The sequence below is a fragment of the Actinoplanes couchii genome, from assembly GCF_016862075.1.
In the GTDB taxonomy this organism is placed as follows: Bacteria; Actinomycetota; Actinomycetes; order Mycobacteriales; family Micromonosporaceae; genus Actinoplanes; species Actinoplanes couchii.
In genome coordinates this window covers 1-227,164 of record NZ_BOMG01000026.1, presented here as the reverse complement: position 1 = coordinate 227,164, position 227,164 = coordinate 1, and the positions used below count along the sequence as shown (strand labels likewise).

Below are 227,164 nucleotides of genomic sequence, written 5' to 3'. Positions count from 1 at the left end.
GGGCGATCAGCGCGGCGCTGAGCCAGATCCGCGGATGCCGGTGCGCGGCCTCGCCGCCGTGTTCGGTGACCAGGTCGGTGGCGGTCCGGGCATGCGCCCACGAGTCGTGCAGCCGGCCGGTGGTGAAGGCGACCAGACTGCGCCCGGTCAGGCCGAACACCGCCGCGCCGTACTCCTGCCCGGCCCGGCCCAGCACGTCGGCCTGCTCGCCCGCCGCGTCCGCCGCGACCAGGTCACCCAGGTAGCAGAGGGCGTGCGCGCGGACCGCGTGCAGCCGGGCCCGGACCGCCGCGGACAGCCCGGGAAGAGCCAGGGCGTCGTCGCAGTAGCGCACCGACATCTCGTTCAGCCCGCCGTGTTTGCACGCCTCGGCCAGTCCGAGCAGCAGCAGCGCCTCGGTCTCCGGTTCCAGCCCGGCGCCGAGGGCCTGGCCACCGAGGCGGCGGGCCTCCTCCAGCCGGGTCGCCGAGGCGAGCAGCCGGACCGTGTCGGCGACCAGGGCCGGGCGGTCCGGGTCGCCCGCGCCGACCGAGTCCAGCGCCCGCAGCATCACGTCGGCGGCGGCGCCGGGCGCGACCCGGGCGATCGTCCCGGCCATCGACCGGACCATCCGGACCGCGGCGGCGGCCCCGGCCCGGCCGCTCTTGAGCTGGTGCTCGGCGATCTCCAGGGCGGGCCGGCCGGCGTCGGTGGTGATCGCGGCGGCCTCCCGGTGCAGCTGCTCACGCATCACCCGCGGCACCATGCTGTAAACCGCCTGGCGCACCGAGTCGTGCGCGAACGACAGCTGCCCGAGACTGTCCTCGATCAGAAAGTCCGGCATCGCCTCCCGGATCAGCGGGTACAGCTCGCGGACCGGTTGCCCGGTCAGCCGGGCCGCCTCGTCGGCGCCGAACGGCCGGCCGAACACCGACGCCGCCTGCAGCAGCCAGCCGGTCGCCTCGCTGAGCGTGTCGACCACCTCGCGGACCGCGTCGATGAAACTCGGCGGCAGATCGTCGCCGAGCACCGAGCCGATCCCGTCGGCCACCACCAGCTGGCCGGTCGCGAGCAATGCCTTGAGCAGCTGTTCGGTGCGCAGCGGGTTGCCGCCGCAGGAGGCGGCCAGGGCGACCACGGTGTTGTCCACCTCGGTGCCGACCACGTCGGTGGCCAGCCGGGCGATGTCCGGCTCGGTCAGCACCCCGAGCCGGATCGGTTCGGCGCCGTCCCGGGCCAGCCGCCGGATCAGCTGGTGACCGGGCCGGTCCCGGTTCGCCGAGGTGGGCGGGCGGTGCGCCAGCAGCCAGCGCACCGGCGAGGACTCCAGGGCCGGGATCAGCTCCCGGATCGCCAGGGCGCTCAGCTCGTCCATCCACTGCGCGTCGTCGATCACGATCAGCAACGGGTGCTGCCGGGACGCCTCCTCCAGCGAGGCGCGCAGCCGCTGCAGCGTGCCGAACGGGTCGGAGCGTTCCGGTTCCCGGTGCGCCAGCCAGCCGAACGCCTCGGTCGCCGGGGTGCAGTCGCGCAGCGCGCCGGCCAGGGTGACCAGGGGCGCCGCCTGGTCCAGGAGGAACGCCTCCCGGGCCGCGACGGTGATCTTGCGGTCCACGGCGAGGCCGATGACCACCCGGAGCAGGCTGGTCTTGCCGATGCCCGGTGGCCCGGTCAGGGTGTGCAGTCCGCCGGCGCCGGCGGCGGTGTCGTCCAGCACGCGCAGGAGCTGGGCGACCTCGGCGTCACGGCCGAAAAGGCTCATGGGGAACCCCGTTACGGTGTCGAACGCGGACGGCCCTGTTCCCCCGTGGTGGCCCGTGTCGATCTGACTGAATATCTATCACAGTCAACTCGGGGAGTGGCATCGTCCACCCGCCGCCGCAACTACCCGAACGGTCGGGAGTGGATCGTCCGTCATTCCCGGAACCGGGGCTGAACAGGGCTTTCGCGTCGTCCATGAACGACTTCCCACTCGATCGCGCAGTGGGCCGCCCGCCGTCGCCGCCGCTAGCTTCGGTCACCGTTGGTGAGGAACAACCCGATCAGGGGAGGCAACGATGTACGGGAACGAGTCCTTCGGGCGCCGGTTGCGCCTGGGGAGCCTGCGACGCCGGGGCGGCTCCGGCCTGCTGCTGGTGCCGCTCGACCACGCGGTCGGCGCCGGCCCGCTGCGCCCGGGCGCCGATCTGGACACGCTCGTCGCTCAGCTGGCCGAGAACGGCGCCGACGGTGTGGTCCTGCACAAGGGATCGGTCCGGCGGATCCGCCCGAACCGGTTCCGGGACCTGTCGCTGACGGTGCAGCTCAACGCGAGCACCGCGATGGCCGCCGACCCGGACGCGAAATATCCGGTGGCGACCGTCGAGGAGGCGCTGCGGCTGGGCGCGCACGCGGTCAGCGTGCACGTCAACGCGGCCTCCCGGACCGAGGCCACCCAGATCGCGCACCTGGCCCGGGTCGCCGAGGACTGCGACAGGTGGTCGGTGCCGCTGCTGGCGATGATGTACGTGCGCGGCCCCGCGGTCCGGGACGGGCGGCAGGCCGACCTGGTGGCGCACGCGGTCGCCGTCGCCGCCGAGCTGGGCGCCGACCTGGTGAAGACCGCGCTGCCGGAGGACCCGGCCGCCGCTGCCCGGGTGGTCGCCGGCGCCGGGGTGCCGGTGCTGGCCGCCGGGGGCGCGCCGGTGCCGGGCCCGGAGGCGGTGCTCGGGCGGATGTCCGCGGCGATGCGGGCCGGCGCCGCCGGAGTGGCGGTGGGCCGGCTGGTGTTCACCGCCGACGACCCGGCCGCCATGCTGCGACGTCTGGCCGCCGTCGTGCACGACCGCAGTTCGGTGGCCGTCGGATGAGCGCGCGGATGAGGGAGCGGGACTGCTGGATCGATCTGCGGCAGGCCGGCGAGTGGCGGCGCGGGGTCGCCGAGGAGGCCGTCCACCTGCGGTTCGAGGCGATCGTGTCGGACGACCCGGCGGACCTGGCCGGGCTGCCGCCGACCGTCACCCGGGTGCTGGTGGTGACCGGTGCCGAGCTGCCCGGCGACTTCGGCGACGCCGACCTGGTGCTGGCCGACCCGGTGCGGCACGGCGACCCGGCCCGGCTCGCCGGTGAGCATCCGGGGGTGCGGTTCGGCAGCCGGGTGGACGTGACCGACGCGGCGAGCCTGGACCTGGCGTGCGAACGGGTCCGCCGGGACGAGCTGACCGTACTGCGCTTCCACGACCCCACGCACATCCCGCTGGAGATCGTGCTGGCCGCCGCCGACGGCGCGGACGGCCGGATCGTCACCGAGGTGACCTCGATCGACGAGGCCTCGGTGCACCTGACCGTGCTGGAACGCGGCCCGGACGGGATCATGCTGCGGCCGGGCGGTCCGGGCGACGCCACCAAACTGGCCGAGGTGGTCCGGCGCGGTTCCCCCGACCTGGACCTGGTCACCCTGACCGTGACCGGGATCCGGCACGTCGGCTCCGGCGAACGGGCCTGTGTGGACACCTGCTCGCATCTGGGGCGGGACGAGGGGATCCTGGTCGGTTCGCGGTCCCGGGGACTGCTGCTGTGCGTGAGCGAGACCCATCCGCTGCCGTACATGCCGATGCGGCCGTTCCGGGTCAACGCCGGGGCGATCATGTCGTACACGCTCGCCGACCACGAGCGCACCAGGTACCTGTGCGAACTGCGGGCCGGGTCGACCGTGCTGGCGGTGCGCGCCGACGGGCGGACCAGGCCGGTGACCGTCGGCCGCGTCAAGATCGAGACCCGGCCGCTGCTGGCGATCGACGCGGTGGCGCCGGACGGCGAGCAGCTCAACGTCATCGTGCAGGACGACTGGCACGTCCGGCTGCTCGGGCCCGGCGGGGTGGTGCACAACTCCACCGAGCTGAAACCCGGCGACGAGCTGCTCGGCCACCTGCCCGGCCGGGAACGGCACGTCGGCTATCCCATCGACGAACTGTGTCACGAGCTGTGACCGGCATCGGGGACTGGACGGACCGGGCCGGGCTCACCAAGGTCCAGGACGAGCTGCTGGCCGGCACCCTGGCCGCGGCCGCCGCGTCGCCGTTCTACCAGCGCCGGCGCGACGGCGTGCCGGTCAACCGGGCCGAGCTCGCGGACTATCCGCTGACCGGCAAGGACGACCTGCGGGACGCGTACCCGTTCGGGATGCTCGCGGTGGACCGGTCCCGGCTGGCCACCTACCACGAGTCCAGCGGCAGCACCGGGACACCGACCGCGTCCTACTACACCGCCGCGGACTGGACCGATCTGATCGACAGGTACTCGCGGATGCGGGTCGGTATCCGGGCCACCGACACCTTCCTGGTGCGTACGCCGTACGCGCTGATGCTCACCGGGCACGTGGCCCACGCCGCCGCGCTCGCGAACGGGGCCACCGTGGTGCCCGCCGACAACAGGTCGATGGCCACCCCGTACGCCAAAGTGGTCAAGCTCTTGAAAGACCTGGACGTGACCCTAACCTGGTCGCTGCCGACCGAGACCCTGGTGTGGGCGGCCGCGGCGGGGCGTGCCGGACTGCGGCCCGGCCGTGACTTCCCGGCGCTGCGGGCCCTGCTCGTCGCCGGGGAGCCGCTGAGCCCGGCCCGGCGGGACCGGATCGGGCGGCTGTGGAACGCGCCTGTCGTGCAGGAGTACGGCGCCAGCGAGACCGGGGGACTGGCCGGGGAGTGCCGGTACGGGAACCTGCACCTCTGGGCCGACCGGGCGATCTTCGAGGTGTACGACCCGGCGACCGGCCGGATCAGCGCCGAGGGATCCGGTGAACTCGTCGTCACTCCGCTCTGCCGGGAGGCGATGCCGTTGCTCAGGTACCACATCGGCGACCGGGTCGAGGTGACGTTCCCGGACTGCCCGTGCGGGTGGGCGCTGCCGGTGGTGCGGGTGCTGGGCCGTTTCGAAGCCGGCGGCGGGATCACCCAGGTGGGGCTGGAGCAGGTGGTGTTCGGGCTGCCCGACGAGTACGGCGTGCTGTTCTGGCGGGCCCGGCACAGCGGGCCGGAGTTGCTGATCCAGATCGAGGTGGACGACACGTACCGGGCCGCCGCGATCGCCGTACTGCACGGGGCCGTCGGTACGGCGTACGACATCGAATGCCGGGTCGAGGCTCTTCCGCTGGTGCCGGAACGGGTGCTGACCGCGGCGCCCGAGGTGATGAAACCCCGCAGTCTGTTCACCGCGGGTGAGGACTGGGATCGGGCCCTGCGTTACTACTGAGAGGGGCTTGCTGTGCGGATCGGCATCGTGGGCGCGGGGATCGGTGGCCTGACCGCCGCGATCGCGCTCACCCGCCAGGGCGCCGACTGTGTCGTCCACGAACAGCGGCCGGCGCCCGACGACGACGGCACCGGCATCCAGATATCGCCCAACGCCGTCGCTGAACTGCGGAAACTCGGCGTCGACCTGGACTTCGCGGTCGAGGTCACGTCCCGGGAACTGCTCCGCTGGGCGGACGGCACGGTCCTCGGCCGGACCGACCTGAGCCGGTACGGCGCGCCCTACCTGACGATGCGACGGGGACTGCTGACCGCGGCGCTGCGCCGGACCGACGTCCACTATGGCCGCAGGTGTGCGACGGTGCGTGACGACGGCTCCGGGGTGACGATCGAGTTCACCGACGGTAGCCGGGAGCGCTACGACCTGGTGATCGGCGCGGACGGCCTGCGCTCGGCAGTGCGCGCCGTGGTCGCCCCGGCCGAACCGATCGACAGCGGCCTGGTCGCGTCCCGCGCGGTGATCCGGTCGGACGCGCCGCCCGGTGTCCGGGTGTGGCTCGGTCCCGGCCGCCACTGTGTGGCCTACCCGATCGCCCCGGGCCTGCTCAACCTGGTCGCGGTCACTCCGGCGGGCCGGCACCCGGATCCGTTCGGCGGCTGGGATCCGGTGGTGCGCGGGCTTCTCGGCCGGGCGGGGGAGTGGGACCGGCGCGCGCTGTACGACCTGCCGCCCGCCCCGGTGTGGCACCGGGGCCGGGTGGTGCTGATCGGCGACGCCGCGCACCCGATCCTGCCGTTCATCGCCCAGGGCGCCGCCCAGGCGATCGAGGACGCCGTCGCCCTGGCCCGCAGTCCCGATCTCACGGCCTTCCGGGCGTCCCGCCGGGACCGGGTCCGGCGCGTCTACGAGCTGTCCCGGGCCGGGCTCCGGGTGCACCACCTGCCGGACGGGCCCGGACAACGGGACCGGGACCGGGGGCTGGCCGTCGCCCCGGCGGACGGGCACGACTGGCTCTACGCGGTCTGACCCCGGTCCTCCCGGCGGCGCAGCAGCGACACCAGCTCCACCCGGGAACAGACGCCCAGCTTCCGGAAGATCTGCCGCAGGTGGAAGTTGACGGTGTGCGGGGAACGGCCGACCCGGGACGCGATCTGCCGGTTCGTCAGGGCCAGGCCGACCAGATCGGCGATCTGCATTTCCCGGTCGCTGAGGGCGCTCCAGTTGGCGTCCGCCCCGGCCCTCGGGTCGATGATCCGGACCGGGCGCTCCCGGCGGGCCCGTTCCGGGTGCAGGGCGGCCACCACCGCGCCCGGCAGCGACTCCTCGATCACCGGGCGTACCAGCTCGTGGCAGAAGGCGATCGTGTCACCGGCGGCCACCAGGAAACCCGCCTCGAACGCCTCCTCGATCGCCGGCAGCAGGCCGATCACCGTGCCGCCGAGCAGCGCGCCGAGCCGGGCCGGCGGAAACGGCGACCGCAGCGTGGACGCCGCCTGCACCAGATGCCGGGCGGCCGGGGACAGCGCCGCGAACCGGCCGGCCAGCCGGGCCCGGAACCGGTGCGGCAGCCGGACCGGATCCGGGACGGCCGCCCCGTCCACGATCCGCAGCAGGCCCTCCTCCCGCAGCCCGGCGAGCAGGCGGACCACCGCGCCGGGCCGGCCCGCCGCCACCCGGGTCAGATCCAGCAGCCGGGCACCGGCCCGCACTCCGGGCAGGGCGACGGCCAGCAGCCGCCGGATCTCGGCCGGCGGCAGCGGCTCCAGCGACAGCCGGTGCGTCCCGGCCGGCATCGGCGCGGTGGTGACGACCAGCAACGCGGACTCCCGGACCAGCGCGACCCGGCCCGGCTCGGCGGTCACCGTGGCGCCGGCCCGTCGCCCCAGCGCGGCGACCTCCCGCAGCAGCCGGGCCCGCCCGCTGTCCGGCGGCCCTTCGACGAGAAGCACGGCGGGCCGGGCCGGGCTCACCCAGTCGAGCAGCCCGGCGCAGAACCGCATCTCCCGGTCCCGCCCGATCAGGGGAATTACCTGTGCCATCGGATCCTCCTCGTGGGGTCGGATCCGATGGTGTGGCCGCCACGGCGGGAAGACCCGCTAGAAGTAGCGCATTGCCCGGTTTCCCCGAGTCGGCCATCCAACAGTGGCTAATCCAGGGCGGCGGCCGGGGTGGGCAGCCGACGGCGGGTAGGGGTGGTGACCCAGCCGATCGCGCCGACGGTCAGGTACAGGCCGCCGAACCACCAGAAGGCCAGGAGCAGGAAGCCGACGTCGTCGTAGAGCGCGGCGAACATCGACGCGGTGCCGGCCACGGCGAGCACCCCGTACGCCGCGCGGAAGCCGAGCGCGCACAGCACCGCGTGCGTGAACGGGGCGGCGATGTAGAGGAGCGACCCCACGCTGACGACCGCGATCATCTCTTTGCTGATCGAAGCCGCGGCGGCCAGGCCGGGGAGCGCGACCAGCAGACCGGCGGTGGCGTGCCACAGCCGGACGGCGACCCGGCCGCGGGTGTGCCGCATCCGCCACGGCACGATCACCGCCGCCCAGAGCAGCAGCACCATCGGGAGGAAGAGCACGCCGGTGGTCGTGGTGCCGAAGAAGACGGCCATGTAGATCGTCGTCAGGGCGGCCGCCGCGATGTCGGCGCGCTCCCGTAGCCGCGGGGGCAGGGCGAACGGCAGTGCCGCGAGCAGCGCCGGCAGCAGGGCGAGCAGGGCCTCGCCGATCGGGAACGAGCCGTCGTCGGCCTGCAGGGCCATGATGAAACCCGCGTAGACGGCGGTCAGCGCGCCGATCGTCACGGCGAGCGCGCGCAGCCGCGGATCGGGGCCGGGCTCGGGCTCGGGCTTTTCGGGCCGGGTGACGCCCAGCTCCTCACGGGACTGCGCCGCCACCTCCTGCGGGCTGCCCAGGCCGGCCAGCGCCTCGTCCAGGTCGCGGCCACTCGCCACCGCCTCGGTGAGGTGGGCCCGGACGTCCTCGACGATCTCGGAGACGGCGCCGGGCGGCACGTCGGACAGGGCGGCCCGCAGGTCCCGGAGATAGGTCTCCGCCGCCTCGGGCAGGGCCTCGCTGGTCATTCTTCCTCCGCTGTCAGCTCGTCGACGTGTGGCCGGATGTCGTGCCACACGGCCGCGAAAACCCCCAACTGCTCCCGGCCCCGGGGGGTGACCGAGTAATACCGACGGGCGTGCCCCTGCTCGGGGGTCTGCCAGTGGGTCTCCACGGTCCCGGCCTGTCGCATGCGGGCGAGCAGCGGGTAGAGGCTGCCCTCGCCGGCGATCAGGCCACGCTCGACGAGTCTGTCGGCCAGCTCCAGGCCGTACATCTCGCGTCGCGCCAGCAGGCCCAGGACGCAGTACTCCAGCACGCCCTTGCGGATGTTCGTGGTGATCCGCTCGCGCATGATGTCCATGGATACAAGATACCTTGCGTAGCAAGACCTTACTATGGTCACTACGGGTGATGAAGACGGCGGTGGATTGACCGGTTCGTTCGAAATCCGGCTGCGCTATCGTTACCACCCGCTCTTGCCTTCCGTGCCGCGAGGAGTGAGCAGTTGGCAACACCGATGGCCGGACCACGCCTGCGGGTCACGGGGCTCGGGCCGCTCACCGCGACCACCGGCGACCGGGAGATCGACCTCGGGCCGCCCAAGCAGCGTGCCGTCTTCGCGGTGCTCGCCCTCTGCTCGGGTGTCACCGTCTCCCGGGACGAGATGGTCGCCCGGGTCTGGGGCGAGTCCGCGCCGGCCACCGCCGCGGGCAGCCTGCACACCTATCTGACCGGCCTCCGGCGGGCTCTCGGCGACGCCCAGGATCTGCTGATCAGCGACCGTGCCGGTTACCGGCTGCGACTGGACCGGGCGATGTTCGACGTCGCCCGGACCGAGGATCTGGCCACCCGGGCGAGGACCGAGAAGGATCCCGCGCTGTACGAGGAGGCCCTGGCCCTGTGGCCGGCTGGCACCCTCTTCGCCGCGGTCCCCGGCCCGTTCGTGGCACAGACCCGGGAACGGCTCGCCGGCCTGCGGCTGCGGCTGCTGATCGAGCACGCCGAGCTGGCCCCGCCCGCGGCGGGGGTGGCCGAGCGCCTGCTCGCCGAGGTGCCGGCCCATCCGTTCGACGAGCGGCTGCGGGTCGTGCTGATGCGGGTCCTGCAGCGGGGCGGGCGGACGTCCGACGCCCTGGCGCAGTACGCGGACCTGCGTCGCGTCCTCGCCGCCGACCTGGGGATCAGCCCGTCCCCGGCAACCCAGGCGGCGTACGCGGAGATCCTCGACGACGACCGCCCGCCGACCGTCACGGTCACCCGCCCGGCGCAGCTGCCGCACGACAACGAGGCGTTCGTGGGCCGCTCCGACGAGCTGCTGGTGCTGGTCGGCAACGGCACCGGCCGGGCCCTGCGCCGCCGCGGGATCGTCACCGTGGTCGGGGTCGGCGGGATCGGGAAGACCTCCCTGGCGGTACGGGCGGGGCATCTGCTCCGGGACACCTACCCGGACGGCCAGATCTACCTCAACCTGCGCGGCTTCGACCCGTCGCACACCGCCCTCACCCCGGACGCGGCCCTGCAACACCTGCTGACCTCGGTCGGCGCCCGCAACCTGCCGGGCGGCCGGGAGGAGCGCACCGCACTGTGGCGCAGCCTGCTGGCCGACAAGCGGATGCTGGTGATCCTGGACAACGCCGCGTCGGCCGAGCAGATCGAGGACCTGCTGCCCGGCGGCAGCACCTGCTTCGTCATCGTCACCAGCCGTAACCGGCTGGCCGGGATGAACGTCCGGCACGGGGCCCGCCGGATCCCGCTGGGCCCGCTGACCGTGCCGGAGTCGCTGGACCTGCTCGGCACCACCGTCGGCCCGGACCGGGTGGACGCCGAGCCCGAGTCGGCCCGCCGTCTCGCCGAGTTGTGCGACAGGTCGCCGTTCGCCCTGCAGATCGCGGCCGAGCAGGTGGTGTCGACGGCCGGTGTCAAGCTCGGCGACCTGGTCGGCCAGCTGGAGGACGTGCAGCACCGGCTGGACGCGCTGCAGCTCCCGGACGATCCGCTGCTCTCGGTCCGGGGCGTGCTGTCCTGGTCGTTCGCCGCCCTCGGGGCCGGTGAGGCGCGGGCGTTCCGGATGCTCGGGGTGCTGCCGGGCACGAGTGTCACCCGGGACAACGCGGCCGCGCTGTTCGGCGTCGCCCCGGGGCAGGCCGGCGCGTGGCTGTCCGGGCTGGCCGCCCTCTCCCTGCTGGAGCAGGACGGCGAGCGGTTCACCATGCACGACCTGGTCCGGTCGTACGCGGCAGGCCTGTCCTCGGACCTCGACCCGGAGGAACGGCAGGCCGCCCTGACCAGGCTGCTGGAGTGGTACCGGGCGACCGTGTCCCGGGCCGGCAACGGCATGGTGGACCGGGGCTGGCCGATCACGCCGCCGCGCACCGAGGTGCCGCCGGTGCTCTTCGACTCCCAGCGGGACTGTCTGCTGTGGTGCATCGGGGAGGCGCAGAACATCCTGGCGCTGCTCCGGGCGGCCGGCCCGGCCGGTCTGTACGCACCGGCCTGGCACCTGACCGCGCTGATGTTCGACTACTTCTACACCGCCGGGCACCCGGCGGAGTGGCTGGAGCTGCTGGACACGGCGATGCACGGCGCCCGCGCCGAGGGTAACCGGGTGGCCCGCGCGATCCTGCACAACCACAGCAGCGTCGCCTGGTCCCGGATGGGGCGCAACGAGATCGCGGTGCGGCAGCTGCGGCTCGGGCTGGCGCTGCTGGACGGGCCGGACGACTGGCGCTTCCGGATCAGCCTGCTCGGCAATCTGGCGTCCACCCTGCGGGAGGCCAAGCTGTACGCCGCCGCGCTGAACCCGGCCCTGGAGGCGCTCGAACTGGCCGAGCGGGAGGGTATCGACTACTACCTGGCGGCCACCCACGACGTGCTCTGCGAGCTGTACTCGGAGACCGGGCACTGGGCCGAGGCGATCGGCGCCGGCGAGCCGGGACTGGTCTACGCCCGCCGGTCGCACAGTCAGATCATCGAGGCCAACCTGCTGATCAACGTCGGCCGGGCCCGGCACGGGCTGGGCGGTCCGGAGGCCGAGGCGGCGTTCGCCGAGGCGCTGCGGATCAGCGAGGACTCCGGGGACCGGTACCACCAGGGGGTGGCCCTGTTCGGGCTGGCCCGGGTGGGCGCGCCGGGTGAGGACACCCAGGCGCTGGCCCGCCGGGCCCTGCTCCGGTTCGAGGAGCTCGACGCCGAGGAGGCCGGCGACGTACGCGACTTCCTGGCCTCCGGCGGCTGACCGTCAGCTCCTGGTCCGCTGCCAGATCAGGACCGCCTCGACCCGGGAACTCGCGCCGAGCTTGGTGAAGATCCGGTTCACGTGGTTCTTCACGGTCTTCTGCTGCACCCGCAGCTGGGCGGCGATGTCGGCGTTGCGCATGCCGCGGCTGATCGACTCCATCACCTCGGACTCGCGCGGGGACAGCTGCGGCCGCTCGCGGGTGACCGGTGGCGCCGCCGGCGGCCGCTTGTGGGTGGGCCTGCTGTGCGGCACCAGGGCCAGCCGGTAACGGGCGGTGGCCGGGCCCCGGCGGCGGGTGTGCGGGCCGGCCAGGCCGTTGAGCGCCTCGGCGAGCGCGCCGTTCGCGGGCGGGGCGCCGGAGGAAACCGGGGTGACGGTCACGTCGACCGACGGAAGACCGTCGATCAGCACGTCCAGGCCTTTACTGGCGAATTCCTGGCGGATGTGCGCGAGAATCTCCGGACTGGAGATCGCGATACGCACTCGTCCGCCGGTTGTGCCTGGGGTGGGGGTGACCGTGGGCATGATCGCCAGTTTGCTGAGGCTCGCTTCAGAGCCTCTTCATAATCTCTTCACGAGCGCAGGAGCAGCGGCTCCTTGAAGAGACCGGTGTCGACCTTGCCGTCCGTGCTCACCGTGAAACGCCAGGTCGCGTTCTCGCCGTGCACCGACACCACCGTCCAGCGCCGGACCGGTTCCTCCAGCAGCCGGTCCACCAGGTAGAGGTCGCGGCCCTGCGGGGGAGCGGCGAAGAGCACGATCCCGCCTTCCGGCGCGTCCAGCACCTGCGCGGCCTCGACCAGCCGGGACACGTCCCACCCGGTGAAGTCCTGATCCGGTTCGAACCCCACCCGGATCACCCGGGCGTTCGCCGCCCACGGACCGGTGGTCAACCGCCGCGACCACGATCTGACCATGCCCCGTGCCAGAGCGTCATCACCCGTGAGGCTGATCATTCCGTTCGCTTCGGCCAGATTGAGCATCACCCGGCCCTCGTCGCCGGCGCCGATCGAGACGAGCATCGGCAGCGCGTCGGTGACGTGGTCGCTCACCGGGGCCGAGTGCAGTTCCCGCAACGGCATCGTCCAGGTGCGGCCGGCCTGCTCGGCGATCCAGCCGGCCGGCGGGGCCTCGTCCGGGCAGGACAGGCGCAGCATCACCGAGTCCGGCCCGAGGACCAGCGCGCCGACCTGCGGGACCGGGCGCTGCCATTCGGCACACGCGGTAGCCAGGGCGCGTACGGCGTGATCGACGGTCCAGGCGCCGGATCGTTGCTGCGTGCCCTGGGCGGGAGGGCGTACGGGAGTCCGGTCCGGCCTGTTCATCCGGCGATCGTCGGTACGCGGGGTAACCGCTGTCAACGAGTCCCGTCGACATCCATGGGCCCAGGGGCCCAACATCACCAGAGGAAACTGGACCTTCCCGGCGTCCCTTCCTAGTTTGATCGACGTTGCCGATCGCCGGGCCGGGCGTTGCCGCGCGGCTCGCACTTCGAAGGGAATACCCGATGGCGAACCTGAACATCACCTACGGGGAGATGCAGGACAGCGCGACCCGGATGCGCAACAACAAGAACGAGATCGACTCTCGTCTGACCGAGTGCAAGTCCATCGTGGACAATCTCACCAACTCGGGCTTCGTGACCGACACGGCGTCCAAGGAGTTCGAGACCGTGCACACCGAGTTCGTCGGCGCCGCCAACGAGCTCATGGAGAACCTGACCCTGCTGTCCGAGTGGCTGGACAAGGCCGTCGAGGCGCTGCGCTCGATGGACACCGAGCTGGCCGGTTCTCTCAAGAAGTAACAACACCACAGAGGAGTACGCCGTGCGCATGCTGATCACCCTCGCGTCGCCGGAGGCGTGGTCGGCCGACGTCGTCGTGGACGCCGATCCCGCCACTCCGGTACGGGACATCGTCAAGACGCTGCTGGACAGCCTCGACCCGTCGGCTTTCGCGCACGGTGCAGTCCCGGACACCGGGGCGGTCCATCTCGACGACCGCCCGCTCGACCTCGACCTGCCGTTGTCCGCCAGTGGCGTGCACGACGGGTCGGTGCTGTGGATCGGTGGTCCGGGACCGGCGCCGTACGGCACCACCGGCGGCCTGGTCACGATTCGTGCCGTGACCGGCGCCGGTGCCGGGCGGGTCTGGTCGCTCGGTCCGGGCGAACACCGGATCGGCTCGGTTCAGGGCAGTGCCGTACGGCTGGACGGTGTGCCCTCGGTGGCCGCGATCGTCCGGGTCACCTTCGACGCCGAGGTGCATGTCCGCGGAGTCGAGGGCACCCTGCTGCTGGACCGCGAGGAGCTGGCCGAGGGTGAGGTGGCCTGGCGGGACACCTCGCAGCTGACCGCCGGCCCGACCACGCTGGAGGCGCACCCGCTGCTCCAGCCGGACGCGGTGATCGAGCCGTCGCCGGAGAACGAGTACCTGGACTACAACCGTCCGCCCCGGCTGCTGCCGCCGAAACGGCAGGACAAGTTCAAGATCCCGCAGGAGCCGAAGCCGCCGCAGCCGAACGCGTTGCCGTGGCTCGCCGCCGCGCTGCCCGCCGCTTTCGGCATCGTCATGGCGTCGGTCCTGCGCAACCCGATGTACCTGATGTTCGCGGCGATGACCCCGATCATGGTGATCGGCAACTACTGGACCAGCCGCCGGCAGGGCAAGACCGGTTTCAAGGCCCAGCTGGCCGAGCACCACGCGCGAGTGGCCGCGATCGAGGAGCACATCGCCGAGACGACCGTCCTGGAGCGCTCCGACCGCCGGGTGGCCTCACCCGACCCGGCCGAGCTGCTGATGGTCGCCACCGGCCCGCGTGCCCGCCTGTGGGAGCGCCGGGTCACCGACCCCGACCACCTGGTGGTCCGGGTCGGCATCGCCGATCTGCCCAGCATGATCACCGTCGAGGAGGCCGGACGGGACCGGCAGACCGACCGGATCCTGGTCGACGTCCCGGTGGCGTTCTCGATCAAACTCGCCGGTGTCTCCGGGGTGGCCGGCCGCGGCGAGTGGCCGCGCCGCCTGGCCCGCTGGATCACCGGTCAGCTCGCTGTCGCGCAGAGCCCCCGTGACCTGCAGCTCTACGTGCTCACCGACGCGGGCGGCAGCGCCCTGTGGGAGTGGGCCGCCTGGCTGCCGCACACCCGGCCGTCCCTGGGCCAGCAGACCCTGACCCTGATCGGCATGGACGCCGAGACGACCGCCCGCCGCATCGCCGAGCTGCTGGAGCTGGTCGACGCCCGCCGCCGTGCCCGGATGAACGCCCAGCAGGGCGGGCACGCCACCGACCCGGACATCGTCGTGGTCCTGGACGGCGCCCGCCGCCTGCGCGCGCTGCCCGGCGTGGTCTCGCTGCTGCTGGCCGGCCCGGCCGTCGGCGTCTACTTCATCTGTATCGACAACGACGAGCGCACCCTGCCCGAGGAGTGCTCGACCATGGTCCTCGGCGGCGACGGCCTGCCGACCACGCTGCGCCAGCAGCGCGCCGCGACGATCGAGGGCATCCGGGTCGACGAGGTGATCGACGACTGGTTCCCGAACACCGCCCGCCGGCTCGCCCCGGTCCGCGACATCAGCGACACCGCCGGGGACGCCGCCCTGCCGGCCGCCGCGCGACTGCTCGAAGTGATCAAGCTGGAGGACCCGTCGGTCGGTGCGATCAGCGCCCGCTGGAACGCCTCGCCGCGCAACACCCGCGCGGTGATCGGCTACAGCATGGACGGCCCGTTCGCGCTGGACCTGGTGGCGCACGGCCCGCACGGCCTGGTCGCCGGCACCACCGGCGCCGGCAAGTCCGAGTTCCTGCAGACCGTGGTGGCCTCCCTCGCGGTGGCGAACCGGCCGGACGCGATGAACTTCGTGCTGGTCGACTACAAGGGCGGCGCGGCCTTCAAGGACTGCGTCGACCTGCCGCACACCGTCGGCATGGTCACCGACCTCGACACCCACCTGGTCGAGCGGGCCCTGACCTCGCTCGGCGCCGAGCTGACCCACCGTGAGCACCTGCTCGCCGCGGTCGGCGCCAAGGACATCGAGGACTACGTCGACTACTCCACCCGGCGGCCGGTCCCGGAGGTCATCCCGCGGCTGCTGATCGTCATCGACGAGTTCGCGTCGATGGCCCGGGAACTGCCCGACTTCGTCACCGGTCTGGTCAACATTGCGCAGCGGGGCCGGTCCCTCGGCATCCACCTGATCCTGGCCACCCAGCGCCCCAGCGGTGTGGTCTCGGCCGAGATCCGGGCCAACACCAACCTGCGGATCGCGCTGCGGGTCACCGACGCGACCGAGAGCTCGGACGTGATCGACGCCCGGGAGGCGGCCAGCATCTCCCCGGCCACCCCGGGACGCGCGTACGCCCGACTCGGCCACAGTTCGCTCATCCCGTTCCAGACCGGCCGGGTGGGTGGCCGCCGCCCGCAGCAGAACGTCACCGAGTCGGTGATCGCGCCGTTCCTGCACCAGGTCGGCTGGCAGGACCTGGGCCGCCCGGTGCCGCAGCGCCCCCGCGCGACGGTCGAGGTCGACGAGGCCACCGACCTGTCCGTGCTGGTGTCGACGATCCGCCAGGCCAACGACATGATCGGGATCGCCGCGCAGCGCCGTCCGTGGCTGCCGGCCCTGCCGACCAACGCGATGGCCGACCTGGCGACCGAGCCGCGGGTGGACAGCCGGGGCGAGCCGACGTTCGCCTGGGCGGTGCAGGACCTGCCGAAGAGCCAGCAGCAGGTTCCGATGACCATCGACCTGTCGACCTTCGGCCACCTGCACATCATCGGCGCGCCCCGGTCCGGCCGGTCGCAGGCGCTGCGCACCATCGCCACCGCCGCGGCCTCCGCGGCGAGCACCGCCGACCTGCACATCTACGGCCTGGACTGCGGTAACGGCGCGCTGCTGCCGATCACCCGGTTCCCGCACTGCGGCGCGGTCGCCCAGCGCACCGACGTGGAACGCGCCAGCCGGCTGCTGCAGCGCATGCACGAGGAGGTGCAGCGCCGCCAGCGGATCCTGGGCCAGGGCGGGTTCGCCGACCTGACCGAGCAGCGGGCCTCGGCGCCGGCTGCCGAGCGCCTGCCGCACATCCTGCTGCTGCTGGACCGCTGGGAGGGCTTCCTCGGCACGCTCAGCGAGCACGACAACGGCACGCTGACCGACCAGATCTACACCCTGCTGCGCGAGGGCGCGAGCACCGGCGTGCACCTGATCGTGGCCGGTGACCACAGCCTGCTCAGCGGCCGGATGGCCTCGCTCGTCGAGGAGAAGCTGGTGCTGCGGCTGTCGGACCGTACCGACGCGGCCCTGGCCGGGCTGAACCAGCGGAAGATCCCGGAGAACATGCCGGCCGGCCGCGGGTACCGGGCGGTGTCCCAGATCGAGGTGCAGGTCGCCCTGATCGCCGCCGATCCGAGCGGACCGGCGCAGGTGGCCGCGATGCAGGAGATCGCGGTCCGGCTGACCGAGCGGGACGCCGAAGTGCCCCGCGCGCAGCGCCCGCAGAAGATCGCGACGATGCCCACCGAGCTCAACTTCGAGCAGGCCTGGGAACTGGTCGGCACCCCGCGTCCGGGTTACGCGCTGGTCGGTGTCGGTGGCGACGACCTGGCGCCGATCGGGGTCAACCCGCTGGAGGACGCGCCGACGTTCCTGATCGCCGGGCCGTCCCGGTCCGGGCGGAGCACCGCGCTGAAGGTGATGGCCGAGTCGCTGCTGCGGTCCGGGATGGAACTGGTGATCGGCGCGCCGATGCGTACGCCGCTGCTGGACCTGGTCGGCAAGCCCGGCGTACGCGGCGCGGTGACCGGCGAGAACCCGGAGGAGGAGGAGTTCGCCGCTCTGCTCGACTCCGCGGACGGGCCGGTCGCGCTGCTGGTCGACGACGCCGAGGTGTGGCGGGACATCGCCGCGAAGGACTACCTGCGCCAGTTGATCCGGACCGCGTCGGGCAAGAGCCGCGCGGTGATCATCGCCGGGGAGATCTCCTCGGTGGCGCTGGGCTTCTCCGGCTGGCAGGTGGAGGTCAAGAAGAACCGGCGGGGCGCGCTGCTCTCCCCGCCGACTCTGAGCGCCGGTGATCTGGTCGGTGTCCGGTTGACCCGGGCCGCCATCGCCGACAAGGTGGTCCCCGGCGTGGCCCGGGTGCACCTCGGTGACGGAACGCTCCAGGCAGTTCAGATTCCTCTGCCGGAACAGGCGGCGGGCGCGTGAACACGACGACACGGAAGGCGGTGTGCTGATGGCCGACATCGTGGTCAAGGGACTCAACGATCTGTCGCGCAACCTCGGTGAGATCATCTCTCAGTTCAAGGGGGCGCTGGACCTCGAGAACGGGCTGGAGAAGCAGTGGGGCCAGCACAACGCGAACCTGTCGATGGGTGACTTCGCGGACAACTGGACCGGCAACCGGGACAAGATGGTCGAGGACCTGGAGAAGTTCAAGGAGCGCATCGACAAGGCCGACGAGGCCTGGACCGAGGGCGACCTGCAACTCTTCAAGACTCTGCAGAGTGACGGAGAACAGTGAGCGACGGCCGTATCAAGACCATGCGTGCGTCCGATCCGGCCCGGATCGCCGAGGCGCACAAGAAGTACAAGCACATCTCCGACACCATCGAGGACACGGTCAGCCAGCTCTCCAAGATCGTCAGCGCCGGCGAGGAAGGCCTCAAGGGCAGCTGGGCCGAGAAGATCAAAGAGGATGCCGAGTCCATCAAGGAGAGCCTGCAGAAGGCCGGCACCCGGTACCACGACGCGGCGACCGAGATCGGGATCTACCAGCCGGAGCTCGAGCGGGCCTTCACCGACGTCGGCGCCGCCGAGTCCGCGGAGGCCGACGCCAACGCCTCACTGAGCCGGGCGAACGGCCTGCCGGACCCGCAGAAGGGCGCGGACGGCACCATCCCGCCCGAGGAGGAGCAGAAGGGCATCGACAAGAAGCGCCTCCAGGACGAGGCGAGCGGGGACGTCACCACCGCCAAGAACAAGCTGAACGCCGCGCTGGACGCCCTGAGCGTGGCCGGTAAGCGCCTGGGCGACGCGGTGAACTGCAAGAACTACGACGACGGCCTGACCGACAAGATCGGCTGGCAGATCATGAAGTTCTTCAAGTGGCTCAGCAAGATCTTCGGGTACATCGCGCTGGCCTTCGCCTTCCTGGCGGTGTTGTTCCCCGGCGTCGGATGGATCGTGGTAGCGGGGGTGGTCGCCGGCGCTGTCACACTGATCGCCGACAGCGTCCTGCTGGCCGGTGGTGATGGCAGCGTGCTCTCGGTCGTCCTGGGCGCCGTCGGGCTGGGTCTCGCCGGTCTGGGCGCCGCGGTGGCCAAGTTCGGCTCAAAGATCGCGTCCTACGTCAGCAGCTGGAAGGGCTTCCAGAACGGCTTCGGCGCCAAGTGGACGCTGATCCTGGGCCCGAACGGCAAGGTCACCAACATCAAGTTCAACTTCAGCGGCATCACCTTCAACCCCGGCAAGGTCGGGTTCTTCGAGGGCCTCGGCAACAAGTTCAGCGGCATCTGGGGCAACTTCAAGAACGGCTTCAGCAACATGTTCCTGAACGGCTTCGACGGCTTCAAGAACAGCCTGAACGGCCTGATGAGCACCTGGTGGAAGAACTTCAGCGGCCTGACCACGTTCAAGGACCTGAGCTTCCTGAAGGGCCTGCCGTTCCTCAACGGCGGCTTCAACGGCATCGGCCTCGGGCTGCAGGCGGCCTGGGGCGCCTGGGGCACGCTCAACCAGGCGTTCGGTATCGGGGTCAGCATCATCGTCGCGACCATGCAGGCGATGGAACACCCGGCGCTCGGGGACGCGTGATGCTGGAACTCTCCTGGACCTGGGACCTGGTCCCGGCCGCCGACGAGGACCGGGACACCTGGATCGCGTCGATGGGCAAGATCCTCGACGAGATGGTCGGCGACCAGATCGAGGTGGCCCGGGCCAACTGGCCCGAGGACTCCCCGGATTCGTTCCCGTTCACACCCGGCGCGATGGGCACGGCGGTGGCGAGCGATCTGATCGAGCGTGCCGACATGCTGCCCGAGGGCTGCCGCCTGATCTGGGGCGCCGGCTTCTTCGGCGAGCAGGTCCGCTGGGTGCCGCTGATGCTGCTGGCCGAGTTCAAGGCGCCGCGCGAGGGCGAGGACCCGGCCTACCTGATGGCCATGGTCGGCGCCGAGGGGATGCCCGACGACATCCGGGAGCCGAACGTCGAGTACTTCTCCACCTCCCGGGGTGACGGTGTCCGGGTGATCGCGATCGCCCGGACCGAGGAGGCGGGCACGTTCGGCCGGGTGCAGGCGGCCCTGCGCCTGGAGCGGCCGGAGGGTGACCTGGACGTCCTGCTGGACACCCGGATCGCCGACTTCGAGCAGCTCGGGGCGATCGGCCACGGGATCGAGGCCGCGATGAACCTGATCGCCGACAGCACCCACCTCCGGTTCACGCCGGTGGAAGCAGAAGAGCCCGTCAAGGTACAGGACCCCTCGTGATCGACTTCGAACTCGTCATCCCCACCGGCTGGGTGCACATCCCGACCCTGCCGGAGTACGCGAAACTGCGGGACCGCAACATCGAGGAGATCATCAAGCGGGCCCTGCCGGACACGCTGCCCCGGGACAAGGCCGGCCCGTGGCGCAAGATGCTGCGCAAGGACATGGTCGAGGCGGCCGTCGAGGCCCAGCGCCAGGGCGCCCGTGGCCTGGTCATGCCGCTGACCGAGATGCAGGGCATGCGCCTGCCCGGCTCGCTGCTGCTGACCGTGATCGGCGCCGACGAGGGCGAGCCCGAGGACCCGACGACGGTGCTGAACTCGGTCCTGGCCGACGCCGGCGACAACGGGATCGCGCTGGAGATCGGCGGCTGCCCGGCCGTGCGGGTCCAGCAGATCATCGACAGCGAACCCCTCAAACGCAAAGCCCCTTCGGTACGGGTGAGCTACTTCGTGGCAGCTCCCGACCATCCCGGGGTGTGGGGCCTGCTCACCTTCACCGTGCTCACCGACGGTGACGTCGAGGCCGAGGAGGTGCAGGCCATCACGCTGCTCTTCGACGCGGTGGTCGGCACCCTCCGATGGGCCGACCGGGTGGACGTCCCCACCGAGGACGAAGTCCTCGCCCAGATGCCGTCCGACTGACCGACTATTAGAAAGCGGTACCGATGTTCCGGATGCCGAGCCTGAGCCGCCCGGTGTTCCTGGGCTCCGCCCTGGCACTGATCGTCCTTCTGGGGGCCGGCGCGTTCGCCGCGCGTCGGGCGGCCATCGCCGCCGAGCCCCTGGAAGGTGGCAAGGCGTCCACCGCTGACGTGCGGATACTGGTGAGCGCGGCGGGTTCCTGCCCGTCGCTCACCCCCGCGCGCCTGGCCGGGCAGGTGATGGCCGCGTCCGCGTTCGGCGTCACCCCGGTCGAGGGGATGCGGGACAACGGCGCGACAGGTGTGGCCGCGCTGACCCCGCAGCAGTGGCAGGAGAACATCCCGTGGGAGGGCGCGCAGCCCACCGACCGGGAGGCCGCGATCACCGCTCTGGCCCACCTGACCTGTGGCCTGATCGGTCAGGCCCGCACGCTGAACCTCGAAGAGGACTCGTGGAAGCTGGCGCTGGCCGCCAAGCGGATCGGCCTGGACGGGGTGATCAAGGCCGGTGGCCTGGGCGCCGCACAGGAGCACGTGAACACCGTCGACCGGTACGCCACCTGGTACGCCCTGCAGCCCGAGTTCGGTGGCGGCGCGGCCTCTCCGGCCCCCGGCCCCGGGTACGCCACGGCCGGTGCGACCATCCCGGTGCCGGACGCCTACGTGGAGTCGATCGTCACCGCCGGCAAGGTCTGCGCCGAGGTCCCGCCGTCGCTGGTGGCCGCGCAGATCATGGCCACCTCCGGTTTCGACGCCGGCAAGCTCGGCCCGGCCGGTGAGCAGGGCATCGCCCAGTTCCTGCCGCGGGTGTGGACGGAGAACGTCAAGGCGGCGGCCCGCAGCCCCTGGCAGCCGGCCGTGGCGATCACCGTGCTCGGCCGCACCATGTGCAAGCTGACCAAGCAGTACGGCGGGCAGTACGCCCCGGCCCTGGCCGCTTTCACCCGCGGCAGCGAGAAGGCCGAGGTGACCGCGCTCGCTGAGTCGATCACCAAGGCGCAGGCCGAGTACGCCAAGGACACCCGGATGCAGCTGGCCGCGCCGAAGACCCCGGCGGCCGGCACCGGCACCGCGAAGCCGTCGAAGTCGTCGGCCGCCCCGAAGCCGTCCCAGGCTGGCCGGACCAACCAGCCGCCGCTCAAGGCCGCAAACGTCAAGGCCACCGAGTACGGGCCGTACTTCATCCTCAACCTGTCCACCCAGATGTGCGTCGACATCGGTGGTTACGGCGCCGGCGTCGAGAACGGCCCGGTCAACCAGTTCCCCTGTGCCAAGGCCACCAAGGACAACCAGGAGTGGATGTTCGTGCCGCGGCAGGTCGACGGTGAGGGCAACCAGCTCTACTGGATCAAGAACACCGCGGACGGTCTGTGCATCGACGCGCCGGGCTCCGAGGGCGTGGCGTCGGGCACCGAACTGGTCGAGCACCCGTGCCTGGAGAACGACAACCAGTACTACCGGCTGGAGAAGCGCAAGACCTCCGGCAAGTTCGTCTACTACTGGCTGCGCAACACGGTCACCGACAGCTGCATCGACGTACCGGGCAACGGGGTGAAGGAGAACGACCTGCACCTGGCCCTGGTCCCGTGTCTGGCCAACGACGACCACGACTGGGCTCTGGTCCAGAAGGCCGAGTGGTGAGGACGATGACGAGATTCCGCGCCGTGGCGGCCGCCGCCGCGACAGCAGCCGTGCTGCTGACCGTGGTCCCGGTGGCCCCGGCCTTCGCCGAACCGGCCACCGGCACCGCCGTCAACCGCCAGTACTACACGGTCACCGCCTCCTACCAGGGCTCTCCGGAGACGCTGTGGGAGATCGCGGCCCGGTTCCTGGGGGACAGCGCCCGGGCCGGGGAGATCCTCGATCTGAACACCGGCCGGATCCAGCCGGACGGCGGCCGTCTCTCCGACCCCAGCCAGCTGCAGGCCGGCTGGTACCTGGTGATGCCCTGGGACGCGGTCGGCTCCGACCTGAAGCAGGGCGCGCTCCCGGCCAGCGAGAGCGCCGGCACCACCTGCGCCCGCCAGGAGAACCTGCCCGCCGACGCGGACTGGGGCCAGAGCCTGCTCACCCCGGGCAAGGTGTGGACCAGCGCGACCGGCTCCGGTGTCAAGGTGGCCGTGATCGCCTCCGGAGTGGACGGTTCGGCGCCGGAGCTGGGTGGCCGGGTCACCTCGGGCGCCGACATCACCGGCGGCGCCGGCCGCGGTGACCTCGGCTGCCGGGCCGGGACCGGGCTGGCCGGCATCGTCGCCGGTGACGACGGCGCGCAGGGCGCGAGTTACGGGGTGGCCCCGGGCGCCCGGATCATCCCGGTCAAGTCCGGCACCAAGCTGACGCCCGCCCTGGTCTCGACGGGTATCGGTGTGGCCGTCTCGTCCGGCGCCGACGTGGTCCTGGTCGGTTCCGCGGTGGACGCCCGCGATCCGGCGCTGCTGGCCGCGGTCAGCGACGCGATCAGCCGGGACGTGGTGGTGGTGCTGCCGGCCACCGCCAACGCCGCGGCGACCGCCGGCCTGCTCCGGGTCGGTTCGGCCGGCCCGGACAAACAGCCGGCCGGTGACCACCTCGCCGAGTCGGCCGACCTGCTGGCGCCCGGTGTCACGGTGGCGACCATCGGCCGGGCCGGGACCGGTGACGAGTACGCGGCCGCCTGGGTGGCCGGGACGGTCGCCCTGGTCCGGTCGGCGTTCCCCGGGATGCACGCCGCCGACGTGACCGACCGGGTCGTGAAGACCGCCGCGGACGGCCTGGTCAGCCCGGTCGCCGCGATCAACACGCCGCTGCCGTCGGAGACCGCGGCCGCCGCCCCGGCCTCGGCGTCCAGCAACATGGACACCCTGAGCACTGTGCTGACCTGGGCCGCGGTGGCCCTGGCGGTGGCGCTGCTGCTGCCCTACCTCCTGCAGTACCCGATCCGGCTGGTGCGGGAGGCCGGCGCCCGCCGTAAGGAGCGCCAGCAGGCCCAGGAGACCCTGGACCGGCTGACCACCGGTGGTGACGACGAGTTCTGGAACGCCCCGAGCACGAGCACCACGGTCATCAGGAAGTAAGGGCCAGCACGATCCGATCAGTGGTACCCGAGGCCTGGCGCTGCCAGGCCTCGGCTGTTTCCGCGAACGGCACCGTCACGTGCCGGACGGTGAGCCGCCCGGCCGCCGCGTGCCCGGCGATCTCGGTGAGGGCGGCCGCCCGCTCCGCCGTCGACAGCGCGTTGTTGGTGTAGCCGAGGATCCGCAGCGAGCCGCCGCGCAGCGTGGCCGAGTCGATCGGCGCGGTCGCCGCGGCCGACGAACCGAGGTTGACCAGGCGCCCGCCGGGCCGGAGCACCCGCAGCGCGGCGGCCGCGGGCACCCCGAAGACCGGGTCGACGACCAGATCGGCCGGCCCGTCGAGCACCTCGCGCAGCCGGGCGGCGAGGGTGTCGACGTCGTCGTCCGGCCGGAGCGGGACGACGGCGTCGGCGCCGGGTGACGACGAGCGGGTCACCGCGATCACCCGGCGGGCGCCGCCGAGCCGGGCCAGTTGGACGGCCGCCTGCCCGACTACACCACCGGCGCCGAGCACGATCACCTGCTCCCCGGCGACCAGTTCGCCGGTCCGGTGCAGGGCCTGGTGGGCGGCGACGGCGGACAGGCCGAGCGCCGCGACCAGGGCCGGCGGAGCATCCCCGGGCAGCGGCACCACGGCCGCCGGGGGCACGGTGACGACGGAGGCCATGCTGCCGTCGCCGGGGCGCATCCCGGCGGCGGTGGCGAACCAGACGGGTGTCCCGTCCGGGAGTGTGCCGACCCCCTGCACCCCGGGCACGTACGGCGTGGCGGGTGTCCCGAAGTAGCTGGTCCCGGAGGCGCAGAGCAGGTCGAGCGGGGTGATCGGCACCGCCGTGACGGTCACCGTCAGCTCGCCCGGGGCGGGCACCGGAAGCGGCCGTGATTCCACGACCGGCGCCTGTCCGCAGGTGTGCAGCACGGCCGCCCGGATCATGTGGCGATGTCCGGGTAGGGCCGGGTGACGTGCGCGAGCGAGGCCCCGTACGCCTTCTGGTATTCGAGGGGTTCGGTGTTGTCCCGTTCGAACACCGCGATGAACAGGGTGAGCGTGAGGAACGGGTGTGCCCCGAACTCGAAGAGCCGCACCTGGTCCCGGGCGATCAGCGCGTCCCGTTCCTCGTCGGTGAAGGCCAGCCAGGTGGTGTTCTCGCCGCTGTGGCAGTTGAGCAGGTCGTTGGCCATCGTGGACTCCCACCAGGCGACCAGCTCGGCGGGATCCTCCCGGTAGCGCTCCACCAACAGAGGGTCGCGGTCGACGGTGAAGAGGAACTTGTTCAGTAGGTACTTGCTCATGCCGGAGCTCCCGAGGGGTACCAGGTGAAGTAGGCCTCCATGGTGTGGAACAGGTCGAGCGTGTCGACGTAGTCGGCTTTCACCCCGGCCCCGGCGACCCCCATCATCAGCATGAAGTCCATGAACCCGTGGGTGGCGTTGCCCGGCTCGTGCAGGCTGTCCAGGGTCACCTCGCGCAGGCAGCCGTCCAAGTCGCCGTTCGCGATCCACTGGACCGCCCGCTGGTCGAACTCCGGGTCGGGGCCCTGCGGGCCGAACTGCCGGGGACCGCCCAGCTCCAGCGACAGGTGACCGGTTCCGATCACGGCGACACGCAGGTGCGAGGGCCACTGCTCGATGATCGTACGAATTGACTCGCCGAGTTTGACGAACCGGGACGGCTGCGGCAGCGGCGGCGCGAAGATGTTCGTGTAGATCGGCACGATCGGCAGGTCGGCTTCCGGCCGCAACGTGATGATCGGGCAGGTCACGCTGTGGTCGATGCGCAGCTCGTTGCTGAACGCCAGGTCGAAGCCGGAGTCCAGGCCGGCCCGGAGGATGTGCGCGGACAGGTCCTCCTGGCCCTGGAGCCGCATCTTCGGCAGCCCGAACTCGCGTTCCTCGTTGTACCAGTTGGCGTCGTAGAACGGCGCCTTGCCGACCAGGAACTGCGGCATGTTGTCCAGCCACAGCTGGTGGAAGTGGTCCGACCCGACCATCACCAGCACGTCCGGGTTCGCCCTGGTCAGGGTCTCCCGGAACGCGGTGATCTTGCGGACCCACTCGTCGGCGAACGGGGGCCGGTCGTCGCCGGTGGCGGTGCTGGCCCGGTAGTAGAAGGGGTGATGCGTCGAGGCGATGACCGCGACGATGCTGGCCATAGTGAATCCTTAGGGTTCGTATACCGCGTTGCGATCGACAGCCATGTATACCTGGTTCGCGATGGGCCGGCGGTGCTCCTCGGCGATCTGCCCGAGCAGTCCGGCCGCGCGGGCCAGAAGAGCGAAACCCCGCAGCATCTCGACGGGGAGACCGAGATCGGCCAGTGCCGCCCCGCACACCCCGGCGCCGTTCAACGGCAACTTCTTGGGGTGTACGGCGGCAATCCCCTCCAGTAACCGCAGGTGGGGCCCGTAGAGCCCTTCCTCCTTGGCGATCCCGATCAGGACGGGAGTCCGGGGGTCCTGCACCTTGTGCACCGGATGCCCGAGGCCGGGAATGCGCTCACCGGAGCCGGCGATCTCCTCGGCGGTCCGACCGTCGCGCAAAGCGGCAGCCAGATACCGTCCACAGTCCTCGGTCACGCCCAGAAACCGGGATCCGCCACCGAGCAGTCCGGCCGCCATCGCGCCCTGGATCGAGTCCGGCGCGGACAGGTAGGTGAGCCGGGCGGCGATCGCGGTGGGAGTGAACCCGTGATCGGCCAGCGCGACCAGCACGGCTTCGAAGACCCGCACCTCGCCAGGGCTGGGGCGGCGCTGGGCGACGAGCCAGAACGCCAGTTCGCCGAACCCCACCTTCCCCATCAGATCGGCGGCCAGATCCTGCCCGAGCAGGGAGATCGACTCGGCGTCGGACGTACCCAGGCCGGTGGGGAATTTCAGCTCTTCAGCCATGCGCGGATCTCCTCGCCGTGCTCGTCCAGCCCCGGGGGCGGCATCTCGTACCGGGGCGGGGTCTCGGAGAACGTGATCGGGTTGCGGACCGACGGGATGCCGCCGGAGTCGATCACCGGGTCCAGGCCCAGCTCGTCGGCGTACGCCACGCCCTCGTCGATGGTGTTGATCGGCGCGCACGGCACCCCGGCGGCCAGCAGATCGCGGAACCACTCGTCCCGGGTGCGGGTGGCCAGCCGTTCGAGCAGGAGGGGCCGCAGCTCGTCCCGGTTGGCGGTGCGGTCCTGGTTGCGCCCGAACCGCGGGTCCTCGGGCAGTTCGGGCAGGTCGAGGACCTGGCAGAGTTTGCGGAACTGGCCGTCGTTGCCGGCGATCACGATCAGGTCGCCGTCGGCGGTGGGCAGTGGCTCGTACGGGAAGAGGCTGGGGTGGGCGTTGCCCATCCGGAACGGCACGGTGCCCCCGGCGACGTAGCCGCTGGAGTGGTTGACCAGGCCGGACAGTGCCGAGCTGAGCAGGTTGACCTCGACGTGCTGGCCCCGGCCGGTGCTCGCCCGGTGGTTCAGGGCGGCCAGGATGCCGATGTCGGCGTGCATCCCGGCCATCACGTCGAAGACCGAGATCCCGGCCCGGTACGGCGACCCGTCCGGATCCCCGGTGAGGCTCATCAGCCCGGAGATGGCCTGGACCATCAGGTCGTACCCGGGCAGTGCCGCGCCCTGACCGGACCCGAAACCGCTGATGCTGGCGTAGACGACCTTCCGGTTGCCGGCGGCGACGGTGTCGTAGTCGAGGCCGAACCGGGCGAGTCCGCCGGGCCGGAAGTTCTCGATCATCACGTCGGCACGCCGGGCCAGCTCCCGCGCGGCCTCCAGGTCGGCGGGGTCCTTCAGATCCAGGGCGATCGACCGCTTGTTCCGGTTGATCCCGAGATAGTAGGTGGAGACGCCGTCGCGGACCGGTGGCATCCAGGTCCGGGTGTCGTCGCCGGCCGGCCCCTCCACCTTGATCACCTGGGCGCCGAGATCGGCCAGCAGCATCGTCGCGTACGGCCCGGCCAGGATCCGGGAGAAGTCGGCGACGAGCAGGCCCGCCAGCGGTCCCGTGGGGTGCGTAGTCACTACCACCGTCCGTTCTACGGACACTTGTCCGTGAGATCAGCGTCTACCCGCTCAACTGCGTTGTCAACATCCCCGAAACAAATGCTTGACCCTAAAGGTGACCTGGAGCACGCTAGGAAAATCGCGCTGCCCGTACAGCGGACAGGCGTCCGAAAGAAGGTGACGATGAGTGTGATCTTCCGAAACGGCCTGGTGCTCACCATGGACGACGAGCGCCGGGTGCTGCCCGGGGCCGACGTCCTCGTGGTCGACGGCCGCATCGCCGAGATCGGTTACGGCCTGACCGCACCGGACGGCGCCGAGGAGATCGACGCCTCCGGGGGCATCCTGATGCCCGGCATGATCGACACGCACCGGCACATGTGGCAGACCGCGATGCGGGGCTACGGTGCCGACTGGACCCTCACCCAGTACTTCGTCTGGTACTACCTGGAATCCGGTAGACACTTCCGCCCCGAGGACGTGCACGCCGGCAACCTGCTCGCCGCGATCGAGGCCATCGACTCCGGGGTCACCACCACCGTCGACTGGTCGCACGGCCTGCAGACCCCGCAGCACGCCGACGCCGCGGTGGACGCCCTGGAAGCGGTGCCCGGCCGGTTCGTCCTGGCCTACGGCAACATCCAGCAGGGCCCGTGGGAGTGGTCCGCCTCGGCCGAGTTCCGGGACTTCCACCGGCGGCGGATCGACGGCGGGAAGCTGGCCGGGTTCCAGCTCGCCTTCGACGTCACCGGCGACCCGGCGTTCCCCGAGCGGGCCGCTTTCGAGGCCGCCCGTGAGCTGGGCGTCCCGGTCACCACACACGCCGGGGTGTGGGGCGCGACCAACGACGACGGCATCCGGCTGATGTACGAGAACGGCTTCATGACCCCCGGAACCGTCTACGTGCACGCCGCCACGCTCAGCGCCGACTCGTACCACCGGATCGCCGCCACCGGGGGTTCGGTCTCGGTCTCCACCGAGAGCGAGCAGAGCGCCGGTCAGGGCTACCCGCCCACCTGGCAGCTGCGGAAGTACGGCATCCCGGTGTCGCTGTCGATGGACACCAGCGTGTGGTGGAGCGGCGACCTCTTCTCCGCGATGCGCACCACGCTCAGCGCCGACCGGGCCCGTGAACACCTGGAGGCGCACACCGGCAAGAACACCATCACCCACCACCACCTGCGCGCCGAGCACGTGGTCGACTGGGCCACCCGCGGCGGCGCCCGCAGCCTGGGGATGGACTCCGAGGTGGGATCGCTGGTGGTCGGGAAGCAGGCCGACGTGGTGCTGCTCAAGAACGACGATTCCCCGGTGATGTTCCCGATCCTCAACCCGTACGGCCACGTGGCCTTCCAGGCCCAGCGCGGCGACGTGCACACCGTCCTGGTCGGCGGCCGGGTGGTCAAGCGCGACGGGCGCCTCGTCGATGTCGACCTGGCCGCGGCGCGGGCGAAGGTGCAGGCCACCGTCGATCACCTGCGGGAGACGATGGGCGAGGACGCCTGGTCGCGGGGGATGGATCCGGACGTGCCCGCGACCGAGCTGTTCGACAATCCCTATCAGTACACCGAGTGGGACGCGGGCAGCGCGCAATGGAAGCATTAGCCGGGTGACTGACACCGGAAGGAGCGCGGGGCCCGACTTCATCGAGGCGCTCGCGCGTGGCCTCGACGTCCTGCGTTCCTTCCGTCCGGGCACGCCGTCGATGACGCTCAGTGAGATCGCTGGGCAGACCGGCCTGGCTCGGCCCACCGTGCGGCGGATCCTGATCACCCTGGAGACGCTCGGTTACGTGCGCGGCGCCGGCCGGGGCTACGCGCTCACCCCGCGGGTCCTGGACCTGGGGATGGCCTACGTGAACGCGCTGAACATGTGGGACGTGGCCCGCCCGCACATGGAGAAGCTGGTCGCGCAGACCGGCGAGTCGACGTCGATGGCCCAGCTGGACGGCAGTGACATCGTCTACGTGGCCCGGGTGGCGGTCCCCAAGATCGTCACGCTCGCGGTGACCATCGGCACCCGGTTCCCGGCCGCCGCCACCTCGATGGGCAAGGTTCTTCTCGCCGCGCTGCCGCCGGGCTCGGTGCCGGGGGTGCTGGCCGAGCCGTCCCGCTCCGGCGTCACCGCGCGTAACGTCCCGGCCGCGGCCGATCTGGAGTCCACGCTGCGGGAGATCCGCGCCAAGGGGTGGGCGCTGGCCGATCAGGATCTGGCGCCCGGCATCCGCTCGGTGGCCACCGGAGTGCGCGACGGCGACGGTCGGGTATTGGCGGCGATAAATGTAACGGTGCATGCCGCGGAGACCTCGGTGGAGACGCTTCTCGACGATCACCTGCCGAAGCTCCTGCGCACCGCCGCTTATATAAGCCAGGACTGGGCTCTCACCGATTCGATTCCGTCGGCAACTGTGTGATCCGTTTTTGGGAGCGCTCCGTATCCCTGTGCACAACCTGTGCAGATGGCGCTCTTGGAGGTTCATAGTGGCTGTTGTCGGATCGAGGTCCTTGTGGCGGCGTCTCGGCAGCGCCACGCTGATCTCAGCGGTGTTGATCGTACTCGCGCCGGGCAACCAGGCCTGGGCCGCGGAAGTCCCGGTGCCCCCGGAGAACCTGCTCACCGATCAGGGGAAGGGCAAGCTCACGGCCGCCGACAAGGACTTCGTCACCAAGGTCCGGCTGGCCGGTCTCTGGGAGATCCCGGCCGGTGAGCTGGCCCAGGATCTGTCCGAGAACAACCGGATCAAGCGGATCGGCCGCAGCATCGCCGATCAGCACACCGAGCTGGACAAGCTGGCCCTGGACGCCGGCGCCAAGCTGAAGATCGACCTGCCGGACGAGCCGAACGAGGACCAGCAGGGCTGGCTCGACGAGATGGCCGGCGCGCAGGGCAAGGAGTTCGACCAGATCTACATCGACCGGCTCCGCGCCGCGCACGGCAAGATCTTCCCGGCCATCGCGAACATCCGGGCCAGCACCGAGAACGACACCGTGCGCAAGCTCGCCCAGCAGGCCAACCAGTTCGTCATGACGCACATGACCCTGCTGGAGAGCAGCCAGCTCGTCGACTTCGCCGACCTGGCCGCCGCGGCCGCCACGGCCGCACCCGCCGCCAAGGCCCCGGCCGCCCAGGCGCCGGCCCAGCAGCTGGCCTCGCAGGCGACCGCTGGCGGACTGACCGGCGCCAACATGGGCTTCATCCTGGCCGCGCTCGCCGGCGGCCTGGCCGTCGGCGTCTTCGCGACCAAGCAGCTCGCCGGCGGTCGCCGGGGTGGCTACCGCAGCAACAACCGAAGGGTCCGTTACTACGGCCAATGATCGTGGTTACGGTGGCGCGATGCTCTCCTGGATCGCGCCACCGGCCTCGCCCGCTCCGCACGAGTGGGTGCCGGACCTGGAGAAGTACGACGACCGGTGGCTGCGGTCGAAGCTGCATCCGCGCCGGGGCGGCCTGGACGCCGGAATCCGTCCGCTCGCCGGGGTCGGCGAGGCCTGGGACGGGCTGCGGTATTCGCTCTGGGCCCAGGACCGGCTGATCCGCGACAGATCGCAGGAATCCTCCCGGATCTGGCAGCTGGCCACCTCGTCGATCCGTGCGGATCGGGAACTCAGCGGGCGGCTGCTCGACCCGGCGGCCCGGATCGGGACCGAGGCCGAGGACCACACGCTGGTCCGGGCGGTCCGCGAGCGGTTCCAGTACTACGGCGACAGCAGCGACGAGTGGCTGGCCGACTTCCTCACCGCCGCGCACGGCCTGCCCGAGGCGTGCCGCCGGATCATCGGCGGTTTCCACGTCGACATGCCCTACCTCGGCGCCGGTGTCTTCACCCGGCTGCGCCAGCTGCTCACGATCACCGACGAGGCCACCTACGCCCGGGCCCGGGACACGATCCTGGCCGAACGGGACCGGGTGGCGGCCACGTTGAGCGAACGGACCCGGGCCGACCTGTTCTGGACGGTCACCTTCGTGCTCCCGCTCGGCCCGTCGGCCGGATCCGCCGAACGGGACGCGCACGCGGCGGCGATGCGCAACGTCGGCGAGTTCGGCAACGCCGATGTGCACGCGACCGGGCTCGCGGCCGGTGACCTGGACACCCTGGACCGGTTCCTGCACGCCAACGGACGGGTCCGGCACGAGTTCTTCGGATCGTCCGGCGGGCGGATCTACCTGGCGGGCCTCATCGACATCGCCGGGGCCGGGGCCGGGCCGGTGCTGGCCCGGATGCGGCCGGCCTACCCGTTCGAGGACGACGAGCACTACAACCGGGTCTGGTGCAGCCTGCTCGCGCACGCCGGCGAGGACACCGCGCGGGCGGTGCTGGAGCGGGAACGGGACGCCGGCCACGCGTGGGCGCACGGGTTCGCGGCGGCGGACGAGGACCTGATCGACGTACCGGAAGGCAAGCCCTCGGATTATTCGCCGCCGGAGGCGGCTCACCCGTCGATGCCGGCAGCCGCCGTGCCGGTGGAGCCGGTGATCCGTTTCCGCGACGACGAGCGGGCGGACGCCGAGCAGGCCGGGGTCTACGCCGACGCGGTGACCTGGGAGGGCAGGTCGATCGCCCGGGCCGGGGACGACGTCGTGACCGCCTGGCTGGAGCACCGGGAGCACTGGGCGCTCCCGACCCCGCTGACCGCGCTCGCGCTGGCCCCGCGCTGGACCCATGAGCGGCTGTTCGCGCTCGGGTTCGAACAGCACCACTACTGGGTGCGCCGGGTGATCGGGCTGCTGATGCTGCGGCACGGGACGAGTCACGTCGCGCCGCTGCTCGCCGCGTTCCAGGACCCGGCGAGTCTGGACGCGGCGCTGGAGGCGGCCCAGCCGATCGGGCACGTGTCCCTGGCCGCGCCGATGGTCCGCGCCTTCGCGGGCAAGAAGCACCGCCGGCTCGCCCGGTCGTGGCTGCTGCGGCATCCGGAACACGCGGTCGCCGGGGCCGTCGCGCTGTGGACCGCCGATCCGGACGACCCGGCGGCCGGGCGGGTGCTGCGCTACCTCGACGCCCAGGGCCATCGCGCCCTGCTGCTGCGGAACGCCGAAGGCCTGCGCACCCTGCTGGAACGCGACCCGCTGGACGCGCCCCGGGCGAAGATCCCCAGGATCCCGGCCTATCTGACGGACCAGGCGCTTCCCCCGCTGGTCTCTCCCGGCGGCGGCGAGGCTACCCCCGAGGAGATCGACCATCTGCTGGTACGCCTGGCCAGTTGCGACACCGACGAGGTCCATCCCGGGGTGCTCGCTGCCCGGGACAGGTGGACCGCGGAGTCCCGCGCCGGATTCGCGGCCGCCCTCTTCGACCGCTGGGTGGACGCCGGGGCGCCCGCCGCCGACGGCTGGTGCATGCAGGCCGTCGGGCTGATCGGTGACGACGCGGGCGCCCGCCGGCTGGCGGCCCACGCCCGGGTGTGGGCCGGGAACAACGCCGCCCAGCGCGCGCAGGCCGCCCTCGACGCGTTACGGCACCGGGGCACCGACGCCGCCCTGATCGAGTTGAGCCTGCTCGCCGAACGGTCCCGCTACCCGGTCTTCAAGAGCCGGGCCCGGCAGCACATCGAGGCGATCGCCGATCTGCGCGGGCTCACGCCGGACGAGCTGGCGGACCGGCTCGTACCGGCGCTGGGTCTGGACGAGGACGGCGACCTGCTACCGACCGCCAAGGGTGACTTCCGCATCGTCTTCGACCACCGGCTGCTGCCGGTGCTGCGCGATCCGGCCGGAAAGGTACACGCCGACCTGCCCCGCGGCAGTGACAGGAAGCGGCTCACCGCGCTGCGCAACCAGGCCCGCGCGTCGGCGTCGCTGCACGTGGCACGGCTGGAACGGGCCATGTGCGGCGAGCGGCGGATCCCGGCGGCGATCTTCCGGGACCGGTTCGCCGGCCACCCGTGGATGACCCATCTGGCCCAGCGGCTGGTGTGGGGTGTGCTCGACGGCGACACCCTGACCGGGACCGTCCGGGTGGCCGAGGACGGCACCCTGGCCGACCTGGCCGACAACGCGGTCCCGGTGGACGGTGACCTGGTGATCCTGCATCCGCTGCACTGCCCCGACGGCGAACTCGGCGCCTGGGGGCAGGTCTTCGCCGACTACGAGCTGCTGCAACCGTTCGCGCAGCTGGACCGGCCGGTGTACCGGTTCACGCCGGACGTCCTGCACGCGTTCGCCGGGCGCGAGACCACCTACGGCACGCTGCGCGGACTGGAACGGCACGGCTGGGTGCGCTGGTACGACGCCGGGGTCCAGATGGCGAAACCGCTCGGCGGCCGGGCGTCGGCGATCCTGCGCACCGACCCGGGCTGGCACGCCTCGGACACGGTGGACTCGGCGCCGCCGCAGACCGTGCGGGACATCGCCCTGTTCGGTGTCACCGGCGACGAGCTGCCGCCGGTGACGTTCTCCGAACTCATCCACGACCTGCGGGTTCTCTAGGTTCGGTGGGGCAGACCCCGCGGGGTCTGCCCCACCGAACCTAACGCGCGGCCCGGAACTGCTCGCTGTGCAGCTGGAACGAGCGGACCAGCTTCGGCATCCAGTAGGCGTCGTCGTGCCGGCCAGCGCCCAGCTGGTAGTCGTGCTTGACTCCCTTGCCGGCCAGCAGTGTGCTCATCTGCTGCGCGGCCGCCCCGAACCGGTACTCGTCGGAGTCACCGCCGTCGAAGTAGAACCGGTGCCGGTTCAGGTCGGCCGCCGTCATGCCCGCGACCAGGGTCAGCGGGCGCAGACCGGCGTTCGCGGCCTGCTCGGCGGAGGTGCCGACCAGCGGCGCCAGGCTCAGCGCACCCATGTGGCTGGCGATCGAGCTGAACACCGTGGGGTTGGTCAGGCCCAGGGTGAACGCGCCCTGCCCGCCCATCGACACCCCGCTGATGCCCCGGTGGTCCCGGTCGGCGACGGTGCGATAGGTCCTGTCGACCAGCGGCACGATCTCGTTCACGATCATCGAGCGGTAGTTGCCGGCCGAGGTGTCCACGTACCAGCCGCTGCCGCCGTCCGGGAACACCACGATCGTCTCGACCAGCCCGTTGTCCTTGATCAGCCGGTCCAGCACGGTGTCGATGTCCCGTGCCTCCCACTCGATGTTGCTGCCGTTGAAGCCGTTCAGCATGTAGACCACCGGGTACCGCTTGGTGCTGGTGCGGGTGTAGCTCTCCGGCAGGTACACGTTGAACTGCGTGCGCCGCTTCATCGCCGCCGACTCGTAGTTCGCCCGGAAGAACCGGGACTGGTCGCCGAGCTCCAGCTGCTTGCGCGGGTCGATGTAGAGCAGCTCACGGGCCGGTGGCTGCCCGGACCAGGTGCGGATGGTGTCCACCACGAGCCGGCCCCGGGAGTCCTTGAACACCTCGGCCTGGGTGTCGGTCAGGCTCGTCGCCCTACGCACCTCGGCCAGTCGCTGGGCGGCGGTGAAACCCTGGTGGAAGTAGCCGGACGCCAGGGTCGTGGCGTAGGCCCGGGAGTCCCGCTTCGCGACGGCGCTGTGCTGACGGTTCAGGACCGCACAGACATGGGCCAATTGGGTACGGGTGACAGCGGTCCCGTCCACCCCGGCCAGCGCACGCAGTCGCGCCTTGGAGAACAGGCCGACCGGGCCCTGGTAGAAGCCGCCGCCACCGGTGCCGTCGTAGACCCGGACCGCCAGGACGTTGCTGCCACCCCAGTTGAGCAGGCCGTCGGCCGGGTAGTACTCGCGCGGCACCTCCCAGGTGGAGTCGAACTGCGGCGGGAACCCGCCGGTGCGCCCGATCTCCTGCCCGTTCAGGAACGTCTGATCCGCGTCGTCGATCTTGCCCAGCGCGGCGACCACGGCGGAGTCGGTGACCCCGGCCGGGCGGGTGGGCAGCGTGAACGTCTTGCGGTACCAGGCGAAGCCGTCGTACGCCGACAGATCGCTGTGGTCGCCCCAGTTGTCCGGGACGCTCCAGTCCCGCCAGCCGGTGTCGCTGAAGGACGTCGCCGACCAGGCCGCGTCGTCGCCGGTGGTGAACTTCCAGCCGGATCCGGCCAGGTCCAGACCGAAGTCGACCGAGCCGGTGGTGGCGCAGGACGTGTCGGTCTTCGTGCCCTTCGGGTCGGCTTTCGTGCCTGCCGACGCGGATGTGGGAACGTTCACACACGCAGGGGTCAAAAGTAGGGTGCCCAGCAGGGCGCCGCTGTTCTTCAAGGAAAATGCCATCGGATCCTCACAGAGGTGCATCCAGGTTCGTCCACGTTCTTCGGTCGTTCACGAAACGTGGTGGACGCACACTCGCAACAAACGTGATCCGTGTCAACGCCCTCCCCGCAGAACGCGCAGCATGATCCGCGGCGTGAGCAGATGCGCCGGGTCCTCCAGCATGTTGGACACCCGCAGGAACGCCGCACCCAGAGCCGCGTCCCGCCGGGCCGCCGCCCGCAGCCGGGACAGGTACCCGTGCAGCGGCCGGTCGAGCAGTCCACGACGGCCCTTCACCTCGGGAAACCGCAGGTCACTCCCGGTCGCCAGGGACCACGGGCCGGCCAGCAGCCGGGCCGCCCGCGCGAAGTAGCGGTCGGTCCCGCCGGCCAGCAACCGCGCCTGCAGAGCGGTCACGGTCATGCCCTGCCCATAGATCGGGTTGAAACTGCACAGCGCGTCCCCGACCGCGACGAACCCGCCCGGCCGTCGGGTCATCCGCTCGTAGCGGTGGCGCACGCTCGACGGGTACCGCATCCGCACCGGCTCGTCGATCGGCTCGGCGGTCCGCAGGAAGTCCCGGATCTCCGGCCCCGGCAGCGACTCGGCGAACGCCCGCACCCCCGCGTCGTCCATCGGTGGTTCGGCGCCCAGCATGCCCGCCAGCAGCAGCACCACCCGGTCGCCGTCCTGCCGCACGAGGATCCCGGTCCGCGGCATCCCCGGATAGGGCGCCATCACCACGGCGAAGCCGGCGTCGTCAGGCACCCACCGGTAGTGCCGTGAGGTGTAGACCAGTCCGGTGCGGACGGTGCTCGACGGCACCTCCCCGTACCCGAGTTCCCGCAGCCAGACCGGCATCCGGCTGCCCCGCCCACCGGCATCCACCACCAGATCCGCAGGGATCTCGCCGTCCACCCCACCCCGCCGGACCCGAACCCCACAGACCCGCCCGGTTCCTCCGTTGCGCCGGTCGTGCAACAGCCCGGTGACCTCGGTGTCGTCGGTGATCTCCACATTGGGCAGCGCCCGGACCCGTCGCCGGACCAGGTGCTCCAGCAGCGGCCGGCTCACCCCGTAACAGGGCAGCGGCGACGGGGCCTGCCGCATCCGATGCCCGTCGAGGTACCACCGGCAGTCGGCGTGCGCGTCCCCCACCGGCACTCCCGCGGCCACCATCTCCGCCGCGAACCCGGGAAACATCTCCCCGAGCACCGCACCACCTTTGGCCAGCAGCACATGGGCCTGCCGGCTCTGCGGCACCCCGCGCCGAGCCTCGGCCGAGACCGGAAGCCGATCCCGATCGAGAACGACGACCCGCTCGAACCGCTCACTGAGCGCCCGGGCCACCAGCAGCCCGCCGACGCTTGCCCCCACCACGACCACACACCCCATGCCCGGATGATCCCGGTCCGGACCGCTCCGCCACCGCCTTTCCGCCCCCGGTCAAGCAAACGGGTCACCGTGGTCTGGTAGGAAGCAGGCGTGCGGCTGTTGACGTTCAATGCGCTTTTCCAAGGGGATGTCCGGGAGCGGCTCAGGGGGCTGGGGGAGCGGCTCGAGGCGTCCGGGTACGACGTCGTCTGTCTGCAGGAGGTGATGTACCGGCGGAACGTGCGGCTGCTCGAAGCGGTGGCTCCCGGCTATCGGTACCGGGTGTGCCATGGGGGCGTCGTACTCAAGGGCGGGCTTGTCTTTCTGTCTCGGTTGCCGATCACGCGCAGTGAGTTTCTGCGGTTTCCGTTGACCTCTCCCGCCCGGCCGGAATACCTCATGCGTAAGGGGGCTCAAGTGGTCACCCTCGACAACGGGTTCACCTTCGTCAATACACATCTGTCCGCCAACCGGGACGACGACTGGGCTCCGGGGAACCGGTATTCGGCGGCGCAGCGGGCCGAGTTCGCGGTCCTGGCGGAGCGGATCTCCCGGATCGACGGACCGGTCGTGGTGGTGGGGGATCTGAACGTGCCCCGGGAGTCGGCGGCGCTCGCCGGGTTCCTCGGCGCGACCGGGCTGCGGGACGTGTTGGCGGGTGACACCCGGCCGACCTACCGGCCCACTCCGGGCTGGCCGTCGCCGCCCGCTTTTGATCACGTTCTGGTGCGGCCCGCGGACCTACAGTTTCGTGCTGACCTGGTCTTTCAGGATGAGGTGCGGCTACCGGGTGGAGGCATGGCGTACCTCTCTGATCATTACGGGGTGGAGGCGGAGACGGTCCGTCCGGATTGACTACGCTGTCGGGGCATGAGAAACATATCGGGTCAGATCGATGCTGTTTCCGGTCTGCCCGACCCTGGTGAGGCGACCTCGCTGGACGGCCTGGTGGACCGCCTGCGCGCGCTGAAGGTGTGGGCCGGCAACCCGTCGTACGCGGTCATCACCGACCGGGTCAACACGGCCTGGCGCGCGGACGGGCGGCCCGTCGCGGAACTGGCCGGCAAGACGACCGTGGTGGATGCCTTCCGGACCGGCCGCCGGCGGCTGAACACCGATCTGGTGGCCGCGGTGGTGCGCTCCCTGCACCCGGACGTCGGTTACGTAGCGCTATGGCGCCAGGCGTTACGCGTCGTCAGCGGGGAGGCCGGGGCCGCCGCTCCGATCCGGGTGCAGGACACGCTGCCGCCGGAGCTGGCCGGGTTCACCGGGCGGTCCGGCGAGCTGGACCGGCTCACCGGCGGGGTCCACGTGATCGCCGGGATGGCGGGTGTCGGCAAGACGCAGCTCGCCGTGCAGGCGGCGCACCGGTTGCGCCGGGACCGGGCGTACGACCAGGTGCTCTTCGTGAATCTCCGGGGTTTCCACCCCGATCGCAGCCAGCCGCCGGCCGATCCGTCGGCGGTCCTGGACGGCTTCCTGCGGCTGCTCGGCATGCCCGGCCAGGAGATTCCACCGGGCCTGCCGGAGCGGTCGGCGGCCTACCGGCGCGTGCTGGCGACCACCCGGGCGCTGATCGTGCTGGACAACGCGACCGATGCGGATCAGGTGCGCCCCCTGCTGCCGGACGGCGGGGACTGCACGGTGCTGATCACCAGCCGGCGCAGTCTGACCGGGCTGACCGGCGCCACCTACCTGCCGGTCCAGGTCTTCTCGCCGGCCGAGGCCCAGCGCATGCTCGCCCTGGCCAACCCGGACGTCCCGGCCGGTGACGACCCGGGCGCGGCGGTCCGGATCGCCGAGCGCTGCGGGTACCTGCCGCTCGCTCTCGGCCTGATCGCCGGGCACATGCGCACCAAACCGGAGTGGCTGCTCACCGACCACGCCGACTGGCTCGACGAACGGCACCGGGCCGGTCACCTGGACATCGGCGTGGAGTTCGCGCTCGACCTCTCCTACCAGCACCTCCCGGACCGGCTGCGCCGGCTGTTCCGGCTGTTGGCGCTGCACCCGGGGCAGGACTTCGAGGCGTACGCCGCGGCCGCTCTCATCGGCGGTGACGTCGGCGTGGCCGGTGCCGACCTGGACCGGTTGCGGGCCGACAGCCTGGTGCAGGAGGGATCGCCGGGCCGGTACACGTTCCACGACCTGGTCCGGGCGTACGCCGCGGCCCGCGCCCGGGACGAGGAGCGCCCGGCGGAGCGACGTGCCGCGCAGACCCGGCTGTACGACTTCTACCTGGCCACCGCCGGGATCGCGATGGATCTGTTGCAGCCGGCCGAGGCGGCACAGCGTCCGGCACTGCTGGAGCCGCGGTCCCCGAGCCCGGAACTGACCGATCTGGACACCGCCCGGGACTGGCTGGACGCCGAACGGCACACCCTGATGGCGATCGCCGGGATCGCGCCCGATCATGCCGTCCGGCTGGCCCGCACCCTGTACTTCTACGTCAACGGGGTCAGTCCGGGTGACGCGGTCAGTCTGCACGAGAACGCGTTGCGGGCCGCCGGGGACAGCGGTGACACCGGCGAGCGGGCGCACACGCTCACCGACCTCGGCATCGCGTACCGGCGGACCGGCCGGTACGCGGTCGCCGCCGAGCAGTTCAACCAGGCGCTGGTCCTGTTCCGGCGGATCGGTGACCGGGCCGGTGAGGGCCGCGCCCTACTCCAGCTCGGGGTCGTCGAGCAGCGCACCGGCGACCACACCTCGGCGGAGGAGCGCTTCCGGACGGTTCTCTCCCTCTCCCGTGCGATCGGCGACCCGTTCTTCGAGGCCGGTGCGCTGGGCAATCTGGGCGATCTGTATCGCACGCTGGGCCGGGTCGGCGAGGCGATCGAACAGTACGAGGCCGCCCTGCGTCTCTTCCGGGAGCTGGGGCACCGGACCGGTGAGGCGATGGCCTACGGCGCGCTCGGGCACATCCTCAGCCGGGCCGGCCGCAACGAGGAGGCCGCCGGCCGGTTCCGGAAGGGTCTCGCCCTCTTCGGGGATCTCGGCAACCGGATCGGCCAGGCCGACACGCTGGACGGCCTGGGAGTGGTGCACACCCGGATCGGGCGCCCGGCGGAGGGCACCGCGTTGCACGAGCGGTCGCTGGCTCTGCTCAACAGCACCGATGACCGGGAGTTGCGGATCTGGACCTACAACGGGCTCGGTGAGGCGGCGCAGGCGGAGGGCCGGATCGACGACGCGGTCACGCATCACTCCACGGCCCTCGACCTCGCGATCGCCATCGGTCTGCGTGAGCAGGAGGCCCGGGCCCACGCCGGTCTCGGGCGCGCCCGGCACTCGCTCGGTGACCGGGACCTGGCCGCGGATCACTGCCGGACCGCCCTGGAGATCCATCCGGGGCTGGCCGAGGAGGACGAGATCCGGGCCCTGCTGGCGACTCTCGCGTAGGGCGGCGTTCGGATTCGGTCGGGATCGCCCCGTCCGCCCGAACGGTGCCGCACCGTGAACGCGACACCATCCACGGGGAGAGGAAAGAGCCGTGCAGAACTTCGGATTCCTGCTGCGCCGGTTGCGCCGGGACGCGGTACTGACCCAGGAGGAACTGGCCGAGCTGACCGGGCTGAGCACCCGGAGCATCTCCGATCTGGAGCGTGGCGTGCGTGCCCCGCGCCGCTCCACCGAGAAACTGCTCACCACTGCCCTCCGGCTGCCGGCTCCGGCCGCCTCCGAGTTCACCGACGCGGCCCGCAGCCGCAGGTTCGCCGTCTGCGAGTGATCTGGATGTGCTGCCCGGGGTCAGGCCCCCCGCGCGACCCCGGGCAGCACTTCCTCGTCGAGTCTGGCGTGACCGGGCGGAACCGGCCACGAGGTTCGACCGGAGGTTTCCGTCGTTCGGGGGAACCCTGATTGCAACCACATCGCAGTCCGGCGGAAGCTGGAGTGGACGCCACCACCGCCGATCGAGAAGGCAACCACTTCCGAGAGGCAGCGATCCCCCCATGAGCAGCTTGCGTGTCCGTGCCGGCCTCGTCGCCTCCACCGTTCTGATGACTCTGGGCCTCCCGGCCCTGTCGTCGCCGTCCGCGGCGAAGACTGCGGCCATGACCGTGCCCGCGCCGACGACGGCGAGCCGTCTCGCCGAGGTGAAGACCGCGAAGTCGATGAACTACTACCCGTCGGACGCCGGCTGGTCGGCCATGTGGACCGGGTTCGACGCCGCCCGGATCGACGCGGACCTGGCGAAGATCGCCCAGCTGGGCGCCGACAACGTCCGGGTGATCGTCTTCCCGCAGGCGTTCGGCTGGCCGGCCCCCAAGCCGGAGAACACCGAGAAGCTGCGCAAGTTCGTCAGCATCGCCGACGCGCACGGCCTGACCGTGAAGATCACGCTGTTCGACTGGTGGTCCGCGTACAACGAGGTCGGCAACAGCGTGAACTGGGCCAGGACCATTCTCGCGCCGTACGCCGGCGACCCGCGGGTGATCGCCGTCGAGCTGAAGAACGAGATCCAGCCCGGGGACACCGCCGCGGTCGGCTGGGTGCGGAAGCTCATCCCGGAGATGCGCAAGGCCCTGCCGGCGATGCCGCTGACCCTCTCGGTCGACGGCGGGGTCGGCGCGGCCGGCCTGGAGCGGCTCAGGTCACAGCTGCAGGCGGCCGGGGCCCCGCTGGACTATTACGACTTCCACTTCTACGGCTCGTCCGAGCGGGCGCTCGCCGAGATCCGCAAGGCGCAGGCGGCGGTCGCCCCGGACCCGGTGGTGATCGGCGAGACCGGGGTCAGCAGCGCCGTCGTCAGCGAGGGTGAGCAGGGCGCCTACCTGGCCCGGGTGTTCCGGGCGGCGGCCGAGGCCGGGGTCGGTTCGGTGTCGCCGTGGACGCTCAACGACTTCGCGAACGGGGCCATCCCGGCCAACTCGTCGGTGTCGGCGATGCCTGCCCAGTACAAGTTCGGGCTGTACCGCGCCGACGGGTCGGCCAAGTTCGCGGCGACCGTGGTCCGTACCGTGTGGACCACCGGCACGGTTCCGAACAGCCTGCTCAACCTGGGGTTCGAGGCGGCGGCGGGTGAGTCGCCCTGGCGGGCCGGCAACACCGACGCCGGTACCGCGGTAATGGCCGGTGACGTGGTCCGCAACGGCGCGCGGTCGGCCCGGTTCAGCGGCACCACCCGGACCGCGGCGGGTCTGCCGTCCCTGATCACCTCGCCGATCACTCCGGTGCAGGCCGGTTACCGCTGGCGGGCCGAGGCGTACGCCCGGGGTGTCAACGCCACCGGGACCACCGAGATCGCGCTGAGCTGGTTCGACGTCAACGGCAGGTGGATCAGCCAGAACCTGTCGAACCGGCTCCCGGCCGGGAACTCCGGCTGGACCAAGCTCTCCGTCGAGGCGGTCGCCCCGGCCGGCGCCACCAGCGTCCAGCTGCACCTGAAGTCCGGCGACAACACCGGCACGGTCTGGTTCGACGACGTCGCGATCTCCTGACCCGACCCGAGACCACGGGAGGGGCCCTTCCCCCCAAGGGCCCCTCCCGGCACTACTCGCAGGTCCAGAGGATCGGCCGGTTGTCGACGTCGTCTGGGCCCATGTCGGTGGTGTAGCCGCCGGAGACCTTGCCGTCCTCGCTGAAGCTGGTGGGCACGTACTCCTTGAACGTCCGGTACTCGGGCAGTTTCATGATCTTCTCGCCGGACAGGATCACCGGATCGTCCATTCCGCTGGTGCCGAGAACCCAGCCGTTGCCGGCCAGCATGGCGTAAGTGCCCTGGAACGACTTCGGCAGCCGCTGGATCGTCCCGTCGGAGATCCGGTACCGCAGGACGGCGAAGGTCCTTTCGAAGATGTTGTTTCCCCTCGGGTCCTTCTCGTCGGTCTCGGTCTCGAAGACCGCCCGGCCGAGGATCCAGCCGTCGGCGGTCGACGTCGGCCAGAAGTAGTCCGCCTTCCTCCCGTCCACGGTGGGCAGCGGGATCGTCGTCCCGGTTCCGTCGGGCGACCAGATGTATCCGCTCTGCTCGTGCGACTCGGTACCGACCGTGCCGATCACCGTGCCGTCCTCGGTGACCAGGTCCGCCATGCCTTTGGTCGCGCCGTCCGGCAGGGGGAGCCGCTCCACCTTCGCGCCGGCCGACCGCCAGCGGGCCGGGGCCTCGTCCAGGATCTTGCCGATGGCGCCGACGATCACCCCGGCCTCGTTGATCGCCCTCGCCACGGTCTCCGCACCGTCCAACGCCGAGAATGCGCCGTCGCGGTACACATAGGCCTGCTGTTCCTCACCGGGGAAGGACGACCCGACGCCCACCCCGGCCGTGGTGAGGTCGTTGATCTCGGCGTCCGCTCCGGGCATCCGGACCTTGGCGGCGATCCTGCCGTCCTTCCAGAGGATCACGTTCTCGGCCGCGTAGTAGAGCCGCCCGGCGTGCCAGTGACCGCTCGGATCACCCGAGCTGACGAGCGACTTCCGGACACCGCCGGTCGGCAGCATCCGGACCTTGCAGCTCTTCGGCGCGGGCGCCGCGGCCGCGGCGGCCGCTTCCACGCTCGGTGTCGTGGAGGTCACCGGGGCCGGCTTCTCGGTGGGTGCGGGTTCCGGTCGCATCGCGGCGACGGCGAACGTGCCACCGCCGGCGGTCAGCGAGGTGACCGCCACCAGGGCCGCACCCGTGGTCCAGCGGCGCAGTCCCCGGCGCCGGCGACCCTCCGCCATCGCCCGCGCCACGTCGTACCGGGGTGGACCGGATGGTTCCCCCCGCAGCGGGTGCAGCAAGCGCTCCGCACCGTCGTCGGTCATCTCGTCCTCACTCTTCATGATCGCTCCCAGGAGGCGGCGACGGCGGGTTCCCGGTGGTCCGGGCCGAGGATGTCGCGCAGCCGGGTGAGACCGTGCGACGTCTGGCTCTTCACCGTGCCCTCGGAGCACCGCAGCAGCTCGGCCACCTCACGGACCGGTTTGTCGCACAGGTAGCGGAGCACCAGCACCGCCTGCTGCCGGGCCGGCAGTCTCGCCAGCGCGGCCCGGACCACCGGACGGTCCGACGGGTCACCGGTGGCGGCCGCCCGGTCGGTGTGGCCGGTCGTCAGCCGCACCTTCCACCAGCCCCGCCGCCGGTCGTCGAGAAAGACCCGGACCAACATGGTGTGCACGTACGCGTCGACGTTCTCCACCCGCCCGATCCGCGGCCACCGGGCGTACAGCTTCGTCAGGGTCTCCTGCACGAAGTCGTCGGCCTGGTGGGTGTCGCCGCAGAGCAGGTAGGCGGTGCGGCGTAACTCGGCGGTACGCCCGTGCACGTACGCCAGGTACTCGTCGTCGGATCCGTCCGGCATTGGCCCCGCTCCCTGTCGCTGTCTCTGAACACCCGACGGCGAAAAGATGGGGATCGGTTGTAGCGAATCACAGAACAGGCTGAAAATCCTTCTGGGTACGCCAGGACGAGAGCCAGGTGATCAGATCGGCGGGCCGGACCGGCCGGCTGATGTGATAGCCCTGGGCGTAAGCGCAGTCCATGCTGCCGAGCAGGGCCAGGGTCGCCTCGTCCTCCACGCCCTCGGCCACCACCTCCAGGTCCAGGGCACGGGCCAGTTCCAGCACGGCCCGGACGATCGCGGCGCCACCGTGCGAGTCGGCGATCGTACGGACGAAACTGCGGTCGATCTTCAGTTCGTGCAGGGGCATGCTCTGCAGGTACGACATCGACGAGTACCCGGTGCCGAAGTCGTCCACCGACAGGCGTACCCCCATCTCGCGCAACCGGGTCAGGACCGTCGACGCGCGTACCGGATCGCTGATGATCGAGGTTTCGGTGATCTCCAGGGTGAGCATCGCGGGTGTCACGCCGGCCAGTTCGAGGGCCGCACCGACCCGGTCGGCGAACGCCTCGTCGAGCAGGCAGACGGTGGGCACGTTGACCGCGACCGACAGGAGCGTGCCGTCCTCGTCGCGCCAGTGCCGGTGCTGGTCCAGGGCCATCGCCAGCACCCGGTCGGTGAGCGGGATGATGATCTCGCTCTCCTCGGCCTGCGGGACGAAGTCGCCGGGCATCAGCAGGCCGCGGGACGGGTGCTCCCAGCGGATCAGCGCCTCGGTGCCGACCACCCGGCCGGTCCGGGTGGACACCTTCGGCTGGTAGAACAGCACCAGCTCGTTCTCGTCGATGGCCCGGCGCAGCTCGCCGATCAGGCCCAGCTCCTGCGAGTTGTGCCGGTCCGCCTCCGGGTCGTAGACGGCGATCCCGAGCCGGTTGCGTTTGGCGGTGTACATCGCGATGTCGGCGTGCTGGAGCAGTTCGGTGCCGGTCGAGCTGTGCAGCGGGAAGACGGCCGCGCCGATGCTGCCGCTGATGTCGACGGTGACGCCGTCCAGGTCGGCCGGGCCCTCCAGCGAGTCGAGCAGCCGCCGGGCCACCTCGGAGCAGTGCTCGGGGGACAGGATCTGCGGCATCAGCACGGCGAACTCGTCGCCTCCCAGCCGGGCCACCGTGTCGCTGTGCCGGACCGCGCCGGTGAGCCGGGTGGCGACCTCCTGCAGCAGCAGGTCACCGGCGTGGTGCCCGAGGGTGTCGTTGACCTCCTTGAACTTGTTGAGGTCGAGCAGCAGCAGGCCGACCGCCTCCTCGTGCTGCCGGGCGGTCCGCAGCGCCTTCTCGATCTCGTCGGCGAGCAGCGCCCGGTTGGCCAGCCCGGTCAGTTCGTCGTGCAGCGCCCGGTACCGGCTCTCCACCGCCTGGCCCTCGATCCGGCGCTGGTGGGTGAGCAGCACGCCGGCGCAGAGCACGAGCAGCAGGAAGTCGACACCACAGACGGTGATCGCGGCCAGGCTGAGCTTCTGGTTGAACTGGTCGGCCTCGGCCAGGTACTGGTCCATCGCCAGCCGGTGCCGGGTGACGTTGGCGTTGGCCGACTTGCGGACGAACGACGCGCTGAGGGTGGCCTGGTCGGCGAGGCTCTGGGTGCGTTCCCGGTCGGTGCCGGTGCGCCGCAGCTCGGTCAGGGTCTGGGTGAACGCGTTGTACGAGTCGGTCACCAGCACGACGTTGCCGACGTCCTCCGGGTCGCCGTAGCGGGCCTGCCAGGCCAGGTCGGAGACGGCCGAGTACATGGCGCTGTCCAGCAGGTCCTTGCCGAACTTCTTGGCCACCATGTAGTCGTTGAGCGCCTCGGACTCCACGCTGATGTGCAGGTCGATCTGCGCCCAGCGGTCACTGATCTGCGAGTTGTGCCGGATGTGACTGGTGGTGGACGCGTTGGTGGTGATGCTGACAGCGGCGAGCGCGGCCAAGGCGAAGACCCCGAGGGCGAGCCCGATCACCGCCGCGCGGGCCACCGCCTTGCTGCGGACCACCTTTGCCAACACCCCTGCGCCTCCCCGGGGACGTCAGATCGCGGCCGTGAAAGAACGGCCCGTTGTCCCGATCGGTCGAATGGCCGCCGGGATGAAGGGGATCACACATACTGAATTCGTCATGAGAAATCGGCGTATTCCGGTGCTGTTGGTTCTCCTGCTCCTCGGATCGGCCGCGTGCACCGAGGAGCAGCCGGGCCCGCCGGTGAAGCCCAAGGTCGGCTTCGTGGTGGCGAACAAACAGCTGAACTACTCGCAGGAGATGAGCCTCGGTTTCATCGCCGGGGTGGACGCCGTCGGCGGGGTCAGTTACCAGGTGGACGGGCCGAACATCGTCGACGGGCCGCGCCAGGTCTCGCTCTTCCGGGACATGCTCAAGAGCACCCCGGCCGGCCTCTCGGTCTTCACGCTCTCCCCGGACCTGTTCGCCGAGCCGATGGCCGAGGCGGTCGGCGAGGGCATGCCGATCATCGCGGTGGACAGCCAGCCGCTGGCCGCCGCCGACGTCGACCTGTTCATCGGCAACGACAGCTACCAGCTGGGCCGGCTGCTCGCCCGGGAGGTGATCGAGCAGCTCCCGTCGGACGCCAGCGGCAAGATCGTGATCGGGACGTCGGCGCCCGGGGTGCCGGTGCTCGACCACCGGGCCAAGGGCATCCGGGACGAGATCACCGAACGGCTGCCCGGTGTCGCGGTGTTCGGCCCGTTCGACACCAAGCAGGAGGTCGAGGCGAACCTGGACGCCTGGAGCACCCTGATCAAGGTCAACTCCTCGGCGCTGGCGTTCATCGGCACCGGCGACGCGGACGGCTGGAACCTCGCCGAGATCCGCCGCAACAGCGGGGCGAACTGGCTGGCCGGCGCCTTCGACATCGACTCGAAGTCCCTCGCGGCGGTCCGGGCCGGTGACCTGATCCTGGTCTCGCCCGAGCACTACATCAAGGGCGCGGTCGCCGGCCGGCTCCAGGCCGAGCACGCCAAGACCGGCAAGGCACTACCCCAGGGCTGGCTGTACGTCCCCGGGCTCGCCGTCGACAAGAGCAACGTCGACGAGATCCTGGCCCGGCAGGCGACCGTGGCGACCCGGGCGGACGCGTTCGCCGCCCGGATCGACCAGGTGCTCACCGATCCGTCGTATCTACGCCCTATTTCCGAGGTCCGCTAGTCATCAGGGCGCTCAGCCCGCCGGCCCGGTTCAGTTTCTGCCAGCCGAGCCGGATGCCACCGATGGCGGCCAGCACCGACTGGATCAGGACCAGATACATCAGCTGCCGGTACACGAACTGCTGCAACGGCACCAGCCAGACCGGGCGCAGCGACTCCTTGTCCAGCCGGAACGCGTACACCGTGCTGATCATCTGCACCGCCAGCATCGCCAGCCACGCGATCGCCGTCTCCACCGGGTCGAGGAAGAACAGGCCGTAGATCAGGAACACGTCGATCAGCGGGGACAGCAGGGGCATCAGCGTCTGGAACAGCAGCAGGTTGAGCAGCCCGCGCCGGCCGAACTTGCCGCTGGCGCCCTTGTCGGTCAGCGCCCGCCGGTGCTTCCACATCGCCTGCATGGTGCCGTAGCTCCACCGGTAGCGCTGCTTCCACAGCTGCCGCACGGTCGTCGGCGCCTCGGTCCAGGCCCGCGCCTGCTCCTCGTAGACGACCCGCCAGCCGGCCCGGATGATCGCGATGGTCAGGTCGGTGTCCTCGGCGAGGGTGTCGTCGCTGAGCCCGTCCACCTGCCGCAGCGCCTCCCGGCGGAACGCGCCGATCGCACCGGGCACGGTCGCCATGCACTGCATCACGTCGTAGGCGCGCCTGTCGATGCTGAACCCGACCACGTACTCGATGTGCTGCCAGAGGGCGATCAAACCCGTCCGGTTGGCGACCTTCGCGTTGCCGGCCACCGCGCCGATCCGGGCGTCGGCGAACGGCTGGACCAGCAGGCGTACGGTGTCCGGCTCGAAGACCGTGTCGCCGTCCATCATCACGACCACGTCGGTGTCGGCCGCCGCGATGCCGGTGTTCAGCGCCGCCGGTTTGCCGGCGTTCGGCTGCCAGATCACCGTCACGTTCGGGAACCCGAGCGACTCGGCGATCTCCGCGGTCCCGTCGGTGGACCCGTCGTCGACCACGATGATCCGGACCGGATGGGTGCTGGCGGCCAGGGACCGGACCGTGTCGGCGATGCACTCCTTCTCGTTGTAGGCCGGCACCACCACCGTCACCGGCCGGGTGTACGGCGCTCCCCACACCCCGGCCTGCTTACTGCGGCGTGCGTGCCGCCAGCCGAGGACCAGCATCAGTCCCAGCCGGGCGATGGTCAGCACACCGAACCCGATCAGCAGCGCGGCGAACCAGGTGGTGGTGTTCTTGGCGATCTGCACCGCGCCGACCAGGCTGAGCCCGAGGACCCGCTCGTCGGTGGTGGCCGCCGGGTTGACCGTGTCCATGCCGCTCAGGGCCGCGACGGTGGTGAACGTGTACCCCTGCTCCAGCAGCGCCGGGATGACCGTGCGCAGTGCCGCGGCGGTGTTCGACCGGTCGCCGCCGCCGTCGTGGAAGAGCAGGATCGCGCCCTCGCCGTCGTCCGGGGTGACCGCCTCGACGATGTCCGCATTGGTGACACCGGACTCCCAGTCCCGGCTGTCCAGGTCGTTGACCACGGTCAGGTAGCCGGCCTCGCCCATCTCGGCGATGACGCTCCAGTTGGTGTCGTCCAGGGCGGCGACCGTGGACGAGTACGGCGGCCGGAAGATCACGCTGGTCACTCCGGCCGCGCCGGCCAGGGCCAGCTGGGTCTCCCGCATCTCGACGGTGCGCCGCCAGTCGTTCTTGCCGGACAGCTCCGGGTGGGTGAAGGTGTGGATGCCGATCTCGTGGCCCTCGTCCACCACCTGCTGGACCAGGTCCGGGTACTTGGCGATCTCCGAGCCGATCATGAAGAAGGTGGCCGGCACGTCGTACTCGGCGAGCACCTCCAGGATCTCCGGGGTGTACTCCGGATCGGGGCCGTCGTCGAAGGTCAGCACGATCTGTTTGGCACCGGCGCTGACCGTGCTGGTGGTGGTGCCGTCGGTCTGGATGATCGGGCCGCCGGTCAGGGCCTCCGCCGGCACGTTCGAGGTCTCCGCCGTGGACTCGATCGCCCCGTCCTGGGTGAACTCACCCTGCACGAGACCGTTGACCAGCAGGATGCTGGCGAAGAGGGAGATCAGGACGGCGAAGACGATCCATCGGGGCTGCGGGGCCTTGATCCGGCGTACCGGAGGAGAGGGTTGGGGCTTCTTCTCGCTCTGATAGACGGCCATCAGCGGGTGCTGCCGGACGGACTGGTGGACACCGTGCCCTTCGTGGTCAGCTCGATCTGCGGGGACTGGACCAACCCGGCCACGACGGCGCTGATGTATATCACCGCCCCCACCGCGGCACAGACGCCGGAGAGCACGACCAGCTTCCGCCGCTTGCCGGTGTTGTCGACGAAGACCTTGGCGCCGGAGTCGCCGGAGTTCTCGTGGAGTTTGGTGGAGGCGTAGATCATGATGCGTTGTCTCCCAGGTGCTGTCTGGTGGGTTCCGGAACGCAAGTTATGCAGGCACTCTGGGCCGGGACTGTGCTCGCGCCCAGCGGGCTCTGTGCAAAAAGTGACGGATGGTAATGTCTCAAGGACTCCATGTGATCGGAGATCGATGATTCGTCGATGGCATGTCGCCCTGCTCGCCGTGCTAGCCGTCTTCGCCCTTGCGTGCGACGGCGCCGGCAACGCGGCACCTCAGCCCACGAAGACCAGCGCCAAACCGGCTGCCGGGTACCCGGCGTCGATGGTCGCCCTGGGGGACTCGATCACCGCCGGGCTGGGCAGCTGCCTGGCCTATCTCGGGTGCACCCGCAACTCCTGGTCGACCGGCAGCAACTCCGCGATCCAGAGCCACTACCAGCGCATCCTCGACAAGAACGGCAAGATCAAGGGCAACGCGGTGAATCTCGCCGAGCCCGGCGCCGAGGCGGACGCGCTGGACGGTCAGGCCCGCCTGGCGGTCGAGCGGAAACCCGCCTACGTGACCGTCCTGATCGGAGCCAACGACGCGTGTGCCGGCCGGGTGCAGGACATGACCTCGGTCGGCCGCTTCCGGGACGAGGTCGACGAGGGTCTGGCTCGGCTGAAGAAGGGTGCGCCGAAAGCGCGGGTGCTGATGGTCAGCATCCCCGACCTGTACCGGCTCTGGCAGATCGGCAGCAAGGACGCCAAGGCTGTCGAGGTGTGGAACAAGGGGCGGATCTGTCCGTCCATGCTGGCCGCGCCGACCTCCACCGCCGACGCCGACGAGCAGCGCCGCGAGAAGGTCAGGGACCGGATCGACGACTACAACACCCAACTGCGACAGGCCTGCCGGGCGTACGGCGGCAAGTGCCGTTGGGACGGTGGGGCGGCTCGCCGGGTGCGCTTCGGCCTGGACCGGCTCAGCCGGTACGACTATTTCCACCCCAACGCCGACGGGCAGAAGGAGCTGGCCGACGTGGTCTACCCCGGCCGCTTCACGTGGTGACGGGGGTCACAATCAAGGCGTTAGGCAACCTTTGGGTGATTTCTGCGGTCCCGTTGTGGAGATATACAGGCGACAGAAGCGACCAACGGATCGCGAGAGGAGCCCGATGTGGCCGGCTGGGTACTCGTGCCAAGTCTGGTCCAGCTGCGCGCGGAACTGAACAGGATCGCGCCGGGCCGGGACAAGACGAGCGACGGCACCATCGGCGACACGGCGCACCAGGGCCGGGTCTCCGACCACAACGACGACGAGGTCGGCAGAGTCCCGATCCGGGACGCCGACTCCAAGCACGAGGTGCACGCCATCGACCTGGACGTGGACCTGCGTGAGTCGGACCTGACCATGGAGAAGGTCGTGCAGCACGTGGTGGGCCGCTGCCGCAGCGGCGCCGAGAAGCGACTGCGCTACGTGATCTACAACCGGCGCATCTGGGAGGCGTCGAACGGCTGGAAGCAGCGGGCCTACTCCGGCGACAACGCGCACACCCAGCACGCCCACTTCTCCGCCTCGTACGAGACGAAACTCGAGGCGTCGACCGTCTCCTGGCATCTGGAGGACATCCCCGTGGCACTCACCGAAGCCGACAAGAAGTGGCTGACCACGCAGATCGACAAGGCCGCCACCAGTGCCGCCGAGCGGGTCTGGAAGACCAAGTGGAACATCAACTTCGAGCCGGGTTCGAAGCCGTACATGGCCGAGGCCGGATCGATCCTGGCGCACGTGCCCAGTGAGCACGGCCTCGCCGCCGAGGTGCTCGCCGAGATCAACACCAAGGTGGACAAGCAGCTCTGAGCCCCGTGGCGCTATGCCGGGGTGACGCGGCCGCGGATGCCGTCCAGCACGGCCTCCGCGGCCCACGCGGCGGCGTCGGCGATGTCGCGCCGATCCAGACCGAACTCGCGGCGGTACGTCACCCAGGTCCCGACCGAGTCGAGGTGCGCCAGCGCCGCGACGATCGCCCGGCGCTGCGCCGGGTCGAGAGCCGGCACCTCGGCGTCCAGCAGCCGTTCGAGCTGTTCCCGCCCGGGTGACGGCGCCGTACCGTTCACCCCGCGCATCGCCGTCTCGGCGACGACGTGCGCCAGTTCCGGCCGGGCGTCGTACCGCTGCATCGTCTCCCGGATCGCCAGGGGGACGTCGAAGATCGACTTCGACTCCTCGCGGGCGAACAGCGTCGCCTCGATCCACGCGGCGGTCGCCAGCAGCAGATCCACGCGGGTGGGGTAGTTGCGGAACACCGTGCGCTCGGCGATTCCGGCGCGGCGCGCGATGACCCGGTACGACACGTCGTCGCTGCCGAGTTCTTCGATCAGCTCGGTGAAGGCGGCGAGGATCGCCTCCTGCGTGCCGCTCAGAGCCGGGCCGGTCACGGTTCTGCCCACGCCGTGACGGGCGGGTTCGGCGTCTCCCGCGCCGTGGTGGGCCGGCTCCGCGTTGTGGCGGGCAGTTTTGCCAGGACCGGGCCGGCCGCGCGGTCGAACGCGTCGCAGATCTCGGCGGCGTCCAGGTCGAAGCCGGTGCGCAGCCGGGCCCAGAACATCGCCGACGAGAAGTAGCAGAGCGCCGTCGCGACCCGCCGCCGGTCCCGCCGGTTGAGCGTCGGCGCGGCCACGTCCAGCATCGCCTCGATCGCCCGCGTGATGTAGGCCGGCTCGGGATCCAGGGTCGGCGAGATCGCGGACGCCCGCGCGCCGACGAACGCATAGGCCGGCTGCGCGTCGAAGGCCCGGAAACGCTCGTGCACGGCGGCACAGAAATCGGACACGGTCACGAACGGCGGCAGCGGGAAACAGGTCTGCTCGATCCAGGTCGCGAGCGCGGCGAGCAGGTGGGCACGCGTCGGGTACTGGCGGTAGATCGTGCGCTCCGAGATGCCGACCTCGTCGGCGAGGGCACGATAGGAGATGTCGTCGAACGAGCGCTCGCGCAGCAGCACCGCGGCGCTCGCGAGAATCGCGGTCGCCGTGTCGACCGGCTCCTCCATCACGTCTCCCTACTTTCCGGCGGCCGCCCGGCGCGGGGGCCCGGTGACTTCCGGCGGGAGCACGTAGCGATCGGAATCGTCGAGGGTGAGCGCCAGCGACGAGACGTACTGCACCTCGCCGTGCGGTCCTCTCTCGGCCGACGCCAGCATATCCGGCCGCTCGAACATGTACCCGGTCACGTGACAGCGGAGCCGCTCGCCCGACGGGTTGCCGTCGGCGTCGAACCGGGGCGAGTCGATGCCGTCGGACCGGCGGCGCAGGTAGTAGCGCCCCCGGGTGGCGAGAGCCGTCGCCGGCGTGGTCACGAACGCGACGCCGATCGCGATGAGCACCGAGAACGGCTCGACGGCGGTACCGAACACCCCGGCGAACGCGAGCAGCGACAGCACCGAGGCGAGGCCCACCGACACCAGCCCGACCGGGTTCCAGCCGTGCAGCATGCCGCGGCGGAACTCCGGGAAACGTGGCGAGATCCGCAGCACCCACTTGTTGATCGCGATGTCGGTGGCGATCGTCACGAGCCATGCCATCACGACGTTCGCGTAGAGGCTCAGCACGAAGGAGATCAGGGTGAAGACGTCCAGCATCATCAGCGCGTACGCGATCACCAGGTTGAACAGCACGAAGATCGACCGTCCCGGGTAGTGCTTCGCCATCCGGGTGAAGACGTTCGACCAGGCGAGCGAGCCGGAGTACGCGTTCGTCACGTTGATCTTGATCTGGGCCACCACGACGAGCACCAGGGCGAGGACGATCGCGAGCCAGTCGGGGAAGAGGGTCCGGTACATCACCACGAACTGCTGGACCGGTTCGGTCGCCTGGTGCCCGAGCCCGGGGTCGACCCGGACCAGCAGATAGACCGCCAGGAACACCCCGATCACCTGCTTGATGCCGCTGAAGACGACCCATCCCGGGCCGGCGAACGCGAACGACGTCCACCACGAGCGCACGTTCGACGGCGTACGCGGCGGCATGGCCCGCAGGTAGTCGACCTGCTCCGCCAGCTGCGGGGTGAGGGCGAAACACACGGCCGCGCTGGACACCACGGCCCCGAAACCGACCGAGCCGTCCGAGTCGCCGGTGAACGACGTGAAGGCGCGGACCGCCCCGGGGTCGGAGACGACGATCCACAGCAGCGGCAGCAGCGCCAGGGCGAGCCACAGCGGCGTGGTCCAGAACTGCAGGCGCTCCAGCGCGCGCATGCCGTAGATGACGATCGGGATCACCACGACCGTCGACACCAGATAGCCGAGCCACAGCGGCATCCCGGTCGCCATCCGCAGGCCCTGCGCCATGATGGCGCCCTCCAGCGCGAAGAAGATGCAGGTGAAGCCCGCGAAGATCACGGTCGTGATGATGGAGCCGTAGTAGCCGAAGCCCGAGCCGCGGGCGATGAGGTCGAGGTCCAGGTTGTAGCGGGCGGCGTAGTAGGCGACCGGCACACCGACGACCAGGATGATGACCGACGCGAACACGATGCCGAGCACGGCGTTGGCGGTGCCGTGGTCGATGCCGATGCTCGCGCCGATCGAGAAGTCGGCGAGGAACGCGATGGACCCGAGGGCGGTCGCGCCGACCGAGGCCGCGCTCCACCGCCGGAAGGTACGCGGCACGTACCGGAAGGCGTAATCCTCCAGGCTGTCCTCTGCCGCCGCGCGCGCGTTGTCCGTCGACACCTGGCAAATTTCGCGGTCCGCTGTTACGGCGGCATTGCAGGTGTGGGTCATACCTGCTCAGATCGCCATGGCGGCTCGCACGGTGGAGGTGGCCGCCTGACCACCCACGCCGGTCTGGGTGACCTGGCCCGAGGCGAGCACGACGTAGCGTTCGGCGGCCGCCAGGGCGAAACCGATGTGCTGCTCGACCAGCAGCACGTGGAGGCCCTCGCCGGCCAGCTGCACGATGGTCTGCTCGATCTCGGCGACGATCGTGGGCTGGATGCCCTCGGTCGGCTCGTCCAGGATGAGCAGTTTCGGCTCGGTGATCAGGGCGCGGGCGATCGCGAGCTGCTGGCGCTGCCCGCCGGAGAGCAGGCCGGCCTTGCGGGCGGCGAACTGCTCCAGGGCGGGGAAGCGGGCCAGCTGCGCGTCGATCAGGGCCCGGCCGCCGCGGCGCCCGTCCGCGACCAGTTGCAGATTCTCCAGCGTGGTGAGCTGGCCGAAGGACTGCTGACCCTGCGGCACGTACGCCATGCCGCGAGCGACCCGCTGGTTGGGGGCGAGCGACGTGACGTCCGCGCCGTCGAACACCACGCGGCCCTTCGACGGCTTGATCAGGCCGATCGCGAGACGCAGCAGGGTCGACTTGCCGGCGCCGTTGTGGCCGAGCACGGCGACCACCTTGCCGGACGGGACCGTCACGCCGTGCAGCACCCGGGTGCGCCCGTAACCTGCTTCGATGTCGGTGAGCTCCAGCATGGTCAGTCCTCCGGGATGGCGTCTGCTGTGCCGAGGTAGACCTCCTGCACCTGGGGGTCGGCCTGGACCTCGGCCACGGTGCCCTGGGAGAGCACCCGGCCCTGGTGCAGCACCGTCACGCGGGTGGCGTACCGCCGCATGAAGTCCATGTCGTGCTCGACCACCAGCACGATCCGTTTCGCCGCGATGCGCTGGAGGAGCTCGCCGGTCGCGGTGCGCTCGTCCTGGCTCATGCCGGCCACCGGTTCGTCGAGCAGCAGCACCTTCGCGTCCTGCACGAGCAGCATCGCGATCTCCAGCCACTGCTTCTGGCCGTGCGACAGGATGCCGGCCGGGGTGGCGAGTTCGCCGGCCAGCCCGGTCTCCTCCAGCGCCCGCTCGATCGACGGGTCGACGCCCCGCCGGGCCCGCAGCAGCGAGATCGCGGGACGGTGGCGCCCGGCGGCGATGTCGAGGTTCTGCAGCACGGTCAGCTCGTCGAAGACGCTCGCGGTCTGGAACGTGCGGCCGACCCCGAGGCGGACGATCCGGTGCACCGGCCGGCCGAGCAGTTCCTTCCCGCCGAGCCGTGCCGACCCGGTGCCGCCGGCCAGGCCGGTGACGGCATCGATGCACGTGGTCTTGCCGGCGCCGTTCGGGCCGATCAGGAAACGGACCTCGCCGGGGTACGCGTCGAAGCTGACGCCGCCGACCGCGACAAAACCGGAGAACTCGACTCTCAGGTCCGTGACGACGAGCGCATCGGTCATGACCGCACCTCTTCGAGTTCGGCGACGACGGGCGCCGGGGCGGGCTGCTCGACAGGCTTCCGGCGGGCCGCCGCGATCCTGGCGGGCAGCGAGGAGAGCCCGTTCGGCAGGAACAGGATGACGACGACGAACATCAGGCCGAGGATGTAGGTCCAGCCCTCGGGCCAGGTCGAACCGAGGCTCGACTGTCCCCAGCCGACCGCCATCGCGCCGAGCGCGGGCCCGAAGAGCGACGCGCGGCCGCCGAAGGCGACACCGGCGATCATCAGGATCGAGGCGGCGGCGCCGATCTCGGCCGGGGTGATGATGCCGACGATGGGCACGAACATCGCTCCGCCGATGCTCGCCATCAGCGCGGAGACGACAAACGCGACGAGCTTGACGTTGGCCGGGTCGTAGCCGAGGAAACGCACCCGTTCCTCGGCGTCCCGGGTGGCGACGAGCAGCTCACCGAAGCGGCTGCGGTAGAGCTGCCACACCGCGAGCAGGCACAGGACCAGAAGACCGGCCGCCACGAGGTAGACCATCAGCTTGTTCGCCGGGTCGTTCAGCACGAAGCCGAAGAAGTACTTGAAGTCGCTGAGCCCGGTGTCACCGCCGGTCTCCCGGATCGTGGAGCTGATCAGGGTGGCCAGCGCGACGGCGAGCGCCTGGGTCAGGATCGCGAAGTACGCGCCCTTCACCCGGCGCTTGAACAGCGCGTACCCGAGGATGCCGGCCAGGACCACCGGGAGCAGCACGATCGCCAGCAGGGTGAACCCCGCGCTGCGGAACGGTTCCCAGAACATCGGCAGCGGCGCGAGCGGGTCGTAGAGCACCATGAACCCGGGGATCCGGTCACCCGCGGACTCCAGCGTGAGGTGCATGGCCATCGAGTAGGCGCCGAGGGCGAAGAACACGCCCTGCCCCATCACGAGCATCCCGCCCCGGCCCCACGCCAGGCCGATACCGACGGCGGCGATGGCCCAGCAGCAGTACTTGCCGACGTTGTTGAGCCAGTGATCGGTCAGCACCAGGGGAGCGACCGCGAGCAGCAGGACGGCGAACACCCCGATGCCGCCGAGGGAGATCCATGGTTTCGGCTTGGTCATGCCAGACTCCTGGTTCGCACCGTGAACAGGCCCTGCGGGCGCAGCTGCAGGAAGACGATCACGAGGATGAAGGCGAGCACCTGCGCCAGGCTGCCGGTGGTCCAGTAGGCGAAGAACGAGAGGGCGACGCCCACCGCCCACGCGGCGATGATGGTGCCCTTGAGCTGGCCGATGCCTCCGGCGGCGACGACGAGGAAGGCCGGGATGATGTACTGCGCGCCCATCTGCGAGTTCGTGCCGCCGATCAGCGACGCGGCCACCCCGGCGACCCCGGCCAGCCCCGACCCGGTGAAGAAGGTGAGCCGGTCGACGGTGCGGGTGGAGATCCCGGACGTCTCGGCGAGGTCCCGGTTGTGCACGGTCGCCCGGATGCGGCGGCCGAACGAGGTGTACCTGAGCCAGGCCGACAGCGCGGCGACGCAGACGGTCGCGAGCAGGATGGTGAACAGCTGCCGGAGCGGCCAGCCGTAACCGAGGACGGTCAGCTGCCCGTCGAGCCAGCCGGGTTTCTCCACCGGGACGCCCTGGGAGGGGAAGATCTGCAGAGCCGCCTGCTGGAGTACGAGGCTGACCCCGACCGTGACGAGCAGGGTGTCCAGGGGCCGGCGGTACATCCACTGGATGACGGTGATCTCCAGCAGGAGGCCGAACAGGCCCGCGACGACGAACGCGACCGGCAGCGCGACCGGGATCGACAGGTCGGTGGCGGTGACGACCTGCTGGACCAGGTAGGCGGCGAAGGCGCCGAGCATCAGGAACTCGCCGTGGGCCATGTTGATCACGCCCATCTGGCCGAAGGTCAGCGAGAGGCCCAGCGCGGCGAGCAGGAGCAGCGCACCCTGGGCGCTGCCGTTCAACAGCGGGGCGATCAGTGCGTCCACATTCAATCGCTCTCTCTATGGGGGTTCGCATGCCGCGGTCGGCATGCGAACCCCGCGTCTTTCATCGAAAGGGTGATCAGCCCGCCGCGTCGGTCAGCTGCTTGCGGATGTCGGCCGGGAACCAGTCGTAGCCCTCGAGGTACGGGTCGGGCTCGATGAACTTGTCCGAGGACCAGACGATGTCGAACTGGTTACTGGAGTTGATCTTGCCGATGTGGCCGGGCTTGGAGATGTGGTGGTTCTCGCCGTCCAGCGTGACGGTGCCCTCCGGCGCGTCGAACGTGATCGGCTTCGCCTTCGCCGCCGCGTTCACCGCGTCCACGTCGAACGAGCCGGCCGCCTCGACCAGGGCCTTGTACAGGTACAGCGAGATGTAGGCCGCCTCCATCGGGTCGGAGGTGACCCCACTGCTGTTCGGGTACGCCTTCCAGCTCTCGATGAACTTCGGGTTGGTGTCGGTCTTCAGCGACTGGAAGTAGTTCCAGGACGCGTACTGGCCGGTGACCTCGTGACCCATCGCCGGCGCCTCCTCCTCGGCGATCGACACCGAGATGATCGGCGTGGTCTCGGCCTTGAGCCCGGCGTCGTAGTACGCCTTGACGAAGCCGACGTTCGACGAGCCGTTGATGGTGTTGAAGACGAAGTCGGGCTTGGCCGCCACGATCTTCGCCACCTGACTGGTCCAGTCGTCCTTGTCGAGGGGCACGTACTCCTCGCCGACGATCTCGATGCCGAGCTCGGCCGCGTACAGCTTGATGATCGCGTTCGCGGTGCGCGGGAAGACGTAGTCGCTACCGGCCAGGAACAGCTTCTTCACACCCTGGGAGGCGAGGTAGTCCATCGCCGGGATGATCTGCTGGTTGGTGGTCGCGCCGGTGTAGTAGATGTTCGGCGACGACTCCAGGCCCTCGTACTGCACCGGGTAGAAGAAGAGGCCGTTGTTCTTCTCGACGACCGGCTTGACGGCTTTGCGGGAGGACGACGTCCAGCCGCCGAAGATCGCGGCGACGCAGTCCTGGGTGAGCAGCTTCTCGGTCTTCTCCGCGAAGGTCGGCCAGTCGGTGGCGCCGTCCTCCTGCACGTACTCGATCTTCTTGCCGAGGATGCCGCCGCCGGCGTTGATCTCGTCGGCGGCCATGTGCAGCACGTTGGAGACGGTCTTCTCGGAGATCGCCATGCCGCCGGTGAGGGAGTTGAGGAAGCCGAGCTTGACGCTGGCGCCGGAGGTGTCGACGCAGCTGGGGGCCGCGGACGTCCCGCCGGCGACGGCTTCGTCACCGGCCCGGGCACCACAGCCGGAGAGCGCGAGGGCCAGGGTCGCCCCGACGGCCACAAGCGTGCGCGGGCGCTTGCTGGAGGTGGACATATGTGAGAACTCCGTTCCTGGCTGCTTCAGGTGAGAGCAGATTGACCGCGCGTCATTGCTCTGACATTTCTTGACTGTTCCAACTCTGTAGCTGTAGCCCGTGCCGGGTAATTTATGTCCTAATTTGTTCGTTCTTACGATGTCAAATGTCTGCCATCAACGGCGCAGGAGGGGTAGCTATGGCACAGTCCTGACATCCACTGCTTCAAATTTCTGCAAACGTCGATACACAGTGGTCCGGTACCTTCCGGCTGATGAGAGCGATCATCGCCGCCGCGGCCGGTTTCACACTGGCCGCCGGCTTTCTCGCGACGCCGGCACACGCCGGTGACGCCCATCCCCGGAGAATCGTCGAGGCGTTGGACCGCGGTCTCGTCGCGGTGCCCGGACAGCACGGCGGCACGTACCTGAGCTGGCGTCTGCTCGGCACCGAGTACGGCAGTGACATCTCCTTCAACGTCTACAAGGGCGCCCGCAAGCTCAACCGCAAACCCGTCGACACGTCGACGAACTTCACCGATACCACTTCCGGTACGGGTACCTACACCGTCCGTGCCGTGGTGCGGGGCCGGGAGCAGGTGGCCAGTGGCCCGGCTGTCACGCCGGGCGACATTCCGCTGCTGCCCGCCGCGAACTACTACGTGCAGCACGCCTGGCCCGGTGACCTGGACGGGGACGGGCGCTACGAGATCGTCGTCTCCCGGCTGTCGTACGCGCTCGACCAGCCCGGCTATCTGGAGGCGTACACGCTCGAGGGAAAGAACCTGTGGCGGGTCGACCTGGGCGTCAACTCGTATGCCAGGGCCGGTGGCAACGCCGCCAACGATCCACCGCTCGCGGCGATCAGCGGCTACGGCGACGTGGCCGGATACCGCAACGACGACAACGTGACCGTCTACGACCTGGACAGCGACGGTACGGCCGAGGTCTTCGTGAAGACCGCCGCCGGGACGACCTTCGCCGACGGCGCGGTGGTCAAGGCATCGGGCGAGTTCGACCAGTTCGTCTCGGTCATCGACGGGCTGACCGGCGCCGAACGCTCGCGCGTGCCGGTGGCGGACGACTTCGTCGCCGACGGGCCCTCCGGCGGGCAGTACGGGGTCGCCTACCTGGACGGTGTGCACCCCAGCCTGATCACCAAGCAGGTGGTCCGTGCCGGGGCGCGGCGCGGGGACTTCCGGGTCCTGATCGGGGCCTGGGACTACGACGGCCGGCATCTGACCCGGCGGTGGACGTTCGTTCGTGGCGCGCAGGGCACCAGTTTCCACCAGTTGCGGATCATCGACGTCGACCGGGACGGGCGGGACGACATCGCGGACGGCAACTACGTCGTCGACAGCGACGGCTCGTTCCGGTACGTCGTCGACGGCTCGACCCACGGAGACCGGTTCCACATCGGTGATCTCGACCCGGCCCGCCCCGGGCTGGAGGGTTACGCCATTCAGCAGACCGAGGGCGGTGTCTTCACGAACTTCCCCTGGTACTACTACGACGCGGCCACCGGCGAGCGCCTGATCACCGGCTCGCACCCGGACATTCCGCAGGACGCGACACTCTGGGACATCCCGCGCGGCACCACCGCCGACATCGACCCGGCCCACCCGGGATACGAGTTCTGGGCCGCCACCGCGAACAGCGACCTACCCGGCGCCGGGGTGTGGAGCGCCGACGGGACGCGACTCTCGAAGAGCACGCCGAGTGTGAACTTCCGCATCTGGTGGGACGGTGACAAGGGCTCCGAGCTGCTCGACAACACGTATGTCGAGAAGTGGAACCCGCGGACCTCCACGAGTGCGAAGCTCTTCGAGCCGTCCGGGGTGGTGTCGTCGTGGCGCAACGCGGTCCCGTTCTACGGCGACATCCTCGGGGACTGGCGGGAGGAGTACCTCGCCGAGACCGCCGACCACACGGCGCTGCGGCTGTTCACCACGAACGTCCCGACGAACGTGCGGCTCTACACCCTGGCCCACAACCCCGGTTACCGGCTGGGCTGGACCGTCCGCGGTTACCTGCAGTCCACCCTGACCGACTTCTACCTGGGCTTCGGCGGCAAGCCACCGGCCAAACCCCGGATCACGACGGCGCGGAAGAGTTCCTGGTCCGTCATCGCGTACGACAATTTCGCGAAGGATTCCGGTAAATGGGCGAGCGAGCTGCAGAGCGGTGGCACTACACCTCGCCATTGATCGAGGCCAACGTACCGATCAAGGTCCGGATCGAGGTGGACGGGCCGAAGATCCGTTACTGGAGTGACGGCCGGCTGGTCTTCGACTACACCGACCCGGCCTCGTACCGCGACGGCTGGTTCGCCTTCCGGACCGTCGCGAGTCACTTCCACATCGAGGACTTCACGATCTGGCGCCCGCCGGTGAACGTCTGACCTGATGTGCGCCCGCCGAGGGATCACCCGGCGGGCGCACATCGAGTAACGTAAATCACATGGCGGAGGTCTATTCGCGACGGTCGTTCATGGTCGGGACGCTCAGTACCGGCCTGCTCTCATCGGCAGCCGGATACCTGCTCACCCGGCACGAACCGGTCCGGCTCACCCTCGTCACCGGCGGTGAACCGACAGGCGGCGGGCGGAACCTCCTGATCACCCTCTGGAACCAGCTCAACCCGGACATCTTCATCGACGCGAAGATCGTTCCCAGCACCACGTACGACCAGGTCGAGAAGTTCGTCGCCACCGACGCGGACATCTACAACCTCGACCTCATCCACATCCCCCGGTTCGTGGTCGAGGAACGGATCGAGCCGATCACCCCGCGCGGCGACCTCTCGCTGCTGGCGCCGGTCCAGCGGGTCTGCCAGGTCGACGACGGCTCCGGGCGACTGTGGGCGGTCCCGTTCAACAGCGACGTCGGCATGCTCTTCCGGCGGATCATCGACAAACGGGTCGCCGACCCGGAGCCGGAGCTGAAGGACGTCCTGAAACTGGACGGCTTCATCGGGCAGCTGGCCACCGTCGGCCCGCAGACCGACGAGGCGTTCGTCATCAACGTGCTCGAACACGCTCTGGCCCAGGATCCGCTGATCCTCGACCAGGAGGGTGTCCTCTCCACCAGCCTCAGCCAGTGGCAGAGCGCCCTCGCGCCGCTGGCCGACGCGATGCGGTCCGGCCGGATCAAGGCCAACCCCAGCGAAGAGGACACCATCCGCCAGTTCCGGCAGGAGAACCTGCGGTACATGCGCAACTGGCCGGTCTGGTTCCCGAGCGTCGACCGGGAGGAGCGGGCCCGGCCGACCACCGCGGAGATCCGGCTGAGCCGGCTGCCGGTCGGGATCCTCGGCGGGCAGAGCCTCGCCATCAGCAAGGACACCCGATATCGAGAGGCCGCCGAGAAGGTCATCCGGTTCCTCACCGACACCGCCGCGCAGAAACTCCTGGCCACGTACGGGTTCGCACCGCCCGGGCTGGACGCCTACATCGACGAGGAGCTGAAGGTGTCACAGCCGCACCTGGACATGGTCCGCAACGCGATAAACGACTCCCGGCCGCGCCCGATGCACCCCCGCTATCCGGAGTTCGCGCAGCGGTTCAAGGAGCACACCTACGCCTACCTGCACCGCGGCGAGGCGCTGACCCAGCGGTTCGCCCAGGACATCCAGGAGGTGCTGAAGAAATGAGCTGGCCGGGCCTGCAGGGCTGGCACATCTCGATCTACGTGACGGTGGCGATCCTGGTCATCCAGTTCATCGTCGACCAGGTCCTGAAACGGATCTACGCCGGCCGGGGCACCGAGCCGCCGGTCCCGGAGCCGACCCCCGAGGCCCTGAACCGCCAACTCGGCGGCAAACGCCTGCGAACCGGCATCCTGGCCCTGCTCGGCAGCATCGCGGTCCCCCTGTTCGCGATAAGTGTGCTGGGCCCCAACCTGGCCGACCAGCTGGCCGGCGCCACCGGAACCGGCCTGGGCGGCCTGACCCTCTGGCTGGCCTGGCAGACCCACAAGGAGTCCCAGCGCCTAGCCGACTACCTGCAGAACCTCACCGAGGTCAGTGATCGTCATAGTGGAACCGGCACGCCACCACCGTGATGACGTCACCGCGGATGTCGTAGACGAGCCGGTCCTTCTCGGTGATCCGGCGGGACCAGACCTCTCCTGAGACGTGTTTGAGGCGTTCCGGTTTGCCGGTCCCGCTGCGTGGGTTTCGGGTGATCTCCGCGATCAGCCGGATCGTGCGAGCCGGCACCTTGGGATTGCTGGTCGCCCAGAACTCCAGGTCCTCCATGGCGCTGGAGGCGACGGAAAGCTTCATTCGCCGGTCTCGGCCCGGAACCGTGCGGCCAGCTCGTCGGGATCGATCATCTCCGCCGATCCGGTGCGGGCCTCGGCAAGACCGCGCAGGATGTGGGTGGCATTGGCGCGGGTGGAGAAGAGGTGCAGGGTCTCCTGGAGCGACTCGTAGTCCTCGGCTGACATGAGCACCGCGTTGCCGCCGTTGCGGGCCACTATCTCGACGACGGTGTGATCTTCGTTGACCTGGCGGACCAGGGGAAACAGGTTATCCCGAGCCTGACTGATGCTGACCGCGACCATGTTCCCATTCTGACTCGTACAACTTTCCCGTACAAGTCCATCGAGCTAGTGAAAGCGCTCGACGAAGCGTTTCTGCCAGGGGGTCTCGACGGCGTGTTCGTTGTAGTTGCGGCGGATGAACGTGACCGCCTCGGTGGGTGGGACGCCGTCCAGGACGGCCAGGCAGGCCAGGGCTGTGCCGGTCCGGCCTACGCCGCCCCAGCAGGCCAGTTCGACTCGCTCGGCGTCGGCGTGGGTCAGGGCTTCTTGCAAGACCGATTTTGTGTACGCCCGGTCGCTCGGTAACCAGAAGTCGGGCCAGCGGATCCAGCGGGTGGTCCAGCCGAACTCGGGTGGGGGTTTGCCGAGCAGGTAGACGCCGAAGCGGGGCGCGTGCCCGGTCGGCATCGGGGCGCGCAGGCCCCGGCCCCGGACCAGCCGCCCGGACGGCAGCCGCAGCACACCCTTGTCGTCCTCGTTCCACCCCGTCATGGATTCGATCCTTCCAGGCGGGCTATCATCGCCGCATGTTCGACTTCAGCATGCGACGCCGGCGTTCCTCGGACCGCCGCTGAAGTCATGCTTCCCACCCGGCGGGTCGATCCCGCCGGAGCTGGTCTGAAGCCGTCCCCGGTTCGGCCCGCCATCGTCTCGTACCGATGGGGTCATACCGATGAATCTCGAAGAACTGCTGCACGACAAGCTCGCACCCGCCCTGGAAGCGGTCGCCGGGCATCCGGTCGATCCGGCGGTCCGGGCCTCCCCACACGCCGACTTCCAGTCCGGCGCGGCCCTCGCCCTGGCCCGGGAGCTGGGCCGGCCGCCCCGGGAGATCGCCGCCGAGGTGGCCGCGGCCGCGGACCTGGCCGGGATCGCCGACGTGACCGTCTCCGGCCCGGGTTTCCTGAACCTGACACTCACCGATGAGCTGATCGACCGGTCGCTGCGGGCGGCCGCCGCCGACTCCCGGCTCGGTGTCGCCGTGGAGCGGAAGCCGGAGCGGATCGTGATCGACTACTCCGGGCCGAACGTGGCCAAGGAGATGCACGTCGGCCATCTGCGGTCGACGATCATCGGGGACGCCCTGGCCCGGACGTACGACTGGCTGGGTCACGAGGTCGTCCGGGTCAATCACCTCGGCGACTGGGGCACCCCCTTCGGCATGCTGATCGAGCACCTGCTGGACACCGCGACGAGCGACGACGGCCACTCGATCGGCGACCTGACCGCTTTCTATCAGGCGGCGCGGTCCAAGTTCGACGGCGACGACGACTTCCGGACCCGGTCCCGGCTCCGGGTGGTGGCGCTGCAGTCCGGCGACCCGCTCTCCCGGGAGCTGTGGCGGAAACTGGTCACCCAGTCCGAGCGGTACTTCCTCGACGTCTACCAGCGGCTCGGCGTCACCCTGGGCCCGGACGACTTCGCGGGGGAGAGCCGGTACCAGGACGACCTCGCCGGGGTGGTCGCCGGCCTGACCGCACAGGGCCTGCTGGTGGAGAGCGACGGCGCCCTCTGCGCGTTCCCACCGGGTTTCACCGGGCGGGACGGCGCCCCGCTGCCGCTGATCGTGCGGAAGGCGGACGGCGGTTTCGGGTACGCCGCGACCGACCTGGCCGCGGTCCGGCACCGGGTCGGGAAGCTGGCCGCGGACCGGATGCTCTACGTGGTCGGCACCCCGCAGCGGGTCCACTTCCAGATGGTGCTCGCGGTGGCCCGGCAGGCGGGCTGGCTGCCGGACTCGGCGCACGCCGAGCACATCGGTTTCGGGTCGATCCTGGGCGCCGACGGGAAGATGCTGAAGACCCGGGCCGGCGACACCGTCAAGCTGGCCGACCTGCTGGACGAGGCGGAGTCCCGGGCGACCGCACCGGAGATCGCGATCAGCGCGATCAAGTACGCCGACCTCTCCGGCGACCGGCGGGGCGATTACACCTTCGACTGGGACCGGATGCTCGCCATCACCGGCAACACCGGACCTTACCTGCAGATGGCGTACGCGCGGATCTGCTCGATCTTCTGGAAGACCGACCGGGGACCGGGCGTGGTGACCGTCGGTGAACCCGCCGAACGGGATCTGGCGCTGGCCCTGCTCGGGTTCGAGCCGGCCGTCCGGGCCGCCGCCGCGCTCGCCGAACCGCACCGGCTCGCCGGCTACCTGCACGGTCTGGCCGCGACGTTCTCCACGTTCTACGAGAAGTGCCCGGTGCTGAAAGCCGGCGACCAGGTCCGGGACAGCCGGCTGGGCCTGGCCGACCTGACCGCCCGGACCCTCCACACCGGAATGTTTCTGCTGGGTATCGAGGCGCCCGAGCAAATTTGATCTTCACGCAACCTGTCGTTGATCGACCGATCCCGTTCCCGGTGGTTAGGGTGCTGGTTTCGATGCATCCCCCCTGTTTCACGGCGAAAGGCCCGTCATGACCCCCGTATCGCGCCGTACCGTCCTGGCCGCCACCGCGGCCGGCGTCGCCGCGCCCCTGGTGATCTCAGAGGCGGCGCAGGCCGGTGCCCCGAAGCCTTCTTCGAAGCCGGACACCACCTACCGGCTGACCGTTCTGGGCACGTCGGACACCCACGGCAACGTCTACAACTGGGACTACTACCAGGACGCCGAGTACGACGACAGCGCCCACAACGACGTCGGCGTGGCCAAGCTGGCCGCGCTGGTGACCAAGCTGCGCGCCGAGGCGACCGGCCCGGTCCTGGTGCTGGACGCCGGTGACACGATCCAGGGCACCCCGCTGGCCACGTACTACGCCAAGCAGGAGCCGATCACCAGCACCGGCGAGAAGCACCCGATGGCCCGTGCCATGAACGTGCTGCACTACGACGCCATCACGCTGGGCAACCACGAGTTCAACTACGGACTGCCGCTGCTGAACCTGTGGATCCGGCAGCTCGGGTTCCCGGCACTGGCGGCGAACGCCGTCAGCGTGAAGACGGGTAAGCCGGCGTTCACCCCGTACGTCATCAAGAAGGTGTCCCTGGGGCGCCACGCGCCGACCCTGCGGGTGGGCATCCTCGGACTGACCAACCCCGGCTCGGCCATCTGGGACAAGGCCAACGTCGAGGGGAAGATCGCGTTCACCGACATGATCGCCAGCGCGGCCAAGTGGGTGCCGATCATGCGGGCCCGCGGCGCCGACGTGGTGCTGATCTCCGCGCACGGCGGCGACAGCGGCACCTCCAGCTACGGCGACGAGCTGCCCAACGAGAACCCGACCGCGCTGATCGCCGAGCAGGTCCCCGGCATCGACGCGATCCTCTTCGGGCACGCCCACCGCGAGGTGCCGGAGCGGTTCGTCACCAACCTGAAGACCGGCGAGCGGGTGCTGCTCTCCGAGCCGTCGAAGTGGGGCCAGCGCCTGACGAAGATGGACTTCACCCTGACCCGGGTCAAGGGCCAGTGGAAGATCACCGGCAAGGCCGCGGCGTCGCTGAACACCAACACGGTCGAGGCCGACCCCAAGGTCCTGGCGGCGGTCCGCAAACAGCACGAGAAGACCGTGACGTACGTCAACCAGGTCGTCGCCGCCTCCACCGAGGAGCTGTCCGCGGCCACCAGCCGGTACGAGGACACCCCGATCCTCGACTACATCAACAAGGTGCAGACCGACACCGTCACGGCGGCGCTGGTGGGCACTTCTTTTGAAAACCTGCCGGTGCTGTCGATCGCGGCGCCGTTCAGCCGGACCGCGGTCTTCCCGCAGGGCGACGTGAAGATCAAGGACGTGGCCGGGCTCTACATCTACGACAACACCCTGGAAGCGGTCGTGCTGACCGGCGCCGAGGTGAAGGCGTACCTGGAGTACTCGGCGAAGTACTTCCGCACCCACGCCGCAGGTGCCCCGGTCGATCCGGAGACGATCGCCGACGCGTCGATCCCGGACTACAACTACGACGTGTTCTCCGGCGTCGACTACGACATCGACATCAGCAAGCCGATCGGCAGCCGGATCACCCGCCTGCAGATCGGTGGCGTGGACGTGGCCGCCGGCGCCGAGTTCGTGGTCGCCGTCAACAACTACCGGCGCTCCGGCGGCGGCAGCTTCCCCGGCATCGTGAAGACCCAGGTCTACAACGAGCAGCAGGAGATCCGGCAGCTGCTGATCGACTGGGCGCAGGCCAAGGGCGCCATCGACCCGGCCGACTTTTACGCCCGCAACTGGCAGCTCGTCCGCGAGGGTGTGCCGGTCACCTTCTGAGTCAGTCCTTGGCCAGCCACTTCGCGTTGGTGTCGGCCTCGACGTACATGCCGCTGCTCTTGCCGGTGGCGAGCTGGAACGTGCACAGATAGGTGCGCACGCCGTCGGCGTCCCGCTCGCCGTCCGGCCGGCAGGCGACACTCGTCACCGCGCCGAACTTCTTGATGACCGTACGGTCGCCGATCAGGCTGTCCTGCAGCAACGTCGTGATCTTGTGCTCTTCGCGGTACTGGTAGTACGGGATCGCGACGTTGACGGTCAGCGCCGACCAGAACGCGGCGCCGGCCAGCAGGGTGGTGACGAAGGCGATCCAGTACGGGCGGCGCTGACGGCCGTACCGTTTGGCGGTCGCGGACCGCCGCAGCGCCGAGATCACCCCCAGCGCACTGAGGAAGAACGTCCAGGTCACCACCGGCCGCCACGACGGCGCATCCGGGCGCCCGGCCGCGTGCACCTCACCCGGGAACCGGACCAGCAGCTGGCCGTGCCGGTAGACGGGGGAGTAGGCCGGGGCGTCGTGCGGCGACGCCACCGGCGGCTGCTCGGGAGCGGGCGGGGTCGCCCAGGGCGGGGCGGTCGGATAGTGCCCCGGCTCCGGCGGAGTCTGGACTGTCATGTGGCGACCCTCTTCCCGTACGCGGTACGGCGCTGTACGCCGTACCCGGGACCATCGGCCGTGCCCCGGCCGAGTTGAGGATCAGGCCGCCCCGTTGCCCACGATCGGCGGGACGACCGGCGGATCCGGCGACGGGCTCTCCTCCGGGTCCGGCGACGGGCTCGCCGGCGCCGAGGAGGTCGGTGGGCTCGGCGAGGGCGACGACGGCTCCGGCGAGGGTGACGTCTTGCTCGGCGAAGGGCTCGGCTTGGGGGACTTGCTGGCCCTGGTCCGGCTCGGCTCCGGCTCGGCCGACTCCTCGGTCTCGGTCGGTGAGACGTCCACCGACGGCTGCTCGTCGATCGTCGGATCGGCCTGCTCCGAGGGGACCACCGCGCCCGGCTTGGTCGACTTGCTGTCCGTCTCGTTGTCCGAGGAGAACGCGAACGCCACCCCGAGGCCACCGGCGACCAGGAACAACCCGATGATCGCGAACATCAGCACCCGCTGCGCCCCGGTCTGCCGGGCGGCCGGCGGGGCGGAGACGCTGCGCTGCATCGGCGTGGGCATCGGCATCGGCCGGGGCGCCGCCGGACTCATCGGGCGGGTCGCGCCGGTCGGGAACTGCCCGCTCGGATAGTTGCCCGCCGGGTACTGCCCGCTCGGGTAGCCGGCCGCCGGGTACTGCCCGCTGCCGTAGTTGCCGGGATTGTGGTACGCCCCCGGGCCCTGGAACTGGGTGGTGCCGCCCGGCTGCTGGGCCGGGCTCACCGGGGCGACCAGCGACGTGCCGGTCAGCCGTTTCCAGTCGATCGGCCCGGCCACCGCGAACGCCGCCTGGGCGAACTCCTCGGCGCTCTGGAACCGGTCGGCCGGCTGTTTCGCCATCGCCCGCGCGATCAGCTCCCGCACCTCGTAGGGCACGTGCTCGGGCAGGGGGTCCGGCTCGTCCTCCAGGTGGCGCAGCGCGACCTGGAGGGCGTTGTCGCCGTCGAACGGCGGGCGGCCGGCGATGCAGTGGTACGCCACCGCGCCGAGCGCGTAGATGTCGGTGGCCGGCGTCAGGTTGCCCTTGGCGACCTGCTCGGGGGCCATGTAGAGAGCGGTGCCGACGATCGCGTTGAGGCCGGTGACGCTGGTCATCGCGGTGGACCGGGCCACCCCGAAGTCGACCAGGATGACCGCGCCGGTCGGCTTGACGATCAGGTTGCCCGGTTTGACGTCGCGGTGGACGATCCCGTTCTCGTGGGCGGCGTGCAGCGCGTCGGCCGCCTGCGCCACGATCGCCATCGTCTCGGCGACCCCGATCGGGCCCTCCTTGACCCGGGCCGACAGCGCCTCGCCCTCGACGAAGGCCATCACCAGATAGGCGACCTTCTCCGGGCCCTCGTAGTCACCGTCGCTCGCGTAGTCGTAGACCTCGACCACACCCGGGTGCCGGAAGGCGGCCATCATCCGGGCCTCGCCGTAGAACCGGGCGGCGAACTCCGGGTCCTCCAGCATCGCCGTCCGCAGCACCTTGACCGCTACGGTCCGGCCGAGCACCACGTCGGTGCCGCGCCAGACGTCACCCATGCCGCCGGTGGCGACTCTGTCGTCCAACCGGTAGCGGTTGTCCAGGAGGCTTCCTGCACTGAGCACCAGCGGACCTTATCTGTTGGGAGAACCACGGGCCGCTCAACTGTACAGAGCCACGGCCTCCAGCGGGAGATCGGCGACGATGCGTGAGCTGACCACCGAATATGTCAGTGGTCATCGTAGGTGGGAGTGACCACCACCGCTGTCTCGGCCAGTTCGGCCTCCTCTTCCTCGGCCTGGCGCTCCAGCGCCGCCCGCGCCGCGCTCGCGACCGCCCAACCGGCGGCGAGACCGGCCAGGGCGACGATCGCGATCAGTCCCCAGGGCCGGGCCGGACGCCGACCGGCCAGGGCGTCGGCGGCCGCTCCGGCCCGGGCCAGGGCCTCGTCGGTGACCGAGCTCACCCGCTCACCGGCCCGGCCGGCGCTCTCCCCGGCGGCCGACCAGGCGTGCGAGAGGTGCTCCCAGGCCTCGTCAGCGGTCTTCTCAGCGCGGTTCTTCCGTGCGAACATCCTCTGCACCTCCCAGCAATACGGTCGTCCCGGGGACCGTTCCCCGGGCCCGGCCGTCGCAAACGTCCGTTGTGGACGTCATCACGGTTCGAAAACGATTTGACGCGCCACAGTACTGTTGACCAGGTTCACACGGGCCACTCAGGTGGCTAACAGGTTCGGGGCCTAACCTTTCGGGCAGTTTCACCGAACCTTCCGGGGGCAGTTCCCGTCGTCCCACCCGGGGCCGCGGTCTGCCGCTCGCGTAGTCAAGAGGAAACAGCGCCCGGACCTGCCGGGTGGGTGGAGGGATAGAGGCGTGACGCTGTCGATAACGACGTCGACGCTGGCCGACGGTGCGGTGGAGGTCTCACCGCGCGGCGAGATCGATGTCGAGAACGCGTACGAGATCCGTGAAGCGGTGCAGACCCAGCTGACCGCCGGATGTCCCACCCGCATCGAGCTCAACATGCAACACGTGACCTTCATCGACTCGGTCGGCATCAGCGCCCTCGTGGCGGCCTTCCAGCTCGCCGGGGTCAGTGACGTGAAACTCGTCGTCACCCGCCCGAGCCGGTTCGCGCACCGCCAGCTCTGGGTGACCGGCCTGCTCGGCCTGTTCGGCAACCCGCAGCCGTTCGAGGAGTCCGTCACCGCCTAGGGCGTCCGGCGACGATCAGAGCGCCGACGTCTGCACCTTGATCGCCCCCACGTTGATCCGTACCTCGTCGTCCTCGTGGGGCGCCCGGATCGGGGTGACCACCGCGAAGTTCTCGGCCAGAGCGGCCAGGTCGCTGCCCTCCTCGAGGGTCTCCTCGGCGGCCTGCACCGCGGTCCGGACATATCCGTCACCCGCTTCGGCGATGCTCATCTGCACCTGGCCGAAACGGGCCAGGTGCGCCTGCCGCAGCCCGCGGATCCCGTCCACGTGCAGATCCGGCACGTTCAGGTTGAAGACCGTGCCGGGCGGGGTGTGCAGCAGCGACGGGAGCAGGCGGACCGCCAGGTCGGCGCCGCTGATCCAGTGGTGCTGCTCGTCGTCCAGGGCGTCCAGGGCCGCGATGGCGGCGCCCCCGCTGGAGGCGCTGGCCGCGGCCGGGGTGAGCACGTCGAGCGAGACGGCGAGCCCGTGCAGCCCGGCGTGCGCGGCGGTCAGGCAGGCGCCCACGGTGCCGGAGTGCACCACGGCCGCCCCGGCGTTGGCGCCCCGGTTGATCCCGGAGACGACCAGGTCGGGCGCCGGGCCGAAGGCGTCCCGCAGGGCCAGCAGCACGATGTAGGCGGGCGAGGCGGCCACCCCGAACGCCGGGACGCCCCGGCAGCCGGCCAGCTCCCGCGGCTCGGAGACGATCTTCCCGTCCTGGACCACCGCGGTCATCGAGGCGCTGGCGCCGCTCGACTCGCTCAGTGGTGCGGCGACCACCACGTCGTACCCCGCGTGGGCCACCGTCCGGGCCAGCCAGCGGATGCCCGGAGCTTCGATGCCGTCGTCGTTGGTGATGAGGATGCGCATTCGGGGTTGATTGCCCGCTGTGGGGGTCATGATGCCTTCTCTATCAGGGGCGTGTTCACGGTCTGCGCCAACGGCGTCAGCCGGACCCGTTCGGTCAGGACCCGGACCGCGTCCACGTGGCCGGTGCCCAGACCGTGCCGGGTGACGTTGAGCGCCCCGGCCGCCGCGCCGGTGCGGACCGCCTCGTCCATCGGGCCGCCGTTGGCCAGGGTGGCGGCGACCCCGGCGGTCATCGAGTCGCCCGCCCCGCGATGCTCGGCCGGGGTCAGCCGGGGCAGCGCCACCGAGTAGATCTCCTCGTTGAACAGCGCCAGTGCCCCCATGTCGGCCCGGGAGACCAGCACCGTCTCGGCGCCGCGCTCGTGCAGCCGGACCAGGGCCTCGGTCAGGGCCCCAGTGCTGCCGTCGGCGGCCATCCCGTCGGCGATCAGTTCCTCGTGGCTGATCTTCAGCACCGAGATGCCGGCCTCCAGCACCGCGGCGAGGTGGTTGCTGCAGAGGTCGGCGATGACCCGGCAGCCGTTGGCCCGGAGATCGGCGGCCAGCCGGCCGTACACCTCGGGCTTGACGACCGAGGGGTGTGCCGGGCCGCTCAGGATGGCGATCCCGGCCCGCAGGCCCTCGGCGAGCGTCAGGTTGTACAGCTCGTCGAGTTCGTGCCGGGACAGCGGGCTGCCGGGCCGTTCGGCGATCTCCTGGCGGGAGCCGCCCCGGCGGTCGTGCACGTACCAGCCGCTGCCGTGCTCCCGGTTCACCAGGCGCAGGGTCACGCCCGGGAGTTCGCCGAGCAGCGGGCTGAGCACCCGGCCCACCTCGCCGCCGGCCGCCGTGCAGAGCGTCACCTGTGCGCCCAGCACCGTGATCATCCGCGTCTGCCAGATGCCCTGACCGCCCGGATGCACGTGCAGCTCCGGTTGATCGTGGTGTTGCTCGATGGTCACCGTCAGCTGTGGGGCCGGCGCGAAGACCATGACACGCCCGTCACTCATGTTCGCATTGTTATCTTTTTGCGCATCCGGCGTGGCGGATCGCAAAAAGTACAGATGACGTTTATAGCCTCACCAGCTAGTAGGCGTGCACTGGTGTCCCGGGCCGGCCGGTTCCAGCTGAAGCGTCGCGTGATCGATGTGGAAGCCGTCGTGCAGGGCTTCCCGGGCGTCCGCCAGCACCGCGCCCAACTCGGCCCGCGGATCCAGGCCGAGATGCGCGGAGGCCACGTCCATCCCCTCGGTCAGCGTCCAGACGTGCAGATCGTGCACATCGCGGACACCCGGCACGGCGGCCAGCCGGTCCCGGACCTCGGCCATGTCCACGTGCTCGGGCGCCGCCTGCACCAGGATGCGGATCGCCGACCGGCCCAGTGCGAACGTCCGCGGCAGGATCATCAGGGCGACCAGGACGGCGACGATCGGGTCCGCGTACGTCCAGCCGGTGCCCCAGATGATCAGCGCGGCCACGATCACCCCGGCCGAGCCGAGCAGATCCCCGAGCACCTCCAGGTACGCCCCGCGCACCCCGATGTTCTCCTGGGCCCCGGAGCGCAGCAGCCCGAACGCGACCAGGTTCGCCACCAGGCCGCCGACCGCGACCACCAGCATCCACCCGGCCGGCACGTGCGGTGGATCGGTGAACCGGCGCACCGCCTGCACCAGTACGAAAGCGGCGACCCCGGTGAGCAGGGCCGCGTTCGCCAGCGCCGCGAGCACCTCCAGCCGGTAGAGCCCGTAGGTGCGGCCGGAGGTGGTGCCGGCCTTGCGCGCGGCGGTGATCGCGGCCAGGGTCATCCCGATCGCCAGCACGTCGGTGAACATGTGTCCCGCGTCGGAGAGCAGCGCGAGCGATCCGGTGCCGATCGCGGCGGCCGTCTCCACCAGCATGAACACCGTCAGCAGCCCGGCCACCCACCAGAGCCGCCGGTGATGTCCGCCACCGCCTTCGAGGAAGGCACGCGTCCCGTGGTCGTGGCCGGCTCCCATGTGTCACCTTCTCCTCGCGCGTACGCTGGGGATCTTGATGTCCCGTTCTGCAACGGAAAGGAAGTTTCGTGCTTCGCCGTACCCTTGCGAACGTCCTCTGCCTCACCACTCTCGCGGTGACGGTAACCGCCGCACCCGCCGTCGCGGCGCCGACCAGCGCATATCCGCGCACAATCACCCTGCCGAGCGGCTTCCAGCCGGAGGGTATCGCCATCGGCGACAAGCCGTACGCCTACTTCGGATCCCGGGCCGACGGCGACATCTACCGCGCCGACCTGCGCACCGGCCGGGGGTCGATCCTGACCGAGGGCCCGAGCACCGCCTCGCTCGGCCTCAAGATCCACGGTGGCCGTCTCTTCGTGGCCGGTGGGGCCGGCGGTGACGCCCGGGTGATCGACCTGCGCACCGGCGCCGTGGTGAAGTCGTACCAGCTGCGGCCGGCCGGCCCGGACACGTTCATCAACGACGTGGTGATCACCCGCGGCGCCGCCTGGTTCACCGACTCCCGCAGCGCCACCCTGTTCAAGGTGCCGCTGAGCCTGCCCGCGGCCGCTCAGGAGGTGCCGCTGACCGGCGACTTCCAGCTCCAGCCCGGCGTGATCAACGCCAACGGGATCAGCGCCACGCCGGACGGGCGCGGGCTGATCATCGTGCAGTCCGGCACCGGGTTCCTGTTCCGGGTGTCGTTCGCCGGCGTCACGTCCCGGATCGACCTGGGCGGCGAGACGGTGGTCAACGGCGACGGCCTGTGGCTGCGCGGGAAGAACCTCTACGTGGTGCAGAACCGGCTCAACGTGATCGCCAAGGTCGATCTGGGCGCCGGCCGGGTGGTCTCCCGGACCGGTGACCCGGGCTTCGACGTGCCGACCACCATCGCCGAGTACGGCAAGCGGTTCTACCTGCCGAACGCCCGGTTCACCACCACACCGACCCCGGAGACCGCGTACGACGCGGTCTCCGTGCCGATTCCCTAGGACGTCAGGGCAGCCAGCCGGGGACCGTGCCGACCGTGGTCAAGCGCTGCGTCGCGCGGGACAGGGCCACGTAGAGGGTGCGGACCCCGGCCGGGTCGGTCGCGATCTGGGACGGCTCGACCAGGACCACCGCGTCGTACTCCATGCCCTTGGCCTCCAGCGCGGTCACCACCTGCACCCGCTCCGGCAGCCCGGCCACCCAGCCGGCCACCTCGGTCTGCCGCGGCACCGGCATGATCACGCCGATCGTGCCGTCGACCTCGGCGAGCTGCTTCTCGGTCAGCTCCCGGACCGTGGCCGGCAGGGCTCCGGTACCGGCCACCACGTCGGCCGGGACCACACCGGTGCTGCGGACCGCGGACGGCAGCGGCAGATCGGGCATGATCGTCCGGATCACCCGGGCCGCCACCTCGAAGATCTCCGACGAGTTCCGGTAGTTCGTGGTCAGCGCGTAGCTGTTGCGCGCGCGGGTGCCCAGCGCCTTGTCCCGGGCCCGGTCCAGCTCCTCCGGGTCACCGGACCAGGCGGTCTGCGCCGGGTCGCCGACGATCGTCCAGGAGGCGTACGAGCCCCGCCGGCCGACCATCCGCCACTGCATCGGCGACACGTCCTGCGACTCGTCGACGACGATGTGGGCGTACTCCCGGTAGTCCTCCTCGCGCTGCAGGTGCTGGGTGCGCTGGGCGGCCTGCCGGTCGGCGAACGTGCTGACCTCCTGGATCCCGTCCCGGACGTGGAACGGGTTCTTCGACTTCTTCTGCGGCTTGCGGGGCCGGCCCATCAGCTCGTCCAGCTCGTCCAGGAGCGCCACGTCGGCGATCGTGGGCCCCCGGGTGTCCAGGGCGTCGAACGAGCCCTGCAGCGTGGCGATCTCGTCCCGGGACAGCACCCCGTTGGCGTACGCCCGCAGTCGTTTGGGGTCGGCCAGCCAGCGCAGCACCCGCATCGGGGTGAAACGGGGCCACCAGGCCTTCAGGAACTCCCGGAAGTCGTTGCGGTCGGCGAGTTCCGACTCGAACTCCCGCTTCTCCGGCAGCCCGCTGGGTTTCGCCTCGCGGGCCTGCGCCCACAGCGCGTCGAAGACCCGGTCGAAGCCGTGCCCGCGGACCTCGTTGCGGCGCGCCCCGCGCTGCAGCACCCGGCGCCGGATCTGCTCCAGGTCCGCCGCGTTCAGCCGCAGCAGGGTGCCCCGATAGAGCAGTTTCAGCTCGGTGGGCGCACCCGGCACCGCGTCGTGCGAGGCCCGCTCCAGGACCCGGCGCATCCGCAGTGAGCCCTTGATCGAGGCGACCGGGCCGGAGTCGACCCGGGTGGCGTCCCAGCCGGGCACCAGCGAGCCGAGCGACCGCAGGGTGGCGGTGTCCTCGCCGAGTGACGGCAGGACGGCCGCGATGTACTCCACGAACACGCCGGACGGCCCGATCACCAGGACGCCGCCGCCGGCGAACCGGGAGCGGTCGGAGTAGAGCAGGTAGGCCGCGCGGTGCAGGGCCACCGCGGTCTTGCCGGTGCCCGGGCCGCCGGTGACGATCGTCACCCCACCGGCCGGGGAGCGGATCGCGTCGTCCTGCTCCTTCTGGATGGTGGAGACGATGTCGCGCATCCCCTTGCCGGTGGCCTTGGCCAGGCTGGCCAGCAGGGCGCCGTCGCCGACCACCCGCATGCCGTCCGGGGCCGCCTCCGGGTCGAGGAGGTCGTCCTCGATGCCGGTGACCCTCTCCCGGCTCGACTGGATCATCCGGCGGCGGATCACGCCGAGCGGATCGGCCGGGGTGGCCCGGTAGAACGCGGCGGCCGCCGGGGCCCGCCAGTCCACGACCAGGGGCTTGGAGGCGTCGTCGCGGATGCCCATCCGGCCCACGTAGTGGGTGGCCCCGTCCAGCTGGTCGAGGCGGCCGAAGACGAGGCCCTCGTGCTCGGTGTCCAGGGCGTGCCGGCGGCGGGCCGCGTGGAAGACCATCGCGTCCCGCTCGACCAAGGCCCCGAAGGTGCCGACCCCGGCGAGCTGGTAGCCCTCCTTCTCGGCGCGTGACGCGTTTCTGCGCAGCTCGGCGAGCCGGGCATACACCCGGTCCACGTGCTGCTGCTCGACCGCGATCTCCTGCTGAAGGACGGTGGTGTCGCTCAAGTCCGTTGCTCTCCCTCTCATGGCGCACCACCAGTCGCGCGAAGGCGCTCGCGCGAAGGGGGCAATCGAACTTACTCCTGCCCGTATGCCCGAGTCGAACGCACCCGGAGGGGCGAACTTCTCAGGATCGTCGGAGAATCACCGCGAGGTGTGCATTTCCCCGGAAAACGAAACGACTACGCGGCCGTCCGGCAGCGGGTGCCGTCCGTGATCGGTCGCCGCGCCCGCTTCGCCTGCCGGGCCACCCGCCGCACCACGGTCAGCAGAGCCGCCGACACCTCGTCCGGCCGCTCCAGCGGCAGCATGTGGCCGGCGCCGGGCACCACGGTCAGCTCGGCACAGGGCAGGGCCCGCGCGATCGACTCGGCGCACGCCGTCGGGGTCAGCCGGTCCCGCCCGCCGACCAGCACCGCGGCCGGCATGTCACCGAACTCGGCCAGGGTGTCCAGGCGCAGCTGGCCGCCGATCGAACCGCGGAAGCCGCCGATCGAGTTCAGCGGGGCCCGGCCCAGGGCGCGCATGGTCAGCAGCATGGCCTCCTCGCCGCACTCGTCGCCGAAGAGCAGCCAGCGCAGGGCCGGGCGCAGCGCGGGCAGCATCATCCGGTGCGGGCGCCAGGCGCCGGAGCGGGCCAGCAGGCCGGCGCCCAGGGTCTCGCCGAGCCGCAGCACCTGCGCCAGCTGCGGGGGCAGGCCGTACCGGGTGTGGGCATGGCCCTCGGCGGTGGTCGACACCAGCAGCAGCCCGGAGACCCGGGAGGCGAACTCCGCCGGGTGCCGGTGGGCGTACTCCATGATCGTCATGCCGCCCATCGAGTGGCCGGCCAGCACGACCGGGCCGGTGGGCGCGTAGCGGCGGATCACCTCGGCCATGTCGTCGCCCAGCCGGGCCAGGGTGGCGCCGGCCATGTCGGTGCTGCCGGACCGGCCGTGTCCCCGGGTGTCGTAGGCGATCACCCGCGGCGCCTTGCGGCCCATCCCGGCGAGCGCCTCGACCTGGTGCCGCCAGGTGCGCCGGTCCTGGCACCAGCCGTGCGACAGCACCACGGTGACCGGGGCGTTCTCCGGACCGGAGACGGAGACGTGCAGGCGCACGCCGTCGGCAAGCGTGATCATGGGTACCTCCGTGCGGCTCACGGTCCCCGCAGTACCCGCGGGTAATAAGCATCACTCGTGCCCGTTGATATTTCCAGCATGTTTCGACCGGACTTTTCGGAACAGTGAGTTAGCTCGCAGTCACCTCATCGGACGCCTCGGACAGCCAAAATGTGCACCATGACGGCTACTCGCGACGCCCAGATCAGCACCCCCGCAGCCGCCTTGAGTGAGCTCATCGCGGGTAACAAACGTTTCGTCTACGGCAGCCCCCGGTACGGGCACGACGTGGCGCAGGCGGCCGCCACCGCGAACCAACAGAAGCCGCACTCCCTGGTGTTCGGCTGTATCGACTCCCGGGTTCCCCTGGAGGCCATCTTCGATCAGTCCTTCGGCTCCATCGCGGTGGCCCGCTCCGGCGCGCACGTGCTCGACCGCTCGCTGATCGGCTCGATCAACTTCGCGGTGGCCGAGCTGAGCGTCTCCCTGGTCCTCGTGGTGGGCCACAAGCGCTGCGGGGCGGTGACCGCGACCGTGGAGGCGCTGCGGGCCGGCGCCACCGTCGGCGGCGACGTGGGCTACGTGGGTTACCTGGTCGACGAGCTGGCCCCGGCGGTCCGCACGGCGGGCCTCGACGAAGAGGACGCCACCGAGAAGGCCATCCGGGTCAACGTGGTCCGCACCGTCGAGCGGCTGCGGAACGTGCCGGGACTGGCCGAGGAGATCGAGGCCGGCCGGGTGGACGTCGTCGGCGCCGTCTACGACCTGGACAGCGGCTGGGTCGAGTTCCTGCACTGAAGACGCGAAAAAAGGCGCCGCCCACCGGGCGGCGCCTTTTTTCATGCTACGAGGATCAGCCCTCGAAGACGCCCGCGTCCACGAGGCGCTTCTCGGTGCTGTCCCACCCGTGCTCCGGGTTGATGCTGTGCAGGCTGGTCAGCTCGGTGCGGATCTTGGCACCGTGACCGGCCGCGGCCAGCACCCGGATCTCCTCGACAAAAGCGTCCGAGTCGGTCCGGAGGTGCTGGGTCTTGCCGTTGGTCAGGTTGCGAACGTACGCGAAGCGGCCGTTGGCGAGCGGGATGAGGTACTTGTACTCACCGAGCACGCTGAGGGCGCCACCGCTGCCCTGGCCGGCGCGGACTGATGCGCGGGCGGTCTTTGAAGTGTTGCTCGCCACGGCGGTACTCCTTGGAGAAAGCTGAGAAGAGTAGATAAAAAAGGCCGTGGCAACTCTACACGACGGCCGGTCAACCATACCGTCGGAGCAGGTAAGGGCGTTGGGCAGGGTATGCCACTACGGCTGCTCCCATAGTCGATGTTGCGGATTCTCTGGCGCACCGTCCGTACCACCCGGCATCATGGGACACGATCAACCGCGGTCGAGGTCGTAGGGGAAGACGCACCTCGGTCTCCGGGAGGTCACCGTGCCAACGTGTGGCGTCGTATACGTCCACTCGACCCCACTCGCCGTGTGCCAGCATGTCGAGTGGGCGATCGCGCGCGTCCTGACCGCGCCGGTCAAACTGCAATGGACCGTGCAACCGGTCGATCCCAGCATGCGCCGAGCGGAGTGCAGCTGGACCGGCCGGTCCGGTACTGGCGCCGAGCTGGCTGCTGCCCTCCGGCAATGGCCCATGATCAGGTTCGAGGTGACCGAGGAGCCCAGCCCGGGCGTCGACGGGGAGCGGTTCATGCACGTTCCCGGTCGTGGGCTGTTCCACGGGGTCATGGGCGCGTCGGGGGACATCCAGATCGGCGAGGACCGGCTGCGCGCCATCATGTCCTCGGCCCGGGCGCCCGAGGCGCTGTCGCATGCGCTGGAGAAGGCGCTCGGCACCGCCTGGGACGCGGAACTGGAGCCGTTCCGTTACGCCGGCGACGGCGCCCCGGTGACGCTGCTCACCCGGGTCGGGTGACGGGTCACCCTTCGGGGTCCGAGTAGCGACGATTGCCGTGTACTGGTTCGATGGCGATCGTGAGAAATCTCCAGCGCGTGTTGGCCGTACCCCTGGTTCTGTTCCTCGGGGCCTGTGGCGACGAGGCGGCGCCGGTGCCGACCACGCCGAGTGCCGCCGCGCCCGCGCCCACGGTGGCCAGCGCCGCGGCCGAGCCTCCGGACCCCACCGATCCGGCCGCCCGCGCGGCCGCGATCGTGGCCCGGCTCAGCGACGAGGACCTGGCCGGGCAGGTCCTGATGCCGTACGCCTACGGCAGTTCCGCGACCGAGGTGGACGCGGACAACGCGAAGGCGAACCAGGGCCTCGCCGGGGTGAACACCCCGGCCGAGATGATCACCAAGTACCGGCTGGGCGGCATGATCCTGGTCGGGTTCACCGTGGACGACCCGACCAGCAAGACCAACCCGACCACCAACGTGGAGAACCCGAAGCAGGTCCGTGAGCTCACCACCGGCCTGCACGAGGCGTCCCGGAAACTGCCCGCCGCGGCCCCGCTGATGATCGGCATGGACCAGGAGTACGGCGTGGTCACCCGGGTCACCGAGGGTGTCACCATGCTGCCGGCCGCGATGGCCTTCGGCGCCGCCCGCAAGCCCGAGCTCACCGAGGCGGCCTGGCGTGCCGCCGGTGAGGAGCTCGCCGCGATGGGTGTCACGGTCGACTTCGCGCCGGTCGCCGACACGCTGAACACGCGCGGCGGCGGGGTGATCGGCTCCCGCTCGTTCGGCAGCGACCCGAAGGTCAACGCCGAGCAGGTCGCCGCCTCGGTCCGCGGTCTGCAGGAGGCCGGGGTGGCCGCCGCGATCAAACACTTCCCGGGGCACGGCCACACCACCGCCGACAGCCACGACGAGCTGCCGCTGATCGGCCAGAACCGGAAGACCTGGGAGAGCCAGGACCTGCCGCCGTTCCGGGCCGGGGTGACCGCCGGCGCCGGCGTGGTGATGTCCGGCCACCTGAACCTGCAGTCGGTCGACAAGGGCGTGCCCGCCACGTTCTCCAAGAAGATCATGACCGACGTGCTGCGCGGCCAGCTCAAGTTCACCGGCGTGGCGGTCACCGACGCGATGAACATGGCGCCCGCGAAGAAGTGGCCGGCCGGCGAGGCCGCGGTCCGGGCCCTGAACGCCGGGAACGACATGCTCCTGATGCCGCCGGACATCGGCGCCGCCCGCGACGGGATCCTGGCCGGGCTGAAGGACGGCTCGCTCACCCGGGAGCGCCTCACCGAGGCGGTCACCCGCGTCCTGACGCTGAAGTTCACCACCGAGGCGACCCCGCAGCCGGAACTCTCCGTGGTCGGCTCCGAGACGCACGCACAGGCCGTCACCGCCCTCAACGCGGCCGCCGTGACCGTCCTGCGCGGCCCGTGCACCGGTCCGCTGATCTCCGGGCCGGTCACGGTCACCGCACCGGGCAGCCGCGAGGTCGCCCGGGTCAACCTGATCAAGGCGCTGCAGGCCCAGGGTGTGCAGGTCCAGACGTCCGGCGGCTCGGTCGTCCGGCTGGTCGGCTACGGCGACGAACGTGTCGACCTCGACGACGCGGCCGCGATCACGGTGATGATGGACTCGCCCGGTCTGCTCGCCCAGGCGCAGACGCCGACCCTGATCGCGACCTACTCGTCCAGCCAGCTGTCACTCACCGCGCTGGCGGCCGTCATCGCGGGAAAGGCGAAGGCGTCCGGCTGGTCACCCATCGTGGTCGGCAAGCTGCCCCGGTCGGCGTGCGCTGAATGACCTTTTCTCGTACGCCCGGGTAAGGCCCCGTGGCCACCCGCGAGGTCCGCGGGACGCCGGGCCGCCCCGCGACCGCCGGGCCGGACGCGGTGGTCACCGTGAAAGCCCCGAACACACGAACGCCCGGCTCTCCGTCAAGGAGCGCCGGGCGTCGTCGTGCTCTCCGTCAAGGAGAGCTGGCCTTCGTTATGCTCTCCGTCGAGAAGAGCCGGGCCGGAGAGCCGTGCCGGGACGATTTCCCGAGTCGTCCCGGCACGGTGGTCCGCCGGCAGCCCCGGAGGATCAGGGCTGGGTGAAGATCAGCGCCACGTTGTGGCCGCCGAAGCCGAACGAGTTGTTCATCGCCACCCGCAGCTCGACGGAACGCGCCTTGTGGGCCGCGACCTCCAGATCGAGACGGTCGTCGGGCTCGTCGAGGTTGATGGTCGGAGGGATGACACCGTCCCGGAGGGCCAGGATGGTGGCGATCGACTCGAGCGCGCCGGCCGCACCGAGCAGGTGGCCGGACATCGACTTGGTCGAGGTCAGGATCGGGTGGCTGCCGATGGCCTCCCGGATGCCCTTGATTTCACCCATGTCGCCGACCGGGGTCGAGGTGGCGTGGGCGTTCACGTGCTGGATGTCGGCACCGGTCAGGCCGGCGTCCCGGATCGCCATCTTCATGGCGCGGATGCCGCCGTTGCACTCCGGGTCGGGCTGGACGATGTCGAACCCGTCGGAGGTGATGCCGGCTCCGGCGAGACGGGCGTAGACCCGGGCGCCACGAGCGGCGGCGTGGTCGGCCCGCTCCAGGACGAGCGTGCCGGCGCCCTCACCGAGGACAAAACCGTCCCGGTTCTTGTCCCACGGACGGGACGCCTTCTCCGGCTCGTCGTTGCGGGTCGACATGGCCCGCATCGAGGCGAAACCGGCTATCGGCAGCGGGTGCACGACCGCTTCGGTGCTGCCCGCCACGACCACGTCGGCCCGGCCGAGCCGGATCAGGTCGAGGGCGAGCGCGACCGCCTCGGCGCCGGTGGCACAGGCGCTGGCCATGGCGCGGACGCCCGCCTTGGCGCCGAGTTCCAGGCCGATGTACGCCGCGGGGCCGTTCGGCATGAGCATCGGCACCGTGTGCGGGCTGACCCGCCGCGGTCCCGACTTCTCCAGGATCTCGTTCTGGCCCAGCGTGGTGAGCACCCCGCCGATGCCGGTGCCGTAGCTGACGGCCAGCCGCTCCGGGTCGTACGAGCCCTCGGCGAAACCGGCGTCGGCCCAGGCCTCACGGGCCGAGATCACGCCCATCGCCTCGGCCCGGTCCATCCGGCGCAGCTTGACCCGGTCGATGATCTCGGACGGGTCGACCTTGAGCTGGGCGGCGATCCGGACCGGCAGTTCACCGGCCCACTCCTGGGTGAGCGGACTCACCCCGGAGCGTCCGGCGAGCATGGCGTCCCAGGTGGACGCGACGTCCCCGCCGAGCGGGGTCGTCGCGCCGAGCCCGGTGACGACGACGTCTACGTTGCTCATGTCAGTGGTTCGCCTCGATGTAGTTCACGGCGTCGCCGACGGTCTTGAGGTTCTGCACCTCGTTGTCCGGGATCTTGACGCCGAACTTCTCCTCGGCGGCCACCACGACCTCGACCATGGACAGCGAGTCGACGTCCAGGTCGTCGGTGAAGGACTTCTCCTCGGCGACGTCGTCCGGGTTCACCCCGGCGACCTCCTCGAGGATCTCACCGAGGCCGGAGGTGATCTCTGCGCGAGTTGCCATTGTGGGAATCTCTCTTCTCTGTGGTGCGGATCTGTCGTGAATCTCGTCGGTCAGGAGAAACCGCTGCTCAGGGGCAGCGGATGACCTGGCCGGCGTAGGTGAGGCCGCCGCCGAAGCCGAAGAGCAGCACCGGCGCCCCGGAGGGCACCTCGCGGCGCTCGATCAGCTTGGACAGGGCCAGGGGGACACTCGCCGCGGACGTGTTGCCCGACTCGACGAGGTCCTTGGCGACGATCGCGTCCGGGCTCAGGCCGAGCCGCTTGACGATGCCGTCGATGATCCGGGTGTTGGCCTGGTGCGGGACGAAGGCGGCCAGCTCGGACGGCTCGATGCCGGCCCGCTTGCACACCTCGGCCGCGAACGGCGCCAGCTCGGTGGTGGCCCAGCGGAACACCACCTGGCCGGTCTGCTTGATGTACGGCCGCCAGCCCGCGATGGTCAGGGCGTCGCCCTTGTCCGGGGCGGAACCCCAGAGCACCGGCCCGATCTGGGTCTCCTCGCCCTCCGGGACCGCGCTGACCACTGCCGCGCCGGCGCCGTCGGCGAAGAGGACCGCGGTGGTGCGGTCGGACCAGTCGACCACGTCGGAGAGCTTCTCCGCGCCGATCACCAGGGCGTGCCGGGAGGCGCCGGCCTGGATCGCGTGGTCGGCGGTGGCGAGCGCGTAGGAGAAACCGGAGCAGGCGGTGTTCAGGTCGAACGTGGCCGGGGCCTTGATGCCGAGCCGGGCCGCGACGGTGGTGGCCACGTTGGGGCAGCGGTCCTCGGCCGAGCAGGTCGCGACGACGACCATGTCGACGTCGGCGGCGGTGATGCCGGAGGCGGCCAGGGCCTTCTCCGCGGCGAAGACGGCCATGTCGGCGACCGACTCGTTGTTGCCGGCGATGCGCCGCTCGGCGATGCCGACCCGGTCCCGGATCCACGCGTCGTTGGTGTCCAGGGTGTTGGCCAGGTCGTCGTTGGTGACCACACGCGTGGGCTGGTAGTGGCCCATCGCGGCGATGCGGGAACCCGCGGTCATCGTGTCTCTCCTTGCAGGCGGGCGATCAGGTCGCGGGCGGCGGGAAGGTCGTCGGGCGTGTTCAGGGTGACGATCTCGGGAGCCCCGTCGCCCTTGAGCTCACGCTTGATCAGGCCCGCGAGGGTGCCCGCCGGGGGCAGCTCGATGACACCGGTGACCCCGAGGTCCTTGAGAGTGGCCATGCAGAGGTCCCACCGGACCGGGGCGGTGACCTGGCGGATCAGGCGGCGCAGCATCTCGGCGCCGTCGCCGACCGCGGTGCCGTCCAGGTTCGACAGCAGGGTGTGCGCCGGATCCGACACGGTCACCCCGGCCGCCTCGGCGGCCAGCGCGGTCTCGGCGGGCGCCATGAACGGGGTGTGGAACGCGCCGGCCACCTTGAGCGCGATGACCCGGGCCCTGGCCGGGGGTGCAGCGGCGAAGTCGGCCAGCGCGGGCAGAGACCCGGCGGCGACGATCTGGCCGGCGCCGTTGCGGTTGGCCGGGACCAGCCCGTGCTTCTCGATGGTGGCGACCACCTCGTCCGGGTCGCCGCCGAGGACGGCGCTCATCCCGGTCGGTTCGAGCGCGCAGGCGGCGGCCATCTCCCGGCCGCGGACCCCGGCGAGGGTGATCGCGGTCTCGGCGGAGAGCACTCCGGCGATCGCGGCCGCGCCCAGCTCGCCGACGCTGTGGCCGGCGATCACCCGGACGCCGTCCAGCGGCAGCTGTCCGGCGGCGAGCAGACCGGCGGCGACCAGCAGCGGCTGGGTCCGGGCGGTGTCCTTGATCTCCTCGGCGTCGGCACGGGTGCCGAGATGCAGCAGGTCGACGCCGGCGAGGGCGGACCACTCGGTGAGGCGGGCCTCGGTGCCGGGAAGGTCGAGCCAGGGAGTCAGGAAGCCGGGCTTCTGGGAGCCCTGGCCGGGCGAGAGTACGGCGAGCACGTCCCCGACTCTTCCGGATCGGAGAGCTTTGCGCGGTAGCCGGGCACGACGAAACCCTACGATCGCGTTTGTAGGGTTCCTACAAAACGGGGGTTGGCTTGGGTGGTTTGCGCCTGATTCATGCCGTCGGACGGCGTCGCGGATGGTGAGAGATCCCGCTCACGTCGCGGGGTCGAGGCGCCCCACGGTCAGCGCCATCCGCAGCGCGAAGGCGTCCCGGCCGTCCAGCGGGGAGAGCGCGGTGACCTCGGCGACCCGCCGTAAACGGTAACGGACCGTGTTCGGGTGCACGTACAACTCCCGGGCCGCGCTCTCCAGCACACCCCCCGAGGCGAAGAACGCGTCCAGGGTCTCCAGCAGCCCGCTGCCGGCCCGGGTCAGCGCCCCGAAGACGTCGTGCCGCAGCTTGCGCCGGGCGTCCATGTCGCCGGAGAGCACCCGCTCCGGCAGCAGGTCGTCGGCGGCCACCGGGGACGGGGCGCCGGGCCAGGCCTGCGCCGCCCGGAACCCGGCCAGGGCGGCCCGGGCCGACTCGGTGGCCTGGTCCAGCGAGGGGACCGCGGGCCCGACGACCACCGGGCCCTCGCCGAACGCGGAGTCGAGCGCGGTGGCGGCGGCGACCGGTTCGGTGGCCCCGCCGACCACGACCACCAGGCGGTCGCCGTGCACGCCGGCGATCACCTCGAGCCGGGAGCGGCGGGCGGCCCGGTAGACCGCGTGCAGCACGGCGCTGATGTCGCCGCCGGGGGAGCGGCCCACCACGACCGCCACCGGCGGGGCGTCCGCCCAGCCCAGCGCGGCGGCCCGGCTGGCCAGCACGTCCGAGGAGTCGCCGCGCAGCAGGGCGTCGACCAGCAGCGCCTGCAGACGGGCGTCCCAGGCGCCGCGGGACTCGGCGGCTCGCGCGTAGACCCGGGCGGCGGAGAACGCGATCTCCCGGGAGAACCGCAGGATCGCCTGGATCAGCGCCTCGTGCTCACCCTCCTCGGCGAACCCGGGCACCTCGGCCTCGGCGACGTCGATGGTCACCTTGATCAGCTGCACGGTGTGGGTGAGCGTGATGACCCGGGCCAGCGCCCGCGGCGCGGCGGCGAACACCTCGTCGGAGATCTCGGTGCTGACCGCGACGGTGCCGCCCGAGCGCAGCCACTCGACCAGGGACCGGACGCCCGCCTGTGCGACGAGCATCACCCAGGACCGCTGATCGGCGGGCAGCGCCCGGAACCACGGCAGCGTCTCGTCCATCCGGGTCACCGCCGAGCTGGCCAGGGCGCCCGCGTGCCGTTCGATCCGGCGCAGGGTGCCCGGGAGCAGCGGTTTGGCCGGGCTGTCCGGGTGCCCGGCGGCCGCTGGACCGGTGTCGTCGTCTGCCACGGGCACAGGGTTGCACGCCGGTGCGGGCGTCCGGCATCCGGATGACAGGAGAGAAAGCCGGGGACAGCGGGAGGTTTAGGGGGTTTTATGACAATTGCCCGCTGTAGCGGTGCGCCTCTCCCGTGATTTCTGTCGGTGACCTGGCAAGGTGTCGGACGGTGGTCCGGGCGGGGAACGGGTCCTGCCGCGCTTCGCGGGTCAGGACCTCACACCGGGCGAAGCGGTGCCGATGAGGAAGCGGTGCCGGAAGCCGGTGCCGAGGGCACGGATCGAGGAGGCGAGATGATGGAACGGGACGACGCGTTCGCGCGCACCGACAGGGATCCCGCCGTCGACGACCCGGCAGTGCTGCCGGCCGACGAGGAGCCGGTGGCCGAGACCGGTACGGGACGGGTCGGCTGCAAGACCGACCTCCGCGGCTGGGCCGGCGCCCACCTGCACGGCGCGGTCCGCCCGCGCCGCCGCGCCGCCGGACGGGGCCGCCCACCGGGCCGCTGGTGCTGAGAACGCCCCCGATCGGGTGAGTGCCCGGCGGTTACGGGCGCGTTTCGCCACCAGGTGACCGTCGTACTGGTCAGGTTGGGGTGGTGGATGACAAACGACGGCAGATCCTCGATCAGGCGCTCGCCCTGGTGGACGAACGTGGGCTCGCGGCGATGTCGATGCGGGCCGTCGCGGAACGGGTCGGGCTCACCTCGATGGCGCTCTACCCGTACGTCGGGGGCAAGGACGCCCTGCTCGACGGCCTGGTCGACCTGCTGCACCTGGAATTGGGCAGCGCCGTGGGCGGCGACCCCTCGGACATCGACTGGAAGCACCGCCTGTGCGCGGTCGGCCGGGCGGTCCGGGCTCTGGCCCGCGCGCACCCCAGTGCCTTCCCCCTGCTGCTGAACCGGTCGGCGGCCGGTCCGTCGGCGGCCTGGCTGGCCGGTGCGCTGCAGAACATCCTCAGCGACGCGCGGGTGCCCGCCGCCGAGGTGCCCCGGACGGCCCGGCTGATCTGCGCGTTCCTGCTCGGTTACACCACCGGTGAGGTCACCGGCGGGCTGCCCGGATCGAACCCGGAGACGCTGGAGGGCGCCGCCGAGTTCGATGCCGACCTGGAGGATCTGGTCCGCCTGGTCGAGAACGCGGCGACGCCCTCGGAGAGAGCGACTTCAACGACGCCCTCGAAGAGCGCCGAACTGCCGGAGGGCGTCAGACCCGCCGGCGGATGAGGAACGCCATGCCGGCCAACCCGGTGAGGATGACCAGCAGCAGCGCCCCGTTGAGCAGGAACAGCCGCCGGAACTCGCCGAACGCCTCGGTGACCTCGGTCATCGCGCTCGTCTCGTCCTCGGCCAGGTCGGTCCCGACGCCACCGCCGATGCCGTTGCTCACGACATCGGGCTTGCCCTCGCCCAGCGGGGCGCCGCTGAGTCGCAGCGCCTCCGGCATCGAGAGCCGGCCGTAGAACCAGCCTTCCGGCTTCTTACCGCTCGGCTGCTTGGCCGGGCGGTGTGCCCGCGGGCCACCGGCGGCCAGCGGGTAGAGGTTGTAGACCTGGTTCGGCGCGTCCTGGACCAGGAGCGTCACCGTGTACTTCGGTCCGAGTTTCGCCGCCTTCGGAGCCGTCGTCGACGACGATGTCGACGATGACGCCGTGGACAGCCAGCCGACCTCGGTCATCAGCATCTGGAAGAGCTTCGGGCGCTCCTCCTGCCGGACCAGGATCGCCTCGGCCAGATCGCCGCCGGCGATCGAGACCACTGTCGGTTTCGGTGCCGCTTTCGGCGCTGCCTGAGCGGCCGGCGCCGCCCCGAACGACAGCGCCAGCGCCACGGCGGCAGCCGTGGCCCCCGACACCAGCCTTCTGATCGTGCCCCGCACCATCCGAACCTCCCCCGCCCTGGATGGACATGGATCCACGCGACCCGCTGCTCGTTGCCCGGTGGTGGAACCGCGCAAACGGCCCCAGGTCTTCAGCCTTCCCCGACATGGCTTCGCCCGCATCTTGAGGCCGGGTGAATTGGAGCCATGTGGGGGATGGCCGTGAAGACGCAACGGCCGTTGATCAGCCGCCGAATAGTACCCACCCCGTGCAAACGGTGGGGGTGGTGGTCACCCGGTTCGCCGGCCCGCTGTCCACAGCGCGCCGGCGAACCGGGTGAACGCCTCAGAGACGGGCGCGAGCTGCGGAAATCCTCGCCAGCGTACGGTCCCGGCCGAGCAGTTCGACAGACTCGAAAAGCGGGAGGCCGATCGTCCGACCGGTCACCGCCACCCGTACCGGCGCCTGGGTCTTACCCAATTTGAGACCTCGCGCCTCGCCGACCGCCTCGAGTGCGGCCTTCAGGGAGTCCGCGGTCCAGTCCGGAAGGGCGGCGAAGGCGGCCGCGGCGCCGTCCAGGATGTCCGCCGCGCCCTCCTTCATCGCTTTCGCCCACGACGCCTCTTCCTGAACCGGCTCGTCCAGGAAGAGGAAGTCGACGTTCTCCACGATCTCGGCGAGCACCGCGATCCGGGTCTGTGCCAGCGGGGCGATGGTGGCGAAGATCTCGGCGTCGAACTTCGCCGGCGCCCACGGCGGGGCCGGGATGGTCTCGGTGCCGGTCAGCCACGGGGCGCAGACCTGGGTGAACTCACTCACCGACAGGGCCCGGATGTACTCCCCGTTGAAGGCCCGCAGCTTCTTCACGTCGAAGAAGGCCGGAGCGTGGTTGACCTCGTCGAGCTTGAACTCCTCCTCGATCACCGACCACGGGACGATCTCCCGGTCCCCGGACGGCGCCCAGCCGAGCAGCATCAGGTAGTTGCGCATGGCGGCGGCGAGGTAGCCCTCGTCCCGGTACGACTCCAGGGCGACCTTGTCCCGGCGCTTCGACAGCTTCTGCCGCTTCTCGTTCACGATCACCGGCACGTGGCCCCACACCGGCGGGGTGTGGCCCAGCGCCTCCCACAGCAGCTGCTGCTTCGGCGTGTTCGGCAGATGCTCCTCGGCACGGAACACGTGGTTGATGCCCATGCTCATGTCGTCGACCACGTTGGCCAGCAGGAACACCGCCGAGCCGTCGGAGCGGGCGATGACGAAGTCCTCGATCAGCTTGTTCTCGAAGGTGGGCTTGCCGCGGACCAGGTCGACCACCACGGTCTCGCCCTCGTCGGGGGTGCGGAACCGCAGCGCGCGGCCCTCACCCGCCTCCAGCCCCCGGTCGCGGCAGAAGCCGTCGTAGCCGGAGTGCTTGTTGCCGGCCCGGGCGACCACGTCGTCCCGGGTGCAGTCGCAGTAGTAGGCCTTGCCCTCGCCGTAGAGCCGGGTCGCCGCGGCGGTGTGATCGGGAGCGTAGGAGGACTGGTAGTAGGGGCCCTCGTAGGTGCCGCGCTCGATGCCGATCCAGTCGAGCGCCGCGAGGATGCCTTCGGTCCATTCGGGTTTGTTACGAGCCGCGTCGGTGTCCTCGATCCGGAGCACGAAGACACCGCCGTGCTGCTGGGCGTAGATCCAGTTCTGCAGCGCCGTGCGGGCGCCGCCGACGTGGAACATGCCGGTGGGAGAGGGGGCGAAGCGTACGCGAACAGTCACCGCACCAGCGTACCGAGACGACTCTCACACGGTGAACCGGCCGACCAGACCGGTGAGCCGCTGGGCGGTGGCGGCCAGTTCGTCGGCGGCCCGGTGCGACGACACCACCGACTGGCGGGTGCTCTGCATCGCCCCGCTCACCGTGTTGATGCCGTCGGCGATGTCCCGGCTGCCACCGGCCGCCTCGGCGATGTTGCGGGCCATCTCGGCGGTGGTGGCGGCCTGCTCCTCGACCGCCGCCGCGATCGCCGTCTGATAGTCGTTCACCTGGGCGATCCGTTCGGAGATGGCGTCGATGGCCTGGACCGCGCGGGCGGTGTCGGCGTTGATCGCGGCCACCCGCGCGGTGACGTCCTCGGTGGCCCGCGCGGTCTCCTGGGCCAGTTCCTTGACCTCGCCGGCGACCACCGCGAAGCCCTTGCCGGTCTCGCCGGCCCGGGCCGCCTCGATGGTCGCGTTCAGGGCGAGCAGGTTGGTCTGCTCGGCGATGGTGGCGATCAGCTGGACCACGTCGGTGATCTTCGCGGTGGACGCCCGCAGTTCGGCGATCACCTCGGAGGCGGCCGCGGTCAGGCCGACCCCGTCCCGGCCGGCCTGGGCGGCCTCCTGGGCGTTGTGCGAGATCTCGCTGATCGACGCGCCCATCTCCTCGGCGCCGGCCGCGACGGTCTGCACCACCAGCGACACGGTCTCCGCCGACGAGCCGACCGAGCCGGCCCGGTCCGCGGCGGTGTCCGCGGCGGCCGACATCTCGCCGCCGGTGCTGCTGACCCGCCGGGCGGTGCCGGTCACCTCGTCGGAGGCGGTGGTCACCTCCCGCATCACCGCGCGCAGCTCGACGGCGGCGGTGTTCAGCGCGGTGGCTGCCTCGCCGATCTCGTCCGAGCCCTTGTCGTCGATCCGGACGGTCAGGTCGTGGTCGGCGAGCCGCTGCAGCCCGCCGGTCAGCCGGGCCATCCGCCGGGAGATCCGGGAGGCCTGCAGGTACGCCAGGGCGGCGCCCGCCAGGGCCAGCAGCACCCCGACGACCACGAACCAGGTCAGCATCGTCCCGCGGCCGTCGCGGACCACGGTGACCGCGGTCGCGGCGTCGGCGTCGTACCCGCCCACCGTCACCGCCCACTGGTACGGCGCGTAGAACGCCACCGACGTGGTGGTGTCCCCGGCCGGCGCCCCGGCGGCTCCGGCCAGCTGGTACGTGCTCTGCCAGGTCCCGCCGTCGGTCAGCTCCGGCGCCTTGGTGACGATCTCCTCCACGTATCGCACGCCCGCGGCGTCGGTGCCGTCCAGCGCGACCTTGCCGACCGCGTCGGCCAGGTTGGAGGCGACGATCCGGCCCTTGTCCGCGGCGGCGGTGCTGAAGACGGCGACCCAGCCGTTGGTCTGGATCTTCGTCTCGGCGATCGCCTCGGTCAGGGTGGCCAGCGCGTCGGCCTGCGGGACACCGACGAACAGCGCGCCGGTCACGTCGCCGGCGGAGTTCTTGATCGGCTCGTAGACGGTGATGTACGGGGTGCCGACCACCGCGGCCACGCCCCGGTACGTCTTGCCCGCCAGGATCGCCGCGGCCACCGCGTTCGGCTTGCCGTCCGCGGTCGCCGGGATGTAGGTGCCGATCGCCCGGGTGCCCTTGGCCGACTTGACGGTGGTGCCGACCCGCAGCAGGTCACCTGCCGCGTTCATCCGCTGGAACACCGTGACGTCCGCCCCGGACAGCTCCTTCGCGTCGTCGACGAACGTGGTGGTCTTCTTCAGGTCGGTGTTCTGGCCCAGCCAGGTGCCGCCGATCTCGACCCGGGGCACGGTGACCGAGGTCGCCTCCTGGGTGACCTGGTTGGTGGCGGTCCAGGTGACCTTCCGGGAGGTGGTCCGCATGCCGCCGTTCTGGGACAGGAACGACGAGGCGCTGTTCATGCTCTTGTCGACGCCCTCCTGCACCTCGTCGCCGACGGTCCGGACGAGCGAGCTGACGTCGGCGGCACTCTGCCGGAGCGCCGCCTGGTTCTGCCGCAGCACCTCCCGCTCGGTGTTGTCGGCGAACCGGCTGCTCTGCCAGGCGCCGACGGCGACCAGCAGGACAGCGGTGATGAGTACGCTCCCGAGACCGAGAAGAAGCAGCTTGTGACTGATGCGGAATCCCACGACGTGCTCATCGGCAGCGATTGGCCGGATTTGAGAAGTCCGGTCCCCGCCACTGAGTACGGCAACGGCTCGTTGCGGGGGAAACAGTCGCAGACAGAGGGGTGAGGGCGATGGGCAAGATCGTTGCGGTGGAGTACGTGACCCTCGACGGCGTGTTCGAGGAGCCGGTCTGGAGTGGGCCGTACTTCAACGAGGAACTCGGCGCGTGGCAGGACTCCAACCTCCAGGAGGCCGACGCGCTGCTGCTCGGGCGCAGGACCTACGAGGGCTTCAAGGCGGCCTGGCCGCAGATGGAGGCCGAGACCGGGCACTTCGGGGTCAAGATGAACGCGATGCCCAAGCACGTGGCCACCACCACGCTCACCGATCCGGAGTGGAACGCGACCTTCCTGACCGGCGAGGTGGCCGACGCGGTCACCGAGCTGAAGGCCGGGTCCGGCACCTTCCTGATCAACGGCAGCGGCACCCTGGTCAACTATCTGACCAGGCACAACCTGATCGACGAGTACCGCCTGATGATCTACCCGGTGGTGGTCGGCGAGGGCACCCGGCTGTGGGAGCCGGGCACCCGGCTCGCCCTGACCCACTCCGGCAGCTGGCGCTCGGCGACCGGCGTCGAGGTCATCAGCTACGTCCCGGCATAAAAAAAGGGGGCCCCGAGGGGCCCCCTTTCCCGGTGCGGTTCCTACGAGTCGCCGCCGGTCTCGCCCACCGGCGCGGCGTTGACGTCGTCGATCGCGTACTTCTTGGCCGCCTCGCCCGGCACGTGCGCCGGGACCAGGCCCTTCAGGGCCAGCTGGCGCAGCGTCGCCACGGCCACCGACTCGCCGTCCACGTGGAAGTGGCGGCGCAGCGCGTGCCGGGTGTCGCTCATGCCGAAGCCGTCGGTGCCGAGCGAGGTGTACCCGTTCGGGATCCAGCGGCTGATCAGGTCGGGCACCGCCCGCATCCAGTCGCTGACCGCCACCGACGGGCCCTCGGTCACCTCCAGCTTCTGCTGGATGTACGGCTTGCGGGGCGCGTCGCTCGGGTGGAGCAGGTTGTGCTCCTCCGCCTCGATCGCGTCCCGGCGCAGCTCGGTCCAGGACGTGACCGACCAGACGTCGGCGCTCACCCCCCAGTCCTGGGCCAGCAGCTCCTGGGCCTTCAGAGCCCAGCGCATGCCGGTGCCGGAGGCGAGGATCTGCGCCTTCGGGCCGTCCTGCAGGCTGCTCTCACTGAACCGGTAGATGCCCTTGAGCAGGCCCTCGGTGTCGAGGTTCGCCGGCTCGGCGGGCTGGATCGCCGGCTCGTTGTAGATGGTGAGGTAGTAGAAGATGTTCTCCTGCTTCTCCCCGTACATCCGGTGCAGGCCGTCGCGCATGATGTGCGCGATCTCGAAGCCGAACGCCGGGTCGTAGGAGACCACCGCCGGGTTGGTCGCCGCGATCAGCAGCGAGTGCCCGTCCTCGTGCTGCAGGCCCTCACCGTTGAGCGTGGTGCGGCCGGCGGTGGCGCCGAGCAGGAAGCCCCGGGTCATCTGGTCGGCGGCCGCCCACAGCTCGTCGGCGGTCCGCTGGAACCCGAACATCGAGTAGAAGATGTAGAGCGGGATCATCGGCTCGTCGTGCGTCGCGTAGGACGTGCCGGCGGCGATGAAGCTCGCGGTCGAACCCGCCTCGTTGATCCCCTCGTGCAGGATCTGGCCGTTCGTCGCCTCCTTGTAGGACAGGAACAGCTCCCGGTCCACGGAGGTGTAGGTCTGGCCGTGCGGCGAGTAGATCTTCTTGGTCGGGAAGAGCGAGTCCATCCCGAAGGTACGGGCCTCGTCCGGGATGATCGGCACCCAGCGGGATCCGAACTCCTTGTCCCGCATCAGGTCCTTGAGCAGGCGGACGAACGCCATCGTGGTGGCGATCTTCTGCTTGCCGCTGCCGGCCTTCAGCCCGTCGAACGCCTTCTGCTCCGGGATGGCCAGGGACTTCGCCTTGGTCCGCCGGCTCGGGATCGAACCGCCCAGCTCCCGGCGGCGCTCCATCATGTACTGGTACTCGTCGGACTTCTCACCGGGGTGGAAGTACGGCGGGAGGTACGGGTTCTCCTCGAGCTGCTTGTCGCTGATGTCGAGGTAGAGGCGGTCCCGGAAGCCCTTGAGGTCGGGCAGGGTCAGCTTCTTCATCTGGTGCGTGGCGTTACGCGCCTCGAAGTGCGAACCCAGCGTCCAGCCCTTGACGGTCTTCGCCAGGATCACCGTCGGCTGACCGGTGTGCTCGGTGGCCGCCTTGTAGGCCGCGTAGAGCTTGCGGTAGTCGTGCCCGCCGCGCTTGAGGTTCCAGATGTCGTCGTCGCTCATCGGGTCGACGAGCTTGCGAGTGCGCGGGTCACGGCCGAAGAAGTGCTCGCGCACGTACGCCCCGGACTCGCCCTTGTAGGTCTGGTAGTCACCGTCGGGCGTGACGTTCATCAGGTTGACCAGCGCGCCGTCGGTGTCGGCGGCGAGCAGCGAGTCCCACTCGCGGCCCCAGACGACCTTGATCACATTCCATCCGGCGCCGCGGAAGAAGGACTCCAGCTCCTGGATGACCTTGCCGTTGCCGCGCACCGGGCCGTCGAGACGCTGCAGGTTGCAGTTGATCACGAAGGTGAGGTTGTCCAGCTCCTCGCGGGCGGCCAGGCCGATCGCGCCGAGCGACTCGACCTCGTCCATCTCGCCGTCGCCGAGGAACGCCCAGACGTTCTGCTGGCTGGTGTCCTTGATGCCGCGGTTGTGCAGATACCGGTTGTACCGCGCCTGGTAGATCGCGTTCAGCGGGCCGAGGCCCATGCTGACCGTCGGGAACTCCCAGAAGTTCGGCATCAGGCGGGGGTGCGGGTACGACGGCAGGCCGCCACCCGGGTGCGACAGCTCCTGGCGGAAACCGTCGAGCTGGTCGGTGGTCAGCCGGCCCTCCATGTACGCCCGCGCGTACATGCCGGGGGAGGCGTGACCCTGGTAGAAGATGTGGTCACCGCCGCCCGGGTGGTCCTTGCCCCGGAAGAAGTGGTTCATGCCCACTTCGTAGAGGCTGGCGCTGGACGCGTAGGTCGAGATGTGCCCGCCGACGCCGATCTCCGGGCGCTGCGCGCGGTGCACCAGCATCGCGGCGTTCCACCGGATGTAGGCGCGGATCCGCCGCTCGACGAACTCGTCGCCGGGGAACCAGGGCTCGCGCTCCGGCGGGATGGTGTTGATGTAGTCCGTGGATGTCAGTGGAGGAACGCCGACCTGTCGCTCCCGGGCCCGCTCGAGCAGGCGCAACATCACATAACGGGCTCTTTTGGCGCCGCGTTCGTCGATGACTCCGTTGAGCGACTCGACCCACTCGTTTGTTTCCTCGGGGTCGATGTCAGGAAGCTGGCTCGGCAGGCCATCGCTGATCACCGGGCGCTTGCGCTCCGTGGCCACAGGCAATCCTCAGGGTGTGAGTGTCGGACCTCCGGGCGATCTAGGTGGCGAATCGCTCGGAACAGGCCTCCATCCTGCCCCCTTGCCGTGCGCCGCGTCACGCCTACCCACGGTCTCAGCGATGCGCGACACATGTACTGAGCAGTAACTTTGTGGACACACTGGTAAACGGCTGAGAAATATGGGCCGTGAGCTATCTTGAACGACCGATCCAGAACCGGCTAGGGTACGGGTATGGCCAGGTTGCGGGAGTTCGACACCGAGCGGGCGGTCGCCCAGGCCATGGACCTGTTCTGGGAGCGGGGCTACGAGGCCACCTCGGTGCGCCACCTGACCGAGCGGCTCGGTGTCGGGCAGGGCTCGCTCTACGCAGCGTTCGGTAACAAGGACGGTCTGTACCGGGCCGCCCTGGAGCACTACCGGGACAGTCTGGCCGCCACCGCGCTCGCCGAGCTGGCGACCGGCGGCGACGTCCGCGCGGTGCTGCGGGACATGCTGCTGGAGCGGATCCGGCTCGCCACCGGCCGCGGCTGCCTCTTCGTGAACGCGGCCGCCGAGCGGCTCCCCGGTGACGCGCCCACCGGCCGTTTCGTGCGGGACGCGATGGCCGCCTCCACCGTCGCCCTGACCGGGCTGCTCACCGCCGCGGCCGCCCGGGGCGAGATCACCACCCGGCACGATCCGGTGGCACTCGCCGGCTTCCTGGTCACCTTCCTCAACGGCCTGCTGATCACCGTGAAGGTGACCCCGGACGAGCGGGTGCTGGCCGGTCACCTGGAGGTCGCCCTGTCGATCCTGGACTGATTTTTTCGTACCTGAATTCTGTAACGAACGATCAAGTATCGGAGGACACCATGCTCGGAGCAGATCGCTGGAACACCCTGCCGGAGCGTTCCGCGATGACCGCGGAACGGTTCGCGACCACCCTCGAACCCCTGCTCCAAGGGGTCGCGGACGCCGTCACCGGCTTCGACCCGGAAGTCCTGAACGCCCAGATCCGGGCCACCCTCGCCACCGCCGGGCGGGAGACGTCGCTGCCGCTGACCGCGAGCGCCGGCGAGTTCGCCGGACAGGCCGCGGCGATCGGCGCCGAGCTGGCGGCGTGGGCCGGGGACGCCCTGGCCCGGCTGGCCGCCGCGCCGATCGGGTTCCCGGCCGGGCCGCTCGTGGTCCGCAGCCGCTGCGACGGGCACCTGCTCACCCCGGACGCCACCGAGATGCTGATGGGCGCCCGGGGCGGGCCAGTCGCCATCCAGCTCTACAACGAGTGGCTGCACCAGACCGTGCTGCTGCGGGACGCGCTGCTGCCCTTCGCGAACTGGCGGGAGACGCCGCTGCTGGTCACCCCGCGCGGGCTGCGGCACACCGAACAGGCGCGCGAGCGGTTCCTGGCCGAGCTGCTGTTCCGCCGGGTCCGGCACACGAGCGTGGTGGAGTACGCCCGGCGGGTGGTCACCGGGGACGGCGGGCCGGCCGGGTACGGGTTCGACCACGACGGCGGGACCGTGCTGCCGGCGGTGGTGGACGGTGACGTCCTGGCGGCGCCGCGGTACCTGCTCCGGTGGCGGCCGGGCGCCGGCGGGACGGACGCGACCTGGGTGCCGGCCGTCGAGGACTATGCGGCTGAGGGTCGTACCGCCGCGATCGGGGTGGGAACGGCGACCGGAGGCGGACCGCTCGCCGCGCGGATCACCGCGACCCCGGCGAAGGACGGCGTCCGCACCGCAGTGATCGAGGTCACCCGGGACGGTGCGACCACCCGGGTGGATCTGGGACAGGCGCTGCGCGGCCACCGGTTCGCCAGTGGCGGCCCGGCAGCCGGCGACGGACCGGTGCTGGGCGCCTGGCCGGTGCTGACCGCACCCGGCCTGGTGGAGAACACCGACGGGGACGCCGTGCTGCCCGCCGAGGGGGACGACCTGGTGCTGCTCGCGCTGCTGGGGCGGCTCTACCCGGAGAACGTGGTGCTCGCCGGCGCGCCCGGCCGACCGCAGACCCCGCCGGGAGTGGCCCGGACCGTGCTCACCCCTGCAGGCGTGCTCACCCCTTCAGGAACGAGAACCTGACCTGGCGGATCGGATTGTCACCGTTCGGGTCGACCAGGCAGATCGACTGCCAGGTGCCGAGTGCGATCTCGCCGCCGATCACCGGCAGGGTGGCGTACGGCGGGATCCACGCGGGCAGCACGTGATCCCGGCCGTGCCCGCGGGAACCGTGCCGGTGCTGCCACTTGTCCTCGGTGGGCAGCAGGTCGTCGATCGCGGTCAGCAGGTCGTCGTCCGAACCGGCCCCGGTCTCGATGATCGCCAGACCGGCCGTCGCGTGCGGCACGAAGACGTGCAGCAGACCGTCCTGCTCGGACCGCACGAAATCCGCGGCCTCCCGGGTGATGTCCTCGACGACGGGAGAGCCGCCGGTCCGAACAGTGATCAACTCGCTACGCATCGCCCGAGCCTATGTGTACAGATCGAGCAGCAGGAACACCGTTGTGGCCCCGGCCACCCAGCCGGCGCACTGCAGCAGGCGCAGGGCGGCGTACCGCAAGATCATGTCTCTGAGTAGACCACCGCGTCACCTGTCGTGTGTGGCAGATCGAACCATCTCGCAGTGGTACTACCGGCCCGCGTCGGGAATGCTGAATCTCGTGACCACCCCGCAAAGCCTCGACGAGCGGTTCCGCGAAGCGGTCTCGGCCCTGCGGACACCGGAGACCGGGCGTGCCCCCGGCGATCCGGTCCGGGACGGCACCGGTCTGACCGGCGCCCAGGCGAAGGACCTCTTCGACGCCCAGCTGACCAGCCGCCACCTCGATCTCGCCGCGCGCTGGCTGCGCAGCTTCAACGAGGGCTTCCACACCGCCGCGTCGTCCGGGCACGAGGGCGGCGCCGCGGTGGCTGCGGTGCTGCGCGGCGACGATCCGGCCCTTCTCCACCACCGCTCCGCGGCTTTCTATTGCGTACGGGCGGCCGACGCGTCCGCCACCAGCGGCGCCGACCGGGCCCGCCGTCTCGAGGAGGCCGCCCGCGACGTGCTGCGCGGCGTGGTCGCGTCGGTCCGCGACCCGATCACCGGCGGGCGCGACAAGATCTTCGGCAATCCGGCTCTGCACCTGATCCCGGCCCTCTCCGCCGGGGGTAGCCACCTGCCCCGCGCGGCCGGCCTGGCGCACGCGCTCACCCGGTCCGGTTCTTCGGGGGGTTCTTCCGATGGCCGGTCCGGCTCTTTCGAGGGCTCTTCCGATGGCCGGTCCGGTCCTCTTGAGGGCTCTTCCGATCGTCGGTCCGGCCTTCTCGAGGGCTCTTCCGACGGGCGGGCCTGGCCGGACGACGCGATCGTGGTGGCCTCGTTCGGTGACGGCGCGCCCGGCCGGGCCGGTGGGGTCGCCGGGCTGGACGTGGCCGGCCGGCTCGACTTCGCCGGGCAGCGGGTGCCGCTGCTGCTGGTGTGCGAGGACGACACTCCCGGCGGGCCGGACCCGGACGGCTGGACCGCCCGGGTGCTGCGCGGGCGGCCCGGCCTGCGGTACTCGTACGCCGACGGCTGCGACCTCGCCGCGGTGTTCGACGCCGCCGCCGAGGCGGTGGAGTTCGTCCGCACCGAGCGCCGGCCCGCCGTCCTGCACCTGGCCACCGTCCACCTGCTCGGGCCGGCCGGCGAGCCGGATCCCGGGCGGGATCCGCTGATCGACACCGCCCGGCTGCTCGCCGAGGCCGGGCTGTACACGCCGGACGAGGTGCTCACCCGCTACGACGAGGTCGGCTGGCAGGTCCGCAAGGCCGCCGAGGAGGTGCTCGGCGAGCCGAAACTGGCCGCCCTCGGCGAGATCGCCGGCACCCTCGCGCCACGCCGCCCGCTGCGGGTCGCCCAGACCGCCGGTGAGGTCCCCGAGACGGCCGTCCGGGAGCGGCTGTTCGACGGCCGGCTGCCCGAGGACGCCGCCCCGATGACACTGGCCCAGACCATCGGCGCCACCCTCACCGACGCCCTCGCCACCTATCCCGGTCTGCTCGTCTTCGGGCCGGCCACCACCCGTGGCGGGCGGCACGGCGTCACCGCCGGGCTGCACGCCCGGGACGGCGACCGGATCTTCGACAGCCCGCCGGACACCACCACGATCCTCGGACTGGCCCTGGGAGCCGGGACGGCCGGTCTGCTGCCCGTTCCCGAGTTGGACGGCCTGGCGGCCCTCTGGGGCGGTCTGGAGCAGCTACGGACCGAGGCGGCCACCATGGGGCACCTGTCCGCCGGGGCGTACCGCAATCCGATGGTCCTGAGGGTTCCCGGTCTGGCCCAGCCCTTCGGGGTCGGCGGCCATCTCGACAACGACAACACCGTGGCCGCCCTGCGGGACGTGCCCGGCCTCGTCGTGGCGGTCCCGGCCCGTGCCGCCGACGCCGCCCCGATGCTGCGCTCCTGCCTCGCCGCCGCGGCCGTCGACGGGACCGTCAGCGTCTTCCTCGAGCCGGTCGCCCTCTACCAGACGAGGGACCTCTATCAGCAAGGCGACAACGAGTGGCTCGCCCCGTATCCGGCGCCCGGTGAGTGGGCCGAGGACCACGTTCCGATCGGCCGGGCCCGCACCTACGGGCTCGGCTCCGCCCAGGATCTGACGATCGTGACGTACGGCAACGGGGTGCGCATGTCGCTGCGTGTCGCCGCACAGCTTGCCGCCGACGGGTACGGTTCCCGGGTGGTCGACCTGAGATGGCTGAACCCGCTGCCCACGGCCGATCTGGTCCGTGAGGCCGGGATGACCGGGCGCGTGCTGATCGTGGACGAGACCCGGCGGTCCGGTGGTGTCGGGGAAGGGGTGCTGGCCGCCCTGGTGGATGGGGCATTTGTCGGATCCGTCCGCCGAGTGGCGGCCGCTGACGCCCCTGTTCCGCTGGGTCCCGCCGCCCAGCACGTTCTCGTGGGAGAGGATGCCATCACACAGGGTGCCCACACCCTGCTGGCGCGGTAAATTGCCACACACTCGGTGTGCCACTTGCGCACCGGCCCCGGAATGTGTGGACTACCCCAAAGGTTCGGGAATTTTTTCGTTGACGGCTAGGAGGATTTGGACAGTGAGCGCGACCGCGGGTCAGGCCGACGGCGTACGCAGCCTGGCGGACCGGTTCGGCCTGGAGCCGAACATGGTGGTCATGGAGATGGGCTACGACGACGATGTCGACGAGGATCTCCGTGACGCCCTGACCGAACGCGTCGGTGAGTTGGTCGACGAGGACACCGACGAGGTGGTCGACGCGGTATTGCTGTGGTACCGCGACGGCGACGGTGACCTTTTCGAGATTCTCACCGATGCTCTCGGCCCCCTCGCCGACAACGGCGTGGTGTGGCTGCTGACCCCGAAAGCCGGCCGCGACGGACACGTCGAGCCGAGCGAGATCAGTGAGTCGGCCCCCGCGTCGGGGCTGCAGCAGACCTCGACGGTGAACGCCGGCAAGGACTGGACCGGGGCACGCCTGGTCTCCCCCCGGGGCGCTGCCAAGAAGAAGTAGCTCACTGGCCCCTCAGCCCAGGTCGGCGCCTTCACCGGCGCCGGCCTACGGGCGTTGTAGGGTGGGCCGATGCCCATCGACGTGGGAGCCGCAGCCCCCGATTTTGTCCTCAAGGACCAGAACAACCAGGAGGTCCGCCTCAGCGACTTCCACGGTCGCAAAGCGGTCCTGCTGGTGTTCTACCCACTGGCGTTCACCGGTCGATGCCAGGGCGAGCTGACCGAGATCCAGGAGAACCTGGACGTCTACGCCGGCGAGCACCTGCAGGTGCTCACGGTCAGCGTCGACTCGGTCTACAGCCACAAGGTGTGGGCGACGCGGGAGGGCTTCGACTTCCCGATGCTCGCCGACTTCTGGCCACACGGCGCGGTGGCCACCGCGTACGGCGTCTTCGACGACGAGCGCGGCATCGCCAACCGGGGAACCTTCCTCATCGACGAGACGGGCACCGTCCGATTCGCCGAGATGGCCACCCCCGGCCAGACCAGGGAGCAGACCACCTGGCGAACGGCCCTCGCCACCCTCGGCCGACGATCAGCCGACAAGGTAGGATGACGGCTCCGGTCTTCACTGGAGATCGGGCGCGTAGCTCAGTGGGAGAGCACTCGCCTTACAAGCGAGGGGTCGTAGGTTCGAAACCTACCGCGCCCACGTGAGTCGGAGGCCTCTGTCCGCGGAAAGCGCGGACCGGGGCCTCACGTCTTGTCTGCTCCGGGGGCCGAGCCCCCGGAAACCCCGCATCACGGCTGGTTCGCCGTTTGCCGTTCGGCGTCGCTCGATCTTGTGGCGCATCGCCTGGTCTCAGTTTGTCCGGCACAGCCATGTGAGCTGCCTCGCCCAGGGCCCGGTGACGCGATCGGAGACCTGGGCGCCGGTCGGGCCGGCATCTGTTGCTCTTCGTTTGAGACGCAGATCAAGCATTCGGTGGCCGGCAGAGGAATAAATTATCGATGCTTGCCGTCATGGAAACCCGAAAGGTCGTCGGATTTGCGTGGGCTTCTCATAATCGCTGGCATGCATGAGGTCAACTGTCAACGTTTGATGTGCCTGCTGCTGATGGGGACACACGCCGTATGGTCGATCTCGTATCAGGGAAGCCCTGTGAGTGTTGGGAAATTCGCCGTTTCCTCTTCGTCGTCGCAGGTGGAGCGTGTAGAGCTGAAGGGTAAGTTCGACAGCGAGGAACGGCCACGCGAAGTCGAGAGCCGGTCGCAGTCCACCAGTAGGTCCGGAGGTGGTGGCCGAGTGCACGAAGCCGATGTCACTCTCTCGGCTTTCGGTTCCCTCAGCGTCTGAACGGCCCAGCCTGCGGAGACCGAGATTGGCGTCGAAATTTTGGTCCGACGCGCCGTTCCGGGGGAAGGTTCCGATGGATTCTTCTTGTCTGCGGCAGTGAATGTGATTCTTATTTGTTGATTGATGTCAGGTGGGTCAGCCATTTTTGGTGGTGGCCGTTGAACGGGGCGGCTGGGGTGGTCAAGGCCTTTTGGAGTGTGGCGGCTGTGGTGGTGGCTGCTGTGATCACTTCTTCTGGGTAGGCGTATTTTCCGGTGTTTTCTGCGAACTCGTCTTCGTCTTCTATTTCTACGTGGTTGTTCGGGCGTCGGCGTACCACGTCCAGGTCCAGGTCGATCACTGTTATCGCTGTTCTGGATCTGACTGCGGGTGTGATCACGTCGCAGTAGATCTCTGTGGGGTCCGGCGCTGGTAGGAACATGGCCATCCACCAGGCGTCGTGGGCTATCACTCGTACCGCGTCCTGGGTTGTTGTTCTGGTTCGGGTCGGGCCGTAGTGGAAGTTGATCACCGATCCTCTCGGGGTGCCCAGCCATGTGCCGAACTCGTCGGTGCCCAGCAGCAGGGTTCTGATCGATCGGTGGGGGGTTCCGTCGTACTTCGTGAGTACCAGGTCCAGCTCGGGCATCCGGTGAGGATAAGCGGCAACCGGGGTGCAACCCGGGGGGACTCAAGTGGGGATGGTGTGGGGCCGATCTCAGTGGCGTCCGGCCGGTTGAACCGGTGGGCGGGCGGGTCCGGCCGGTTTCCCCTCGGCGGTTCGGGCCCGCCCGGGCGACCGGTCTGGGGAGGCTGCGGTGGACGCGGAGCTGTTTGTCGGGGCCGATGCCGAGAAAGTGGTCGTCTCCACTCGTCCGCTTCGGGTGCGCAGTGGGCTCGTCCGTAGGGAGCGGAGCGGGTCGCTTGTCGAATTCGTCTGCCGGCCGCCCGATGGGCGTGGGCTGGATGAGCGGATCACCGTCGTTTCCCGTATCGCGCTTCCGTTGATCTTTGTCTCGGCTGTTCTCTGCGCTCTCGGGGTCAGTTGGCTGCTGGCCGTCGGTGGGTGCGCCGGGGTGATCGCTGCGGTGTGGCGGAGGCAGGCGCGTGCCGCGCAACCGGCAGCGTTCGCCGTTCCCCGGGAAGAAGCCGTGACTTGGAAAGAAGCCGGATCCCGGAAATCAGCCGAGTCCCGGAAATCAGCCGGGTCCTGGAAATCAGCCGGGCCTCGTGAAGAAGCCGGAACCCGGAAGGAAGCCGGGCCCTGGGAGGAAGCCGGAACCCGGGAGGGAGTCGGCGCCCGGGAAGAGGCGTGGGTTTTGTGGACGGTTCCGGAGCGGGGCGCCTTCTATGACGCGCTGGACACCGCGCGGCGGATTCGGAAGACCTGGCCGGCGCTCGGCGGGATGATCGATCCGGTTCTGGCCGACCGGGCTCTGACCGGCGCGCTCGCTGAACTCGCCGAAGTGCTGGAGCGCCGGCAGGAGCTGCGCCGGCTGCGGGCCGACCTGGCCGGTGTCCAGGGCGCCGACATCCCGGCGGACAGCCCGGCCCGGCGCGCCGCCGACATCCAGCGGGATCGTGCCGAGCAGGCGTGGCGGGAGGCCGGCGACGACGCGAACCGCATCCTGCGGGCCGTCGACGCCGCCGCCCGAGCGGGTGAGAGCTTCATCCGGGAGAGGCAGGTCGCGGCCGTGGCCCGGCACGCCGAGCGGACGCTGGCCCGGGTCACCGGTGCCGGAAATGTCGCCGGCAACGGTCCTGAGCTGGCCGATCGCACCGAGGCTGTGATAGCCGCTTACCGCGAGCTGGACATGAAGTAAAGCGATTCACTCACGCGTGTTTCCTCCCTCAGGGTGATGTGATCATCCCCCTCGATGGGGTTATCTAGTCTCATGCCAGCTGTTCTCGCGCTCAGGTCGAGGATGCTCAGGTCGAGGATGCTCAGGCCGAGGATGCTCAGGCCGAGGATGCTCAGGCCGCCCGGCGGGTGGTCGACACCTGCCTCGGAACCCGGGCCACCGCGGGCCGGGCGACGGCCAGGCCCACCACCAGATGATCCTGCACCTCGTCGAGGGCGGGCAGGCGCCACTGGACCCGGCCCGGCGGGATCTGCCAGCGCACCGGGCCCTCGGGCAGCCGGCTCGGTGGCGCGGGGATCCAGGAGCCGTCGCCGTGCAGCACGACGTCGAGGCGGTTCTCCAGCTCGGGGCGCAGTGTGCCGCCGGGCCGGGTCAGGAACATCCAGCGTCCGCCCGCGGTCACCGCGACCGGTCCGACTTCGGGGCCGGGCCGGCCGATCGCGGCGGGCACCTCCAGGACGTCGAAGACCGATCCGGTGGTGAACAGGACGGTGTGCGGCCGGCGCCGCCACCACGTGGCGATTCGTGTGGAATCGTCGCTCGCCGAAGCGGCCCCATGCTCAAGGGCCGGATGGCAACCGGTGATCGGGCACCCGGGTCGGCCACAGTCGAACCGGTGACCGGTCAGATAGGAGCCAGGGGTGACGGGCCAGCCGTGCGCGGCATAGCGCAGGGCGGCCCGGCGAAGGATCGTCCGGTCGAGGATTGACGATGGGACGAACGTCTGACGGCTGGTCCACTGCATAGCTCGATACCCCCGGGATCGGGCTGGAGGGCCGTATCCCGTCCCGACGCTCGTCGTTGGGACCGGCAGATCCACCCTTTGCAACTTGCAAGGAAAACTACGAGCATCGGTGAGCAGGCGATCACACACGCTGTGCGATCTGCGCGCACGTGGGCGGTCCACACTGCGATCAACACCGGATGGCTCACCGGCGGAGACACCGCTGGTTGAGTGGGGGAGGCACCGTGGACGAGCTGCCGATCGGCCGCCGCGTCGCCTATTGGCGGGGCCGACGCAAGATGTCCCAGCAGGTGTTCGCGGACCGGCTGGGTAAATCCAAGAGCTGGGTCGACAAGGTGGAACGCGGGGTCCGCCGGCTCGACAAGTTCTCCGTTGTCTACGACATCGCCGATGTGCTCCAGGTCGATGTCACGCTGTTGCTGGGCAAGGAAGTGGAACGTAAGCCGGAGGCGCAGAACTGCATCGACCAGGTTGAGGTCGAGGAGATTCGGGCGGCTCTGGAGCGGTATGACCAGATGAGCGCGTTCTTCCAAGCGGTGCCACATTCCCCACCGCTGCCGGAGATGCGCAAAGCGGTCAGTCACGCGTGGCTCACCTACCAGCACGCGAAGTACGGCGTACTCGCCCGTGCCCTGCCCAAGCTGCTGCGTGACGCGCAGGCCGCGGACAGCGCCCACGCGAACAGCGAGGAGGCGTCGCACGCGGCGCACCTGCTCGGGCAGGTCTACCAGATCGCCTCGTCGGCGCTGCGCAAGGTCGGCGAGCACGAGTTGTCCTGGCTGGCGGCGGACCGTTCGATCGCGGTCTCGCAGCGGGCCGGTGATCAGTTGCTGGCCGGGCTGGCCAGTTACCGGGTCGGCAGTGCCCTGCTCGCGCTGGGCCGGGTCCGGCCGTCGCTCGAGGTCAACGTCAACATCGCCAACCGGCTGGCGCCGGTCGGCCCGGAACGGCCCAAGGCGGACCAGCTTTCCGTGTACGGGATGCTGCTGCTGAACGGGGCCATGGCCGCCGCCCGGATCGGGGACGCCGCGACCGTGCGTGACCTGCTCTGCGGCGCCGATCAGGCGTCACTGGAGCTGGGTGGCGACTTCAACCACTACTGGACCAGTTTCGGCCCGACCAACGTGCAGTTACACCGCTGCGCGACCGCGGTCGAGCTCGGCGACGGTCGCCTGGCCGTCGAAGCGCACCTGAGCATGGACAAGGCCGGGTTCCAGGCGATGCTCCCGGAACGCCGGGCGCATCACTACCTCGACATCGCTCGCGGCTACACGCAGATCGGTGATGTGGAGAGAGCGGGCGAGATGCTGCTGGAGGGCGATCGACTCGCCCCTTCCGAGATCCGGTGCCGGCCACTCGCCCACGAAGTCCTTTCCGACGTGCTCCGGCGTACCCGGGGCACGCCGCCCGCTCCGATAGCGGAGCTGGCTGAACAGATGGGAGTCGGCGTATGAGGTGGGTAATCGAGTGATGTCCGGTAACCCCCACCCCTCACCCGGTGTGCTGTACGTGCTGGTGTGCGGCTCGCCGATGGCCCGGGACGTCGGGATCCTCGTCGGGCTGGCCCAGAGCGAAGGCTGGGACGTCTGCGTGATCACGACCCCGGACGGCCGCAAGTTCGTCGACGTGGCAGCCCTTCAGGCCCAGACCGGCCATCCGGTACGTTCCGACTACAAGAGTCCCGGCGACCCGGACACGCTTCCCGCGGCGACCGCGATGATCGTCGCGCCGGCCACCGTCAACACCGTCAACAAGTGGGCCGCCGGGATCACCGACACACTGGTCCTCGGCCTGCTCGTCGAGGGGTACGGGTACGGCGTTCCGACAGCTGTCGTCCCGTACACCAATCGGGTCATGGCCCTTCATCCGTCGCTGCACGAGAGCCTGGCGAAACTGCGGGACTGGGGTGTGCACGTCCTCTACGGGGAGGACGTGTGCCGCCTCGGCAACCCCGGGCAGACCGACCGGTACCGTCCGCAGTTCCCCTGGCGGCGGGCGTTGCAGGCGGTGAGCAGCCCGATGGCGGCGGCGAGCCGAGTCGAGCCGGGGGCGGTTTCCTAGCGGTATAGGGTTTGCACTCGTGACCGACTGCACCGTCCGAACCGTGGTGGATGCCCTGGACTCGCGTTATCCGCGGGACTGGGCGGAGTCCTGGGACCGGGTCGGGCTGGTGCTCGGCGAGTTCGACGCTCCGGTCACCCGGGTCCTGTGCGTCGTCGACTGCGTCCCGGAGACCGTGGAGCAGGCGCTCGACGCCGGCGCCGATCTGATCGTCGCCCACCACCCGCTCTTCCTGAAACCGGTGTCGTCGATCGCGCCCGACACGTTCAAGGGCGCCCTCGTGCACCGGCTGATCCGGGCCGGCGTGGCGCTCTACACCGCGCACACCAACGCCGACGTCGCCAACCCCGGCGTCTCCGACGCGCTCGCCGCCCGGCTGGACCTGACCGGGCTGCGCCCGCTGGTCCCGGCCGTGGGCGCGGCCGCCGGCGAGGGCCGTGGCCCGGGCCGGATCGGCACCCTGCCGGCGCCGATGACCCTGGCCGCGCTGACCCGGTTCGCGGCGGAGCGGCTGCCCGCGACCGCCGCCGGGGTGCGCGCGGCCGGCGACCCGGAGCGGCTGATCGGCACGGTCGCCGTCTGCGGTGGCGCGGGCGACTCGTTCCTGGCCGACGCCGCCCGGGCGGGCGCCGACGCGTACCTGTGCGCCGATCTCCGGCACCACCCGGTCAGCGAGCATCTCGCGGCCGGTGGCCCGGCGCTGCTGGACGTCGCGCACTGGGCGAGCGAGCGGCCGTGGCTCGATGACGTGGCGGCCTGGCTGCGCGCGGAGGTCGGCGTCGAAGTGCTGGTGTCGGACCTGGACACCGACCCCTGGACCGTCCATGCGATTCGCGATGATTTGGAGATCCGCCCGTGAAGGCCGCCCCGGAAGCGCAGCGTCGTCTGCTCGACCTGCAGTCCGTCGACACCACCCTGGCCCAGCTCGCCCACAAGCGGAAGTCGCTGCCCGAGCTGGCCGAGATCGACGCGGTCGCGCGGGAGATCTCCGCGCTCGAGGACGAGCGGGTCCGTGCCCAGGTGGTCGTCGACGACCTGGACCGGGACATCGCCCGCCTGGAGAAGGACATCGACCAGGTCCGGCAGCGCAAGGAGAAGGACAAGAAGCGCCTGGACGCGGGCGGGTCGCTGCGTGAGCAGGAGGGTCTGCAGCACGAGCTGACCACGCTGAACCGGCGGCAGTCCGAGCTGGAGGACTCCGAGCTGGAGCTGATGGAGCAGCGGGAGACCGCCGAGGCGACGCTGGCCGAGGTGCAGGGCCGGCTGACCGCGGCCGCCGAGCGGCGTGCCGACGCCGAGCGCCGGCGGGACGAGCAGTGGGCGGAGATCGCCAAGGAGCTGGAGTTCAAGACCCAGGCCCGCGCGCCGCTCGCCGCCGATCTGCCCGAGGACCTGGTCGCCCTGTACGAGAAGATCCGCACCGACACCGGTCTGGGCGCGGCGCTGTTCCACGCCGGCCGCTGTGGTGGCTGCCGGATCGAGCTGTACGGCGCCGACCTGCACCGGGTGAAGGCGGCGGCCAAGGACGAGGTGGTCCGCTGCGAGGAGTGCCGCCGGATCATGGTGCGTACCGCGGAGTCCGGCCTGTGACGGGGCTGCGGGTAACCATCGAGGCCGACGGCGGGTCGCGGGGCAACCCGGGGCCGGCCGGGTACGGGGCGGTGGTCTTCGACGCCGAGTCCGGTGCGGTGCTGGCCGAGCGGTACGACTCGCTCGGTGTCGCCACCAACAACGTGGCGGAGTACTCGGGGCTGATCGCGGGCCTGGAGGCGGCGGCCGAGCTGAACGCCGAGCGGGTCGCCGTGAAGATGGACTCGAAGCTGGTCATCGAGCAGATGTCCGGCCGCTGGCAGATCAAGAACGCCGGTCTGCGCCCGCTCGCCGCCGAGGCCGCCGCGCTGGTCGGCAAGTTCGCCGGGGTCACTTACGAGTGGATCCCGCGGGAGCGCAACAAGGCCGCCGACGCGCTGGCCAACCGGGCGATGGACGAGGCCGCGGGCGTCTTGAAAAACGACGAGACGCCGAAGTCGTGGGCGCCGCCCGCCTCGCTGAGCGACGCCACCCGGATCATCCTGGTCCGGCACGGTGAGACGCCGATGACGACGGCGGGCCGGTACTCGGGGCGCGGCGACGTGCCGCTCACCGACGAGGGCGAGGCGCAGGCGATGGCCGCGGCCGGCCGGGTCGCCGGGATCTCGCCGGAGATCCACGCGGTGCTGAGTTCGCCGCTGCTGCGGTGCCGGCGGACCGCCCAGCACATCGCCGACGCGGCGGGTGGCGTGCCGGTGACGATCATGGACGATCTGATCGAGTGCGACTTCGGGGTCTGGGAGGGCCGGACCTTCGCCGAGGTGCAGGAGGGCTGGCCGGCCGAGATGGCCGCCTGGCTGGCGTCGACGAGTGTCGCCCCGCCGGAGGGGGAGTCGTTCCAGACGGTCGCGAAACGGGTGCGGGGCGCTCTGGCGACCGTGCTCCAGGCGTACCCGGGAAAGACCGTCGTTCTGGTCTCGCATGTCTCGCCGATCAAGCTGATCCTGCGGGACGCGCTGGCCGCGGGCGACGCGTTCCTGCACCGGCTGTTCCTCGACGCGGCGGGTGTGTCGACGATGGACGTCTGGCCGGACGGCAACATCGCGGTGCGTTCGGTCAATGAAACGGCCCACCTGAGATAGATGAACGTGGCGGTGTGCCCGTTCGGCGCACCGCCACACCCGTTCGGCGCACTTGGGATCGCCCGACCCTCCGATATCTCGTTAGCGTGACGTAACGCACACGAAATGTTGGAGTTCTCATGACTGAGCCGCAACCTCCCCGTAGCGATAGAAGTCCCTGGAACTGGCTGCTCGTGGTGCCGATCGTGGTGCCGCTGCTGACGTTCCTGTTCAATCACGACGAACCGCGGATCGGCGGATTCCCGCTCTTCTACTGGCTGCAGTTCGCCTTCATCCTGCTCGGTGTCACCACGACGACGATCGTCTACCAGATGACCAAGCGGAGCCGGTCATGAGCGATCACGTGGTCGAGATCGCCGTCTTCACCTTCCTGTTCCTGCTGGTCAGCGTGATGGGGTTCGTCGCGGCCAAGTGGCGGGCGCCCAAGGACATGGCCCACCTCGACGAGTGGGGACTGGGTGGGCGCAGCTTCGGCGGGTGGGTCACCTGGTTCCTGGTCGGTGGTGACCTCTACACGGCGTACACGTTCGTGGCCGTGCCGGCGCTGATCTTCGGAGCGGGCGCGGCCGGGTTCTTCGCCGTGCCGTACACCGTGGTGATCTATCCGCTCTTCTTCCTGATCCTGATCCGGCTCTGGTCGGTGTCGCACCGGCACGGGTTCGTCACCCCGGCCGACTTCGTCCGCAGCCGGTTCGAGTCGCCGACCCTGGCCCTGGTCATCGCGATCACCGGGATCGTGGCGACCATGCCGTACATCGCGCTGCAGCTCGTCGGCATCGAAGCGGTGCTCAAGACGATGGGCGTCACCGGGGAGAGCACCATCGCCCGGCACGCGCCGATCATCGTGGCGTTCGCGATCCTGGCCGCCTACACCTACCAGTCCGGGTTGCGGGCGCCGGCGCTGATCGCGTTCGTCAAGGACACGCTGATCTACATCGTGATCATCGTGGCGGTGCTCTGGCTGCCGTACAAACTCGGTGGCTGGGGTGCGATCTTCGATGCCGCGGACGCGAAGTTCCAGGCCAGTCCGGCCCCGAACGACGGCATCATCCTGAACGCCAACAACCAGGTCCAGTACTTCACGCTCGCGCTCGGGTCGGCGCTCGCGCTGTTCCTCTACCCGCACAGCATCACCGGGGTCCTGGCCAGTAGGAACCGGGACGTGATCAAGCGGAACATGAGCGCTCTCCCGGCGTACAGCCTGCTCCTGGGGTTGATCGCGCTGCTCGGTTACATGGCCATCGCCGCGGGCGTGAAGCCGCTGCCCGGCAACAAACCCGGCAGCGTGGACAGCAACACCGTGGTGCCGCTGCTCTTCGACCAGCAGTTCCCGTCCTGGTTCACCGGGGTCGCCTTCGCCGCGATCGGCATCGGCGCGCTGGTCCCGGCCGCGATCATGTCGATCGCCGCGGCGAACCTGTTCACCCGCAACATCTACAAGGAGTATCTGCGCAAGGACGCCACCCCCGCGCAGGAGGCGAACGTCGCCAAGATCACCTCACTGGTGGTGAAGGTCGGGGCGGTCGCCTGCATCGTCTTCCTCGACCCGCAGTTCTCCATCGACCTGCAGCTGATCGGTGGTGTGATCATCCTGCAGACGGCGCCGGCCGTGGTGATCGGGCTCTACACCAGGTGGCTGCACCGGGGCGCGCTGATCGCCGGCTGGGCGGCCGGGATGTCGCTCGGCTTCTGGATGCTCTGGCAGATCCCCAACGCGGCCACCGGGCGGCTGCACTTCGGCGGATCGGCGTTCCCGCTGTCCGAGTTCGGGTTCGACACCCAGAAGACGATCTACGTCGGGTTCGTCGCGGTCCTGGTCAACGCGCTGGTCGCGGTCCTTGTCACGGTGGCGTTGCGAGCTGCCAAGACGCCTGAGGGTACGGATGGGACGGCGCCCGACGACTACTTCGCCGACGAGGGGGATCCGCGAGTGAAGCCGGTCGACGTCGTCTGAGGCCGGTTCCGAGGGCGCGACTTGGTCATGGTCGCGCCCTCTTTGGCGGTTCGCCCGAAACGTGAGGAAGCTACCGGTAGCGTCGGTTCCGTCGCCGTTTCGGAAGGGTCCCGCGTTGTCGAACCATACCCTGACGCAGCAGTTCGCCACCGAGTACAACAAAGGTGCCGTGCCCGGCATGATCAGGGCGATCCGGACCATCAAACGGGCCAACAACCTGATCCTCGTCGGCGCCCTCGCCGCCAGCTATCTGCACCAGGCCCACTACCTGATGATGCTGGGCGCCGGGATGTTCGCCTGGATCGTGCCCGCGGTGTTCGACCTGGCCATGCTCTCGATGCTGACGATCACCCAGACCACCGGGATGGCCGTTGACGCCAAACGGGCCGCCATGAAGATCCTGTCCATCGTGGTGATCATCTCGGCGGCGGTGAACTTCGCGGCACCCGGCCCACTCGGGCTGCGGATCATCTTCGCCCTGGTCGTCGGCCTGGTCGCCGGCGTCGAATGGGTCGCTGGAAAGATCCGCCCCGACTTCGCCGCCATCGAGGCCCGCGAGGTCGAAGTGATCACCGAGGTCCGGGCGAAAGGCAAACTCGACCCCGAAGTCGCCCGGGTACGGGCCGCGAAAGCCGCCGCCACCCGCCGCGCCAAGCAGGAGGCCGCCGAGGAGGCCGCCCGCGCGAAGGCCGCCCGCGCCGCCGAACGTGCCAAGGCCCGGGCCGACCGGGAATCCCTGGACCAGGACGAACTCGACCGCTTCCTGACCCAGGGCCGGGTGGAGCTGGCCCAGGGGCGGGTGGAACTGGCCCCGGGCCGCGTCGACCTGGAGTCCTCCGGCGCGCACCGGGCCCCCGAGCAGTCGATGAGCCGGGCGTCCTGAGGGCGACGGACGAGTCGGCCGGTACGCCGGATTCTGTCCCGGGCCCGAGGGCCCGGAGGCGGTCATCCATCTCGGCGCGCCGTTGCCGGCGTGCTCTTGCGGCCTACCCGCAGGCTCGGGCGAGCAGCCCTCGAACGCCTGCGCCGGCCACCACCTCGCGGCAGTGACCTTGCTTGGCCTTGCTCCGGGTGGGGTTTACCTAGCCACCCCGGTCACCCGGGGTGCTGGTGAGCTCTTACCTCACCGTTTCACCCTTACCGGCTCCACGCCGAAGCGTGTGCCGGCGGTCTGTTCTCTGTGGCACTTTCCCGCGGGTCACCCCGGGTTGCCGTTAACAACCACCCTGCTCTACGGAGTCCGGACGTTCCTCGGCGGCACCCGGTGAAGGATGCCGACGCGACCGCCCAGCCGACTCGTCCGTCGCACCGTCATCTTACGGACGTGCCGTTGCGGCCTGTGTTGAGGTGGGTCGTCACCCTGGGTTCATCCACTGATCTCCATCTCACTGGCGTTCGTCGTTTTCTCTCGCCGGGCCGCCGTTTCTTTCGCCGGGCCGCCGTCCTCTGTCGGCGGCGTCGCCGGGCCGGGACCGGGAGTGCCGTCCGGTCCCTGGCCCGGCGACTGGGGCCGGTAGCCAGCCGGCGTCAGGTGGTTCGGGGGCCGTGCGTTTACCACTCCGCGGTGGGCCGTAAACCTGAATCGCCGAAATTTTCTCGCCGGATTCCGCCGGCCAGGGCGAGCAGGACTTCGAGGGCCTCCTCCTCGTCGAGTCCGTGCAGGCTGCGGCAGGGGAGCGGGCGCAGGGCGCGGGGCGCCGCACCGGCGTCGAGGCGGACCGCGAACAGTCGGCCCGCCAGAGTCGGGGCCTGTGCCAGCATGGTCCAGTCGGCGGGGGTGGCGCGGTGCTCGGCGGAGAGGAGCAGGAGCACCGGATCCGGACCGGGCGGGGCGGCGCAGAGCCGCCGGGCGAACGCGCGGTCGGCCGGGTCGAGCCGGGCCGGATGACCGGCGGCACGCAGCGATCCGGCGATCCACTGTGCCCAGGGTTCGTCGGCGCTGGCGTGGGAGACGAGGACCGGCACCACTCCAGCATGCCGGACGGCTGTCCACAGTGCCCGCCCGGGTTTGTGAGAATGTCGTCCGTTGACGTGCAACTTGCACAACTCATAGTGTCGGTGTCGTGACGGCGGGTGGACCCTGGTGCGAACGGGTGCGGCCATGTCACAGGGCAAACACTGACAAAGGAAAACAAATCGAGGAGCGCTCGATGACTGTCGCGATCGGGATCAACGGACTCGGGCGGATCGGCCGAAGCTTGACCCGGATCGTGGCCGCCATGCCAGACGCCGGTGTGCAGATCGCCGCGGTGAACGACATCGCGTCCACCGACAAATTGGCCTACGGGCTGCGCCGGGACAGCATCCGCGGCGCGTTCCCGGGCACGGTGGCCGCGCGTGGGGACTACCTGGTGGTCAACGACCACGCCATTCGTGCCTTCCACCACGAGCGGCCGGAACGCATCCCGTGGGCCGACCACGGGGTGGACGTGGTGATCGAGGCGACCGGGCGGTTCCGGGCCGGCACCACCGCCCGCCACCACATCACCCACGGTGGCGCCCGCAAGGTGGTGATCAGCGCCTCCGCCGACGACCCGGACGCGTTCCTGGTCTTCGGCGCGAACCACCAGAACTACGATCCGGACGGCCACGACGTGGTCTCCCCGGCGTCGTGCGGGGTCAACGCGCTCACCGTGATGGCCAAGGTGCTGCTCGACCGGTTCGGGCTGGGCTCGGTGAACACCTCGGTGATCCTGGCGTCCCAGGGCTGGCAGCGGGTGCACGACTCGGCGGTCGGCACGTCGCGGGACGATCCGCGGCTGGGCCGGGCCGCCGGGGAGAGCATCATCCCGCACAACTATGTGGTCGGTGACCTGGTCCGGGTGGCGCTGCCGGAGATCGGCGAGATGCGGTACAGCTACTACTGCGTGCCCACGCCGATCGGCTCGCTGGCCGAGCTGTCCGGGACGACCGGGCGGCCGGTGTCGGCGGAGGAGGTCAACCGGGCGATGGCCGAGGCCGCGGCCGGGCCGCTGCGCGGGATCCTGGCGTACGACCCGGACCCCACCGTCTCGGTCGACGTCAAGAACAATCCGGCGTCCTGCCTGTTCGACCCGTCCGGCACGCAGACCACCGCCGACGGCGGGGTGAAGGTGCGCGGCTGGTTCGACAACGAGTGGGGCTTCTCGAACCGATTACTGGACCTGGCACGCCTGGTCGGCGAGCGTTTACCGGTTCCGTCGAGCCGGGTCAGCTGGAGCGTGGCCTAGGCTGGTTCCATGATCACCCTGGCTGACGTGCAGGCCGCCTCGAAGCGCATCGACGGCCGGATCCGGCGGACCCCGACCGTCCAGGCCGGGCCGGACCTGTGGTTCAAGCTCGAGTATCTGCAGCACGCGGGCTCGTTCAAGACGCGTGGCATGTTCAACCAGATCCTCGCCGGGGATCCACCGTCGGCCGCCGGGATCGTCGTCGCCTCCGGGGGCAACGCGGGGTTGGCCGCCGCCTGGGCGGCCCGGGAGCTGGGGATCACGGCCGAGGTGTTCGTGCCGGTCACCGCGCCGCCGGTCAAGGTGGCGAAGCTCGGGAAGCTGGGTGCCCGGGTGGTGCAGTACGGGGCTGAGTATGCCGAGGCCTATGCGGCGTCCGTCGTGCGGGCTCAGGAGACGGGGGCGAAGTTCTGCCACGCCTACGACGATGCGGCGATGGTCGCGGGCAACGGGACGCTGGTGGGCGAAATTTCGGAAATTACGGATTTCGACACCGTGCTGGTGGCGGTCGGCGGTGGCGGGCTGATCGCTGGAGTGATGGCGGCGGCTCCGGATAAAAAGGTGGTCGCGGTCGAACCGGTGAACGCCCGCGCCCTGCATGCCGCTCTGGAGGCGGGACAGCCGGTGGACGTCCCGGTCTCCGGGCCGGCCGCGGATTCGCTCGGCGCCCGGCGTACCGGACAAATCGCTTTTGACCTGGCTGTGGCCCGGAAGATCGACGCGGTGCTGGTCACTGACGACGCGATCGTCGAAGCCCGCCGGAATCTGTGGGACGAGCACCGGATCGTGGTCGAGCACGGCACCGCCGCCGCGCAGGCCGCGCTGGTGTCCGGCGCCTACCGGCCGGAGCCGGGGGAGCGGGTGGTGGTGCTGCTCTGCGGCGCCAACACCAACCCTGTTGATCTTGCGATGTGATCAGCGACCTTGGTCACCTCATGAACCGGCAAGTACGGTCGATCCGTACTTGAAGTGTCAAGTGCAGGGAGAGGGCATGCCGGTTCGTACTCGCGTCACCGTTCCGCTCGAGTTCCCCGACGGATACCGGGCCACCGCCGAGGTGGTCACCTTCACCAGTCTGTCGGACGGCAAGGAGCATCTCGCGCTCGCTTTCGGCGACGTCGCGGGAGCCGAGGTCCCATTGGTCCGTCTGCACTCGGAGTGCATGACCGGCGACGTCTTCGGCTCGCAGCGCTGCGACTGCGGCCCCCAGCTGCGCGAAGCGGTCCAGCGGATCGCCGAGACCGGCGGCTACCTGCTCTACCTGCGGCAGGAGGGCCGGGGCATCGGGCTGTACGCGAAGCTCGACGCCTACGCGCTGCAGGACACCGGCATGGACACCTACGAGGCCAACCGGGCCCTCGGGCACGCCGACGACGAGCGGGACTACACCGCCGCCGCGCAGATGCTGGAAGCCCTCGGCGCGTCGACCGTCGACCTGCTCACCAACAACCCGGACAAGTCCCGGCAGCTGCGGGACCTGGGCGTCGACGTGCGCACGGTCCAGCCGACGGCGGTGCACGCCTCCCCGGCGAACGTGCGCTATCTGCAGGCCAAGGTGGCCCACACCCAGCACACGATCGATCTCGCCTCGGCGTCCTGAGTAATTTTCCGGTTGCTCCTCAGTTTCCGCCCGGCTCGCCGATCGAGAAGTCGTGGGCGGAATCGAGGGAGTCAATTCGCGCATCGCGAGTATTCAGAGCCGGATGATCCAGCTGCAGGGTCAGCAGGCCACGACCACGACCGGGGCCACGTCGGCCAAGACCGGCGCGGCGCCCGCCCAGGGCAGCTTCGCCAGCCAGCTCCGGAACGCGGTCGCGGCCAACCAGGGCACCGACAAAACCTACAAACTGAACAGCAAGGGCATTCCGGAGGATCTCGTCGCGTACGGGAACGGCAAGATCCCTCCGACGGCCCTCGGGCAGGTCGGCGACACCCGGCACAAACTGTGGGCGCCGGCCGCCGAGTCGCTCACCAAGATGATCGACGACGCCAAGAAGGACGGGGTCAAGATCGGGATCACCGACTCCTACCGGCCGTACGCCGAGCAGGTCGACCTGGCCCGCCGTAAAGGGCTGTACTCACAGGGCGGGCTGGCGGCCAAGCCCGGCACCAGCGAACATGGCTGGGGCATGGCCACCGACCTGGATCTGAACTCCGACGCGCTGTCCTGGATGCGGAAGAACGGGCGGAACTACGGGTTCGTGGAGAACGTGGCCCGGGAGTCGTGGCACTGGGCGTACCGGCCGAAGTCCTAGATTTTCGTTTCTTGTCCGCTTTTTAGGCTCTGCAGATGATCTCGCCGTGTGGGACGGTGAACCAGCCGTCCCGAGCCTCGGCCCATTCTTGCCAGCCGGCCGAGATCTTCTCCAGGTCCTCCTGGGTCGCTGCTCCGGACTTCAGTGCTTTGTCGGACATGTCCGATTTCAGGATGCGGTCGGCCCACATCCCGCCCCACCACTGCCGGTCCTCGTCGGTCGCGAAGCCCCACACGCTCGCCGTGGCCGTGACCTCGGTGAACCCGGCCGCGCGCGCCCACGACAGCATCCGCCGGCCGGCGTCCGGCTCGCCACCGTTGCCGCGCGCCACCCGCTGGTAGAGAGCCATCCACTCGTCCAGCTCGGGCAGCAGCGGGAACCAGGTGAACCCGGCATAGTCGCTGTCCCGTGCCGCGACCACCCCACCCTTCTTCGTGACCCGGCGCATCTCCCGCAGTGCGGCGACCGGATCGGTCACGTGCTGCAGCACCTGGTGGGCGTGCACCACGTCGAAGGTGCCGTCCGGGAAGTCGAGCGCGTGCACGTCGCCGACGGTGAACTCGACGCCGCTCAGGCCGCGCCGCTCGATCTCCGCGCGGGCCAGGCCGAGCGCCGGCTCGGTCTGCTCCAGCGCGACCACCCGGCCGGGTGTGACATGCGCTGCCAGGTCGGCGGTGATGGTGCCCGGGCCGCATCCGACGTCCAACAGAGAAATTCCGGAGGAAAGATGCGGCAGCAGGTAGGCCGCCGAATTCTCTGCGGTGCGCCAGCGGTGCGAACGCAAGACCGACTCGTGGTGTCCATGGGTGTAGGTCGCCATGGGCACCACGCTAAGCCCGTTGTCCTCAAATGTGGGATAGGAATCCCATCATATGAACAACGCGATTTCTTTACTCGCTGTTCAGGCCGTACTTTGGTGCCTATGAGGATCGGTATCGTCGGGGCGACGGGACAGGTCGGCAGCGTCATGCGCCGCATCCTGGCCGAGCGCCAGTTCCCTGTTTCCGAGCTCCGGCTCTTCGCCTCCGCGCGCAGCGCGGGCCGCACTCTTCCGTGGGGCGACGGCGAGGTGACCGTCGAGGACACCGCCACGGCCGACTACTCCGGCCTCGACATCGTGCTGTTCTCCGCCGGCAAGGGCGGTTCGCTCGAGTACGCTCCGCGCTTCGCCGAGGCCGGCGCGGTCATCGTCGACAACTCGTCGGCGTACCGGATGGATCCCGATGTCCCGCTCGTCGTCGCCGAGGTCAACCCGGCCGCGGCCCGGGTCCGGCCGAAGGGGATCATCGCCAACCCGAACTGCACCACCATGGCCGCCATGCCGGTGCTGCGCCCGCTGCACGACGAGGCCGGGCTGGTCTCCTTCATCGCCACCACCTACCAGGCGGTCGGCGGCGCCGGGCTCGCCGGTGTGGCCGAGCTCGACGAGCAGATCAAGAAGGTCGCCGACCGGGCCACCGAGCTCACCCACGACGGTTCGGCCGTCGAGTTCCCCGAGTCCAAGGTGTTCCCGAAGCCGATCGCGTTCAACGTGATCCCGCAGGCCGGCTCGTTCGTCGACGACGGCAGCTTCGAGACCGACGAGGAACAGAAGCTTCGCAACGAGAGCCGCAAGATCCTCGACCTGCCGGAGCTGCTGGTCTCCGGCACCTGCGTGCGGGTGCCGGTCTTCACCGGACACTCCATCCAGGTCAACGCCCGGTTCAGCCGGCCGCTGCCGCCGGCCCGCGCCCAGGAGATCCTGGCGTCCGCGGCCGGTGTCGAGCTGTCCGACGTGCCCACGCCGCTGCAGGCGGCCGGCCGCGACCCGTCCTACGTGGGCCGGTTCCGGGTCGACCCGACCGCGGTGAACGGTTTGTCGTTCTTCATCTCCAACGACAACCTCCGCAAGGGCGCGGCCCTGAACGCGGTCCAGATCGCGGAGCTGGTCGCCGCCGAACTGGGCTGACCTCTCCACCTTCGGCTCTGCTGCCCCGGTTGGTTCGCGGTCTTCTTCCGCGGGTCGGCCGGGGCTGCTTTCCTTCTGCCGCCGGGCCGTTTCGTCCTCCCTTCGCGGCCGGACTCTTCCTCCGCGGCCGGACCCTTCCTCCGCGGCCGGGCTCTTCGTCTGCCGCGGGACTCCTCCTCTCGTTCGCCGTTCCGGCTGTCCTCCCTCTTGCGCCGTTCCACCTTCCCTCGCTGCCGTTCTTCCTTTTCGTCGCTCTGGTTGCGCCCTCCTTTCGCCGCCCCTCCTCTCGCCGCCCTTCCTCCTTTCGCTGTCCTGACCGCGTTTCTTCCCTTCGTTGCTCTGGCCGTGGCTTCCCCTCCTCGGACGGCCCGGCCATGTCCTTCTTCTCCGTCCCCTCGGGTGGCGGCCTTCCCTCCTGCCGCTGCCTGCCGCCTGCCGCTGCCTGCCTCCTGCCGCTGCCTGCCGCCTGCCGCTGCCTGCCGCCTGCCGCCGCCGGCGCCTGCCGCGGCCTAGCCGTCGCGGGCTTTCGTGCCCATGGTGGGCTTTCGTGTGCGCTACAAGGGAAATCTTGGACATTTTGGCTGAATCGGTAGCACTTGGTCAGTTTTAGCGGCACAGTGATGGAATGAACGACAGTGGGCTGGGCGGAGCAGGCTACTTCTGGTGCCTCCGCGACCACCGCGTGGAGAGCGGCGACGACGTGTGCCCCGCTCAATACCGGCTCGGTCCCTACGCCACGGCTGACGAAGCGACGCGGGCACTCGAGACGGTCGAGAAGCGCAATGCCGAGTGGGATGCCGAGGACGCCCGCTGGACAGGGGAAGCCAGCTGACGTAGACCGCCGTTCCCGGCGAGTCCTCACCCGGCGCCGACGTGCCCGCAGTCATTCGAAAGGAAACACCTCGATGCCCGCTGCCAAAAAGGCTTCGACAAGGCACGCTGCCTCCGGCACGGGCCCCAACCCCCGATCAAACCCGGTTGCCGGTACGGCCACCCGAACCACCGTCACCAACCCTTCCCCGGGAACCGCCCCTCGCCAGGCAGCCCGCTCCACAACCAAGCCCGCAGCCCTCAAGTCCGCGGTCGCCAAGCCTGCAGCCCCCAAGCCTGCAGCCCTCAAGTCCGCGGTCGCCAAGCCTGCAGCCCCCAAGCCTGCAGCCCCCAAGCCTGCAGCCCCCAAGCCCGCAGTCGCCAAGCCCGCGGCATACAAGTCCGCAGCCCTCAAGCCGGCGGCCAAGCCGGTCGCGCCGAAGTCTGCCGCCCCCAAATCGACTGCGTCGAGACCGGCCGCGACCAAGCCGGCTGCAGCGAGGCCCGTTGCCGCCAAACCGACTGCGGCCAAGTCAGCTTCGGTGAGGTCAACCGCCACCAAGCCGAGTGCGGCGAGGCCCACCGCGACCAAGACGAGTGCGGCGAGATCTGCCACCGCTAAGTCAGTTGCGGCAAATCCTGCCGCCACCAAGTCGGTTGTGGCGAAGCCTTCTGCCGCTAAAGCCGCTGCGGTGAAGCCTGCCCCCAAACCGGCCGCGGCGAAAACCAAGCCGATTGCCACCGTTGCGAAGGCGAGCAAGGCGGCACAACCGACCACTGTGGTGAAACAGCCCACGAGTTCCCAGCGAACCGTCGCCACAAAACAGTCCGCAACATCTCAGCGGACCGTTGCATCAAGACAGTCCCCGATGTCTCAGCGGACCGTTGCGTCAAAACAGTCCCCGACGTCCCAGCGGACCGTCGCCGCGAAACAGCCCGTCACCAAAAGCCCGAGCGTGACCAGGGCCGCCGTTGCCGCAAATGCGGGAAGCGCCCGGAACGCCAGCGCCGCCAAGAGCGCCACTACTGCCAAGAGCACCATTGCTACCAAGAGCACCACTGCTGCCAAGAGCAACGCTGCCGCCAAGAGCGCTGCCGTTACCGATACGCGCCGGAAAACAACGGCTGCCGCCCCGATCGTGAAGCCGCGGGTACCGAGCGGCAAGACCATGCCGGCCAAACCAGCATCAGCGAAAACCGCCGTTGCGGGAAGGACAGTCCCGAAGCCCGCCGCCGCTCGAACGGTTGCCGCCAAGTCGTCCGGTGTGAAACCGGTCGTGGCCAGGGTGCCGTCCGGCAAAGCGGTGAAGGCACCCACGACCAAGACGGTTCCGCTGACCAAGACGTCGGTGGTAGCTCCCCGCTCCGGCAAAACCGGAAACGTGGCCGCCAGAACCGGAATCGACCCGGCAAAGAGTGGAAGCGGCGCTGCAAAGAGTGGGACCGGCGCCGCCAAGAGTGGAACCGTAGCCGCCAAGAGTGGAACCAGTGCTGCCGCGAAGGTGACGACGCAGCGCACCGGTTCGACGACCAGCCCGAAGAGCGCTTCGAAGCCCACCCCGAAGACCACTTCGAAAGACACCGCGAAAACCGGTCCGAAGACGAGCCCGGCGACCGTAGCAGCGAGCAGTTCCGCCTCGGCACCCAAGAAGACGGTGAAAGCCCCGATCGGAAAGCCTACGCCCACGACGGCGAAGAAGCCCACGACTCCCAAAGCGCCGGTCGGGAAGTCGTCGATCGGCAAGGGCAAGGCCCCCATCAGTTTGGGGCGTAGCACCGTGGTCTCCCCACTGACGGGAAAGACCGTCGTGCTGGCTCCCGCCGCGAAGAGCCTGGCCGCGAAAGCATTGGCCGGAAAGAGCGCCGCAGTCAAGGGCGCCGCCGGAAAGAGCCCCGGTTCCAAGGCCATGACATCAAAGAACACGCCTACCAAAGGCATCGCCGCAACCGTAGGCACGGCAAAACCCTCCACGACAAGGACTGCCCCGAAGGCTGCAACAGAAAAGGCCCCCACGCCGAAGGCCAGCACGAAGGCCCTCACAGCGAAGGCCCCCACGTCGAAAGTCGGCACGAAGGCCCCCACAGTGAAAGCCCTCACGGCGAAAGCCGGCACGAAGGCTCCCACGGCGATGGCCAGCACGAACGTGACGACCGCTGCGAGGAAGGCTGTTGCCGGAAGAGGTCACGCAGCCAAGACTGTCGCAGCGAAAGGTCTGGCTCGGAAAGCTGTCACGGCAAAGGCCCCTGCCGGTAAGCCTTCCACTTCGAAAGCCGTAGCGGGTAAGGCCGTTGCACTGAAAGCGCCTGCTGGTAAGGCTGTCGCAGCCAAGACTCCGGCTGGCCGCGTAGGCGGGGCTCAGGCGTCCGCCGGCAAGGCTCTCGCGGCGAAGGTTCCCGCAGGGAAGACCGTTGCCGCGAAGGCACCCGCCGGAAAGACCGCTGCCGCGAAGGCCTCCGTCGGCAAGGCTGTCGCTGCGAAGACGCCTGCCGGGAAGACCGTTACCGCGAAAGCATCCGCTGGCAAAGCCGTTGCTGCGAAAGTTGTCGGCGGGAAGTCTGCGACCAGAAGCGCCGCTGCTGGGAAGAGCACCTCGGGGAAGGCTGCTGCCGGGAATGTTGTGGAACTCAAGCGTTCCGCAGCACGGCAGTCCGCGAACGCGACAGCTGGCAGTGGTGGCGGTAAGGCCAGTGGAGTTTCGGGTGGGCGGCGGGATCCCGGCAAGAGCGGGAGGAAGACAACCGGCGCCGGGGTCACGGTTCTGATCGGGACCGAAGGTGACGGAGATCGGGCCGGGCAGTCCGGACGATCCGGCCAGGCGTCGCGTGCAAGCCAGGTAGGCCGTGTCGGGCAGGCGGCGCGTGTTGGGCAGGCTGGGCGTGGTGGGGCTCGGCGGGTGGCTGCTGCTATGAGTAGCCTGCCTCGGAACCAGGTGACCGTCTCCACCGGGAGTGATGAGCGGGACGAGGAGACCAGTCGTACCGCCGCTTATCTTTCTGAGCGTATGCGTCCGGATCAGGTTGTCTCCGGTTTTCAGGATGATGTGGAAGAAGACGCCGTCGACGCCGGTGATCTGGCTGACAAGACTCTTGTCGGGGGATGGTTCCCGGGTGACCGTGGTTCGGATGGACCGGATCAGGAATCCGACCAGTGGGGGGCCGACCGGCCTGACCTGGAGGCGCTCGGGGCTGACGATCCGGCCGATGGTTCCGGAACGGACTACAGCGGGCCCGCCGACGCCGTCGAGTCGGGATGGGTGTCCACTCTTGCCCGGATCTCCGGTGCGGACGGCCGCGAACTGGCAACCACCGAAGCTGGTGCCCCCTCCGAAGAGGCTACCGCCGACGAACTTCGGCGCCGGATCGCCGCCGCTTCCAGCGGGATCAGCTCGGGTGGCCTGGCCGGTACGAGCAGCGAAACCGTCGGCGAACTCGACCCCGGCAGCCTGGCCCAGGACGATCTCGACGACGAGTACGACGACGACTCGGACGATGACCGGAACGACGACCAGGATGACGACCGGGACGACATGTCGCCCGGTGACGACAGCATCCAGGCCGCAGCCGGGGGACGATCCGTCCGAGGCGTTGCCGGGACCAGCGACGACGACGGCGAGGACGACGAGGACGAGGACGACGCGAGCGACGAGGACGAGGAGCTCAGCGAAGATCTTGCGGAGGTGACCGACTCGGAGGGGGAACTCGGCGACCAGGGTTTGCCGGCCGGGGCGGCGATGGCCTCTGGGTCTCAGGCTTCGACGGCTCGGGCGGGTGCTTCGCGGAAGTCCGCAGTACCTAGGAAGTCTGCTGCGAGGTCTGCCGCGGCGAAGTCGGCGGCGGCGAGGTCGGCGACGTCGGGTTCGGGCGTCGCGGCGCAGGTCGACGGAACCGAGGCGGCCGAGGTTGAAGAAGCAGGTGCTTCGAACGCTGGGGCTACTGCCGGAACCCGGACTGCTGGCAAAACAGCCGCGACCAAGGCTACCGCCAGTAGGGCCAAGGGGAGCAAGGCCACCTCCGGAGGGACGACCGCAAGGAACTCCGCGCCCAAGGCGACGGGCACCAAAGCGACGGGTACCAAGACGGCGGGCACCAAGACGGCGGGGACTAAGGCCACCACGGCCAGGGCGGCGTCACCCAAGGCGACGAGCACCAAGGCCACCACGGCCAAGGCTGCGTTGCCCAAGGCGACCGGTGCTAAGTCAGCGTTGGCTACGGCAACGGCTGCCAAGAGCGCGGCGGCCAAGGCTACGGCCGCTAAGACGGCAGGTAGCAAGGCCAGCGCGTCCAAGGCGACAGCTACCAAGGCGACAGCGACCAAGGTCGCGGGAACCAAGGTCGCTGGAACCAAGGTTGCTCCGTCTAGGTCGGCAGGGTCCAAAGTGGCGCCGGGGGTTAAGGCGACGGCGACTAAGGCTGTGACTGCCAAGGCGACTGGGGCCAAGGCTACGGGTAGCAAGGCGGCAGGAACCAAGGCTACGGCTGCTAGAGCGACAGCGAGCAAGCCGGCAGCGAGTAGGGGCACGGCGTCTAAAGCGACAGGTGGCAAGGCGGTGGCCACCAAAGTCGCGGCTTCCAAGGCGACGGCTACTAAAGCTGCGACCCCGAAGGCGGCAGCGAGTAAAGGTGCGCCTTCTAAAGCGGTAGCTAGGCCTTCTAACGCGGTGGCTAGTAAGAGTGGGGCTTCTAAAACGGCGGCCGGCAAGGCGGCGGGTGCGGCGACTGTTGGTAGGGCCGCTGTTGGGAAAGCGAAAGCCGTTGCCACTCAGGGTGCGGCGGTGAAGAAGGCGGCGGCTGGTGGAGGCGGTTCGGGTAGGGCTGCGGCTTCGGGTGTGAGCGCTGGCAAGAAGGCCGCAGCCAAGGCGACGCCGACCAAAGCAACGCCCACGAAAGCCGCCGCTACGAAAGCCGCCGCTACGAAGGCTGCTGGGACGAAGGTCGCCGCGACGAAAGCTGCCGCTACAAAGGCTGCTGGGACGAACGTTGCCGGGGCGAAAGCTACCGCGGCCAAGGCCGGCGGGGTCAAGGCCACCGCGACGAAAGCTGCTGCGAGTAGGACGAACTCGGCCAACGGTGCCGCGGTGAAGGCTGGGTCGGCTAAGGCTGGTGGGGTGCGGGGCGGAGCGAGGGCTGGTACTTCGAAAGCTGCCGCTGCGAATTCTGCTGCTTCGAAGGCTGGGACGGTGAAGAGTGCTGGGGCTCGGGGTGGGGCGGGGGCTTTGAGGGTGGGGGCGGCCAAGGCTGCTGCTACCAAGGCTGCTGCTACCAAGGCTGCTGCTACTAAGGCTGTTGCTACCAAGGTCTCTGGTGCGAAAGCCACGACTGCCAAGGGTGCGGCGGTCAAGGCCACGGGTTCGAGAGCCACGGCTGCAAAAGCTGTGGGTGCGAAAGTGGTGGGCTCAAAGGCGACTGGCGCGAAAGCGGCGGTGGGGAGGGGCTCGGCTGCCGTGGCTTCTGGTTCGAAGGTGACTGGTTCGAAGGTCTCGGGTGGGCGGGCCGCAGCCTCTAAGGCTTCGGCTGCGAAGGTTGCGGCGGCTCCGGGCTCGGTGGCCAAGGGCGGGGTTGCTAAGGCGGCCTCTGCTAAGGCGGCCGGTGGGCGACCTGCGACCGCGGTCAAGGCGACCGCGAGGAGGGCGACTGGGGCCAAGACCACCGCGAGCGAGGCTGGTCCGGCTAGGGCGTCCGCGAGCAAGGCGACGGCGAGTAAGGCGGCTCCGGGCAGGGCATCTGCGAGCAAGGCGACCGGTGGTAAGGCGACCCAGGCCAGGGTGACCGCTGGTAAGGCGGCTGTGTCTGGTGGGAAAGCCGGGAACTCCAAGAGTGGGGCCGGGCGGTCGGTCAACAAGTCGGTGGCTGCGGGGGCCGGGCGTGCTGGTGGCAATGTGGCCAAGGCTGCACGGGTTTCGCGGACCTCGGGGGACAACGTCGGGGCTTCCGGGCGTGCGGCGGGAAGTGCTCGAGGTGGCCGGACCGCCGCTGACGGCGAGGTAGTGCGGGCGTCTCGTCGGCGATAGGGGCCGAGACCGGCGGGAATGGTGGGCCGGTTGGCGGGAATGCCGAGGGCTGGTCGGCGGGGCACATTGATGGGCTGGTCGGTGGAAACGCCGGGGCTGGTCGGTGGGAACGCCGGAGGGCTGTTGGTGGGACGCCGGTGGGCTTGTTGGTGGGACGTCTGTGGTGGGGTGGGGCGTGGTGGGGTCGGGGCTGTCGGGGTCGGGTCCACCACGTGACTGCGGTTCGGTGGGGAAGTGGTGTGTGGGCCTGGGCTCGGCGGGGGGCTTGTTGCCTCTGGGCTGGGATGGGGCTGTGGTTGTGGGGTAGGAATGTGGCGTGCCGATCAAACGGGTGGTGGCGCCGCATATTGACTTCTCCGGGCTGCGGCGGGAACTTGGGCTGCCGGATGTGTTTCCGGAGAATGTGCTTGCCGAGGCCGGGGCAGCGGTGACCGAGACTCCGCTGCCGTCGGTGGATCGGACCGATGTCGCATTTGTGACGCTTGATCCGGCCTCGTCCCGGGACCTGGATCAGGCCATGCATCTGAGCCGGCTCGACGGTGGTGGTTATCGGGTTCGGTATGCGATCGCCGACGTCGCCTCCTACGTGCGGCCGGGTGGGGCGGTCGAAGCGGAGAGCTGGGTCCGGGGGCAGACGATCTATCTGCCGGACGGGCGGGTTCCTCTGCATCCGCCGGTGCTCAGTGAGGACGCGGTCAGTCTTCTGCCGGATGGGGAACGCGCCGCCGTGGTCTGGACCATCGATCTCGACAGCAGCGGGGAGACCGTGGCCGTCGACGTCGAGCGGGCCCGGGTTCGCAGCCGGGCCAAGCTGGACTATGCGGGGGTGCAGCGGCAGATCGACGCCGGCACCGTTCCGGAGGCTCTGGCTCTGCTGCCGGAGATCGGGGCGCTGCTCGCCGGGCGGGCCGCCGACCGGGGCGCCGTGAACCTTCCGCTGCCCTCGCAGGAGCTCGAACGGGAACCCGAACACGACGGTGGCGGGTGGCGGCTGGTGCTGCGGGCGCCCCTGCCGGTCGAGGAGCACAACGCGCAGATCTCGCTGCTCACCGGGATGGCCGCGGCCGGGATCATGCTGCGGGGCGGGATCGGGCTGCTGCGGACCATGCCGTCGCCGAAACCGGAAGCCGTCGAGACGCTGCGGGCCGCCGCCGCGCCGCTCGGGATCACCTGGCCGGACGGGGCCTCCGTCGGTGCGGTGGTGGCCGCTGTCGACCCGGCTGATCCGCGCGGGGCCGCCTTCCTCGATCAGGCCGCTGAGCTGCTGCGGGGCGCCGGCTACACCGCGTTCGACGCCACCGTGCCGGCCGGGCCGCCGGATGCCGGGCGGAACGGGACCGGGCTGTCGGCGGTGCCGGGGCCGGCCGAGGCCGGGCACGGCGGGGTCGGGGCGCCGTACGCGCACGTCACCGCCCCGCTGCGGCGGCTGGCCGACCGGTACGCGACGGAGATCTGCCTGTCGTTGCACGCGGGACGGCCGGTTCCGGAGTGGGTGTCGGCGGCGCTGCCCCGGCTGCCGAAGGCGATGTCGTCGACCGACCGGGTCGCGTCGGCCGCCGATCGTGGGGCGATCGACCTGGCCGAGGCGGTGCTGCTGCAGGGGCGGGTCGGGGAGCAGTTCGACGCGGCGGTGCTGGACCGGGCCGAGGCCACGGCGAAACGGCCGGCCGGGGGCACCATCGCGCTGGACGATCCGGCGGTGCGCGCCAAATGTGTGGGCGACCTGCCGCTCGGACAGCGGATCCGGGTGCGCTTGACGGCCGCCGACCCGGAATCCCGGACGGTCGGTTTCGAGAAGGCCTGAGAGACGAAAAGCCTGAGAGACGAAAAAAGCCTGATGAGCGGGGCCCGCGGGTGCGGCTCACGGCGATGGGGGAACGCTGCGTTTGTGGGCCGCGTTCCCCCGTACCCGAAGAAGGGTCTTTAGAAGGTGTGCTCCTGGGCCGGGAACTCACCGGAGCGGACCTCGTCGGCGAACTGGCGGGTGGCCTCGGTCAACGCGCCGGCCAGGTCGGCGTAGCGCTTGACGAACCGCGGGGCCTTGCCGGTCCGCAGCCCGGCCATGTCCTGCCAGACCAGGACCTGGGCGTCGGTGTCCGGGCCGGCGCCGATGCCGACCGTGGGGATCGGCAGCTCCTTGGTGATCTGCTTGGCCACGTCGCCGGGAACCATCTCCAGGACCACGGCGAACGCCCCGGCCTCGGTGACCGCCCGGGCGTCCGCGATCACCTCGGCGCCCTCGTTCTCCCGGCCCTGCACCCGGTAGCCGCCGATGGTGTGCTCGCGCTGCGGGGTGAAACCGATGTGCGCCATCACCGGGATGCCGGCGCCGGTGATCGCCTCGATCTGCGGGGCCATCCGGCGGCCGCCCTCCAGTTTCACCGCGTGGCAGCCGCCCTCCTTCATGAACCGGACGGCGGTGCGCAGCGCCTGGGTGGGGCTCTCCTCGTAGCTGCCGAACGGCAGGTCGCCGACGATCAGCGGGGTCTTGGTGGCTCGTACCACCGCCCGGACCAGCGACAACATCTCCTCGACGGTGACCGGGATGGTGGTCTCGTGACCGAAGACGTTGTTGGCGGCCGAGTCGCCGACGAGCAGCACCGGCACGCCGGCCTGGTCGAAGATCTGGGCGGTGTACATGTCGTACGACGTGAGCATCGGCCAGCGGTCGCCGCGAGCCTTCGCGTTCAGCAGGTCACGGGTGCGGACGCGGCGTGTGGCGGGACCGCCGTACAGGGTCGGGATCTCCGACATGGTCAGACTCCTCCCTCGAGGCCGCTCGGATGCGGTCCCCGGGTCCGCCCATCGTTACACTTCACCGGCCCTCGCGAAACAAGTTCGTGATAGGGAGACGACGGTCACGGCCGAAGGCCTTTCCGGAGATCTTGGTGCCCGGCGCGGACTGCCGGCGCTTGTACTCGGCCAGGTCGATCATCCGTAGCGTGCGGTCCACCAGCGCCGCGTCGTTACCGGCCGCGATCAGCTCGTCCCGGCCCAGGTCGTGGTCGACGTAACCCTTGATGATCGGGTCGAGGATCGCGTAGTCCGGCAGCGAATCCGAGTCCTTCTGATCCGGCCGCAGCTCGGCACTGGGCTCCTTGGTGATCGAATTCTCCGGGATCGGGGCATCGCCCTGCGTGTTCCGCCAACGAGCCAGATTCCACACCATGGTTTTCGGTACGTCCTTCAGCGGGTTGAACCCACCGACCGAATCCCCGTACAGAGTTGAGTACCCGACGGCCAGCTCGCTCTTGTTCCCGGTGGTCAGCACCAGGTGGCCGTCCTGGTTCGAGAGCGCCATCAGGATCACGCCGCGGACCCGGGCCTGCAGGTTCTCCACGGCCAGCCCGGAGAGCGACATGTTCGCCAGGAACGCGTCGACCATCGGCTGGATCGGCTCGACCCGGTAGTCCAGTCCGGTGCGTTTGGCCAGGTCGGCGGCGTCGTCCTTGGAGTGGCCGGAGGAGAAGCCGCTGGGCAGCGAGACACCGGTGACCCGCTCCGGGCCGAGGGCGTCCACCGCGATGGCCGCGACGACAGCCGAGTCGATGCCGCCGGAGAGGCCGAGGACCACCGAGCGGAAGCGGTTCTTGTCCACGTAGTCGCGCAGGCCCAGGACCAGGGCGGACCAGATCTCGGCCTCGTCCTCGATCCGCTCGGCGACGCCACCGTCCCGGGTATCGGAGACGTCGGCGATGTCGCTGTCGATGGTCGTCCGCTGGATGGCCATGCCGTCGCTGGGAACGACAGCCGGGTCCTCCGCGAGAGCCGCCAGCGCCGCCGCTGCCGCGGTCGCCGCCGAGGTCGGGGCCGCCGGCAGCGACAGGTCGTGGACCAGGAGTTCCTCGGTGAACTGGCCGGTACGCGCCAGCAGCTCCCCGGACGCCGACACGATCATCGAGTCGCCGTCGAAGACCAGCTCGTCCTGCCCGCCGACCATGTTGACGAACGCGACAGTCGCCCCGGCCTCCACGGCGCGCCGCTGCACCAGGGCGAGTCGCACGTCGTCCTTGTTCAACTCGTACGGCGAGGCGTTGATGTTGACCACCAGCCCGACGCCGGCCCGCCGCGCCGCGGTGAACGGCCCCCCGGCCTGCCAGATGTCCTCGCAGACGGTGAGGGCGACGTCGACCCCGCCGAGCCGCACCACGGTGAGGGTGTCGCCGGGCTCGAAGTAGCGGTCCTCGTCGAAGACGCCGTAGTTGGGCAGGTGGTGCTTGTAGTAGGTGGCGACGACCGCGCCCCGGTGCAGCAGCGCGGACGCGTCCCGCCGCCCGACACCGGGCACCGCGTCCGAGCTGATCGCCGGCGGGCCGTCGGCGTCCACATAGCCGACCACGACGGCCAGCTCGCCGAGACCGTCGGCGGCCAGGTCAGCGGCGAGGGTGGCGAGCGCCTGCCGGGAGGCGTCGACGAACGAGTTGCGGAAGACCAGATCCTCGATCGGGTAGCCGGTCAGCATCATCTCCGGGAACGCCACCAGGTGCGCGCCGGCCGCGGCGGCCTCCTGTGACCAGCGGCGGACCGCCGCCACATTGCCGGGAATGTCGCCGACTGTCGAGTTCACCTGGGCGAGAGCGATGCGCAGCGTGGGCATCCCCATATTCTTGCCCGTGGACGGCCGGTTTGATCCTGACCCGGACCGACGTCACAAGCCGTGAACAGCGTAGTCTCGGCTCGATAGGTAGGCATCCGGACTAGGGGTGGAAGTGGACCGACAGCAGGAGTTCGTGCTTCGCACGCTCGAGGAGCGCGACATCCGTTTCGTGCGTCTCTGGTTCACCGATGTGCTCGGCACGCTCAAGAGCGTCTCGGTCGCCCCGGCTGAGCTGGAGTCCGCCTTCGAGGAGGGCATCGGCATCGACGGCTCGGCGATCGAGGGCTTCGCCCGGGTCTTCGAGTCGGACATGGTGGCCATGCCGGACCCGACCACCTTCCAGGTCTTCCCGTTCGAGGGCGGCGTCTCCGGCGAGAGCGCCCGGATGTTCTGCGACATCCTGCTGCCCGACGGCAGCGCCGCCTGGGCCGACCCGCGCCACGTGCTGCGGCGTTCGCTGGCCAAGGCCGCGGAGAAGGGCTTCACCTTCTACACCCACCCCGAGGTCGAGTTCTTCCTGATCCAGGACGGGGAGAACGACGGCTCGGTGCCGATCCCGGTGGACAGCGGCGGCTACTTCGACCACACCACCCACGCGGTGGCCCGCGACTTCCGGCGGCAGGCCGTGCTCGCGCTGGAGCGGATCGGCATCTCGGTCGAGTTCAGCCACCACGAGGTCGCGCCCGGCCAGCAGGAGATCGACCTGCGTTACGCGGACGCGCTCACCACCGCCGACAACATCATGACGTTCCGGCACGTGGTGAAGGAGGTCGCGCTCTCCCAGGGCGTCAAGGCCACCTTCATGCCGAAGCCGTACACCGATCAGCCCGGCTCCGGCATGCACACCCACCTGTCGCTGATGGAGGGCGAGCGCAACGCCTTCTACGACAGCGAGGACCCGCAGAAGCTGTCGAAGACGGCCCGCTCGTTCATCGCCGGTCTGCTGGTGCACGCCCGGGAGATCACCGCGGTCACCAACCAGTGGGTCAACTCGTACAAGCGGCTGTTCCCGCTCCAGCTGCCGGACCGGATCACCGAGTCGCCGGCGTTCGTGAGCTGGGGCCACCTGAACCGGTCGGCGCTGGTCCGGGTGCCCGCGTTCGGCAAGCCCAGCTCGGCCCGGGTCGAGGTCCGGTCGATCGACTCGGCGGCCAACCCCTACCTGGCGTTCGCGGTCATGCTCGGCGCCGGTCTCAAAGGCATCGAGGAGGGCTACGAGCTGCCTCCGGGCGCCGAGGACGACGTGTGGTCGCTGTCGCCGGCCGAGCGCAAGGCCGCCGGTTACGAGGCGCTGCCGGAGAACCTGGCCGAGGCGATCGACGTGATGGCCGGTTCGGAGCTGGTCGCCGAGGTGCTCGGTGAGCACGTCTTCGACTTCTTCCTGCGCAACAAGCGGGCCGAGTGGGAGCAGTTCCGCCGCGAGGTCACGCCGTACGAGCGCCAGCGCTACCTCGGCGCGCTGTAGACAGCTCGAAAAAAGGGGCCCCTCGCGGAGGGGCCCCTTTTTTCGTGGCGCCAGGCGGTGACGGTGTCCGAGCCGTCACCGCCTGGCTGGTGCGATCATCGTGTGCTGAGTGGGGGCGACCCAGCCGATGACCGACCGTTCAAGGCACCCGGCGGACCGCCCGTTCCCCAGATCCGGTCCGCCGAGTGCCGGCTTGTGTCAGCGGTGCGGTTGTCCCGCTCCGCCGGTGTTTCCACCCCCTTGTTGCGGCTCCCGTTCGGGGGTTCTCGTTCCGCCACCGTTGCGATCCCGGAACGGTTCCCGGGAGGGCTGGCGGGCGCTGGGTGACGTGTTCGGTGCGCCGGCCCGGGTGCGGCAGGTTCGTTCCATCTCGACCTGGTTCTTCCCGGCGCGCCGCACCTGCTCCCGGAAACGCTCGTGGTTCCGCTGGAAATCGGTGCACAGATCGGTGTCGGTCACTCTTTTCTTCGGAGTCGCCGACGATGTGGTGCCGACTTGCGCCGGGGGTGAGACGGTCGGTGAGACCGGCGGCGAGACCTGCGCGGCTTCGGACGTGGCGGTCGCCGACGGCTCCGGGGCGCTGAAGGTGGCCTCGTGCAGGGCGCCGGTGTTCGCGGCCAGGGCCATTCCGCCGACTGTCGCGCTGGTGGCGAAGGCGACCGCGGCGACCTTGAGGGTCAGCATCCGGGTCAGGCAGGACTGGATCACCGACGGCCGCTTGCGGTGTTTCGCCGGGGCCTGCGCGGCGGCCCGGAACGCCGCCATCGCGTCGGCCTCCCCGGCCAGCTCGGCCGCGGTCGCGGGGGCCTGTGCGGCGGCCAGCACCCGATCGAGGGCATGCCCGGTCCGGTCACCGCGCAGCAGACTGTCTGCGGTCTTCCGGTCCATCGGGGTCCACTCCTCGGGGCTGGTCATCTCATCTCCTTCAGCGCCGGCGCCGCCGAAGTTGTCACCGGGTTGCTCCACGAGGCGGATCTGCGCTGCTCAGGTGGAGGCTGTGCGGGCTGGGCCAGGCGGGCGGCGAGGTTCTTCAAACCCCGATAGGCGGCGGTACGGATGGCGCCCGCCCGCCGTCCGAGGATCTTCCCGGTGCTCTTCGCGTCCAGGCCGACCACCACCCGCAGCATCACCGCCTCGGCCTGCTCCGGGGGCAGCGCGGCGATCAGCGCGACCGCGGCGTCGGTGGTGACCAGTTCCAGGGCGCGGTCGGCGGTGTCGTCGGCGGCGCGCAGCTCGGCCAGGAACTCGTCAGCGGCCGCCGGCTGTGGTCGGCGGCGCTGGGAACGCAGCAGGTCCATGGCCCGGTGCCGGGCGATCGTCGCGGTCCAGCCCCGGAATCCGTCGAAGTCGCCGGAGAACGTCCGCAGGTCCCGGGCGATCTGCAGCCAGGCCTCGGAGGCGACGTCCTCGGCGTCCTCACCGACCAGGATCCGCAGGTAACGCAGCAGCGCCGGCTGCTGTGTCCGGTAGAGGAGACGGAACGCCTGCTCGTCACCCGACTGTGCCGCGATCACGACGGCGTCGAGGTCCTCCGCGTCCATCATCCGAAGACCACCGACCCCTCGTTCCGCCCTCACACCGCATGCGGGCTCCCCTGGTACAGCGCCACCTGGCGGAAAAACGTCACCGCTGGTCCCGGCGTCCGATCGACGCGGTAGATCGGCTCGGATACGGTCTGGGGCGGACTACACATGATGAGGGAGAAACCGTGCTGGAGGATCTGCTTGAGGGCGCCGGGCGCAGCATAGTGTTCGGGGTGGTCGGCATCGGGCTGATGGCGGTCGGATTCGTTCTGGTCGACCTGCTCACCCCGGGCAAACTGCGCGACCTGATCTGGGTCGAGAAGAACCCGAACGCCGCTCTGCTGCTGACGGCGAACCAGCTCGGTATCGCGGCGATCGTCTTCACCTCGATCTTCACGACCTGGGACTCGTTCGGTCAGGGCCTGGCGTCGACGGCGCTGTTCGGCCTGATCGGCATCGCCATCATGGGCCTGGCGTTCCTGGTGCTGGACTGGATGACCCCGGGCAAGCTGGGCGAGGTCATCTGCACCCAGGAGAAGCACCCGGGGGCGGTGGTGAGCGCGGCGTCCCACTTCGGTGCGGCCGTCATCGTGTGCGCCTGTATCGCCTGAGTTCTTGTCGTACCCCCGGGCTAGCGTCCCGGGGGTGAACCGTACCGATCGCCTCTACGCCATGGTCGAGGAACTCCGGGCGGTGGCTCCGCGCCCCCGCAGCGCCAGCTGGCTGGCCGGCCGGTTCGAGGTCAGCGTGCGCACCGTCGAGCGGGACATCTCGGCGCTGCAGCAGTCCGGCACGCCGATCTACGCGGAGACCGGCCGCACCGGTGGTTACTGCCTGGACCGGGCGCACACCCTGCCCCCGGTCAACCTGACTCCGGACGAGGCGGTCGCGATGGCGCTCGCGCTGCGGAGCATGGAGGGCACCCCGTTCCGGCATCCGGCGGCCAGCGCGCTGCGCAAACTGCTCGCCGCGATGCGCCCGGAGGACGTGGCCGAGGCACGTGACCTGGCCGGGCGGATCCAGCTCACCGGTGACACGCCGTCGGCCGAGCTGCCCCGGCTGGCCGGTGGCGCGCTCCCGGTCGGCTGTGTGCTCCGGATCGGTTACGCCGACCGGCACGGCACGGTCACCTCGCGCGACATCGAGCCGCTGGGTTACGTCGGGGCCCGCGGTCACTGGTACCTGATCGCCTGGTGCCGGCTGCGCGAGTCGGTGCGGGTGTTCCGCCCCGACCGGATCGCCACCGTGACACCGACCCGGGAGACGGTCCGGCCGCGGACGCTGGCGGAGGTCCAGCTCGACCTCCCCCACCGCCTGCGGCCGTTGACTCTCACCTAGGCGGCCGGCGGCTTGAAGATCTGGAACTGGTTGCCGGCCGGGTCGAGCAGGTGGGCGATCGACGTGCCCTCGGCGGCCACCCGCTTGACCAGCACCTTCCCACCGGCTGCCTCGGCCGCCGCGCACGTCGCGTCGACGTCGGCCACCAGGACCGAGAAGACCGCGTGGTTCGGCCCGCCGCCGCTGGTGTCGGCGAGACCGCCCGGGATGCCGTCCTCACCCGGGGTCTTGATGAACTTGTACGTCGGCACGGCCTCGGTGAAGGTCCAGCCGAACAGCCCGCCGTAGAACCGCTCCGCCTCGGCCGGCTGGTCGGTGCCGATCTGGAACCAGCCGATCCCGTTCACTGCGGTCATGTCGTACTCCTCGATGTCGTCGGATCTGCTCCCCACTCTGCGAGCCACCGGCGACACCGTCCTGTCGGTGTTTCGGCGGTGTTTGACAGGATCACCCGAATGACCGACATCAGGCTCGAGCCCGTCACCGCCGCGAACTGGCGGGACTGCGCGGCCCTCAGCGTCCACCCCGGGCAGCGGGACTTCGTCGCGGAGGTGACCTACTACCTCTGTCTGTGCCACTACGGCGACACCTGGAACCCGCTGGCCGTGGTGCGTGGCGGCGAGGTGACCGGTTTTGTGATGTGGGGCCGGGACGACGACGGCAGTCACTGGATCGGTGGCGTGGTGGTGGACGCGAGACACCAGCGGCAGGGGATCGGGCGCGAGGTGGTCCGGCAGTTGCGGGAGCGCCTGATCGCCGAGCCCGGCACGCCGAACGTGGCGCTGAGCTACCAGCCGGCCAACACCGCGGCCCGTGACCTCTACCTGTCGATGGGCTTCGAGGAGACCGGCGAGGTCGACGACGACGAGGTCATCGCGAGATGGAAACCGGCTGATTTCAGATAAAGATCTAAATCCCTGACCGTTGTCAAGAAGATCGCTTGACAACGGTCAGAACGGATGCCGTACGTCGATCAGCGGCTTGCCGGCCACCACCCGGTTCTCCAGATCGGTGTGTGCCCGGCCGACCGCTGACAGCGGGTAGACGGGACTCTCCGGGAAGGTCAGCACACCCCGTTCGACCAGGTGGAACAGCCGGGCCGCACTGGACCGGTAGAGCTCCTCGTCGGCCAGCACCTGCCTGAGGTCGAAGCCGAGCACCCCGGTCGAGGCCGTCACCAGCGGGGCGACCGGGACGGAGCCGAGGGGTTCGCCGTACGTCACGATCCGCCCGAAGGGTGCCAGCACCGCCCGCAGCTGCTCGAACAGCCGCCCGCCGATCCCGTCCAGGATCAGCGTCGGGGTGCCGTCCTGCACTGACGCGATCACCCGGGCCCCGGCCGACCGGGCCAGCTGGATCTCCAGGTGCCCGGCCCCGCCCGCGCCCGCGGTCGCCACCAGCACCACGTCACCGGGGTCGACCCGGCCCACCGTGTGCAGGCAGTGCCAGGCGGTCAGCCCCTGTTCCAGCACGGCCAGGGCCTGTTCGTCGCCGACCTCGTCCGGCACCTCGACCACGTGACCGGCCGGAGCGGCCACCACCTGGGCGTACCCGCCGCCGTCCGGGAGCAGGGCGGCGACCCGCCGGCCGTCGGAGCGCCGCCGCCCGACCACGTCGGTGCCGAGCACCGGCGGCGCGTGCGGGCCGCGCCGGTGTTCCAGGTCGCGGAGACTGACCCCGGCCAGCGTCACGTCGATGAGAATGGCGCCGCCCGAGGGTTCCGGCACCTCGTCCAGTGCGAAGACGTCCGGCCCGTCGGAAGCGGCGATCACGGCAGCGAGCATGCCTTCATCAAACCGCCTCCGATAGCCTCGACGGGTGGGCACCGCACTAGTCATCGAGAACGACCCGAGCGACGATCTCCGGCGACTCGGGGACTGGCTGACAGAAGCCGGTCTGGAACTCACCGTGCTCCGGCCACACGCCGGGGACCAGCTGCCGGAGACCCTGGAGGGTTTCCTGGCGCTGATCGTGCTGGGAGGTGATCAGAACGCGTACCCGGACGACTCCGGCACTCCCGGCGCGTCCTGGTTCCCGGCGCTGGAGGGGCTGCTGCGCAAGGCGGTCCGGCACCGGGTGCCGACCCTGGGCGTCTGTCTCGGCGGCCAGTTGCTGGCCCGGGCCAACGGCGGCCGGGTGGAGCGCAGCGAGGGGGGCCCGGAGATCGGCCCCGGCCTGGTCGCCAAACGGGACGTCGCCGACGAGGATCCGCTGTTCAAGTGGGTTCCGCTGCTGCCCGACGTGCTGCAGTGGCACCGCGACGAGATCACCGAGCTGCCGATGAACGCGGTGCTGCTCGCCGCGTCCAGCCGCTTCCCGAACCAGGCGTTCCGGATCGGCGACCGGGCCTGGGGCCTGCAGTTCCACATCGAGTGCGACGCCGCGATGATCGCCGACTGGGCGCGCGCCGACGAGGCGACCCTGATCGAGCTGGACTACGACCCGGAGAACGTGGTCGAGGCCACCACCGGCGCGCTCGCCGACGTCGAAGAGGTGTGGCAGCCGTTCGCCCAGCGTTTCGCCTCGCTGGCCCTCGGCACGCTGCCGGACGCCGACCTGCCCGATCCGAGCGGCCGTCCCACCCTGCCTCTGCTGGGGCAGTGATGACCCGGCCCACGCGTCTCGCCCGGTACGGGTTCGCCGACAACGGGGCCCGCGCCACCGACCTGCTCGGGCCCGGTGGGCTACGGCTCTGGGACGTCGAGGCGCAGGTCCCGGTCGACGAGGACGCGGCCGGGCTGCTGGACGCGCTCTCCAAGGCCGCCGAACCGAACCTGGCGCTGCGCCAGCTGCACCGGATCGTCGAGTCGGCCGGGCGGGGCGACGAGACGAAGGCCGCCGAGCTGCTCGCCGGGCTCGCCGGGGACCTCGGGCTGCGGCGGCGGTTCCTGGCCGTGCTGGGGGCGTCGTCGGCGCTCGGCGACCACCTGGTGGCCAACCCGGACGAGTGGCGGTCGCTGGCCACCGGGCGGACCGGGCTGCCGCCGGAGGCCGACGGCGGGCTGGCCGGCTTCGAGCAGCTCACCGTGCCGGCCTTGCGGAAGGCGTACCGGATATCGCTGTTGCGCATCGCCGCCGCCGACCTGACGGCGGGCCGCGGCCTGGAACCCACCATGGCGGCCCTGTCCCGGCTGGCCGACGAGACCCTGGCGGCGGCGTACGCGATAGCCGTCGACGGTCTCCCGGCCGGCACCCCGGAGCCCCGCCTCGCGGTGGTGGCGATGGGCAAGTGCGGCGGTTACGAGCTGAACTACGTCTCCGACGTGGACGTGATCTTCGTGGCCGCCGGTGACGAGGACCTGAGCGCGGGCACGACCGTGGCGGCCCGGCTGATGGAGATCTGCGGCATGGTGGCCTGGCCGGTGGACGCCGCGCTGCGTCCCGAGGGCAGCCGGGGCCCGCTGGTCCGCACCCTCGCCAGCCACCAGGCGTACTACCGGCGCTGGGCCCGGACCTGGGAGTTCCAGGCGCTGCTCAAGGCCCGGCCGGCCGCCGGTGACCTGGCCCTGGCGCAGGAGTGGATCGCCGACCTGGCGCCACTGGTCTGGCACGCGGCGGAACGGCCCGAGGCGGTCGCCGACGTCCGCGACATGCGCCGGCGGATCATCGACAACATCCCGAAGAAGGAACAGAACCGGGAGATCAAGCGCGGTTCCGGCGGGCTGCGTGACATCGAGTTCGCGGTGCAGCTGCTCCAGCTGGTGCACGGCCGGATCGACGAGTCGTTGCGGGATCCGGGGACCATCCCGGCGTTGCGCGCGCTGGTCGCCGGCGGCTACGTCGGACGTCAGGACGGCGAGACGCTGGTCCGGGGATACCGGTTCCTGCGCGGGGTCGAGCACCGCCTGCAACTGCAACAGCTCAAGCGCACCCACACCGTGCCGGACGACCCGGCCGGGCTGCGCTGGCTGGCGGCCGCCCTCGGTTACACCGCCGTGCCCGGCCGGGACGCCGTCGAGGCGTTCCGCTCGGACTGGGTCGGCCACGCCGCGAGTGTCCGGCGCCTGCACGTGAAACTGCTCTACCAGCCGCTGCTCGAAGCGGTGGCCCGGGTGCCCGCCGAGGAGCTGCGGATGGTCCCGGAGTCGGCGAAGCGGCGGCTGGAGATCCTCGGGTTCGCCGACGCGACGGGCGCGCTGCGGCACCTGGAGGCGCTGACCGGCGGGGTGACCCGGACCGCGGCGATCCAGCGGACCCTGCTGCCGATGCTGCTGCAGGACTTCGCCGACGCCCCGGAACCCGACCGGGGCCTGCTCAACTACCGGGCCGTCTCGGACAAGCTGGGCAGCACCCCGTGGTATTTGCGGCTGCTGCGCGACGGGGGTCCGGTGGCCCGCCGGCTGGCCCGGGTGCTGAGCCTCTCCCGGTACGCCACCGACCTGCTCACCCGCGACCCGGAGGCGCTGCGGCTGCTCGCCGACGACGGTGAGCTCCTGCCCCGCGCGCGGGAGAAACTGCTGGACGGGTTCGCCGCCGCCGGGGACCGGCACCCCGACCCGGTCAAGGCGATCGCCGCGGTCCGGGCGCTGCGCCGCCGGGAACTGTTCCGGATCGCCTGCGCCGACATCCTCAGCCAGGGCGGGGACCTGGCCCCGGACCGGCCGCTGGGTGTGGACGCGATCGGGGTCGCCCTGTCCGACGTCACCGACGCCACCCTGAACGCGGCGCTGCGGATCGCCCGGCGGGTCAAACCCGGCCCGGACGGTCTCCGGTTCGCGGTCATCGGGATGGGCCGGCTCGGCGGGTACGAGATGAGCTACCCCTCCGACGCCGACGTGCTGTTCGTCTACGAGAAACCGGAGGGCTGCCCGGACGGCGAGGCCAGCGCGGCCGCGCACGCCGTCGCCGAGGAGATGCGCCGGCTGCTCAACGCGCCCGCCCCCGACCCGGCCCTCGGTGTCGACGCCGACCTGCGCCCGGAGGGCCGGCAGGGCCCGCTGGTGCGCAGCCTGCCCGCCTACCGGCAGTACTACGACCGCTGGTCGAAGGTGTGGGAGGCGCAGGCGCTGCTGCGGGCCCGGTTCGTCTGCGGCGACGTCGAGCTGGGCCGGCGGTTCGAGACGCTGGCTGACGGCTCCCGCTACCCGGACGGCGGCCTCACCCGCGAGCAGGTGATCGAGATCCGGCGGATCAAGGCCCGGGTGGAGACCGAGCGGCTGCCCCGCGGCGCCGACCCGAACACGCACACCAAACTCGGCCGGGGCGGGCTCTCCGACGTGGAGTGGGCGGTCCAGCTCACCCAGCTGCGCAACGCGCACGCCGTCCCGGAGCTGCGCAAGACCCGGACCCTGGAGGCGCTCGCCGCGGCGGCCGCCGACGGGCTGATCAGCGAGTCGGACGCGGCCGAGATGACCGCCGGGTGGACCCTGGCCGCCCAGGTGCGCAACGCCCTCACCCTGGTCCGCGGCCGGCCCACCGACCAGCTGCCCCGGCACGGGGTCGAGCTGGCGGGCGCGGTGCTCCTGCTGGACGGCGGCGACCCGGGTGAGTTCGTGGACCGCTACCTTCGCCTGACCCGGCGGTCCCGGGCCGCGATGGAGCGGGTGCTGGAGTCCTGATCAGCACGGCTCCGTGACGGCGTCGGCCTGCCGGATCCGGAACCGCCCGGCGTCCGTGCTGAGGTGGTAGACCACCCGCCAGCGGGTGCACGTCTCGTTCAGCCGCCCGGGCGGGCCGTGCCCGGCCCGCTGGCTGCTGCGGAACGTCACCACGGCCCGGGTCCGCCCGTTGCGGGCCGGATCCAGGTCCCGCAGCACCACGTCGGAGTCCCGGGTGGTCGACGTGCCCCGGGCGAACGCGGCCATCTGCCCGGGTTTCTCCGGATCCAGTTCACCGTCCGGGTCCAGGACCCGCGCGACCGCACGGTAGTCCCGCTCGTTGATGGCGGTGAAGAACGTCTCGAACAGGGCCGCCGCCCGCTCGGCCCGGGGATCGGTGACCGCCGGGTCGACGGTCACCAACCGGACGTCGTCGTCCTCCAGGATCGGGATCTGCGCCGGGACGGTCGGGACCTGCTGCCGTACCGGGGCCGCCGCCGGTGAGTCGTCGCCGAGCAGCCGGGGGCCGCCGAAGACCGCGGCGGTGATCAGGGCGCCGACCAGGACGACGATCGGCAGGGCGGGCAGGATCCGGCTGTGGACCGGCTCCTCCGGGGGTGGGGCGGCGGCCCGTTCCGGGATCCACAGCGGCTCCGGGGGCTCCGGTTCCCAGAACCGGGCCCGCGGCGGCGCCTCCCACGGCAGCATCGATCGCCTCGGCCGTCCGCACGCCGCGCATCCGTCCGGCCCGGTGTTCCGCTCCCCGCAATTGACGCAGTTCCACATGTGGCCTCGTCCTCCCACCGTGCCCAACGACGGCTACGGATGGGTGCCGAGGAATTCACGCTCCCGTGTCTCTTTTACGAGCCGGCGGCCGTGATCACCCGGGTCAGGGCCGCGTGCACACCGCGGAGCTCCTCGATCGGCAGGCCGAGACGCTCGACCACGGCGGGCGGGATCTTCTCCGCCTCGGCCCGCAACTCGCGGCCCCGGTCGGTCAGTGTGATGGCGAGGCTGCGCTCGTCGGCGCGGTCCCGCTCACGATGCAGGTAGCCGATCGCCTCCAGCCGCTTCAACAGCGGGGAGAGGGTGCCGGGGTCGAGTTGGAGCAGCTCACTGAGCCGGCGCACGGAGAGCGGGGCGTGCTGCCAGAGGGCGAGCATCACCAGGTACTGCGGGTGGGTCAGGCCCATCGGCTCCAGCAGCGGGCGGTAGAGCGCGACCACGCTGCGGGCGGCGACCGACAGGGCGAAACAGACCTGCTGCTCCAGGGCCAGGGGGTCTTCCGGGATCTCGCTCACTTGCGGTTCTCCTCAGGTCACCGGGTACTCTACCAATAGTTGGGGTACCAATCATTGGCCCACTAACTATCCTGGGGAGACGCTGTGGAGAGGTTCAAGGCCTGGTACCACCGGACGTTCGACGACTGGGCCTTCCGGTCCTTCATCGGCCCGGCCCAGACCAACGGCGCCGTCCAGGGTTGCGACGAGGGCGCCCGCGAGCAGTGGAAACGCGACCTGGAGAACCGCAAGCGCATCACCCGCGAACAGCGCGAACGCAAACGCGCCGAGCGGGCGGCGCGCCGCTAGAACAGAGCGCTGCTCAGTGTGTACCGGCCCGGTGCCGGGAGGCGGAGGCGCGTCCAGTCGCCGTCGGCGCTGACCGTCGCGCCACCGGACGCGGTCAGCCAGCGGTGGTGGCGCACCCGCACGGCGATGTCGCCCGCCGCCGGCGCGTCCAGGACGATCGACGCGCCGTCCTGGCTGACCAGGGTCGCGGGGGCGGCGACGATCGGGCGGGGCGTGGCCACCGCGTAGAGGCGCCAGTGTTCGCCGGACCAGACCGGCGTCAGGTAGGGCAGGCCGGCCGCCACCAGGTCCGCCTCGGGACGGCCGGACCAGGAGATCTCCACGTCCGGTACGGCTACGAACTGCACCGCCTGCTCGTCCAGCCACGCCCGGTAGCTGTCCGCGGTCAGTTCCACCCCGGTGCCCGACGCGCCGGGGACCGTGGTGAAGAACAGCGGGTTCCGGTCGATGTCGGCCTGCCGCAGCCAGCCCCGGGCCAGCGGGATCCCACCGAGCGACGCCGCCTCCCAGTACGACCGGGTCGGCGGGATCTCCACCCGCCCGGTCAGTTCCTCAGCCGCCAGCCGGTCCAGCAGCGGCCGGAAGTACCCGGCATCGGCGGACGGGTTCCCGATGTCCCGCACGTCACCGGCCACCACCGGCGGCTGCCACCACACCATCACCGCCACCAGCGGGTACACCAGCCACCGCCGGGGCAGCCGGGCGCAGGCGGCCAGCAGCGGCAGCCCGAACATCACCGCGAGCCGGGTCGCGTTCAACCCGGCCGGCGTGTGGACCAGGGCGGCGGCCAGCACCCCGGCCGAGGAGAGCAGGGCACCGATCCGAATCGGTCGCGCCGGGATCAGCAGCGCGACGATCAGACCGGTCCCCACGGCCTGGACGGTGTCGGTGCGGCTGATGTTCATCCAGCCACCGTCGCCGAACAGCAGCGCGGTCAGCCCGAGCGGCACGGCGGCCGGCACCGCGACCAGCAGCCCCTGGCGGTACCGCCGGGACAGGATCAGCGCGGTCCCGGCCAGGCCCACGAAGAGCCCGGCGACGGGGCTGGTGGCGGCCGCGAGGAAGGCGGCGACGCCGGCGAGGGCCCGGCCGCGATCAACGGTCAGCAGGAGCAGGGCGGCAAGACCGAGACAGACCCCCATCCCGTACGTCACCCGGCCGCTGATCAGGTTCCCCGCGAACGCGACGGTCCCGAGGACGGCGCCCGGCACCGGCCGCACGGCGACGGTGCCCGCCCGGCGCAGCAGCATCGTCAGCAGCACCGGCCCGGCGATCAGGGTCAGCACGCCGGTGACCCGGACGCCGAGCAGGGACATCACCGGCTGGGAGACCAGGCTGTAGCCGAACTGCTGGACCCCGGCGTACCACCGCAGGTCGACCGGGGTGAGACCGTGCGCGGTGAAGAAGCCGGTGCGGGCCACCTGGGCGGCCAGGTCCGAGCCCATCGGCGGGAGCAGCAGGTAGATCACGCCGAGGACCGACGCCGCCAGCGCGGTGCCCCACTCCAGCCGGTGCCGCGCCCACATCCCGACGACCCTACCGGTACGTCAGCGGTTGCAGCCTGTCACGGTAGGGTCGTCGGCATGCCCCGTCCGAATGCCGTCCGATACACGGGGCTGGCAGGAAGTCTCTTCCTCGCCGGGGCGGCCTGGCTGGGCGGGGCCACCGATCCGTGGGAACCCACGGTGACGCCGCGCACGATCCTCGCCGGGCAGAACGGGGTGCTGCTGCCGCTCTGCTGGCTGTTCGGCACCGTGCTGCTGATCCTGGCCTGGTGGTGGGGCCGGCGCAATCCGCCGTCGGTGCGCTGGGTGTGGGTGACGGCCGGGCTGTGGGCTCTGCCGCTGCTGGTGTCGCTGCCGCTGGGCAGCTACGACATCCATTCGTACGCGTGTCAGGGCTGGCAACAGGCGGCCGGGCTGAACCCGTACGCAGGCGGCGTGGATCTTCTGGTTTGTCCCTGGATCGACGCGGTCGCGCCGACCTGGCGCTCCACCCCGGCCCCCTACGGCCCGGTCTTCCTGGTCCTGGCCGCGGCGGCGGCGAAACTGGGCGGCTCGCTGCTCGGGACCATCGTGCTGCTCCGCCTGATCGCGGTGCTCGGCGTGGTGACGATCGCGTGGTGCCTGCCGGTGCTGGCGAGCCGGACCGGGGTGTCGCCGGAGAGGGCGACCTGGCTGTTCCTGGCCTGCCCGCTGGTGCCGGTGCACCTGATCTCCGGCGCCCACAACGAGGCGGTGATGATCGCGCTGATCCTGGCCGGTCTGGTCGCCGCGACCAGTGAGCGGGCGCTGACCACCGGGATCCTGCTGGGGCTGGCGGTGGGCGTGAAAGTGACGGCGTTCGTGGTGCTGCCGTTCGCGCTGCTGCTGATCCCGGGCCGGATCAACCGGTTCGTCCGGTCGGCCGGGGGAGCGGTGCTGGCCCTGGCGGTCGTGTCGCTCGGGTCGGGGCTCGGCTTCGGCTGGCTCGCCGGGCTGAGCGGCAGCGGGGTGTCGGTGCAGTGGACCGCGCCGTCGACGGCGATCGGGATGACCCTGGAGATGCTGGGCGTGCCGGGCGCGGTTCCGGTGACCCGGCTGATCGGGATGGTCCTGCTGGCGGTGCTGCTGGTGCTGCTCTGGGTGCGTACGGTCCGCCGCGGCGACGTTCTCCGGCACGCTGCCCTGGCGCTGGCCGTGACGGTGATGCTGGCCCCGGTGTTCCATCCCTGGTATGTCCTGTGGCCGCTCGCGGTTCTGGCGGTGACCTCGATGGAGATGACCAGGTGGTTCCTGGTGCCGATCACCGTGGCCGCCGCCCTCTGCCTGCCGGACGGCTACAACCTGGCCCTCGCGACGAAGGCGCAGGGTGCGGTGCTGATGACCGTGCTCGCCGGGTACCTGACGTGGAAAGTGTTCTATGAAGCGAATCGCAACGGTCTTCGGTCTGTTTTCGGTGGCGGTAGCCCTGATCGTGATCAGCGGGCTGCGTAACGAGTTCTTCGACTCGAAGGTCTACCACGGGGCGGTCCAGTACTGGTTCCGGGACGGCGGCATGGTCTACGACTGGCTGCGCCCGGGCACCCCGTACGGCTTCACCTATCCACCGTTCGCCGGGCTGGTGATGGCCCCGATGGCGTGGCTGCCGCTGCCGCTGGTGGTGGCGCTCGCGACGATCGGCACGATGGTCACGGTCGCGTTGCTGGTGCACTGGATGGCCGGGCCGTACCTGCGGAGCAAGGGGTGGACCGGCTGGTTCCCGCTGGCTGGCGCGTTCTGTTTCGCGCTCGCCTTCGAGCCGGTCCGCGAGACGATCACTTTCGGTCAGGTCAACACGCTGCTGCTGGCGGTCGTCGCGTTCGACATGCTCTTCGGCGTCGGAAGGGACCGGAAGTGGGCGGGCATCGGCATCGGCCTGGCCACCGCGATCAAACTGACCCCCGGCGTCTTCATCCTCTACCTGGTGGTCACCCGGCGCTGGCGGGCCCTGTTCACCGCGATCGGGGCGGCGACCGCGGTCACCCTGCTGGCCGGGGCGATCTTCCCGGACCAGTCCCGGGTGTTCTGGACGTCGGCGCTGTGGGACACCAACCGGGTCGGCGTGCTGTCCTTCCTGTCCAACCAGTCGCTGCGCGGCATGCTGGCCCGGGGCCCGTTCGACACCGTCGAGTCCACGGTGTGGCTGGTGGTCGCGCTGGCCACCCTCGGCTTCTGGGCGTGGCGGGTGGCCCGCACCCCGGAGGACGTCGCCGGGGGACTGGCCCTGACCGGTGTGCTCGGCTGCCTGCTCAGCCCGGTCACCTGGGTTCACCACTGCGTCTGGCTGATGCCGGCGCTGATCCTCTGCCTCAAGCTGTACGACACCGACCGGCGCCGGTTCTGGCTGGGTGCGTCCGCGTACGTGCTGATGACCTCGCACGCCACCTGGCTGTGGGAGACCGGGCCGCGACCACCGCTGGCCGTCGTCGGGTCGAACATTTATGTCCTGTTCAGTCTGGCTCTGCTGGTCTGGACACCTCTGGGAACTTCGCGTTCGTCCGACGTCCATGAACGGGACAAGATCCTCGCGTAGGCAGAACGCATGTCTCTACGCCGTTCCACCTCGGTGGCCGTGACCGCCGTGGTCCTGGCCGCGACCGGGGCCGTGCCCACCGCGGCGGCCGCCCACGGTCGCACCCAGGAGTTCCGCCGGCTCGCCACCTTCCCGGCCTACCTGAACTCGTCGGTCGACGACACCGCGGCGGCCGAGATCTCCACGGTCACCGAGGACGGCCGCACGGTCGTCTACACCGACAGCCCCGGCAGGCGCCTCGGCTTCGTGGACATCACGAACCCGTCGGCGCCGAAGCCGGCCGGAACCCTGGCCGTCGGCGGGGAGCCGACCTCGGTCGCCCACCTCGGGCGGCTGCTGCTGGCCGGGGTCAACACCAGTGCCGGTTTCACCGCACCGTCCGGCAAGCTGGTCGTGATCGACTCTGTTTCCCGGAAGGTCGACCGCGAGATCGATCTCGGCGGGCAGCCGGACTCGGTCGCCGTCGCGCCGAGTGGCCGCTACATCGCGGTCGCGATCGAGAACGAGCGGGACGAGGACGTCAACGACGGCGCCATCCCGCAGGCTCCGGCGGGCTACCTCGCCGTGATCGACGTTCGCACCTGGGCGGTGACGAAGGTCGACTTGTCCGCAATCTCCACTGTGGCGCCGACCGACCCCGAGCCGGAATACGTCAGCATCAACTCCCGCGACGAGGCGGTCGTCTCGCTGCAGGAGAACAACCACCTCGCCATCGTGAATCTCCGTGACAAAAAGGTCCAAAAGCACTTCACTGCCGGCAGCGTGACGGTGAAGAACGTCGACACCCTCGACGACGACAAGATCGAGCTGACCGGGCGGATCACCGCCAAGCGCGAACCCGACGGCGTCGCCTGGATCACCGACGACCTGTTCGCCACCGCCAACGAGGGTGACTACGAGGGCGGCTCCCGCGGCTGGTCGATCTTCGACAAGCGGACCGGCAAGGTCGTCTGGGACGCCGGCAACACTCTCGAGCACATCGCCGTGGCGCACGGCCAGTACCCGGACAAGCGCTCCGACGCCAAGGGCATCGAGGTCGAGAACGTCACGTTCGCCGTCCTCAACCGGATCCCGTACGTCTTCGTGAACTCCGAGCGCGGCAACTTCACCGCCGTCTACGACATGACGAACCCGCGCAAACCCCGCTTCACCCAGCTGCTGCCGACCACCAACGCGCCCGAGGGTGTCGTCGCCGTCCCGTCCCGCAACCTGGTGGTCGTCGCCAGCGAGGAGGAGGACGCGTCGATCGGCATCCGCGGCAGCATCCAGCTGTTCGGGTTCGGCACCCCGCGCCTGCAGCACCCGGTCTCCACCGGCAGGATCCCGTGGGGCGCGCTCTCCGCCCTCTCCGCGGTCCCCGGCAAACGCGACAGGCTCGCCGCCGTCACCGACTCGGTCTACTCGCCGACCCGCATCCTCGGCCTGACCACCGGCGGCGTCATCGACACCCGGATCACCGTCACCAAGGACGGCAAGCCGGTCGGCTACGACGCCGAGGGGTTGGTGGTGCGCAAGGCAGGCGGCTACTGGCTGGCCGTCGAGGGCACCGGTGCGGGCAAGGACCCCGACTTGCTGGTACGCCTGAACAAGCGCGCCGAGGTCGTGGAGGAGATCGCCCTGCCCGCCGACGTGGCCGCCGCGATCACCAGCAACGGGCTCGAAGGCGTCGCCGAATCCGGTGACAACGTCTGGGTGGCCGTGCAGCGGGCCATCAAGGGCGACCCGGCGAACACCGCCCGGATCGGCCGCTACCACACCGTCACGAAGACCTGGTCGTGGCTGCTCTACCCGCTGGACACCGCCCCCACCGGCTGGACCGGCCTGTCCGAGCTGGTAGCGGTGGACGCCGACACCTTCGCGGTGATCGAACGCGACAACCAGCGGGGCCCGTCGGCCGCCATCAAGAAGATCTACACCTTCGACGTCCCGAAACAGTGGACCGGAACCCCGACCGTACGCAAGAAGCTGGCCAAGGACCTTCTACCCCTCCTGAAGAGCGACAACGGCTGGGTACAGGACAAGGTGGAGGGCTTGACAGTGGCCGGCAACGGCCGCACCTACGCGGTAACCGACAACGACGGCCTAGACGACGCCACCGGCGAAACCGTCTTCCTGGACCTGGGCCGCCTCCTCTGACACCCGTGGCCCGGTCTGACCGCAGACCTGGCGCCGATCAACCTGCGAGACGGCGGTCATGTTCGGCTCCGGCCCGGCATGGCCGCCGTCTGGCGTACCGACATCCCTCCTTCTCGAACGCATGTTCGATGACATGGATTCGGCGGTAGGATCAGGAGGCACGGAGGCACACCATTCGTGCTGCTCTCGGCGGCCACGGCCGGCCGACGGGTTCCGGCCGGGTCAGCGAGGGGGTGCGGGTGTGGCTACTGTTCATGATGTCGCTTCAGAGGTCGTCGAGCAGCTCGGTGACATGACCGCCATGAAGCTCGAGAAACTCGTCTACTACTGCCAAGGCTGGCATCTGGCGCGGCACAACCGGGCGCTCTTCGGTGAGACCATCGAGGCCTGGCGACAGGGGCCCGTCGTCCCCGAGCTCTACGAACATCACCGGCGTCAGTACACGATCTCCCAGTGGCCCTGGGGGAACGGCACCGAACTGACCGCCACCGAACTGGCGACGGTGCGGTGGGTGACGAATGAATACGGGAGCTTCTCCGCGGTCGAGCTGTCCCGGATGACCCATCATGAGCTCCCGTGGAAAGCCGCTCGCGGTCCGCTTCCGGACTCTGCCAACTCCTCCGCTCCGGTGAGCACCGAGATCATGCGGTCCTATTACTCTCGCCAGATCGCCGACACCGAGACCGCCGTGGCGCTCGCGACCGCTAACGCGGCCTTGGAAGGCGTGGAGTTCGACGAGGAATGGCAGGATCGCCTGCGCGACGTGGCCTCCGGGACCATCAGCGCCGACGAGTTGATCGCCGCGGAGATCGCCCGGATCAGCGGTGACTGATCCGTATCTCACGCCTGGCACCGACTGCTTGGCCAACAGACTCGGCATCACCGACTCGGCGAGACTCTCCGAGGTGGAGTTCCGGATCGTCTCCGTTCGTGACGTGCAGGCCGCGAGGACATCGATACCAGGTGGGTACGGTCTCACCCACCTCCAGGCCTTTCACCGCTTCCTCTTCCAGGACCTCTACCTCTGGGCGGGAAAGACCCGGACCGTCGACATCAGCAAACCCGGCGCCCGTTTCTGTCACTGGCGTTTCATTGACGACCAGGTCGGGGCCGTGCTGTCGGAGCTGGAAGAAGAGGAGTATCTGATCGGCCTCAAGCACGACATCTTCGTGAACAGGCTGGCCCACTACTACGGCGAACTGAATGTGCTCCATCCCTTTCGTGAAGGCAACGGGCGCACGCTCCGCGCGTTCCTTCGTCAGGTCGGTGCGGCCGCGGGCTTTCAACTGGACTGGTCGGAGTTGAGCAAGACGGAGAACATCGAGGCCTGCCGGGTTCACCTGAACACCGCGGACATCACGATGCTGGTCACGGTCCTGAGGCCGATCGTCTCGCGCCTCGGCTGATCGGGCGGGGCACCCGTCCCTCTGGTCAGGGCAAGAGCGGTCACCTGCCCGGACGGCCTCGGTGGGCTTTGATGTAGCGGGCCAACCGCCGCAGGTTCGCCTCGTGGTGGGGGTCGTGGGACGGCCACTGGGGGTTTCGGCGGAACGCCCGTAGAGCGGTGTGGTGTTCGCGGCCTGACGTGTCCTGCCAGGTGATGCCGGGCAGCATGCCCCGGTCCAGGCGGATGATGGCGGCGCACGGGATCGTCCGGTTGCGGAACCAGCCCCGGACGGTCACCCGGCCGCCTTCGCAGTCGGCTCGCAGACGGTAACCGCGGAGGCCGAGTGTCGCGGCGGCCGCCACCAGGACGGACCCCGACCAGTCCGGCAGCGGGGTCTCCCCGGCGAGGACCGCGAGCGCCGGAAATCCCGGCAGCAGCCCGGCGACCGCGTTCATCAGCCGTGCGCCCAGCGGTGGCCGTAACCGGGATCCCGTCACAGGAAGCGGCTCAGTTTCCACATCAGTTCGGAGCGGCGGGTGGCGGCGGCGATCGCGCGATCCGGCGACGGCGGCAACCCTACTGTGGTCAGCCAGCTCATCACCGAGATGATCGGCTTCTCGTGGAGGGGATCACCGGGCACCACCACCCCCAGGTACGACCGGCGCAACGTGCGCGGAGCGATCACCGACAGGATGCGCCGCAGATGGCCCCGGTGCGAGACGATCGCGATCGGGCGGCTGTCGCCGAAGCAGGTGTCCGAGCGGAGCAGGTTGGTGACCGTGTCGACGGAGTCGCGTTCGGCCCGGACCAGCCCGGGGTCGGCCCCGGCGCCGACCATCCACGACCGCATCAGATCAGCTTCCGGAACGCCCTGGTAGGAACGCCCGTCGATGACCCGCGGTGTGCCGGTGTGGTCGGACGGGGACTTGTAGCCGGAACACACGACCACGCCACGGCCGAGGGACCGGTGCAGGGCGAGACCGGTCCGGCAGCGGTCGGTTCCCCCGAGAGTGAGGGCGGTGGCGTCGGCGAGGCGGCCGTACCCGGGGATCAGGACGTGCGCCACCGAGGCCAGCGTCAGCCCCGGGGTTCCGGGCAGCACCTCGAACTCCACATGATCAGTCTGACAGCGCAGAATCGAACACGTGGAGATCGGGGTGCTCGGGCCGGTGCTGGTCCGGGGGAAGCCGGTGGTGGGGGCGCGACTGCGTACCCTGGTGATTCTGCTCGCCCTGGACGCCGGCCGTGAGGTGTCCGCGGACCGGCTGGTCGACGGCATCTGGGGTGAGCGACGGGCCGCGAATTCGTTGCAGGCGCTGATCTCCCGGCTGCGCCGCACCGGCCTGACGGTGGAGGCCACCCGGACCGGTTATCGCCTGGTCGTCGCGCCGGAGCAGGTCGACGCGCACCGGTTCGCCGAGCATCCGGAGGAGCATCTGCACCTGTGGCGGGGCGAGCTGGACTTCCCGGCGGCCGCCGAGCCGGAGGCGGTCCTGCTGCGGGAGAAGAGGCTCAGGGCCCAGCGGGCGACCCTGGCCGGCAACGTTCCCGAGCTGGAAGCCCTGGTGACGGCGCACCCGCTGGACGAGCCGCTGGCCGCTCTGCTGATCCGGGCGCTCGACGACGACGGCAACCGGGCCCGCGCCCTGGAGGTCTTCGACACGGTCCGGCGGCGGCTGCGGGGTCAGCTCGGTGTCGACCCGTCGCCCGAGTTGTCCGGCCTGCACCGGGAGTTGCTGGCCGATAGGAGGGGCAATCTGCCGGTCGAGGTGAGCAGTTTCATCGGCGACCCGGGTGCCCTCGACGACCTGCTCAGAGCCCACCGGCTGGTCACGCTGACCGGTCCGGGTGGCAGCGGCAAGACGAGGCTGTCGGTCGAGGCCGGCGCCCGGCTGCCGGGTGAGGTGTGGCTCGTCGAGCTGGCTTCGGTACGGGATCCGGCCGAGCTCGCGCCCACGATCCTGACGATCCTGGGGCTGCGGGTGCACGGCAGGCCGCTGGACCGGTTGCGGGAGGCGCTCACCGGCCGGGAGATGCTGCTGATCCTGGACAACTGCGAGCACGTGATCGAGGCGGCGGCCGAGTTGGCCGGTGTGCTGTTGCGGGCGGCGCCGGGCCTGCGGATGCTGGCGACCAGCCGGGAACCGCTCGGCATCACCGGTGAGCGGCTGTTCCCGGTCGAGCCGCTGGCGCTGCCCGACGCGGGCGCCGATCCGGAAAGCGCGGCGCGGGCTCCGGCGGTCCGGTTGCTGCTGGAGCGGGCGTCCGGGTTCGAGCTGACCGAGCACAACACCCCTGCTGTCGTACGGGTGTGCCGGGCGCTCGACGGCATTCCGCTCGCGATCGAACTGGCCGCGGCCCGGTTGCGCACGTTGCCGCCCGCGGTGCTGGCGGATCGTCTGGCCGACCGTTTCCGGCTGCTGACCGGGGGCAGCCGGACCGCGCTGCCCCGGCACCGCACGCTGCGGGCGGTGGTGGACTGGAGCTGGGATCTGCTGTCCGATGCGGAGCGACGGTCGTGGCGGCGGTTCGCGGCGCTGCCGGGTGGCGCCGACGTGACCACCGCCGAGCAGGTGTGTGCCGCCGACCCGGACCTGCTGGGCGCGCTCGTCGACAAGTCGCTGCTGAACCTCGGCGCGGACGGCCGGTACCGGATGCTGGAGACGATCCGCGAGTACGGCCTGGAGCGTCTGGCCGAGGCCGGCGAGGTGGCGTCGATGCGCCGGTCCCTGCTGGATCATCTGACCGCGCTGGCCGTCGAGGCGGAACCGCATCTGCGCCGCGCCGAGCAGCTGGAGTGGCTGGACCGGCTGTCGAGGGAGCAGGACAACCTGCACGCGTCGGCGCAGGACGCGATCACCGCCGGGGACCGGGCCGGCGCGGTGCTGCTGGTGGCGCATCTGGGCTGGTACTTCTGGCTGACCGGCCGCCGCACCGAGGGCACCGCGCTGTGTGTCGCGGCGATCGGTCTGGACGGGCCGGCGGACCGGGCCGCTCTGGCGATGGTGCACGCGTTCGCGGCTCTCAACGGTGTCGAGGGACTGTTGCCGTTCGACGAGGTGAAGCGATATTTCCTGGAGGCGCGGCGACTGGCCGAGGGGCGGGAGCACCGGCATCCGGCGCTGCGCCTGCTCGACCCGCTGGCGACGATCTCCACCCAGCCCATGGCCGCCGGGTACGGAGGAGCCGAAGCCCTGTTCGACGACCAGGATCCGTGGCTGCGGGCGGTGTCCCGGATGCTGATCGGCCAGTTGCGGGTGAACCTGGGCGAGGCGCCGGAGGCCGCCGAGGCGGATCTGCGCGCCGGGCTGGACGGGTTCCGCCTGATCGGCGAACGCTGGGGCATCGGTTTCACGCTCAGTTCGCTTGCCGACATGGCCGCCGCCCGCGGCGATTTCGGGCCGGCGCTGGTCTGGCAGCGGGAGGCTCTCACGCTGCTGGAGGAGGTGGGGATCCGGGAGGATCTGCCGCAGCTGGCGGTGAAGATGGCCCATCAGATGTGGCTGGACGGTTCGCACGAGGAGGCGCACCGGATGCTGAAACGGGCCCGGGAGATGGCGCGCGAGGTGGGGCTGCCGGAGGTGATGGCGTCGGTGCACCACTGTCACGCGGTGATCGCCCTGGCCGAGGGCCGGCTGGACGAGGCCCGGGAGCACAACGTGCGGGCGGTGCACCTGATCGAGCATTCGACGTTCGCGCCGCAGTTCCGGTCGATGGCGCACAGCACCGCCGCGCTGATCGAGGGCGCCGCCGGTGATCTGGTGTCGGCCCGGCGGGAGCACCGGACGGCGATCCGGATCGCGATGGATTCCCAGGACTCGCCGGTGATCGCGCAGGTGCTGGCCGGGATCGGGGATCTGGCGCTGCGGGAGGGCGATCCGGAGCGGGCGGCGTTCCTGCTGGGTGCGGCCGATGCGGTGCGCGGTTCCCGGGACCGGACGGTGGAGCAGGCCGAGGTGACCCGGGCCGGAGCCCACGCCGCTCTGGGCGACGCGGGCTTCGACGAGGCGTACCGGAAAGGGGGTGGGATCTCCGTTGTTGATGTGATCGAGGTGGCGGGGCTGGAGCCGTTGTCAAGCGATCTTCTTGACAGCGGCTTGGGACTTGGATCTTTAAAAGAATCAAACTCTGCGGCGGAACGCCCACACCGAGAGCGGACCGAAAACGATCAGGAAGCCGGCGGCCCAGATCAGTGACTGGGTGAGCGGCCCGGCCAGTGGCCCGCCGGTGAGCAGGCCACGGACCGCGTCGGCGACGATGCTCGTCGGGTTGACCTTCGCGAACGCCTGCAACCAGCCCGGCATGGTGTCGACGGGCACAAACGCGCCGCTGGCGAAGGTGATCGGGAAGAGCAGCACAAATCCGAAGATCTGCACCTTCTCCGGTTCGCTGACCAGCATCGCGACCAGCACCGACATCCAGGAGACGGCGAACGCGAACCCGAGCAGCAGCACGAACGTCACGAGCACCTCGACCGGCCCGGTTCCGATCCGGAAGCCGAGGATCATGCCGATCACCAGGAGCAGCGCGATCGCCCAGGCCTGCTTGATCACGTCGGCGACGATCCGCCCGGCCAGTGGCGAGAACCGGGCGATCGGCAACGACCGGAGCCGGTCGAAGACACCTTTGCTGATGTCGGTGTTCAGCCCGACGCCGGTGTTGAGGGTGGCGAAGAGCATGTTCTGCACGATGATGCCGGGCAGCGCGTACGTCAGGTACTGCCCCGGACTGTCCGCGATCGCCCCACCGAACACATAGGTGAACAGCAGCAGGAACATGATGGGCTGCACACTGAAGTCGAACAGCTCGAACGGGTTGTGCTTGATCTGCACCAGCGTCCGCCAGGCCAGCGTCGCGGTGTTCCGCAGAGCCATCGTGCTCATGACTGGACTCCCGTCAGGCTGAGGAAGACCTCGTCGAGGTTCTGCGATCCGGTCCGTGACTTGAGGTCCGCCGGGGTGCCGGTGGCGACGACCCGGCCGTGGTCGATCACCACGATCTCGTGCGCGAGCTGGTCGGCCTCGTCCAGGTACTGGGTGGTGAGCAGCACCGTGGTGCCGTCCGCGACCATCGTGCGGATGATGTCCCAGACCTCGTTGCGGCTGCGCGGATCCAGGCCGGTGGTGGGTTCGTCGAGGTAGAGCACGTGCGGCCGGCCGACGAGACTGGCAGCCAGGTCGAGCCGCCGGCGCATGCCCCCGGAGTACTTCCCGGCGGCCCGGTTGGCGGCGTCGGTCAGATCGAACTGCTCCAGCAGTTGCCCGGCGCGGGCCCGGGCATCCCGCCGGGACAGCCCGAGCAGCCGCCCGATCATCAGCAGATTCTCGGTGCCGTTGAGGGTTTCGTCGACGGACGCGTACTGCCCGGTCAGCCCGATGAGCTTACGAACCTCATGAGCGTCCCGGACAACATCGTGCCCGCCGACGGTGGCGTGCCCGGCATCGGGCCGGACCAGGGTGGCCAGAATCCGGACGGCGGTGGTCTTCCCGGCCCCGTTCGGCCCGAGCAGCCCGAGCACGGTCCCCGTCCGCACAGCCAGGTCGACACCGCCCAGAGCAGTGGTGTCGCCGTAGCGTTTCACCAGCCCTTCGGCGCGGATCGCAAAGGTGGTATCCATGCCGGACAACCTGCCGAACCCCACTGACACAACGCTGACACGCCCCCAGAACCCACGTCAGCCAAACCCCCGCCGACACAAAAACGGCGGCCACGTCGGCCGAAAGCCGAACATGACCGCCGTCCCGTGAGCGCGACCGGGCTCTACATCAGACGTTGTAGTACATCTCGAACCAATCATGGGTCTGCAGTGACCTGCCGAGACGCGTCCGAGACGGCCTGCGAGCAGCGTAGAGACGTGCCATCGACTGTCGTCGTTTTCCGGTGGTTTCTGGGCTGGATTGGGCCCTGGCTGGGCCTGGTGATCTTCGTAGCCGACCGGGTCACCAATAGATCGAACCGGTGGGTCCAACTATCTGGAGTGGCATCCCGTCGCGCAGGCACCGCCCAGCCGGGCCGCGTCTGCCCGGTCCAGGTGGAGCGCCCCGCCGGACGAACGACCTGGACCGGGCAGACGCGGTCTGGTCGCCTCCGGTGCGTGAGGGGTTGTCACTCGCAGCGGCCATCCCAGAGCAGCCCGGGTCCAGGGCGGGAAGCCCTGGCCGCCGGAGGCCACGTACGGGTCGTAGGGCCCAAGGCCCTGCCCGCCGGAGGCGAATTTGGGGTCTGCGGAAGCCAGGGTCGGGAATGCCTTCCATGTGTACAAAATGATTCGAGATCCGCACTTGACCTGTGCCACCATCTCGCGATGGACGATCAATTGGACAGGCTCGGTGTACAGCTCTTTGAAGCACGGAGACTGGCCCACGCCGGAGGGGTGCCTCGGGCAAGGCTCGCACTACTACTTGTGGATAACGCTGCCGAGACCTTGCTTCGTATGAGCGCGCAGTCGTACCTCGCTCAGGCGGATCTCTACGGCGATGTGGTGCGCACCTTGCAGATCACTCCTGTAGTTAGCGATGAGGGGCAAGCGTTGCTTCAGGAGTACTCGCACCTTGTTGTCTCGAAGACCCGACGGAGAAAGATCGACAGAGATTTCGGCGCGCTGACCGACTACGTCTTCGAGCAGGAAGACTGGCCGCTAGGGTCAGAGTGGGCCACCTGCATCAAGGTCCTCCATCGGTATCGCAACGACGCGTATCACAACGACAAGGTGAAGACCGACGTTCTGGACTCTGCCGTAGCTATCTACTTCTACTTAGTCGCGCACCTGCTGAAGCACCGGAAAGCAGTCGTCTGGCTGATAGCTGCGCCCTCACCTGGGGTCCTGGAGTTACTGGGCGTATCGGAGCTGGACCGTGGACCTGATCCGATTCAGTCCGGCTCATCGAGTCACTACGGCCGGTTGATGGCAGATCGCCTCCTGCGCGACTTCGTACCGGACCACGCTGGTATCGCGGCTGCTCTGGCCCGCCACATGCAAGGACGTCTCGGTGGCATCGAGCGGGATCTCAAGGAAATAGCCGACTTTCACGACTTCCCGCTGAGGCATCCTGAGTTTGCGATCCGCCTAACGCAGTGCACCGACGACGAATGGCACTCGGCGGGGCCACCTAGCGACTTTTGGACGCGAGAGCAGGACGTAACCCCCAGTGTCTTCGAAGAGTGGAGGGCGGCGGCTGCTGATTTGGCGAAGATTGCCGATGCGCTCGAAGCGCTCCGGACCTTCGCTATGCAGGAGGAGGCCTTGGCTTCCTTCGAGGAGCGTGCGGCTGCGTTGTCGCTGAAGGTTGACCATCAGATTCAGCAGGACATCGACTTTGCGCGGGGAAAGTAGCCTCTCGCGACCTGCCTCTTCGGTCCCGGTCTGTCCCTCGGTGGGGATAGCCGGGGCCTCGGCGCGTTCACTGGTACTGCGCTCAGACAGCCAGCGCGCGCCGGGAGCGAAGCGGCAAGGCGCGAGCGGCCGGCGGAATGACTGCGCGTGGCCCGAAGGGCCGCCTTGAAGATGTATAGAAAGTTCTCACCGTCGTCCCGGAGATCCAGGAAATGGCGGTGCTCAAGTGGATGCCGTAGCGCGGTGCGTTCGAACTTTCTGTACACGTTCAAGGGCGCCAGCGAGCCACGGTCTTACGATGGTGGGTCGAGGGTGACGAGACGGCACGGGGCCGGTACTACGGCGACCCCAACCGACTCGCTCGCGGCTCCGTTAACGAAAGACCATGGAAAAGCGCCGGATGAATCCATGCCGTGCTATCACCTTCGAGTGAAACCGTATCACCTTCGCAGCGATAGCGGATTCTTTGGCGTCGAACTTTTCGAGGAGATGCGCCGAGAACGCTAATCTCCATGAGCCAATCAACCAGGTCTCGGATGGACATTCCCCATTGATTGAGTCGAGCTATATCGGCGCGTTCACCGAGACGTTGCTCCAGCTCTACTCTCGTATCGAACTTGTTCGGTCCTTGCCTTAGCGACTCAATCGCTACGTCGATCCAAGGCGCGCCGCGCCTATACTCTTGGCGGAGATCATCGACTTTATCGCGACTGTACCGAGTTTCCGCCTTCTCAACGATGCGGCTGGTTATATTCGTGGCGTCTGGGTTCTCGGAACGAACGGCGTTCAAGAATTGCAGTAAGTCGCGAGGGCGCATGAAGGTCCGACTAACCAAATAATTGAACGATCCCTTAGGGATGCGGCCCTTATGGATATCCGTACTCGTCTCGAAGATCGAGTTTAAGGTAATGGAGTCAAGTCGCGACTCAAGCATGTGCTTAAGTTCATCGTTTCCCCATCGAATCTCATGAACCGTATCTCTCACTTTATCTTTATCGTCGAAATCCAAAGAATCATAGATATCAGTTCGGAGAAATGCGACGGCTCTTACGCCTTGAATGGGGTCATTTCTCCATCCGAAGTCGTCATTTACGCGCTTTACTGCTTTGATGAGTCCAACGAGAAGTTGCTTCTTTTCCTGCGAGCCATCCCAAGACTCGTCAAGTTGATCCAACATGCACATCCATGCAGTTTCCTGCAGCGGTGCAATTAGGTGCTGCGCGATAGTATCAACCAGGCCGGGAACGAGTTCCCGCGGGGATCCTGCCCTGTCTTTCCACTGCGTTTCTAGTCCAGTGCCGAAGGCTCCAACCTTCAGGGAACTAATTTGGCCGATCAATTTACTCGACTTGGAAAGGTCGGGGCGAACCTCGCCAAAGTTGTCAGTAATAAACTTATGAAGGACGCGGATGTCGTCAACGGCCTTCTTGGTCCATTGTTCCATCGGGGCAGCCGCTGCCGCGATCGATAGTTGAAGCAGTAAGGCAAGTTGCCAGGAGACGGTGGCGGCGTGTTCAGAAGAAAGGCCGAGGTCTTTAAAGTCCTTAAAGGCACCCCATGCGTGATCATCCATGTTCAGTCGAATCAGGTTTACTTCGCTTAGGCCAAATTCACGCAACAGCTCTTCACCTTGCCGGAAAAGTGCCGTCTTACCCGATCCTTTTCGGCCCAACACGAGCCCAATGCGCTCATTTACGATTGTTTCTGCATCCGGAGTAACGACGAAGTAGTTGAACAGTTCCTCGTCGCTCTCGGCCGCTAGTGAACCGATGCGTAGGTGCTTGAGTTGGACCATAGTGACATCATAGTTACTCCTTGCCGCTGGTTACATGCCCAGACGCGAACTGCAGAAGAGCGCATGTGCCAGTTCAGGGGTGCCGGCCACGCCCCAGTCGACTGGATCGAGGTCGGCATGGACTCCACGGATCGGCGGACTGAAGACGGTCGGCCAGATGGGGTCATGGCGCTGTCAAGGCAGCAGTCCGACCAGCCTTGGTGACAATTGCGGGTGATCGCAGCGGACATCCACGGACAGCGGTGCACAAAGGCGTGCAGTTCATCGTCCTGTTGGACCAAGCCTATTCAAGATCGTTAGTTGCCTGGGGTCGAGTGCTGAGTCTGATTGGAAATCACCTGACCTCGCTCAGTCGCCCAGAACCTCGGGCGCGATCTCTTCCGTGAGAAGGCTGACGCCATTGTGCAGACGGATGGCGACGTCGACTGTATCGAGGGCATCTAGGACGCGCACTGCGAAGGTCTCGCTCATCTGCTCGGTGACCTCGTCCGAGGTCCACCAGTCGATAGCGGCGCTTTCCTCCGTGGGGCCAGGTGTGCCGCTGGTGACGCGGGCGCGGAAGACTAGGGCGACCACACCTAGGCGGAGGTTCTTGTAAACGCCTGTCAGCCGCTCGGGCTCGATAGTTACACCGGTTTCTTCCTCTACCTCTCGGCGCACGCCTGCGTGGACGGATTCGTTGAGTTCGAGGATGCCGCCGGGGATCTCCCACTTGCCTGTGTCGCGTCGTTGGACCACCAGCACGCGGGACTGTTCGTCGGTGACGACGGCAGCGACGCTGACGGAGTGCCGGGGGCGTTCGGACTGGGTCACAGGTCGGTCCCTTCGAACAGGCAGATTGCGGCGGTGGCGTCGTCGTACTTCTTGTAGCGCGAAAGCGTGGATCCGGGTTGGTCGGCCTTTTCAGCGCGGCGTACGCGTCGGATGAGCTGGCCAGGTCCAGAAGCGACCAGCAAATCTAGGAGGTCGTCCCATCCGAAGAGGGCGAACTTGTCTACGGCGGCCGACGCGCCATCGGTCAGCAGAGCTGCCCGGCGGAGGCGTTGGGGGCCAGTCAGAGGGACAGACCCTGTCACGGCTTCGAATGCCGCTTGCGGGGCGGCGGCGGCGATCCAATACCCGCCGGGTCGATTGGTGTGCTGCCACTTCTCGACCGTGACGCCTGGAATCTGTCCGAGGCCCGCCGCGCTGGGAACCAGTGCCTTGTTTCGCAGTTCAGCGATGAGTCGGCCGAAGCGGTCATCGGTCACGACCTCGGCCCGGTCGCCTCGGTCGAGAACCAGCGGGCTGTCGCAGAGGACGAGATAGTCCGCTTGGGCGCCGCCTGCGCGGAGAAGACAGACGGTCGATGCTGGTGTTCCTGGACGAGTGAGGTCGCAAGTGTTGCGGTGGGCGTCGGCGACGCCTTGTATCGCTGCGGCCAGTAGCTCCGGCAGTGGGTCGAGTGGAGCGGCGGAGAAGGCGGCAGCAAGTTGGGCGGACAACCGCCGGACGTACCAGGCTGGGCCGTGGACGCATCCGGTGTCGAAGCCGGGGGGTTGGGTGACGCCGTCGAACACCGCTACCAGGGTGCCGATGGACAGCGCGGCGTCCTCGTTGACGTCGCGGCCGGGCGCGACTTGAGAGCTGATCCTGACTTCCATCAGTGGCGGGCTCCGCTTCGGGTCTCGTCGTCCCAGTCGTAGCGCAGCGTCCACAGGTGGCCGGGCATGACGTGGATGCAGAGTTCTACGGGCCGGTCCTCGGCGTCGTACGCGACGTGCCAGATTTCGAACACGGGAAGGGTCGCCTCGATGTCCAGCAAGCGTTGCTCGGCGTCGTCGGGAACGCGGACGTTGACATCCTCGGTGAAGCGGACCGGTCCGTGTCCCAGCTCGGCGAGACGGGAGTAAGAACCGCCTTTGCCGGCGTCAGCGCGCAGTAGCGCATCACATCCGTCGGCGATGTCCCAGGGGATGTAGGAGTCTGCGATCTGGGTCGGTTCGTTGTTGGCGTAAAGGACGCGGCGGCGTACGAGCGCATCCTTGTCGCCCTCTAGGCGCAGGACTTTTGCGGCTGCCGTTGGCGGGTGGACACGGCCGATCTCGCGGTAGTCGGTGCGGGACTGCAGGTTCAGTCCCGTCACCTCGACTTCGCCTGCACCCGTACCGTGGTCCCGAGCCGCGTACCGGCGCTTGGCGTCGCGGAGGATCCGGGACAGGCTCCGCACGTAGGTGCCTGCCCCTCGGCGTACCTTCACATCCCCTGACGCGCGGAGCAGCGTCAAGGCCTTGTTGACGGTCACGCGCGAGACGCCTAGTTCATCGGCGAGGCGCTGCTCGCTGGGCAGTGACGTCCCAGCCTGGTAGACCCGCTGGTCAATGCGGGCGCGCAGTTCATCAGCAATCTGAATGTACTGCGGCTTCGACGGCTCGATGACCACTTGCTCTCCCGGCGTAGGACGTCTTACGGGGTTCACGCTAGGCCTATGCACCATCCTTGCCAACTGGTGCACCCTCCTTACCCGCCAGCGGACGTATTACGTCTTGTGATCATCGATTGTCGCCTTTACCTTGAGACGTAGTACGTCTTTCGTGCATCGTCTTAGGGAGGTGGCAATGGCTGGTGGGGTGTTCAAATCCGCACCCGTCGGCACGGTGGCGTTGGTGGAGACGCCGGTGTCGCAGTGGTATGTCAGGCGGGCTCGTCTGGCGTTCATCGGTGTGAGCCTGGGTTGCTGGGCTGTGGTTGCTGCGGTGGCGTCGGCGTTCGTGCCGGTGTTGTACGCGGTGGCGCTCGGTCTGGTGTCCGGCGGCGTGTTGGGTCTGTTGACCGCTGTGATGGTGCGGGTCTGGCCGGTGCTGCGGGTGTTGTGGTGGTGGTCTCTGGAGATCGCCGTTGCGGCGCTGGTGGTGGCTGGTGTGTCGCTGGCGGCGCGGGTGTGGCCGTGGTGGCTGGTGCTCGGTGCCGTGGTGGTTCTGGTGGCCGGCGTTCTGCTGGTTGGCCGGGTGCGGCGGTTCGTGTTCGCGTGGTCGTGGTGTGTGGTGGATCGTCATCGGCTGCGGCTGGCGTTCACGCAGTTCGTTCGTGTCGGTGGGCAGGGCGGTTCGCGGCCGTTGCCGGTGCCGCTGATGTTGTGGGCGCGTCCGACTCTCGCTGGTGAGCGGGTGTGGGTGTGGCTGCGGCCGGGCCTGTCGCTGGACGACCTGGACGGGAAGGCCGACCGGATCGCGGTGGCCTGTTTCGGGGCGAGTCTGGTGCGGGTGTCACGTGCCCGGCAGAACCTGTCGTCGCTTGTGCGGGTGGACGTGACGCGTCGTGACCCGTTGACCGGCATGGTGCCGTCGCCGTTGTCCGCGCTGCTTGGCGGCTCGGATCTCGATGACGAGTGGGCGGATGCGCCGGTGTCCCCGGCCGTGCCGCTGGTCGGCCTGGACCTGGCCGACGTCGATGAACCTCCCGCTCCGGAACCGTCTCGTGGCGGTGGCCGCCGGTGACCTCGGCGGGCGTGGTGCGTGTGTCGTATCCCTTCTGTTTCAAGGAGTGACCAGCATGGCTGGAGAGACCCAGGTGACGATCGTCGGGAACCTGACCGGCGATCCGGAACTGTCGTACACCGACAAGAGCGTCGCGCGGGCGAAGTTCACCATGGCGTCGACGCCCCGGATGTTCGACCGTGAGGCCGGGCAGTGGAAGGACGGCGACCCGCTGTTCATGACCTGCACGGCGTGGCGGGACTTGGCCGAGAACGTGGCCCAGTCGCTGAGCAAGGGCAACCGGGTGGTTGTCGTCGGTCGGTTGAAGCTGAACCGGTGGGAGACCCCGGAGGGCGAGAAGCGGTCGGCGCACGGCTTGGAGGTCGACGAGATCGGCCCGTCGCTGCGGTTTGCGTCGGCGAAGGTCACGAAGATCTCCCGGGCCAAGGGCGGTGACGGCTTCGTTCCGGAGTCGGCTCCCGCAAGCCCGTGGGACAGCCCGAAGGTTCCGGTCGGGGCGGAGGGTTTCTGATGGACGCCACACGCTACGGCGACATGTTTGCCGGCGGCTCGGACGGTGCTGTGCTGGCACCGATCTGGCAGGGCGCGATGCTCGCCACCACGGCCGAGGACTGCCGACCGCTGATGGTCGACTTCGTGGCCGCGTGCCGGGCGCTCAGCGTCCCGGACCGGGTGCCGGTGATGGAGCACGGTCCCTACGAGGGCTGGCTGTTGGTTCCGGCTCCGCGCGAGTGTCCTGCCGATGCGGTGCTGCTGTCTCCTGACGGGCACGTGGTGATCCGTCTGGAGTTGGCCGAGTTGCTGACGGCCTACTGGTCGCAGCAGACGGACGGGCGGGAGGACCGCTGATGTCCTCGACGGTGCCACGTCCGGCCGACCTCCGGCCCGGCAAAGCGCTGTCGATCTTCGATCCGGTGTTCATCGGGATCGACGAGTTCGGTCAGCCGGTGTATCTGCCGCTGATCTACCGGAACCTGCTGATCGGCGGGGAGCCGGGAGCGGGAAAGTCCGGTCTGCTCAACGGTGTGGTCGCGCATGCGGCATGTTCGCTGGACTGCAAGCTGGTGCTGTTCGACGGCAAGCAGGTCGAGCTGGGCCAGTGGCGGCGCTGCGCCGAGGTGTTCGTCGGTCCGAAGCTGGATCAGGCGCTGAGCGTCCTGCGTCGGCTGCAAATCATGATGGACCGCCGGTACGCGTATCTGCTGGCGTGGGACCGCCGCAAGGTCGGGCGCAAGGACGCCTTCGATCCGTACGTGGTGGCGATCGACGAGATCGCGTATTTCTCCGCGACGGTCGGCCGCAAGCAGGACCGCGAAGAGTTCGCGTCCCTGCTGCGGGACCTGGTGGCCCGTGGTCGTGCGGTCGGCATCATCGTGGTCGCCGCGACCCAGCGCCCGTCCAGCGACATCATCCCGACGTCGCTGCGGGACCTGTTCGCCTGGCGCTACGCCGGCCGTTGCACCAACGACAGCTCTTCGGACATCGTGCTCGGCCACGGCTGGGCGCAGAAAGGCTGGACGGCCAACACCATCTCGCCGACCAACCCCGGCGCGGGTCTGCTGATCGCTGAGAACGGCAGCCCTCGCCTGGTGAAGGTGGCTTTCCTCGACGACAAAACCTGTGCGCGGATCGCCCGTTACGCGGTCGACCTGCGCGCTGACGACTGGAACGTGCCCGTAGAACGCCCGGTGTTCGCGTCCTGACCGTCGTCGCTCTGAACTCCCGAAATCTTTCGGGACGGAACTGTCCAACCCCATCTGATGGGAGGCCTCTGATGGCCCGAACCAACCGCAACAACCTGCCGATCCCGGCGCCGGACACCCGGATCATCTACATCCCGGACCCGACGATGCAGGCCGACCTGCAGCGGCTGACCACCAGCCAGCTGGAGACCCAACGCCAGCAGCAGGCCATGTTGTACGGGATCTGGAAGCAGCGGCAGGAACGGATCGCCGAGCAGGACCGTAAGGCCCGGCGCTTCTGGAGCAGCTTCGGAGCGGTGATCGGCCTCGCGTTTCTCGGCGCGGTCGGCTTCGTCGGCTGGTGGCTGTGGACCGTCATCGGTCTCGGCGCACTCGCTATCCCGCTGCTGCTGGCCGGCGCGACGGCGACCGCTGTCGGCGGTCACCGCTGCATCACCATCGTCCAGCACATGCACTGACCAGCACCAACACCTAGTTCAAGCGGACGACACCAGGCCCAACGCCCTGGAAAGCAAAGCCCCGGTGCCGCCGCCCTGAGAACCAACCCGCATCCGATGGAAGGAGTCGGCGTAATGAACCCTACCCAAAACCAGGTGCCCGACAGCGAGGGCATCACCGCACCGGTCCCGGCTGAGCAGAACGGTTTCACCGATCTCGGTGGCCGTCTGGTCGAGGACCCGGCCGACGTCGCCCGGCTGCTGCCGGACGTCGTTACCCGCCCCGGCGGACACCACCCGGAGTGCTGCTGCCCTACCTGCCAGGGTGAGGACCAGTGCGACCAGCCGATCGGCTTCGCTTTGACCGCTGCTGGCCTGCTGGCCCTCGGCCGGATCGATGAGGCTGCCGAGGTCTGGGGTGACGACGAACTCGACCAGGACCGGATCCCGACCGCAGAGGGGTTCGCGGGCTGGCGCGAGCGGATGTCGAGCCTGGCGTCTGCCGATGGCAGTGCCGAGCAGCACGACGCTGATTGGGCTGAGGGCTACGGCGAACGCCTGATCGACGCCTACACCTCGCACTACGAGTCGGCGGACGCCCGCGAGGTCACCGACGACGGCGACGAGCCGGGTTCGGTGCCGAACGTGCTGCGATCGGCGGCGACGTACCTGGAGCGGCACGGCTGGATCCAGGGCGCGTATTACGACGCCACGTCCGGGGTGTTCACGCCTTCGGCGTGCATGGTCGGCGCGATCGGTATGGCCTGCTACGGCGGCCCGGTCGACGTTCCGGCGCAGATGTTCGACCAGCCCGGCTTCGCCGAGTTCGAGCAGGCGGTGTTGCACCTGGATCGGTACCTGCTGGTGCACCACAACACCGAGTCCTACGCGTTCAACGACGCGCGAGGGCGCACTGTTGGCGAGGTCATCGACGCGCTCCGTACGGCGGCAGAGGTGCCGGCCGAGGAGCTTGTCGAGACGCTGCGGGCGATCGACGAGATGGACGATCGCCTGGCTGACTCCGGACTCACCTTCGAACAGATCGTCGCCCTACTGCGAGACGGGGACGGCGAACTGGCCAACCTCACGGACTGCCAGCTGTGTGGAGCGCCCGGGGGCTACCCCTACTGCGAGGGCAACTACGGCGGCCGCGTGTGTTGCGCGGACGTCGCCCGCTCGACCGCTGAGGGCGGTGACGCCTGATGCGTAAGAACACCGTCAAGCCCACCTTGACGCGCAACCGCCGTAGTCGGGCGTCGCGTCTGCGCCTTCCGGCGCTGGTGGTGCTGCTGGTGCTGTTTCTGTCCGGTCGTCCGCTCGACGGGCGGCGGCACAGCAACGGCACGTTCTGGATCGCGGGAACCCGCCGCGTCGGCCGGCCCGCCTATCTCGTCACCTGGCAGTGGTGGGCGCTGGCGGCCGGATGGCAGCGACTCGGCCTGCGGCTCACCGCCCTGGCTGCGGTGGCCATGGTCGTGGTGGGGGTGGTCGCACGATGACCGGTAAACCCTCGACGACCAGGAACGAGGAATCCACGACCAAGGGCAAGCGCAAGCGTGCCCCTCGGAACGTGGAGAACCCCGCCTTTGACGCGTTCGCGCGCCGGATCCTGCGGTCCTACGGCAAACGCGTCGCCGCCGGTGACGTGGAGGCTCTGGCCTCGCTGACCGAGCTTGCCGCCGAGTTGGACGCCGTGGTGCGTCTGGCCGTGGCCGGTCTGCGAGCCAAGCCGTACTCCTACTCCTGGAGTGAGATCGCCTTCCGGCTGGGCACGTCCCGGCAGGCAGCGCAGCAGCGCTATGGCGAACGCTCCGACCGCAACGCCCTGGACTCCCGGCTCCTTGAGGCCGGCCTGGGCGTGACGGTGGCGACCCTCGTCGAGGTGTTCGCCGATCACGACATCGGTAGCCCCGCAGCATCGTGCTGCCCGGGCTGCGGCTTCCGCTACCCCGACAACGTCTTCGAATGCCCCACGAACGCCACCGTGCGTCCGCTGCTGTACCGGCGGCGTGGAGAAGACGAGACAGCGGTCGCTCGACTGACCCCCGACCAGCGCGCCTACCTGCACAACCCCACCTCCCGCCGCCCGCGCGGGATCAAGGTTCGGCAGGCGGCCACTACCTCGCCGAGTCCGAACCGGAACACCGCAACACCGCTGTTCCCTATCCACGGAGAGGACCCGGCGCTATGACCGACACCGACCTGAACACCACTGACGACAGCTTCGCCGTCGCCGAGAAGATCGCCGAAGTGCAGGCCCACATCGCGCGGGCCGACACCAAGGCATCGATCCTGACCGGTCTTTCCCTCGGGGCACTGACCGGCGGGGCCGCGCTGGCGGGCAAAGCCCACCTGCACGGCATCTCCCTCACGATCGCTGTCGCCACGGCCGTTGTGGTCGGTGCGGCGATCCTGCTGCTCGGCGCGGCCATCCGGCCCGACCTCGGCGGCTCGTTCGGGTTCATGGACTGGGCGTACGCGCCCTCGGCCATGGCTCTGGAAGCCGACTTGCAGCGCGACGCCGGCGACAGCTCGAAGCTGCACCAGATCGAGCAGATCGGCTACCTCCTTCTGCTGTCCCGGTCCGCCCGCCGCAAGTACCAGCGGGTGCGCCTGGCCGTAGATCTCCTCGGCGTCGCACTGCTGTGCGCCGCTGTCACCGCCATCCTCTCGGCTCTGGACTGAGGCGGGGGACCAGCGATGACCAACAACCGACCCCAACCCACTGCCGGTACCCCGCAGACTCCCGTCGCGGAGCCGTCGCGCTACGCCTACTTCATCAGCGTGATGGACACCGCACGCGGCGGGCTGCGTATCTCGCAGATCGAGGTCTTCCGGGTACAGCGGATCACCACTCTGCAAGACGTCCAGGACGTCCAGGAGATGATCCGCCGCGACATGCACCTGCCGCACGCGAGCGTGCTCGGCTGCACACTGCTGCGCAAGGTGCCCGCCTCTGATGCTCAGGGGCGACAGTGACTACCCGCAAGAGCGGCCGTGGCTGGGCCTACACCGGGGCGTTCCTCGGTGGCGCGGTCTCGATCGCCGCGAACGTCGCTCACTCCTTCATCCCGCCCAAGGAAGTCGCCAACCCTGCTGGCTGGTCACCCGAACTGGGTGCCGTCGTCGGTGCGGTCGTCTGGCCCGTCTTCCTGTTCGTGGCCGTCGAGATCCTGGCCCGTGTGGCCTGGCCGACGACCCTCGTCTGGCAGATCGTCCGATGGGGCGGAATCCTCCCCGTCGCGTTCGTGGCTGCCCTGGTGTCCTACCGGCACCTGTCCGGTCTCCTCGGCCACTACGGCGAGGAACCCATCGTCACCATCCTTGGCCCGCTCGCTGTCGACGGGCTGATGGTCATGGCAACCGGCGCCATCCTGGCGACCGGAAACCACCGAACCACCCCGGCAGGCCTGCGCCTGCCGAACCTTCAATCCCTGCTCAACCTGGCCGACCAGGACGCTTCCAACGTCCCGGCCCCGACAGACACATCGACCCCGCCGAGTGTGCCGCCCGTCCCCGTGGACGTGCGTACGCCGGCCGTCGACACCCCAACGGTGACCCCTGCTCCGGCACTGCCAGTGGCGGAGGAATCGGCACGGACGCCGGAACACGACAGCACAGCTGCCCCGACGCCCGATGTCGTCGCTGGCCGGATCACCAGGCCGACCTCGACCAGCCCGGACCGATCGACCGCCACGTCTCTACCGGTCACCCCGGCACCTCGCCCGCGTCCCCGCAAGCCCGACGCCACACCGACAGCCCCACTGCCCCGTCCCGCCATCGGCACCTCTGCCAACGAGCCGGACGTGGAACAGCTGAAGCTGCCGACCGTGACGCCTGACCTGCTGAACCGCGCCCGCGAGGCCGCCCAGCGATACCGCGCCGAGAACAACGGCGAACAGATCAGTGCAGGCCAGCTCGCGGCCCGGCTTCGGATCAACTCCGGAGAAGCGGCCGACGCCTTGGCACACCTCGCCATCGCGCCGATCCCCTCCCTCAACGGCCGTCGCCCGAGCAGAGCGACCCGGTAAGCGACTCGACAACCAGCGTCGTACCCGAAGCCTCCCAGCTTCGGGTACGGCCCTGGCTCTCCAGCCGCACCCCTTGCCATCACACCTCAAAGGAGCAGCGAACCGTGACGCTGTCGACGCTTCCCGTCGCACCCGAGCCCACCAGCTCGGGCACGACGACATGCGCCGACATCCCGGCCTGGTACCGCACCTCTGCCGACCTCACCCGCCAAGCGGTCGCCCGCGCCGCCCGCGACGACTACCCGGCCTGGCTCTCCCACGTCCGCCCGGCCGCCGACTGCACCCGCCCGGTCCGCCTCGCCGGAATCCTCGCCACCGTCGAGGCCGCCACCGGCCGCCTGCTGGCCGCACGCTCCACGGCCGACATGCCCGACGGCGTCATCTACAAGCCGTGCGGCAACCGCCGCGCCAGCGTCTGCCCGGCCTGCTCCAAGCGCTACCAGAACGACGCCTACCAGGTTGTACGCACCGGCCTCATCGGCGGCAAAGGCGTGCCCGAACAGGTCGGCGCACATCCCGCTGTGTTCCCCACCTTCACCGCCCCCAGCTTCGGTGAGGTCCACACCCGTGCCGTCCGGCGGCACACCTGCGCCCGGCGCAAGGACTGCGACTGCCGACCGGAACCGTGCCACGCCCGCCGCGACCTGACCGTCTGCCCGCATGGCATCCGCCTGGCCTGCTTCGCCCGCCACGACACCGACGACCGCCGCCTCGGCACCCCGCTGTGCCTGGACTGCTACGACCACGACGCCCAAGTCGTCTGGAACCATGCGGCCGGCGAACTCTGGCGGCGGACCACCATCGCCATCACCCGCCGCATCCACGCCCGCTCCCGCCAACTCGGCATCCCCGACGTCCCGATCGTCACCACCAGCCGGGGCAAGACCCGCATCCGCTGGGTGCCGCCGGTGCGGCTGTCATTCGGCAAGGCCGCTGAGATGCAGCGCCGCGGCGTCGCACACTTCCACGCCATCATCCGCCTCGACGGCTTCGACCCCGACCAACCCGACGCGGTGCTACCTCCGCCGCCGGGCCTGGACGCTGCCGACCTGGTCGACGCGATCGATCACGCCGCCGCCACCGTCGCGTTCACCACCGCCGCGCACCCGGCCCGGCCCGGCGGCTGGCCGATCGCCTGGGGCGAACAGATCCTCACGAAGGTCATCACCGTCGCTGGGAAAGGCGAGGTCACCGACGGCCAGGTCGCCGCCTACCTCGCCAAGTACGCGACCAAAGCGACCGAGGTCACCGGCCACGCCTCCAGCCGACTCACTGATACCACCGTCGACCTGTACGCCGACCCCGACGGCACCCACACCGAACGCCTCATCGACGCCTGCTGGCGACTCGGCAACTTCCGCCACGACCCGACCCCACCAGCGCGATTGACAGACCAGCCGCTGAGGGAACCTCCGCCGCCCGCTGGCTTCGTCACGTCTTGGACCTGCCCGACCTGCGGCACCGGCACCCGGTACCGGGCGTGCCCGACCTGTACCGCCGTCGACCTGGACGCGCCAGCCGAGCCGGATGACGCACCCGTGCGGCGCAACCCATACGCCCGGCTTCGCCGCTGGGCTCACATGCTCGGCTTCGGCGGCCACTTCCTCACCAAATCCCGCCGTTACTCCATCACCTTCGCCCTGCTCCGTGACCAGCGCGTGGAATTCCGGCGGGCACAGTCGGCCGGGCCGGAGCAGATCGAGCCGGGCGCGACATCGACCACCCTGGTCGTCAACTTCCTCGAATTCGTTGGAGCAGGGTGGCGCACACCGGCAGACGCCATGCTCGCCACCACCTCTGCCGCCATGGCCCGAGAGCACCAGAGCGCCGCCAGGGACTACCTGACCACCCTGGCCGCGTGAGCGGTCATCGACTGTCAAGGACACCTTGACGCCCCGCTGCGCTCGGCAGCGACCGTGACTCTCGGGATAGGAACGAGGAACCAATGACGACAGCGGCCGTCTCGGCGACGCCTGTCGAAGGGCTCTGGACGATCGACGACGTCTCTGCCTTTCTGCGGGTGCCGACTGCCACGCTCTATCAGTGGAGGCATCGCCACATCGGGCCTCCGGCGTTCAAGGTCGGACGCCATCTGCGCTACGACCCGGCGGCGGTTCGCGCCTGGCTCGTCGCGGGGGAGGCCTGACCGATGCCCGTCGATGACCTGTGGTACCTGGTGAAGCGTGGGCCGGACGGTGCCCGGCTGCCGTCCAAGAAACACAACCGGGGTAAGCGCTGGCGGGTGCGCTGGGTCGACAACACCGGCGCCGGCCGTGAGCGGCTGTTCGAGCGCAAGGTGGATGCCGACCGGTTTGACGCCAACGTGCGGGCCGACCTGAGCCGTGGCCAGTACATCGACGACCGGGCGGGCCGGATCACCGTGGCCGCTCTCGCCGAGTCGTGGCGGCTCGGCCAGCTGCACATCGAGAGCACCGCGATCCGGGTGGAACACTCCCTCCGGCTTCACATCGTGCCCGGCCTGGGCCAGTTGCAGATCGGTCAGGTGCGGCCCAGCAAGGTGCAGGCATGGGTCCGTGACCGGTCGCTGGTGCTCGCACCGACGACGCTGCGGGTGATCTACGGGCATCTGAGTGCCATGTTCACCTCGGCGGTGCGAGACCGGTTGATCCCGAGTTCGCCTTGCGACAACATCCGGCTCCCGGCGATTGATCGCGGCAAGCGGGTGATCCCGCCGCCGGAACAGGTGCACCGCCTCGCGGAGCTGATGCCGCGGCGACTGTCGGCGGCGGTCTACGTTGCGGCCGGGTGCGGGCTGCGGCTGGGCGAGGTGCTCGGCCTGGAGGTGGAAGACATCGACTTCGAACGGGCGGAGTTGTCGGTCCGGCGGCAGCTCAAGTCGCACAAAGGCCGGCGGCCCTACCTCGGACAGCCGAAGACGAAGACGAGCGTGCGGACGGTGGAGCTGCCGGACGTGGTCGCCGCTGCGCTCCGGGAGCATCTGGAGTCGCTGCCGGAACCGGTCCTGGTCGACGACGACACCGATCCCCGTCGACCGGTCCGGCGACTGGCCGCGCTGGTCTTCCGAAACGCTGAGGGCGGCCCGGTACTCGCGTCCACGTTCTCGCGCACCTGGACGCCGGTGCGGACCAAGGCGGGTCTTCCGATGCGGTGGGGCTTTCATGGCTTACGGCACTACTACGCGACGTTGCTGATCCACGCTGGAGCGAGCGTCAAGACGGTGCAGCTGGCGCTCGGGCACTCGACCCCGACGGTGACGCTCAACGAGTACGTGCACGAGTGGCCGGATGCCCTCGATCGGACCCGAGCGCTGGTCGACGGGGCTCTCGGTGGACACAAAACGGCGGCCACGTCGGCTGGGAGCCGAGCATGACCGCCGTCTCGCGGGTTGTGCCCACGTTGTGCCCAAGATCAGGTCAGCGGGCGAACCCGCTGGTCAGGGCCTTGGCCCACGTCAGACGTTGTAGTACATCTCGAATTCGTGGGGGGTCGGGCGGAGCCGGACCGGGTCGATCTCGTTGGTGCGCTTGTAGTCGATCCACGTCGAGATCAGGTCGTCGGTGAAGACTCCGCCGGCGGTCAGGAAGTCGTTGTCGGCTTCCAGGGAGTTCAGGACCGCGTCCAGGGAGCCGGGGACCTGCTTGACGTTGCCCCACTCCTCCGGCGGCAGGTCGTACAGGTCCTTGTCGATCGGGGCCGGGGGCTCGATCTTGTTCTTGATGCCGTCCAGGCCGGCCATCATCTGGGCGGAGAACGCCAGGTACGGGTTCGACGACGGGTCGGGAACCCGGAACTCGATACGCTTGGCCTTCGGGTTGCTGCCGGTGACCGGGATGCGGGTGCAGGCGGACCGGTTGCGCTGCGAGTACACCAGGTTGACCGGGGCCTCGTAGCCGGGCACCAGACGCCGGTACGAGTTGACGGTCGGGTTGGTGAACGCCAGCAGCGACGGCGCGTGGTGCAGCAGGCCACCGATGTACCAGCGGGCCATGTCGGACAGGCCGGCGTAACCGGTCTCGTCGTAGAACAGCGGCTCGCCGTTCAGCCACAGGCTCTGGTGGGTGTGCATGCCGGAGCCGTTGTCACCGAAGAGCGGCTTCGGCATGAACGTCGCCGTCTTGCGGTGCTCCCAGGCGGTGTTCTTGATGATGTACTTGAACAGCTGCATCTGGTCGCCGGCGTGCAGCAGCGTCGAGAACTTGTAGTTGATCTCGGCCTGTCCGGCGGTGCCGACCTCGTGGTGCGAGCGCTCGACGGTGAAGCCGGTGTCGATCAGCCGGCGGACCATGGCGTCACGCAGGTCGCTGTAGTGGTCGACCGGCGAGACCGGGAAGTACCCGCCCTTGTACGCGGTCTTGTAACCCTTGTTGCCGCCCTCTTCCTCGCGGCCCGAGTTCCAGGCGCCCTCGATCGAGTCGATGTAGTAGTACGACTGGTGGGCGGAGGTCTCGTGGCGGATCGAGTCGAAGATGTAGAACTCGGCCTCGGCCCCGAAGTAGGCGGTGTCGGCGATGCCACTGGCGGCCAGGTAGGCCTCGGCCTTCTTGGCCACGTTCCGCGGGTCGCGCGAGTAGGCCTCGCGGGTGAACGGGTCGTGGATGAAGAAGTTGAGCGCGAGGGTCTTCTGAATCCGGAACGGGTCGACGAAGGCGGTGGCGACGTCCGGCAGCAGCATCATGTCGGACTCGTGGATGGCCTGGAAGCCGCGGATCGAGGACCCGTCGAAGGCGAGGCCGTCGGTCACCACACTGTCGTCGAACGACTCGACCGGGATGTTGAAGTGCTGCATCACACCCGGCAGGTCACAGAATCGTACGTCGACGAATTTGACGTCCTCGTCTTTGAGGTATCGCAGGAGTTCCTCGGGATTGGCGAACACACGTCCTCCTGGCACAGTTTTCCGATACCGGGCGGCATCAGCCGCCACCTGGCAAGGCTGCTCGCGACGTTATGACCCCGCGGTTGCCCAGGCGTATCCCAATCGTTTCCGCCGTGTTACGTAGCGCGACGAGCAGGCACAGCGGTAGCGCGATCAGGACCACCGGACCATATCGCGTAGGCTTCCCAGCCGTGGCTGCTTCAAAGAACGCGGAGCCCGCCGGCCTCGGCCCGCGGCTGGGCGCTCTGGTGATCGACTGGGTGCTCTGCCTGCTGATCGCGAGCCTGTACGCGAGCCCGGTCGAGAAGTCGTGGCCCGCGGTTCTGGTGCTGATCGTCGCCAATACCTTCTTCCTCGGCCTCTTCGGACAGACGCCGGGCATGCGCTTGATGCGGGTGCGCTGCGACGCCTACCCGGTCGGCGGTGTGATCGGCCCGGTCCGCGGCCTACTGCGCGCGTTCCTGCTGGCCCTGTTCGTCCCGGCGATCATCCTGAACAGTGAGGGGCGCGGCCTGCACGACCGCGCCGCCGGCTCGATCGTGGTGGCCGTCCCCCGCTAGTCCTCAGGTCGGCCGGTCACCACGCCACCGCCCGGGGTTCGTACGCCGAAGGCCTGTTTGCCGGTGATCGGGTCGTGCTCCTCCCGGACCGGGATCGGGGTGCCGCCGCCACGACGCCGGCCCAGTTCGGGCGCGACCGTCGCGGGACGATCCGGCTGAGCGGCCGGGCTGCGCAGACCCCACGGCCCACCGTCCGGCCGGGCCCGCTCGGGAGCACCGACAACGCCGTCACCGGCGGGTTTGCGTGCCTGCTCGGCACCGAACAGATCGGACCAGGCGGCACCGGGACGGTCCCGGCGTTCGGGCCGCCAGGGCGGGGGAGCGGCGGGGGAGACGGGCCGGTTCAGCACCGGCGGTGTGGTTCCGGGCCGCTGACCGGTGGGTCGCTGTCGCACCTCCGCCGCACTGCCGGGCGTCGTTCCACGATCTTCAACCGGATTCTTCAGTACGGGTGGAGCCGCGCTCGGACGGCTGAACGTCCCGGGCGCGGTGGCCCCGGTCGTCGGGCGTCCGGCGGGCGGTGTGACATCGGTGCCGGTGCCGGGACGCCTGGTGGGCAACGGCGGCACGACTCCCGGCGTGGTCCGCACCGGAACCGGAGTGGTGCTGCGCCCGGCCGGCGGCGGAACGCCCGGGGTGGTGCGCCCGGCGGGCGGTGTGGTGCGTCCCGGGCGGCCGTTCTGCGGCGGCGGAGTGGTGCCGGGTGTGGTGCGGCCGGGCCGTCCGGCGGGACCGGGCCGGGTGCCGATCGGCGGGATGACGGTCGGGGTGGGCCGCGCACCGGACGCCGGCGGGGTGGCCGGGGTGGGACGGGTGCCGGCGGGCGGAGCGGTCGGGGCGGGACGCTCGATCCGGCGGCCACCGGTCGGCGGCACGACCGGCACCACCGGGCCGATCGGACGACGGATCGTGCGCCCGGGCAGTTGACCGGGCGGGGGCACGACGACCGGCCCGCGGCCACCGGGCGGCACCACCTGCGGCGGCAACGTCGGGCGTACCACCGGGGGAATGATCGTGCTGCCCGGCGGCGTGCCGGGAACCGGAACCGGCTGGCCCGGCGGCAACGACCCGGGCGGCAGCGAACCCGGCGGAAGGGTCGCCGGAGGCGTCACACCGGGAGGCACGACAACCGGCGGCGGTACGAATCCCGGCTGCTGTGGCGCCGGAAGCTGAACCACCGGCGGCAGGGCCCCGGGCGGTAGAGCTCCCGGGGGCAGGGCTCCGGGCGGCGTGGTTCCCGGCGGCAGCAGTCCCTGCGGTGGCGGATTGCCGACCGGCAGTGGCGCGAACCCGTTGCCGGGCGGGGCCGGAGCGTTGCCGTTGCCGAGCCCGTTGCCCGGGCCGCCGGTGCCGCCGGGCACCCCGCCCGGGTCGCTGAGCACCGCGTTCAACGGCTGGACCGGCGGACCGACCCCACTGGACACCACCGCGATGTAGTCGAAGAACTGGTCCCCGTAGTGCTGGGCCAGCTGCTGCGCCTCCAGCCGGTACTTCTCCCGCACCAGCCCCTGGTCCTCCTCGATCTTCTCCAGAGCGGCGGCGTTCCAGCTCACGCCCTCACTGACGAAGGCGCCCAGGTTCTCCAGGAAACCGACGTTCTGCGCTTCTTTCAGTTCCTGCTCGTAGTCCCGTAGCAGCAGTTCCATCTGGTGCCGCGCCTCCATCGAGACGGTCACCATGTGGCGCAGCGCGACCACGTTCTTCTGCGCCGCCTCCATCCACACGTCCAGGTAGGCGAGGGTCTCGCCGGGCCCCATCCGCAGGAACGTGTCCCGGGCGGCCGGCGACTGCCAGGTCTCGTCCCGCAGCACCGTGCTCTGCCGGTGCACGCTGTCGCGGACGTCGGCCAGGAACGCCCAGGCGTTCTGCCACTGGTCGGCCAGTGCCGCCATCTGCTCCGGGTGCAGGTTCCGGATCCGCTGCGAGATCTGCTCGACGGTGGCCGGGTTGCCCGCTCCGGGCGGCGCCGAGAACGGCAGCGTCGACGGCGGGTAGCTGCCGTAGTGGGTCTGGCCGCTGTACGGGCTGTACCCGTAGTTGGGGTCGGCGGTGGCGCCGAAGGAGTCAGCCATCGAGATCACCCGTTCACTCGGTACCGGTCGGCGATCGGGGCGGGGGTGGACGTCTGCCCGTCGGTGCGGATCCCGGTGACCACCCGGTTCGTCTCGACGAGATCGCCCTTGTCGTTGCGTTCGGAGGTGACGGTGACCTGCTCACGGGTCGCCGTGTCGGTGGTCTCGAAGGTCCGGTGCACGGTCTGCCCGTCGATGTCACGGACGTCGGTGCTGCGGCCGGCGAGTTCCGTTCCGTCGTACCGCTCGCGGGTCTCGGTCGTCCCGGTCCGCCCGCCGTCGGCGCCGAACCGTTCCTCGACGGTGACCCGCACGTCCCCGGTCTGCTCGACGCTGGTGCGGGTGGTCGCCACCGAGTCGGTCTCGCCGCTCGCGCGGTAGATCGTGGTGGTGGTGGTCGTGACCGGGCCGCCGGGCGGGGCGAACGTCAGCGTCTCGCGGCGTTCCCCGTTCGGCCCGTCCGCCGTCTCCAGCGTCTGGTGCGACGAGATCCGGGTCGACGAGGCGGGGATCCAGGCGGTGCTGGTGGCGCCCGGCGCCGGCGGGCCGACCGCCGTCTGGAAGTCCTGGAAGGTGGCGCCGACGTTGTCCGGCAGTCCCGCCGGGCGGGCCACGTTCTTGTCCCCGTAGGCGAACAGGACGTCGTTCAGCGACGCTGCCGACACCCCGTCGGTGTGGCCGTAACTGTTCGCCACCACCCGGGCCGCGTTGCCGATGTTGCCCACCGACTCGGCGAGCTTCTGCAGGTAGACGGTGAACTCGCCGGCGTTGGCCACCAGCCGGGCCCGGACCGCGTCCGCCTCGCCGAGCACCTCGCCGTCGAACGCCGCGCCCGGCATCTCCCCGAGCGGCTGCAGGAACGCGGCGCGGGAGGCGATGTCCTGCTGCTGGTTCGTCATCGCGGTCGCGTAGTCACGCAGCCCGTCCAGGTCGACGTCGACCGCCGGCCCGCCACCGAGCCACGGTGTGTTGGTGTTCTGCTCGGTCTGATCCGCGTAAGGATTGTCCGCGCTCATCACGCCTCCAGTTTTCTGGGTGACGCGGAAGAGTACGCGCGAATGCCGGATCAGGTTCGACAAGATTCTTTTAAATGCTTCGAACCGCTGCCGTACGGCCGGTGTACGGATAGGCATAACCACCGGCACGAGCCGGCCAAGAGAATCGGGGAGTGACATCGTGGCAGGAACGCCGGGCATGGGTCAGGTCCATGCCACTCAGGAACAGCTCAACACGATGGCCGGCCGTTGCGCCGACACCGGGCAGAACATCTCGCGCGGCATGAACCAGCTGCTCGGCCAGATCCAGGGCCTCAGCGGCGGCGCGTTCGCCGGCACCGCGAACAACGCCCTCCAGGACGTGTCCATCCAGCTCAACGACGGCCTCTCGAAGATCATGCAGGCGCTCGACGAACTCGGCGGCAAGATGACCGCCGCCTCGCAGACCTACGGCGTCAACGACGACGAGGCCGCTCAGACCATCCGTGGTGCCGCCGCCGGTGGCGACAGCGCCGTCATCAACGCCCTCCGCGGCTGACCGGGAACGGGGAGAAGACCACCATGAACATCACCTACAACTTCGGCCAGATCGCCGACGTCTCGTCCTCCATCAACAGCTTCCAGGGCCAGATGGACCAGCAGCTCAACGACCTGTATACCCAGTTCACCCAGCTGTTCGCCCAGGACTGGACCGGCGCCGCCGGCACCGCCTGCGACGAGGCCCGGCAGAAGTGGAACCAGGGCGCCACCGAGATCAAGCAGGCTCTGGCCATGGTCGGCGTCAAACTCGGCGCCTCCGCCGAGCGCATGCAGCAGGTCGACGCGCAGATCGCGTCCAACATGTGATTCGTCTACGGGCCGCCGGTATTCACACCGGCGGCCGGACTGTATTACTTCGCCTTCCGGGGTGGCCCTGATGATTGTTCGCGTTTTGATTTCGGCGGCGCTCGTCGCGCCTTTTCTGTCCACCGCTCCGGTCTTTGCCGCCCCCGGCCAGAATTGCGCCGAACCCGGGCGGGCGCAGATCAACGGATCTTATGCGCGGGTCATGTTGCAGGCCGACGCGATCATTCCCATCGAGAACGGCGGCGGTACGACGGTGGCGGTGCTCGCCACCGGTGTCGACGCCGGCCAGCCCCAACTCGGCAACCGTGTCCTCACCGGCGCCGACGTCCTGCCGGGCGGCAGCCGGGCCACCGCCGACTGTGCCGGCCTCGGCACCCAGGTGGCCGGCGTGATCAGCGGCCAGCGCGGCGCGGCGGCAGGCCTGAGTCCCGGCTCCCGCATCCTGCCGATCCGGGTGATGCCCGACGATCCGGCCGGTTCCGAGCCCACGCCCGGTTCACTGGCCAGGGGGATCGACACGGCGGTGCAGAACGGCGCCGACGTGGTCGTGGTGGCCGTTCCGGTCCGCACCGACCAGGCGGTCCTGGAGACGGCGGTGGCGAACGCGGTCGCCCAGGGCGTGATCATCGTGGCCGCCGTCGGCGAGGAATCCCCCTCCGCGGGCGCCTCCGAGGACTCGTCCGTCCCCTACCCCGCCGGCTACCGCAACGTCATCGGTGTCGGCGCGATCGACCGTACCGGCCAGCTCCTGAGAACGTCCCGCTCCGGCGGTTTTGTCGACCTGCTGGCCCCGGGGGTTGCCGTCCCCGCCCTGCAGACCGGCCGCGGTCTGGTCGAAGTGGACGGTAGCGCCGTGGCGGCCGGTTTTGTCGGCGCGTCGGCGGCCCTGCTCCGGGCCCGCCGCCCCGACCTGACGGTCCCCGAGGCGATCACTCTGCTGAAGGCCACCGCGAGCCCGGCCGCCTCCAGTGCCGGGGTGGTCAACCCGTATGCGGCCCTGACGACGAGAGTGTCCGGCACCGGGGCGCGCGACCTGCCGGCGCTGAAGCCGGCCGCGGAGCCCGACCGGACCGCCGAGTCCTACCGCCGAACCGTGGCCCTGACCAGCGCTTCCCTGGCCACCATCCTGGTGCTGGCCCTACTGCTGCTGGCCGCGGCTCTGCGCCGGAGCCGCCGCCGCCAGTGGCGTCCCGCCCTGGCCCCGCACCTCTGCACCCCACCGGAGCCGTTGGAACCGGGCCCACCGGTGATGCTCCTCGACCCACCCGTACCGGTCGCAAAGCAGTCGTGAGCACCGGGCCGCTCACCCGGCGTGCCCGGTGAGCGTGGCAGGCTGTGCGGGTGGAACAGAGTGCCTGGGCGGAGATCTCCGCGTTGATCGAAGCGGCTCCCTACCCGGTGGAGGTGCTGCCTGTCGATGCCGAGCGGGGGGCCTCCTGCCTCGGGGTTCTCGGGGTGACCGAGCGGTCGTGGCTGGGGGCCGTCGTGGCCAACAGTGGGGGGCTCGTCGTCGATCACGGGTGGTTGCGGGTTCTCGGGGGTGGGCACGACGGGCTACCCGATGTCGTCGAGGCCATGCCGGAGAGCGGTGGGCTGGTCGTCGCGTTCGATGTGATGGGTGGGCAGTTCGTGTGGGGGCGGCCGCAACCGGGGGCTGCTCCTACGGTGAACTACTTCGGGCCCGAGGATCTTGTCTGGCAGGACCTCGAGCGTGGGTACGGGGACTGGCTGCACGCGATGCTCGCCGGGGCACTCACCGGGTTCTACGAGGGACTGCGGTGGCCGGGGTGGGAGAACGAGGTCGCCGCCGTCGCCCTCGACAACGGGATCGACACCTTTCCGCCTCCGTGGACCGCCGAGGGGAAGGATCTCTCCCAGGTGTCGCGTAAGGCGGTTCCGCTCGGCGAACTCGTCTCGGTGCACCACGACGCGGCCCGTCAACTCGACGGGTAGCCCGCGAGGGTCGCACACGCCCGGCGGTCGCGGGTCGGTCTCGAGGGGGCGCCTGGCTCGCGTCGTCGGAGCGAGGGGAGCCGGTGCGGTTGTGGGGCTCGTTTACCCCGTACCGGAAAGGGCTGGTTTGAGGGCTTGTGCCGGGTCCAGCGTGACCCCCGCCGGAATCGAGTTGATCAACGCGGTGGGGGCCTCGAAGGCGAGTGACGCGGTGTAACCCAGACGGTTCACGGCGTCCTCGGACGGCACCGCGTGGCGCAGCGCCACATCGGTGACCAGCATGAATCCGCCGGAGCCGGGCACCCGGACCAGGGCGAAACGGCCGGCCGGGACCAGGACCGCGTCGGCCAGCGGGCGGCCGTCCTCGGTGGCGCCGGTGGTGGGGATGGCGGCGTTGAAGGCGGTCGCCGGGCCACCCACCGTGATCGTGGGGGGCTTCGTCACGTCCGCGGTGACCGCGCAGGCGGACTCGCCGCCGGGTATCGCGGCCAGCGTGGGGACCTTGTCGGGGCCGCGGGTGGCCGGATCGGCCGGGGGCAGGGCGTCACTCTCCGGGATGTCGTTCAGGTCGTTCACCGAGATCTGCTGCGGCCGGGCGGGGAACGCGGCGTTCAGCACCGCCTGCTGGAGCGCGGTGATCGCGGCGCGGCCGTCGTTGAGGATCAGGTGGAACTGCTGACCACTTCCGGTCTGGACCACCAGGATGTCGCCGTTGTCGAAACCGGCGGCGGCGTTCGAGTTGTTGCCACGCCCGTTGACCGTGATCGGGGCGATGTCGGCGCCGGACGGGAGCGCGTTGAGCCAGGCGGTGCCCAGGCGGATCGGCTGGACCGCGCCGAACAGCGCCTGCACCGTCGTGTCCGGGTCGACCACCGGGTGTTTGCGGCCCTGCCAGATCAGGTGCACCACCTCGCGGTCGGTGGCCAGCAGCGCCCGGTCGCCGAGCGCGGCGCCGGCCGGTCCGGTGGCGCCGACCAGAAGGATCGACCGCGGATCGGTGCCGGGCACGCCGCACATCGCCCACGGGAGACGGGCCTGTCGCCCGGCGTCGGGCAGGGACGCGGGCGCGCCGGCGATGCCGATCGTCACGCCGCGCGGGGTGCCGGTCAGGGATTTCGCGGCGACCCGGAACACCTGCGGGTTCGGGCGGCCGGCCGCCAGTTTCGCGGACGCGAAGTTGAGCGCCGGGTTGAGCCGGTCGTTGAGATGGACGAAGACCGCGCCGCTCTCCCGTTCGACGACCACCGCGCCGTCCTGCTGCCACTGGTTCGCACCGGTGCGGGTGAGCACGCCGTAGATGCCGAAACCGGCCGCCACCAGGATCGCGACCATCACGCCGCCGAACAGGGCACCGATGCCGCGGCGCAGCGGGGACTGGGCCGGATCGGTCTCGCGCATCACGAACGCGGAGATCACCCGCTGGTTCATGAACTGGTACGACTGCAACTGGTCGCGGCGTGACGTCACGGATCACCCACCGATCCCGGCGAACAGGCCGCGGACGTCGTCGAAGACACCGATCACCCCGCACGCGAGCGGGATCAGCGCCATGATCGCGACGATGTCCAGGATGTCGGCGGCCCGCCCGAGGTACGGCGAGGGGGCCTTGCGGCTGTAGATCAGCGCGGCCGGCAGGGCCACCGCGGTCACCACGCCCGCCACCGCGACCAGCACCACGCCGGAGACCGCGCCGGTCACCACCGGGCCGACGCCCAGCCCGGCCAGCCCGAGCAGCCCGGCGACCAGCAGCGGCACCCGCTGTTGCGGGGTGGGCAGCAGCCGGGCGCGCAGCAGCAGGGCGGCGATCGCCGCGATCATCAGCAGCACCGTGGGGACGTCCGGGGTGGACAGCGCCAGCCAGACCATCGCCACGATGCTGCACAGCGCCGCCGACAGGATGAACCCGGTCAGCACCTCGGAGGCCCGCACCACGGCGGCGAACACGTCCGCCCGGCGCGGGGTCTTCTCCTCTTTCAGCAGCTCCTCGGCGCGGCTCGGCAGGTCCGGGAACGGCAGCCGGCCGAGCCAGCCGGCCAGCACCGGATAGGCCGGCAGCAGCCCGATCGCCGCGGTCAGCGCCACCGCCGCGGCGCCCTCGGCGGACACCCCGGTCAACGCCAGCAGCGCGGTCAGCAGGCCGGTCAGCGCGGCCGCGATCCCGGCGACGAACAACCGGGTCAGCCCGGCCACCCCGGCGTGCCCGATCACGCTGACCACGAGCAGTGCCGACGAGCCCAGGACCAGGCCGGGGGCGCCGACCGAGAGGAAACCACCACCCGGCTGGGTGAGCAGCCAGGCACCGCCGAGGAACGCGTAGGGCAGACCGCTCGCCGCCACCACCGCGCCCGCCGCCGCGTCGCCGAACGCCCGGGACAGCAGCACGCCCAGCACCGCGCACGCCACCGAGACGGCCAGCGCGATCACCCCGGGCAGCACCCAGCCGGGACCGGTGGCGGCCAGCCCGGCCAGGCCGAGCAGCAGCGCCCCGGCGGTGACGGCCAGGCCGGTGCGGCGGGTGGCGGCCGGGCTCCAGGTCCGCCCGGCCCGGCGGGCGCCACTGGCGATCACTTCGACCACGTCGTCGTACGCCAGCTCGGGCCAGTCCTCCCGGGCCGGATCGAGGTGCAGCAGCTCGCCGTCGCGGACCCCCTGGGCGGCCAGACTCCGCCCCGGATCCAGGACGGTGCCGGTGGCCCGGCGCAGGACCCAGCCGCCGTAACGCTCGGACGGCTCGCCCAGCGCGCCCTCGGCGTGCCGGAGCAGATGCGGCAGCAACTCGGCGACGAGCATGTTGTCGGGCAGGGCGAGGTCGAGGCGGCGGGTCGGGGCCGCGATCGTCACCCGGGCCAGGGAGGGCCCACTCGTCGCCGGTGCGCTCACAGTGGACAACGTAGCAGGATCGCCCGGCGATCACGGATAGGATGTTGTCGCTGCGTCACCAGTGGGGAGCCCTCAGTGACAGTAACGATCATCAAACGGCCACCGCGCCGGCCCGCGCCGGTGATGCCGTCCGGCGAGGTCGCGCTGGACCCGCCGCCCGAGGTGCCACCGCCCGCGGGCAAGGGCTGGACACGGATGCTGATGATCCTGCCGATGGGGGCCGGAGCTGCGGCGATGGGCCTGATGATGGGCGCGCAGCGGGGTGGCGCGATCACCTACGTGGCGGGCGCGATGTACGGGGTCTCGATCCTCGGCATGATCGGCATGATGGCCACCAACACCGGTGGGCCCGGCAAGCGCGAGATGATCGAGGCGCGGCGGCAGTACCTGCGTCAGCTCTCCCGGCTGCGGGCCCAGGTGCGTGACACGATCAGGCGACAACGCGAGGCGCTCTACTATCGCAATCCCGACCCGGAAACACTGTGGACGTTCACCGACAGCGGCCGGCTGTGGGAGCGCCGGCGGGGTGACGCCGACTTCACCGTGGTCCGGATCGCGGTCGGCCCGCAGGAGGTCGCCACCCGGCTGGTGCCACCGCAGACCCGGGCGGTGGAGGAGCTGGAGCCGCTGTGCACGATGGCGCTGCGGCGCTTTCTCCACACGTACAGCGTCGTCCCCGATCTTCCGGTCTCGGTGGCGTTGCGGGACTTCTCGCACATCTACGTGCGCGGCGCCGACCGGGTGTCGCATGACTTCACCCGGGCCCTGATCGCCCAGATGGCCGTCTTCCACGCCCCCGACGACCTGCGGATCGGCGTCTGCGTGCCGGACCACGAACGCGCCCGCTGGGAGTGGGTGAAATGGCTCCCGCACGCCCAGCACCCGGACAAGACCGACGCGATCGGGCCGGTCCGCCTGGTCGCGCCGAGTGTGCCCGCGCTGGAGGCGATGCTCGACGACGTGCTGGCCAACCGGTCCCGGTTCGACCCGTCCGGCGCACCCGGCGGCGGCCCGCACGTCATGGTGATCATCGACGGCGGATCGACCGCCGGCTCCGACCACCTGATGACCGAGGGCGGCGTCGCCGGGGTCACCATCGTCGACCTGTCGGTGCCACCGCCCCGGCTGCTCGACGACAGCTCGGTGGTGCTGGAGATCGACGGCGACGGCGCGATCAACGGCACCACCATGGACGGTCCCACCGAGGTCGGCCGGGCCGACGTGCTGACCCTGGCCGAGGCCGAGGTGCTGGCCCGGGAGCTGGCGCCGCTGCGGCTGTCCGCGGTCTCCGACACCGACACCCCGGCCATCTCCCGGGACACCGGGCTCGACGGCCTGCTGGACCAGGCCGACCCCTACCTGATCGACCTGAACGAGCTGTGGGCCAGCCGCCCCAACCGGGACCGGCTGCGTGTCCCGATCGGGGTCGGCGCCGACGGCCGGCCGGTCGAGCTGGACCTCAAGGAGTCCGCGCAGGACGGCATGGGCCCGCACGGCCTGCTCGTCGGCGCCACCGGCTCCGGCAAGTCCGAGCTGCTGCGCACCCTGGTGCTCGCGCTCGGCCTCACGCACAGCCCGGAGATCCTCAACTTCGTGCTCGTCGACTTCAAGGGCGGCGCCACCTTCGCATCGCTGGACCGGCTGCCGCACACCGCCGCGATGATCACCAACCTGGAGGACGAGCTGCCCCTGGTCGACCGGATGCTCGGCGCCATCCAGGGCGAGCTGACCCGGCGGCAGGAGCTGCTGCGCAAGGCCGGGAACTACGCGTCCCAGCGCGACTACGAACGGGCCCGGTCCGCCGGGGTGCCGCTCGCGCCGCTGCCCAGCCTGCTGTTCATCGTCGACGAGTTCTCCGAGCTGCTCAGCGCCCGGCCGGACTTCATCGACATGTTCGTCCAGATCGGACGGGTCGGCCGGTCGCTCGGCATCCACCTGCTGCTGGCCTCGCAGAAACTGGAGGAGGGGCGGCTGCGCGGGCTCGAGTCACACCTGTCGTACCGGATCGGGCTGCGCACCTTCTCGTCGATGGAGTCCCGGGCGGTGCTCGGTGTGCCCGATGCCTACGAGCTGCCCCGATCTCCCGGGCACGGCTATCTGCGTACCGGAACCGAGGGTTTGATCCGGTTGAAGGCCGCCTACGTCTCCGGGGCGGTCCGCCGGGACGGAGCCCGGCCCGGCGCCGGTGGCCGGGGTGGCAACCCGATTCGGGACTTCTCCACCTTCTACGTGGCGCCGCTGCGCGAGGAGACACCGCCCTCCGAAGATCAACTTCCCGAGGAGACCGCGGTCGGGGACACCCTGATCGAGGTGCTGGTCCGGCAGATGGAGGGCAAGGGCGCGCCCGCCCACGAGGTGTGGCTGCCGCCGCTGGACCGGGCGCCCACCCTCGGCCAGATGCTGCCGCCGATGATCACCCTGCCGGAGCGGGGGCTGACCGTCGACGCCGAGGACCGGTTCGGCACCCTGCACGCGCTCGGCGGCATCATCGACAAACCGTACGAGCAGCGCCGCGACCCGATGTGGCTGGACCTGGCCGGCGCCGCCGGAAACGTGATGATCGTCGGGGCGTCCCAGTCCGGCAAATCCAACCTGCTGCGCACCCTGGTGGTCAGTCTCGCGCTCACCCACACCCCGCGTGAGGTGCAGTTCTACGGGCTCGACTTCGGTGGCGGGCCGATCAGCGCGCTCGCCGACCTGCCCCACGTCGGCAGCGTCGCCACCCGGCGGGACGTGGACAAGGTGCGCCGTACCATCGCCGAACTGCACGGGCTGATGCGCGCCCGGGAGGAACTGTTCGCCACCGCCAACATCGAGGGCGCCGCGGCCTACCGGCGGGCGCGTGCCCAGGGCCGGTACGCCGACGACGCCTTCGGGGACGTCTTCCTGGTCGTCGACGGCTGGTCCACGATGCGCGCCGAGTTCGAGGACCTGGAGACGACGGTGCACGAACTCGCCAACCGCGGGCTCGGCTTCGGTATCCACGTGCTCGCCGCCACCAACCGCTGGATGGACGTGCGCCCGCAGATCCGCGACGTCTTCGGCACCCGGATCGAACTACGCCTCGGTGAGGCCGCCGACTCGGTGATCAACAGGCGCGAGGCGGTGAACGTGCCGGAGGGCGCCCCCGGCCGGGGCCTGACCCCCGACGGCTACCACTTCCTGGCCGCCCTGCCCCGCATCGACCGCGAACAGCGCGTCGACGACCTGGCCGAAGCGGTCGCCGACCTGGTCCGGCACGCCGCCGAGCACTGGACCGCCACCCCCGCCCCGCCGGTCCGGTTGCTGCCCGCCGAGCTGCCGTTCGAGGCGCTGCCACCGGCGCGCGGCGCCCTGGTCCCGATCGGCATCGCCGAGGTCGATCTGCAGCCGGTCACCCTGGACTTCGACGCCGAGCCGCACGCGCTGCTGTTCGGCGACGTGGAGAGCGGCAAGAGCTCGTTCCTGCGCAGCCTGGCCCGCTCGATCGCCGCCGCACACCCACCGGCGTCGGCGATGCTGCTGCTGGTCGACCTGCGCCGCAGCCTCCTGGGCTGTGTGCCCGCCGAGCACACCATCGGCTACGGCACCTCCCACCAGGTCACCGCCGACCTGATCAATCAGGTGGCGGTGGCGATGCGCGAACGCCTCCCCGGCGCCGACGTGACCCCCGAGATGCTGCGCGACCGCAGCTGGTGGAAAGGCCCCGAACTGTACGTCCTGGTCGACGACTTCGACCTGCTCGCCTCCGCCACCCCCAACCCGCTCAGCCCACTGCTGGAGTTCCTGCCCCAGGCCCGCGACATCGGCCTGCACGTGATCATCACCCGCCGCATCGGCGGCGCCGGCCGGGCCCTCTTCGACCCACTCATCAGCCGCATCCGCGAACTGGCGTCCCCCGGCATCATGATGTCCGGCCCGCGAGAGGAGGGAGCCCTGTTCGGCAACGTCAAGCCCCAGCCCCTGCCCCCCGGCCGAGCCTGGATGATCACCCGAAAACACGGCGCCCGGCTGGTGCAACTCTCCTGGTCACCGCCAACCCGTTAACCCCTTTTCCGGTACGGGATCAGCGTGGCCCCCAACCACACTCCGCAGTCCCGCCCCGTCCCCGCAAGCCGTGCGTCCCCTCCCGGCCGACCCGCGCCCACCGGGCGGATGCGTCCCTCGAGGCCTCCACCCGCCGCCTCGCTGAGTTTCGGCAGCAGCGCGTTCGGGATCGACGCTGTCAGCGGCGGGGGAGGCCCATGTACTGCTGTTCGATGCCGGTCTGGTTCAGGAACAGGTAGCGGTCGTCGCCGTCTCCGAAGAGCGCCAGCATGTCGTCCTCCATGGACTGGAGCAGCTGGCCGCTCGGTGGGCCCAGTTTCCGGGCGGCCGCCGCCAACGTGGCCTCCTCGCTGCCGAGACGTTGCATCACGGCCAGTTCGGCTTCCTGCAGCACGGCTGTTCCGGGGCGGTCGAGTTGTCGCAGCACGGTGAGCTGGCTGTGCCACGGGCCGAGCGGCGGACTGGTCGCCGGTCCGGTCATGCCCAGATCGAAAACGGTCAGTACCGGAGATTGTGCGGTGCCGCCATAGGGTTGGTCCGGTTCACCGCCCACGATGGTCAGACGGCTCTGCTGTCCGGTGGCGCGTTCGCCGAAACCCTGCCAGGCCTGCGGTTCGGTCGTCACCACGAAGACCCGGGCCCCGATCGCGAAGGCCCGGAAGATCAGCAGCTGGGCCGCCCACACCCCGCCGATCAGGGTGACCCGCACCGGTTCGGGAGCGAACAACCGCAACGGCACCGGAACCTGCCGCTGATCATGCCCGAGCACCAGCCCCGCCGGAAGCGGCCGGGTGACGGTGACCCGCCGCAACCCCGTCCGGGCCACGGCATGCCACCCGATCCGCAGCCGACTGACCCGCCCCGACGGCCCACTCCGCTCCCGCGACTCGGCCGTCCCGTCACCAGGCCCGTCCGGCTCATCCGGTGGACGCCCCGGACGCCCGCCCGCAAACGTGCCGGCACCACCCGGCCGGACCAGCGGCGCCGAAGTCACCACAGGCGCCGAATTCCGCTCCACAGACGAAGCAGACGCCGACGGACCAGCCGTAGACGAGGCAGGCCCTGACCAGGCAGGCCCCGACGGGGCAGCGGCTCGCTGCTGGCTTGAGGGAGCAACCGGCGCCGAAACCGGCCGCACCGAAGACACCGGCGGTAAAGCCGGAGACGCTGGAGGCACCGCAGCCCGCCCGGACGTGACCCACCCAGGTTCCCTAGGACCCGGCAGGACCTGCTGCCATCCGTTACCGTCGACCTGCGGAAAAGCGCCGGAAGCACCCCGCCCGGATTGCCGCTGATCCCCACCGCCGACCGGCCCCGAGCGCCCAGCCTCGCCCGGCCAGGCGGAACCGCCACCGTCCGGCGAGAACCCGTCACCATCCGGGCGTGGGTATCCGTCCCGCCGCGGTCGGGGGGATTCGGTGCCGTCCCGGTGGGAGCGGGCGTCGTCGGGCGGCCAAGGGTTGTCGGTCATCCGGTACCGCCTCCGGTCGGGGCGGTCGCGTAGGCCGCCGGGCCGTGTTCGCCGTCCAAGGGCTGCAACTCGCCGCCGACCCGCCGGACGCCCTCCTGCAGCACCCGGTCCAGGGCGGCCAGGTCGGCGCCGGGGCGGGTGGCGAGCCGGATGAAGGCCCGCGCCCGGATCTCCTCGCCGGGAGCCGGGTCGATGACGAGCGCGACGCTGGTCTGCGCGGCCGGTGCGGTTGCCGCCCAGCCGAACAGCGAGCCGATCTCGGTCGCGGACGAGGGCCAGGTCTTCAGCCAGTACGTCCGGTGGATCAGCCGCGCCGACCGCCAGTGGGTCCACTCCTCGTCCACGCCCGGCCCCTCGGCCAGCGCCCACGGTTCGACGTCGCAGGAGCGGGACAGCAATGCGAGCAGCTGGTCCGCGTCGAGGGGCCGCCCGGAGATGCCGAGACGGCGCAAGCCGTTCGCCACTTTCCGGGCCAGTCCGGCGACGAGCCGGGCGGCCTCCTCCGGGTCGGTGGTGTGGTCGAGCAGGGCCTCGGCCAGGGTCTGTGCGTCGACCCGGATGCTGATCGTCGACTCCCGGAACGCCGGGACCGGACCGGGACCGGCTGATTCGGTGAGCTGCCGGTAGGAGGCCCCGGACGGGGTGGCCGCCGGCATGTCGGGGCTGGGCGCCGGAACGGTGTGCGTGACCAGCCCGAGGAGGAGCCCGGGCTGCCCGGTGCCGGAGACCGCGGTGACCAGCACGTCCAGGGGGAGCAGTGCGGCCGCCGGATCCAGGGCGACCACGCTGAACCAGCCGGCCTCGTCCCGGCCGACCCCGACCGGGACGAGGGCGCCCCCAACCGAGGCAAGGGCGTTCCCGGCCGAGTTGTAGGCGCCTCCGGGCGAGGTGTGGGCGCTCCCGGCTGAGGTGTATGTGCTCCCGGCCGGGGCGAGGGCGCTCCCGGCCGACGTGTGGGCGCTCCCGGCCGCGACCGAGGTGTCCGGGGCCGGACCCGGTGCGACGGGCCCGATGTCGCGGACGGTGAGCCCGGGGGCGATCGCGCGCAACGCGGCCAGCACCGGACCGTGCCGGGTGTCGGCGCGCGCCGACCGGCGGCGCCGGTGATCGCGGGCGACCTGCTGATGATCCAGCCACCAGCGGTGCCGCCGCCGGGCGAAGAAGATCAGGCACACCAGGCCCCCGGCGGCCGCGGCGAGCAGGACGGCCAGCGGTGTCCGGGTGAACGAGGCGGCGAAGGCGAGCAGCGCGGCCTCGGCGACCACGATCTGGACGAGGCTCAGCGGCCCCAGATGACCCTTCCGCGGTACGGCCCGGACCGTCGCCTCGGGCACCTGACGGGACGGGGCCACCCGCGGTGGTGGCGGGCCGGGATCCGGCGGGGCGGCCGCACCCCAGACCGGTGTGCCCGGCGGCCGCAGCGGCGCCGGTGCGGCGGTGGCCTGCCGTGCCACCGGCGCGACACCGCCGTACGTCGTTCCCTCTCCTCGGTGCACAGGTCACCTCCCCGTTCGGATCGAAGCAGTTCAGCGGGTCGCCACCCGCAGATCGGCGAGCATGAGTGTCCGCAGGTCGTCGCGGCTGGGCATCCGCCCCATCGCCCGCAGCCGCCCGGACTGTGCCTTGCGCATGCCTTCGAGCAGCTTGCGAGCCTCGCGGGCGTTGCCGAAGTTCCGGTTGCGTTCCAGCTTCCCGAAATACTCGTAGAGCGCCTCGGACAACCCGATCGCGAACACGTAGTCGTCGTTGCGGGCGATCCGGCCGGCGATCCGCACCAGATCCTCGGGCCCGTAGTTCTCGAACTCCATGGTCTTGGCGAACCGGGAGGCGAGACCGGAGTTCGTATCCAGGAAGTCGGACATCTCGCTGGTGTAGCCGGCGACGATCACCGCGACCTGATCGCGGTGGTCCTCCATCAGTTTCACCAGGGTGTCGATCGCCTCCTGGCCGAAGTCGGCGGCCGCCCCACCGGCACGGGCCAGCGTGTACGCCTCGTCGATGAACAGGACTCCGCCCATCGCGTCCTCGAAGACCGAGGTGGTCTTCTCCGCGGTGTGACCGATGTACTGCCCGACCAGGTCCCGGCGGGACACCTCACGGAACTGCCCGTTCGGCAGCACGCCTAGGGCTTTCAGCAGCTGGCCGTAGATGCGGGCCACAGTGGTCTTTCCGGTGCCCGGTGCGCCGGTGAAGATCAGGTGGTGGCTGACGGTGCCGACCGACAGGCCCGCACCGCGGCGCCACTCGTTCACCTGGATCTCGTCGATCAGGGCCCGGACCTCGCCTTTCACCCCGGCCAGGCCGATCATCGAGTCGAGCTCGGTGAGCAGGCGCTCGATCTCCGCGGCGTCCTGCGCGGTGCCGGCGGCGACCACACCCGCCCGGGGCAGCCCGATGTCGGCGCTGAGGGTCACCGTCGCGGTGGCGCCCGGGTCGACGTGCACCGGTGGATCCGCGGTCTCCTCGACCCGGCACTGCTCGACCACGGCGGTGCAGCCGGCGCCGATCACGATGCCCGGCCCGGACGTCTGGTGCACCCAGGTCTCGACGATCCGCGACTGGCTGGCGTGCGCCACCACGATGCCCGCGTCGCCGGTGCCGGAGACGTCGCAGCGCTCGATCACCGGGCGGCCGGACTGGTAGACGTAGACACCCCGGTAGCCGCAGTCGCTCACCACCGTGCCGCGGATCACCGGGTCGGCGCCGAGCCGGACGATCACCCCGTCGTTGGAGACGCCCCGGATCTCGCACGAGTCGATCGTGCCGCCCGCGTCGGAGAACACCAGCCCGTGCTGGCCTCGACTCACCCGTACCTCAACGGCGTCGACCGTGGCACCGCCCTCCGCCTGCAGACCGGAACCGTAACCGGCGGAGAGCTCGCAGCGGCGCAGCCGCACATGTCCACCGGAGACCACCGCGGCCGGATAGTCGTCGGTGACCAGCGTCAAACCGTCGACCTCGACGTCTCCGGAGGAGACCGAGAGGGCGGGGCCCTCCAGCCCGGACGCGTCCACCACCGCCGAACCGGGATCACCGGCCGCCCGCAGAGTCAGCCGGCGGCCGGTCAGGTCGACGCGCTCCCGATAGGTGCCCGGGGCCAGCACGACCACCGCCCCGTCGGGTGCCACCTCGAGGGCGTCGCGCAGAGTCGGATAGATGCCGGGAACCGCCAAGGTGCTGACCACGAGCGCAACTCCTTCGTGCGCCACCGTCCGGCATGGACGCCGAAGCGGCGGCGCAGCTCCGAGATTAGCGCCTCGGAGTGATCATGGAGTCACCCTGTGGATACAGAGATGCCCGCCTCCGACGGGAGACGGGCATCGATTCAGCGCGGGCGCTGCTGGCGGAACGCGCCCTTGCTCGGCCGCATGTTCTTCGGGATCGCGCCCTTCGGCATCTGCGGTCGCGACATCAGGGCGCCGAGACGCTTGTCGAGCGAGTTCACGTCCTTGCCGGTGAGGTTGCGCGGCAGCTTCAGCATCGTCGAGCGGAGCTTGCGGACCGGCAGCTGACCCTCGTCGGTGCCGATCACGTAGTCGTACAACGGCGCGTTTCCGATGACCTTGACCAGCCGCTTCTTCTCCTGGCTGAGCAGGCTGCGGACCCGCTGCGGGTCACCCTCGCCGAGCAGGATCACGCCGGGCTTGCCGATCACCACGTGCACCATGTCGAACTGCGTGGTGGAACTCGCGGCCGGGCGGACCCGCCAGTCGCCGCGCATGTTCTCCATCAGCGAGGCGGCGGCGCCGGGCTGGCCCTCCGCCACGTTCATCATCGCCGTGTTCGACCGCAGGTTGAGCACGATCAGGACGGCCAGCAGCGTGAACAGGATGCCGACCGGGATCCAGAGGTAGCCACCCGTCAGGAGCACGACGACCACGGTGATCGCCAGCGGGATGGCGATCGCGCCGATCACCAGCGGGACGAACCACTTGTCCTGCTTCGCCGTGAACGCGAACACCTGGCCGATCTGCTTCAGCCGCTCGCGGAACGACACCTTCTCCTGGGGTTTTGCCATAGCCGCAAAGTGTAGTGGGACTCAGGTACCTTGCGGCGTCCCGGGCACCTCGGCGGCTCCGGAGACAAGGCGGCCGCCGTGCCCCGGCGCTGCCTTCGGGCGAGGAGCCGGTGTCACAGCAGCCGACAGGAGCCCCGGAAATGATCCCTCTCACCAGCCTGAGCCTCGGCTACGACCGTGTCGACGGCCTGCTCCGGAACGCCGAGAACTACCGTCTCGTGCACCGGAACGCGCCCGAACGGCCCCACCGGCTCAGGCGGTGGCGCATCCGGCGGGCGCGTTGACCGCCACGATCGGGCCGGAAAATCTGCCCTACCCGCGTGGCATGCTCGACCACCTGACGGTGGCGGCGCACAGCGCGATCCTGGTCGGCCGGTGCCCCGAACTGGAGGAGCCTACTGGTCCTGGTGCTGGGGGACCTGCACTGGGCCGACCGGCCCACTCGTGACCTGATCGCCTTCCTGGTCCGGTCCCCACGCACCCAGGCTCCTGCTGATCGCCGAGCCATCCGAGTCGTCGGCGTCATCCGTACTTTCGAATAGCCGTTTTGTCTGCAATGACTACCTTCGGCCGCAATCCTGTCCTGCTGTGAGGCACGGCCTGGTAGTCCGGCGGTTTGGCCCGTCGGGGAGTTTTCGGGACTGCCCGGTTGGGGTGGATGACCTGGTGGGGGAGAGGCTTGCCGGTTTGTCGGAGGGAAGGCGCGGTTTGCTGATGAGGTGGGGGTTGGTTGCGGGATGGGGACGAGCGGCCCGAAGGCTAAAGGGCTCAGACCGGGATCCGATATCTGTGGCTGATTCCCTAGAGCGGGCACGGTGCTTGTTCTGATCAGCTCGGGCCGGAGGCAGAGGTATGGATACCGCAGTCCAGGTGAGTAACGCCATGGCCGCAATGCTGATCGGGCCCGGGTCGCTGGTGCCGTGGTGGGCCTGGCTGGCTCCGCTCGCCATGATCTTCCTGAAGCTCCTTTCCCCCGTTCTCCTCCCCGAGGTCGCCGAGGCCAAGCTGAACTCGGAAGCCGACGAGGAGAAGGAAAAGGGCAAGAAAGGCAAGAAGAACAAGAAAGACAAGAAGTCCCAGAAGAAGTAGCTTCCGCGCCGACCGCGGTCCGCGCCGGCGGTGAACCATGCCGGCCGTGATCCGAGCCCGCTGCGATCCGTGTCTGCGGTGATCACCGCTCGTGGTGTTTTCCGAGTGTGGCAGGGGCACCCGTGCGGTAGCCGGGATGAGCGCCTCTCGTCCGAGGCTGCTGCCGGCGGCGATCTCCTCGGCACTGATGTCCGGGCGGGCGTGGTGCGACAAATGGTGCTGTTCGAACATGGCAGGGCAACCGGTGGCTGTGGAGTCGCCGGTTGCCCTGTCTGTGCTGGTCAGGCTCGGGCTTCGAGGGCCTGCTTGTAGAGACGGCCGGCCCGGTACGAGGAGCGGACCAGCGGACCGCTCATCACGCCGGCGAAACCGATCTGCTCGGCCTCCTCGCGGAGCTCGACGAACTCGTGGGGCTTCACCCAGCGCTCCACCGGGTGGTGACGCGGGGTGGGCCGCAGGTACTGCGTGATGGTGATCAGCTCGCAACCCGCGGCGTGCAGGTCGCGGAGGGCGGCGGACACCTCGGAACGCTCCTCGCCCATGCCCAGGATCAGGTTGCTCTTGGTGACCAGACCGGCCGCCCGGGCCTGGGTGATCACGTCGAGGGAGCGCTCGTAACGGAAGCCGGGGCGGATGCGCTTGAAGATGCGCGGAACCGTCTCGACGTTGTGGGCCAGCACCTCGGGGCCCGCACTGAAAACCTCGGCGAGCTGGACCGGGTCGGCGTTGAAGTCGGGGATCAGCAGCTCGACACCACAGTCGGGGAGCAGCTTGTGGATCTGGCGGACGGTCTCCGCATACAGCCAGGCGCCGCCGTCGGGGAGGTCGTCCCGGGCCACACCGGTGACCGTGGCGTAACGCAGGCCCATCGTGGCGACGGACTCGCCGACCCGGCGGGGCTCGTCGGCGTCGAACTCGGCCGGCTTGCCGGTGTCGATCTGGCAGAAGTCGCACCGGCGGGTGCACTGATCGCCGCCGATGAGGAAGGTGGCCTCGCGGTCTTCCCAACATTCATAGATGTTGGGGCAGCCGGCTTCCTGGCAGACCGTGTGCAAACCCTCTTTCTGCACCCGGCCGCGCATCTCCGTGTACTCAGGGCCCATCTTGGCCTTGACCTTGATCCACGGCGGCTTCCGCTCGATGGGAGTCTCGGCGTTGCGCGCCTCGATGCGCAGCATGCGGCGGCCCTCGGGAGCAATAGTCACACCCCGAAGATACGCCCGACACCGGCTGCCGCGCCGCAGGGGCGACGAGGCTCACGTGACCATTCCTGTGAGTGCGGTCACCCTTAATTCAGGAGAAAGCCGCATCGGCGACTGTTAGCGTTCCCGTCACGGCGATGATGGGACCGAGTAGCGCTTCGATCCGCCGGCCGAGAGAGCCACCCGGCAGCTGTGAAGGGTGGCCCGTGCGCCGGAGCGTGAAGACACCCCGGAGCCGCAGCACGACAAAGAGGCGCCGTAAGTAGGCGTGAAGGTGCGGTGGTACCGCGAGGATTCCCGCTCGCCCGCACCTCCCTGGGGCCGCGTTGCAGCACCTGAGGAGGTAACCCGCCATGCAACGCATCCTCTCCACCGAACTGGCCGGGTTCAAGGGCGAGAAAGTCCTGATCGCCGGCTGGATTCATCGCCGCCGGCTGCTCAAATCGGTGGCTTTCCTGATCGTCCGTGACGCCGCCGGGCTCAGCCAGGTGGTCGTCACCGACCCGCAGACCCGTGAGCAGCTCGAGCAACTCTCCGAGGAGAGCGTCGTCGAGGTGACCGCCACGGTCACCGCCAACGAGCAGGCGCCACACGGGGTGGAACTGACCGGGCCGGTGATCCGTGAACTGAGCCGGGTGACCGTACCGCTGCCGTTCGAACTGCATCGACCCACGCTGACCGCCGGTCTTCCGGCCCAGCTGGACCACGCCGCTCTCGCTCTGCGGCATCAGAGCCGGACGGCGAGCCTGCGGATCGCGGCCGCCGCGACCAAGGGTTTCCGGGAGTCGCTGGAGGCGCAGCGGTTCGTCGAGATCCACACGCCGAAGATCGTCGAGTCGGCGACCGAGTCCGGGGCGAACGTCTTCAAACTGGACTACTTCGGACGGCCCGGTTATCTGGCGCAGTCGCCACAGTTCTACAAGCAGCTGATGGTCGGCGTCTTCGAGCGGGTGTACGAGGTGGGCCCGGTGTTCCGGGCCGAGCCGAGTGACACCGCACGGCATCTGGCGCAGTACACGTCGCTGGACGCCGAGATGGGTTTCATCACCGACCACCGGGACGTGATGGTCGCGCTGACCAGGACGATCACCGGAATGCTCGGCGAGATCGGCAACCACGCCAGCCTGAAGGCCGACCTCGGGGCGGAGATCCCGCACGTCCACTTCACCGAGGCGTTGCGGATCGCCGGCGCACCCGAGGACGAGCCCGACCTCGCACCCGCCCACGAACGGGCGCTGGGCGAGTGGGCGAAGCGGGAACACGGCTCCGACTTCCTCTTCGTCACCGGTTACCCGATGCGCAAACGCCCGTTCTACACCCACCCCGACCCGGCCGACCCGACCTGGTCCAACGGCTTCGACCTGCTCTTCCGCGGGCTGGAGATCGTCACCGGTGGGCAGCGCCTGCACCGGTACGAGGACTACGTCACGGCTCTGGCGGCCCGCGGTGAGTCGCTCGAACCGTACGCCGGCTATCTCGACGGTTTCCGGTTCGGCATGCCTCCGCACGGCGGCTGGGCGATCGGGCTGGAGCGTTTCGTGGCCCGGCTGACCGGGATCGCGAACGTCCGTGAGACCACCGCGTTCCCGCGCGACCTCAACCGGATCGCACCCTAGGACCGCATCGGGCAGTGACCCGTGGGGCCGGATCGAGCCGTAACCAGGGGCCTCTTGACGCCGGGCTAACGGACGGCGGGGTCGAATGCGATCGTGCTCATCGATCTCGACCACACCCCGCCGTCCCGCCCGGCGCCGCCCCGCCGGTTCCGTGGCCCGAAGTGGGTCGTCCCGATCGTGCTGGCGCTGTCTCTCGGTGGCGCGCAGGTTCCGGCGGAGGCCCGGATCCTGCGCCCGTCGGTGGTGAGCGCCGAGCGTGCCGTCACCTGGATGCTGCACGACGGCGTCTTCTACAGCCTGCACTCCCGGCCCCAGGACGGGGTGCTGGAGCTGCAGGCCCGGCGGGTGCCGAGCTCCGACCCACTGTGGACCCGCATGGTCGACGCCGCCGGCGAGGTGCCACGACTGCGGATGGCCGGGCCCTACCTGGCGCTCCGGTTCGGTGCCGAGATGCTGCTGCTCGACGTGGAGACCGGCCGGGCGCGCTGGCAGGACGACGACAACTCGACGGCGTGGCCGGCCGGGGACGACGTGCTGCTCTGGACCCCGGAGGGCCGGATCGGCCTGCTCGATGCGGGGACCGGGTCGATCCGCTGGCGCAAGGAGGTGAAGGCCGAGCCGATCGGGGTCACCGGCACCGAGCGGCACGTGCAGGTCCTTTACGACGACGGCTCGGCGGTGGCTTACGGCCGGGAGACGGGCGAGGTGGCGAACACCGTCGCCGGACTGGCGGTGCGCCCGGCGGAGATCGACGGCTTCGGCAGGCTGGTCGACGACGGGCTGCCGGCGCTGATGGCCATGGGTGATCTCGCGATCGTCTTCAGCCCGGACCGGATCGCCGCGTTGCGCCTGCCGACGCTGGAACAGCTGTGGACGGCACGGCTCCCGCTGCCGGCCGGGGCAGCCCGCTGCGGAGAGCGGCTGTGTGTGCTGCACGGCAATGGCATGACCGCTTTCGATCAGAACTCCGGCGCGCCTCTGTGGAGCGGCACCGAGTGGACCACCTGGAGCGGAACCCTGGCGGGCAGCCCGGCCGGACGGGTCGCCCGGGTTGATCCCGACACCGGCCGGGTCGTGCGCGATCTGGGCATGGGACGGCTCTCCGGGAGCGTGCTGATCCGCACCGGCGGTGATCGCACCGGCGTCTTTGATCAGGTCAGCGGTGATCTCCGGGCGATCATCCCGGCCGGGTTCCTCTGGTGCGACGGCCCCGGCGATCAGATTTCCTGCCAGGGCGCCGGCAGTTCGGTCACGGTCTGGCGGATCCCGAAAACCTAGCTTTTGTACGTTCGGCGAAAGGACCCGTGGCCACGACGCGAGGTGGGCGACGGCCCGGACCGACCCGCGACCGCCGGGCCGGATGCGCTGGTCACCGCCGTGTGGGTTCGACCCGAACCGGTGATGGCGGTTCGCGGGTGAGGTGTCGCATGCTCGCGACATGAGCTTCCTGGACAAGGCGAAAGATTTTCTGGACAAACACGACGAGCAGGTGGATGCCGGGCTGGAGAAGCTGGGCGAGCAGGTCGACCAGCGGACCGGCCAGAAGTATTCGGGCCACATCGACAAGGCCGTCGACCTGGCCCAGCAACACACCGGCCAGGGCAACACCCAGCAGCAGGCCACGGGTGAGGGCAACACCCGGCAATAGCGTGCCGGCGGGCCCGCGTCCAGCAGCAGGTCGACGGGCCCGCACCCGGCAGGAGCGGGGCGGCGAGGATTGCGGCCCGCAGCCGTGCCGCCGGCTGGGCGAGGCCGGACATGGGCCGGTTGCGGACGCTGGACCGGCTGCTCGTTGAGGGCGCGGGACGCCTAGAGGAAGACTGCGATGGTGACCACGGTGACGATCACGAAGGGGATGATCGTTGTGCAGGCCAGGATCGCCCACGCTATCGGGTGACCGAAGTTGAGCACCATGCTTCCGTTCGGGCGGGGTACGAAGACCCGCTTGTCGCGCGGATTGCGGTACAGGTCCATCAGATCAGCGTCGTCAGGTGGCGTTCGACTACCGGCATTACCTCGGTGACCGGGATCGGGCGGCCGACCTCGACGCTCAGGGAGGTGACGGCGGCGTCCCGGATACCGCACGGGACGAATCTGTCGAAGTTGGACAGGTCGCAGTCGCAGTTCAGGGCGAAGCCGTGTTGGGTGACGCCGCGGGAGACGCGGATGCCGATCTGGGCGATCTTGCGGTCGGGGGCGCCGTCGGTTCCCCGGACCCAGGCGCCGCTGCGGCCCTTGATGCGCTCGGCGGTCACGCCGAACTCGGCGCACACGTCGATCAGCAGTTTCTCGGTGCGCCGCACGTAGGCCACCACGTCGACCGGAGTGTCCAGGCGGAGGATCGGGTAGCCGACGATCTGGCCCGGCCCGTGCCACGTGATCTTGCCGCCGCGGTCGACGTCCACCACGGGAGTGCCGTCGAAGGGGCGGTCGGCGGCCTCGGTGCGCTTGCCCGCGGTGAAGACGCTGGGGTGCTCCAGCAGCATGATGGTGTCCGGCTGAGCACCGGACACCACCGCCTCGTGCAGACGCTTCTGCTCCTCCCAGGCCTCCAGATAGTCGACCAGGCCGGGGCGCAGGACGGTGAGAAGAGAGGAAGTCACGCCTTGAAGCCTAGCCCTGCGTCTCCTCGATCACGTCGACCGGATCCACGCCCGGCCGGATGCGCCACACCAGTACGTCCTGGACCTGCTCCGGTTCGCCGAGCAGTTGGGTGGCGAGGCGCAGCAGGGCATCCCGGTTGAGCGGGCCGTTCGGGCCGGTGACCGTCTCCGGGAGGAAGACCGCTTGCAACTCCCAGTACGCGAAGTCGACCCGGGCCTGCAGCCGCTGCTCGTTGGTGATCCTCGGCACCTGGCCCCAGCGGGCGGCCTTGTAGAGCAGTTGATCGGTCGGGCGGTCCGGCGCCCCGACCCGGCCGACCAGGTGCCGTCCGGTCTCCTCGTAGTCCTGGGGGCCGAGGAAGTAGCCGGCCGGGATCCGGAACTGCGAGTCGCCGCCACGGGCCATCGTGTACGCCTGCCAGCGCATGCTGTCCACGGCCACGTCGATGGAGAGCGGCAGGGACGTCATCACGCCGTCGTCGGTGACGTAGTCCTTCCACTTGCCGCTGGAGATGAAGAGCGGTTCCGGAGCGCGTTCCAGGGTGCGCAGCGGCAGCGGGGCGATCGGGGCGACGGCGAGGAACACCACACCCACCGCGGCCAGCCGCACCGCGATCCGTTTGGTCAGGAACTCGTCCAGGAACAGGGCGATCACCAGCGCGATCGCCACGACCACCACCAGCGTATAGCGGACCGGCAGCGCCGAATCGAACAGCGGCGCCTCCACCAGCAGCGCGTACAGCAGCGGAATGTGCGACTGCTCCTCACCCAGGAACCGCAGCCGCGGGCCGAGCGACAGCAGGAAGAACAGGATCGCGATCACGGTCAGGGCCCGCAGGGTGACCCGGCGCTCCGGCGACGACCGGCGCCACAGCAGCGCCACCGCGGCGATGAACAGCAGGATCAGTGGGGCGCCCAGGAACGAGGTGGCCTCGGTCGCGTTCGGGGCCAGGTCGGCGCCCCAGCCGAACGCGCCGGCCACCGAGGGCAGGGGGAACGCGACGTAGGAGACTAGGTCCTCGGAGTAGAACCGCATCCGGAAACCGGTCCCGGAGAACTTCAGCGGCCCGTGGAAGTGCATGTAGAGCGGCCAGGCCAGCAGCGTCCCGGCGACCAGCGCGGTCACGCCCAGCGATTTGAGCAGTGGCGGCAGTGCGGTTCTGGCCCGTTTCAGGCCGGGGCGCGACAGCAGCCAGACGAACAGGAAGATGCCGCTGGCCAAGGCGGCGAAGAAGAGCGCCTCGGCGGCCACCGAGAACCCCATGGTGCAGAGCAGACCGAGCACGATGCCGTTGCGCAGCCAGTGGTCGCGGTCGGTGAGCTTGAGCACCCACCACGCGACGATGCCGACCATCCAGCCGGAGGTCCAGTTGAGGTGACCGTTGGCGTGCGAGACCAGCCCGGGGGAGAACCCGAAGATCAGCCCGCCGACGGCTGCCGCGAGCCCGCTGCGGACCAGCCAGCGGCGCAGGAAGAGGTACCAGACGAACGCCGAACCGGACAGGTTGAGCGTCAGGATGGTCACGAAGGTGACCTGCGGCCCGGCGAAATGGGTGAGCGGCGAGAACAGCACGGCGTAGAACGTGCTCGACGTGTTCATCGCCAGGTTCACACCACGGGGCGCGTTCAGCAGCTCGGTGAAGAACGGGTTGCCCAGATGCTGGAGCACGTAGACGCCGTACGACAGCATCCACTCGAACTGGCCCTGATCGCTGACGTTGTCGGCGACCACGTTCTGCTGAGGCGCCCGCCAGAGCCCCTGACAGACATAGACGGCAGCCGCCAGGGAGAAAGCGGCCATGGCCAGATGAGCAGGCCACTTACGTCCGGATATATCAGCCTTCTTCGACGAGGGGTCGGAGGTGATCGGGGCAGGCGCGGCGATCGTCACGTCGCGGAGGTTATCCAGCCCCGAACTCATCGATCGATCGGGTCCACGCCGGGACGAATGCGCCACACCAGCACGTCGTCCACCTCCTCCGGAGGGCCGAGCAGATCGGTCGCGGTCACCTCGACGGCGTTGCGGAACAACGTCATGTGGTCACTTCCGGTGATCGTCTCGGGCAGGAAGACCGCCTCCAGGCCCCAGTAGGCGAAGTCGGAGCGGGCCTGTGCGCGGTCGGCGTTGCTCAGTTCGGTGACGTAGCCGTAGAGGGCCGCCCGGGTGAACAGCCAGTCGGTGGGGAGCGTGGGAGCACCGATCCGCCCCATCTGCTTGCGCCCCTCCTCACCTTCGGTCATCGGGCCGAGGAAGTAACCGCCGGGCATCCGGTACTGGGCGCCGCCGCGGGCCATCGTGTACGCCTGCCAGCGCTGCCCGTCGGCGTGCACGTTCAGGGCGAACGGCAGGGACGACATCACACCGTTCTCCGACACGTACCGCTGCCAGGTGCCGTTGGCGATGAAGGCGGGCTCCGGCGACCGGTCCTGGTGCCGCACCGGCAGCGGGAAGACCGGGATCAGAGCCGCCACGATGGCCGCGGTCAGCCCGGTCCGCAGGTTCGGCCCGTCGATCCGCCCGTCCAGCAGCTCCTGGGTGACCAGCGCCAGCAGGATGCCGAACACCACCGCCACGATCAGCGCCAGCCGCAACGGCAGCGCCGCGTCGAACAGCGGCAGCCGGGCCAGTGCCGCCCACGGCAGCGGGATCGGCCACTCGGCGTCCATCCAGTTGAACCGGGGCCCCCAGGACAGGACCATGAATACCCCGCCGACCAGGTAGATCGCGCGCAGGGTCGCCTTCCGCCCGGGCGCCGCCCGACGCCACACCAGCACCGCGGAGACGATCATCAGGGCCACCAGCGGTACGCCGAAGTAGCTGGTCTCCTCGGTCCGGTTCGGTCCCAGATCGGAACCGAGCCCGAACAGCGCCGCCACCGACCGGCTCGGGAACGACAGGTAGGCCGCCACGTCCTCGGCGAAGTAACGCTGGTTGTAGCCGGTGCCGGAGAACGTCTGCGGCCCGGCGAAGTGCATGTAGAGCGGGTACGCCAGCAGCGCCCCGGCGACCACGGCGGCCACCCCCACCGCCCGCAGCACGGTGCCCCAGGCGGCCCGGACCTCGTCGCGCACCGGCCCGGCCGTCGCCCAGATCACCACGAACAGGCCCGCGGCCAGCGCGGTGTAGAACAGCCCTTCCGCGGCGATGGTGAAGAATGCCGCCAGCATCAGCCCGAGGACGAACCCGTTGCGCAGCCACCGGCCCGGCTGCCGCAACCGCAGCACCTGCCAGACCACCAGCGGCGCCACCCACCCGGCCGTCCAGTTCAGGTGGCCGTTGGCATGCGAGATGAAACCGGGCGCGAACCCGCAGAACATGCCGCCCAGCCCGGCCGCGACCGGGCTGCTCACCAGCCAGCGGCGCAGGAACAGGTACCACAGGAACGCCGACCCGGCGAGGTTCAGCGTCAGGATCGTCACGAAGGTGACCTGTGGCCCGGCCAGCCAGGTCAGCGGCGCGAACAGGATCGTGTAGACCGAGATCGACGTGTTCGCCGCCAGGTTCACACCCCACGGCACGTTCATCAGGTCGGTGAAGAACGGGTTCGCCCCGTGCCCCAGCGTGTAGACGCCGTAGCCCAGCAACCACTCGAAGAACGCGGTGTCACCGACGTTGTCGGAGAGCACATGGTTGTACGGATCCCGCCAGAGCCCGTTGGTCACGTAGACGGCCATCCCCAGCGCCAGGGCGGCGACGGTCAGATGGGCCCGCCACGGCCGGGCACGGCGTGACGGCGGCTGGGCAGGCGGATCGGCGGACGCGGCAGGGGCGGTGGCGGCGACGGACATCAGCCGCAGAGTAGCAAGCGAGCCTGAAATCCTAGGAGGTCATCGCCGCTTCGGGGCGCACCGAGACGGCGATCGCCTCGGCCATTCCGGGGTAGGTCCACGCGAACCCGGCACCCGACAGCACCCCGGGCAGCACCCGCTGACTGCGCTGCAGCTCACCGGCCATCTCACCGAGCACCACGTCCAGCACCGGCCCCGGCACCGCCAGCAGAGCCGGCCGGCGCACCGCACCTGCCAGGTCGCGGGTGAACTCGTCGTTGCGCACCGGCCGCGGCGACACCATGTTGACCGGGCCGGCCAGGTCCTCCCGCTCCAGCAGGAACTCCGAGGCGGCCAGCCAGTCGGCGCCGGAGATCCAGGCCATCCACTGCCGCCCACCGCCGAGCTTGGCGCCGCCACCCAGCTTGAACAGCGGCAGCAGCGGCTTGAGCAGGCCGCTGTCGGGACCGACCACCGGCGCGGTACGCAGCAGCACCACCCGGGTGCCGGCGTCCTCGGCGGGCCGGGCGGCGGCCTCCCACACCCGGCACAGGTCGGCGAGGAACGTGTTGCCGGCCGGGGCCTCCTCGGTGACCTCCTGCTCGCCGGTGTCGCCGTACCACCCGGCGCCGGACGCCTGCAGCAGCGTGCGGGGCCGCTCGTCCGCCGGCAGCCGGCCGATGGTGCGGGCGATCGTGTCGGTGGTGTCGATCCGGCTGGACCGCAGCACCCGCTTGTAGGCGGCCGTCCAGCGCCGCCCGTTGATGTTCGCCCCGGCGAGATTGATCACAGCGCCGGCGCCGGCCAGCACCTCGGCGTCCAGCCGGCCCTGCGCCGGATCCCAGGTGGCCTCACCGGCCCGGTCGGTGGGCCGCCGGACCAGCCGGACGATCTCGTGGCCGCTCTGGCTCAGTCGTTCGGCGAGCCGGGTGCCGAGGAAACCGGACGCACCGGCCATGACGATCCGCATGTCGTGATTCTTTCCCGGAAACCGATGGTTTGAAAACAAATGGAGGGGCACGCCGCAGTGGCGTGCCCCTCCATGAGAAAACCCTTACAGACCGAGGTCGGCCTCGAAGTTGCCGGCCTCCAGCCGCTCCTTCATCGTGCCCAGGAAGCGGGCCGCGTCGGCGCCGTCCACGATCCGGTGGTCGTAGGAGAGCGCCAGGTACACCATCGAGCGCGGCGCGATGATCTCGCCCAGCTCCGGGTCGTTCACGATCACCGGGCGCTTGACGACCGCGCCGAGACCGAGGATGCCGACCTGCGGCTGGTTGATGATCGGGGTGTCGAAGAGCGCGCCCCGGCTGCCGGTGTTGGTCAGCGTGAAGGTGCCGCCGCCGATCTCGTCCGGACCGATCTTGTTGTTGCGGGTGCGGTCCGCGAGGTCCGCGATCCGCTTGGACAGACCGGCCAGGTTGAGGTCACCGGCGTCCTTGATGACCGGGACGACCAGGCCCTTCGGCGCGTCCACCGCGATGCCCAGGTGCTCGGCGCCGTGGTAGGTGACGGTGCCCGCCTCCATGTCCAGCGACGAGTTGACCACCGGGTGCTGCTGCAGCGCCTCGACCGTGGCCAGGGAGAAGAACGGCAGGAAGGTCAGCTTCACGCCGTGCTTGGCCTGGAAAGCGGCCTTCGCCTTGTTCCGCAGGTTGGCGATCTTGGTGACGTCCACCTCGACCACCGTGGTCAGCTGAGCCGAGATCTGCAGCGACTCCACCATGCGGCGGGCGATCGTCTGACGGATCCGGGGCAGCTTCTCGGTGCGGCCACGGAGCGGGCTCGGCTCCGGCTTGGCCTTCGGCGCGGCCGACGGGGCCGGGGCAGCGGCGGGCGTCTCGGCGGCGGCCGGCGCGGCGGCAGCGGCGGCCGCCTTGTCGGCGGCGTCGATGACGTCCTGCTTGCGGATTCGGCCACCCACACCGGTGCCGGTCAGGCTGGACAGGTCCACGCCCTTCTCGGCGGCCAGCTTGCGGACCAGCGGCGTGACGTAACCGGCGTCGCCGGCCCCGTTCGAAGAGACGGCGGCGGGCGCCGGGGCGGCCTTCGCGGTCTCGGTCGCCTGCGGGATCTGCGGAGCCGGAGCGCTCTCCACCTTCGGCGCGGCCGCCTGCGCGGGAGCCGGCTTCTCAGCGGCGGGCGCGGGCTTCTCAGCGGCGGGGGCCGGGGCAGCGGCGGGCGCCGGCGCGGCCGGAGCCGGAGCGGCGGCCGGGGCGGCCGACGGCGTGCCGACGATCGCCAGGACGGCGCCGACCTCAGCCGTCTCGTCCTCGCCGATCTTGATCTCCAGCAGCGTGCCGGCGACCGGCGACGGCAGCTCGGTGTCGACCTTGTCGGTGGAGACCTCGACCAGCGGCTCGTCCGCCTCGACGGTGTCGCCGACGGCCTTCAGCCAGCGGGTGATGGTGCCCTCGGTGACGCTCTCGCCCAGGGCGGGCAGCTTCACCTCGGTGCCCTCGCCACCGGACTGCGCGGCCGGGGCCGGGGCCTCCGCCTCGACCGGCTTCTCGGTCGACGGCTCGGCCGGGGCGGCGGGCTCCGGCTCGGCCTCTTCGGCGGGCGCGGACGAAGCGGGCGCGGCCGAAGAGGAATCCGAAGAAGCGGCGGAACCGGCGTCCTCGCCGTCACCGGCGATGACGGCCAGCTCGCTGCCGACCTCCGCGGTCTCGTCCTCGCCGACCACGATCCGCGAGAGGATGCCCGCGGCGGGCGACGGGATCTCGGTGTCGACCTTGTCGGTGGAGACCTCGAGCAGCGGCTCGTCGGCCTCGACGCGCTCGCCCTCCTGCTTGAGCCAGCGGGTGACGGTGCCCTCGGTGACGCTCTCACCCAGCCGCGGCATGGTTACCGATGTCGGCATTATTTCCCAAACTCCTTAGACGTCAGAACGCGATCGAAATCAGCTGTGCGCGTGCAGCGGTTTGCCCGCGAGCGCGAGGAAGGCCTCGCCCAGCGCCTCGTTCTGCGTCGGGTGGGCGTGTACGAGCTGGGCGACCTCCTCGGGGAAGGCCTCCCAGTTGGTGATCAGCTGGGCTTCGCCGACGAGTTCGCCGACCCGCGCGCCGACCATGTGGACGCCGACGACCGGGCCGTCCTCGACCCGGACGAGCTTGATGAAGCCCGCGGTCTTGAGGATCTGGCTCTTGCCGTTGCCGCCCAGGTTGTAGTTGTACGTCGAGACCTTGTCGGCCCCGTACTTCTCCTTGGCCTTGGCCTCGGTGATGCCGACCGACGCGACCTCGGGGTCGGAGTAGGTGACCCGCGGGATGCCCGCCTCGTCGATGACCGCCGGGTTCTTGCCGGCGATCTCCTCGGCCACGAAGATGCCCTGCTGGAAGCCGCGGTGCGCGAGCTGCAGGCCGGGCACGATGTCGCCGACGGCGTAGATGTTGCCGACGCCGGTGTGCAGGCGCTCGTTGACGATCACGAAGCCCCGGTCGAGGGTGATGCCCTGCTCCTCGAAGCCCAGGTTCGCGGTGGTCGGGCCACGGCCGACCGCGACCAGCAGGACCTCGGCCTCCAGGGTCTCGCCGCCCTGGATGGTCACCTTGACGCCGTTCTCGGTCTTCTCGACCTTCTCGAACGGCTTGCCGACCTTGAAGTTGATCTTGCGCTTGCGGAAGGCGCGCTCGACCTGCTTCGAGATCTCCTCGTCCTCCGCCGCGACCAGGCGGGGCAGGGCCTCGATGATGGTCACGTCGGCGCCGAACGACTTCCACACGCTGGCGAATTCGACGCCGATCACGCCGCCGCCCAGCACGATCGCCGACTGCGGCACCCGGTCCAGCTTCAGGGCGTGCTCACTGGCCAGCACCCGCACGCCGTCGACCTCCAGGCCGGGCAGCGAACGGGAGTAGGAACCGGTGCCGAGGATGACGTTGCGCCCGGTGTAGCGCTTGCCGTCGACCTCGACGGTGTCCTTGCTGACGAGCTTGCCCGCGCCCTGGACGATGGTGATGTTCTTGTTGTGACCGAGCAGGCCGGTCAGGCCCTTGAAGAGGCGCCCGACGACACCGTCCTTATAGGCGTTCACGCCGGCCATGTCGATCCCGACCAGATCGGCCTTGACACCGAACTGCTCGCTCTCGCGGGTCTGGTCCGCGATCTCCGCCGCGTGCAGCAGCGCCTTCGTCGGGATACAGCCGCGGTGCAGGCAGGTGCCGCCGAGTTCGGCCTTGTCGATCAGCGCCACCTTGAGATCGAACTGGGCGGCACGCAGAGCGGCCGCATAGCCACCACTACCTGCGCCGAGAATGACGATGTCGAAGGTTCCGCCGTTGGGCTGGCTCACGTTGACTCCAGTGGTCGCATCGTCTCCGGTGTGGGTCACACAATGGAAACGGTCACAGTCCCGTCGTTGACATCTTGTCACTTCCCGACCCGGTCAATGCAGCCAGGTGCCCCACGACACGTCGGTCCGACGTACCCTTGCGGGATCGAACGTGAGGAGGCACGGTGGCTTGGTTTCGACGGCGTCCCCGGACCGCCGGGCCCGGCGGCAAGCAGGTCAACCAGGCCGATCTTGAGCATCTTACGCAATTCTTCCGCTCCCGTCGGGGAGTCGAGGCGTTCATCGAGCCGCAGACGACAGTGACCGAGACCACCCTGTTGCTTGTGGCACACGACGGTGAATGGACCCGGCGCCGGATCGGCTCGCCCGACGTCGCGTGGAAGTTCGCGCACCAGCTCAGCATGCCGACGTACGACATCAAGCTGCTCGGATACCCCCAGCGGATGCGGGACTACAACGAGCGGCAGAAGCGCCGCCCGGCCTGAGACCGGGCGGCGTCCTGAGAAAGATGAAGATCAGGCCAGGTCGTCGATCACTGCCAGCAGGGTGCGGACCGGAACACCGGTGCCGCCCTTCGTCCAGTAACCGGTGGCCTCACCGGTGTGGTAGGCGGGACCGGCGATGTCGATGTGCGCCCACTCGACCCCCTCGGTCACGAACTCGCGCAGGAAGACCCCGCCCTGCAGCATGTGCCCGGCCCGGTCCAGGTTCGCGTTCGTCTGGCAGATGTCGGCGATCTCCGACTCCATGCCCTTGCGCACGTCGTCCGGCAGCGGCATCCGCCAGGCCGGCTCGCCGACCGCGGTGCCGGCCGTCTCGACCAGCGCGGTCGCCTCGTCCGAGCCCATCAGCCCGGCGATCCGCTTGCCGAGCGAGATCACCTGCCCGCCGGTCAGCGTCGACGTCTCGAACAGGTAGTCGGTGCCGTCCGCGCAGGCCCGCGCCATCGCGTCGCCCAGCACCATCCGGCCCTCGGCGTCGGTGTTGAACACCTCGACCCGCTTGCCGTTGAACATGGTGATCACGTCGCCCGGCCGGTACGCCGATCCGGACGGCATGTTCTCCGCGATCGCCAGGTAACCGGAGACCGCCACGGCCGGCTTGAGCGCCGCGACCGCGAGCATGGCCGCCGCCACCGACGCCGCACCGGCCATGTCGGACTTCATCTCCCACATGCCGGCGGCGGGCTTGATGCTCACGCCACCGGTGTCGAAGGTGATGCCCTTGCCGACCAGCGCCACCCGCTTCGGGCTCTCCACCCCGGACGGCGTGTAGGTCAGCCTGACCAGGCGCGGCGGGGCCTCGGAGCCCTGGCCGACCGCCACGATACCTCCATAGCCACCGGCCTTGAGCTGGTCGAAGTCGAGGACCTCGACCTCCAGGCCGGCCTCGGTCGCGGCCGCCGCCACCTGGTCGGCGAGGTCGGCCGGGCGCAGCGCGTTCGGCGGGGTGTTCACCCAGTCCCGGCTCTGCCGGACCGCGCGGGCCACGATCGCGGCCCGCTCCAGCTCGGCCAGCGCGGTCTCGTCGGCGGCGTCCGGCACGTGCAGGCGCAGCTCGGCGACCGGCTCCCGGCGGCCCTTGGCCGGCTTCGACTTGTAACCGGCGAACCGGTACCCGCCGAGCAGCGCGCCCTCCAGGGTGGCCCGCAGGACCGGAGCGGCGTCCGAGTCGTCCGGCACCGGCAGCGCCAGCACCACGGTGGAGCTGCCGGCCAGCGCGCGGACCGCGGCGCCGGCGCCCCGGCGCAGCGTCTCCAGCTCGGGGGCCGGGCCGGTCGGCTCGGTGCCCAGGCCGACCGCGACCAGCAGCGGCGCGGAGATGGTGCCGAGGGTGGCCAGCTTGGTGACCTCGCCGGCCGCGCCGGTCGCGCCGAGCAGAGCCAGCGTCGCGGTCAGCTTGCCGTCGAAGGCCGCGGCGATGCTCTCGGCCCCGGCGGCCGGTAGCAGGGTGCCGTCCTCGTCGGGCTGGCTGTGCAAGCCGATGACGATGGCATCGACCGCGGATTCGGCCGGGTCGGTGTCGACCAGGCTGAGGGTGGGCTGGGTCACTCGGACTCTCCGGGACGTCGGGGCCGGGAGCACGCCTGTGGGCGCGTTCCCGGCTATCGGGAAGCATGTGTTGTCTCCGCGACTCTAAACCCGCCCAAGGTCACCGGTAAGTTGAGTCTCATGTCTGCCGAGCTTCTCCAGTCTCCTTTGCACGACCGTCACGTCGCCCTCGGCGCCAAGTTCGCCTCCTTCGGAGGCTGGGACATGCCTCTGGAGTACGCGGGTGGAGGAGTCCTGAAGGAACACGCCGCGGTCCGTGAATCGGCCGGCGTGTTCGACGTGTCGCACCTCGGCAAGGCCCGGGTCCGTGGGGCCGGCGCGGCCGCCTTCGTGAACTCCTGCCTCACCAACGACCTGGGCCGCATCGAGCCCGGCAAGGCGCAGTACACGCTCTGCTGCGACGAGTCCGGCGGTGTCGTCGACGACCTGATCGCCTACCTGTACGGCGACGACCACGTCTTCCTGATCCCGAACGCCGCGAACACCGCCGAGGTGGTCCGCCGCCTGGTGGAGGCCGCCCCGGCCGGTGTCGATGTCACTGACGAGCACCGCGGGCACGCCGTGCTGGCCGTCCAGGGCCCGCAGTCGGCCGAGATCCTCGGGAAACTCGGCCTCCCGGTGTCACACGGCTACATGTCGTTCGAGACCGGTGTGCTGGGCGGCACCGAGCTGATCGTCTGCCGGACCGGGTACACCGGCGAGCACGGCTACGAGCTGGTCGTCCCGTGGGACAGCGCGCCCGCGGTGTGGGACGCGATCATCGCGGCCGGGGTCCGCCCGTGCGGCCTGGGCGCCCGGGACACGCTGCGCACCGAGATGGGCTACCCGCTGCACGGCCAGGAGCTCACCCTCGACATCAGCCCGGTGCAGGCCCGCTCCGGCTGGGCGGTGGGCTGGGGCAAGCCGGAGTTCTGGGGCCGCACGGCTCTCCAGGCCGAGAAGACCGCCGGTCCGCGCCGGTCACTGCGGGGCCTGGAGCTGACCGGTCGCGGCATCCCCCGGGGACACATGAGTGTGTACGTGGGGGAGCAGCTCGTCGGCGAGACCACCAGCGGCACCTTCTCGCCCACGAAGAAGATCGGCATCGCCCTCGCCCTGATCGACACCGCCCCGGGCCTGGCCGACGGCGCCCTGGTGGAGATCGACATCCGTGGCCGCCGGATCGAGGCGCGCCTGGTCAAGCCGCCGTTCGTCACCCCGTCCGTCCGCGGCTGAGCCGGCGCCGGTGGGTCGTGGCTCTCAGCCGAGGGTCACGACCACCAGCGTGATCGTCACGGCCAGCTCGACACACGCGCCGAGCACGTCGCCGGTGACGCCGCCGAGACGCCGTACCGCATGACGCAGGAGAAGGACCACCGCGAACCCGGCGGCGACGACGGCGACCGGCCCCTGCCAGGGACGGTCCGGGACCGCGGCAGCCCCCAGGAGCGCCGTGGACGCCGCGCCGAGCGTCAGTGCCCACAGCGGCACCGTGGACGCCACCAGAGCGCCCAGGCCCTCCGGACGGGCCGCGGGGACACCCCGGCGGCAGGCGACGGTGATCGCCAGCCGGCCGGCCGCCCAGGCCGTCACGATCGCCCACGGGCCGGCGGACGCGACCGCGGCGGTCTGGACCAGGACAGTCGCGGCCAGGGCCACCACCCCGAACGGTCCGATGTCCGGCTTTTTCATGATCTCCAGGGCGGCCGGGCCGGAGCGGTACGAGCCGAGCGCGTCGACCGTGTCGGCCAGCCCGTCCAGGTGCAGCCCGCGGGTCAGCAGCGCGCCCGCCGCGACCGTCACCCCGGCCGCCACCAGCACCGGCGAGCCCAGCGCCCGTAGCCCCTCGTGCAGCCCGGCCAGCACCAGCCCGAGCAGCGCCCCGACGGCCGGCGCCACCGCCATCGCCACCGCCGCGGCGGACCGGTCCACCCGGCCCGCCCGCAGCGGCAGCACGGTCAGCGTGGTGACCGCCAACCGGATCCCGTCAAGCACCCGGCTCGCGGTAGTTCAGCGCGTTGAACGCCGACGTGTTGAAGTCCAGGTCCGGACCCTCGTCGTCGACGTCCTCGGGCGCCGCGGGGGAGGAGTCCAGGCCGTCGTCGCCGACCTCGCCGAGCAGCGCCGGATGCACCGGCGCCGCCGAGGCCAGACTGATCGCGGTCCGCAGCAGCGGCAGTACCGCCAGCGCGTTCGCGCCCTCACCCAGATCAAGACCGGTTTCCAGTACGGGGGTGAGCCCCAGCACGTCCGCGCCCTGCTTGACCAGGGCGAGCGTGCCCGCCTCGGGAAGCAGGCACCAGTGCCGGGTCTGGCTGGCCAGATCCCGCGCGACCAGTCCGGCGGCGAGCCCCAGCGGGCCGTCCACCAGCACCGGCATCCGCCGGGCGGCGGCGCCCAGCAGCAGGCCGGTGGCGACCGCCACGTCCAGGCCGCCGATCTGGCGCAGGATGTCGGTGGCGCCGCGCGGCTCCTGCCGGATCCGGTGCAGGGCGTCCCGGATCGCGGCACAGCGCGTCATCCAGGCGGAGTCGTCGAACCGGGCGCCCGGGACCAGCACCCGCGGCAGTGTCGCCACCGGCTCCGAACCGGTGGTGGCGGCCAGCACCGCGGTCGCGGCGGCCTCCACCCCGGCGCCGATCCCGGCGAGCACGATCACGTCCCGGCCAGCGTCGGCCGCCGCGTCGGCGAGCTTCCAGCCGTCCCGCAGCGCCGTCTCCACCGCCGCCTCGTCGGTGACCGGGCCGTGCTCCATCGCGCCGACCGGCGCGGTCCGCAGCACCGAGACGTCCGCACCGGCCTGCGCGGCCAGCCGGCCCAGCAGGCCCTCGCCCCGCTCGGCCTCGGCGATCCGGCGGTCCACATCGGCCGTGTCCGTCCCGGCGACCGCGCCACCGGCCCGGCTGCCGGCGATCACCACCAGGCGTACGGCGGACCAGGCTCTCGGGGTGGTGGTGTTCTGGGTCGCGGCGGCGAACTCGATCGCCTCGCTCAGCGCGCCCAGCCCACCACCCGGCAGGTCCAGGCCGGCCAGGCGCTCGCGGGCGTCCGGGCCGGCGTCACTGCTCGGCAGCGGCAGGTCCATGCCCGGTTTGATCTCGGTGAGCCCGGACGCCACCAGCGGCAGCATCATCGTGGACTCGCTCAGGGCGGCGCTGGGTGGCGGCTCGGGCGCGGTGACCGGGACGACCACAGTGGCCGGCTCGAACTCCTCCACCACCGGCTCCACCGGCGGCTGGGCGGGCGGCGGCGGGGGAGCGGGAGCAGTCGGCGTCGCCATCGCGATCGGCCGGGACATGACGACGGTCGGTTCCTCGGGAGGCGTGACCGAGAAAGGTGCCGCGGAGCCCTTCAGCCACGTCGGCTGGCCGGCCACCACCAGGGCCACCGCGTCACAGGCCGACGCCAGCTCCTGGTTGGTGGTGCCCAGCGCGTCGGCGAACGCCCGCCCGACCGGCGTGAGCGGCACCAGCGACAGCCCCACCTCCGGGCTGACGATCACGACACGCGCGGCCGTCCCCCGTACCGCAGCGGCAAGGTTCTTGACGTCCGCCTCGTCGTCGTTGGGCTGGCGAGCCGGATCGAGGACGCCCGCCACCCAGCCGCCCATGTCGTCGACGAGCAGCGTCTCGTCGCCACCCGCGGACAGCAGCAGCTCGGTCAGCAGGACGGGATCACCGCTGACCTCCTCGGTCGACCACGACTGTGGCCGCCGACGTTGATGGGCCTCGATCCGTGACTGCCACTCGGGATCGTCCTCGCCGCCGGCCGCGGTAGCCACATATCGCACCGACGGCGCGCCGGCCACCAGGGACTCGGCGAACCCGGATTTGCCGGAGCGGATACCACCGAGCACCAGAACCGTGTTCCACCGATCTTCGGACATGCCCCGTACCTTAGAGCCGGGTCGCACGGGTGGAAGCCGTAGGGTGGAAGCCCAACGAGGTATGTGACGTGAGGGGGCGGCTCTATGCCGTGGAGTTGGCGCTACGAAGACGTCGATGGCAAGCCGGTCGAAGGCCCTGCCGAGACGTTTCCCAGCCAAGCGGACGCCGAGTCGTGGATCGGGCAGGAGTGGCGGCAGTTGCAGACCTCCGGGGTCGGCACGGTCACCCTGGTCGAGGACGACCGGGTGGACTACCAGATGAGCCTCCAGCCGGCCGAGTGATCGGGCTGACGACGTGACCTACGAACCGGTTTACACCCGTACCCCGCGCAACGCCTTCGTGCCGAGCCCGGTCTTCATCGGCATCGTCGCGGTCTTCGTGGTCAGCGGCGTCATGACGTGGACCGGGTTCGGCAACGTCGGCCTGGACGTCTTCCTGTTCGTCATCTCCGGCTGGTTGATCTCCCTCTGTCTGCACGAGTACGCGCACGCCGTCCTCGGTTACTTCTCCGGTGACCTGACCGTCGCCGACCGGGGCTACCTGCGGCTCAACCCGCTGAAGTACACGCATCCCCTGCTGTCGATCGTGCTGCCGGTGGTGGTGGTGATCCTCGGCGGCATCGGCCTGCCCGGCGGTGCCGTCTGGATCGACCACCGCTACGTGCAGAGCAAGGTGAAGGACTCGCTGATCAGCGCGGCCGGTCCGCTCACCAATGTGGTGCTGGCGATCGTCGTGGCGATCCCGTTCCTGATCGGTCTGGCCCCGGAGCTCGGCCAGGACGTGAGCGGGCGCTACGTCGTCGACGAAGGTGACCACATCGCCTTCTGGGCCGCCCTCGGCCTGCTCGTCTTCCTGCAGATCAGCGCGAGCATCCTGAACTTCCTGCCGCTGCCCGGCCTGGACGGCGGCGGCATCATCCACCCCTGGCTGAGCCCGGCCTACCAGCGCGCCTGGAACCTGATCGCCCCGTGGGGCTTCCTGGTGCTGTTCCTGCTGCTCTGGCAGACCGAGGTCGGCTCCTACTTCTTCACCGCCGTGGACTTCCTGGCCGGGATCCTCGGCGTCGACTGGCAGTTCTACGCCAGCGGCTTCCAGCTGATGCGCTTCTGGGAGAGCTAGGCCGTCACGGACGCTTGGCCGGGCTGGAGGTGAGCGACGGGTCGCGGGTCACCACCGGATCCACGATCTCGTCGATCCCCTTCAGCAGGCCCTCGTCCAGTTTCACCCCGGCCGCCTTCACGTTGTCGCGCACCTGCTCCGGCCGGGACGCGCCGATGATCGCCGCCGCGACGTTCGGGTTCTGCAGCACCCACGCCAGCGCCAGCTGCGCCGTCGTCAGCCCGGCCTCGGCGGCCAGCGGCTCCAGCCGGGCCACCGCGGTCAGCACGTCGTCGCCCATCCAACGGGCGATGAATCCGGCGCCCGACTTGTCGTCGGTGGCCCGCGAACCGGCCGGCGGCCGCTCACCGGCCTTGTACTTCCCGGTCAGCACCCCCTGCGCCAGCGGCGACCAGACGATCTGACCCAGGCCCAGCTCCAGCGACGCCGGCACCACCTCGGCCTCGATCACCCGCCACAGCATCGAGTACTGCGGCTGGTTCGACACCAGGCGGATCCGCAGCTCGTCGGCGAGCGGCCGGGCGGCCCGGATCTGCCCGGCGGTCCACTCCGACACGCCGATGTAGTGGGCCTTGCCCTGGCGTACCACGTCGGCGAAGGCCTCCATGGTCTCCTCCAGCGGCGTGAAATGGTCGAAGCGGTGCGCCTGGTAGAGATCCACGTAATCGGTGCCGAGCCGGCGCAGCGAACCGTCGATCGACTCCAGGATGTGCTTACGGGACAGGCCGCTCTCGTTCGGCCCCGGACCCGTACGCCAGAAGACCTTGGTGAAGATCTCCACCCCGGACCGGCGCTCACCCTTCAGCGCCCGGCCCAGCACCTCCTCGGCCCGGGTGGCGGCGTAGACGTCGGCGGTGTCGAACGTGGTTATGCCGCACTCGAGGGCCGCCCGCACACACGCGAGGGCGGCCTCCTCCTCCACCTGCGAACCGTGGGTGATCCAGTTGCCGTAGGCGATCTCACTGACCAGTAGGCCGGAACGGCCCAGATGACGAAACTCCATGGTTCTTTATAGAACCGGGCGCTCCTCGTCCGGCAGGGCCTCCACCGCGGAATCCCGGTCCTTGTGCACCACGTCCACCAGCGGCTCGCCCTTGCGGTCCAGCGCGCCCCACGACCCGGCCGGATCCCGCACCAGGAACGCCGACGGATGGATCACCACGGCGGCGTGCACCGGCGGGACCACCAGCTTCCCGGTCCGGTCCAGCACCCCGAACCGGTCCCCGGCGTCCACCACGGCCAGGCCCTCGTCGGAGAACCCGTCCACCGGGCCGCCGATGTGCAGCACCGTCAGGAACCGCTGGAACGCCGGCGGCACCGCGATCCGCCCGGTCCGGTCCACCGCGCCCCAGACACCACCCTGCCGGACCGCGGCGAGACCACTGCGGAACGGGCGGGCGTCCTCGAACCCGGCCGGCGGCACGATCAGCCGGTTGTCCCGGTCGATCGCGAACCAGCCGCTGTCGTCGCGCCGCACCCAGGCCAGACCCTCCGCGAACGGGCCCGCCTCCAGGTAGCCGTGCGCCGACACGATCACCAGTTCACCGGTGGTGTCGATCAGTTCCCAGGCCGGCGAGTCCGGGCGGCGCGCCCACGCCACCCCCTCGGCGAACGGCTGCGCCTCCGCGAACCTCGGCTCCACGGCGGCGGCGTACCCCCAGAGGCCCGGTCCGGCACTCTCGTCACCCTCGTCGAAGATCCGCATCGGCGCCTTCGGAAGATCCAGGACCTCGTCGCGGGTACGCGGATAGGGGCCCCAGCCGTCGGTGCTCCGCCGGCTGATCTCGTCCAGGGCCAGTTCGACCCGCTCCACCCGCTCCGGATCCTCAGCGTGCCGGACGTCCAGCGCCCGCTCGAAGTGATTCACCGCCTCCAGGAAGCGCCCCTGATCGAAAACGGACCGCCCGGCCAGTTCGGCGATCTCCGACCGCACCACCGACGGCAACTCCACCGACTCGGCCCGCGCATAGAGCCGGTCCGCCTCGTCGAACTCGCCCCGCCAGTGCAGCACGTGCGCCAGCCGAGCCTGGGCGATCGCGACGGTCCGGAAGTCCCCGCCGGACTCCGCGTGCCGCAGCCCTTCCCGCCCGTCGGCGAGCGCCTCGTCCAGCTCCCCGAGAACCCGCGAGACCACGGCGCGCAGACTCAGCAGCCCCGCCCGGACGTTGTCCCGCTCCGCGAACTCCAGCCGATCGGACAGCCGATCCGCGAGATCCGCCAGCCGCTCCACGTCATCCACGGTCTCCCGCAGAGTCCCCGGATCGAACACCCACGAGTAGGCGGCCAGTATCCGCTCCGGATCAGCCCGCCGCCGATCCGCCGGAGCCGTCACCCCACGCCGCTGCCGAACCGGTTCCCGCCGCCCGGGGCCGGCCTTCTGCTCCGCTCCCGCCGCGACCTCGGTCTCTTGCTCCGCTCCCGCCGCGGTCTCGGTCTCTTGCTCCGCTCCCGCCGCGGTCTCGGTCTCTTGCTCGGCTCCCGCCGCGGTCTCGGTCTCTTGCTCGGCTCCCGCCGCGGTCTCGGTCTCTTGCTCCGCTCCTGGCGCGGTCTTGGTTTCTTGCTCGGCTCCCGGTGCGGTCTCTTTCTCCGCTTCCTGGACAGCTTCCGGCGGGGTTTGTTTCTCCACTTCCAGCTTCGCGGCCGGCGCGATCTCCTGCCGCGCCTCCTGCAGTGCCTCCGGTCGCGCCTCCTGCCGCGCCTCCGGTCGCGCTTCTTGCCGCGCCTCAGGCAAGACCTCCCGCGAGGCGGCCCCGGCACCGGTCTCCACCGCGCCACCGGAGAGCTCTTCCCCAGCCGTCACCCCTTGCGCCGGTACGGCCGGAGCCCCGCCTTCCTGAGCCCCCGCCTCCCCGACACCGACGCCCGCCGAGCCCACACTTCCGTCAACGTCCGCGACACGCCCGCCGTCACCAGCCCCCGAGACCTCCGGTCCGCTGGCAGCCAGCCCAGAGCCGTCCGGCCCAGCGTCCCCCAGTTCGGCGACATCATGCGCGGACTCATCAGGTCCGCTTTCGCCCAGCCCAGAAGCACCCGGCCCAGAGCCGTCCGTCTCGGCATCGTCCCGCCGATCCGGACCCACCGTGCCGCTTCCGGCCTCGACAGCCCCCTCGGCCCCGGCTGTTTCCTCGGCCCCGACGGTTCCGTCAGCCTCGGCCGATTCCTCGGCCCCGGCCACATCGTCGATGTCGTCCTGGTCCAGGTCGTCCCCGTCGCCGAGCACACTCTTACCGAGCGCACCGTCGCTGGGTTCACCGTCGCCGGGCTCACTCTCGCGGGGTGCATCCTCGCCGAGCGCTTCCTCGCCGAGCGCATTCTCGCTGGGTTCGCTCTTGCCGAGCGCACCGTCGCCGGGCTCACTCTCGCGGGGTGCATCCTCGCCGAGCGCTTCCTCGCCGAGCGCATTCTCGCTGGGTTCGCCCTCGCCGAGCGAACTCTTGCCGGGCTCGCTCTCGCCGGACTGATCCTTGCGGGATTCGCCCGTGCCGGGCTCATCGTCTACGGGCGGAGCGGGAGTCTCGGTCTCGCCGTGCCCACCGAAGGTCTGCCAGTCAGCCCAGGCCTTACCCCAGTCAGCCTCGGACAGACCGCCCAGATCCCCGTTCCCGCCGAAGTTCTGCCAATCAGCCCAAGCCGCAGACCAGACAGCCTCGGAAAGCCCACCGGTATCGAGCCCACCGTCGCCGTCCCCCGCTCGGCCATCGGCGCCGTCCTCAGCACCACCCGGAACACCACTCGTCAGACGGCTCGGGGCATCGCTCTCCACACCGGCAGGGACATCACTTTCCGAACCAGCAGGGACATCGCCAGCGGTGCCAGTGTCGCTATCACCACTGGCATCACCCACGGTCGCAACCTTGGCGCCGGGCCCATCCGCAGCCGCAAGGTCGATTCCCCCGAGAGCACGAGCAATGTCGACGTCCGAGGAACCGCCCGCCACGATGTCGACGTCCGGGGAACCGTCCGCCACGATGTCGACGTCCGAAGAGGCACCCACCACACGGTTCGCCGAAGAATCTGCGGATTCGCCGATCTCCGGAACATCCGGCTCGCCCACCACGGGGTTCGCCGAGAAACCTGCTGAGTCTCCGCTCCCCGAAACCTCCACGGAGGCCCCGCCCAGCAAGGATGCCCGCGATTCAGAGTCAGCTTGATGATCGGATCCCTCGATCCGATCAACAGCCGTCACATCATTGGTGAGGTCGACATTCCCCGTCGCAACAATGTCCTTCGCGGCGGCAAGGCCGCTGATCCCACCAGAGACCTGCTGTTCCGACCCCGGCGAACCGTAGTCACCAACCTCGTGGCCCTCGGTCCGGTCCTCGACCCCATGGCCCTCGACCTGACTGTCGCCCTCGTGGGTGTTGATGTCTTGGCCGTCGACCTGTTCCGGCGAATCGAGCGCGTCCGCTTCCTGGCCACTCCGAGCTGAGAGTTCCTCTACGTCGAGGGCACTTTCCGTCGCGAATTCGTTGTCCGTCGCGAAATCGTTGTCCGTCGCGAGGGAGTGGTCCCTCGTGGAGTCGGTGTCAGTCGCGGACGTGTTGCTCGTCGCGACGGCGTCGTCTGGCTCCAGGTCGGTGTCGTCTGATCCGGTCAACGTCCGGACTACCGCGATCGGCTCGTACGGAACCTGCTCCGGCTCCACCTCGCCCATCGCCACGACGGGCTGCGCCACACCAGCCGGGTCGTCCTCAGCTCCCGGCTCGATATGAACAGAATCGGACACATCCTGCGCCGGCCCAGAACCTGTATGCGGCAAGGAGGAACCGGCATGCGGAAGGGAGGAACCGGCGTGCGGGAGGGAGGAACCGGCGTGCGGCAGACCGAAACCGGCGTGCGGAAGCTCGGATCCGGCTAGCGGGAGCTCAGCCTTGTTGACCGACAGGTTGTTGTCGGCTTGCGGCAGTTCTCCTTCAGCGGGCACCGCTTCAGTCCGCGCGCTACCCACCTCGGACGGGGTAGCGGCCGCATCGTCGTTGATGTCCGTTCGGCTCTCGTCTGCAACGTCCTGGCTCGCGATGCCATCGCTGGCAATGCCTTGACCCGCGATGCCATCGCTGGCAATGCCTTGACCCGCGATCCCATTGCTGGCAATGCCTTGACCCGCGATGCCTTGGCCTGCGACATCCTGGCTCGCGATGCCATGGCCGGCAATGCCATCGCCCGCGATGCCCCGGCCAGCAGCATCCTGGCCATCAACATCTTTGGCCGGTGTGTTGTGGCTGGTGGGGGCGTGGGTCTGGGTGTGTTGGGTTTCTGATTCCTGGGCTGGGGTGTCGTCGTCCGTGGAGGGGTCCTCCTCCGCGGGCGGGGCGAACCAACCCAGGGGACGGGGCGGCTCGGTTTCGGGAACTGCCTCGGTGACGGGGGCTGGGTCCTCCTCGATCACCGGGGTTGAACCGCCGTGGCCGCTTTGTGACAGCAGCCAGCCGAGGCCGTGACCTGCGGACTGGACTTCCGGCTCGGCTAGGGGTGTTCCCTCGGCGCTGGTTGAACCGACGCCCACTCCCGGTGTGCCGACCGTGCCGGAGGCGTCTGGCTGGTCGGGGACTGCGGCGCTGACATCGGTTCGGTCGTTCGTGGGCGTGGTTCGGTCGTTCGTGCCGGCGGCGGCGTGATCTGCGGGGGGAGGGCCGAGTCGGCGTGGGTCTATGGCTCGGGTTCGGTCCTCGTCGCGGGTGCGGGATCCCTGCGTGTTGCGTCGTAGCCCGAACGGGCGGGTCGGGTCTTCCGGATCGGAAGCGATGCCGGGGCGGCCGGCCGGCGTCGCGCCGTGGCCGAGTCGGCGTGGGTCGAGTGGGCGGGTCGGCTCCTGCTCTTCCTCGTTTTCCCGCTGCTGGTTCGGGGTCTGCGGGTATGCCGTTCCACCACCGGGAACGGTCCCGGCGGAACCGGCCCCGGCGCGCTGGTCCGGCCCGGTGGCACCGGCATACGGGTCCGGGCCGACGGAATCGGCGCCGGCATATGGGTCCAGGCCGGCAGGCGTGGAACCCGGTGCCGTTCCCGCGGTCGGGCGAAGGTCCATGCTCGGCGCCGTGTGCGGATGGGCAGCGGCGATGCCGGAGACCGGTGCGGCCTCGGGCGTCGCATACGCCGACGGTCCCGCAACGCCGGAACCCGGCGCCCCAGTCTGGGCAACGCCAGATACCGGCATTCCTCCGGGGGTAACGCCAGATGTCGGCGCGCCTCCCGGTGCGGCGGCGGACCGGTCCATACCGGACTGCGGCCCGGCGTGACCAGGGAAGCCCTGGCCAGGCGCGGGGTGTCCCGGAGTGGCCAGGTCCGCCTGGGGAACGAATCCCGGGGGAGTAGCCGGAACATGTGGGGCCGCGACGCCGGAAACGGGTGCGGCACCGCCTGCCGACACCGGCCTGGGGCCGCCCGGTCCTTGGGCGATGCCGGAGACCGGAGCGACACCAGACATTCCGTGGGTCACGCCAGAGACGGGCGCGACACCGGGAGTTCCGTAAGCGACACCGGAAACCGGAGCGGCACCAGCCGTGCCGTGGGCGACGCCGGAGACAGGTGCCACGCCGGCCACGCCGGAGACAGGTGCCACGCCGGCCACGCCGGAGACCGGGGCCACGCCGGGGGCTCCGTGGCCCGGGGTGGGCTGGCCGGCGACCGGTGGGTAGACCGCTGCCGGTGGCATGACCGGCTTCTGTGGTGTCACCCGGGTCGGTTGTGCGGCCGGGCGGGCGGGTGCGGGCGAGTTCCGGTCCTGCGGTGCCGGGCGCAGATCGAACGGCGAATCCGGGGTACGGCCCTCGCGCGGTCCACGCCCTGGGAACGCCTCGGTGGGGGTCGGACGGGCGGCACCATAGGCCGGACTGGCCGGCGAGATCTGCCCCGGCGTCGGGCGACCTTGCCGGTCCGAATAAGGGCGACCCTGCTGGTCCGGATGCGGACGGCCCTGTTGATCCGGATGCGGGCGACCCTGCTGGTCCGGGTAGGGGCGACCCTGCTGGTCGAGATGAGGACGGCCCTGTTGATCCGAATACGGGCGTCCGTACTGGTCCTGGCCGGGGCGATCCTGCGCGGGACGGTCCTGGCCGGGCCGCCGGTACTGGTCGGCTCCGGGCTGTCCGTACTGGTCCGGTCCAGGACGGCCCGGGTAGCCGGGGTTCTGGTCGGGCCGTCCGGGCGGATAACCGCCCGAAGCAGCAGGCGCCACAGGCCCGTCGAAGCGGCCGGGCGGAACCGGCCCACGCTGATCCCGGCGATCCGCCCCACCAGGAACGGACCCCCCGGGACCAGGCCCACCGTGCGAACCCGGATGCACCGGGCCCCCGTAAGAACCCGGCCCCCCACGACCAGGCGCGCCATAAGACCCCGGAGCACCGGGACCACCAGGACTGCCCGGAGCACCGGGACCACGCCGGTCCGGGTTGCCGACCGGTCGCTGTGGCAGTGGCGGCCGCCCCGAAGGATCAGGTGCGGGCCCACCGGCATGCGGCGGCCGCCCACCAGAGGCACGCGGGTCAGCAGCCGGCGGCGGATAACCCGGCTGCCCGTAAACGGCCCGCTGGTCATGCATATGAGCCGGCCGGTTCCAGGACGGTTCATCCCGAGGAGTCCGCGACTGATTCTGATCGCCCGCCCATCCAGGAGCAGGCGAGGACGGCGGAGGAGTGGGCACCGAAGCGCGCCCGGCCGGACTGACCGGCGCCGAACTGGCCGGCGCGGAACCACCCCGGGAGGCCTCGTAAACCGGCGTGTGCACAGCTTTACGGCGCCCGGGATCCCCGGGATAGCGCTGACCGGGAAGCGGCTCCCACTCCCAGGTGATCTCGTAGACCCAGGCGGGTTCGTCGTCCCAGCTGTCGCCCGGCCGGGAGCCCCATCCGTTCATCGGGCGCCCCGGCCCACGGATTGGCAACGCTCCGTCACGGCGAACTCCACCTGTCAAGAAAAATGGGCCACATCCGGCGGGAGAGCCACGTAGAGTCTCCCGGCTCCGACGCGGGGTTTCGGAAAGGAGATTAACGGCGTGGACCAGCGAGACGCCAGCGTGCCGACGATCTCTCGATTAGGTCCGTTCCGCGCCTCCGTTGCTACTTTCGGTGCACTGATCGGGTCAGGTTTCCGGCGGTACGCCACCTACCGGCAAGCCACCTTAGCCGGAACGTTCACCAACGTGGTGTTCGGCTTCCTGCGCTGCTACGTGCTGCTGGCGGTGGCGGAGGGCGCGGCGGGCAACATGCCGGCCGGTTACGACGCGGAGCAGCTGGCGACGTACGTCTGGGCCGGTCAGGGTCTACTCAGTGTCATCGGCATCTGGGGCTGGACGGAGCTGGCCGATCGGATCCGCACCGGTGACATCGCCGCCGACCTGTTACGTCCGATCGGCCCGGTGACCGCCTTTCTGGCCGCCGACCTGGGCCGGGCTCTGCACGGCATGCTGACCAGGTTCGCCGCGCCGCTGCTGGCCGGGGCGATCTTCTTCCCCCTGCACACTCCGGCACGCTGGCAGACGGTCCCGTTGTTCGCTGTCTCGATCGCGCTCGCGGTGATCATCTGTTTCGGCTGTAAATATCTGGTGAACGCCACCGCCTACTGGCTGCAGGACGCCCGCGGCCCGATCATGTTGTGGACGCTCGGCTCCGGGGTGCTGGGCGGCCTCTACTTCCCGTTGCGCCTGCTCCCGGACGGTTTCGTGACCGCGTTGTGGCTGGGCACCCCGTTGCCGAGTCTGTTGCAGACACCGCTGGACGTGATCGCCGAGCGGGACGGCCCGGTGACGCAGATCGCCCTGGTGGCGCTGCAACTGCTGTGGGCGGTCACGATGCTGCTGCTGGCCGGCCTGGTGCAGCGACGGGCGGAGCGCCGCCTGGTGGTGCAGGGTGGCTGAGTTCCGAGCCTATGTCGCTCTGGGCACCGCGCAGATCCGGTCGGCGGCCTCGTACCGGGCGTCGTTCCTGGTGGAGTTGTTCGGCAATGTCGGCGCCACGGTGTTCGACGTACTCACCGTGCTGGTGCTGTTCCGGGCCACCCCGGCTGTGGGCGGTTTCACTCTGCGCGAGGCGATCCTGATCGTCGGCATCAGCTCGGCCGGGTTCGCGCTGGCCGACATGCTGGTCGGGAACGTGGACAAGCTGAAGACGTACGTGCGCACCGGCACCCTGGACGCGGTGCTGGTCCGGCCGTTGCCCGCGCTGCCGCAGCTGCTGTTGATGGATCTGCCGGTCCGCAAGGCGCTGCGGGTGGTGTTCGGGTTCGTGGTGCTGGGCCTGGCGGTCGCCGCCAACGACGTCGCGTGGACCCCGGCGCGGGTGCTGCTGATCGCCCTCGCACCACTGATGGCAGGCGTGTTCTTCAGCGCGATCTTCGTGACGAGCGCGAGCCTGGCGTTCTGGTGGGTGGATTCCGGCGAGATCGGGTCGGCGTTCACCTACGGCGGGCGGGACTTCACCTCGTACCCGATCTCGGTCTACGGCAGTTGGTTCCGCAACCTTTTCGCGTACGCCATGGGCTTCGGTTTTGTCGCCTATCAACCGGCTCTGACGCTGCTCGGCCGGGACGATCCGCTCGGTCTGCCGTCCTGGACCGGTTTCCTCTCGCCGCTGGTCGCGCTGGTCGCGGCCGTGATCGCCGGGGTCGTCTGGCGGTCCGGCATCCGTCACTACCGGAGCACTGGCTCATGATTCAGATGCAAGACCTCAAGAAAGATTTCGTCGTACGCGTGAAAGCCGGCCGTCTCCGGCGGAAAAAACGCGTCGTGGCGGCGGTCGACGGGGTGAGTCTCAGCATCGGCCGCGGGGAGATGGTCGGCTACATCGGCCCGAACGGCGCCGGCAAGTCGACCACCCTGAAGATGCTGACCGGGGTGCTGACGCCCAGCTCCGGGACGGTGTCGGTGTGCGGGCTGACCCCGGTCCCGCAGCGGACGAAGCTGGCGCTGCGGATCGGCGTGGTCTTCGGCCAGCGCTCGCAGCTGTGGTGGGATCTGCCGCTGCGGGAGTCGTTCGCGCTGCTGCGGCACGTCTACCGGGTGCCGCCGGCCGAGCACGCCGCCCGTCTGGAACGGTGCCGGGAACTGCTGGATCTGGACGAGTTCATGGAAACTCCGGTCCGTCAGCTGTCGCTGGGGCAGCGGATGCGCGGCGAGCTGACCGCGGCCCTGCTGCACGGCCCGGAGGTGCTGTTCCTGGACGAGCCGACGATCGGCCTGGACGTGGTCAGCAAACAGGCGGTCCGGTCGTTCCTGGCCGAACTGGGCGCGGCCGGCGACGTCACCCTGGTGCTGACCACGCACGATCTGGCCGACATCGAACGTCTCTGCGAGCGCCTGGTGGTGATCGACCACGGCCGGGTGGTGCACGACGGCAGCATCGAGGCGCTGCACGCCCGCTACGGTTCGCGCCGCAGTCTGGTGGCCGATCTGGCGGCGCCGCTGCCGGACGGCTTCACCCTGCCCGGCGCCACCCTCGCCGCGGTGACCGCTAATGGTCATCGGGTGACGTTCACTCTGGACTCGTCGACGGCCGGCGCGGCGGTGGCCGGTCTGGTGGCCGCGGTCCCGGTCCGCGACCTGTCCGTGGTCGAGCCGGACATCGAGGACGTGGTCTCCCGCCTCTACAGCGAGCGCTAGCAGCGCCCCGCGACGAGCGTCAGCGGTGCTCCATCACCAGCACGGCCCAGGAGCCAGGATCAAGAGCCTCATAACTGTGCGGTACGTCACCAGGGAAGGTCACGTAGTCGCCCGGCCCCACCTCGACCAGCTCGTCGATCGGCCCGATCCGGATCCGCCCGGCCGACACCACGACGTGTTCGACGCTGCCCGGGATGTGCGGATCGGCGTGCCGGAGCGCGCCCGGCTCCAGTTCGAGCACGTAGACGTCCCGCCGGGTGCCCGGGATCCCCGCGGTCAGCAGGGTGCCGTAGAAGTCCGCACCCTCGGACCGCACCCGCGGGCTGCTGCCGGCCCGGACCACCCGCACCGGTGACGGCGGCGGCTCGACCAGCCGGCTGAACGGGATGCCGAGCGCCACTCCGAGCGCCCACAGCGTCTCGATGCTCGGGTTGCCGCTGCCCGACTCCAGTTGGGAGAGCGTCGACTTGGCCAGTCCGGCCCGGCGGGCCAATTCGGTCAGGGAGATGCCGGCCCGGTCCCGTTCCCGGCGCAGGGCGGCGGCGATGACGGCCAGCGGCGGTGCCGGCTGCTGCATGTGTTCGCTCCATCGGTCCATTACGTTCGGTTTGACGAACGCTGGGTTGTCGTTCAGCATGTCGAACTATGGGGACGTTATATCGAACGCGGGCTCAACGGCGAGACATCGGTGCCCTGGGCGCCGCGACGCTCGCGGTCGGCGCCTCCTTCGGTGCCATCACCATCGCGTACGGGCTGCCGGTCTGGGTTCCGGTGGTGATGTCCGTCCTGGTGTTCGCGGGCGGTTCCCAGTTCCTTGCGGTCGGCCTGTTCGCGGCCGGCAACCCGGTCGCCGCCGTCCTGGCCGGCCTGCTGTTGAACGCCCGGCACCTGCCGTTCGGCCTGGCCGTGGCCGACACCATCGGCCCCCGCTGGCGGGACCGGCTGATCGGCAGCCACCTGATGACCGACGAGACCGTCGCGTTCGCCCTGGCCGAGGACACTCCGGCCGCCCGCCGCCGGGTCTACTGGCTGGTCGGCGCCACCATCTTCGTCTCCTGGAACACCGGCGTGGTCCTGGGCGTCCTGCTCGGCGGCGCCACCGGAGACCCCGACGCGCTGGGCTTGGACGCGGCCTTCCCGGCGGGCCTGATCGCCCTGATCCTGCCGTCGTTGCGAGACCGGGACACCCGTCTGGTGGCCCTGACCGGGGCAGCCGTGGCAGTGCTCCTGACCCCGGTCCTGCCCGTCGGCCTCCCGGTGATGTCCGCCCTCCTGGGCCTGTTCGTCCTGTTCCGCCCCAACCGCCGAAGTCCCGCCGCCCAAGGCCCCGACCGCCAAGGCCCCGGCGACCGAGGCCCCGCCGACCGAGTTCCCAACCGCCAAAGCCCCGGCGATCGAGGTCCCGACCGCCAAGGCCCCGGAGACCGAGGCCCCGGCGACCGAAGTCCCAACCACCGAAGCCCCGGAGACCGAAGCCTCGACAACCGAAGCCCCGACCGTCGAAGTCCCGGAAGCCAGAGTCTTGGAAGTCGAAATCCCGATCGTGATCCCGCGACCGATTCTGATTCCGCTTCCGCCGCTGAGGAGAACCGATGCTGATCGCCGCGATCCTGACCCTGGCGGCCGGCACCTACGCCATCCGGCTCAGCGGAGTCCTGCTGCGCGACCGCCTGGAACTCTCCGACACCCTGCAGCGAGTCCTGCCGATGTCCGCGGCCGCCCTGCTGGCAGCCCTGGCCGCCACCGCGGCCCTGACCGCCGGAAGCGAGTTCGCCGGCCTGGCCCGCCCCACCGGAGTCCTGGTCGGCGCCCTGCTCGCCTGGCGCCGGGCCCCCTTCGTGGTGGTGGTCCTGGCCGCCGCCGCGACAACAGCCCTGCTGCGCCTGGCCGGCTTGCCGTAACGAAAATCCGCCCGGCCGCCCGGCTGTAACGAAGGCCGCCCCGGCCCCGGCCCCGGCCCCGGCCCCGGCCCCGGTCCCGGTCCCGATCCCGGCCCCGGTCCCGGTCCCGGTCCCGGCCCCGGCCCCGGCCCCGGCCCCGGCCCCGGCCCCGGTCCCGGTCCCGGTCCCGGTCCCGGTCCCGG

General features: G+C 70.2%; 200 protein-coding genes, 1 tRNA gene, 1 other RNA gene and 2 pseudogenes (1 of these 204 cut by a window edge). 109 read left to right on the top strand and 95 right to left on the bottom strand.

The features are described from left to right. Positions 1-1,741, bottom strand: the 5' portion of a protein-coding gene (locus Aco03nite_RS07825) for an AAA family ATPase (protein WP_203794093.1). It extends 1,028 nt beyond the left edge of the window; 1,741 of the gene's 2,769 nt are visible here — the first part of the coding sequence; the start codon lies at positions 1,739-1,741; the stop codon falls past the left edge of the window. 295 nt (positions 1,742-2,036) lie between these two features. Between Aco03nite_RS07825 and Aco03nite_RS07820 the strand changes: the two genes are divergently transcribed. From Aco03nite_RS07820 to Aco03nite_RS07805, 4 genes are read left to right on the top strand one after another with little or no spacing between them, the layout of a single operon-like run. Further along, positions 2,037-2,828: a 2-amino-3,7-dideoxy-D-threo-hept-6-ulosonate synthase gene (locus tag Aco03nite_RS07820; protein WP_203794092.1), complete on the top strand. Its 792-nt coding sequence runs from the start codon at positions 2,037-2,039 to the stop codon at positions 2,826-2,828. Further along, on the top strand, positions 2,825-3,946 hold the full coding sequence (locus Aco03nite_RS07815; RefSeq protein ID WP_203794091.1) for a 3-dehydroquinate synthase II family protein: 1,122 nt from the start codon (positions 2,825-2,827) through the stop codon (positions 3,944-3,946). The genes Aco03nite_RS07820 and Aco03nite_RS07815 overlap by 4 nt, the downstream gene beginning before the upstream one ends. After that, the gene (locus Aco03nite_RS07810; RefSeq protein ID WP_239144978.1) at positions 3,931-5,208 is read left to right on the top strand and encodes an AMP-binding protein; all 1,278 of its coding nucleotides are present in this window, start codon (positions 3,931-3,933) and stop codon (positions 5,206-5,208) included. Before Aco03nite_RS07815 ends, Aco03nite_RS07810 begins: the two co-directional genes overlap by 16 nt. Before the next feature lie 12 nt (positions 5,209-5,220). Further along, positions 5,221-6,234, top strand: coding sequence for an FAD-dependent monooxygenase (locus tag Aco03nite_RS07805; protein ID WP_203794090.1), 1,014 nt, complete (start codon positions 5,221-5,223; stop codon positions 6,232-6,234). Here Aco03nite_RS07805 and Aco03nite_RS07800 read toward each other — a convergent pair. The 3 genes from Aco03nite_RS07800 to Aco03nite_RS07790 form a co-directional block, all read right to left on the bottom strand. Beyond that, complete coding sequence (locus Aco03nite_RS07800) at positions 6,222-7,247, bottom strand: helix-turn-helix domain-containing protein (RefSeq protein WP_203794089.1); 1,026 nt, start codon at positions 7,245-7,247, stop codon at positions 6,222-6,224. The genes Aco03nite_RS07805 and Aco03nite_RS07800 overlap by 13 nt on opposite strands. A gap of 107 nt (positions 7,248-7,354) precedes the next feature. Then, on the bottom strand, positions 7,355-8,290 hold the full coding sequence (locus Aco03nite_RS07795; protein WP_203794088.1) for an HAAS signaling domain-containing protein: 936 nt from the start codon (positions 8,288-8,290) through the stop codon (positions 7,355-7,357). Further along, the gene (locus Aco03nite_RS07790) at positions 8,287-8,625 is read right to left on the bottom strand and encodes a PadR family transcriptional regulator (protein WP_203794087.1); all 339 of its coding nucleotides are present in this window, start codon (positions 8,623-8,625) and stop codon (positions 8,287-8,289) included. Before Aco03nite_RS07790 ends, Aco03nite_RS07795 begins: the two co-directional genes overlap by 4 nt. A 144-nt stretch (positions 8,626-8,769) precedes the next feature. Between Aco03nite_RS07790 and Aco03nite_RS07785 the strand changes: the two genes are divergently transcribed. Further along, positions 8,770-11,499: an AfsR/SARP family transcriptional regulator gene (locus Aco03nite_RS07785; protein WP_203794086.1), complete on the top strand. Its 2,730-nt coding sequence runs from the start codon at positions 8,770-8,772 to the stop codon at positions 11,497-11,499. A gap of 3 nt (positions 11,500-11,502) precedes the next feature. On the opposite strand, the gene Aco03nite_RS07780 is transcribed toward Aco03nite_RS07785, so the two are convergent. Together Aco03nite_RS07780 and Aco03nite_RS07775 are read right to left on the bottom strand one after the other, a co-directional pair. After that, entirely contained in the window at positions 11,503-11,985 is a 483-nt protein-coding gene (locus Aco03nite_RS07780; RefSeq protein WP_203794085.1) for a response regulator transcription factor, read from the bottom strand. Between the two features lie 89 nt (positions 11,986-12,074). Beyond that, positions 12,075-12,827, bottom strand: coding sequence for a hypothetical protein (locus Aco03nite_RS07775; protein WP_203794084.1), 753 nt, complete (start codon positions 12,825-12,827; stop codon positions 12,075-12,077). 182 nt (positions 12,828-13,009) lie between these two features. Here Aco03nite_RS07775 and Aco03nite_RS07770 point away from each other — a divergent pair, with 182 nt between their 5' ends. The 8 genes from Aco03nite_RS07770 to Aco03nite_RS07735 are packed head-to-tail and all read left to right on the top strand — an operon-like array spanning position 13,010 to position 23,686. Continuing rightward, on the top strand, positions 13,010-13,306 hold the full coding sequence (locus Aco03nite_RS07770; RefSeq protein WP_203794083.1) for a WXG100 family type VII secretion target: 297 nt from the start codon (positions 13,010-13,012) through the stop codon (positions 13,304-13,306). Positions 13,307-13,334: 28 nt separating this feature from the next. Continuing rightward, complete coding sequence (locus tag Aco03nite_RS07765; RefSeq protein ID WP_239144985.1) at positions 13,335-17,708, top strand: FtsK/SpoIIIE domain-containing protein; 4,374 nt, start codon at positions 13,335-13,337, stop codon at positions 17,706-17,708. 28 nt (positions 17,709-17,736) lie between these two features. Then, a complete protein-coding gene (locus Aco03nite_RS07760) occupies positions 17,737-18,024 on the top strand; it encodes a hypothetical protein (protein ID WP_203794081.1) in 288 nt (95 codons plus the stop codon). Then, on the top strand, positions 18,021-19,316 hold the full coding sequence (locus Aco03nite_RS07755; protein WP_203794080.1) for a hypothetical protein: 1,296 nt from the start codon (positions 18,021-18,023) through the stop codon (positions 19,314-19,316). Before Aco03nite_RS07760 ends, Aco03nite_RS07755 begins: the two co-directional genes overlap by 4 nt. Continuing rightward, on the top strand, positions 19,316-19,990 hold the full coding sequence (locus Aco03nite_RS07750; protein WP_203794079.1) for a hypothetical protein: 675 nt from the start codon (positions 19,316-19,318) through the stop codon (positions 19,988-19,990). The genes Aco03nite_RS07755 and Aco03nite_RS07750 overlap by 1 nt, the downstream gene beginning before the upstream one ends. Further along, positions 19,987-20,634 (top strand): hypothetical protein, encoded by a 648-nt coding sequence (locus Aco03nite_RS07745; RefSeq protein ID WP_203794078.1) that lies wholly within the window; start codon positions 19,987-19,989, stop codon positions 20,632-20,634. Before Aco03nite_RS07750 ends, Aco03nite_RS07745 begins: the two co-directional genes overlap by 4 nt. A 32-nt stretch (positions 20,635-20,666) precedes the next feature. After that, positions 20,667-22,274 carry an RICIN domain-containing protein gene (locus Aco03nite_RS07740; protein WP_203794077.1) on the top strand — a complete coding sequence of 536 codons (1,608 nt, stop codon included), beginning with the start codon at positions 20,667-20,669 and terminating at the stop codon, positions 22,272-22,274. A gap of 5 nt (positions 22,275-22,279) precedes the next feature. Next, positions 22,280-23,686: a S8 family serine peptidase gene (locus Aco03nite_RS07735; RefSeq protein WP_203794076.1), complete on the top strand. Its 1,407-nt coding sequence runs from the start codon at positions 22,280-22,282 to the stop codon at positions 23,684-23,686. Here Aco03nite_RS07735 and Aco03nite_RS07730 read toward each other — a convergent pair. From Aco03nite_RS07730 to Aco03nite_RS07710, 5 genes are read right to left on the bottom strand one after another with little or no spacing between them, the layout of a single operon-like run. Then, on the bottom strand, positions 23,676-24,620 hold the full coding sequence (locus Aco03nite_RS07730) for a quinone oxidoreductase family protein (RefSeq protein WP_203794075.1): 945 nt from the start codon (positions 24,618-24,620) through the stop codon (positions 23,676-23,678). The genes Aco03nite_RS07735 and Aco03nite_RS07730 overlap by 11 nt on opposite strands. Next, entirely contained in the window at positions 24,617-24,979 is a 363-nt protein-coding gene (locus tag Aco03nite_RS07725) for a hypothetical protein (protein ID WP_203794074.1), read from the bottom strand. The genes Aco03nite_RS07730 and Aco03nite_RS07725 overlap by 4 nt, the downstream gene beginning before the upstream one ends. Continuing rightward, complete coding sequence (locus Aco03nite_RS07720; protein ID WP_203794073.1) at positions 24,976-25,839, bottom strand: DODA-type extradiol aromatic ring-opening family dioxygenase; 864 nt, start codon at positions 25,837-25,839, stop codon at positions 24,976-24,978. The genes Aco03nite_RS07725 and Aco03nite_RS07720 overlap by 4 nt, the downstream gene beginning before the upstream one ends. Positions 25,840-25,848: 9 nt before the next feature. Beyond that, positions 25,849-26,574 carry a citryl-CoA lyase gene (locus Aco03nite_RS07715; protein ID WP_203794072.1) on the bottom strand — a complete coding sequence of 242 codons (726 nt, stop codon included), beginning with the start codon at positions 26,572-26,574 and terminating at the stop codon, positions 25,849-25,851. Further along, a complete protein-coding gene (locus Aco03nite_RS07710) occupies positions 26,559-27,695 on the bottom strand; it encodes a CaiB/BaiF CoA transferase family protein (protein ID WP_239144977.1) in 1,137 nt (378 codons plus the stop codon). The genes Aco03nite_RS07715 and Aco03nite_RS07710 overlap by 16 nt, the downstream gene beginning before the upstream one ends. Positions 27,696-27,860: 165 nt before the next feature. On the opposite strand from Aco03nite_RS07710, the gene Aco03nite_RS07705 reads away from it, so the two are divergent. From Aco03nite_RS07705 to Aco03nite_RS07690, 4 genes are all read left to right on the top strand, one after another. Then, positions 27,861-29,282, top strand: coding sequence for an amidohydrolase family protein (locus tag Aco03nite_RS07705; protein WP_203794071.1), 1,422 nt, complete (start codon positions 27,861-27,863; stop codon positions 29,280-29,282). A gap of 4 nt (positions 29,283-29,286) precedes the next feature. Next, positions 29,287-30,090 carry an IclR family transcriptional regulator domain-containing protein gene (locus Aco03nite_RS07700; protein ID WP_203794070.1) on the top strand — a complete coding sequence of 268 codons (804 nt, stop codon included), beginning with the start codon at positions 29,287-29,289 and terminating at the stop codon, positions 30,088-30,090. A 130-nt stretch (positions 30,091-30,220) separates the two neighbouring features. Further along, the gene (locus Aco03nite_RS07695) at positions 30,221-30,991 is read left to right on the top strand and encodes a DUF4142 domain-containing protein (RefSeq protein WP_239144976.1); all 771 of its coding nucleotides are present in this window, start codon (positions 30,221-30,223) and stop codon (positions 30,989-30,991) included. A gap of 19 nt (positions 30,992-31,010) precedes the next feature. Then, on the top strand, positions 31,011-34,103 hold the full coding sequence (locus tag Aco03nite_RS07690) for a DUF4132 domain-containing protein (protein WP_203794068.1): 3,093 nt from the start codon (positions 31,011-31,013) through the stop codon (positions 34,101-34,103). A 40-nt stretch (positions 34,104-34,143) separates the two neighbouring features. Here Aco03nite_RS07690 and Aco03nite_RS07685 read toward each other — a convergent pair whose 3' ends face one another. Both Aco03nite_RS07685 and Aco03nite_RS07680 read right to left on the bottom strand, forming a co-directional pair. Beyond that, entirely contained in the window at positions 34,144-35,784 is a 1,641-nt protein-coding gene (locus Aco03nite_RS07685) for an alpha/beta hydrolase (RefSeq protein ID WP_203794067.1), read from the bottom strand. Positions 35,785-35,940: 156 nt separating this feature from the next. After that, on the bottom strand, positions 35,941-37,221 hold the full coding sequence (locus Aco03nite_RS07680; protein WP_203794066.1) for an NAD(P)/FAD-dependent oxidoreductase: 1,281 nt from the start codon (positions 37,219-37,221) through the stop codon (positions 35,941-35,943). A 90-nt stretch (positions 37,222-37,311) separates the two neighbouring features. Here Aco03nite_RS07680 and Aco03nite_RS07675 point away from each other — a divergent pair, with 90 nt between their 5' ends. The 4 genes from Aco03nite_RS07675 to Aco03nite_RS07660 all read left to right on the top strand — a co-directional run bounded on the left by Aco03nite_RS07675 (position 37,312) and on the right by Aco03nite_RS07660 (position 42,641). Further along, positions 37,312-38,055, top strand: a complete 744-nt coding sequence (locus tag Aco03nite_RS07675; protein ID WP_203794065.1) for an endonuclease/exonuclease/phosphatase family protein — start codon at positions 37,312-37,314, stop codon at positions 38,053-38,055. A gap of 15 nt (positions 38,056-38,070) precedes the next feature. Then, positions 38,071-40,602: a tetratricopeptide repeat protein gene (locus tag Aco03nite_RS07670; protein ID WP_203794064.1), complete on the top strand. Its 2,532-nt coding sequence runs from the start codon at positions 38,071-38,073 to the stop codon at positions 40,600-40,602. Positions 40,603-40,693: 91 nt separating this feature from the next. Further along, complete coding sequence (locus tag Aco03nite_RS07665) at positions 40,694-40,930, top strand: helix-turn-helix domain-containing protein (RefSeq protein ID WP_203794063.1); 237 nt, start codon at positions 40,694-40,696, stop codon at positions 40,928-40,930. Positions 40,931-41,153: 223 nt separating this feature from the next. Then, positions 41,154-42,641, top strand: a complete 1,488-nt coding sequence (locus Aco03nite_RS07660; protein WP_203794062.1) for a glycoside hydrolase 5 family protein — start codon at positions 41,154-41,156, stop codon at positions 42,639-42,641. 52 nt (positions 42,642-42,693) lie between these two features. Here the strand turns inward: Aco03nite_RS07660 and Aco03nite_RS07655 are convergent, their stop codons facing one another. From Aco03nite_RS07655 to Aco03nite_RS07645, 3 genes are all read right to left on the bottom strand, one after another. Continuing rightward, positions 42,694-43,965: a hypothetical protein gene (locus Aco03nite_RS07655; protein ID WP_203794061.1), complete on the bottom strand. Its 1,272-nt coding sequence runs from the start codon at positions 43,963-43,965 to the stop codon at positions 42,694-42,696. Next, on the bottom strand, positions 43,962-44,483 hold the full coding sequence (locus Aco03nite_RS07650) for a SigE family RNA polymerase sigma factor (RefSeq protein WP_203794060.1): 522 nt from the start codon (positions 44,481-44,483) through the stop codon (positions 43,962-43,964). The genes Aco03nite_RS07655 and Aco03nite_RS07650 overlap by 4 nt, the downstream gene beginning before the upstream one ends. A gap of 67 nt (positions 44,484-44,550) precedes the next feature. Further along, positions 44,551-46,509 (bottom strand): putative bifunctional diguanylate cyclase/phosphodiesterase, encoded by a 1,959-nt coding sequence (locus tag Aco03nite_RS07645; protein WP_203794059.1) that lies wholly within the window; start codon positions 46,507-46,509, stop codon positions 44,551-44,553. Between the two features lie 109 nt (positions 46,510-46,618). Here Aco03nite_RS07645 and Aco03nite_RS07640 point away from each other — a divergent pair, with 109 nt between their 5' ends. After that, positions 46,619-47,662 carry a sugar ABC transporter substrate-binding protein gene (locus Aco03nite_RS07640; protein ID WP_203794058.1) on the top strand — a complete coding sequence of 348 codons (1,044 nt, stop codon included), beginning with the start codon at positions 46,619-46,621 and terminating at the stop codon, positions 47,660-47,662. On the opposite strand, the gene Aco03nite_RS07635 is transcribed toward Aco03nite_RS07640, so the two are convergent. Further along, on the bottom strand, positions 47,643-49,802 hold the full coding sequence (locus tag Aco03nite_RS07635; protein WP_203794057.1) for a bifunctional polysaccharide deacetylase/glycosyltransferase family 2 protein: 2,160 nt from the start codon (positions 49,800-49,802) through the stop codon (positions 47,643-47,645). The genes Aco03nite_RS07640 and Aco03nite_RS07635 overlap by 20 nt on opposite strands. Further along, positions 49,802-50,032 carry a hypothetical protein gene (locus Aco03nite_RS07630; protein ID WP_203794056.1) on the bottom strand — a complete coding sequence of 77 codons (231 nt, stop codon included), beginning with the start codon at positions 50,030-50,032 and terminating at the stop codon, positions 49,802-49,804. The genes Aco03nite_RS07635 and Aco03nite_RS07630 overlap by 1 nt, the downstream gene beginning before the upstream one ends. Before the next feature lie 148 nt (positions 50,033-50,180). On the opposite strand from Aco03nite_RS07630, the gene Aco03nite_RS07625 reads away from it, so the two are divergent. Then, positions 50,181-51,038, top strand: coding sequence for an SGNH/GDSL hydrolase family protein (locus Aco03nite_RS07625; protein ID WP_203794055.1), 858 nt, complete (start codon positions 50,181-50,183; stop codon positions 51,036-51,038). Positions 51,039-51,164: 126 nt separating this feature from the next. Next, a complete protein-coding gene (locus Aco03nite_RS07620; RefSeq protein ID WP_203794054.1) occupies positions 51,165-51,830 on the top strand; it encodes a hypothetical protein in 666 nt (221 codons plus the stop codon). Positions 51,831-51,841: 11 nt separating this feature from the next. On the opposite strand, the gene Aco03nite_RS07615 is transcribed toward Aco03nite_RS07620, so the two are convergent. The 8 genes from Aco03nite_RS07615 to urtA all read right to left on the bottom strand — a co-directional run bounded on the left by Aco03nite_RS07615 (position 51,842) and on the right by urtA (position 59,527). Further along, complete coding sequence (locus Aco03nite_RS07615) at positions 51,842-52,420, bottom strand: TetR/AcrR family transcriptional regulator (protein ID WP_203794053.1); 579 nt, start codon at positions 52,418-52,420, stop codon at positions 51,842-51,844. Then, positions 52,405-53,022 carry a TetR/AcrR family transcriptional regulator gene (locus Aco03nite_RS07610; RefSeq protein WP_203794052.1) on the bottom strand — a complete coding sequence of 206 codons (618 nt, stop codon included), beginning with the start codon at positions 53,020-53,022 and terminating at the stop codon, positions 52,405-52,407. Before Aco03nite_RS07610 ends, Aco03nite_RS07615 begins: the two co-directional genes overlap by 16 nt. Positions 53,023-53,031: 9 nt before the next feature. Continuing rightward, positions 53,032-54,699, bottom strand: a complete 1,668-nt coding sequence (locus tag Aco03nite_RS07605; protein WP_203794051.1) for a purine-cytosine permease family protein — start codon at positions 54,697-54,699, stop codon at positions 53,032-53,034. 57 nt (positions 54,700-54,756) lie between these two features. Beyond that, positions 54,757-55,440 carry an ATP-binding cassette domain-containing protein gene (locus tag Aco03nite_RS07600; protein ID WP_203794050.1) on the bottom strand — a complete coding sequence of 228 codons (684 nt, stop codon included), beginning with the start codon at positions 55,438-55,440 and terminating at the stop codon, positions 54,757-54,759. A 2-nt stretch (positions 55,441-55,442) separates the two neighbouring features. Beyond that, the gene (urtD, locus tag Aco03nite_RS07595; RefSeq protein ID WP_203794049.1) at positions 55,443-56,189 is read right to left on the bottom strand and encodes an urea ABC transporter ATP-binding protein UrtD; all 747 of its coding nucleotides are present in this window, start codon (positions 56,187-56,189) and stop codon (positions 55,443-55,445) included. Continuing rightward, entirely contained in the window at positions 56,186-57,280 is a 1,095-nt protein-coding gene (gene urtC, locus Aco03nite_RS07590; protein WP_203794048.1) for an urea ABC transporter permease subunit UrtC, read from the bottom strand. Before urtC ends, urtD begins: the two co-directional genes overlap by 4 nt. Beyond that, positions 57,277-58,161, bottom strand: a complete 885-nt coding sequence (gene urtB / locus Aco03nite_RS07585) for an urea ABC transporter permease subunit UrtB (RefSeq protein ID WP_203794047.1) — start codon at positions 58,159-58,161, stop codon at positions 57,277-57,279. Before urtB ends, urtC begins: the two co-directional genes overlap by 4 nt. A 76-nt stretch (positions 58,162-58,237) precedes the next feature. Beyond that, the gene (gene urtA, locus Aco03nite_RS07580) at positions 58,238-59,527 is read right to left on the bottom strand and encodes an urea ABC transporter substrate-binding protein (RefSeq protein ID WP_203794046.1); all 1,290 of its coding nucleotides are present in this window, start codon (positions 59,525-59,527) and stop codon (positions 58,238-58,240) included. A 254-nt stretch (positions 59,528-59,781) separates the two neighbouring features. Between urtA and Aco03nite_RS07575 the strand changes: the two genes are divergently transcribed. The 4 genes from Aco03nite_RS07575 to Aco03nite_RS07560 are packed head-to-tail and all read left to right on the top strand — an operon-like array spanning position 59,782 to position 63,567. Beyond that, positions 59,782-61,713 (top strand): rhamnogalacturonan lyase family protein, encoded by a 1,932-nt coding sequence (locus Aco03nite_RS07575; protein ID WP_203794045.1) that lies wholly within the window; start codon positions 59,782-59,784, stop codon positions 61,711-61,713. Further along, positions 61,710-61,907: a DUF6250 domain-containing protein gene (locus tag Aco03nite_RS07570; RefSeq protein WP_203794044.1), complete on the top strand. Its 198-nt coding sequence runs from the start codon at positions 61,710-61,712 to the stop codon at positions 61,905-61,907. The genes Aco03nite_RS07575 and Aco03nite_RS07570 overlap by 4 nt, the downstream gene beginning before the upstream one ends. A 59-nt stretch (positions 61,908-61,966) precedes the next feature. Continuing rightward, positions 61,967-63,157 (top strand): extracellular solute-binding protein, encoded by a 1,191-nt coding sequence (locus tag Aco03nite_RS07565; protein ID WP_203794043.1) that lies wholly within the window; start codon positions 61,967-61,969, stop codon positions 63,155-63,157. Continuing rightward, positions 63,154-63,567: a hypothetical protein gene (locus Aco03nite_RS07560; RefSeq protein WP_203794042.1), complete on the top strand. Its 414-nt coding sequence runs from the start codon at positions 63,154-63,156 to the stop codon at positions 63,565-63,567. The genes Aco03nite_RS07565 and Aco03nite_RS07560 overlap by 4 nt, the downstream gene beginning before the upstream one ends. Here Aco03nite_RS07560 and Aco03nite_RS07555 read toward each other — a convergent pair. The 3 genes from Aco03nite_RS07555 to Aco03nite_RS07545 are packed head-to-tail and all read right to left on the bottom strand — an operon-like array spanning position 63,527 to position 64,542. Next, positions 63,527-63,790, bottom strand: coding sequence for a Txe/YoeB family addiction module toxin (locus Aco03nite_RS07555; RefSeq protein WP_203794041.1), 264 nt, complete (start codon positions 63,788-63,790; stop codon positions 63,527-63,529). The two genes, Aco03nite_RS07560 and Aco03nite_RS07555, sit on opposite strands and share 41 nt — an antisense overlap. Continuing rightward, positions 63,787-64,071 (bottom strand): type II toxin-antitoxin system Phd/YefM family antitoxin, encoded by a 285-nt coding sequence (locus tag Aco03nite_RS07550; RefSeq protein ID WP_203794040.1) that lies wholly within the window; start codon positions 64,069-64,071, stop codon positions 63,787-63,789. Before Aco03nite_RS07550 ends, Aco03nite_RS07555 begins: the two co-directional genes overlap by 4 nt. 45 nt (positions 64,072-64,116) lie before the next feature. Beyond that, positions 64,117-64,542 carry a protein-tyrosine phosphatase family protein gene (locus tag Aco03nite_RS07545; RefSeq protein WP_203794039.1) on the bottom strand — a complete coding sequence of 142 codons (426 nt, stop codon included), beginning with the start codon at positions 64,540-64,542 and terminating at the stop codon, positions 64,117-64,119. 181 nt (positions 64,543-64,723) lie between these two features. On the opposite strand from Aco03nite_RS07545, the gene argS reads away from it, so the two are divergent. Together argS and Aco03nite_RS07535 are read left to right on the top strand one after the other, a co-directional pair. Then, positions 64,724-66,370, top strand: coding sequence for an arginine--tRNA ligase (gene argS / locus Aco03nite_RS07540; protein WP_203794038.1), 1,647 nt, complete (start codon positions 64,724-64,726; stop codon positions 66,368-66,370). Between the two features lie 97 nt (positions 66,371-66,467). Then, complete coding sequence (locus Aco03nite_RS07535; protein WP_203794037.1) at positions 66,468-68,255, top strand: bifunctional metallophosphatase/5'-nucleotidase; 1,788 nt, start codon at positions 66,468-66,470, stop codon at positions 68,253-68,255. A gap of 1 nt (position 68,256) precedes the next feature. Here Aco03nite_RS07535 and Aco03nite_RS07530 read toward each other — a convergent pair whose 3' ends face one another. The 3 genes from Aco03nite_RS07530 to Aco03nite_RS07520 form a co-directional block, all read right to left on the bottom strand. After that, positions 68,257-68,871 (bottom strand): hypothetical protein, encoded by a 615-nt coding sequence (locus tag Aco03nite_RS07530; RefSeq protein WP_203794036.1) that lies wholly within the window; start codon positions 68,869-68,871, stop codon positions 68,257-68,259. An 81-nt stretch (positions 68,872-68,952) separates the two neighbouring features. After that, positions 68,953-70,491, bottom strand: a complete 1,539-nt coding sequence (locus Aco03nite_RS07525; protein WP_203794035.1) for a serine/threonine-protein kinase — start codon at positions 70,489-70,491, stop codon at positions 68,953-68,955. Positions 70,492-70,595: 104 nt separating this feature from the next. Continuing rightward, positions 70,596-70,940 (bottom strand): hypothetical protein, encoded by a 345-nt coding sequence (locus Aco03nite_RS07520; protein ID WP_203794034.1) that lies wholly within the window; start codon positions 70,938-70,940, stop codon positions 70,596-70,598. A 298-nt stretch (positions 70,941-71,238) separates the two neighbouring features. On the opposite strand from Aco03nite_RS07520, the gene Aco03nite_RS07515 reads away from it, so the two are divergent. Beyond that, positions 71,239-71,580, top strand: a complete 342-nt coding sequence (locus Aco03nite_RS07515; protein WP_203794033.1) for an STAS domain-containing protein — start codon at positions 71,239-71,241, stop codon at positions 71,578-71,580. Positions 71,581-71,595: 15 nt separating this feature from the next. Here the strand turns inward: Aco03nite_RS07515 and surE are convergent, their stop codons facing one another. The 3 genes from surE to Aco03nite_RS07500 all read right to left on the bottom strand — a co-directional run bounded on the left by surE (position 71,596) and on the right by Aco03nite_RS07500 (position 74,408). Then, the gene (gene surE, locus Aco03nite_RS07510) at positions 71,596-72,432 is read right to left on the bottom strand and encodes a 5'/3'-nucleotidase SurE (RefSeq protein ID WP_203794032.1); all 837 of its coding nucleotides are present in this window, start codon (positions 72,430-72,432) and stop codon (positions 71,596-71,598) included. 26 nt (positions 72,433-72,458) lie between these two features. Then, entirely contained in the window at positions 72,459-73,421 is a 963-nt protein-coding gene (locus Aco03nite_RS07505; protein ID WP_239144975.1) for a PfkB family carbohydrate kinase, read from the bottom strand. A 69-nt stretch (positions 73,422-73,490) separates the two neighbouring features. Then, complete coding sequence (locus Aco03nite_RS07500; protein ID WP_203794031.1) at positions 73,491-74,408, bottom strand: cation diffusion facilitator family transporter; 918 nt, start codon at positions 74,406-74,408, stop codon at positions 73,491-73,493. 68 nt (positions 74,409-74,476) lie between these two features. On the opposite strand from Aco03nite_RS07500, the gene Aco03nite_RS07495 reads away from it, so the two are divergent. Continuing rightward, entirely contained in the window at positions 74,477-75,382 is a 906-nt protein-coding gene (locus tag Aco03nite_RS07495; protein WP_203794030.1) for an SMP-30/gluconolactonase/LRE family protein, read from the top strand. A 4-nt stretch (positions 75,383-75,386) separates the two neighbouring features. On the opposite strand, the gene Aco03nite_RS07490 is transcribed toward Aco03nite_RS07495, so the two are convergent. Continuing rightward, positions 75,387-77,510, bottom strand: a complete 2,124-nt coding sequence (locus tag Aco03nite_RS07490) for a HelD family protein (RefSeq protein WP_203794029.1) — start codon at positions 77,508-77,510, stop codon at positions 75,387-75,389. A 176-nt stretch (positions 77,511-77,686) separates the two neighbouring features. Continuing rightward, positions 77,687-78,625, bottom strand: coding sequence for an alpha/beta fold hydrolase (locus Aco03nite_RS07485; protein ID WP_203794028.1), 939 nt, complete (start codon positions 78,623-78,625; stop codon positions 77,687-77,689). A 159-nt stretch (positions 78,626-78,784) separates the two neighbouring features. Between Aco03nite_RS07485 and Aco03nite_RS07480 the strand changes: the two genes are divergently transcribed. After that, positions 78,785-79,402 carry a carbonic anhydrase gene (locus Aco03nite_RS07480; RefSeq protein ID WP_203794027.1) on the top strand — a complete coding sequence of 206 codons (618 nt, stop codon included), beginning with the start codon at positions 78,785-78,787 and terminating at the stop codon, positions 79,400-79,402. Between the two features lie 55 nt (positions 79,403-79,457). Here the strand turns inward: Aco03nite_RS07480 and Aco03nite_RS07475 are convergent, their stop codons facing one another. After that, positions 79,458-79,784, bottom strand: a complete 327-nt coding sequence (locus Aco03nite_RS07475; RefSeq protein WP_203794026.1) for a hypothetical protein — start codon at positions 79,782-79,784, stop codon at positions 79,458-79,460. A 247-nt stretch (positions 79,785-80,031) separates the two neighbouring features. Here Aco03nite_RS07475 and Aco03nite_RS07470 point away from each other — a divergent pair, with 247 nt between their 5' ends. Further along, positions 80,032-80,523 (top strand): DUF3145 domain-containing protein, encoded by a 492-nt coding sequence (locus Aco03nite_RS07470; RefSeq protein WP_203794025.1) that lies wholly within the window; start codon positions 80,032-80,034, stop codon positions 80,521-80,523. 50 nt (positions 80,524-80,573) lie between these two features. After that, positions 80,574-82,304: a glycoside hydrolase family 3 protein gene (locus Aco03nite_RS07465; protein WP_203794024.1), complete on the top strand. Its 1,731-nt coding sequence runs from the start codon at positions 80,574-80,576 to the stop codon at positions 82,302-82,304. Between the two features lie 282 nt (positions 82,305-82,586). Here Aco03nite_RS07465 and fabF read toward each other — a convergent pair whose 3' ends face one another. The 5 genes from fabF to Aco03nite_RS07440 all read right to left on the bottom strand — a co-directional run bounded on the left by fabF (position 82,587) and on the right by Aco03nite_RS07440 (position 87,318). Next, positions 82,587-83,813: a beta-ketoacyl-ACP synthase II gene (gene fabF / locus Aco03nite_RS07460; RefSeq protein ID WP_203794023.1), complete on the bottom strand. Its 1,227-nt coding sequence runs from the start codon at positions 83,811-83,813 to the stop codon at positions 82,587-82,589. 1 nt (position 83,814) lies between these two features. Then, complete coding sequence (locus tag Aco03nite_RS07455) at positions 83,815-84,057, bottom strand: acyl carrier protein (protein WP_092547088.1); 243 nt, start codon at positions 84,055-84,057, stop codon at positions 83,815-83,817. Positions 84,058-84,124: 67 nt separating this feature from the next. Beyond that, the gene (locus Aco03nite_RS07450; protein WP_203794022.1) at positions 84,125-85,078 is read right to left on the bottom strand and encodes a beta-ketoacyl-ACP synthase III; all 954 of its coding nucleotides are present in this window, start codon (positions 85,076-85,078) and stop codon (positions 84,125-84,127) included. After that, entirely contained in the window at positions 85,075-86,004 is a 930-nt protein-coding gene (locus Aco03nite_RS07445; RefSeq protein ID WP_203794021.1) for an ACP S-malonyltransferase, read from the bottom strand. The genes Aco03nite_RS07450 and Aco03nite_RS07445 overlap by 4 nt, the downstream gene beginning before the upstream one ends. Before the next feature lie 159 nt (positions 86,005-86,163). After that, the gene (locus tag Aco03nite_RS07440; protein ID WP_239144984.1) at positions 86,164-87,318 is read right to left on the bottom strand and encodes a PucR family transcriptional regulator; all 1,155 of its coding nucleotides are present in this window, start codon (positions 87,316-87,318) and stop codon (positions 86,164-86,166) included. Between the two features lie 342 nt (positions 87,319-87,660). On the opposite strand from Aco03nite_RS07440, the gene Aco03nite_RS07435 reads away from it, so the two are divergent. Both Aco03nite_RS07435 and Aco03nite_RS07430 read left to right on the top strand, forming a co-directional pair. Continuing rightward, positions 87,661-87,882 carry a hypothetical protein gene (locus Aco03nite_RS07435; RefSeq protein ID WP_203794019.1) on the top strand — a complete coding sequence of 74 codons (222 nt, stop codon included), beginning with the start codon at positions 87,661-87,663 and terminating at the stop codon, positions 87,880-87,882. Positions 87,883-87,965: 83 nt separating this feature from the next. Next, positions 87,966-88,595 carry a TetR/AcrR family transcriptional regulator gene (locus Aco03nite_RS07430; RefSeq protein ID WP_203794018.1) on the top strand — a complete coding sequence of 210 codons (630 nt, stop codon included), beginning with the start codon at positions 87,966-87,968 and terminating at the stop codon, positions 88,593-88,595. Here the strand turns inward: Aco03nite_RS07430 and Aco03nite_RS07425 are convergent. From Aco03nite_RS07425 to Aco03nite_RS07415, 3 genes are all read right to left on the bottom strand, one after another. Beyond that, positions 88,576-89,250 carry a hypothetical protein gene (locus Aco03nite_RS07425; RefSeq protein ID WP_239144974.1) on the bottom strand — a complete coding sequence of 225 codons (675 nt, stop codon included), beginning with the start codon at positions 89,248-89,250 and terminating at the stop codon, positions 88,576-88,578. The two genes, Aco03nite_RS07430 and Aco03nite_RS07425, sit on opposite strands and share 20 nt — an antisense overlap. A 283-nt stretch (positions 89,251-89,533) precedes the next feature. Continuing rightward, positions 89,534-90,940, bottom strand: coding sequence for a glutamate--tRNA ligase (gltX, locus tag Aco03nite_RS07420; protein ID WP_203794017.1), 1,407 nt, complete (start codon positions 90,938-90,940; stop codon positions 89,534-89,536). 24 nt (positions 90,941-90,964) lie between these two features. After that, the gene (locus tag Aco03nite_RS07415) at positions 90,965-93,082 is read right to left on the bottom strand and encodes a methyl-accepting chemotaxis protein (RefSeq protein ID WP_203794016.1); all 2,118 of its coding nucleotides are present in this window, start codon (positions 93,080-93,082) and stop codon (positions 90,965-90,967) included. A 110-nt stretch (positions 93,083-93,192) separates the two neighbouring features. Here Aco03nite_RS07415 and Aco03nite_RS07410 point away from each other — a divergent pair, with 110 nt between their 5' ends. Then, a complete protein-coding gene (locus Aco03nite_RS07410; protein WP_203794015.1) occupies positions 93,193-93,726 on the top strand; it encodes a dihydrofolate reductase family protein in 534 nt (177 codons plus the stop codon). 41 nt (positions 93,727-93,767) lie between these two features. Here Aco03nite_RS07410 and aceE read toward each other — a convergent pair whose 3' ends face one another. Continuing rightward, positions 93,768-96,506, bottom strand: a complete 2,739-nt coding sequence (gene aceE, locus Aco03nite_RS07405; protein ID WP_203794014.1) for a pyruvate dehydrogenase (acetyl-transferring), homodimeric type — start codon at positions 96,504-96,506, stop codon at positions 93,768-93,770. Positions 96,507-96,740: 234 nt separating this feature from the next. Between aceE and Aco03nite_RS07400 the strand changes: the two genes are divergently transcribed. Both Aco03nite_RS07400 and Aco03nite_RS07395 read left to right on the top strand, forming a co-directional pair. After that, complete coding sequence (locus tag Aco03nite_RS07400) at positions 96,741-97,310, top strand: TetR/AcrR family transcriptional regulator (RefSeq protein WP_203794013.1); 570 nt, start codon at positions 96,741-96,743, stop codon at positions 97,308-97,310. Positions 97,311-97,360: 50 nt separating this feature from the next. Next, the gene (locus tag Aco03nite_RS07395; RefSeq protein WP_203794012.1) at positions 97,361-98,572 is read left to right on the top strand and encodes a hypothetical protein; all 1,212 of its coding nucleotides are present in this window, start codon (positions 97,361-97,363) and stop codon (positions 98,570-98,572) included. Here Aco03nite_RS07395 and Aco03nite_RS07390 read toward each other — a convergent pair. Continuing rightward, positions 98,547-98,951, bottom strand: coding sequence for a YjbQ family protein (locus Aco03nite_RS07390; RefSeq protein WP_203794011.1), 405 nt, complete (start codon positions 98,949-98,951; stop codon positions 98,547-98,549). The two genes, Aco03nite_RS07395 and Aco03nite_RS07390, sit on opposite strands and share 26 nt — an antisense overlap. A 187-nt stretch (positions 98,952-99,138) precedes the next feature. On the opposite strand from Aco03nite_RS07390, the gene Aco03nite_RS07385 reads away from it, so the two are divergent. The 4 genes from Aco03nite_RS07385 to Aco03nite_RS07370 all read left to right on the top strand — a co-directional run bounded on the left by Aco03nite_RS07385 (position 99,139) and on the right by Aco03nite_RS07370 (position 102,658). Beyond that, positions 99,139-101,469 carry a transketolase C-terminal domain-containing protein gene (locus tag Aco03nite_RS07385; protein ID WP_203794113.1) on the top strand — a complete coding sequence of 777 codons (2,331 nt, stop codon included), beginning with the start codon at positions 99,139-99,141 and terminating at the stop codon, positions 101,467-101,469. Between the two features lie 103 nt (positions 101,470-101,572). After that, the gene (locus Aco03nite_RS07380; protein WP_203794010.1) at positions 101,573-102,007 is read left to right on the top strand and encodes a DUF3052 domain-containing protein; all 435 of its coding nucleotides are present in this window, start codon (positions 101,573-101,575) and stop codon (positions 102,005-102,007) included. Positions 102,008-102,076: 69 nt separating this feature from the next. Next, entirely contained in the window at positions 102,077-102,562 is a 486-nt protein-coding gene (locus Aco03nite_RS07375; RefSeq protein ID WP_203794009.1) for a peroxiredoxin, read from the top strand. Between the two features lie 24 nt (positions 102,563-102,586). After that, positions 102,587-102,658 (top strand) — tRNA-Val (locus Aco03nite_RS07370). 754 nt (positions 102,659-103,412) lie between these two features. Here the strand turns inward: Aco03nite_RS07370 and Aco03nite_RS07365 are convergent. After that, entirely contained in the window at positions 103,413-103,931 is a 519-nt protein-coding gene (locus Aco03nite_RS07365; protein ID WP_203794008.1) for a ribonuclease FAU-1 family protein, read from the bottom strand. 670 nt (positions 103,932-104,601) lie between these two features. On the opposite strand from Aco03nite_RS07365, the gene Aco03nite_RS07360 reads away from it, so the two are divergent. Next, a complete protein-coding gene (locus Aco03nite_RS07360) occupies positions 104,602-105,105 on the top strand; it encodes a hypothetical protein (protein WP_203794007.1) in 504 nt (167 codons plus the stop codon). A gap of 151 nt (positions 105,106-105,256) precedes the next feature. On the opposite strand, the gene Aco03nite_RS07355 is transcribed toward Aco03nite_RS07360, so the two are convergent. Beyond that, the gene (locus tag Aco03nite_RS07355) at positions 105,257-105,889 is read right to left on the bottom strand and encodes a bifunctional DNA primase/polymerase (RefSeq protein WP_203794006.1); all 633 of its coding nucleotides are present in this window, start codon (positions 105,887-105,889) and stop codon (positions 105,257-105,259) included. 224 nt (positions 105,890-106,113) lie between these two features. On the opposite strand from Aco03nite_RS07355, the gene Aco03nite_RS07350 reads away from it, so the two are divergent. From Aco03nite_RS07350 to Aco03nite_RS07315, 8 genes are all read left to right on the top strand, one after another. Further along, a complete protein-coding gene (locus Aco03nite_RS07350) occupies positions 106,114-107,343 on the top strand; it encodes a helix-turn-helix domain-containing protein (protein WP_203794005.1) in 1,230 nt (409 codons plus the stop codon). A gap of 16 nt (positions 107,344-107,359) precedes the next feature. Then, entirely contained in the window at positions 107,360-107,950 is a 591-nt protein-coding gene (locus Aco03nite_RS07345; protein WP_203794004.1) for a flavoprotein, read from the top strand. A 19-nt stretch (positions 107,951-107,969) separates the two neighbouring features. Further along, complete coding sequence (locus Aco03nite_RS07340; protein ID WP_239144973.1) at positions 107,970-108,809, top strand: Nif3-like dinuclear metal center hexameric protein; 840 nt, start codon at positions 107,970-107,972, stop codon at positions 108,807-108,809. Then, positions 108,806-109,540, top strand: coding sequence for a zinc ribbon domain-containing protein (locus tag Aco03nite_RS07335; protein WP_203794003.1), 735 nt, complete (start codon positions 108,806-108,808; stop codon positions 109,538-109,540). Before Aco03nite_RS07340 ends, Aco03nite_RS07335 begins: the two co-directional genes overlap by 4 nt. Beyond that, entirely contained in the window at positions 109,537-110,622 is a 1,086-nt protein-coding gene (locus Aco03nite_RS07330; protein ID WP_373872584.1) for a histidine phosphatase family protein, read from the top strand. The genes Aco03nite_RS07335 and Aco03nite_RS07330 overlap by 4 nt, the downstream gene beginning before the upstream one ends. Before the next feature lie 119 nt (positions 110,623-110,741). Next, positions 110,742-110,957: a DUF3311 domain-containing protein gene (locus Aco03nite_RS07325; RefSeq protein WP_203794002.1), complete on the top strand. Its 216-nt coding sequence runs from the start codon at positions 110,742-110,744 to the stop codon at positions 110,955-110,957. Next, positions 110,954-112,576 carry a monocarboxylate uptake permease MctP gene (mctP, locus tag Aco03nite_RS07320; RefSeq protein ID WP_203794001.1) on the top strand — a complete coding sequence of 541 codons (1,623 nt, stop codon included), beginning with the start codon at positions 110,954-110,956 and terminating at the stop codon, positions 112,574-112,576. Before Aco03nite_RS07325 ends, mctP begins: the two co-directional genes overlap by 4 nt. A 115-nt stretch (positions 112,577-112,691) precedes the next feature. Then, on the top strand, positions 112,692-113,459 hold the full coding sequence (locus Aco03nite_RS07315; RefSeq protein ID WP_239144972.1) for a hypothetical protein: 768 nt from the start codon (positions 112,692-112,694) through the stop codon (positions 113,457-113,459). 6 nt (positions 113,460-113,465) lie between these two features. Here the strand turns inward: Aco03nite_RS07315 and rnpB are convergent. Further along, an RNA gene (rnpB, locus tag Aco03nite_RS07310) (RNase P RNA component class A) lies at positions 113,466-113,875 on the bottom strand. 252 nt (positions 113,876-114,127) lie between these two features. Next, a complete protein-coding gene (locus Aco03nite_RS07305) occupies positions 114,128-114,541 on the bottom strand; it encodes a toll/interleukin-1 receptor domain-containing protein (protein ID WP_203794000.1) in 414 nt (137 codons plus the stop codon). 185 nt (positions 114,542-114,726) lie between these two features. On the opposite strand from Aco03nite_RS07305, the gene Aco03nite_RS07300 reads away from it, so the two are divergent. The 4 genes from Aco03nite_RS07300 to Aco03nite_RS07285 all read left to right on the top strand — a co-directional run bounded on the left by Aco03nite_RS07300 (position 114,727) and on the right by Aco03nite_RS07285 (position 118,040). Further along, positions 114,727-115,785: a type I glyceraldehyde-3-phosphate dehydrogenase gene (locus tag Aco03nite_RS07300; protein ID WP_203793999.1), complete on the top strand. Its 1,059-nt coding sequence runs from the start codon at positions 114,727-114,729 to the stop codon at positions 115,783-115,785. A 9-nt stretch (positions 115,786-115,794) separates the two neighbouring features. Further along, positions 115,795-116,700 (top strand): threonine/serine dehydratase, encoded by a 906-nt coding sequence (locus Aco03nite_RS07295; protein ID WP_203793998.1) that lies wholly within the window; start codon positions 115,795-115,797, stop codon positions 116,698-116,700. A 76-nt stretch (positions 116,701-116,776) separates the two neighbouring features. After that, positions 116,777-117,385: a GTP cyclohydrolase II gene (locus tag Aco03nite_RS07290; protein WP_203793997.1), complete on the top strand. Its 609-nt coding sequence runs from the start codon at positions 116,777-116,779 to the stop codon at positions 117,383-117,385. 103 nt (positions 117,386-117,488) lie between these two features. Next, positions 117,489-118,040 (top strand): M15 family metallopeptidase, encoded by a 552-nt coding sequence (locus Aco03nite_RS07285; RefSeq protein ID WP_203793996.1) that lies wholly within the window; start codon positions 117,489-117,491, stop codon positions 118,038-118,040. Between the two features lie 22 nt (positions 118,041-118,062). Here the strand turns inward: Aco03nite_RS07285 and Aco03nite_RS07280 are convergent, their stop codons facing one another. Further along, on the bottom strand, positions 118,063-118,860 hold the full coding sequence (locus Aco03nite_RS07280; protein ID WP_203793995.1) for a class I SAM-dependent methyltransferase: 798 nt from the start codon (positions 118,858-118,860) through the stop codon (positions 118,063-118,065). Between the two features lie 102 nt (positions 118,861-118,962). Between Aco03nite_RS07280 and Aco03nite_RS07275 the strand changes: the two genes are divergently transcribed. Together Aco03nite_RS07275 and Aco03nite_RS07270 are read left to right on the top strand one after the other, a co-directional pair. Further along, positions 118,963-119,988, top strand: coding sequence for an aspartate-semialdehyde dehydrogenase (locus tag Aco03nite_RS07275; RefSeq protein WP_203793994.1), 1,026 nt, complete (start codon positions 118,963-118,965; stop codon positions 119,986-119,988). A 625-nt stretch (positions 119,989-120,613) separates the two neighbouring features. After that, positions 120,614-120,820 (top strand): hypothetical protein, encoded by a 207-nt coding sequence (locus tag Aco03nite_RS07270; RefSeq protein ID WP_106316737.1) that lies wholly within the window; start codon positions 120,614-120,616, stop codon positions 120,818-120,820. Positions 120,821-120,871: 51 nt separating this feature from the next. Here the strand turns inward: Aco03nite_RS07270 and Aco03nite_RS07265 are convergent, their stop codons facing one another. Both Aco03nite_RS07265 and Aco03nite_RS07260 read right to left on the bottom strand, forming a co-directional pair. Continuing rightward, entirely contained in the window at positions 120,872-121,618 is a 747-nt protein-coding gene (locus tag Aco03nite_RS07265; protein WP_203793993.1) for a hypothetical protein, read from the bottom strand. 54 nt (positions 121,619-121,672) lie between these two features. After that, on the bottom strand, positions 121,673-122,938 hold the full coding sequence (locus Aco03nite_RS07260) for a hypothetical protein (protein WP_203793992.1): 1,266 nt from the start codon (positions 122,936-122,938) through the stop codon (positions 121,673-121,675). 790 nt (positions 122,939-123,728) lie between these two features. Between Aco03nite_RS07260 and Aco03nite_RS07255 the strand changes: the two genes are divergently transcribed. Both Aco03nite_RS07255 and Aco03nite_RS07250 read left to right on the top strand, forming a co-directional pair. Beyond that, entirely contained in the window at positions 123,729-126,806 is a 3,078-nt protein-coding gene (locus tag Aco03nite_RS07255; protein ID WP_203793991.1) for a hypothetical protein, read from the top strand. 316 nt (positions 126,807-127,122) lie between these two features. Continuing rightward, positions 127,123-128,610 carry an RNB domain-containing ribonuclease gene (locus tag Aco03nite_RS07250; RefSeq protein ID WP_203793990.1) on the top strand — a complete coding sequence of 496 codons (1,488 nt, stop codon included), beginning with the start codon at positions 127,123-127,125 and terminating at the stop codon, positions 128,608-128,610. A gap of 119 nt (positions 128,611-128,729) precedes the next feature. Here the strand turns inward: Aco03nite_RS07250 and panB are convergent, their stop codons facing one another. Together panB and Aco03nite_RS07240 are read right to left on the bottom strand one after the other, a co-directional pair. Next, positions 128,730-129,560 carry a 3-methyl-2-oxobutanoate hydroxymethyltransferase gene (gene panB / locus Aco03nite_RS07245; protein ID WP_203793989.1) on the bottom strand — a complete coding sequence of 277 codons (831 nt, stop codon included), beginning with the start codon at positions 129,558-129,560 and terminating at the stop codon, positions 128,730-128,732. Positions 129,561-129,621: 61 nt separating this feature from the next. Further along, positions 129,622-131,403, bottom strand: a complete 1,782-nt coding sequence (locus tag Aco03nite_RS07240; RefSeq protein ID WP_203793988.1) for an NAD+ synthase — start codon at positions 131,401-131,403, stop codon at positions 129,622-129,624. A gap of 112 nt (positions 131,404-131,515) precedes the next feature. On the opposite strand from Aco03nite_RS07240, the gene glnA (Aco03nite_RS07235) reads away from it, so the two are divergent. Then, positions 131,516-132,868: a type I glutamate--ammonia ligase gene (gene glnA / locus Aco03nite_RS07235; RefSeq protein WP_203793987.1), complete on the top strand. Its 1,353-nt coding sequence runs from the start codon at positions 131,516-131,518 to the stop codon at positions 132,866-132,868. A gap of 198 nt (positions 132,869-133,066) precedes the next feature. Here glnA (Aco03nite_RS07235) and Aco03nite_RS07230 read toward each other — a convergent pair whose 3' ends face one another. Continuing rightward, positions 133,067-133,783 carry a hypothetical protein gene (locus tag Aco03nite_RS07230; protein ID WP_203793986.1) on the bottom strand — a complete coding sequence of 239 codons (717 nt, stop codon included), beginning with the start codon at positions 133,781-133,783 and terminating at the stop codon, positions 133,067-133,069. Next, the gene (locus tag Aco03nite_RS07225; protein ID WP_239144971.1) at positions 133,780-134,412 is read right to left on the bottom strand and encodes an RNA polymerase sigma factor; all 633 of its coding nucleotides are present in this window, start codon (positions 134,410-134,412) and stop codon (positions 133,780-133,782) included. The genes Aco03nite_RS07230 and Aco03nite_RS07225 overlap by 4 nt, the downstream gene beginning before the upstream one ends. Before the next feature lie 164 nt (positions 134,413-134,576). On the opposite strand from Aco03nite_RS07225, the gene Aco03nite_RS07220 reads away from it, so the two are divergent. Beyond that, entirely contained in the window at positions 134,577-135,002 is a 426-nt protein-coding gene (locus Aco03nite_RS07220) for a DUF350 domain-containing protein (protein ID WP_203793985.1), read from the top strand. Positions 135,003-135,036: 34 nt separating this feature from the next. Then, positions 135,037-135,729: a helix-turn-helix transcriptional regulator gene (locus tag Aco03nite_RS07215; protein WP_239144970.1), complete on the top strand. Its 693-nt coding sequence runs from the start codon at positions 135,037-135,039 to the stop codon at positions 135,727-135,729. On the opposite strand, the gene Aco03nite_RS07210 is transcribed toward Aco03nite_RS07215, so the two are convergent. Then, on the bottom strand, positions 135,726-136,133 hold the full coding sequence (locus Aco03nite_RS07210; RefSeq protein WP_239144969.1) for a VOC family protein: 408 nt from the start codon (positions 136,131-136,133) through the stop codon (positions 135,726-135,728). The two genes, Aco03nite_RS07215 and Aco03nite_RS07210, sit on opposite strands and share 4 nt — an antisense overlap. Before the next feature lie 51 nt (positions 136,134-136,184). Between Aco03nite_RS07210 and Aco03nite_RS07205 the strand changes: the two genes are divergently transcribed. Further along, entirely contained in the window at positions 136,185-136,634 is a 450-nt protein-coding gene (locus Aco03nite_RS07205) for a GNAT family N-acetyltransferase (protein ID WP_203793984.1), read from the top strand. 45 nt (positions 136,635-136,679) lie between these two features. On the opposite strand, the gene Aco03nite_RS07200 is transcribed toward Aco03nite_RS07205, so the two are convergent. Further along, positions 136,680-137,513, bottom strand: coding sequence for a quinone oxidoreductase family protein (locus tag Aco03nite_RS07200; RefSeq protein WP_203793983.1), 834 nt, complete (start codon positions 137,511-137,513; stop codon positions 136,680-136,682). A gap of 34 nt (positions 137,514-137,547) precedes the next feature. Between Aco03nite_RS07200 and Aco03nite_RS07195 the strand changes: the two genes are divergently transcribed. Both Aco03nite_RS07195 and Aco03nite_RS07190 read left to right on the top strand, forming a co-directional pair. Further along, complete coding sequence (locus Aco03nite_RS07195) at positions 137,548-138,333, top strand: type 1 glutamine amidotransferase (protein ID WP_203793982.1); 786 nt, start codon at positions 137,548-137,550, stop codon at positions 138,331-138,333. Beyond that, positions 138,333-141,287 (top strand): bifunctional [glutamine synthetase] adenylyltransferase/[glutamine synthetase]-adenylyl-L-tyrosine phosphorylase, encoded by a 2,955-nt coding sequence (locus Aco03nite_RS07190; protein WP_203793981.1) that lies wholly within the window; start codon positions 138,333-138,335, stop codon positions 141,285-141,287. Before Aco03nite_RS07195 ends, Aco03nite_RS07190 begins: the two co-directional genes overlap by 1 nt. Here the strand turns inward: Aco03nite_RS07190 and Aco03nite_RS07185 are convergent, their stop codons facing one another. Further along, positions 141,288-141,974 carry a hypothetical protein gene (locus Aco03nite_RS07185; RefSeq protein ID WP_203793980.1) on the bottom strand — a complete coding sequence of 229 codons (687 nt, stop codon included), beginning with the start codon at positions 141,972-141,974 and terminating at the stop codon, positions 141,288-141,290. Between the two features lie 152 nt (positions 141,975-142,126). Continuing rightward, positions 142,127-142,567: a MarR family winged helix-turn-helix transcriptional regulator gene (locus Aco03nite_RS07180; protein WP_203793979.1), complete on the bottom strand. Its 441-nt coding sequence runs from the start codon at positions 142,565-142,567 to the stop codon at positions 142,127-142,129. Between the two features lie 84 nt (positions 142,568-142,651). Between Aco03nite_RS07180 and Aco03nite_RS07175 the strand changes: the two genes are divergently transcribed. Continuing rightward, positions 142,652-142,855, top strand: a complete 204-nt coding sequence (locus Aco03nite_RS07175; protein ID WP_203793978.1) for a hypothetical protein — start codon at positions 142,652-142,654, stop codon at positions 142,853-142,855. Here the strand turns inward: Aco03nite_RS07175 and Aco03nite_RS07170 are convergent. After that, on the bottom strand, positions 142,852-144,381 hold the full coding sequence (locus Aco03nite_RS07170) for a hypothetical protein (RefSeq protein WP_203793977.1): 1,530 nt from the start codon (positions 144,379-144,381) through the stop codon (positions 142,852-142,854). The genes Aco03nite_RS07175 and Aco03nite_RS07170 overlap by 4 nt on opposite strands. A gap of 57 nt (positions 144,382-144,438) precedes the next feature. On the opposite strand from Aco03nite_RS07170, the gene mptB reads away from it, so the two are divergent. The 5 genes from mptB to Aco03nite_RS07145 all read left to right on the top strand — a co-directional run bounded on the left by mptB (position 144,439) and on the right by Aco03nite_RS07145 (position 150,450). Beyond that, entirely contained in the window at positions 144,439-145,830 is a 1,392-nt protein-coding gene (gene mptB, locus Aco03nite_RS07165) for a polyprenol phosphomannose-dependent alpha 1,6 mannosyltransferase MptB (protein ID WP_203793976.1), read from the top strand. Next, on the top strand, positions 145,757-146,908 hold the full coding sequence (locus tag Aco03nite_RS07160) for a glycosyltransferase 87 family protein (RefSeq protein WP_203793975.1): 1,152 nt from the start codon (positions 145,757-145,759) through the stop codon (positions 146,906-146,908). Before mptB ends, Aco03nite_RS07160 begins: the two co-directional genes overlap by 74 nt. 9 nt (positions 146,909-146,917) lie before the next feature. Next, positions 146,918-149,044: an esterase-like activity of phytase family protein gene (locus tag Aco03nite_RS07155; protein ID WP_203793974.1), complete on the top strand. Its 2,127-nt coding sequence runs from the start codon at positions 146,918-146,920 to the stop codon at positions 149,042-149,044. Positions 149,045-149,285: 241 nt separating this feature from the next. Then, a complete protein-coding gene (locus Aco03nite_RS07150; RefSeq protein WP_203793973.1) occupies positions 149,286-149,876 on the top strand; it encodes a Panacea domain-containing protein in 591 nt (196 codons plus the stop codon). Positions 149,877-149,949: 73 nt separating this feature from the next. Then, positions 149,950-150,450, top strand: coding sequence for a Fic/DOC family protein (locus Aco03nite_RS07145; RefSeq protein WP_203793972.1), 501 nt, complete (start codon positions 149,950-149,952; stop codon positions 150,448-150,450). Positions 150,451-150,490: 40 nt separating this feature from the next. On the opposite strand, the gene Aco03nite_RS07140 is transcribed toward Aco03nite_RS07145, so the two are convergent. Further along, positions 150,491-150,886: a PH domain-containing protein gene (locus tag Aco03nite_RS07140; RefSeq protein WP_203793971.1), complete on the bottom strand. Its 396-nt coding sequence runs from the start codon at positions 150,884-150,886 to the stop codon at positions 150,491-150,493. A gap of 38 nt (positions 150,887-150,924) precedes the next feature. Then, entirely contained in the window at positions 150,925-151,545 is a 621-nt protein-coding gene (locus tag Aco03nite_RS07135) for an ElyC/SanA/YdcF family protein (protein ID WP_203793970.1), read from the bottom strand. Positions 151,546-151,576: 31 nt separating this feature from the next. Between Aco03nite_RS07135 and Aco03nite_RS07130 the strand changes: the two genes are divergently transcribed. Then, positions 151,577-154,627 carry an ATP-binding protein gene (locus tag Aco03nite_RS07130; RefSeq protein WP_203793969.1) on the top strand — a complete coding sequence of 1,017 codons (3,051 nt, stop codon included), beginning with the start codon at positions 151,577-151,579 and terminating at the stop codon, positions 154,625-154,627. On the opposite strand, the gene Aco03nite_RS07125 is transcribed toward Aco03nite_RS07130, so the two are convergent. Next, positions 154,553-155,314: an ABC transporter permease gene (locus tag Aco03nite_RS07125; protein ID WP_203793968.1), complete on the bottom strand. Its 762-nt coding sequence runs from the start codon at positions 155,312-155,314 to the stop codon at positions 154,553-154,555. The genes Aco03nite_RS07130 and Aco03nite_RS07125 overlap by 75 nt on opposite strands. Before the next feature lie 35 nt (positions 155,315-155,349). Next, a pseudogene (locus tag Aco03nite_RS07120) lies at positions 155,350-156,048 on the bottom strand (ATP-binding cassette domain-containing protein); the annotation flags it as partial. Between the two features lie 687 nt (positions 156,049-156,735). On the opposite strand from Aco03nite_RS07120, the gene Aco03nite_RS07115 reads away from it, so the two are divergent. Beyond that, positions 156,736-157,764, top strand: coding sequence for a hypothetical protein (locus Aco03nite_RS07115; protein ID WP_203793967.1), 1,029 nt, complete (start codon positions 156,736-156,738; stop codon positions 157,762-157,764). A gap of 337 nt (positions 157,765-158,101) precedes the next feature. On the opposite strand, the gene Aco03nite_RS07110 is transcribed toward Aco03nite_RS07115, so the two are convergent. From Aco03nite_RS07110 to Aco03nite_RS07095, 4 genes are all read right to left on the bottom strand, one after another. Next, complete coding sequence (locus Aco03nite_RS07110) at positions 158,102-159,559, bottom strand: P-loop ATPase, Sll1717 family (protein WP_203793966.1); 1,458 nt, start codon at positions 159,557-159,559, stop codon at positions 158,102-158,104. 348 nt (positions 159,560-159,907) lie between these two features. Further along, on the bottom strand, positions 159,908-160,372 hold the full coding sequence (locus Aco03nite_RS07105) for an NUDIX hydrolase (RefSeq protein ID WP_203793965.1): 465 nt from the start codon (positions 160,370-160,372) through the stop codon (positions 159,908-159,910). Further along, complete coding sequence (locus Aco03nite_RS07100; RefSeq protein WP_203793964.1) at positions 160,369-161,202, bottom strand: hypothetical protein; 834 nt, start codon at positions 161,200-161,202, stop codon at positions 160,369-160,371. The genes Aco03nite_RS07105 and Aco03nite_RS07100 overlap by 4 nt, the downstream gene beginning before the upstream one ends. Next, on the bottom strand, positions 161,202-161,981 hold the full coding sequence (locus Aco03nite_RS07095) for a GntR family transcriptional regulator (RefSeq protein ID WP_203793963.1): 780 nt from the start codon (positions 161,979-161,981) through the stop codon (positions 161,202-161,204). Before Aco03nite_RS07095 ends, Aco03nite_RS07100 begins: the two co-directional genes overlap by 1 nt. Before the next feature lie 175 nt (positions 161,982-162,156). Between Aco03nite_RS07095 and Aco03nite_RS07090 the strand changes: the two genes are divergently transcribed. The 14 genes from Aco03nite_RS07090 (at position 162,157) to Aco03nite_RS07025 (ending at position 172,558) form a co-directional block, all read left to right on the top strand. Next, positions 162,157-163,035, top strand: coding sequence for a hypothetical protein (locus Aco03nite_RS07090; RefSeq protein ID WP_203793962.1), 879 nt, complete (start codon positions 162,157-162,159; stop codon positions 163,033-163,035). 55 nt (positions 163,036-163,090) lie between these two features. After that, a complete protein-coding gene (gene ssb, locus Aco03nite_RS07085; RefSeq protein WP_203793961.1) occupies positions 163,091-163,546 on the top strand; it encodes a single-stranded DNA-binding protein in 456 nt (151 codons plus the stop codon). Further along, positions 163,546-163,884, top strand: a complete 339-nt coding sequence (locus Aco03nite_RS07080) for a hypothetical protein (protein WP_203793960.1) — start codon at positions 163,546-163,548, stop codon at positions 163,882-163,884. Before ssb ends, Aco03nite_RS07080 begins: the two co-directional genes overlap by 1 nt. After that, positions 163,884-164,738 carry an FtsK/SpoIIIE domain-containing protein gene (locus Aco03nite_RS07075; protein WP_203793959.1) on the top strand — a complete coding sequence of 285 codons (855 nt, stop codon included), beginning with the start codon at positions 163,884-163,886 and terminating at the stop codon, positions 164,736-164,738. The genes Aco03nite_RS07080 and Aco03nite_RS07075 overlap by 1 nt, the downstream gene beginning before the upstream one ends. Before the next feature lie 71 nt (positions 164,739-164,809). Continuing rightward, positions 164,810-165,196, top strand: coding sequence for a hypothetical protein (locus Aco03nite_RS07070; protein WP_203793958.1), 387 nt, complete (start codon positions 164,810-164,812; stop codon positions 165,194-165,196). Between the two features lie 114 nt (positions 165,197-165,310). Further along, entirely contained in the window at positions 165,311-166,378 is a 1,068-nt protein-coding gene (locus Aco03nite_RS07065; protein ID WP_203793957.1) for a DUF6197 family protein, read from the top strand. Next, entirely contained in the window at positions 166,378-166,674 is a 297-nt protein-coding gene (locus Aco03nite_RS07060) for a hypothetical protein (RefSeq protein WP_203793956.1), read from the top strand. The genes Aco03nite_RS07065 and Aco03nite_RS07060 overlap by 1 nt, the downstream gene beginning before the upstream one ends. Next, the gene (locus Aco03nite_RS54640) at positions 166,671-167,366 is read left to right on the top strand and encodes a hypothetical protein (protein ID WP_373872583.1); all 696 of its coding nucleotides are present in this window, start codon (positions 166,671-166,673) and stop codon (positions 167,364-167,366) included. The genes Aco03nite_RS07060 and Aco03nite_RS54640 overlap by 4 nt, the downstream gene beginning before the upstream one ends. Next, a complete protein-coding gene (locus Aco03nite_RS07050; protein ID WP_203793955.1) occupies positions 167,363-167,860 on the top strand; it encodes a Pycsar system effector family protein in 498 nt (165 codons plus the stop codon). Before Aco03nite_RS54640 ends, Aco03nite_RS07050 begins: the two co-directional genes overlap by 4 nt. 15 nt (positions 167,861-167,875) lie before the next feature. Further along, positions 167,876-168,154 (top strand): hypothetical protein, encoded by a 279-nt coding sequence (locus tag Aco03nite_RS07045; RefSeq protein WP_203793954.1) that lies wholly within the window; start codon positions 167,876-167,878, stop codon positions 168,152-168,154. Then, on the top strand, positions 168,151-169,206 hold the full coding sequence (locus tag Aco03nite_RS07040) for a DUF2637 domain-containing protein (protein WP_203793953.1): 1,056 nt from the start codon (positions 168,151-168,153) through the stop codon (positions 169,204-169,206). The genes Aco03nite_RS07045 and Aco03nite_RS07040 overlap by 4 nt, the downstream gene beginning before the upstream one ends. A gap of 104 nt (positions 169,207-169,310) precedes the next feature. Further along, complete coding sequence (locus Aco03nite_RS07035; protein WP_203793952.1) at positions 169,311-171,068, top strand: replication initiator; 1,758 nt, start codon at positions 169,311-169,313, stop codon at positions 171,066-171,068. A gap of 83 nt (positions 171,069-171,151) precedes the next feature. Beyond that, complete coding sequence (locus Aco03nite_RS07030) at positions 171,152-171,352, top strand: helix-turn-helix transcriptional regulator (protein WP_203793951.1); 201 nt, start codon at positions 171,152-171,154, stop codon at positions 171,350-171,352. 3 nt (positions 171,353-171,355) lie between these two features. Then, entirely contained in the window at positions 171,356-172,558 is a 1,203-nt protein-coding gene (locus Aco03nite_RS07025; protein WP_203793950.1) for a tyrosine-type recombinase/integrase, read from the top strand. An 81-nt stretch (positions 172,559-172,639) separates the two neighbouring features. Here the strand turns inward: Aco03nite_RS07025 and glnA (Aco03nite_RS07020) are convergent, their stop codons facing one another. Next, complete coding sequence (gene glnA, locus Aco03nite_RS07020; RefSeq protein WP_203793949.1) at positions 172,640-174,064, bottom strand: type I glutamate--ammonia ligase; 1,425 nt, start codon at positions 174,062-174,064, stop codon at positions 172,640-172,642. Between the two features lie 191 nt (positions 174,065-174,255). Here glnA (Aco03nite_RS07020) and Aco03nite_RS07015 point away from each other — a divergent pair, with 191 nt between their 5' ends. Then, a complete protein-coding gene (locus Aco03nite_RS07015) occupies positions 174,256-174,624 on the top strand; it encodes an RDD family protein (RefSeq protein ID WP_239144968.1) in 369 nt (122 codons plus the stop codon). Here the strand turns inward: Aco03nite_RS07015 and Aco03nite_RS07010 are convergent. Beyond that, positions 174,621-176,696: a hypothetical protein gene (locus Aco03nite_RS07010; RefSeq protein WP_203793947.1), complete on the bottom strand. Its 2,076-nt coding sequence runs from the start codon at positions 176,694-176,696 to the stop codon at positions 174,621-174,623. The genes Aco03nite_RS07015 and Aco03nite_RS07010 overlap by 4 nt on opposite strands. Positions 176,697-176,701: 5 nt before the next feature. Beyond that, positions 176,702-177,712 carry a hypothetical protein gene (locus Aco03nite_RS07005; protein ID WP_203793946.1) on the bottom strand — a complete coding sequence of 337 codons (1,011 nt, stop codon included), beginning with the start codon at positions 177,710-177,712 and terminating at the stop codon, positions 176,702-176,704. 178 nt (positions 177,713-177,890) lie between these two features. Here Aco03nite_RS07005 and Aco03nite_RS07000 point away from each other — a divergent pair, with 178 nt between their 5' ends. The 4 genes from Aco03nite_RS07000 (at position 177,891) to Aco03nite_RS06985 (ending at position 180,490) form a co-directional block, all read left to right on the top strand. Beyond that, the gene (locus Aco03nite_RS07000) at positions 177,891-178,229 is read left to right on the top strand and encodes a WXG100 family type VII secretion target (RefSeq protein WP_203793945.1); all 339 of its coding nucleotides are present in this window, start codon (positions 177,891-177,893) and stop codon (positions 178,227-178,229) included. A 23-nt stretch (positions 178,230-178,252) separates the two neighbouring features. After that, positions 178,253-178,537 carry a WXG100 family type VII secretion target gene (locus tag Aco03nite_RS06995; RefSeq protein WP_203793944.1) on the top strand — a complete coding sequence of 95 codons (285 nt, stop codon included), beginning with the start codon at positions 178,253-178,255 and terminating at the stop codon, positions 178,535-178,537. 70 nt (positions 178,538-178,607) lie between these two features. Then, complete coding sequence (locus Aco03nite_RS06990; RefSeq protein WP_203793943.1) at positions 178,608-179,828, top strand: S8 family serine peptidase; 1,221 nt, start codon at positions 178,608-178,610, stop codon at positions 179,826-179,828. Between the two features lie 50 nt (positions 179,829-179,878). Then, positions 179,879-180,490 carry a DUF2625 family protein gene (locus Aco03nite_RS06985; protein ID WP_203793942.1) on the top strand — a complete coding sequence of 204 codons (612 nt, stop codon included), beginning with the start codon at positions 179,879-179,881 and terminating at the stop codon, positions 180,488-180,490. Positions 180,491-180,592: 102 nt separating this feature from the next. On the opposite strand, the gene eccB is transcribed toward Aco03nite_RS06985, so the two are convergent. Then, the gene (eccB, locus tag Aco03nite_RS06980; RefSeq protein WP_203793941.1) at positions 180,593-181,957 is read right to left on the bottom strand and encodes a type VII secretion protein EccB; all 1,365 of its coding nucleotides are present in this window, start codon (positions 181,955-181,957) and stop codon (positions 180,593-180,595) included. Positions 181,958-181,960: 3 nt separating this feature from the next. After that, positions 181,961-183,370 (bottom strand): type VII secretion integral membrane protein EccD, encoded by a 1,410-nt coding sequence (gene eccD / locus Aco03nite_RS06975; protein ID WP_203793940.1) that lies wholly within the window; start codon positions 183,368-183,370, stop codon positions 181,961-181,963. A gap of 75 nt (positions 183,371-183,445) precedes the next feature. Between eccD and eccCa the strand changes: the two genes are divergently transcribed. Continuing rightward, entirely contained in the window at positions 183,446-187,396 is a 3,951-nt protein-coding gene (gene eccCa / locus Aco03nite_RS06970) for a type VII secretion protein EccCa (protein ID WP_203793939.1), read from the top strand. 178 nt (positions 187,397-187,574) lie between these two features. Here the strand turns inward: eccCa and Aco03nite_RS06965 are convergent, their stop codons facing one another. From Aco03nite_RS06965 to Aco03nite_RS06950, 4 genes are all read right to left on the bottom strand, one after another. Next, the gene (locus Aco03nite_RS06965; RefSeq protein ID WP_203793938.1) at positions 187,575-188,222 is read right to left on the bottom strand and encodes a hypothetical protein; all 648 of its coding nucleotides are present in this window, start codon (positions 188,220-188,222) and stop codon (positions 187,575-187,577) included. Between the two features lie 641 nt (positions 188,223-188,863). Continuing rightward, positions 188,864-190,363 carry a type VII secretion protein EccE gene (locus Aco03nite_RS06960; RefSeq protein ID WP_203793937.1) on the bottom strand — a complete coding sequence of 500 codons (1,500 nt, stop codon included), beginning with the start codon at positions 190,361-190,363 and terminating at the stop codon, positions 188,864-188,866. Positions 190,364-190,393: 30 nt separating this feature from the next. Continuing rightward, the gene (locus Aco03nite_RS06955; RefSeq protein WP_203793936.1) at positions 190,394-192,052 is read right to left on the bottom strand and encodes a right-handed parallel beta-helix repeat-containing protein; all 1,659 of its coding nucleotides are present in this window, start codon (positions 192,050-192,052) and stop codon (positions 190,394-190,396) included. Positions 192,053-192,192: 140 nt separating this feature from the next. Then, a complete protein-coding gene (locus Aco03nite_RS06950; protein WP_203793935.1) occupies positions 192,193-192,885 on the bottom strand; it encodes a DUF4191 domain-containing protein in 693 nt (230 codons plus the stop codon). A 140-nt stretch (positions 192,886-193,025) separates the two neighbouring features. Between Aco03nite_RS06950 and Aco03nite_RS06945 the strand changes: the two genes are divergently transcribed. Both Aco03nite_RS06945 and Aco03nite_RS06940 read left to right on the top strand, forming a co-directional pair. Continuing rightward, positions 193,026-193,169 (top strand): hypothetical protein, encoded by a 144-nt coding sequence (locus Aco03nite_RS06945; protein WP_203793934.1) that lies wholly within the window; start codon positions 193,026-193,028, stop codon positions 193,167-193,169. A gap of 586 nt (positions 193,170-193,755) precedes the next feature. Next, positions 193,756-193,974, top strand: coding sequence for a hypothetical protein (locus Aco03nite_RS06940; protein ID WP_203793933.1), 219 nt, complete (start codon positions 193,756-193,758; stop codon positions 193,972-193,974). Positions 193,975-194,255: 281 nt separating this feature from the next. Here Aco03nite_RS06940 and lipA read toward each other — a convergent pair whose 3' ends face one another. Continuing rightward, positions 194,256-195,152: a lipoyl synthase gene (lipA, locus tag Aco03nite_RS06935; RefSeq protein ID WP_203794106.1), complete on the bottom strand. Its 897-nt coding sequence runs from the start codon at positions 195,150-195,152 to the stop codon at positions 194,256-194,258. A gap of 377 nt (positions 195,153-195,529) precedes the next feature. On the opposite strand from lipA, the gene aspS reads away from it, so the two are divergent. The 3 genes from aspS (at position 195,530) to Aco03nite_RS06920 (ending at position 198,440) form a co-directional block, all read left to right on the top strand. Beyond that, positions 195,530-196,792, top strand: coding sequence for an aspartate--tRNA(Asn) ligase (gene aspS, locus Aco03nite_RS06930; RefSeq protein WP_203793932.1), 1,263 nt, complete (start codon positions 195,530-195,532; stop codon positions 196,790-196,792). A 93-nt stretch (positions 196,793-196,885) separates the two neighbouring features. After that, positions 196,886-198,070 (top strand): outer membrane protein assembly factor BamB family protein, encoded by a 1,185-nt coding sequence (locus Aco03nite_RS06925; protein WP_203793931.1) that lies wholly within the window; start codon positions 196,886-196,888, stop codon positions 198,068-198,070. A 160-nt stretch (positions 198,071-198,230) separates the two neighbouring features. Next, complete coding sequence (locus tag Aco03nite_RS06920) at positions 198,231-198,440, top strand: antitoxin (protein WP_203793930.1); 210 nt, start codon at positions 198,231-198,233, stop codon at positions 198,438-198,440. 161 nt (positions 198,441-198,601) lie between these two features. Here the strand turns inward: Aco03nite_RS06920 and Aco03nite_RS06915 are convergent, their stop codons facing one another. From Aco03nite_RS06915 to lpdA, 7 genes are all read right to left on the bottom strand, one after another. Further along, positions 198,602-198,766: a peptide ABC transporter substrate-binding protein gene (locus tag Aco03nite_RS06915; protein ID WP_203793929.1), complete on the bottom strand. Its 165-nt coding sequence runs from the start codon at positions 198,764-198,766 to the stop codon at positions 198,602-198,604. Next, entirely contained in the window at positions 198,766-199,395 is a 630-nt protein-coding gene (gene lipB / locus Aco03nite_RS06910; RefSeq protein WP_203793928.1) for a lipoyl(octanoyl) transferase LipB, read from the bottom strand. Before lipB ends, Aco03nite_RS06915 begins: the two co-directional genes overlap by 1 nt. 10 nt (positions 199,396-199,405) lie before the next feature. Then, positions 199,406-201,286: a DUF6311 domain-containing protein gene (locus tag Aco03nite_RS06905; RefSeq protein ID WP_203793927.1), complete on the bottom strand. Its 1,881-nt coding sequence runs from the start codon at positions 201,284-201,286 to the stop codon at positions 199,406-199,408. Between the two features lie 26 nt (positions 201,287-201,312). After that, positions 201,313-203,184 (bottom strand): DUF6311 domain-containing protein, encoded by a 1,872-nt coding sequence (locus Aco03nite_RS06900; protein ID WP_203793926.1) that lies wholly within the window; start codon positions 203,182-203,184, stop codon positions 201,313-201,315. 31 nt (positions 203,185-203,215) lie between these two features. Next, positions 203,216-204,133, bottom strand: coding sequence for a TIGR01777 family oxidoreductase (locus Aco03nite_RS06895; RefSeq protein WP_203793925.1), 918 nt, complete (start codon positions 204,131-204,133; stop codon positions 203,216-203,218). An 84-nt stretch (positions 204,134-204,217) separates the two neighbouring features. Continuing rightward, positions 204,218-206,023, bottom strand: a complete 1,806-nt coding sequence (gene sucB, locus Aco03nite_RS06890) for a 2-oxoglutarate dehydrogenase, E2 component, dihydrolipoamide succinyltransferase (RefSeq protein ID WP_203793924.1) — start codon at positions 206,021-206,023, stop codon at positions 204,218-204,220. Positions 206,024-206,062: 39 nt separating this feature from the next. Further along, the gene (lpdA, locus tag Aco03nite_RS06885; RefSeq protein WP_203793923.1) at positions 206,063-207,454 is read right to left on the bottom strand and encodes a dihydrolipoyl dehydrogenase; all 1,392 of its coding nucleotides are present in this window, start codon (positions 207,452-207,454) and stop codon (positions 206,063-206,065) included. Positions 207,455-207,618: 164 nt separating this feature from the next. On the opposite strand from lpdA, the gene Aco03nite_RS06880 reads away from it, so the two are divergent. Next, positions 207,619-207,939, top strand: a complete 321-nt coding sequence (locus Aco03nite_RS06880) for a hypothetical protein (protein ID WP_203793922.1) — start codon at positions 207,619-207,621, stop codon at positions 207,937-207,939. A gap of 30 nt (positions 207,940-207,969) precedes the next feature. On the opposite strand, the gene Aco03nite_RS06875 is transcribed toward Aco03nite_RS06880, so the two are convergent. After that, positions 207,970-209,505: a leucyl aminopeptidase gene (locus Aco03nite_RS06875; RefSeq protein WP_203793921.1), complete on the bottom strand. Its 1,536-nt coding sequence runs from the start codon at positions 209,503-209,505 to the stop codon at positions 207,970-207,972. A 120-nt stretch (positions 209,506-209,625) separates the two neighbouring features. Between Aco03nite_RS06875 and gcvT the strand changes: the two genes are divergently transcribed. Next, a complete protein-coding gene (gene gcvT / locus Aco03nite_RS06870) occupies positions 209,626-210,720 on the top strand; it encodes a glycine cleavage system aminomethyltransferase GcvT (protein ID WP_203793920.1) in 1,095 nt (364 codons plus the stop codon). A gap of 24 nt (positions 210,721-210,744) precedes the next feature. On the opposite strand, the gene Aco03nite_RS06865 is transcribed toward gcvT, so the two are convergent. Continuing rightward, on the bottom strand, positions 210,745-211,479 hold the full coding sequence (locus Aco03nite_RS06865) for an adenosylcobinamide-GDP ribazoletransferase (RefSeq protein WP_203793919.1): 735 nt from the start codon (positions 211,477-211,479) through the stop codon (positions 210,745-210,747). Beyond that, positions 211,472-213,370, bottom strand: coding sequence for a bifunctional adenosylcobinamide kinase/adenosylcobinamide-phosphate guanylyltransferase (locus tag Aco03nite_RS06860; protein ID WP_203793918.1), 1,899 nt, complete (start codon positions 213,368-213,370; stop codon positions 211,472-211,474). Before Aco03nite_RS06860 ends, Aco03nite_RS06865 begins: the two co-directional genes overlap by 8 nt. Positions 213,371-213,454: 84 nt before the next feature. On the opposite strand from Aco03nite_RS06860, the gene Aco03nite_RS06855 reads away from it, so the two are divergent. Both Aco03nite_RS06855 and Aco03nite_RS06850 read left to right on the top strand, forming a co-directional pair. Further along, positions 213,455-213,652 carry a hypothetical protein gene (locus Aco03nite_RS06855; RefSeq protein ID WP_203793917.1) on the top strand — a complete coding sequence of 66 codons (198 nt, stop codon included), beginning with the start codon at positions 213,455-213,457 and terminating at the stop codon, positions 213,650-213,652. Between the two features lie 13 nt (positions 213,653-213,665). After that, complete coding sequence (locus Aco03nite_RS06850) at positions 213,666-214,490, top strand: site-2 protease family protein (RefSeq protein WP_203793916.1); 825 nt, start codon at positions 213,666-213,668, stop codon at positions 214,488-214,490. Positions 214,491-214,494: 4 nt separating this feature from the next. On the opposite strand, the gene Aco03nite_RS06845 is transcribed toward Aco03nite_RS06850, so the two are convergent. Together Aco03nite_RS06845 and Aco03nite_RS06840 are read right to left on the bottom strand one after the other, a co-directional pair. Continuing rightward, entirely contained in the window at positions 214,495-215,493 is a 999-nt protein-coding gene (locus Aco03nite_RS06845; RefSeq protein ID WP_203793915.1) for an aldo/keto reductase family protein, read from the bottom strand. Between the two features lie 6 nt (positions 215,494-215,499). Beyond that, positions 215,500-220,515, bottom strand: coding sequence for a WG repeat-containing protein (locus Aco03nite_RS06840; protein WP_203793914.1), 5,016 nt, complete (start codon positions 220,513-220,515; stop codon positions 215,500-215,502). Between the two features lie 1,965 nt (positions 220,516-222,480). Between Aco03nite_RS06840 and Aco03nite_RS06835 the strand changes: the two genes are divergently transcribed. From Aco03nite_RS06835 to Aco03nite_RS06825, 3 genes and pseudogenes are all read left to right on the top strand, one after another. Beyond that, positions 222,481-223,341, top strand: coding sequence for an ABC transporter permease (locus tag Aco03nite_RS06835; RefSeq protein ID WP_203793913.1), 861 nt, complete (start codon positions 222,481-222,483; stop codon positions 223,339-223,341). Continuing rightward, complete coding sequence (locus Aco03nite_RS06830) at positions 223,334-224,134, top strand: ABC transporter permease (protein ID WP_203793912.1); 801 nt, start codon at positions 223,334-223,336, stop codon at positions 224,132-224,134. The genes Aco03nite_RS06835 and Aco03nite_RS06830 overlap by 8 nt, the downstream gene beginning before the upstream one ends. A 32-nt stretch (positions 224,135-224,166) precedes the next feature. Beyond that, positions 224,167-225,081, top strand: a pseudogene (locus tag Aco03nite_RS06825) (ABC transporter ATP-binding protein); the annotation flags it as partial. A gap of 19 nt (positions 225,082-225,100) precedes the next feature. Here Aco03nite_RS06825 and Aco03nite_RS06820 read toward each other — a convergent pair. Next, positions 225,101-225,658, bottom strand: coding sequence for a helix-turn-helix domain-containing protein (locus Aco03nite_RS06820; protein WP_203793910.1), 558 nt, complete (start codon positions 225,656-225,658; stop codon positions 225,101-225,103). A gap of 68 nt (positions 225,659-225,726) precedes the next feature. Between Aco03nite_RS06820 and Aco03nite_RS06815 the strand changes: the two genes are divergently transcribed. Together Aco03nite_RS06815 and Aco03nite_RS06810 are read left to right on the top strand one after the other, a co-directional pair. Further along, positions 225,727-226,680 carry an AzlC family ABC transporter permease gene (locus Aco03nite_RS06815; protein ID WP_239144967.1) on the top strand — a complete coding sequence of 318 codons (954 nt, stop codon included), beginning with the start codon at positions 225,727-225,729 and terminating at the stop codon, positions 226,678-226,680. Continuing rightward, on the top strand, positions 226,674-226,982 hold the full coding sequence (locus Aco03nite_RS06810; RefSeq protein WP_203793909.1) for an AzlD domain-containing protein: 309 nt from the start codon (positions 226,674-226,676) through the stop codon (positions 226,980-226,982). The genes Aco03nite_RS06815 and Aco03nite_RS06810 overlap by 7 nt, the downstream gene beginning before the upstream one ends. Positions 226,983-227,164: the final 182 nt, after the last annotated feature.

What these genes read in the sequence shown, in the direction of transcription:
- Aco03nite_RS07820 (WP_203794092.1), top strand. Translation starts at nt 2,037, where the DNA reads ATGTACGGGAACGAGTCCTTCGGGCGCCGGTTGCGCCTGGGGAGCCTG.
- Aco03nite_RS07815 (WP_203794091.1), top strand. Translation starts at nt 2,825, where the DNA reads ATGAGCGCGCGGATGAGGGAGCGGGACTGCTGGATCGATCTGCGGCAG.
- Aco03nite_RS07800 (WP_203794089.1), bottom strand. Translation starts at nt 7,247, where the DNA reads ATGGCACAGGTAATTCCCCTGATCGGGCGGGACCGGGAGATGCGGTTC.
- Aco03nite_RS07795 (WP_203794088.1), bottom strand. Translation starts at nt 8,290, where the DNA reads ATGACCAGCGAGGCCCTGCCCGAGGCGGCGGAGACCTATCTCCGGGAC.
- Aco03nite_RS07790 (WP_203794087.1), bottom strand. Translation starts at nt 8,625, where the DNA reads ATGGACATCATGCGCGAGCGGATCACCACGAACATCCGCAAGGGCGTG.
- Aco03nite_RS07775 (WP_203794084.1), bottom strand. Translation starts at nt 12,827, where the DNA reads ATGAACAGGCCGGACCGGACTCCCGTACGCCCTCCCGCCCAGGGCACG.
- Aco03nite_RS07770 (WP_203794083.1), top strand. Translation starts at nt 13,010, where the DNA reads ATGGCGAACCTGAACATCACCTACGGGGAGATGCAGGACAGCGCGACC.
- Aco03nite_RS07765 (WP_239144985.1), top strand. Translation starts at nt 13,335, where the DNA reads ATGCTGATCACCCTCGCGTCGCCGGAGGCGTGGTCGGCCGACGTCGTC.
- Aco03nite_RS07760 (WP_203794081.1), top strand. Translation starts at nt 17,737, where the DNA reads ATGGCCGACATCGTGGTCAAGGGACTCAACGATCTGTCGCGCAACCTC.
- Aco03nite_RS07750 (WP_203794079.1), top strand. Translation starts at nt 19,316, where the DNA reads ATGCTGGAACTCTCCTGGACCTGGGACCTGGTCCCGGCCGCCGACGAG.
- Aco03nite_RS07740 (WP_203794077.1), top strand. Translation starts at nt 20,667, where the DNA reads ATGCCGAGCCTGAGCCGCCCGGTGTTCCTGGGCTCCGCCCTGGCACTG.
- Aco03nite_RS07735 (WP_203794076.1), top strand. Translation starts at nt 22,280, where the DNA reads ATGACGAGATTCCGCGCCGTGGCGGCCGCCGCCGCGACAGCAGCCGTG.
- Aco03nite_RS07730 (WP_203794075.1), bottom strand. Translation starts at nt 24,620, where the DNA reads ATGATCCGGGCGGCCGTGCTGCACACCTGCGGACAGGCGCCGGTCGTG.
- Aco03nite_RS07725 (WP_203794074.1), bottom strand. Translation starts at nt 24,979, where the DNA reads ATGAGCAAGTACCTACTGAACAAGTTCCTCTTCACCGTCGACCGCGAC.
- Aco03nite_RS07720 (WP_203794073.1), bottom strand. Translation starts at nt 25,839, where the DNA reads ATGGCCAGCATCGTCGCGGTCATCGCCTCGACGCATCACCCCTTCTAC.
- Aco03nite_RS07715 (WP_203794072.1), bottom strand. Translation starts at nt 26,574, where the DNA reads ATGGCTGAAGAGCTGAAATTCCCCACCGGCCTGGGTACGTCCGACGCC.
- Aco03nite_RS07705 (WP_203794071.1), top strand. Translation starts at nt 27,861, where the DNA reads ATGAGTGTGATCTTCCGAAACGGCCTGGTGCTCACCATGGACGACGAG.
- Aco03nite_RS07690 (WP_203794068.1), top strand. Translation starts at nt 31,011, where the DNA reads ATGCTCTCCTGGATCGCGCCACCGGCCTCGCCCGCTCCGCACGAGTGG.
- Aco03nite_RS07680 (WP_203794066.1), bottom strand. Translation starts at nt 37,221, where the DNA reads ATGGGGTGTGTGGTCGTGGTGGGGGCAAGCGTCGGCGGGCTGCTGGTG.
- Aco03nite_RS07670 (WP_203794064.1), top strand. Translation starts at nt 38,071, where the DNA reads ATGAGAAACATATCGGGTCAGATCGATGCTGTTTCCGGTCTGCCCGAC.
- Aco03nite_RS07660 (WP_203794062.1), top strand. Translation starts at nt 41,154, where the DNA reads ATGAGCAGCTTGCGTGTCCGTGCCGGCCTCGTCGCCTCCACCGTTCTG.
- Aco03nite_RS07655 (WP_203794061.1), bottom strand. Translation starts at nt 43,965, where the DNA reads ATGAAGAGTGAGGACGAGATGACCGACGACGGTGCGGAGCGCTTGCTG.
- Aco03nite_RS07650 (WP_203794060.1), bottom strand. Translation starts at nt 44,483, where the DNA reads ATGCCGGACGGATCCGACGACGAGTACCTGGCGTACGTGCACGGGCGT.
- Aco03nite_RS07640 (WP_203794058.1), top strand. Translation starts at nt 46,619, where the DNA reads ATGAGAAATCGGCGTATTCCGGTGCTGTTGGTTCTCCTGCTCCTCGGA.
- Aco03nite_RS07635 (WP_203794057.1), bottom strand. Translation starts at nt 49,802, where the DNA reads ATGGCCGTCTATCAGAGCGAGAAGAAGCCCCAACCCTCTCCTCCGGTA.
- Aco03nite_RS07630 (WP_203794056.1), bottom strand. Translation starts at nt 50,032, where the DNA reads ATGATCTACGCCTCCACCAAACTCCACGAGAACTCCGGCGACTCCGGC.
- Aco03nite_RS07625 (WP_203794055.1), top strand. Translation starts at nt 50,181, where the DNA reads ATGATTCGTCGATGGCATGTCGCCCTGCTCGCCGTGCTAGCCGTCTTC.
- Aco03nite_RS07610 (WP_203794052.1), bottom strand. Translation starts at nt 53,022, where the DNA reads ATGGAGGAGCCGGTCGACACGGCGACCGCGATTCTCGCGAGCGCCGCG.
- Aco03nite_RS07600 (WP_203794050.1), bottom strand. Translation starts at nt 55,440, where the DNA reads ATGCTGGAGCTCACCGACATCGAAGCAGGTTACGGGCGCACCCGGGTG.
- urtD (WP_203794049.1), bottom strand. Translation starts at nt 56,189, where the DNA reads ATGACCGATGCGCTCGTCGTCACGGACCTGAGAGTCGAGTTCTCCGGT.
- urtC (WP_203794048.1), bottom strand. Translation starts at nt 57,280, where the DNA reads ATGACCAAGCCGAAACCATGGATCTCCCTCGGCGGCATCGGGGTGTTC.
- urtA (WP_203794046.1), bottom strand. Translation starts at nt 59,527, where the DNA reads ATGTCCACCTCCAGCAAGCGCCCGCGCACGCTTGTGGCCGTCGGGGCG.
- Aco03nite_RS07575 (WP_203794045.1), top strand. Translation starts at nt 59,782, where the DNA reads ATGAGAGCGATCATCGCCGCCGCGGCCGGTTTCACACTGGCCGCCGGC.
- Aco03nite_RS07565 (WP_203794043.1), top strand. Translation starts at nt 61,967, where the DNA reads ATGGCGGAGGTCTATTCGCGACGGTCGTTCATGGTCGGGACGCTCAGT.
- Aco03nite_RS07560 (WP_203794042.1), top strand. Translation starts at nt 63,154, where the DNA reads ATGAGCTGGCCGGGCCTGCAGGGCTGGCACATCTCGATCTACGTGACG.
- Aco03nite_RS07555 (WP_203794041.1), bottom strand. Translation starts at nt 63,790, where the DNA reads ATGAAGCTTTCCGTCGCCTCCAGCGCCATGGAGGACCTGGAGTTCTGG.
- Aco03nite_RS07550 (WP_203794040.1), bottom strand. Translation starts at nt 64,071, where the DNA reads ATGGTCGCGGTCAGCATCAGTCAGGCTCGGGATAACCTGTTTCCCCTG.
- Aco03nite_RS07545 (WP_203794039.1), bottom strand. Translation starts at nt 64,542, where the DNA reads ATGACGGGGTGGAACGAGGACGACAAGGGTGTGCTGCGGCTGCCGTCC.
- argS (WP_203794038.1), top strand. Translation starts at nt 64,724, where the DNA reads ATGAATCTCGAAGAACTGCTGCACGACAAGCTCGCACCCGCCCTGGAA.
- Aco03nite_RS07535 (WP_203794037.1), top strand. Translation starts at nt 66,468, where the DNA reads ATGACCCCCGTATCGCGCCGTACCGTCCTGGCCGCCACCGCGGCCGGC.
- Aco03nite_RS07530 (WP_203794036.1), bottom strand. Translation starts at nt 68,871, where the DNA reads ATGACAGTCCAGACTCCGCCGGAGCCGGGGCACTATCCGACCGCCCCG.
- Aco03nite_RS07520 (WP_203794034.1), bottom strand. Translation starts at nt 70,940, where the DNA reads ATGTTCGCACGGAAGAACCGCGCTGAGAAGACCGCTGACGAGGCCTGG.
- surE (WP_203794032.1), bottom strand. Translation starts at nt 72,432, where the DNA reads ATGCGCATCCTCATCACCAACGACGACGGCATCGAAGCTCCGGGCATC.
- Aco03nite_RS07505 (WP_239144975.1), bottom strand. Translation starts at nt 73,421, where the DNA reads ATGAGTGACGGGCGTGTCATGGTCTTCGCGCCGGCCCCACAGCTGACG.
- Aco03nite_RS07500 (WP_203794031.1), bottom strand. Translation starts at nt 74,408, where the DNA reads ATGGGAGCCGGCCACGACCACGGGACGCGTGCCTTCCTCGAAGGCGGT.
- Aco03nite_RS07485 (WP_203794028.1), bottom strand. Translation starts at nt 78,625, where the DNA reads ATGATCACGCTTGCCGACGGCGTGCGCCTGCACGTCTCCGTCTCCGGT.
- Aco03nite_RS07480 (WP_203794027.1), top strand. Translation starts at nt 78,785, where the DNA reads ATGACGGCTACTCGCGACGCCCAGATCAGCACCCCCGCAGCCGCCTTG.
- Aco03nite_RS07465 (WP_203794024.1), top strand. Translation starts at nt 80,574, where the DNA reads ATGGCGATCGTGAGAAATCTCCAGCGCGTGTTGGCCGTACCCCTGGTT.
- fabF (WP_203794023.1), bottom strand. Translation starts at nt 83,813, where the DNA reads ATGAGCAACGTAGACGTCGTCGTCACCGGGCTCGGCGCGACGACCCCG.
- Aco03nite_RS07455 (WP_092547088.1), bottom strand. Translation starts at nt 84,057, where the DNA reads ATGGCAACTCGCGCAGAGATCACCTCCGGCCTCGGTGAGATCCTCGAG.
- Aco03nite_RS07450 (WP_203794022.1), bottom strand. Translation starts at nt 85,078, where the DNA reads ATGACCGCGGGTTCCCGCATCGCCGCGATGGGCCACTACCAGCCCACG.
- Aco03nite_RS07435 (WP_203794019.1), top strand. Translation starts at nt 87,661, where the DNA reads ATGATGGAACGGGACGACGCGTTCGCGCGCACCGACAGGGATCCCGCC.
- Aco03nite_RS07425 (WP_239144974.1), bottom strand. Translation starts at nt 89,250, where the DNA reads ATGGTGCGGGGCACGATCAGAAGGCTGGTGTCGGGGGCCACGGCTGCC.
- Aco03nite_RS07410 (WP_203794015.1), top strand. Translation starts at nt 93,193, where the DNA reads ATGGGCAAGATCGTTGCGGTGGAGTACGTGACCCTCGACGGCGTGTTC.
- Aco03nite_RS07400 (WP_203794013.1), top strand. Translation starts at nt 96,741, where the DNA reads ATGGCCAGGTTGCGGGAGTTCGACACCGAGCGGGCGGTCGCCCAGGCC.
- Aco03nite_RS07395 (WP_203794012.1), top strand. Translation starts at nt 97,361, where the DNA reads ATGCTCGGAGCAGATCGCTGGAACACCCTGCCGGAGCGTTCCGCGATG.
- Aco03nite_RS07390 (WP_203794011.1), bottom strand. Translation starts at nt 98,951, where the DNA reads ATGCGTAGCGAGTTGATCACTGTTCGGACCGGCGGCTCTCCCGTCGTC.
- Aco03nite_RS07385 (WP_203794113.1), top strand. Translation starts at nt 99,139, where the DNA reads ATGCTGAATCTCGTGACCACCCCGCAAAGCCTCGACGAGCGGTTCCGC.
- Aco03nite_RS07375 (WP_203794009.1), top strand. Translation starts at nt 102,077, where the DNA reads ATGCCCATCGACGTGGGAGCCGCAGCCCCCGATTTTGTCCTCAAGGAC.
- Aco03nite_RS07365 (WP_203794008.1), bottom strand. Translation starts at nt 103,931, where the DNA reads ATGCCCGAGCTGGACCTGGTACTCACGAAGTACGACGGAACCCCCCAC.
- Aco03nite_RS07355 (WP_203794006.1), bottom strand. Translation starts at nt 105,889, where the DNA reads ATGCAGTGGACCAGCCGTCAGACGTTCGTCCCATCGTCAATCCTCGAC.
- Aco03nite_RS07345 (WP_203794004.1), top strand. Translation starts at nt 107,360, where the DNA reads ATGTCCGGTAACCCCCACCCCTCACCCGGTGTGCTGTACGTGCTGGTG.
- Aco03nite_RS07325 (WP_203794002.1), top strand. Translation starts at nt 110,742, where the DNA reads ATGACTGAGCCGCAACCTCCCCGTAGCGATAGAAGTCCCTGGAACTGG.
- mctP (WP_203794001.1), top strand. Translation starts at nt 110,954, where the DNA reads ATGAGCGATCACGTGGTCGAGATCGCCGTCTTCACCTTCCTGTTCCTG.
- Aco03nite_RS07300 (WP_203793999.1), top strand. Translation starts at nt 114,727, where the DNA reads ATGACTGTCGCGATCGGGATCAACGGACTCGGGCGGATCGGCCGAAGC.
- Aco03nite_RS07295 (WP_203793998.1), top strand. Translation starts at nt 115,795, where the DNA reads ATGATCACCCTGGCTGACGTGCAGGCCGCCTCGAAGCGCATCGACGGC.
- Aco03nite_RS07290 (WP_203793997.1), top strand. Translation starts at nt 116,777, where the DNA reads ATGCCGGTTCGTACTCGCGTCACCGTTCCGCTCGAGTTCCCCGACGGA.
- Aco03nite_RS07285 (WP_203793996.1), top strand. Translation starts at nt 117,489, where the DNA reads ATGATCCAGCTGCAGGGTCAGCAGGCCACGACCACGACCGGGGCCACG.
- Aco03nite_RS07280 (WP_203793995.1), bottom strand. Translation starts at nt 118,860, where the DNA reads ATGGCGACCTACACCCATGGACACCACGAGTCGGTCTTGCGTTCGCAC.
- Aco03nite_RS07275 (WP_203793994.1), top strand. Translation starts at nt 118,963, where the DNA reads ATGAGGATCGGTATCGTCGGGGCGACGGGACAGGTCGGCAGCGTCATG.
- Aco03nite_RS07270 (WP_106316737.1), top strand. Translation starts at nt 120,614, where the DNA reads ATGAACGACAGTGGGCTGGGCGGAGCAGGCTACTTCTGGTGCCTCCGC.
- panB (WP_203793989.1), bottom strand. Translation starts at nt 129,560, where the DNA reads ATGTCGGAGATCCCGACCCTGTACGGCGGTCCCGCCACACGCCGCGTC.
- Aco03nite_RS07240 (WP_203793988.1), bottom strand. Translation starts at nt 131,403, where the DNA reads ATGCCCACGCTGCGCATCGCTCTCGCCCAGGTGAACTCGACAGTCGGC.
- Aco03nite_RS07230 (WP_203793986.1), bottom strand. Translation starts at nt 133,783, where the DNA reads ATGACCAGCCCCGAGGAGTGGACCCCGATGGACCGGAAGACCGCAGAC.
- Aco03nite_RS07225 (WP_239144971.1), bottom strand. Translation starts at nt 134,412, where the DNA reads ATGATGGACGCGGAGGACCTCGACGCCGTCGTGATCGCGGCACAGTCG.
- Aco03nite_RS07205 (WP_203793984.1), top strand. Translation starts at nt 136,185, where the DNA reads ATGACCGACATCAGGCTCGAGCCCGTCACCGCCGCGAACTGGCGGGAC.
- Aco03nite_RS07200 (WP_203793983.1), bottom strand. Translation starts at nt 137,513, where the DNA reads ATGCTCGCTGCCGTGATCGCCGCTTCCGACGGGCCGGACGTCTTCGCA.
- Aco03nite_RS07190 (WP_203793981.1), top strand. Translation starts at nt 138,333, where the DNA reads ATGACCCGGCCCACGCGTCTCGCCCGGTACGGGTTCGCCGACAACGGG.
- Aco03nite_RS07185 (WP_203793980.1), bottom strand. Translation starts at nt 141,974, where the DNA reads ATGCTGCCGTGGGAGGCGCCGCCGCGGGCCCGGTTCTGGGAACCGGAG.
- Aco03nite_RS07170 (WP_203793977.1), bottom strand. Translation starts at nt 144,381, where the DNA reads ATGTGGGCGCGGCACCGGCTGGAGTGGGGCACCGCGCTGGCGGCGTCG.
- mptB (WP_203793976.1), top strand. Translation starts at nt 144,439, where the DNA reads ATGCCCCGTCCGAATGCCGTCCGATACACGGGGCTGGCAGGAAGTCTC.
- Aco03nite_RS07160 (WP_203793975.1), top strand. Translation starts at nt 145,757, where the DNA reads ATGAAGCGAATCGCAACGGTCTTCGGTCTGTTTTCGGTGGCGGTAGCC.
- Aco03nite_RS07155 (WP_203793974.1), top strand. Translation starts at nt 146,918, where the DNA reads ATGTCTCTACGCCGTTCCACCTCGGTGGCCGTGACCGCCGTGGTCCTG.
- Aco03nite_RS07140 (WP_203793971.1), bottom strand. Translation starts at nt 150,886, where the DNA reads ATGAACGCGGTCGCCGGGCTGCTGCCGGGATTTCCGGCGCTCGCGGTC.
- Aco03nite_RS07125 (WP_203793968.1), bottom strand. Translation starts at nt 155,314, where the DNA reads ATGAGCACGATGGCTCTGCGGAACACCGCGACGCTGGCCTGGCGGACG.
- Aco03nite_RS07115 (WP_203793967.1), top strand. Translation starts at nt 156,736, where the DNA reads ATGGACGATCAATTGGACAGGCTCGGTGTACAGCTCTTTGAAGCACGG.
- Aco03nite_RS07110 (WP_203793966.1), bottom strand. Translation starts at nt 159,559, where the DNA reads ATGGTCCAACTCAAGCACCTACGCATCGGTTCACTAGCGGCCGAGAGC.
- Aco03nite_RS07100 (WP_203793964.1), bottom strand. Translation starts at nt 161,202, where the DNA reads ATGGAAGTCAGGATCAGCTCTCAAGTCGCGCCCGGCCGCGACGTCAAC.
- Aco03nite_RS07090 (WP_203793962.1), top strand. Translation starts at nt 162,157, where the DNA reads ATGGCTGGTGGGGTGTTCAAATCCGCACCCGTCGGCACGGTGGCGTTG.
- ssb (WP_203793961.1), top strand. Translation starts at nt 163,091, where the DNA reads ATGGCTGGAGAGACCCAGGTGACGATCGTCGGGAACCTGACCGGCGAT.
- Aco03nite_RS07080 (WP_203793960.1), top strand. Translation starts at nt 163,546, where the DNA reads ATGGACGCCACACGCTACGGCGACATGTTTGCCGGCGGCTCGGACGGT.
- Aco03nite_RS07075 (WP_203793959.1), top strand. Translation starts at nt 163,884, where the DNA reads ATGTCCTCGACGGTGCCACGTCCGGCCGACCTCCGGCCCGGCAAAGCG.
- Aco03nite_RS07070 (WP_203793958.1), top strand. Translation starts at nt 164,810, where the DNA reads ATGGCCCGAACCAACCGCAACAACCTGCCGATCCCGGCGCCGGACACC.
- Aco03nite_RS07065 (WP_203793957.1), top strand. Translation starts at nt 165,311, where the DNA reads ATGAACCCTACCCAAAACCAGGTGCCCGACAGCGAGGGCATCACCGCA.
- Aco03nite_RS07060 (WP_203793956.1), top strand. Translation starts at nt 166,378, where the DNA reads ATGCGTAAGAACACCGTCAAGCCCACCTTGACGCGCAACCGCCGTAGT.
- Aco03nite_RS54640 (WP_373872583.1), top strand. Translation starts at nt 166,671, where the DNA reads ATGACCGGTAAACCCTCGACGACCAGGAACGAGGAATCCACGACCAAG.
- Aco03nite_RS07050 (WP_203793955.1), top strand. Translation starts at nt 167,363, where the DNA reads ATGACCGACACCGACCTGAACACCACTGACGACAGCTTCGCCGTCGCC.
- Aco03nite_RS07045 (WP_203793954.1), top strand. Translation starts at nt 167,876, where the DNA reads ATGACCAACAACCGACCCCAACCCACTGCCGGTACCCCGCAGACTCCC.
- Aco03nite_RS07030 (WP_203793951.1), top strand. Translation starts at nt 171,152, where the DNA reads ATGACGACAGCGGCCGTCTCGGCGACGCCTGTCGAAGGGCTCTGGACG.
- Aco03nite_RS07025 (WP_203793950.1), top strand. Translation starts at nt 171,356, where the DNA reads ATGCCCGTCGATGACCTGTGGTACCTGGTGAAGCGTGGGCCGGACGGT.
- Aco03nite_RS07010 (WP_203793947.1), bottom strand. Translation starts at nt 176,696, where the DNA reads ATGGCTGACTCCTTCGGCGCCACCGCCGACCCCAACTACGGGTACAGC.
- Aco03nite_RS07005 (WP_203793946.1), bottom strand. Translation starts at nt 177,712, where the DNA reads ATGAGCGCGGACAATCCTTACGCGGATCAGACCGAGCAGAACACCAAC.
- Aco03nite_RS07000 (WP_203793945.1), top strand. Translation starts at nt 177,891, where the DNA reads ATGGGTCAGGTCCATGCCACTCAGGAACAGCTCAACACGATGGCCGGC.
- Aco03nite_RS06995 (WP_203793944.1), top strand. Translation starts at nt 178,253, where the DNA reads ATGAACATCACCTACAACTTCGGCCAGATCGCCGACGTCTCGTCCTCC.
- Aco03nite_RS06990 (WP_203793943.1), top strand. Translation starts at nt 178,608, where the DNA reads ATGATTGTTCGCGTTTTGATTTCGGCGGCGCTCGTCGCGCCTTTTCTG.
- Aco03nite_RS06950 (WP_203793935.1), bottom strand. Translation starts at nt 192,885, where the DNA reads ATGGCAAAACCCCAGGAGAAGGTGTCGTTCCGCGAGCGGCTGAAGCAG.
- Aco03nite_RS06945 (WP_203793934.1), top strand. Translation starts at nt 193,026, where the DNA reads ATGATCCCTCTCACCAGCCTGAGCCTCGGCTACGACCGTGTCGACGGC.
- lipA (WP_203794106.1), bottom strand. Translation starts at nt 195,152, where the DNA reads ATGCTGCGCATCGAGGCGCGCAACGCCGAGACTCCCATCGAGCGGAAG.
- aspS (WP_203793932.1), top strand. Translation starts at nt 195,530, where the DNA reads ATGCAACGCATCCTCTCCACCGAACTGGCCGGGTTCAAGGGCGAGAAA.
- Aco03nite_RS06920 (WP_203793930.1), top strand. Translation starts at nt 198,231, where the DNA reads ATGAGCTTCCTGGACAAGGCGAAAGATTTTCTGGACAAACACGACGAG.
- Aco03nite_RS06915 (WP_203793929.1), bottom strand. Translation starts at nt 198,766, where the DNA reads ATGGACCTGTACCGCAATCCGCGCGACAAGCGGGTCTTCGTACCCCGC.
- Aco03nite_RS06900 (WP_203793926.1), bottom strand. Translation starts at nt 203,184, where the DNA reads ATGTCCGTCGCCGCCACCGCCCCTGCCGCGTCCGCCGATCCGCCTGCC.
- Aco03nite_RS06895 (WP_203793925.1), bottom strand. Translation starts at nt 204,133, where the DNA reads ATGCGGATCGTCATGGCCGGTGCGTCCGGTTTCCTCGGCACCCGGCTC.
- sucB (WP_203793924.1), bottom strand. Translation starts at nt 206,023, where the DNA reads ATGCCGACATCGGTAACCATGCCGCGGCTGGGTGAGAGCGTCACCGAG.
- gcvT (WP_203793920.1), top strand. Translation starts at nt 209,626, where the DNA reads ATGTCTGCCGAGCTTCTCCAGTCTCCTTTGCACGACCGTCACGTCGCC.
- Aco03nite_RS06860 (WP_203793918.1), bottom strand. Translation starts at nt 213,370, where the DNA reads ATGTCCGAAGATCGGTGGAACACGGTTCTGGTGCTCGGTGGTATCCGC.
- Aco03nite_RS06855 (WP_203793917.1), top strand. Translation starts at nt 213,455, where the DNA reads ATGCCGTGGAGTTGGCGCTACGAAGACGTCGATGGCAAGCCGGTCGAA.
- Aco03nite_RS06845 (WP_203793915.1), bottom strand. Translation starts at nt 215,493, where the DNA reads ATGGAGTTTCGTCATCTGGGCCGTTCCGGCCTACTGGTCAGTGAGATC.
- Aco03nite_RS06840 (WP_203793914.1), bottom strand. Translation starts at nt 220,515, where the DNA reads ATGGACCTTCGCCCGACCGCGGGAACGGCACCGGGTTCCACGCCTGCC.
- Aco03nite_RS06820 (WP_203793910.1), bottom strand. Translation starts at nt 225,658, where the DNA reads ATGCAGCAGCCGGCACCGCCGCTGGCCGTCATCGCCGCCGCCCTGCGC.
- Aco03nite_RS06815 (WP_239144967.1), top strand. Translation starts at nt 225,727, where the DNA reads ATGGGGACGTTATATCGAACGCGGGCTCAACGGCGAGACATCGGTGCC.
- Aco03nite_RS06810 (WP_203793909.1), top strand. Translation starts at nt 226,674, where the DNA reads ATGCTGATCGCCGCGATCCTGACCCTGGCGGCCGGCACCTACGCCATC.